This is a genomic window from Mucilaginibacter sp. P4_C11 (assembly GCF_056402115.1).
Genome location: NZ_JBFUIA010000003.1, coordinates 1 through 230,686, shown reverse-complemented (window position 1 = coordinate 230,686; position 230,686 = coordinate 1). Strand labels below are relative to the sequence as shown.

Here is a 230,686-nt window from a genome sequence, read left to right as displayed (position 1 = left end):
ATTTAGCGACTTGAACGCGGTTACTCAAAAATTACGGTTTTGTTTTTTGATACAAATACGCGGTCTTCAAACACCAGCTTAAGCGCTCTGGCCAATACGGAAGTTTCAATTTCCTGCCCTGCCTTTACCATGGTTGCTGCTGTAAACGTATGATTCACCGGGATAATTTGCTGGGCGATGATAGGCCCTTCGTCAAGCTCATTTGATACAAAGTGTGCTGTTGCACCAATTAACTTAACACCACGTTCAAAAGCCTTACGGTAAGGATTTGCGCCAATAAAGGCAGGTAAAAACGAGTGGTGGATATTGATGATGCGCATAGGAAACTTGCTGACAAAATTTGGCGACAGGATACGCATGTATTTAGCTAACACAACATAGTCGGGCGTGTACCGTTCAACGGTTTCAATTACCTTTTGTTCAAATTCTTCTTTGGTGCCTTCTTCATGGGATATGTGGTGAAAAGGCATATCAAAGCGTTCGCAAATATTTTGTAGTGTAGCATGGTTACCAATAACACATTGCACAGTAGCGCCCAATGTTTTAAAATAATTACGAATAAGTATATCGGCAAGGCAGTGGTATTCTTTAGTTACCAGCACCACCACCTTTTTGTGGGGGAGGGGGTTTACCAGCACCACGGCACCATCGGGCAGCAGCCGTTTTAATAGTTGTTCCAGTTGTGCACTTTCGGGGTTATCATCAACTACAACCCGCATAAAAAATAAACCTTCGTTTTGATCCACATGTTCGCGCATGGATACGATGTTTAAATGCTGCCTGGCCAATATGGCTGCTATGTAAGCAACCAGGCCCACCTGGTCTTTACATTGAATGACTATAATCATGGTTTAATGATACAAAGAATTTGCTGCAAAATAACATAAGTAGTTATATAAAATAATTTTGCAGAAAATTGTAATGTGCTGTAGCAAAGCTTTAAATGCTTGCGTAATGCTTTATATAACCTAATAAAATGAGATACTTTATCCTGTTATTTGCCGCGCTGGTACTCTGCAGCGTTAGTTCATGTAATAAAGATGGCTTGCCGGGCCCGGCATCTACACAAATAACCGGCAGTTGGCGGTGGGTAAAATCTGTTGGTGGCATTGGTGGGGTTACCCTCACGCCTCAAAACTCGGGTTACTCATTTACCCAGGTTTATGGTGCCGATAGTACTTTTAAAATGTATAAAAAAGATTCGCTTACCTTATCGGGTAAGTTTTCGATAACCAGGAACTATAAATATTCGGCTACCGAAACTTTTGACCTGTTGAAGATTAATAACCAAAACCCTACCGCTTTTATTATCCGCAACGATACCTTATACCAAAACGATATATTCATTTCTGATGGCTTTAGTACTGTTTACGTACGGATTAAGCCAGATTAAAGAAGTTTAAAAGTCATCCGGTAAAGCCATCGGGGGCAACATCCGGGCTCTGCAAGCAAGGCAAACCGATTGTTTTGCAAGCAGGGGGCTGGCTTGGTAGCAATGCCAGGCCAGCATGGCTTTTTTTACACTTCGTCCGGCACAAAATTTATTTCATGGCCGGCATCAAAAGCAACGTAAGCTCGTCGCCATGGCTGGTCATCAACTAATTTCCACTTATGAGCGGTTCCGGTGGTATCCAGGGCAATCAGTATTTCGCCGGGTCGCACAATAAAAGTTTCGCCAGGGCGGGTTTCAAACTCAAGAGTTCCTGATAAGGTTATCACATACTGCTCGGCAGGGGCATTATGCCAATCAAAAAACGAATGTGGCGGCGATTCCTGGAACCTGATGCTTGATGCCTGGTTAAAAAGGCCTTCGGCTACTGTGCCTGTTTGTACATGCGAGTGCCCGTCGGCACCGGTATATAGTTTAAAAGTCTTTATCATTTTATTTTTGCCAACTTTGGCAGTTACCGCTAAACTAACACATTTGTGTTTTTTTAATGCTTGTTTGGATAATCGTATTGTAAATATCCGGCAAACTTATTGCATTTTTGATGGTTAACTAAACGATGATCCCGGCCGTACCCAGAAAGTTTCAATTTTTTCCGTTCCTGATCAGTTTAATAATTACACTGGCCATTGGCTTTGTGGCTTCGCTATTTACACGGCCCGAAATTGCCGGATGGTACAGCACACTTAAAAAGCCATCGTTTAATCCGCCGCCATGGCTGTTTGCGCCGGTGTGGACGGTACTATACATCATGATGGCTACTGCAGCTTACCTGGTGTGGAAACACCGCAGCCGTAAGCCTGTATACATCATAGCACGCAATATTTACTTTACACAACTCGCCTTGAATTTTTCATGGTCGATAGTGTTTTTTGGTTTACACCAGGTAGGGGGGGCACTTATTGTTATCATTTTAATGTGGTTAACTATTATACTAAACATCAACTGGTTTTACAAGTTTAGCAAGGCCGCGGGCCGGTTGTTATGGCCTTATTTGCTTTGGGTAAGTTTTGCCGCGGTACTTAATGCTGCTATTTATTTGCTGAATAAGTAGTGTAAAAAACACTATTTTTATTGCGTACATTTTACTGAAGGTTTATTGACAGATGAAAAAAATATTGCTTTTACTTTGCTTTGTTACAGCAGCCCACAGTTTTGTTTTTGCTGATGCGATAACCATAAATCATTTTGTAGTTAAAGAAAATCCTTTTGCGATTGACCAGGTGGCCATAGTAGCAACCGACACCGCGGGCGTAACGCAGGAGAAAGTGAATGGCCTGTTCACCTTTGTGATGAACGGATTTGAATACCAGCTTAAATTTGAAAAAGGAGTTGCGTTTTATCGCCAAAAAATAGACCGGTCGACGTTTTTGTATGCCAAGCATATGAACGAAACCGGCACCCACGCCATACTTTATTACATATACAAGCACGATAGTAAACTAAGCCCATGGCACATAAGCTGGGTGCTGTTAGTTGCCATACCGCTTATATTAGTTTTGTTGGCTTATATGTTTAAGCGGTTTATTATTATAGCCGTTATCATCTTTTGTATCTTCCTGTATTTTAACTATCACAATAACCTCAGTATCCCAACCTTCTTTGAAAGCATAATTGATGGGCTAAAGAATATGCTTTAGCGAAAGGAGCCAAGAATCAAGAGCCAGGAATCAAGACTTTTTGACAAGGGGCTAAAGGCTTTAATGCTACTGTACAAGCTGCTGCGCATCCGGTGAACTATTTCAAGTCCACGTAGAATATTCGCGATTTTCGAGAAGAGATGGTTTATTGGGATTTTAGATTATTGGGGATCACATAACTATAAACTGAATAGCCTGCCAATCTTCCTAATTCAATAATTCACTAAATCGATAATTCAATAATTAAAAAGGCAGCCCTATCCCGAAGTTTAGCTGCATAAAATTGTAACTATCGCCAACAACGTTGCCTTTGCTATCAACGCCGGTGGCGTTGGCTTTTAGATAAGCCTCTTTAAAGCTTCCCGATTTAAACAGTTCGTCGGCGTGTTTAATAAGTACCCATTGATCGCTGCCGCTAAACTGCGGATCTTTGAACTTGAAGGCCATATCCAGCCTGAATACAAAGAAGCTTAAATCGAACCTTAAGCCGGTGCCTACGCCAATTGCAGTTGACTGCCAAAGGTTATCAAACCTGAACTCGCCATTAGGGCTCTCTGCTTTTTTGCCCAGGCGCCAAACGTTGCCTGCGTCAACAAAAACAGCCCCCTTAAGCTTGGCACCAAAAAAGTTATTGATCAGTTTATAACGGTATTCGGCGTTGGCCACCAATTTTATTTCGCCAAACTGGTCAAGATACTTATAACGGGTACGCCCGGTGGTGTCTGTGCCGTAATATGTCGCCCTGTTAAAATTGCCGGGACCCAATGTGCGCGGCAGCCAGGCGCGCATATCATTGGCGCCGCCGCCGTAAAAGTTTTTTTCAAATATTAACTGATCGCTATTACCATAAGGAACCCCGATGCCAGGATTAATACGAAAAACAAATTGTTTTTCACCCCCCAGTGTACGGTAAAAGCGCATATCGCCTTCAGCTTTAGCATACTGGCTAAAAGTATACCCTAAAAAGGTACGTTTATTATCGGCGTCTCTTGATGTGTTAAAAGTATTGCTTAACAGGCTCAGGAAATTGCCACCTATATCCAGGTTTCCGCGGAAATATAAAAAGTTGCCATAAGAGTTTAACTCAATGGCATTGTATTGAAACGTGTACTGACTGCCTGTTGTGAAAACTGTGCGGCCTATTAATTTTATATAAGCAAACCGGTTATAAGCCAGTAAACTGTCATAGGCGGCAGGATCAATAACCCCTTTTGAAAATTCGATGTTGATAGGGGTAATGGTATGAAGCTTACGGGCAGTTTCATAAAAATCATAGCTTATGGAATTTATAAAGCTTTGGCGTGTAACCAACCCTTTTTGGTAAAATAAAGAGTAATTGGTTGAGAAAGTCGTATGGGGTACGCCAAATTTTCCTAAAAGCGGGAAGTTAAAAGGCGATATAATACGAGGGTAAATTAAATTTGCCCCGGCCCTAAACTCCTGGTTTTGTATATTGTCATTATTGGTAGTGTTTGATCCGTTATCAAACAAAATACTCCAGTTGAGTTTTAGTTGCAGGATTGCTGCCTGGCTAAAAAGATTCCGGTTGGTAAAAGTATTGCCCACATTGTAGCCATACCTGCCGTTGGCAAACAGGAACTCGCCTTCAACCCGGTCTGAATAATGTTTAAGGGGTATTATATCAATTTTTGTATTCAGGCGGTGCGTACTATCAGCCAGTTTTTCATAAGTTGGGTTGGGCACATTACGGAAAACGTTTAACTCCGACAGTCTGGTTGTAGTTAAGGTTTGTTTGTCGATATCAAATAATTGCCCCTTTTTTTGGAAAGTATAATCCGTTACTACCCGCGGTTTAAACCGATGCGAGAAATCAACATATCTGAATTGCGAATCGACCTGCAAAGTATCTGCTTTGCCGGTGGTTTTGCCGTTACTGGCAGATATGGTTATCAGCGTATTATTAATTTTATAAACCGGGTGTTCTGTTTTGCCTGCCGGGTTATCAATCATCATTTTAATATCAACCACGCTGCTGTTGAAGGTAGAATCGTAGGTGAAATTTACATACTGGCGGTAAAAGTCAAAATAGCCGTTACGTTTCATCAGCAGGTAAAGTTCATCGCGGTCATGCGCCAGGCTATCCATGTCAAAACGCCCTCCGGGTTGTATATGCGACATATTGTTGCGGTTGGCGTGGTAAAGGTTGGCAATTTTTTTATCCGGAATGCTATCTACCAGCTTACGGATGTGGAACATCGGGCCTTCTACGGTAGTAAAAACTATTTCGGCGCGTTGCTTTTTGATGATAACGCTATCGGTAACTTTTGCTTTTAAATAACCCCGGTTTTGGATGAACTTTTCCATCTGGAAACGCGAGTATTCAACCAGGTTACTATCAAGTAAAGTAGGGGCCTCGCCTATGTTGCGTTTGCCATGATTGCTAAACCAATAATAAAATTGCAGGTTAAGCTTGTTATTGGGCTGTTGTTCTTTATCAACATAATTTAACGCGGCTTCGGCAAACTGTTCATCAATACCTTTTATGGTAATTTTACGCACCAGGGTTTGATTTTTGCTGATGCCACGGGTTAGGCTACAGCCCGAGCCGATTATGAGCAGTAAAATACTTAATATTGCAAGACGGTAACCAGCAGGTTTTTTGTATGCTTTCAAAATCACAAATCAGTTTATTAACATCCTTACAACATAAAAAATTTCGCAGGGAGCATGGTTTTTTCCTGGTTGAAGGCTATAAATCAGTTGTTGAATTTACAGGTTCACGTTACCAGGTTGATACGGTATACCATACCGGCGCAATTGCCCCAAAAATGCTGAATTTATCCCGAAAAATAAACTTTCAAGAGATTTCGGTGAAGGATATCGAAAAAATCAGCACTTTGAAAACGCCGCAGGAGGTAATTGGTTTGGTTAAAATACCAATATGGCCAACTTTAAATTACGATAGCCTTAAACAAAGGTTTTCTTTAGTGTTGGATAATATACAGGACCCCGGCAATATGGGTACCATTATCCGCACTGCCGATTGGTTTGGTATTAATGACATCATATGCAGCGAGGATACCGTTGACGTATACAACCCCAAAGTAGTACAGGCCACCATGGGCTCGTTGGCGCGGGTAAATGTGCATTATACCACGCTGGCGCAGGCCCTGCAACAAATTAAATTGCCGATATTTGGGGCGATGCTGGATGGAGAGAATATTTACAATACCACTTTTGGCGACGAGGGATTATTGGTGATGGGCAACGAAGGCAACGGCATAAGCGCTGATATTGAGCGGTTAATAACCACTAAAATAACCATCCCGAGGGCGGGCCAGGCCGAGTCATTGAATGTGGCAATAGCCACTGCCATACTGTGTTCTGAAATAAAAAGAAATTCAATGAAATAAATATTGGCTTTGCAATAAATAAATTACTATTTTTGCAATCCTAAAATTAGGGTCGGGTGGCCGAGTGGCTAGGCAGAGGTCTGCAAAACCTTTTACAGCGGTTCGAATCCGCTCCCGACCTCAAGGGTATTAAAAACATTAAAATAACAACACCATGGGCGTTACACGTTTAAAAAGAAAAGATAGAAAAAACAAAACTACTTCACGTTTAGAAGTTCAGTTTTTAAAACTGGCTACTAACCTTGAGTACGGAAGCCGTTCTGCCGAGAAAAAAGGCAACCAAATCCAAAAAAACAACGAAGCTTTGGCTATCGCTGCCGGTAAATAATCTATCTGTTTTAAGGCGCCTGGCGCTTAAAAAGATCTTATAAATCCTGCTGGTTTCAGAAACCGGTGGGATTTTTTTATTGGGCGAAATTTTTCTGGCCCGGATTTTCCTGGCAATAGTTACGGGATTTTATCCATTTATCCACCTAACAAAAATTTTGCAAATGCTGCCAGATGTTGAATCGCGCAGCCCTCTTGAACACCTTTAAAAAATGAGCATGAGTGAAAAATCGTGTTTATCTTTGCCCACTATGAAAAATCTATCTGTATATATATTATCGGTTGTCTTGCTGGCATCCGCCTGTACAAAAAAAGACGTTGCTTATTACAGTATATCCAAGGTAACCAAATCAGATACTGCCAGTAAGGTTATCGTTAATATTAAAACCCGGCTTACTAAAGAACAACTGCTTGGCATCGCCGGAAAAATAAAATCGGACAGTGCTGCTTTGCCCAACCTGCAACTGTGCTACATGCTACCCGGCCATAATGATAAAAATACCGGGTCGAATAATTTTTACGCGATTGCCAAGTATCCCAGCGCCCAAACGGCAACCATGCAGGATACTTTAAAAGATTCGGAAGGCAACGTGGTAAGGCTAAAAATAACCGGCGTATCTGCCCAGATGGCCCAAAAGCTTATCAGTTTCCATCCAAAGGAATTAAAGGACCAAAACTTTTTCGGCCACTTTATTGATGATAACAACCATACCGTCATCATTCCCTTCAGGGATTTAACAGACCCGAAAAAGGAATTTTACATCCTGGAATTAGATACAACCGGCAAAGTGGTATCTGCAACTATCCCAACTGTGGTTACTAAGGATGGTATCGAAAAATGGTTTGTTACCGACCGCGGAGATTATATCACCATAAAAGATAGCATACTTACCCAATATTCCATCGATGATTTGGGCGTGCCTTACAATAGTATCAAATCGGGCTTGTAATAATATCTGTGATCGCTTTACTCGTTTTAACTAAAAACTAAGTTAAAAAAGGATAAATTTTTCCTTTTCATAATTTATACCAATATATTTATAGTGTTTAAAACATTATTAATATATCTATGACCCAAAATCTTATTAAAACCTTAACACTGAGTGTTATTGGGGTTTTTAGCTTTTGCCTTGCAATCGCCCAGCCTCGCCTGCCGGAAGGTTACTTCTGGAAAAAACTTCCAAACGGACTGGAAGTTGTTGTTATTGAAAACAGCAAAGTGCCTTTGGCTACCATCGAAATTGCCGTAAAAAACGGTGCTTATACCGAAGGCCCGGAATTTAGCGGCCTGTCGCATATGTTCGAGCATATGTTTTTTAAAGCCAATAAAGATTATCCTGACCAGGCATCGTTCCTGAAACGTACGCAAGAACTTGGCGCCATATGGAATGGCACAACCGATGTGGAGCGTGTAAACTACTTTTTTACTTTTGACAGGGATAGCCTTAGCGCCGGTTTAAAATTCATGAACGCCGCCATTCGTTTCCCTATTTACCGCGAAGAGGACATGAAAAAAGAGCGCCCCGTTGTTGATGGGGAGTTCCAGCGTGCCGAAAGCGATCCGGGTTTCCAGTTGTGGTATGGTATTCAGCAAAAATTATGGGGCGACCTTATCACCCGAAAAAACCCAATCGGGATTCACGAAGTGATTAACACCGCTACACCCGAGAAAATGATGGTTATTAAAAACAAATATTATTTCCCTAACAACAGCTTGCTTACCATTTGCGGCGACGTAAAGCATGACGCAGCTTTTGCCATGGCCGAAAAAATATTTGGCGATTGGGAAAGCAGTGGCTTCAATCCGCACGAAAAATACCCTATCCCGCCGTTTAAGCCATTAACCAAAAAGGAATATTTTATTAAAGAAACTACCATAGCGCAAACACCATCGATGCAAATTTCATGGCAAGGCCCATCATACCTTACCGATTCTGCATCTACCGTAGCTGCAGATTTGTTTGGTACCATTGTAGGTTTAAACTCATCAAAACTACAGCAGGCTTTGGTTGATAAAGGTTTGGCCAGCAGCATTTATGTAAGCTACACAACCAGCAAATATGTTGGCCCAATTGATATGGGTATTGAGCCGAACCCTACCAAGCTTAAAGAGTGCTATGACGAGGTAATAAACCAGATAAGCCTATGGGCAAAAGACGATTACTACACCGATGAGCAGCTGAAAGACGCGAAGGCTATTTTATTGCGTAACAGCATTCACCGTAAAGAAAAACCATCAACCCTGGCCAGCCAGTTAAGTTACCAATGGTGCAGCACATCGCTTAATTTTGCTACCGACCTGGATAGCAATTACCAGAAAGTAACCCGTGCCGATATCAAGAAATTTGTGGATACCTACATTATCGGCAAGCCATATGCGGCCGGCTTAATTATATCGCCCGATTTGAGTAAACAACTGAATGCAGCTTCATTTTTTGTAGCTAAGTAATTTAAAAGATCTTATCATGATGAAGAAATATATGTTCGGCCTGCTGATTGTAGCGGCGATAGGAAATATAAAAACGGTACAGGCACAAAAAGCAGCTTACGAAACATCGGTTGATGGCGTTAAGGTAATTGTACAGCCAAGCGGCAACGATATTGTAGAGATACAAACCATTATTAAAGGTGGCGTACAAAATTATACTGCCGAAAAAATGGGTATCGAATCGATGGCTATGAATGCCCTGACCGAATGCGGTACCGTTAAGCACGATAAAAACGCATTTAAGGATATCCTGGATAAAGTTAGTTCAACCATTTATGGTTATAGCAACAAAAACTTTTCGGTAGTACGCATGAACTGTATTAAAAGCGACTTGGATGTGGTTTGGCCGCTATATGTTGAGGCCATGACCCAGCCGCGTTTTGATGCCAAGGAGTTTGCCCGTATTAAAACAGACGCTATTACCCAGTTAAAAAGCCTGGATTCGAGGCCGGATAACGCTATTGACAAATTTGCAGATAAAGTTGCCTTTGTTAATCGCGACTATGCCAAAGACCCTATGGGTACAGTGGATATCCTGACCAAGTTAACTCCTGAGGAGACTAAAGCTTATTATAGCTCAATCTTCACCAAATCGCGTTTGCTTATTGTTGTAGTGGCCGATCTTGACCAGGCTACTATCGAGGCTAAAGTAAAAGCGATGCTGGATGGTGTTAAAAAAGGCCCTGCCTTTACCTTCAAAAAAGCGTCATTTAAAGTTTACAAAAACAGCATTAATGTAGAGCAGCGCGATTTGGCTACCAACTATGTGGAAGGTATCACCAGCGGCCCTATACCTGGTACAGAAGATTTTGACGCCTTTAACGTGGCCATGCGAATTTTTGCTAACCGCCATTTTTTAGATGTGCGTACCAATAACGGTTTATCATACGCACCGCAGGCCTGGTTTAGTGTTGGGCAAACGTCAACCGCCCGCTTCTCGGTATCAACCACCCAACCGGATAAATATATAGCTGTATTTGATAAACTTGTTGATAAAGTTAAAACAGAAGGGTTTAAACCCGAAGAAGTAGCCAACATGAAGGTTACCTACCTAACCGGTTTTTACTATAAAAACGAAACCAACAGTGCCCAGGCGTCATCTATAGCATCAAACGAAGTGTTATTTGATAACTGGAAACGCTCATTAACTTTGGTTGATGATGTTAAAAAATTAACCGTAGAGCAGGTTAACAACGCCTTTAAAACCTACATCAACAATATTGTGTGGGTGTACCAAGGCGACCCTAAAAAAGTGAACCAGGTTTTATACATCAACGGAACCTTGAATAAAGGCGAAAATGGTGTCAGCCATTAATTTAAGTCAAAATTAAAAAATCAAAAGTCAAAATTGCATAGCGATTTTGGCTTTTGATTTTTATCCCCTCCATTACATAGATCGCTTTGCTTCTTTTTTGAATTTTTACTTTTGAATTTTGACTTACTCGGTCGGCAAAATAACTTTCTTCCTCCTTTTCCATATCTCACCCTTGTGGCGGGTGGGTACGGTATCACCAAGTAGTTTGCCCCATGGTTTAAGGCCATCTATCCGGTCGAAAATAATTTTAAGTACTGCCAGGAAGGGAATGGAAAGAAACATGCCAGATAGTCCCCATAGCATGTTACCCAAAAACACCACGATTATAGACATGAGCGCGTTGATCTGAACCTTTGATGATACGATATTTGGCACCAGGATATTGTTGTCAATAAACTGGATTACCATGTAGGCCCCAATTACGCCCAATTGCGTGGTGTAGCCATCTTTGGTGACCGTAGCCATCAATACGGGCAAGGCTATGGCAATAATACCGCCTAAGTAAGGCACCAGGTTAAGGATAGCGCCAATAACCCCAATCAGGATACCATATTTTACGCCAAGCAGGATAAGTGCCAGTGAATTCAGCGCGGCCACAATTATCATCTCAATTAACAAACCTATAATATAGCTTTGTACAGCTGCTTTGGTTTCATGTAAAACGTCGGCTACGCGTTTGGAGTTTTCCTCAGAAAATACTTCGTAAAAAAAGTTGAGCAGCAAAGTTTTGTAATACAGTACCAGGAAAACATAAACCGGTATAATAAATACCAACCCAAAGATTCCTAATACCGAACCCAGGGTACTGCCCAATAGCGATTGGCTGTTATTCATTGCCTCTTTAATAAGCAGATTTTGTTTTTGTATGGGATAACCAAACGTTGTTGCCACCCATGTTTGCGCCGAAGCCGATATACTTGCAAATTTTTGCTTCAGCACGGGCAGCGAATCGCCAAACTGGATTATTTGGGTAGATAGAAAATAAAATAACCCGGCTATGGCTATGGATGCCAATAACAAGGTAATGGAAATAGCTAACGCTTTAGGTACCTTTTTCTTTTCCAGCCAATTGCAAACCGGGTTCAACAAAATGGCGATGAATAAGGCGTAAGCTATCGGTACAAAAACATCGGCCAGTTGGTAAAATATATAAACCAATAAAATGAGCCCGAACATGATAACGGTGCTCTTAAGATAAAACGGGTATTCTTTGGCAGGCATAAACAAGGTAATAAAGTATTACCAATTAATGGGTTAACCGGCCAATTGTTTTACGGGACAGTAAATGTTTATGCATTTAAAATAAAAATGTCATTGCCTTTGGTCTAACAAAAGCAATGACACATGTATATTTCTTTAGATTGCGGTTGGCTACTTCGCAGTCAAGGTAATTGTAGCAGCAGGCAAGCCTTTGGATGTTGCTGTAAATGTAACTGCTCCCGCTTTTTCCTTTGCCTGTACAATGGCCAGTGCTAAGCCATGGAAAGCTTTACGGTACGATACCTTGAAGGAATCGTGTGTAACAGGATCGCCGTTATCAACGCTGGCAACAAAGGCCGGACCGTTTATTTTAAAGTCGACCAGGTTATCTGCATCTGGCACCACGTTGCCATCTTTATCCAATATTTTTACGGTGATGAACGACAGATCTTTTCCGTCGGCTTTGATCAGCTTACGGTCGGCCGATAGTTCAATCTTAGCCGGCTCGCCGGCGGTATGGATAAGTTTGGTTAACACCACTTTGCCATCCTTACGTGAAACGGCTTTCAGCGTACCTGGCTCATATTTAACACGCCACATGATGTGCAGGTCGTTGCCGGTTTTCTTTTTGGTGCCTAATGATTTTCCATTCAGGAAAAGCTCCACTTCATCGGCATTGTTGTAATACGCCCAAACGTCAACCATCTTGCCCGGAGTCCAGTTCCAATGCGGGAAGATATGCAGTACCGGTTTGTTTGTCCACTCGCTTTGATACATGTAGTACACATCCTTAGGGAAGCCGGCCAAATCAACAATACCAAAGTACGAACTGCGCGACGGCCAGCTATATGGTGTAGGTTCGCCTAAATAATCAAAGCCTGTCCAGATGAACATCCCCGAAAGGAAATCATATTTTTTCATCACTTTCCAGGTCATCTCATGGGTCGATCCCCATGGTGGTCGTACGTTGTCATAAGCCGATACGTTATTACCTTCTCTTTCAAATGGCTTATCCCATCTTTCGGGCCATACACGGATGCTATCTGATGGCATTTCGTAATAGCCACGCGTTTCCAGGCCCGAAGTAGTTTCAGTAGCTATGAATTTTTTACCTGGGTAGCGGTCATGAAAACCGGCATATTCAAATTCGTGATAGTTATAACCTACCAGGTCTAAAGCGCCCGAAGCTATGATCTTATTTTTTGCATCCGGGTTATTATTAGCTGCCGTAATAGGGCGGGTAGTATCAAGGCTATGCACTATGGCAGCAAGCTCCGGTGCTATCCTTAACGCAGTGGTATCATGCTGTTGCGGAATTTCGTTACCAATACTCCATATCATTACGCTGGGGTGGTTACGGTCGCGCAGTACCTGGTCTTCCAGGTCGCGTTTATGCCATTCTTTAAAAAACAGGTGATAATCGTATTTAACCTTTTCCCATTCCCAGCAATCAAAAGCTTCGTCCATTACAATGAAACCCATTTTATCGCAAAGGTCAAGCAACTCCGGCGCCGGTGGATTGTGCGAGGTACGGATACCATTACAACCCATCGCTTTTAATATCTGTAGCTGACGCTCCAATGCACGCGTGTTGATGGCCGCGCCAAGGCTGCCCAGGTCATGGTGATCGCACACGCCTAAAATTTTCATGGCTTTACCATTTAAACTAAAGCCTTTATCCACATCAAAATTAAAATAACGGATGCCTACTGGAGTAGTATACTCGTCGATAACGGTTTTGCCAGATAATATCTGCGTAACCGCTTTGTATAAATAAGGCTTATCAACACTCCATAAAGTTGGGTTTTTTACTGCAAGGGTGGTACTTGTTTCAAATACAGTATCCTGCAATTGTGTTTTAGATGGTATCGCTCCGCCGCCGGCAACTGCTTTGCCAAGAGCATCATATAACGTAGTTTTTACAGACAGTGCGGCAGAAGATGATCCGTTTTTTACGCTTACTTTGATATTAACTTTTGCTGATGCATTGCTTACATCTGTAGTGGTTACAAAAGTACCCCAATGATTAATTGCAGTTTTAGCGGTAGTAACCAGCCATACATTCCGGTAAATACCAGAACCGGAATACCAGCGCGAATTTGGCTGAACAGAATTATCAACCTTAACAGCGATAACGTTATTACCGCCAAAGTTTAGGTACGGAGTTAACTCATAACGGAACGAGATATAACCATTTGGCCTGAAACCAAGCAGGTGCCCGTTAATCCACACTTTGCTTTTTTGGTAAACACCGTCAAAATCAATGTATACCAATTTGCCTTTTGATGATGCCGGAACAGTAAATGATTTACGGTACCAGCCTATACCACCCGGCAGTGCGCCGCCTTCGGGCGTTGCAGGATTATCTTTGCTGAATTTGCCTTCAACGCTCCAGTCATGCGGCAGGTTAAGGCTGCGCCATTTGGTATCGCTGGTGGCGGGCTTTTCGGCATCAGCTACCTCGCCCAGGTTAAAGCGCCAGCCCTTGTCAAAATCAAGTGTTTGACGGGTTTGCTGGCCAAAGGTTTTGGCGCTAAAAAACAGCGCGATAAGCAACAAGCCACTAAGCTTAATGACCTTTGAAGAAGATTTTATAGCGTACATAAAGGCAATAATTGGATTAATTGTAATTACGACACTAAATTATAAATAATTGTGGGATTTGGAAATAAAGAGCCTGTTATCCCAGGACAAACGCATGTAATTGGGTTAACATAACTTAACATATTTTAGATAAAAAATTTATAAATAATTGATAATCAATATTTTATATTTTAACATGGTTAACACGAAACTGATCGCGTAATTTAGGCGCATCCAAATATTTGTGCCTGTTTTTGGCCAACACAAGTCCCTTCGGTAGCCGGATCATTTAACCTGTATCAGCCAATAAAAACAAGGTGCTATTTGATACTTATATCTTCCCGACGACATAAGCTTATTCCATTAGCTATTTTGACGCTCTTGCCTTGTGTTATCCTGAGTTGTAAAATTTCGCGAAATTCTGAAGGGGAAATGACATACTAAAGAGCGTTGTCGTGCTGAGCCTGTCGAAGTATAGCGGGCAAAGGCCTCTCCACGCGACCCTTCGACAGGCTCAGGGTGACAGGCCCACGCGCCTCGAAAAGAAAATATGTCATGGGTAGGTACCACCTGGCTACTCGCAGACTTTTCAAAGCTGCTATGCACGGCATAGAATAGATTCTTCGTACCTCAGAATGACAGTGGTATAAACTAAAACGGACGGGAGATGTTGTATGATTTTTAACGATTACTTCTTTACCGTATTCACCATACTAAAGCCTACCAGCTCGTCCCAGCGGGCCGTTGGGGGGCGGTAGTAAACCAGTAGCTGGTAATCATTTTCGGTTTCAAAATGGCTGCCTTCAATGGGTACATCGTCGGCTTTTTTGGTTGCGTTATCAACCCAAACATATTCGTAATCATATACGCCCTGCTTTAGCAACAGGTTGATATAATAGCGGCCATTCTCGTCGCGCGTAAGTTTGCTGCGTTCGTCAATTTTGTAATCGTTAAACATGCCTACAATATATGGCGTACCATCGTTTCCGGTGGTATTTGCGGCCAGGCTAAAATACACGCGGGCATAATCAGCATCGCTACGTGGGTCGCTGCCGTCCTGGTTCAGGATATAAAACTTGCCGTTATTATCAAAGTACTGCACATAGTTGGGGTTATTGCGCCATGGGTCGCCAATAAGCACCACTATGTTGGCGGTATTCTTATAAATCCTGGCCACCCTTTGCGAATTGAGCTTAAGCGTCCGCAAATCAAACAGCCTGAATTCGTTACGGCCCGGGAAGTCGTTAATAGCTACATCATTATAAACCAACGAAGTGCCGCGGATGTTGGTAGGACGGGTATTTAAAATGCCTGTTGATGTACGTGCATTTTGCATTACAAAAACCCGGATATCATAGGATGGATTTTGCACCCTGAGACTGCCATAGTCGACAGTGAAGTTTAACTTTTGATTGGTTTGCCGGGTTTGCGTGCTTGGCGAAGCAAGCGTATTGGCGGCAATTGAAACTTTTTGGCCTACCACGTATAAGCGACGGGTTAGGATTAGTTTGGATTGATCGCCATCCTCATAAACCTTCAGGATGTAATTGCCGGATATTTTGGGCGCGATATTGTCATTGGGGATCTGCTGCTCGTAATGGGTATATTTTTGAAATGTACCTATAGAGTAGCTGAAGGTATAAAACCTATCGTCCTGGAAACTTTGCAGGTACTCGGCCGGCGAAAGGTTTGAAGAGTTCCAGTTGGCATCACAATGCTCAATAGTGTAATTGTAATTGCGGGTACCGCCACGCAGGTCATCAAAAGCCAAAAGCACTTTATCATCGCTGCCCAGGTTTATAACCGGGAATGGCTGCTTGCCTGTGCCGTTAAACTCCACACTTTTAATAGCAGGGTTGTAAACATTGTTATCGTAAGGGGATTGGGCAAATGCCCGAACTGAGATGCAGGTAAAGAGGAATAAGTAAACCAGCCTAAAAAACCACGCGTCATTGCGATGTACGAAGCAATCCCCGATATGCAAACCGGCCTTGCAAGGTTGCCCTGTATAGTTGGGGATTGCTTCGTGCCTCGCAATGACGGGTTTCATAGATGATTAGTTTATAATACTATGTCATTGCGAGCGCAGCGTGGCAACCTCTTCGGGTGCAAAACGAATATGCACAATTCGCGATTGCTTCTTTCCTCGCAATGACATGTTTTTGGTATGTAATACTTACGCTTCCAGTTCCAAAATTTGCTCAGCCAAAGTTTCCCATTTTTGCTGAATTTGTTTCAGCTCGGCTTGCTTTTGGTTGTAAGCGGCATTGGTTTCTTTTAGCTTTTGGCTATCAGTGTATATTTTTGTATCGGCCAGTTTGGTTTCAAATTCTTTCACTGTTTTATCAAGCGCAGCAATTTGATCTTCCATTTTAGCCAGGTCCTGGTTCAGTTTTTTCAACTGCTGATGCTTGTTTTCGCTATGCTGTTGTTTAGCGGGCTCGGGTTTCTTTTCCTCTTTTTTAGGTTGAGGTGCAGGTGCTACGGCTTTTGGCTCTAACTTGCGTTTAGCATTCCACTCATCATACTCGGCGTAAGTGCCCGGGTATTGTTTAATTTTCTGGTCCTCAATAAACCAAATTTTATTAGCCACATTATCCAGGAAGTACCTATCGTGAGATACTACAATAACAGTACCTTCATACTGTTGCAAGGCCTGTATCAATATGTTAACAGATGCCATATCCAGGTGATTGGTAGGCTCATCCAGTACTAAAAAGTTAGCATCGGCAGTAAGGGCCTTTGCCAGCGCCACGCGCGATTTTTCACCACCCGATAGTACTTTGATCTTTTTAAACACATCATCGCCGGTAAACAAAAAGGAACCTAATATGGAGCGCAGCTCTGTATCTGTATGCTTTGGTGCAAATGATTGTAATTCCTGCAATATCTGGTGTTCCAGGTGCAAGCTCTCTAACTGGTGCTGGGCAAAAAAGGTTTGGGTAACGTTATGGCCTGTTACAGCTGTACCTTCAAACTCTTTATCAGCACCTGCCACAATACGCAGCAAGGTAGATTTACCTTTACCGTTGGCACCTATCAGCGCAATTTTATCGCCTTTTTCAATAATTGCTTCGGCATCATTTAAAATATCAATAGCCGGGTATTTTTTGGTGATGTGCTCCAAAGTAGTTACGTGGCGACCAGATTGCCTGCTGAATTTGAAACTGAAGTTAACCTCCGGGTTATCATCATCAACATCATCAACACGTTCCAGTTTATCCAGCATCTTGATACGCGATTGCGCCATTTTTGCCTTGGATGCCTTAGCACGGAAACGTTCAATTAAACGCTCCTCCTGTTTTATTTTTGATTGCTGGTTTTTAAACTCGCCACGCTGAATTTCGGCGCGTAATGCTTTTTCTTCCAGGTAGAAAGTATAGTTACCCGCGTACACGTTCAGTTTACCTTTACGCGATTCAACCGTTCGGTTAATAACCTTATCTAAAAACCACCTATCGTGCGATACGATGATGATGGCGCCGTTAAAGGCCTTCAAATAATCTTCCAGCCACTGGATAGACGGTAAATCCAGGTGGTTGGTAGGCTCATCCAGTAACAAAATGTCTGGTGCCTGTAACAGGATTTTGGCCAGCATTACCCGCATACGCCATCCGCCCGAAAAGGTGCTGAGCTTGCGTTCGCATTCTGCTTCGGTAAAGCCCAAACCGGCTAAAATTTCGTGTGCTTTGTATTCAATGTTATAACCGTCAAGCGCTTCAAACTCATGCTGCTTATCGCTCAGTTTGTTAATCAGGTCTTCGGTATAATCTGTTTCGAGTTTTTTAAGTAAAACCTCTATCTCGTCGTGCAGCTGGTTTTGGCGCTCAAAAGCTTCCATGGCCACATGCACAATATTTTTATCAGATGAGTATGACAGCAAATCCTGGTTAAGGTAACCCATAGTAAGGTCCTTAGCCATTGATATGGTGCCCGATGTAGGTTTATAGTCGCCTACAATAATTTTCAGAAGGGTAGTTTTACCTGTTCCATTGGCACCTATTAAACCAATTTTTTCACCAGGTTTTATATGCCAGTTGGCTTCATCATAAAGGGCCCGCGCACCAATCTCAAACGTAAGGTTATTTATAGCAATCATTTGGGCGCAAAGATACGGTTTTTGAGCCGAAAGCAGAAGCGTTAAGGTTGTACGTTTTACGTGATACGTTATACGTGTAATTCAAAGGCCAAGACGTATCACGTATCACGTAAAACGTATAACGTATAACGTTCCCCTACGCTCCCACCGCTTTCAGCCACGTTTGAGCCATCAGGGCTTCGCCGGCTACACTCGGGTGTACGCCGTCGCGGTTCCAGTAGGTGGCAGGGGCAATTTTCTCGGCTTTATCAAATGCCGACTGATAGGGTACAAAAACGGCGTCATATTGCTCTGCAACATCTTTAGCGGCCTTGCGGTATAAATCGAAAGCAGGGTACCATTTATCATCCACCGCTTTAACGCCTTTTTCGGCAAAGGGCTCGCAAATAACAATTTTAATATCGGGCAGGGCAGCTTTGGTACGGTCAATCAGCTTTTTATAGTCGGCAATATAGGTATCTATAGTACCTGTGTAGCCATTGGTAAGGGTATGCCAAAAATCGTTTACGCCTATGTGAATGCTTAGTACATTGGGTTTTAGTGCCAGGCAATCGGTATCCCAGCGTTCGGCCAGCTGGTATACTTTATTGCCGCTAACACCTTTATTATAAATTTTTAGGTTTTTATCGGCATGGTTAAGCAGTAGCTGCGATGCGGTGATAAGCGCGTACCCCGATCCTAAGGCGCTGGTTGTATTAAATTCGGTACTGTTATGGTCGCGGCCCCAATCGGTAATGGAATCGCCCTGGAAAAGCACCACATCGCCGGTATTAAAACTGATTTTTTTTGATGGCTTTTCGTCAGCTAATGCCGAAGACACAATGGCTGGGATTCCCATAACAGCAAGGCTGCCTACAGATGCCGTTTTTAAAAAATTACGACGATTGGGTTTAAAAATATTATTCATAAATGGTTTGATAGATTTGATTTTGGATTTCCGAATTTACTGATTTACCCGGCTTTTTTAAACTTTGTTAAATTTTGTACCAGCATTTGCCGTATTACTATAGGCTGCCGGTTTAATTTTCATAAAATTCTGGTTTATACAGCTATCAGTATTTGTTAACTTCGCGCCATGTATTTTTTATTAAAACCCATCCTGTTTCAGTTCGATCCCGAAAAAGTACATTACTTTGTAACCCGCAATTTAAAGCGCTTTAACCGTTTTCCGGGTGGCGCGGCATTAAGCCGGGCTATATGGGATGTAAACAACCCGCGACTGGAGCGTGAGGTGTTTGGCCTTAAATTTAAAAATCCTGTTGGCCTTGCCGCCGGCTTTGATAAAAATGCCGAACTGATGGGCGAAATGGCCAACATTGGCTTTGGCTTTGTAGAGATTGGCACCGTTACCCCACTGCCCCAGCCAGGCAACCCGCAGCCACGCATGTTCCGCCTGCCTGCCGATGCCGCGCTCATTAACCGCATGGGCTTTAACAATTTTGGAGTTGATGTAGCAGCCGAACGGATAGCAACCTTCCGCAAAAATGCCAAAGGCGCGCAACGGAGCCTGATCATAGGCGGTAACATTGGCAAAAATAAGGTTACCCCTAATGAAGATGCCGTAAGTGATTATATCAAATGCTTCGACCGTCTTTTTGATGTGGTTGATTATTTTGTGGTGAATGTAAGTTCGCCCAATACGCCCGGCCTGCGCGAGCTGCAGGAAAAAGAACCTTTAATGAACCTGCTGAACACCCTACAGCAACGTAATTCAAAAAATGGCATCAGCAGGCCTATCCTGCTTAAAATAGCACCAGACCTTACAGATTCACAGCTGGATGATATTGTAGAGATTGTACAGCAAACCGGCATTGCAGGGCTTATAGCTACCAATACAACCATCAGCAGGGAGAATTTAAATTCGCCAGCCACCTTAAAAGACGAAATGGGCGGGCTAAGCGGCATACCGCTAACCAAACGCTCAACCGAGGTTATCAGCTATATTCATAAAAAATCAAACGGATCTTTCCCGATAATTGGAGTGGGCGGCATACACTCTGCCGATGACGCTATCGAAAAACTAAATGCAGGCGCATCATTAGTGCAGCTTTATACAGGTTTTATTTACGAAGGACCAGGGTTGATTGGAAGGATAAACAGGAAACTTCTTTCGAAGTAGTTTAGTACTAAACTTTCTGAGTAATATTGAATTTAAAGGGATTGAGGGTGCAATTCCCCTTAAATAATGCCATGCAAAGCCCCGCCAACCCTTCCCATTTTATCAACCAGTTTTTCAACTTCCGGGTCGCGCTCCAATACAGGTGCGTGGTGGGGTTTTATGCGTGCGTCAATAATGAGCGGCCCCGTGCAGCCCCAGTGTTTGTGTTCGGTAAAACTGCCTATGCCATAAATATCATGCGATGGGTTGCTGCGTGTAAATGTTACCCATACAAAGTTATTGATGCTGGCTGCCGCAAAGGCTGCGTCATCGCACAGAACCATAAGCGCCAGGCCACCCAATTCATCTTCTTCCCCCTTTAAACGATACTCAATAATGCTGATAACATTATCGATATCCCTATGATTTATGTGCCTGGGCACTTCAACCATCAATACGCCGGGCATAGCCATCCTGATATTGGTTATCGGCCTCGGCAAATCAAACCATGATGGTAATGCTGTCCACAGCTCGCGCTTAATGTTACCGGCTACGGTGATAGCTACCTTACTGCCTGTATTCAGTCCGTCGCCGCTGTAGTCAAGGGTATCAATGGTGGTGCGGGTGTAAAAATGCAGGTCGCGGGTAAAATCAACACGTTGCAGCATATGGTGCAGAAATCCTTCTATATTATTTACATCCAGGTTCGGGTCATCTTCCTGTGCAGCTATCAGCAGGTATTTTGCAAGGCTTAACTGGCTTTTACCTAAAATATGGTTGGCAATGGTCAATATCTCCTGCGGTTTACGTTCTTTGACATAAGGGGTATAACGCTCGCTACCGGTTGCAAATAGTAATGGGTGAACACCTGCCGCATCAACGGCGTTAACGGCATGCAGGCCCGGAATTTCTTTCGGTAGCGCTGCCCCGCTAATCTCGTGTATCAATGCCCCAAAACTGGTATCCTCCTGCGGTGGGCGGCCTACTACCGTGAACGACCAGATGGCGTCCTTACGGTGGTATACATTGTGCACTTTTAATAATGGAAAATCGTGAGCCAGGCTGTAATAACCCAGGTGATCGCCAAAAGGGCCTTCCGGTTTATTTTCCATTGGCATCACGGTGCCTGTTATCACAAAATCGGCATCCGATGAAATACAGAAACCCTCGTCATCATAAAAATACCGGAAACGGCGGTTGCCCAAAGCTCCTGCAAACGTCATTTCGGATAAACCTTCGGGCAGCGGCATAACAGCAGCTACCGGGTGACTTGGCGGGCCACCTACAAAAATGCTCACCTTTAAAGGCTGGCCTTTTGCATTGGCTTTAGTTTGGTGAACGCCTATGCCGCGGTGCAGCTGGTAATGCAAGCCTATCTCTTTATTCAAAATATAATCGTTACCGGCAAGCTGTATACGGTACATGCCCAGGTTGGCATTCATAATGCCCGGTTTATCGGCATCTTCGGTATATACCTGTGGCATGGTTACAAAGGGGCCGCCATCCATAGGCCAGTTTACTATCTGCGGGATATCGCTGATAGTACATTTGCCAAAGTTTACAGGGGCACTGCTGCCACTACCTTTCATGGGCAATGCCGATAAGGCCGTAAGCGCCACATTAGCGTATTTGAATGGATTTTTAATTGCCTTAATCGGGTCGTTTTTTAATTCGACGAGCGTTTTAATCTTCTCCAGCGTGTCCCGGAAGATAAATTTAGACCGCTCCAGCGTACCAAATAGATTAGATATCGCCGGAAACTTGCTCCCCTTTACATTTTCGAAAAGGATAGCCGGTCCCTGGTTTTCAAACACCCGCAGGTGTATGGCCGCCATTTGTAAATGAGGATCAACTTCCTCTTTAATCCGCACCAAATGACCATGTTTCTCCAGGTCGGCAATACAAGCCTGTAAACTCTTATAACCCATCGCGCAAAGGTAGTCATTAGGTCATTTGTTGCACGTCATTAGGTCATTGAATATTTTCGATTAATGAAACAATCTCAATTACAACGATTCAATTAATGACCCAATGACCCAATGACCCAATGACCCAATGACCCAATGACCCAATGACTCAATGAACAGTCATCCTAAACGCGGCATCAGCTTCTTCGGCTTTTTTCAGGTCGCCTAAGTAGCTCCAGCGCAGGCCGACGATATATTTTTGCATGGCGTCATTTATCTGGGTAACGGTTACGTTTTCGATGGCTTTGGGCAGGTCTTCGGCAAGTTGCCAGCCGCCCAAAATTTCGGCAATGCCCAGGCTACCGGTTATAGAGGCGGTGCTTTGTTGTTTGATATAGTTTGAGGTTATAAAACTGCTTTTTATCCGCTTAAGGCCTTCGGGGCTTAGCCCGTAGCTTAATACTTTGTTCAGTTGCTGGTTCATGGCTGTTACAGCCTCCTTAGGGCTGGTTGTACTTACATACATCAGCGCATAGGGCATATGCTGCATTACCGAATAGGTACCCGGATCATATGACAGGTTTAGCTTGGTGCGCAATTCGCTGAATAACGACCCTCCGAGTGCTGAAATGCCTACACGGTAAGCCACATAATCCGGGCTGTTGAATGTTGGTCCGTTCATGATAGCGTCTATATAGTTGGTTTGCAGGTTGCGGTCTTCTTTAACCACTTTGTAATCGTTCCATGTTGGCTCGTGTAAGGCAACCGGTGTGTATGGTGCCGATGGCAGGTTGGCAAACGATGCCTTTATTTTGGCAATAAGTACCTCTTTGCTGATTTTACCGGCCACTACAATAAACATCCTGTTTTTATTGAAGATGGAGGCGTAATAATTTTTAATATCGGCAGCTGTTAATTTGCTCAGTATCTCTTCGGTGCCATCAGGATCGGTAGCGTAAGGGGTACCTTCAAAGGCGCTTTGCAAAACCAATTGCTCTGCACGTTTATCGGGGTTTGATTGATCTTCGCGCATTTTGGCCACTATTTTGCTCCGCAACAATTCTACCTCGCCCGCTTCAAAAACCGGGTTTACTACCGATTCGGTAAATAAGTCCCAACCCTCGTTAAAATATTTGGTGATGCATTGCATCTGGATATTACCATAATCATATTCGCCCTCCGAGGCCACGTCGATGCCGTAAACATCGGCTCTGTCGCGGTATACGTTGCCCGAATATTTTTTGGTGCCACACTCGGTGGTAGCTTCCAGCGCGAATTTTTCAATACCCGCCTGGCTGGCCGGATAATTGGTTACGCCGCCGCGGTAAAACATGCGCACGTTGATAATATCTTTTAGCGTAGGCTTAAAAATTACCTTTATCCCATCCACATCAAACGATGTTGTTTCTGACTGGGCCATAACAGACAGGCTTCCGCAGATAAACAGTATGGCAGTTAGTATCTTTTTCATTAGTGATAAATAGTTTGGAAGTTAAAAATCTGTAGTCGGTAAGATGAATCAAAAGCTTTAAGAAAACTCACAACTTAAAACTCAATACTCGTGACTTCATTTAGTTTGATGCGTTGAAAAAAGTTTTAGGGTTTACCTGGCTTGCCAGTTCGGGGTTAATGAGCATGCCCGCACAGTAGGGTTTGTTTTTAATGTACTTGCGCACATAGTTTTGCAAATCGGCACGGGTTACCTGGTTTAGCCGCGTGTTGTAGGTGGTATAATAATCTAACGATGCTGATGACCACCAGAACGATAATACCTGTACAAAATCCGAGGCTACCTCTTCTTCCTGTATCTTTAAAATGCCCAGCTTTTGTTTAGATGTAGTAATTTGTTCGTCGGTAACGTAATCGTCCTTATCCATTAATTCCAGCTGCCGCTTTACCTCGGCCATGCATTCCTTAATTTTATTGGGATTGGGTACTACAAATAAAGTAATAGGCCCAACGTGGCTTAGCGTTAAATAACTGATACTTACATCAAGCGCCAGCCCCGATTGTACCAGCGCCTTTTTAAGGGTTGATGAATTTTGATTTAAGATGTAACTGAATACATCCGCGGCGTAGGTTGATTGTACATCGTTACGCGTATCGGGGCCCTGCCAGTCAATCATAATCAGTGGTACATTGCTCAGTGCCGACTCTGCTATAAAATAATCGGGCTTTACCAGCGGCTTGAATTCGGGTATCGGCCATTTTTTAAACGGGTCAAACTTTGATGGTTTCCAGCTGCCATAAATGGCCTCCACCTTTTTAAAAACATCTTCGTGTTCCACATCGCCGACAACGGTTAGCAGGGAGTTATTTGGATAATAGTATTTGTTTTTGATCGAATCCATCAAATCGGGCGTAGCCGAGCGGATGACATCGTGGTTACCTATAGCATTTTTTCGGCTGTACAAATCGCCCCACATGTGATGGTCCATAGCATCGCTCAAAGCATATGTCGGGCTCGATTCCTGGCGTTGAAACTCACCATCCACAACCACGTTTTCCCTCGCCATCTCTTCGGCGTTAAAGGAGGGGTAGCGAATGGCCGAATTCATAAAACCAAGGCCCTGGTTTAGGTTAAACTTGGGCAGGGTGAAATAATAGTTCACGTTTTCATAAGTAGTCGATCCATTAAACTGCATCCCCAGTTCGCTTACACGGTCCAAAAAATCTTCCTGGTTTTTATAGTCTTTATTGGCTTTAAAAAACATGTGTTCATATAAATGGCTTAGCCCGTTAAATTTGGACGTTTCGGTATATGAACCATTTTTGGTAGTTATCATAATGGTAGCCAGGGGTACGCTATTATCCTCAACAACCAATACATCCAGGCCATTGGGTAGCTTTTTTAAAAACATATTGGCCGGTAGTTTTAGTTGGGCAAAAAGCAGGGCGGGTAGTAATGCAGATAGAATGGTAAGCAGGCAAGCTTTCTTGTTCATGTATTTAATGTTAAAGGGCTTAAAATAACAAAACAAATTAATCACTATTGTATTATCCCTGTTATATATTAAAATATTGCATCGTTTAATTGAGTAAGAAAAGTGTTGTTGATAATGACAATTGAGCTGCTAACGTAGTTTTAAACTAAACCTTACCTTTTGGGCTGAAGAAGCCCTGTTTTTATGGTAAAACCGAATTGCGGGCTCATTAAACGAAGGCGTTTGCCATTGAATATTAATGCAATTATGCGTGGTAGCTATGGTGGTGAGTAGCTGGATTATTTCGGTGCCAATTCCGCGGCCGCGTGTTGGCTCGCGCAGGAACAGGCAATCCATGTACATAAAATCGGCTGCATCCCAGGTAGAGTAATCAAAAGTATAAGAAACAAAGCCAACTAATTCATGGCCAATGGCAACCACCTGGCAATATAGTTTTACGGGCTGCTGAAACAATGCTTTATAAAGATTCTCTTTTTTTCCATCGGGAGTAAATGCTGCGCGTTCAAAATCGGTATGCTCCTGCATCATTATTAAAAGTTCATCCAGGTCTGTGGGTTCAACGGGGCGAATAATATGATCGGTGTTATTTTTCAAGTTCTTCTTTTAGGTTTTTAATAAAATCCTGTAAATATTTTTTACCCGCATCTTCATGCCTGATGGCAGCATAATTGGCACGAACCAGGCCTTTTGCCCCAATCTTAACAATGGCCAAATCAGGCGACGAAACAAATGCTTTCAACGCCCATTTTGGTAAAGTCATGATACCCATGCCGGCTTTAACCATAGCCAGGGCACCTTCGGTAATTGGCATGGCGATCATGTTTTTGGGCGATATTTTTTTGTGCCTTAAAAAATGTTGGTGTACGGTAACAGTCTCTAAAGGGTAGGAGTGGATGATCAGTGTTTCATCCATAAAGTCATCCTCGCTGATGAACTTTTTGTTGGTCAGTCGATGACCTGCCGGTAAAATCGCCACAACCTCGTCTTTAAATAATTCAACATATTTAATGCTTTTGTTATCCCATGGGTCGGTAGTAATGGCCAGGTCAAGCTCGTTGTCAAGTAGCTTTTGAAGTGGCTTATGAGTACCCTCCATTATAATTTTCACTTCCAGGCTGGGGTACAACATTTTCATCCTCACCATAAAGCCTGGCAGCCAGTGGTAAGTAGTTAAGCATTCGGTACTCAGGCGGATGGTGCCGGCATGGCCCTGCCGCATGTTGTTGATGCGCAGGGTAGCTTTATCTATTTCTGCAAGTACTTTTTCAGCTGTTTCATACAGTATCTTCCCTTCTTCGGTAAGCTCCCATTGGTTTTTGGTGCGATAAAAGATTTTAGCTCCCAGTCGTTCTTCAATATCGCGCAGTTGATGGCTTACTGCCGATTGTGTTAAAAATAGCTTATCGAGCGATTTTGTGATCCCTTTTTCATCGGCAATGGTTTTAATTAAGCGGAGGTGCCTGGTTTCCATAGGGTAAATATACATAAGTTGCCAACACCGGGATATGTATATTATACATGCGCGCATGCTGCAATTCTCATACAAATTCACCCAAAACGAGCCCTACCTTTGAATCAATCAAAACAAACAAATATGAACGCAACAATTAATCACTATCAAAACAAACTCTCGTTTGAAATGGATCCGTCCGACCTTTTTTCGGCACTCGAAGCCAAAGCAAACGTCATTGTAATAGATGCCCGTAAAGATTTTGCCTTTTTAAAAGAACATATCCCCGGTGCAATTAACCTTAATCATCGCGATGTGAATGAGCAAACCACCGCGGGTTTCGACAAGAATGCCTTGTATGTAACTTACTGCGATGGCATAGGCTGCAACGCATCTACCAAAGGTGCATTAAACATGGCAAAGCTTGGTTTTAACGTGCGCGAACTAATAGGCGGTATTGAATGGTGGAAATTTGATGGCTACGAAACGGAGGGGACGCACCAAACAGCCGGCCTTCAAATACAATGTGCATGCTGATGAATTGACAAGCAGATGCACTAAAATGTTAAAAAAAATGGTGCATTTGCTTACATGTGTGGAAAGCCGGTTATGTTTATCTAAAAAAGTTATTGCTACTTTCGCAGTTCAATACTACTGCAAATTATGTCGGTAATTGTACTAACGCTTATTATACTTATCGGCTCGTATTTTGCGGGATTGCTGGGCTCATTAACCGGCCTGGGCGGGGGAGTGGTTATTATTCCTTTGCTTACCTTGCTGTTGAAAGTAGATATTCATTACGCCATCGGCGCATCGCTGGTATCTGTAATTGCAACATCGTCGGGCTCGGCGGCGGCTTATGTTAAAGAGGGTATTACCAACATCAGGCTGGGTATGTTTTTGGAGATAGCTACTACTGCCGGTGCCATGGTAGGTGCGCTGATAGCGGTTTATATCCCTACCCATTTTATTGCCATCTTATTCGGGGTTATCCTTATACTTTCGGCCATCATGTCGTTAAAGAAAAAGGTTGAATCTGTAAACCAGGAACCCAGTGTACTGGCCGAAAAACTGAAGCTGAACAGCACTTATCCAACCGCCAATGGTTCGGTTGCCTATAAAGTAAAAAACGTAGGCGGCGGTTTTTTTATGATGATGTTTGCAGGCACTATCTCCGGTTTGTTAGGCATAGGATCGGGCGCTTTAAAGGTACTGGCAATGGATACCATTATGCGTATCCCCTTTAAAGTATCAACCACAACAAGCAATTTTATGATAGGTGTTACCGCCGCGGCAAGCGCGGTAGTTTACCTGCAACGCGGATATATTGACCCCGGATTATCCATGCCCGTGGCCATAGGTGTTTTATTAGGTGCGCTAAGCGGCTCGAAAATACTGGTACATACCAGCTCATCAGGCTGGCTGCGCTGGGTTTTTGCCGTAGTTGTAACCTTTTTAGCATCACAAATGATATATAACGGATTTACGGGGAAGATATAGTCATTCCGCTTCGCTGTCATTTTGCTGCGCAGTCATTAGTCATTGGTATCTGCATAGTTTGTGAAAATAGGTTGAACTAATTAAAACAATAAAAGGTGAGGTCAATTCCCACTAATGACTAATGACTAATGACTAATGACTAATGACTAATGACTAATGACTAATGACTAATGACTAATGACTAATGACTAATGACTAATGACTAATGACTAATGACTAAATTTAAGGATACCGACATGCAAGCCATTATAGGCTGGATATTACGCGCGGGGGTATTTATATCCATGAGCGTGGTGTTTATAGGTGGGGCGCTATACTTGTACAGGCACGGGCAAACCCATGTAGATTATAGCACCTTTAAAGGTGTGCCCGATTTTGTGGGTAGCGTGGGCGGTATTGTGCATGGTATTTTTACCGGCAGGGGCCGTGCCATTATCCAGGCGGGTATCATATTGTTAATAGCTACGCCTATTATACGGGTGGTGTTTTCGGCCATTGGTTTTGTGATTGAAAAGGATTATTTGTACCTGGGCATCACCATGCTGGTGTTGCTCATTATCCTGGCCAGCATGCTGAGCGGGCATGCAGGATAAAAGTATTTAAAACCTTTTTGCCTTTTGCGCATTGTATTAACTATAAAGTATTATGCAAAAGCAGGTTATGCAAAGGCAGTCGGTACAGTCATCGGCATTGAATAGCGCAGGCTACGATCCTTCTTCTAAAATATTAGAACTTGAATTTAGGGATAGCGGAGGGGTATGGCAATACTTTGGCTTTTCAAATGCTTCCTTCAAAAAGTTCATGAGTGCAGAATCATTGGGGAATTTTTTTGTTACCCAGATAAAAGGTAAATACCCTGAAATCCGGATCTGGTAGCCACAAGTGATAAGTATTTAGTCTGAAGTGCTAAGCCGGGTATCTTCTTTTTCGATTATAGCATCAGCCTTTCGGCTGAATCCTATCTTAACATCGCACTTCTTTAATTACCAGTTCTACGCTGCTCATCATCACTGCCGGTATTGTGTTTGGTGGCCGATTTAACCGATGTTTTACCAAAACGATACGAAAACCCTATTCTTAGTACCCGCGTTTCTTTTTTGTTGTATTCCGATAGGTCGATGTTTTGGTACGCGGCATGATTGCGGTCGCGATCTGTATTGAAAACATCGTTCAAATTTATTTTAATACTTGCGCGTTTGTTAAAAATACTTTTGCTTATGCCGGCATTAACCGCATAGCTTTGCTTAAGCTGGTTTACACCGTATAAGGTTGGCGATTCATACCGGCCGGTAATTTCGGCAGCTATGGTGCTGCTGATAGCGAAGGTTTGGGTACTATTGAAAATAATATCCTGCGATGCTTTATTAAAACTGCCATTAGCCGGGTATGCCTTGTAGCGCAGGTACGATGCATCTAAATTAAAATTTGCCGACCACCATTTGGTAAACTGCACAGGCGCGTAAAACGATAGGCCGTATACGTAGATATGGCCAAAGTTTTTACGCTCGGTTATGTTAACCTTGGTGGTATCGTTTTGACGGTAAACCGGAAAATCATATGCATCGTTGGTTTGGTTGTAATATAGCGTAGTGATAAAAGTATCGTTATAGGTATGCGACAACTGGATGGCATCGGTATATTCGGGTTTTAAGTTTTTGTTGCCCGACCGGTAATCATACGGATCGGTATAATATAAAAACGGGTTAATGTCCTGGTAATCGGGGCGGTGAATTCCACGGTTATAGCTGATGCCGAAAACGTTTTTCTCGTTGTAAGTATAACTTACCTGTGTTTGCGGAAACAAATTGAAATACTCATACGACGTAGTTACCCATGCTGTACTTACCGAACTTCCTTTTGAATTGGTGTTTTCGGCCCGCAAGCCGGCGGTAATATCCCATTTACCAATTTTGTTGATGTAGTTAATATATCCTGCGCTTACTTTTTCGATGTACAAAAAACGGTTGCTAAAATTAGGGTCTGCCTGATAAACGTTGCCAATTTTGGGGCCAAACGTAAGGTTGTTATCACTTTTGGCATAGTTGTATTTTGCTCCCGCCTCAATACGAGAGGCTTTGGTAAGCGGGTTTACATAGTCGGCTTTAAACGTCCAGATGCGGATACTGGAAGGCGAAATGTTTTCCAATTGCTGGGCGTCCCTATAATTGATGCCACCAGGCGTGTAAAAATTGTTGGTAATAAACTCGTTGGAGTGGCGGCTATATGTAGAGTAAGTAGCATCGGCCGAAAGCGTTTTGCCGCTTTTATCAAGCCCGGCGTTATAATTAACATTGTAATTTAAAAAACTACTGCCCCTGTCAAGGTTGGATTGTGAAATGATGATAGAGTCCAGCTTATTTTGATTGGATATTTTTAAAGTATTATCTTTTATAAATTTACTATCGGTTATAACACCGCCTACCAAAAAGCCAATACTTTGCCCGGGCGACAGCGTATAATCAATCCCCGCTTTAAAATTGTGGCTCTGCGTTTTTTGGATATTATGATAGGCTACGTTGTAGTTACTTAAAGTATCATGGTAGATGATATTCCTGTCGGTGTTAATAATGCGGGTAGTTTTATTGTCATCAAAGCTATAGTTGCCAAAAACATTAACCTTTGCCGACCGATTATTGAAAACGATACCGGCCCTGCCCTTGGCATATTTACCATACCCGGCCCCGGCAGTTAACGTACCGTTTGTGCCTATATTTTTACCCTTTTTTAGCACAATGTTGATAACGCCGCCGCCTGATGCATCGTACTTTGCCGATGTGGTACTAATAATTTCTATCTGGTCGATAGTGCTGCTTTGCATGCTGCGCAGCAGGTTGTTAAGGTCATCGCCGGTTAAATTAGTGGCGCGGCCGTCAATAGTGATAAGGGCCGGCTGCCTGCCGGTGATGCTTAATGATTCTTTATCGCCCCCCACGTGTACGCCGGGCGACTGGCGCAGTACTTCATACGCCGAATTTCCATCGGCAAGGATGCTGTTTTGTACATTAAGTACAATTTTGCCCGGCTTAACCTGTATGTAAGGCCTGCGGGCCACAACGGTTACATCTTTAAGCTGGGTGTTTGTTTGTTTAAGGGTGATGGTTGGCGCAACAAATGTTTGCCCGGCAACTAAACCAAAAGGACCTGCATAAGCTTTAGTGCTGCCTATCTGGCTTGCCAAAAGAATGTAATTGCCGGGTTTTATATTGGTTAGCTGGTACAATCCCGATTTATCGGCCAGGGTTGATTTAATGATGGCCGAATCGGCTGCCAGCATGAGCACAACAGTTGCCGCCTCGGCAGGGCTGTTGGTTTCTGTCAAAACTTTACCCTGAATTACCGAAGATCTTGTTTGGGCAAAAGAACCATAGCACACTCCGGTAAGGATCGCAAAAAAAATGCCTCCGAATAAAACCTTCATTAATAGTTGATGTAGAAATTTGCGATAAAGTAACGTTTAGAAAATGTAACGCAATATAACACAAAATACTAAACTGATAATATGATTATAATTTGTTTTTTATGATATATTAATATTGGTGTAGTCGGCTATGTTATTTATAATTTGTGTATAATGCAACAAGTGCCGGTAACAATGCTTCATCAATATAAATATAGTAAATCAATAAAAAGGAAACCGATACGATTTTTCTTAATTTCGCATCAAACCGGCAATAGCCCTTTTTGAATATCATAACATGAAAAAAGTTAGTTTTTTAGTACTGATGCTTTGTTTTGCAGGCCGCATATTTGCACAAACAGAACCGGCAAATTACAAGGTTGCACTTAACAGGTTTATACACTTGTATAATGCCAACCAGCCCGATAGCATTTTCAACTACTTTAGCCCCGAAATGAAAGCTGCCCTGCCGCTGGAAAGCTTTAAAACCACAACCTTGCAGTTAAGAGCACAAATGGGGAGCCTCGACCGTACCGACTTTGTGAAATTTGCAAGCCCGATTGCTTCGTACAAAGCAACGTTTAGCAAGGGGACTTACTTATTAAATATAGCGTTAAATGATAAAAACCAGTTTACAGGTTTGTTTTTAAAGCCGTTTGAAGGCGTACCTGCCGATGTAGCTGCTCCAGCCCCTGCTGCTGTAACATTCGCCATGGATCCATCTATCCAGGAGACACCAGTACTGGTAAAAAACCTTGCAGGCAGCATATCGGGCACTTTAGCTATGCCCAAAAATGTAACCGGCAAAATACCTGTGGTGATTATTATAGCGGGATCGGGCCCTACTGATAGGGATGGCAATAGCCCTAAATTGGGCCTGAGTACAAACGCCTATAAAATGATTGCCAATGAATTGGGAAAAAACGGAATAGCTTCGCTGCGCTATGATAAACGCCTGGTTGGCAAAAGCGTAAGTTCGACCACAGAAGACCAGTTGCGTTTTGAAGATTACGTGGAAGACGGTGTAAACCTGATTAACTTTTTAACAGACGATGAGCGTTTTTCGAGGATCATTATACTGGGGCATAGCGAAGGTTCATTGGTGGGTATGCTATCGTCAATAGACCAGCCGGTTAGAGGCTTTATATCCGTTGCCGGTGCCGGCGATTCGGCTGATAATATCCTTACCGAGCAAATGAAATCCCAGCCAACCCATATCTCAGAAGGCTTTAAACGAATGCTTGATAGTTTAAAAAAAGGCAAAACCACCGATAACATCGATCCATCCCTTTATTTTATAGCAAGACCAGGCATTCAAAAGTACCTGATGTCGTGGTTTAGGTACGATCCGACCCGCGCTATCAAGAGGCTTAAAATTCCTATACTGATAGTGCAAGGCACTACCGATTTGCAGGTAAAAGTATCCAATGCAGAAAAACTGAAGAAAGCCAAATCAGATGCCGTGCTGGAAATTATCCCCGAAATGAACCACGTTTTAAAAGAAGCGCCGGCCGATAAGGATAAAAACATGGCCACCTATAACGAACCCGATTTACCACTCAAGCCCGAATTTATAAAGGCGGTTATTAGTTTTGTGAAGAAAGTGAGGTAGCCACAAGCCCCACTCAATGTTTCGCTGAAGAGCTACTGTCTACCCACATCTTTTGAAAACGTATCAATAGATAAAAAAATTGTCATTTCGAACGAACGGGGTGGGGCCTTTGAGCGCTGGCGTGAGGAGAAATTTTGTACGCCCCCGCTCATGCCCCTGCTGCTCTATCGAAATGACAATTTTCTTTTATTAAAAGATGTGGGTACACGGTAGCCCTGAAGGGGAAGGCTTTAAAACAAATAGCCAAAATTCAACGCTTCGTTCCCCCTTCAGGGGGTTAGGGGGCCTCACCACGCTCCCAGCAACCGCCTGATCACTATAATCTCCGCCACGTGGTAAGCTGTATGGTCTGCCACCTGCAGGGCCTCGCGTAATATGTTTTGCCCGTCGCCGTGGGGTATTTTTGTAAACAAATCGCCGGTTTTAACAAGACTTACCAGCTCATTAAGGTCTTTATCAATTTGTTGAACCGAATTTTCCCAAGCCTTGTCGCTTTCTGGCCCGGTTTCTTTTGGCCAGTAACCTTCGGGCCATTTTGGCGATTGATGGTTGCCATCTTTACAAAACTCCAGCATATCCCATTGGGCAATCCGGATATGCTCTGTAAGCTGCCAAATGCTGTAAGGGAGTTTTTCGGGCTTTGCACTCCTAAGCTCTTTGGGTAAACTTTGTAATGCTTTTTTTATATCGGCGTGGGCATTGCCGCCTTGCAGCAAATGAACTATCTCGCCCACCAGTATGTTATGATTATCATTCATTATACCCAAGGTAACAAATTAGCTTAGGGTTTGATTTATTCGGCTTAAATGTTTTAAGTTTATGCGGCATTTTAATTCAAATTATCCCGTGATCAAAAACGTTTTATTAAAAATAGCACTGGCCGTTGTACTTTTCATGGTGGCTTTAACCGGTTGTAAAAAAGACAGCGCCAGCCGCGGTCCCAATTTTGCAAAAGATGATGAGGCTTTTACCATTTATGAAAATTCGTTCCTGGAAAATTTATGGAAGCTAAACTCCGATTGGGCAACCACTGCAGGGTACCATAAATATGATAGCTTGCTGTATATTCCTAACGACCAGAGCCGGGATAAAATGCTTGATTTTGCTAAAGTGCAAATGGACTCGCTGAGTCGTTTTGATGTAAACACGCTTAACGAAGGTAACCGCATTGATTACAACATGATGCAAAACCAGTTAGATTATGCGCAGTGGCAGATAAAACAATTAAAAAGCTACGAGTGGGATCCATCGTCATATAATGTGATTGGCACATTTGCCTATATACTTAACGAACACTACGCGCCATTGTCAAAACGCTTGCGCAACTTTTACCAGCGCATGTTAAATGTGCCGCTGTTTTATAAAGATGCAGAAAAGCAGATTAAAAACCCCGTAGCCGAACTGGTGAGCCTGGCCATTGAGCAAAACCTGGGCGGGGTAGATGTGATTGCAAAAGATTTCGCCGATTCGCTGCAAAAAACAACCATCCCCAAGGCCGAACAAAAACTGATGGTTGACAGGGCCGCAGTTACGGTTAAAGCCATAAAAGATTATGCTGAATGGCTGAAGAATTTAAAAAACGATCATCCCCGAAACTTCAGGCTGGGGCGCGATTTGTACGAAGATAAATTTAAGTACGAAGTTGTTGCAGCCAAAACCGCGCAGCAGGTTTACAACGCTGCTGTACAGCGTAAAAAATATGTTCATCAGCAAATGGCCAAAATCAGCAGGCAGCTTTGGCCAAAATATTTTGGTAAAAAAGTAATGCCAGCCGATAGCCTGGAAATGATAAGCCAGATGATAGATACCCTATCTGGAAATCACGTGAAGCCGGATGATTTTCAATCGGCCATTGTACAGCTGATCCCTAAGCTGAATAATTTTGTGCGGACAAAAGACCTGCTAACGCTTGATGCAACAAAGCCACTCATCATCCGCAAAGAGCCTGGCTATATGGCCGGTGTTGCCGGCGCATCCATGAGTGGCCCCGGCCCGTATGATAAAGACGGTAATTCGTACTATAACGTAGGCAGCCTTTCTGGCTGGCCTAAAGAAAAAGCAGAGAGTTACCTACGCGAGTATAACCAGTACATTATCCAGATACTGAGTATCCACGAGGCCGTTCCGGGGCATTATGTGCAGGGTGTATACGCCAACAAGGCGCCAAGTATTATAAAAGCGGTATTTGGCAATGGTGCTATGCAGGAAGGTTGGGCGGTATATGCAGAAGAAATGATGCTGAACGCCGGTTATGGCAACAACGAACCCGAAATGCTGCTCATGTGGTATAAATGGAACCTGCGATCGGTATGTAATACTATTTTAGATTATAGTGTACACAGCGGCAGCATGACTAAGGAGCAGGCCATTAAAATGCTCACCGCCGAAGCTTTTCAGCAACAGGCCGAAGCCGATGGCAAATGGAAGCGTGTAAGTGTTACCAGCGTACAGCTCACCAGCTACTACACGGGCTATAAAGAAATTACCGATTTGCGGGACGCCTACAAAGAAAAAATGGGCGATAAATACAAGCTAAAAGAGTTTAACGAAAAGTTTTTAAGCTACGGCAGCGCACCGGTAAAATTTATAAAGGATGCTATGTTGGCCAAGCAGCCAGCGAAGAAGGAGTAAAGGATACTGTTTTATGGCCAACGGAACTGCAAGGTCATTGTACCGATTGAAGCCGGATAAACCAAATTCTGTTAATTCTAAAATTCTGAAAATTCTGATTCAGAAAAAAGCGTTAGGGATAGTAGCGGATACCGGCCAATGTGCTTAAGGCCTGAGCAGTATGAGCGCACAGCCAGGGCCGAAGGCAACGCCATAAATGTGATCAAAAAAAAGATAGCCCATGAACAAAAATTCCCATGGACTATGAACCATGAGCCATTATCCATGAACTATCAAAGTCTTTGTTACCTGTTTTACTTAGGATGCGTAGTGGTTTTTTATCTGGTTGGCCAATTGAGCCATAACATAGGCGCCTAACTTGCCCCTGCTGCAAACCACATTGCTGCGGTTTTTATCAAAATTAACTTCTGCAATAACTTTACCCTGGTCAACCACGCGGAACTTTCCTGCTTCGTTGGGTAAAACAGCTACCGCGCGTTCATCATTTTTAAAATTGATTAGCACGTGAAACTGATGCTGTGGTATAAATGCTATTTGCTGTAACATAAAACCCTCCTTTCGGTTAATAAATTGCCTGAAAAATAAAAGTCAATTGGTTACCATAAAGTTAACGAAATTAGTTTTAATAAATTGCTATGTTTTAGCATATTTTTTAGCCAAAATATTATAATATCTTAGCCTAATTATACGCTGCCAGCTATGAAGTATTTGTTTAACCTGTTTTTGCTGTTTTTTGCTGCACTTTCGTGCCAGGGGCAAAAACTTAAGCTTGTTTTAAACCTCACAAAAGGCAATACTTACAATATGGTTATGGCCACCACATCGGCCATAACGCAAACCCTAAACGGGCAGGTAAACCATGTTGACGTTACAGTAACGGGCACAACAGCTTTTAAGGTGCTTAGTGCCGACGATTCGCTGTACTATATGGAAGTTACCTACAAGTTCCTGACTATGAAGATGCAGCTACCCGAAGGACCGGTTAACTTTGATTCAGAAAAAAGAGACCCGGCTGATTTGATGTCGTCAATGATGGGCGCGTTAATTGATAAGCCTTTTACGGCAACGTTTACCAGGAGCGGCAAAATTCGTTCGGTTAACAATGTGGAGCGGATGATATCATCGGTACTGGATGGTTTCCAGGAAATTCAGGGCGTGCAGAAAGAGGAATTAAAGGCAAAATTCATCCAATCGTTTGGCAGCAATGCTATTAAAGGCAGCATCGAAATGTCGACCGCTGTATTCCCCGAAACGGCGGTTGCCCGGAATGATAAATGGACAATAAACACAACCCTTCAAAGTACCATGAAGGCCAACGTAGCCATGGTATATCAGTTAACCGATGCCACGCCGGCCAGCTACATCATTCATGGCGAAGGCAGCATTACTACCATCCCCGCCGCGCCGGATGCCCAGATGAAATATAATATGAAAGGCACCATGGTATCTGATGTTAAAGCCGACCGTGCAACCGGGTGGATCACCGAATCAAAAATAAAGCAAAGCATAGGCGGTACGGTAGCCATAAAAGATACCCCCGACAGCCCGGGTGGCGCCACCTTCCCGATGAGCATGGTGAGCCAGACGGTTATTACTGATAGATAGTTCATTGGTTCACTTGTTCATTAGTTCATTGGTACTGTCTTTTCGTTCACTGGTTCATTGGTCTTGTCTGGTTGGATTACCAGGTAGGAGCATTCAGTAAAAAAATAATCGCGCACTGTGTTCGCTATGCCCGCGTTCCAATGAACCAATGAACCAATGAACCAATGAACCAATGAACCAATGAACCAATGAACCAATGAACCAATGAACCAATGAACTAATGAACCAATTTATTACCTTCGTACCATGTCACCCGCCGAAGCTAAAAACCAGATCCAGGCCATCAGCGCCGAATTGAAGCAGCACAATTACAATTATTATGTGCTGGCTATGCCTACCATCAGCGATTTTGATTTTGATAAAAAGCTGGAAGAGTTAAACAAACTGGAAAAGGAGTTTCCTGAATTTTTAGATCCCGATTCGCCTACGCAAAAGGTTGGCGGCGAGGTTACCAAAGAGTTTGTAACGGTAAGGCACCGCTGGCCAATGCTATCGTTAGGTAATACCTACAATGAACAGGAATTGCTGGATTTCGACCAGCGCATCCGCAAAGCTATTGGCGATAGTTTTGAATATGTTTGTGAACTTAAGTTTGACGGCCTGAGCATGAGCTTAACCTACGAAAATGGCAAATTGGTACGCGCAGTAACCCGGGGCGACGGTACACAAGGCGATGAAGTAACCACCAATGTACGCACCATACACAGCATACCTAAAAAACTGACATCTGGCGAATATCCCGACCTGTTTGAGATTCGGGGCGAGGTATTTATGCACCTGAAAGCTTTTGAACGTTTGAATAAAGAGCGTACTGATAACGGCGAAATGACCTACGCCAATCCCCGTAATTTTGCATCGGGCACTATGAAACTACAGGATTCGGCCGAGGTGGCCAGGCGGCCGCTGGATTGTTTCCTGTATGGTTTATATACCGAAAAAACGTTATTTAAAACCCATTGGGAAAGCCTGGAAGCTGTTAAAAGCTGGGGCTTTCATGTAGATAACCATAGCAGGCTTTGCAGCGATATTAGCGGTGTACTGGAATTTATAAGCCACTGGGATAAAGAGCGGTTTAACCTGAGCTATGATATCGATGGCATTGTTATAAAAGTTAACAACTACTCGCAGCAGCAGGAGCTGGGCTTTACATCCAAATCGCCGCGCTGGGCTATATCCTATAAATTTAAAGCCGAGCGGGTAGAAACTGAATTATTGCAGGTAACTTACCAGGTAGGCCGCACAGGTGCCGTTACCCCGGTTGCCAATTTAAAACCGGTGTTGCTGGCGGGCACAACCGTAAAACGCGCCACCCTGCACAATGCCGATGAAATTACCGAGCGCCTTAAATTGCACGAGCACGATACCGTATTTGTAGAAAAAGGAGGGGAGATTATCCCCAAGATCATTAGCGTTAATTTGGATAAGCGAAAGCCCGATGCCAAACCTATAGCATACATAACCCATTGTCCTGCATGTAACACCCTGTTGCTGCGCACCGAAGGCGAAGCCGCGTGGTACTGCCCTAATGACGAAGGCTGCCCGCCGCAAATTGTGGGTAAAATGCAGCATTTTATAGGCCGGAAAGCTATGAATATTGATGGCCTGGGCGACGAAACCATCGAGACACTGCACTCGCGCGGGTTTATCAACCACATCAGCGATATTTATGATTTGCATACCCATGCGGCAGAATTAAAGCAGATGGGGCGCTTTGGCGAAAAATCTATCAGCAATATGTTGGATGGCATTGAAAAATCAAAACAGATGCCATTTGAAAAAGTACTGTTTGGATTGGGGATCAGATACGTTGGCGAAACTGTAGCCAGGAAACTCGCCTTCCATTTTAAAACCATTGATAAACTGATAGCTGCCACCGAAGAGGAACTTACCGCCGCTGATGAAATTGGCGGCCGGATTGCCCAGAGCATTGCCGAATACTTTAGCGATGAAAAACATAAGCAGGAGATAGAGAAATTGAAAGCCGCCGGATTACAATTTGTAGCTGTTGAAAAAGAAGTGACCCTGGCCAGCGAAAAATTGGCTGGCCAAAGCTTTATCATTTCGGGCGTGTTTGAAAAGTTTTCGCGCGATGAGCTAAAAGATATCATTGAACAAAATGGCGGCAAAATTTTGAGCAGTATTTCGGCAAAGCTAAATTATCTTGTTGCCGGCGATAACATGGGGCCTGCCAAGCTCGAAAAAGCCCAAAAGCTAAATATTCCAATCATCGGCGACCAGGAATTATTGGATTTGATTTCCTAGTTTTTAATTTTTTTAAGTAGAAAATTAAAAATATTCCTGGGGTGATACAATAATGACTTTAAATGCTTTTTTTGAATAAGTAAAAACCCGAACAGCAATATTTACGTAGGTTTAAATAATGCCCGCCTCTGGTTGTGCAGTTATACGCTTTTAAAACATCAGGATATGAAAGGTTTTACACAAATTCAGGACAGTATTTTTGTTGAGCCTTGTAAAGATTGCGGCGAAAGGCCCGTGGTTGAGCAACAGAAAGGGCTGTTTATAGTTAGATGTCCTAAACACAACAGTCACTATCAAACCAAACCGGGGTTAGCTGATATTAACGACTGGAACCTTAAAAACAAAGTGCATACTTCGTTAGGCGCTAAGGATACAAAACCCTCAAAAGAGGCATCCTGAGTTAAGACTTGTTAATATATGCCATTCATATTTCACACAATTTAACAATTAACTGTTGTAACATTTGGTAAATAAGCTACATCTTAGTGTAAATACTGCCTAAATGAAGTTTACCACACTATTGCTCCTGCTGTTTAGTTTCAGTATAGCTGCCTTTTCACAACAGTTTGCTATTAGTGGTAAAATTACCGATGAGGGCAACCATCCAATTCCGTTTGCTTCCGTATATGTAAAAAACACTACCAAAGGGGTTTCGGCTAATAGCGAGGGTATATATTCCCTGCAATTAGCACCCGGTAATTATGAGCTGCAGTTGAAAGCAGTGGGGTATGGGCAGCAAATCAAACAATTAACGCTCGCCCAAAACCAGGTTATCAACATCAGCCTGAAAACAGAAACATACCAGCTGAAAGATATTACCATACGCGCGGGTGGCGAAGACCCCGCCTACGCCATTATCCGTAAAGCCATCAAAAAGCGTAAAACCTATTTAAACGAGGTGAAAGCGTATACCTGCGATATTTATATCAAGGGTTTGCAAAAATTACTGGCCGCTCCTAAAAAATTTATGGGTTTTGATGTGCAAAAAGCCACCAGCGAGGCCGGGCTCGATTCCAGCCGCACAGGTATTGTTTACCTGTCGGAATCTGAATCGAAATACAGCTTTATGCAGCCCGACCTGGTGCACGAGGTGCAGGTATCCTCAAAGGTATCGGGCTATAACCGCGCCTTCAGCTTTAACCGGGCATCAGATATGCTGGTAAACTTTTACCAGAATTTTGAAAGCTGGAAACGTTTGAGCAACCGCCCGCTGGTATCGCCAATTGCCGAAAATGCCCTGTTTTATTATAACTATAAACTTATTGGGGCGACCATCGAAAACGGCGAAACTATCAACAAAATACAGGTAACACCCAAGCGTGGTTACGACCCCTGTTTTGAAGGATATATTTATATTTTGGACGATAGCTGGCGTATTGCCTCTCTACAGCTTTTTATCACCAAAAAATCCAACATTAATTATGTAGACACGCTGAAGATAAGCCAGCAGTTTTATCCGGTTGATGCCGGGATCTGGATGCCCGCCACCATTAAGTTTGAGTTTACAGGCGGTGTGTTTGGTTTTAAGCTCGGCGGATATTTTATAAGCGTATATAAAAATTACAACCTGGCCCCCGTGCTCAACAAAAAAGATTTTGCCGAACGCATTAACATTACCAAAGGCCACGATAAAGACTCGGTTTACTGGGCACAGGAGCGGCCTATCCCGCTTACCGACGAAGAAAAGAAAGATTACGAAGTTAAGGGAAAACTGGCCATTAAACGGGAATCAAAACCATATCTTGATTCGTTGGATAAGGCCAATAACACCTTTAAATTGAGCAACCTTTTACTCACAGGTATTGATACCCGCAACCGTTACAAAAAAGAATCTTTTCATTACAGCAGCGTCCTCAACTCGGTGCTATATAATACTGTTGAAGGTTTGGCTATTAACTACGGGGTAGGGTTTACCAAGATGATTGATACGGTTGATAACCGCTTTATAGCCGTAAACGCCAGGGTACGTTATGGTTTTGGCAATCACTTGTTTGGCGGCGTTGCCGGTGTTTCGCTCCCGGTAAAACGGATGACGCTGAGTTTTAACGCGGGATCGGACGTTACCGATCTTAATAACCTGCAGCCGGTATCAGCATTTGTAAATTCGGTTTATACGCTTTTCAGGCGGGAGAATTTCCAGAAACTTTACCAAAAACAATTTGCATCGGCATCATTTGCCGGTCGTATCAGCGGCGGCTGGCAGGCCAGTGCCTATGTGGAATGGGCAAATCGTAAATGGTTGCCCAACACAACCGATTACAGCTTTTTTAATAATAACAGGCAGTTTACTTCAAATAACCCGCTGTTGCCAGCACAGGATGTGCCGTTGTTTCCCGAAAACCAGTCTTTTAAAATAAGCGCCCGCACCAGCTACAATTTTAGTAATAGGTATGAAACCTACCCATTTGGCCGCAGGTACCTGCCTTCAAAGTATCCAACCATCGGTATTAACTATACAAAAGGTGTAAGTGGTGTACTGGGCAGCGACGTGGATTACGACCAGCTAAGCGCTGATATTTCTAAATCGGATATCGACCTTGGATTTTACGGCCAAACCTCGTTTTTTATTGGCGCCGGTAAGTTTATCAACGCAGGCAAAATATACTTCCCCGATTATAAACACTTTGACGGCGACCAAACCCACGTGTACAAACCATCGTTCAACCGTTTTTTGCTGTTAGATTATTACACCTTCAGCACAGCCGATAAATACCTGGAAGGCCACCTGGAACACAACTTTTCGGGTTTTATAACCAACAAGATTCCCATTTTAAGAAACCTGAAGTTGCAGGAGATCATCAACATTAACTACCTATCAACCCCGGCGCTTAAAAACTATACCGAACTGGGTGTTGGCATACAGCGCGGCTTAGTACGCGTAATGTACGGCCGCAGCTACAATACGGGCAATAACATCAGGAATGCGTTAAGGGTGGGGATATCTTTATAGTATCAAGTAGTTAGTATCAAGAATCAAGACTGCTGCATTTTAAGTATCAAGTATTAAGTATCAAGTATCAAGTATCAAGTATCAAGACAGCTGCATTTATTTGCAGATTGTATTAGTGCTAAACCCCAATCATATCTTGCTACTTGATACTTACTACTTGATACTAAAAAAAAGATACTCACTACTTGATACTTTCCCCTTATATTAGCATCCTTTAATTTAACTCATGAATATATTTTACGGAACGGGGGTAGCCATGGTGACCCCTTTTCAGGCGGATGGTCAAGTTGACTACGACGGGTTGAGCAACCTGATTGAACATTTGATTGATGGCGGGGTGGAATACCTGGTATCATTAGGTACAACCGGCGAAAGTGCCACATTGAGCGAGGCTGAGCGAAAGCAGGTTTGGGCCTTTACCGCCGAAGCAGTAAATAAGCGCGTGGGTTTAGTTGCCGGTATTGGCGGCAACAATACACACGAAGTTGTTGAGCAAATAAAATCATTTAACACAGCCGGTTACGATGCTATTTTGTCATCGAGCCCGCATTATAATAAACCAACGCAAGAGGGTATTTACCAGCATTATAAGGCGATAGCGCAGAATACGCAGCTGCCCATTATTTTGTATAATGTACCCAGCCGTACGGGCAGCACCATTAGCGCCGCTACAACCGTGCGCCTTGCAAACGATTTTAAAAATATAATCGGCATTAAGGAAGCATCCGGTAATTTTGATTTGTTTAACCAACTGATGAGGGATAAGCCTGAAGAGTTCTTATTCATATCGGGCGATGATCCGGTTACTTTGCCTATGATGGCTTTAGGCGCTGTGGGTGTAATATCTGTAATTGGTAATGCCCTGCCCCGCCAACTATCAGATATGGTGCGCCTGCTGCTTAATAACGATTACAAAGGTGCTCACAAAGCCCATTACAGCCTGATTGAATTTACCCACCTGATGTTTGCCGATGGCAGCCCAGCCGGTGTAAAAACAGCCTTGAAGCAATTGGGTATTTGCGGCGATACGGTAAGATTACCGCTTGTGCAGGTTGGCAGTGCAACGGCAGAAGCCATAATTAAGGAAACGAAAAGTTTAGCTTAAAATAGCTAAACTAATTTAGCAAAAAAGCCACGTCAGTTTTGATGTGGCTTTTTTGTTGGGATATTGTAAATAACAATTTATACCTATTTTAGTATCCATAAAATGGATTGTGTTAAACTCATAGCAAAATATAACGACCTCGGCATAGCCGAAGTGATAGACCATGACAAGTTTAACCTGATCGCTATTGACCATCATTCTACCCGGATTGAAGGATCAACCCTTACCGAGATAGAAACACAGGTACTTATTAATGAAGGCCGCACACCTAATGGTAAACCTTTACAGGAAAGCCTTATGGTAACCGATCATCATGCCGCCCTTTTGTTTACTATACAAAACGCCAAAGCAAAAAATAAACTTTCGGTAAGCCTTTTGCAGCAAGTGAATGCGCTGGTAATGAAAAGCACCGGAAAAGTTTATAATACCATGTTAGGTACGGTGGATTCGGCTACAGGTGCTTTTCGTAAAGGTAACGTTACCGCCGGGGTTTCTTATTTCCCGAATTTTGATAAGGTGGAAAGATTAACCGGCGATTTGGTGAGGAAACTAAATGATGAGATGGGTAAACCTCTATCTGTTCAAGAGCAATTAAATCTTTCTTTTGATGCCCATTTTAACCTGGTCAGCATCCATCCTTATTATGATGGCAACGGGCGTACCTCGCGTTTGTTAATGAATTACATACAGGCTTATTATAATTTGCCTTTGGCGATAGTGCAAAGCGAAAACAAGGCGGCTTATACTCAGGCCCTGGTTGATACCCGTGAGCAAGAGGATGTTGAGGTCTTTCGTGATTTTATGAATAGCGAATATGCATTGTTGCTTGGCAAAGATATAGCAAAGTTTGAGGAGATGAGCAAGCCATCAAAAGGCGGCGGATTTACTTTTCTTTTTTAAATAAAAAACCCGGTTATTGATTGTAACCGGGTTTTTATCAGGGGAATAAGATTGATCAAAAAATCTTCCTTAGCTTTCTTTGTTTTTCGCCTCCTGAACCTCAAGGCGGATAGCCTGTGCCAGGTTTTTAAGATCTTGCATACCTTTGCGAACACGGGTTCCGGCAGCGCTGTTTCCTTTGTTGTAGAATTTGTCGGCGTCAGCCTCTAAAGAAGCTACAAGCTCCTTTACTTCAGTAAATTTTTTCATTTAATTACTCCTTTTAAATTATGAGGTCTATTGTTTTTAATTAAAGCTAAGCTATAAGGTTTTTTTTTAATTAAAAATTTTTAAAGTCGAAAAATAGTGCCTTTACAGTGGTTTTTTTCCACATTTTGAAGCTGGGCCGGATATTTTAGCCTTAATTATATAGTATGAAAACAAGAGTTTGGCCTTAGTATATTATGGCTATGCTTAATTGATAAAATGCATATTTCAATAATATGTATTATAAATACTATTAAAGATGAATTATGATGTTGATTTAACATATTATTTAATTTTTTTAATTTATTAATTGGAAACAACAGATTTATGCGGTGCCCCTGGATTTAAAGGCTGGCGGGGAGGGCAATCGCGTTTAGGATTTTCATGGGCAATTATTTAGAGTTGTGCCTGTCAAAACAGGTTGCTCTGCCCCGGGGGGCCAGATTCAATAGTCCATTTCAATTATTCGTGTATCTTTGGTATAGTAGTTTTCACTAAAGTAGCCACCGGCCAGCAGGTTTTACCATGTACGAAGTTATTACCCAATCATTACGCGCACTGGTTGATTTTACCGACGAGGAGCTTTTTTTATTTATGCAAAGGCTTAAGCCGCTCAGCTTAAAAAAGTATGCTTTTTACTTAAAAGAAGGCCAGGTTTGCAAAAGCATGGTGATTGTATTTAGGGGCGGGTTAAGATATTTTTCGCGCAGCGAGAAGGGCGACAATACTTTAGGTTTTGCATTTGAGGGCGAATGGATTGGCGATTATGAAAGTTTTTTATTACAAACCCCATCGCCCGATTTTATTGAAGCCCTGGAAGATTGTGAACTGTTTACCTTGAGCTACGCCGATATGCAGGCTTTGTATAACCATAGCCAGCGCTTTGAACGCTTTGGCCGCATGATAGCCGAAAGACTGTTTATTGACACCGCCAGAAACAACCGGAATTTAAAAATGCAATCGGCCGAAGACCGGTATCTCGACCTGCTTACCAAACAGCCCCATATATTTGAAAGGCTCCCCCAGCATTTAATTGCATCGTACCTGGGCATTCAGCCGCAAAGCCTTAGCCGTATCCGGGCCAGGCTATCAAACGCAAAAAATTAACTCAGGTTAATAAATCAACATCGCTTTTTAACCTCATATCATTTCAGGGCTAAGCTATTAGCCCCAGTTTTGTGCTGCGCATTTTAAAGCTTAAAGCAGAAGGCACAAAGCTTAAAGCGCTTGATTTTAGCCGGGCCAACGTTGCCGGGCTGGAGTTAATTAGCAGGCTTTTAAATAAAAACAACACCACTAAATCAAAAATAATATGAATCCGGCACAGGTTTTTTCTATCGTTAGCGGCATGGCAGCTTTGCAGTGGCTTTTGTTAATTGTAACACCTAAATGGAAAGTTGCGCAGTGGTTGGTTAAACACGCAGCTGTTCCCTTATTGCTTTCGGTAATTTACTGCATTTACGTTACCGGTTTTTTTAGTATCCAAGGTGGCGGTTTTGGGTCGGTACAGGAGGTACGAACACTCTTTGGCAACGATAACCTGTTGCTTGCCGGTTGGGTTCATTACCTCGCTTTTGATTTATTGATTGGTTTTTCCATCATTAAATCGGCCCGGGCTTCGGCGGTCCCGCATTGGCTGGTTATACCCTGCCTGGTGCTCACCTTTATGTTTGGCCCTTGCGGCTATTTACTTTATCAAATTGTCAACAAAATCAAATCATCCAAATGAAAACCTTTTTCGTCCGTATCAAGACTATTAGTCCCCTTCTTTATTACTGCGCTTTGGGTCATTTAGCTTTATTTATACTGATGCTCATCATCGCCCAATTTGATCACCGCCAACTGATGGGGATTAACTTGTGGACAAAGCCCATCAAATTTGCTATCTCCATCGCCATATACTGCCTAACATGGCCTCTGTTATTACAATACCTGCCTTATGAACAACTCAAAAGGCGTTTTGCGAATTTTACCGTGTTTGCCATGAGTTTTGAGATGCTGGCCATCGCCACGCAGGCCGCAAGGGGGCAGCTATCGCACTATAATACTTCGGGTGCTTATAATGCACTGGTATTTAGTATGATGGGGATAGTGATAGTTTCCCAAACCCTGTTTGCCTTATATATGGGCATAAAGTTTTTTAAGGTGAAGGCAGCACAATTAACACCTGCGTTGCTGTGGGCTATTCGCCTGGGTATAATTATGGCCTGCATCTTCGCACTTGAAGGCGGTGTAATGGCATCGCGCCTGGCCCACACAGTGGGCGCCGCCGACGGAGGCCCCGGCCTGCCGCTTTTTAACTGGAGCCGTATAGCCGGCGATTTACGGATAGCCCATTTTATGGGCCTGCATGCACTACAGATTGTACCGCTGTTTGTTATTTTCAGCGGGATTAAAAGTGCCAGGCCGTCGGTTATTTTCGCCTTAATTTATTTTGTGCTGGTTTCGTTGTTATTTTATAATGCTATGTTGGGCAGGCCGTTGTTTTAGAAAAGCAAATTTAGTACTAAGTCTGGAGTACTAAGTCTGGAGTCTGAAGTCTGGAGTCTGAAGTCTTAAGTCAGTTTTGCTTTTCAGACTTCAGACTTGGTACTTCAGACCTAGTACTTCAGACTTAAGACTACATATATTTCCCGTTTACCAGCCACTTGGCTATCCGTAATATAGTATGTTCATTTTTATCTACCCCAGCAGAAGCAAGAATGGTTTTACCAAATCCATCGGGCGCAATGGTATAAGGCATAATTTGGTTATCCTTTTTTGTGTTTATGATAAATTTAGATGCGCTGTTACCACCCGTAAAACTTACTTTGGCAACTATCAAACCATCGGGCAGGCTAAATTCGTAAGTGTCGCCCTCCGGGCCCGACGAAATATTTTTAAACTTGCCAATGGGTTCCAATCCCTGGTAAATCATGTTATCGTCTTTTATCATAACAGGAAACATCATGTTTCTTTTTACAATATTGTATTCTGTTCGTACAATAGGATTTTGCTTTTCAGCGCTATAAATTCATTTATTTTTGCCTCTTTAAGCTTATCGTCAACTATTATCCCGCTTTGGCCTATTAGTTTAGCAAAAGATTTTTCGGCATTTAATATACTCAGTGTAAATAAGCCCACCTGGCTGGTTGTTAAAAAAGAGAAGCGATAGTAAAAGTCGGTATTATTTTGAGGATCGGGTGGTAAATCGCTGGCTAAAACGGCTATGATTAGTTTTTCGCCGCTCATGGAATACAGTTCATAATTGGCGGGCTGGGCAAACCCCGCTTTAAGCTTTACTATCTTGGCAATCTCTTTGCCATCAACACTAAGCATCCCCGATTTGTAGGAAACGGATTGGGCAGCCAAAGGGCCGGCCAGCAATAATAACACCACCGATGTGATTACCGCCTTAATTGTTTTTCTCATTTTTTGTACTTGTAAGGTTAATTTTGATAACTGTTTAGGTTTATGGGTCTTAAATTGCTAATTGGCTAGGCCCAATTAAAGGTAACGATATTTAACAGGTATGCTATTAATTATATGTTAAAATACATCCCCGGAAATCAGGGCATTGCCCCAACCGGTAGAAGTTGGCGCCCGGGCTTTACGCTCATACACCTGCAGGCATTACGCACGTAGCCTGTATCCGCTGCAATCCCTAATGCGGCGAAATTATTTACCGTAAAAACACCCGGTTAAAAAGGTGCTATTTACGGCGTTATACCCTCAGCCCGCTACCGAGATTTGGTGTATTCAATCACCATTAAAAATCATAAAACAATGTTACTATTTAATGAAAAACACGAGCAGTTAAACGCGGATGCTGTAGCTGCCGACCTGGCCAACCTTGATAATGTTGCAACCCCAACAGACGACGAAGTTGAAGCCATATTACAGGATTATTATAAACAGGCATTGCAGCTTGAAGGTGCCCACCGTGGTTTCACGGCCTCATTTGCGGCTCCCGCTTTTCCGGGTATAGGAAGCATATTGGATGCTATCCGCAAATTCATTTGTGGTATTGTAAATGAGGGCTCAACTACGCAGCAAATTATTGATGCCATACTACAGGCAATTGCTTCAGTTATTCCGGGCGGCATCATTATAAACCTTTTGGTTAAGCCTATTATCAAATACATCTTGTCAGTAGGCATTAAGGCTTTTTGCCCGGTAAACCCGGCTTAATGTTAAACAACAAACCTAAACTTTATTGAGCCTGGTTAACGGATGTTTGGCCGCGGCACAGGCAAAAAAAAGCTGCCGCTTAAAAGTGACAGCTTCTGCATTTTTATGTTTCCTCAGTTCTCTTAAAAAATCTTCTGCAACAAATCAGGATGGTGCGCGTGCAGCTTCACAATCAGTTCGCCAAACAGGGTATTTGCCCAGGCAAACCATTTGCGGGTAAAGTTATTTGCATTGTCCTTATGGAAACCTTCGTGCATAAAACCAGTGCCGGCGTGGGTATTTTTAAGCATATGCAGGCAGCGGGTAATCTCTAATTTATCTGTCGAGGTAAGGGCACGCATGGTGATAGCCATTGGCCAAATAAAATCAATACCTACGTGCGGGCCGCCAATGCCTTCCGCAGCTTTGCCTTTAAAAAAGTAGGGGTTATCCAAACTCAATACAAAGCGGCGGGTGTTTTGATATAACGGATCGGTTACCGGCAACGAATCGAGGTAGGGCAGTGCCAGCAGGCTGGGCACGTTGCTATCATCCATCAGTAACTGGTTGCCATAACCATCAACCTCAAAGGCTAAAATTTTGCCATATTTTGGATGATTTACCACCGCGTATTTTTTAAGGGCGGCTTCTACTTCGGCAGCAAGCGCTGTGCATTCGGCGGCTGTTTTGACATCTTTACCTATAACACTAAACATTTCGGCCATTTGCTTTAAGCTGGTAACCGCAAAATAGTTGGATGGTACCAGGAAGGGGTATATCGTAGCATCATCAGATGGGCGGAAGATGCTGCAGATAAGCCCGACGGGTTTTACCGGGTTGCCATAACCCCTGTTTGGTGCAGTATCGCTGGCGGTTTCTGTTTTACGCTGAAAATGGTACGGGCCTTTGCCGTTTTTGCGTTGCTGTACTTTAAAAGTATCTAGTATGGTTTTGCCTGCTTTTTGCCAGGTTTCGTCAAAAAAGCTGCTGTCGCCGCTTATTTTCCAGTAGTTATAGGCCAAACGCACCGGATAGCAAAGGGAATCAATTTCCCATTTGCGCTCATGCAGTTCGGGTTTCATATCGGTAACGTCGCTGTCCCATTCGCTGCCGGTTGGGCCTTCGTTAAATGCATTGGCGTACGGGTCAATCAGTACGCATTTAGCCTGGCGGCTTAATACGCCCTGGATTACTTTTTTAAGCGCCGGGTCGTTTTTAATCAGCGGCAGGTACGGCCAAACCTGTGCCGAAGAGTCGCGCATCCACATGGCAAAAATATCGCCGGTGATTACAAAGGTATCGGGCTTGCCGTCTTTTTCTGAATAATTTACGGTAGTATCTAAGGTATTTGGATAGCAGTTTTCAAAAAGCCAGGCTATTTCCGGATCTTTTATATCCGCTTTAACTTTTTGGATAGTGGCTTCAACAGCTTTGCTGGTAAATTTACGGTCGGCCAGTTTGGGCCGATGGCTTTCAAATACAGGGGTGGCTTTGCCCAGCCAGCTTGTAGCAGGCACAACGCCAAGGCCTAAACCGGCAGTGGCCACGCTGTTAATTTTAATAAAATGTCTTCTGGTGATCATAAGTAGTTTAAATGGTAGATGTAAAAATATAAAAGCGTTTTACAATCCGAAAAAAAACGTGCTAAATTGTTTTAGAGAGTACCAAGTAGTAAGATTTTTAATGCGCGGGTTGTTAGTCTGAACTCGGATTAAACGAGCCACAGGGTTTTTTGTGCCTATCAATTTTGAATCAGTCTCCATCCAGCAAATCAAATCTTTCTCATCCCATAATCTAATGAATCGTGATCCAAAAAAAAGCGATATAGATTGGTTGACCGTAGAACCAATCTATATCGCTTTTAATGATATCCGATTTAAGTATTTTAGTCAATCTTTTTAAACTTAGTTGTAATACTATCGTCGCCGTAAACTGGGTGGGCGGTAAACTCTAAATGCGGATAATTAGACAGCTTGCCCCCAAAGGCAATGTTTCTGCCGGTGTAAGGAATACTGATATAATAATCATCGTCTTTTTTATATACTATCCAGGTTACGGTATTGTAACCATCATTTAGCGGTATTTGCTCAAGCGAGGCTGCTGTTCCGGTAAAAACCCGCTGCCCTCTGCCATCGCTGTTAAGTGTGTAAATATCTATTTGGCCATCGTAAGGTTTGCTCCAATCACCTTCCCATGATCCTTTTGCCGCATTTGTATATAAAGTGGTAGAGTCAATTTTTACTGATGTAGCATTAAAGTTTACTGATGATACATTAATTATGTAGCTACTGCCGGTAACAATGGTGGCTTTTGCTACATGTTTAGTACCAGCCGCACCCTTTAGCACCCAACGATTGGTGGTATAGCCGCTGGCATCGGTTACTGTTTGTGCCGCCCCTAATCCTGTACCGGTTATTCCGGCGGTATTTTCTGTCCAATTGATTTTTATATTTTGCACGGGCTTCAAATTAGCATCAAGCACCTGCACCTTTAAAGGTTTTAAAACAGCGGAGCCTGTTGCTGCCGTTTGGTTGTTGGTTGTATTATCTGCCAAAATGCTCAGTTGTGGCTTGGATTTAACAGTAATGGTAAATGTTGCCGATTTTTTATTGAAAAGATTGCCAAATGTAAAAACCACGGTAAGCGTTTTTTGAGTGCCGTTGTCAATTGCCGGATCAACGGTGCCCATATGCACTGTCGAAAGTCCGTCGGCATTTGTTTTAACTTTTATACTTAGTGAATTACCTGTTGACGAGGTAGCCATACAGGTGCCACTCAATGCAATTGGCGAGCCATCTGCTTTAGTGGTTTTTACCACAAGATCATTTAACTTATCGCCATAATAAACCACCTGGTTATCACCCGATGATTTTTCGATGGTATAAGAAAGCGAAGCTTTATAGCTGCTTAATTTTCGTTGTAAGATATCAAACTGGCTTACTATTTTATCAAATTTTCCAGTTAGGCTTGTCTTAGCCGTGGCTTTAATATTTGTTATCTTTTGCGACAGCGTTTCAAATTTAGCAGCAGCTATTTGCTGGATATTAAGCATGTTTACAAGCTTTCCTTTATCTATGTTTAAACGCTCCAGGTCGGCGCCATAACTTTGGGTTAGTTTACCTATGGTATAACTTATTTTATAATCGGGAAGGCATTTAAAACTTGCAAGTACCAGGTCCTGGATTTGCGGCACAAGGTTGTCTTTATTATTGTCAACTACAGCATCCCGTGAGTCAAACACCCTTAAGTTGCCTTCGGGCTGTGTGTACTCACCCGCTTTGGTTTGTACCAGATCAAATAATACTTCTTTTGTATTAGCCGTATAATCAATATCGTAGCCAACTGTACGTACAAGTGTATCGTTGTAGGTGCCTATGCTGACCGCGAATTTATCTGCTTTGTTATCTGGGTTAATTGTGCCTAAAATTATGGTGTTTTCATCGGCTGCTTTTGCATACGTATACCTGATGCCATCGGCTGCGTTGTAAAAAATGTAGCCCGTAACACCAGCTATTTTTCCATCCTGGTCTGTATTTCCCATACAACTAAGACTATCAGCGCCAAATGAAAATATGGCGAGCGGGATATTTACAGTATTTGGCGGGTATTTTTGGGTGAGGTAAACATTTCCCAGGTTATCAACCAGTCCTGCGTTATTAATAGAGTCGCCTTTGGCCAGTTCTTTTGTCGTGGGGGCGTTATCAATTTTGGAGTTAGTACCATCCTTTTTACAGCTATAAAAAACACCTAAGCATATAAATAAAATTAAAGTGCGTGCAATGAGTTTATTGCTGTTAAAACTGGTTCTGCATTTAAGACTGTGCTTTTTCATTTCGGGATAGGGTTTAGCTTTCACAAATTAATCACAAATTAATCACAAAAAATCAGTTGAAAAATACCTAAAAGCGGGTATTCTGAACCTGGATCAATCAAATTAAGGGGGAGACACAAGACCTTATCTCTCGGGTTTGTTTAATTGTGAATGAATGCTCTTTCTGATGTGCAAATTGTTTTGTTTATATGAAACTCAGATTAAACAGATTAGAAAGAAGTACAGGATTTTATAAACGATCAACCTATGCGGCTGCAAATCAAAATCCAAAGATTCGATCATTCCGTTTAATCTGAGTTCAGAAAGATTTTGCGTAGGGACCTGCCAAAGACATCGGTATATACTATTCGTATCCGTTTTTAGCACCAGCGCTGCGCCGGGTTTAAAGTTTTAATTTATAAAGCCCGTTTCGGCGGGCCTCACCTGCACTTTTTTTTGTCGTGAGGCAAAAAAGGTTTTAAAAGGGAGTTTGAGTTTGGTTTTGCCGCCTTTTTCTGCAACTATTTTTATTTCGGTAACCTGGCCATCGGCTTTTTTAAGGCTTACTAAAAACGGGCCTTCGGTGCGCAGGTTTTCAAAGGCCAGGTTTTGCCAGCTTGCCGGTGTGGCGGGCAGTACTTCTATAAAGCCAGCAGAGCTTTGTATCAGCATTTCCTGCAGGCCGGATGCAAAGGCGAAGTTACCTTCCAATGTAAAGGGCCTGTACACAAATTTTGAATAGCCTGATTTGGTTTGATCGCCGTTTAAATGAAAACTATTGACAGAGCAAAAAATGCAAAAGGAAGTCAAGGCCTGGCAAACGCATCGAATAACAAAGAAGCTACCATTAACTCGCAATTTACCAACGAGGATGCGCGGATTAAACTAAAAAGGCGTTATCCGACAATTTTAGATTGACATGACACTAGTACGAAAAGTGGGCGGATAGGTTTAGTATAGATAGTAAGATGTTGTAACATATTTGTGTACCAATGCGATTAGTTTTGTATCAGGGGGATATAAAGCTTAAACGGAATTGCGTCCTAGTATCAAACCTGTTTTTACCACTCCTTAACAATAACTCAACAATAAAAGGTTTACTTTTGCCCGATGAAAAGCTACCAAATCATGCTATTTGCTGCAATGTTCGCGCTATCTGCCTGCAGTGTTAATACTAATAAAACGAGCAGTGTTAAATCCGACTCTACGATACAAGAAACTTCTGTTAAAGCTATCGTGCAAGGTGTTATAGCCGAATTGAGCATAAAAGATACCATTAAAACAGGCGATTCGGTGTTGCTGAAATTTACCGTGCGTAACCTTGCCGATACCGCGCAGCAGTTTTGCAAATGGCATACGCCGTTTGAACCCTTGATGAGCAAATATTTAGAAATTGTGAACGAAGCAGGCGTGGAGGCTGATTACAAGGGTGCCATGGCTAAAAGGATTATGCCGCCGCCGGCAAGTAGTTATATAAAGCTTAATTCAAAGGATACCCTTTCGGCAAATGTTGATCTGCTTAAAGGCTTCGCCATTACCAAACCGGGTAAATACACCGTTACCTATGTTGGCCAAAATATGAGCGGCCTGGTGGTAAATAAGAGCATATCATTTGTTTATTTAAAATGATTTTGATGGATAGAGCGCTATCGGCCTCGGTTTTTTACTTTACCTAACAATACTTTATCTTTCATCAAAAGAATCCCCCATGCATCATCCTGAAGAAAACCCCTGGAAAATAACCTCCGAGAAATCAGTTTACGATAATCCCTGGATCAGCCTTACCGAGTACCAGGTAATTAACCCATCGGGTAATCCGGGCATCTACGGTAAAGTTCATTTCAAGAACCTGGCTATAGGCGTTTTGCCATTGGATGATGAACTGAATACCTATTTGGTTGGTCAGTACCGCTTTACCGTTGATGAGTACAGCTGGGAAATGCCTGAAGGGGGAGGGCCGGAGGAAACTGATCCCCTGGAATCAGCCAAACGCGAACTCCTTGAAGAAACCGGCCTGAAAGCTGGTAACTGGACGGAGTTGATGCGGCTGCATTTAAGTAACTCGGTGAGTGATGAACTTAGTATTATATACTTAGCCCGTAACCTTACCCAACACGAAGCCGAACCGGAAGATACCGAGCAACTCATCATCAAAAAAATCCCCTTTGCCCAAATGTATAAAATGGTTTGCAACGGCCAGATTACTGATGCTATGACCGTTGCTGCGGTGCTAAAAGTGCAATTATTGCTTTCAGAAAACCTTTTGTAACCTTACACGTTTACAAAAAATGCCTAAATTTGGCAGTTGATGAAAAAGTTTTTAGGCTATTTTCTTACCCCCGTGGCAACGGGAGTATTTTTATTGATACTGGTTATATTTCAGCCTATTCAATGGGCGTGTTTCCGTTTTTTTGGCTATTCGGCACATAAAAAATCGGTTGATATCCTGAATCTGTTTCTGTTGCGGTCGGTTTACTTACTGGGTAATACGGTAACTTTTATCAACAAGCAAAACCTGCCGGTTGGGCGTCCCATCATATTTTTAGCTAACCACCAGGGTTTGTTGGATATACCGCCAATGATCTGGTACCTGCGTAAATACCACGCCAAGTTTATCTCCAAAATTGAACTTACCAAAACCATCCCCTCGATATCCTACAACCTCAGGCATGGTGGCGGGGCTAATATCGATCGTAAAGACCAGCGTCAATCCATTACCGAAATTATGAAGCTTGGTGTGCGGATGAAGGAAAATAATTGGTCGGCCGTGATATTTCCCGAAGGCACACGCTCAACAGACGGCACAATAAAAACTTTCCAGGTAGGAGGCATAGCCACGATACTGAAAAAATGCCCCGAGGCGTTATTGGTGCCTATAGCGATTAAGGATTCATGGAAAATGATCCGCTATGGGCAGTACCCCCTTAATACATTTACGCCCATGAAGTGGGAAGTACTTACCCCCATTGAACCAGCCGGCCGCCCGATAGAAGAAGTGGTATTGGAAGCCGAGAACCAGATCAGGGCTGCGCTGGCTTCTTAATTTGAAGATTTGAAAATTTGAGGATTTGAAAATGCAGGGGGAGAGATGTGCATATTTCAGATTGTGCCCGATGTAATATTTATTGGGTAGAGGCTATGCGGTTTAAAATCTTCAAATGAAAACCATTCCCCTATTGCATTTTCAAATTTTCAAATCCTCGAATTTTCAAATTCTCTTCAATCATGTTGATATTCAGCCAAATGTTAACAAATAAATCACATCATCTTTACGTTTATATGAAACGTTATCGCTTATTTTTATAGACCTATAAAATGGGTCAGTTAAAATTTACTAAAAACAATTTTTATGACCTGGAGAAAATTTAGCGGTGAGGTGATCCAAACACCCATCATGGAGGAGGTTGAAAAGGCGATTGAACGCGAAGCCGCCCTCGGCAACAAGCTCAAAGTATGTATCGGAACAGATTCGCAGGTAAAAGGTAGTGTAACTGATTTTGCTACGGTTATCGTGTTTTTACGCGAGAAACGTGGCGCATTCATGTTTATCCACCAGGAACGGACCTCGCAAAAAATGACCATTAAGGAAAGGATGCTGAGCGAGGTACAGAAATCAATTGACATTGCCTATAAGCTTTGCGACCTGCTTGACCTGTATGATGTGGAACTGGAAGTACATGCCGACATTAACACCAACCCAATGTTTAAATCAAATGCAGCACTGCACGAAGCAATGGGGTACATTTTGAGCATGGGGTTTGTATTTAAAGCCAAGCCCGAAGCTTTCGCAAGCTCATACTGCGCCAATAAAATAGTGCAGTAAAAGCCTTGAAGTAAACGGCGTGGTATTTATATTTGGTCTTTTACCACAAGACCGAACAAACTATGTCGCCACTAATTGAAATTAACGATCCGGCCCTTGCCGGCCCGAACACTATACTTATCGACGCCCGCGCCGGTAAAGATACCCGTGACCGCTACCTAGTCGGTCACCTTAAAAACGCTGCCTACGTTGACCTGGATCGCGATTTAGCAGCCCACGTTACCGACGCCGCCCAAGGCGGACGTCATCCTTTACCTCCAATTGAAGATTTTGCCGCCCTTTTGGGCCGTTTAGGTATTACACCCGCAAGCCATGTGGTAGTTTATGACGATAAATCTGCAGCTTTTGGCGGCGCCCGCTTTTGGTGGATGCTGAAGGCAATTGGTCACGATAATGTACAGGTATTGAACGGAGGCCTGCAGGCTGCCAAAGATGCCGGCATTGAATTAAGTGCCGAAGAATTTATCCCAACCCCGGTTGATGCTTACCCGGTACCGGCAACCTATACCGGCACCGTGGCCATTGGCGAAGTAGCCATTGCCGCCCATGATGCAAACCGGATTGTGATAGATGTACGCGAAACCCCACGCTATTTAGGCCAAACCGAACCTTTAGATTTGATTGCCGGCCATATACCAGGCGCATTTAACCTTCCTTATGTTACTAACCTGGGTGCCGATGGTAAATATCTGGATGCTGATGCATTGCGCAAAGTTTATGATGACGCCATTGGTGATGTTGCCCACCAGGAGATTATAGTTCACTGTGGATCAGGGGTTACGGCTTGCCATACCTTGCTGGGTATGGAGTACGCCGGCATTACCGGGCCGCAATTATATGTAGGGTCGTGGAGTGAATGGTCCAGGCGTAAATTGCCAATTGGTACAACTACGAGATAAAAATGTATATTTGCAACAATATTGTACTTTATAGTTGATTGTGAAAACATACGTTTTAAAAACCGAACAAAGGATCCCGATTGGTTTAGATGAGGCCTGGGATTTTTTTTCCTCGCCCTTAAACCTGGCTAAAATTACTCCGCCCGATATGAGCTTTGTGGTAACATCCGATTATACTGCCGATACCAAAATGTATCCTGGTATGATCATTACCTACAAAATTTCGCCGGTGGCAGGTATCAAAATGAACTGGATGACCGAGATTACCCAGGTTGCTGATAAACAGTATTTTGTTGACGAACAGCGCTTTGGACCATATGCTTTGTGGCATCACCAACATCATTTTAAAGCCATTGAAGGCGGCGTGCAAATGAATGATATTTTGCACTATGCCATACCATATGGCTTTATAGGCACTATCGCAAATAAGGTTTTTGTAAGTAAGGAAGTGAACAAGATTTTTGCCTATCGCGAGAAGGCGATCGAAAAACTTTTTGGCGTTTATAAAGGATAACAAAAGCCGGCCGTTAATGCGGGTTTTTGTTATCCTTTGTATCACTTCCCCGATGGCTGTGTCCCAACGCCATCTTCCCTCATCTCATACCATGTGGACAGCGGTATGTGAGAACACATACCACGGAAGAAGGTCATGATCCTTTTATAATTATTACCAGATAAACAACGGTACCAGCCAAATTGGCGAGATGTAATAAGGGTCGTAGTAGGGTTCGTAGTATTCGATAGTTTCTTCTTCAACAACGGTAGTGGTGGTAGTGCCGCCGCCGTAATTGTTGTTATTGTTATTCTGTTTTTGCTCTTCCTCCATCAGTTTAATCATCAGCTCCGATCCCTGGTTTATCATATCTACCATGGCATCTTCGCCAACATCTTCGGGCTTTATGGCGGTGTTGCAAATTTCTTCTATTTCGCCCCAGGCGGTGTCGGCCATTAAATCATTTTGCCAGCCCGATACGCTGGTATCAAACCTGTTTTCGTTGATGAACGACATAAACACAATTTCGGCCGGATCGGCCTTTTTAAACATCGCTACGGCAATGCGCAAATCATCAAAACGCTCATTGTCGGTAAAGTTGAACCAGTCATCGTCGGTATCAAAGTCGAAATAGCTGCTAAAGGCAAATTCGCCTTTTTCCAGGTCGACAAACGAAAAAACGTCATAAACTTTCAGGTATTCGCTATAGCGCTTCATGAAGGTGTCAAATACGCCGCGGCCTTTTGAGCTCAGCTTATAAACCGAGCCCGAGCTGATGATGTAGCCATTGGCAACAAGCTCCTGAAACAGCGGCTGCAGTAAGGCATCGTCGCCATAAGCACTGCTGCTAAACTGGTGGTTGCCATTTATCATTTCGTTTAAAACGATAATTGCTTTAAACGTTTTTTTATTATCGTCAGATAAAAGGGTATTTTTTCTTAATTGGATAGCCATATCTATTATTGGTAATGTAAGCCCCCTCTAAATCTTCCGCGGTAGGGGAGACTTCAGGATTGCCCGGAATTCAAGCTAATTAAAATGTAAAACTAATTTGAAAAATGAGATTATCGCCTGCGGCCAAAACCACCACGGCTACGACCGAACCCGGATCTGCTGCCCGAACTTCTGCCGCTGCCAAAGCTGCTGCCCGAACTGCTGCTGCCGAAACCGCCACTCCTTACCCTGCTGCCCGAGCTGCGGTTGCTGAATGATCTTTGCGACCTGGTTGGCTGGCTCAAACTGCTCCGGTTGCTGCTCCTCGACGACATGTACGACGAGGTAGTTGGCCTGAACGTAGTATAGGTACGCGTGCGGGTATAATAATGCGGATAATAGCCGTAATGGTACATCGGTACATAGTAGCTGTGCGGGCGCAAAAAGTAGCTTAATATCAAAAAGTCGGTTAAGCCAAATGACGAGTGATAATAGTTGTTATACCCCACGTAAGTTGGGTTACCCTGGATATCGAGGTTGGCGGTATTATTATTGCCGGTAGGCTGAATATTAACACTGGCCACCGTTACCGATTGCGAATTGCTAACATCGTCAATAATGTTCAGCTTGTTGTTATCGGCTTCCTGTACCTTCAGGTAATCAATGTTGCCGTCCTTATCCAGGTCAAGGTTGTTGATCTGGTTGGCGGGGTTGTTAATGGCTTTTTCAAGGGTTTGCGGGTCGGTACTGTTTTTTACAAACTGGGCAAGCTTATTTACGTCAAAACCGGCAGTGGTATTGTTTTCGATAGTGACATTGTTTTGCTGCGGCGGGTTTTGGCTGCATGCCGAAAGACTAACCACTAAACCTGTAAGCGCTATGAATATTTTTTTCATGATGATTTTATGAGTTGTTTGCCGGCATGGCGGTTTTTGGTTTGGGTTACGCCGGCTGGCTTTTTTTGTATTTGTTTTTTATTTAGATGCGAGATGTAATACGATGTTACAAATTTTTTTGAATAGCGTCAAGAATTAAGTGTCGGGATTAAAGGCTATGGTAACACCTAATGATAAAATTTACGAATTATAAAGGGGAAATGACGTTGGAAAATAAAAGACTGTCAATACTGAATTGTAAAATTTCAAGAAACTTTAAAGGTAGAATGATATACTAAAGAGCGTTGTCATGCTGAGCCCCGTCGAAGCATAGCGGGCAAAGGCCTCTCCGCGCGACCCTTCGACAGGCTCAGGGTGACAGGCCTGCGCACCTCGAAAGTACAACATGTCATGAGTAGGCACGAAGGATCTATTCGCAGACTTTTCTATCGGTGATGTACAACTGATAGATCCTTCGTGCCTCTGGACTTCCTATGCCCTGCAGCCGCACAAGCCCACCATTGTTTTTGCCGTTTTCGCCCGAAGCTCCCACTGCTGACACTTTGAGTAAAACGAGATACTTTCGATAAAACAAAGAAATAGCGCGTCGCATAGAGGGGCAAAAGAAACAAAAAACGATCTCCACCCTCTTTCCGGCGCAGCTGAAGAGAGGGTGGTCGGGCGTAGCCTCGACCGGGTGAGTCTTCGCCGGCGTTCAAAGCCAATGTTAAGGTAAAACCAACTACTCCATCGGGTAACACCACCCGCTTCCCCCTCCACCAATTTGCCATTCCATCAAATATTAACTATTTTACCAACGCAGTTACCTATGGTTGCACCTTAAAAAACATTGCCTGTGTTAAAATATTACCGCCTTATTGCTACCTTATTCCTGTTATTTACGGGGCCGGCATTTGCCCAGGTAACCGATTTTAACAGCATTCCTAAAAGCAATTCAGACAAGCTGTTGAAAAACGGCCAACCTGCCGATCTCGGCCACAGCCATTTTCCTTTACTCAGGGAATACCGGGATATGCACATTTTTACCATCAACGATTCTGTTTTTGGCGCGGTGCCCTTCCGATTATTTATCCCCCAAACGTATGACCCATCGGTGGCAACGCCGCTGGTTTTATTGCTGCACGGCGCTGTCGGTGCATCTCATTTTAGCGATGCCATGGGACAACACAAAGCCACCGAGGCCGACGACGACCCTTTTATTGGCAAATTGTGTAAAACAGGCAACATCATTATTATGCCCTATGGCGATGAAACCAAAAAGTTTAGCTGGGTGGTTAATAAATGGAGACCCAATGACAATCTCACTTTTAAAACACTGCTCAATATCATCAATGAAGTTAAACGATCTGTAAATGTCGACGATGACAAGGTTTTTGCAATGGGCCATTCTGATGGATCCGATGGGGCGTTTGCGTTAGATGTGTATAATCCCTCGCCGTTTGCGGGCTTTTTGTGCTATAATTCTATGTTGACCAACCTGGCGGCTGATGACATTTATTTACGAAACACCGTCAACAAGCCGCTGTATGCCGTCCACTCCGATAAAGACGATTTGCGCCCCATCGAGCAGGCCCGGGTGATTATCAAACTATTGGATTCATTAAAAACCAATGTAAAATATAAAGAGTACTATGGCTACCAGCACTTCGATAAACATTTAGACCTCGATTACCCCAACGCCCTCAAATTCATCGACAGCACCCGCCGTAATCCTTACGCTAAAACTATATTCTGGGAAACTGGCAGCCATTTATATAGCAGCTGCAATTGGTTGGTTATCAATAACTGGGATCTGGCTTTAAATGCCGCGCCCTGGCATAAACCATACAATACTGGCAGTTATTATAAAAACAACAAAACATGGAAGAACTACCCTTACTATAGTATAAACCCCAGCGCTGCCATACAAGCCAGGTATAACAACAACGTATTTGAAATTTCCACCTCGCGGGTAACAGCTTTTGAAGTTTTAATAAGCCCGCAAATGGTTGATATCAACAACGAAGTAAAAATAATAGTAAACGGAAAAACAGCCTTTGCCGGCAAGGTAAAGGCTGATGATAATTTTTTCAAAAAGCAATTTGCTAAAACACACGACAGGAAAGCGGTTTGGATTGACGCAGTGCCGGTGAACGTTGCGAATTAGCTGTTTTTTCCCACGATCTGTGTCCTCACAGATCGCCGCTCTTTTCCCTCGTTGGTTGTTTCCATAGATTTCGACTGTTAAAAAAACGAGGGAAACGCGCTATTCCTTTCCTCGGGAAGGGAAGGTAGGGGTTAATTGAACTATGCAGGTAATTTCAACAAGGTGCGGTTAGGGAACATCACGCTCCTAAGCCCGTTGCTTTTTCCGACAACCATTAAACTTTGGATATTTTTAATTAAACAAAAACCTGTTCTGATTGATAATAATAATCACTAAATTTCGATGTCTGATTGTTAAAACGTAATTTTGCCTAAACCTTACACAATTCAAATGATATCCCGTAAATTATTGCTCCTGCTGCTTTTATTAGTTAACATTCAAGTGTTTGCGCAGGTTCCGGTAATCAATTCTTTTAGCCCTGCAAGCGGCCCCGTTGCAACGGCTGTTACTATTACCGGCACTGGCTATAATGTCACCCCAGGCAATAACATGGTGTTTTTTGGCGGGGTAAAGGCTACTATTATCTCGGCAACGGCTACCACCTTAAAAACCAGCGTTCCTGCAGGTTCGCAAAATTTGCCCATTACGGTTATTAACCTCGGCACAGGGTTGCAGGTAAATTCGGCAAGGCCGTTTTACACTACCTTTGTGGAAAACGGCACCAACGTTTTCAAAAAAGAGTCATTTTCTTCGGCTTCATTTCATGACGACAACGGTGGTTTTAGGGTTTGGCTTAACCTTGCCGATGTAGATAATGATGGCAAAACAGACCTGGTTATTGTAAACTCTTATAATCAAACCATCAATATTTATCGTAATACAGCTGTAAGCGGTACGCTAAATGCGGCATCATTAACACTGGCTGCTACTTTTAATGTAACCCCGGATTACTTGGCTTATAATCCCCAGGCCGTAAAACTGGCCGATTTGGATGGCGACGGCAAACTGGACATTATTGTACCTTATCTTGACCAGGGCAAAGTGGGTATTTATAAAAACAATACAACGCCTGGCGTTATATCGCGCACGTCGTTTGGTAACGAAATTCAGCTAAACGTTGGTTCGTCCGTTACGTGGGTATCAATTGCGGACCTGGATAACAACGGCAAACCCGAGATAATCACCGCCAATCACACGGCCGGCACCATATCGATACTCAAAAACATTGGCACAAAAGGCAATCTAAGTAGTAGTTCGTTTGCTGTTAACCAGGACATATCGGTTGGACAATTGGGAAGCGCTCCTAACTCGGTAGAAACTGGTGATATAGACGGCGACGGTAAAGCGGATGTACTGGTTGGTAATATTTACGGCTTTTACATTTTACGCAATACATCAACAAGTGGCGTTTTTTCATTTACCGGAACACAAACTACCATCAATGGCTCTGCTTGCAACGCATACCTTACAGATATGGACGGCGATGGTAAATACGACGTGGTGCTAAACGCGTACGAGCAACATGATGTGTACGTTTTTCGAAACACCACGGCGACGGCAGGCGCCATTGGGTTTGCTCCCGCAGTTGTATTAACAACTTCGGCCCCCATTGCGTATTTACAATTTGGGGACTTGAATGGCGACACCCACCCCGAAATTATAACCACACCATACGGCGGCAACTGTACGGTATTCAGAAACCTCAATAAAAGCGGGAGTATAACTACTGCTGCATTTGGTACCGAAATAGATTTGGGCTTTGGCAGCCCCGACTGGTCATCGACAGCAGTTGGCGATATAGATGGCGATGGTAAACCCGATGTGGTGACAGAAGATGGCTACAGCACCGTTACACTGCTGCACAATAATATTGCGGGGCTACCACAAATTACCGGTTTTACACCAACAAGCGCAGGCCCCGGCGAAACCGTTACCATAACAGGTAAAAACTTTAGCGGTGCCAATAAGGTTACCTTTGGTAGCAAACCCGCAACTACAATAGCTGTACAATCGGCAACAAGCATAACGGCTGTTTTGGATAGAGGGACAACCGGCTACATAGCGGTTACCAATAACGAGGGCAGGGACTCTATCCCCGGCTTTACTTACAATGGGCCACCGCCACCCGTTATTACATCATTTACCCCCAAATCGGGTGATATTGGCGATGTTATTTACATAACAGGAACAAATTTCATCAGCAGCCAGCCAATCATAAAAATTGGGGGTGTGTATCCGAGGCTAATTCAGTCCGAATCGGCCACAAGCATCACCGTTGTTATTGATACGGGAGCAACAGGTGCCATTACCGTAAGTAATATCGACGGTACGGCATCGCTTAACGGCTTTACCTTTACCCCTAAACCGCAAATATTTTCATTGGATAATTCGGGTGCCAAAGGCGAAACCGTTACCATTAAGGGTAAATACCTGGGTGGTACAAGTTCTGTAACGCTCGGCGGCGTGCCGGTGGCATCATTTACAGTGGTATCACCCGGTATGGTTAAGTTTGTGGTAGGCGACGGAGAAACCGGCGACTTAGTGCTTAAAACAAAATACGGGCAAGCAGTAGCCGGTTTTTTTTATAAAGTGGCTCCGGTAACTTTAAATTCGGCAACACCAATGGCCGCACCAGCGGGTGCTACCATTCAAATAACGGGTGCTAACTTTAGTGTGTTACCTCAAAATAATTTTGTTTTTTTTGGCACAGTACATGGGGTGGTAACAAAAGCTACACCAACCACGCTTTATGTTACTGTGCCCTACGGCGCTTTATATGCGCCTGTTTCTGTAACAGTCAGGGGCTATACACGGTCAACCAGCAAGCCTTTTGTATTAACCTTTGCGGGCGGTGGTATCATTAATACCACAACATTTGGTGCACGGATGGATATGTTTGCGGGCAATTACGTAAATGAGCTTAGCGTTACAGATATTGACAACGATGGCTTGCCGGACTTAATACTAACCGATTGGGGCGATAGCAATATTGGAACACGCAAAAACCAAAGTAAAAAGGGTGTATTTAAGTTTCAGTACGATGATGTGCGTTTGAGTTATTACGGCTCGGATGAGGGTGGCCCTGTTGACGGTGTGGTGATAGACTTAAACAATGACGGCTTTATGGACTATGAAACCAAAACCGATTATGGCTACCTGCCACAGCTTATCAACTCAAATGGATCATATTTTTTTGAGAGTGCCTACGGTACCGGATACGGATACGGTTATGGTAAAAATACTAACATGGTTGTGGGCGACATGAACGGCAGTGGCCAACCGGTGGTTATGTTAAACGGGCCGGTAAGCGGAAAAGCCTATGTAGCTGATATAGATGGCGATAATAAACCCGATTTTATTGTAGGCACTGCAAATTCGGTGTCCATATTTCGTAACACCACGCCTGCCGGCGCAAGGGATGCCACCTATGCCCCGGTGGTTACCCTGGCGCTAAATGCGCTTGCAAAAAATCTGGCAATAGGCGATTTTGACGGCGATGGCAAAGCAGATATCATCGCTTTAAGTATGGCACCGTATACCACTGCCGGAGCCTTAGTGGCTTACAGAAATAAGAGCACCGTTGGTAATATTGCTTTTAGCCAGGACCTGACTATCCCCGTTGAACAGGATGCCTACCTGGGCTCGTCCTGCACGGTGGGTGATGTGGATGGCGATGGTAAAGTTGAGCTTATTTACTCAAGCAAGGGTAAAACTTCGGTATTTAAAAATACTGGAACGGTCGGAACAATAGCATTTGCCCCTAAAGTTGATTATATAGCAGATGGCAGTGTGTCTTTGACCGTTGCTGATTTTGATGGGGACGGACAACCAGATATTGCCGGTTTGGGAAACAGCGGACGATACCATGTGTTTATATTACGTAATCTTACGGGTACGCTTCCTGTTACGGATATTAAGCCGGCATACGGCCCGATTGGCACAACAATCACCATCAGCGGATCGGGTTTCGCAGCGGCTAAGAGCGTAAGCCTGGGCGGTTACAACTTAAAAAATTTCACTGTAGTATCACCTACTACCATTACCGCCGTAGTTGATTCCACGGTATCAGGCTACGTAAGTATTACAACGACAGGCAACACGGCCACCTCTTTAACCAAATATTTTACTGCTGATGCCCCGATAATTACCCCGGCCGATACAGTAGCTATTTTTGCCGGTGATAGTGTGAAGCTTTCATCTGCCAATAAGCCTGGCTTTTATACTGATGTTAGTTACGACGGTCCCACCAGCGGATATTTTCTTTCGCAATACCAGTGGTCAAAAGATGGTGCCGATATTTCAGATGTTACGGCTTCGTATTATACCGCACATCAACCCGGTGTGTATATACTTTATTTACCGTTGATATCTTCGGGCCGTATTGCATCAAAACCGGTTGTAGTAAAAGTGATAGACAAACTACCCGCGAATAATTTCCTGGTATCTGTTACAAATGCCTCCTGCAAAGGTTCGTCAACAGGGGCAATCAATATAAAGGCGAGGTATACCGTGAACTACACCGCTGTTGTATCCGGCAGCGGATATAATTTTACTTATCCATTTACCGGACAGCTGGCGGTAAATAACCTCCCGGCGGGCAAATATAACCTGTGTATAACAGTTGACGCGCATCCTGCAATGCAGCAATGCCTTACCCTTGTTATAACCGAACCTAAAGACATATCGCTTTACTCGGTTGTTAGCAATGACAGCAAAAATGTAACACTGGCTATGAGTGGCGGCAATACTTATAACATTCAGCTAAATGGTGTTTTACATACTACTACTGATAGTACAATAACGCTGCCGCTTACAGCCGGGCGTAACAGCCTGTTAGTAACAACCGATAAGCCTTGCCAGGGTGTTATTGACAAAACAATAACTGCTGCCGATCAGGTTTTACTTTATCCCAACCCGGTTGATAACACTTTATACATCGCCTTAGGAAATCAACCCGTATTAAAAGTCACTGTTGAAATATATTCGGCGATGGGACGGATAGTTTATAAACGGCTATTCAATAATCCTGGTAACACTTTACAGCTGGATGTGTCATCAATTGGTGCAACCGGCACCTATGTGCTCAAATTAATGACAGATAATTCCCCGCAAAAAGTTTTAAGCATAATTAAGCGATGAGAAGGTACATATTGATATTGTTTGTGGCGGTAATGTTTTGCGGATGCAGCAAAAAGAACAGTAATGACGTTAAAACACAGTCAACCGATCCCGGAAAAAGTATACTTCTTTTCCCAAGTCAAAATTCGGCATGTACTACCGCTGCAGCAACATCGACTACCCAAAGCGATGTCACTTTTACGTGGCAGGCGGCGGCCAATACTGACAGCTATGATATAACAACCAAAAACTTACTTACAGGCGCAGTAAGTACGCAAACCATAACTACAGCACAGGTAACAATTACTCTTGCCCGCAGTACACCGTACGCCTGGTTTGTGGTTTCAAAATCATCCAAAAGTAAAACCACCGCGCAAAGCGACACGTGGAAATTTTATAATCCCGGGCCGGGAGCCATACACTATGCCCCATTCCAGGCGGATGGGCTGGCTCCTGAACAATCACAAAATGTAGCTGCAGTTAACGGTAAAGTTGACCTGAGCTGGAAAGGTAGCGATCCTGATAATGATATCGCTGGTTATGATATTTACTTCGGTACCAGCAGCACGGCACCGGCTTTAGCAAAAAGCGATGTGAAAGATATGTTTTTAAAAGGTAATACAGTTGCTTCCGGCACCACCTACTACTGGAAAATAGTGACCAAAGATGCACAGGGCAATACGTCTGATACAGGTATTTATCAGTTCACCGTTAAATAGAAACGATATATCTTTTCTTAAGCAATGATGATAGAGCAATAAAATTTAAATCCATCGCTTGGGCAGAAGTGTTGCGCAACCGGCGATCTGTTATTCAAGACCGCATAATATTCTGTCCCCGCAGGGTCTCTCCAATGCTATTAAGTTAAGCGTTTTTTCGCGCAAAGACGCAGAGCCGCAAAGTGATTTGCTTATTTTTTCTTAGCGTCTTGGCGTCTTTGCGCGAAACTGAAATTTTTATATTTGCCTTAACTTAATAGCATTGGAGAGACCCTGAGGGGACATTAAGTGGACAGCTCGAATCCATCCCAATGCACAATCGTTTTAGCAACCCCAATCTCCCGCAATAGGGATGGAAATGGATACCGGCCCTGCGCCTAACGCCCTGTGCGCGTATGAATGCACAGCCCGGGCCGCAGGCATTGCCATGAAGTAGAGTCAAGAGCTAAGAATCAAGAATTAAGACAAAGAAGAAGAGTCAAGAGTCAAGACAAACGATATTCTGTTTTTATGGCTGATGCTGGTTAAATAATAGGGGGTGCCGAAGTGACTTGTATTATTTCCGTCCCCGCGGGGTCTCTCGTAGAGGACCCAGCGGTTGTACAAAGCCAGTCGTAATCCCAAAATCGCGTTTATGCGAGATGATCGTGTACCTCAGGGTCCTCTACCGAGAGACCCTGAGGGGACAGCAGATGATCGGAATACCTACAAGAGCCCCCTTTTCCGTCCCCGCGGGGTCTCTCCAATGCTATTAAGTTAAGGGATTGACAGGTTGCTCCATCGGAGCAAAACATTTGTAGCACTTGTAATTCAACATTTTTGCGTGCAGTAGGTACGCTTCATAAGTTCCGTACCTACGGCACGGAGCATTATTTTTCTATTTTTTCTACAAATGTTATACCCCTACGGGGTTAAATAGCTTAACTTAATAGCATTGGAGAGACCCTGAGGGGACAGCAAATGATCGGAATACCTAAAAGCGCCTCCCTTTTCTTCATTTCGGTTACAACACCCTCCGTTTTGGTTATGATCTGGCTGTTGGGATGCGGCACCTTTGTATCACACAAAAGGAAGCAAATATGAAAACTATTTTGATTACCGGCGCATCGGCCGGATTAGGCAAAGCAACCGCTAAATTATTTCAGGCTAAGGGCTGGACGGTGATTGCTACCATGCGTACACCAGAAAAAGAAACCGAACTTAAACAACTGAGCAACATTACTTTGCTGCCACTGGATATCACCAATAGCAAACAGGTGCAGCAAACAGTAAAGGCCGCACTGGCCTTGGGCGATATTGACGTTGTATTTAATAATGCGGGGTACGGTTTAATAGGCCCTGTTGAATGGCATACCGAAGAACAGATCAGGGCGCAGTTTGATACGAATTTCTTCGGTACGCTTTCCATGATCCGCGCATTTATCCCTTATTTTCGTGAGCAAAAAAAAGGCTTGTTTATCAATACCACCTCACTCTGTGGCCTCACCTCCAACCCGCAATCAGCGATATATAACGCTTCTAAATGGGCTTTGCAGGGTTTGGCCGAAAGCCTGTCTTACGACCTGGCCCAGTTCAATATTGGCATCAAGAATGTAGCCCCGGGCGGCATAAAAAGCGATTTTACGAAAGCTATGCAGGTAACCGAAGACAAAGCCTATGAAGCCACCATGGCTAAAATGATGGAAGGCTTTAACGATGGCACCCTGATGGAATTTACCGAGGCGGAACAAATTGCCGAAGTGGTTTACCAGGATGCTACCGATGAAAAAGATCAGCTCACTTACCCGGCCGGAAACGACGCTGTACGCCTTTACGCCAAACGCCTGGCCGAGGGGCCTGAAGCCTACCGCATCAATCTGACAAAATACCTTAACTTGCAAAGCCCATACCAGCAAGCATGAAAAACGGAATAAAACAACCGGTTGTCTTCAATTCTATCTCGGAGCTGCACCGGGCATTAGGCCTGCCCAAACCCTTGCACCCGCTGATTAGCCTCGTGGACTATAGTAACATCACAGCAGATACTGCCGACCTGGAAAAAGGGATGCTATTCAATTTTTATAAAATTTCTTACAAAAAGAATTTTAGCGGCAAGGTAAAATACGGGCAAAGCCATTATGATTTTGATGAGGGCGGCTTATCTTTTATTTCGCCTAACCAGGTGATTACAGCCCTGGAGGGAGAGGCGGATTATGGTGGTTATACCTTACTGATACACCCGGATTTTATCAGGGCTTATCCATTAGGAAAAAGCATCAAAAACTACGGCTTCTTTTCTTATGCGATAACTGAAGCGCTATACCTGTCGGACAAAGAAAAGCAGGTAATTACCGGGTTATTCAAAAACATCCAAATGGAATTGGATTCGGCTATTGACCAGATCAGCCAGGATGTGTTGGTATCACAGGTGGAGTTACTGCTGAACTATAGCAAGCGCTATTATAACCGGCAATTCATTACCCGGAAAACGGCCAGCAGCGACTTGCTGGTTCGGTTTGAGAACCTACTTGCCGATTATTTTGACACCGGTAAGCCATTAACCAATGGCCTGCCAGCGGTCGATGACCTGGCCGCAGCGCTCAATGTATCGGCCCATTATTTGAGCGATATGCTCCGTACGCTTACCGGGCAAAACACGCAACAGCATATTCATGCCAGGTTAATTGAAAAAGCTAAGGAACTTTTAAGTGCAAGTGATTTATCAGTTGCGGAGGTGGCTTATCAATTAGGCTTTGAACATCCGCAATCTTTTAACCGCTTGTTCAAAACCAAAACAAAAACATCACCGCTTGATTTCAGGCAATCTTTAAATTAAAAGATCATCAATGAAGAACACAGAACTTGAGCAAATTGCTCATCAATTTATAGCGGCAGCCAACCGGTTTGACACCCAGGCTGTATTAGACCTTTTTGCTGCGGACGCAGTGATTGAAGATGTTTCGGTAGGGGAAAGATTTGAGCATACACCAGGCATCAAAAAATACTTTGTGACATTCTTTATTGGCTATCATACAACTACCCAACTGTTGTCAATGCAACATACCGGGCCAGGTAATATCGTGGCTAAAGTAGATTTTACCGGCGATTTTGGTCATGAAACCGGTGGCCTGGATATCCGCATTAACGGAGCAGGGCTGATTGAACATATCAACGCCTACCTGGATTAGTCAAATCAACATTAAATCAAAATTCAATGAGCGATATCAAAATGAGTGAAGTGATTGAAAGATCAAAAGAAATAAGAACACGTTACCATGAGGTGGAAGTAACTCCCGTCCCCGCGGGGTCTCTCGTAGAGGACCCAGCGGTTGTACAAAGTTAGTCGTAATTCCAAAGCCGCGTTTATGCGAGGGGATTGGGTACCTCAGGGTCCTCTACGAGAGACCCTGAGGGGACAGAAGGATTTGTTTACCAATACCTTGATGCCGCATCGCCAGGGGTATCCTCCGTCCCCGCGGGGTCTCTCGTAGAGGACCCAGCGGTTGTACAAAGTTAGTCGTAATTCCAAAGCCGCGTTTATGCGAGATGATTGGGTACCTCAGGGTCCTCTCGAGAGACCCTGAGGGGACAGAAGGATTTGTTTACCAATACCTTGATGCCGCATCGCCAGGGGTATCCGCCGTCCCGCGGGGTCTCTCGTAGAGGACCCGGCGGTTGTACAAAGTTAGTCGTAATTCCAAAGCCGCGTTTATGCGAGGGGATTGGGTACCTCAGGGTCCTCTCGAGAGACCCTGAGGGGACATTAAGTGGACAGCTCGAATCCATCCCAATGCACAATCGTTTTAGCAACCCCTAATGCCCCGCAATAGGGATGGAAATGGATACCGGCCCGGTGCCTAACGCCCTGTGCGCGTATGAATGCACAGCCCGGGCCGCAGGCATTGCCATGAAGAAGAGTCAAGAGCTAAGAATCAAGAATTAAGACAAAGAAGAAGAGTCAAGAGTCAAGAATCAAGACAAACGATATTCTGTTTTTATGGCTGATGCTGGTTAAATAATAGGGGTGCCGAAGTGACTTGTATTATTTAACACCAGGCACAAATATTTGGATGCGCCTAAATTTCGCTATCAATTTTGTGTTAACCATGATAAAATATAAAGTATTGATTGTTAAATGCTTATGGAAAATATATTTGAAATGTGTTAAGTTATGTTAACCATGTTTAGATGCGTTTCCCGATATCTGCATGCCGGTTTACAAGCCGCCTTGTCCGTGATATAATTGCAGAGGCTTGTCTAATTGTAGTTTGATAACGGTTATGTAGGGGTCTTTATATTTGTCGGGCACGTTGATGAAAACGAGGCCGGGTACCGGGCTCCAGGAAATTTTTCCTACAATTTTGGGCTGTAAATGAGCGGTTGTGCCGACTACCTGTATATCTTTAATGGTGTTTTTCAAGCCTTTCAGCATAATGTTTCCGGCGGTTTGTCCCGGTAAAAAAAGATAAATGGTTGTTGAGTCTTTTGATAGGGTGGTAGGCCCGTAAAAATGGCCCTGGGGCAAACCGGGTAGTGTTCCAAAAATGGCTTCTCCATTTTTTTTGTTCCAGGCCCCAAGCTCTTTTAAAATATTTACCTGTTCGGTGGGGATGGTTCCATCTGCTTTGGGGCCGATATCTAATAAAAGATTGCCGCCGTTACTAACCGCATCTACAAAAATGCTGATTACTTCAAAAGGCGTTTTATAATTGATATCGTCGGGATGATAACCCCAGTTGTTGTTGGTTGTCATACACAATTCCCACCAATTAAAGTTAGGGCGGCTAACCGGGAAGTTTTGCTCGGGTGTTTCGTAATCGCCATAGCCTTGCAGCCGGCCGTTAATGATAGCCGCCGGGTTGAGGTTTAAAATTTGTTTCCTTACTTTTGCCGACTGCCATTCGGCAGCGCTGTGTTCCCAGTCGCCATCAAACCACCACAAGTCGGGTTTATATGCTTTATTTACCTCGTCAATTTGCGCTTGAAAAAAATGCTGAAACCGTTGCCAGCGCCCAGGATCATCGGCAACTTTATACCGGCTGCTGTCTTTTAAAAAACCGGGATAATCATGATGGCTCCAATCTATCAGAGAAAAGTAGGCCCCGCGTTTAATCCCTTCTTTATCCAAAGCATCATAAAAAGGTTTTAACACATCCCTTTTTGCAGGCGAATTATCTACCACGTTGAAATGATGTTGCTTGGTGGGCCATAGGGCAAAGCCATCATGATGCTTGGTAGTGATAACTGCGTAGCGGGCCCCGCTTTGCTTAATTAAACCGGCCCATTCCGCCGGGTTATACCGGGATGCAGTGAAGCCTTTTAGCTGCTCCATATAGCTTTTATAACTTATTTTTTTGTTATGAAAGCTCCAGCTTTCATCAACGCCATTTACCGAGTAAATGCCCCAATGAATGAAAATGCCAAGCTTTGCATCGGCAAACCATTGCATTTTTTTCCGGATAGAATCGGGTGCGGTTTTTTGCTGAGCGCAAACGGTTAAGGAATACGAAAAGAAACAGGCAACAATTACAATGCGCAGTGAAAGGTGTTTATGCATAACAAATTTGAAAAATAAATTTATAATAACTGGTTTGACCCCACTTGAAACCGGTGATAAGGCTTACCCCCGATAGATATTATTGTGTCCGGTCATCACAAAGGTAAACAAACCGCTAATTGAGTTTTAGTTATTGAAATCATTTTATTGGGAGTTAATATCAAATATCCGTCATTGAGTACGAAGCAATCCCTACATGCTAAGTCCCACTTAGTTCGGAGATTATTAATGTTGTGTTTTGTTTTTATTGGTATTAATGAGCGCCCTGCGGTCGGTTATCTTCGTACCTCGCAATGAAGGTAGTTTAGAACACTCGTTTAACTATATCCGTTGCGGTGGTTTGGTGTTAGGTAAGCTTTTAAAATTTACGATAAACATTAAAATACCAACCTGTAATCCTATTTTAGGGTTTATAATCGTTACATTCTACCCAACACCTACCTACCATGCTTAAAAACTACTTTAAAACCACGTTGCGATACCTGTGGAAGAACAAGGTTTTCTCCCTCATCAACATCACCGGCCTGGCTACAGGTATTTGCGTTTGTTTTTTCGCGTTGTTGTATGTTCATTTTGAATTAAACCGCGATAGTTATAATCAAAAGGCCGATAATATCTACCGCCTGGTAACCGATGTAAAAACATCTGCGGGCATCAATTACGAAAGCTCATCGACCCCGATGGGGCCGGCTATGAAAGCGGCCTTCCCCGAGGTAAGAGATATGGCCAGGGTGTTTATGGACGATATGATTTTGCAAAGTAACCCAGACAACGCAGTGAAGGAAGAAGTAGCCTACGCCGATTCGTCGGTCTTTAAAATATTTTCATGGCCGCTGCTGCGGGGCGATATTAGCCACCTGTTTAACGCCCCCTGCGATGTGGTACTATCCCAAACCGCCGCCAAAAAGTACTTCGGCAACGCCGACCCTATGGGCCAAACCATGCTCATCAATGGCAAAGCCAAATGCCGGGTAACCGGCATTATGAAGGATATTCCGTATAACTCGCACCTGCGGGTAGATGTTCTTTTTTCTATCTCGACCCTGGTTGATGAAAACTGGAATCACTGGACGCGCTTTGGCTTTTACACCTATCTGTTATTACAGCCCGGCGCATCGGCGGCGACTTTGCAGGCCAAGTTCCCTGCCATGGTAAAAGCCAATATGGATCAAACCGATTTTAAGTACCAGCTATCTATCGAGCCATTGAAAAAGGTTTATTTGTATGGTAAACCACGCGGGCACCGTACAGGCACATCGGCCAGCGGCAGCATTACCAATGTGTATATTATTTCTATTATAGCGTTGTTGGTGCTGTTTATCGCCTGTTTCAATTTTATTAACCTCACTACCGCGTTCTCGTTACAAAGGGCCAAAGAAATTGGCGTGCGTAAAGTGCTTGGCGCATCAAAATACCAGCTGATGCTGCAGTTTTTTATGGATGCGGTAATACTTTGTTTAGTAGCATTTATCATAGCCCTGCTGTTTGCATCCCTGTTATTGCCCTTATTTAACCAGCTAACAGGCACTATTATAGCCGATGGTATTTTTCATCATGTGCAGCATGTATTATGGCTGCTGGCACTGGCTGTTGGGGTAGGCATATTATCCGGCGCGTACCCGGCCTTGTTTTTATCGGGCTTTAAACCCATCAGTAGCCTTAAAGGCAAAACGGGCTCGTCGGGTACGGGGCTTATGTTGCGCCGGTCGTTGGTGGTGGCGCAGTTTTGTATTTCCATATTCCTCATCCTGGCTACTACCATTGTGTATATGCAGCTTAACTTTATGCAAAACCAGCAGCTGGGTTTTCAAAAAGATCATAAACTGGTGATTGATTACCAGTTTAGCAACAGCATCAACCAGCATACCGATGGGATAAGGCAGCAACTGGCGGCAATTCCGGGTGTTGGTATGGTTAGCCTGTCGTCGTCTATCCCGGGCACGTCAAACAACCAGTTTAATACCATGATTGAGAACAGCAAAGGCGAAAAGCAACAGCAACGGCCCGATGTTTATTTTATTGACGATGTGTTCCTGAAACAATACCATATAGACCTGGTTGCCGGGCGCGGGTTTCAAAAAAACTTAGCCCTCGATTCTATGAAAGCCATGCTCATTAACCAGGCCATGTTAAAAAGCCTGGGCTTCAAAAAACCGGAGGATGCTATTGGTAAACATTTTAAACAGCTTAACCACACCGGCGAGATAGTGGGAGTGATTAAAGATTTTCATAACCATTCCTTTTTAGAAACCGTGCAGCCGCTAACGGTGCGGGTAGATTCCAGCCATTTAACCAATATCACTATCGATATCACATCGACAGATGTACGGTCGACAGTACATCAACTGGAAGCCACCTGGAAAAAAATACTGCCCGATGTGCCGCTGGTATACTTTTTTGCGGATGAAGCCTACAACCAGCAGTACATAGCCCAGGAACGTTTTGGCAAGCTGTTCATCTGCTTTGCCGTGGTGGCCATCGTTATCTCCTGCCTTGGGCTGTTAGGCCTGTCGGCTTATAACATAGCCCAGCGTAAAAAAGAGATCAGCGTACGCAAGGTATTAGGCGCTTCGGTTATAAACATCACCCTGCTTTTATCACAGGATTTTATCCGGCTTATTGTAATTTCCCTGCTCATAGCCTCGCCTATATCCTGGCTGCTGATGCACAACTGGCTCAATAATTTTGCCTACCGCATCAATATCCCGGTGTGGGTGTTTGTTTCATCGGGCCTGGCAGCTATGTTTATCGCGTTAGTGACTATTAGTTTTCAGTCTGTTAAAGCAGCAATCGCCAATCCGGTGAGGAATTTGAAAGCGGAGTAGGGAAGCAGTATGGGCATTTCCCCGCCGATAGAGGCAGGGCCGCGCTTTTCGTTCATACGCGCACAAAGCCTTAACCACGGGCCGGTATCCACTGCAATCGCTAATGCGGAGGAAGGGCGAATTTGGGAAGACAAAAGACTTGCGAAGTTTCTAAAACTTCGCAAGTCTTTTGTCTTATCATTAGTCCACTGCGTCAAAACCCCTTTTGCTAAATCATTTCAGCTCTTCGGCGCGATTATCGTGAATCTCTCTGTAAAGTTTTTAAGGCTACCCAAAATAGCTAATCAATTTTTATACTGTCAAGCGCCTGCTCCATAGCGTGTTCCTTCACGCCGGGAACTTTTAATCCTTCGGCACGGAACACCGTCAGGTCTGTCATTCCTAAAAAGCCAAGGAATGCTTTTAAGTAGGGAGCAACAAAGTCGTTGGCTTTGCCCGGTCCTTCTGAATAAACACCTCCGGAAGACATGGCCACATAAACTTTTTTCCCGGTTACCATTCCGATAGGGCCATTTTCTCCATACCCAAAAGTAACACCGGGCCTGGTGACATGATCAATCCAGGCCTTTAGGGCCGAGTGGATAGTAAAGTTAATTAGCGGGGCGCCAATAACAATGATATCTGCAGCAAATAATTGTTTAACCAGCTCATCAGACAGGCGGATGGATGCTTTGTCTTCTGACGTCAACTGATCTTTTGGAATAAAAAATGTACGAAGCTCGGCAGCGTTTAGGTGCGGAATCCCGATCTCTGCCAGGTTTAATTCTTCCAGGGTACTGCCCGGATATTTGTCTTGAATTTTGCCGACGATGGCGTTACCCAGCTTAATGCTATACGATGATGCACCCTGGATGCTCGACTTTAAATGAAGGATATGTTTCATAATAAATTTGCTTTTGTATTTATGCGGAAAGGCTTCTTCCCTCCCGAATTATCGAAAACAAAACTATGGTTACCAGGTGGTAAAAAGTGAGTAGTTACCCAAAGGTAAGCGGTTACATCCAGGTAAGTGATTACCTTTGTATCTATGAAAGTAATTAAAAATGAGATCATTCCGGGCAAGGCAGCATGCGCACACTCGCTTAAAAACGTGCTCGACGCCTTGTACGTTTTGAATGGAAAATGGAAGCTGCCCTTGATACTTTCCCTGGTACAATCGCCCAAGCGTTTTAAAGAAATTCAGCACGAAATTACCGGCATATCCTCCAAAGTATTAGCCAATGAACTAAAAGACCTGGAGCTGAATGATTTTATCACGCGCAATGTATATCCCAGCACCCCGGTAAGCATTATTTATGAAGCAACCGCGTACAGCCGCACCTTAAAAAATGTTTTAGCCGAACTAAGCGCCTGGGGCGAACAACACAGGGAAAAAGTAAAGCAAAGTATGCGGAAACAAACCGTGGTGCAAAAAAATCACTTATAAATTGAGGGGCAATTAAACTAACTTTTGCGCCTGGCGGATGCTCTCAACAGGATCCTATTGCGTAAGCCGGTGGCCAATAATGAGCGCACGCTAAATCAATCCTTCCGCGCCGGGCCTTGGCACCTGCCCGTTACTTTTCCGGTACGCTAGTGGCGATACCCCTATTTGCCGTTTAAAGCGGCGGTTAAAGTACGATATATTGTTAAAGCCGCTCTCAAAGCATACCTGCAGCACGCTAAACTCTTTTTGTTGCAGCAGGCGGCAGGCATAACCAATGCGCAGGTCGTTCACAAACTCGGATAGTGTTTTGCGGGTATGCTGCTTAAAATACCTGCAAAATGCTTCTACAGATAGGTTGGCCATTTCGGCCATTACATCAAGCGGGATATCGTTTTTAAAATTATCAAGCAGGTAATGGTAAATGCGGTTCATGCGGGCAGTATCCTTTTGCACGCTGGCCGTTAGTTGTTTTTGGGCGGATAGTACCTCATAATGGGTGGTTTTAGCAAGCAGGGCCAATACGCCTATCAGGCCGGCCACAGCTTCATCTTCATCGGCATCTACCATTAGCTTAATTTTTTCGGCGGCTCGTGCGCGTACTGGCTCGTTAAATGCCAGGCCATACCGGGCGCGCTCAAAAAGGGCTTTTATCTGCCCAAATTGCGGTTTGTCAAAAAAACCATCGCCAAGGCAGTTTTCGCCAAACTGGATAACTACCTGGTGCATCTCCCTGTCGGTAGGCATGTGTTTATTATAAAAGGTATGGGGCAGGTCGGGGCCGAAAAAGCATAGATCGCCAGCAAAAAAATCATCAATATGGTCGCCAACGTAACGGGTGCCGCTGCTTTTCATCACCAGTATAATTTCATATTCGGGGTGTATATGCAGCGGGTAATCATTGTACGGAAAGCGCTCCTCCTTCACCACAAAAAGCCGGTCGCCGGGAATTATTTTTTCTTCAAAAAACTTCATATGGTCAATGTGGTGTTAGTATTAGGCAATGGAGTAGTAGATATTATAGTGTATTGCACTCATTTTTGAACTCTGTTAACACAAACATCTATAAAATTACTATTTAAAACCCTATGCGCTTCAACAAAAGCCTGTTAAATGTTATCATACTACCTTTTTTTTCGCTGCCACTTACGGCTGTTTGCCAGCAAACCCATATCGTAATTAACGCCAAACACGTGCTTAACCGCATCCCGGGTCATTTGTACGGGGCTTGTATTGAGGATGTAAACCACGAGATATACGGAGGATTGTACAACCAGCGCATATTTGGCGAAAGCTTTGAAGAACCTACAGCCGGCCCGGTAATTAACGGCTGGAAAGCGTTTGGCGGCAACTGGCAGCCCACAGCTGATGCCGTAAGCGTTAAAGCCGGCGAAGGTTACAAATTGGTGCGCCGGCAAATACCGGGCGCAAACTACACAGCCGAAGTGATGCTGAAATTTGACAGCCGTAATGATAACGCCGGTGTGCTTGTAAACCTAAACAATGCCGGTAACGGCGCCGATAGCTTTGATGGCTACGAGATCAGCCTCGATCCTAATAAACAGGTGCTGGTTTTTGGCAAACATCAAAACAACTGGACGCCCATCGGCGAGGTAAAGGTTTCTGTGGATTTTAAAGATTGGATAAAACTTAAGGTAGATGTTGCCGGGAACGTGTTTAAAGTTTACCTGAACAATAGCGCCCAACCGGTTGCCACCCTTACCGACGAGCGGAATACGTTGCCGCCGGGCACCATCGCCCTGCGTACCTACAATGCCGATGTGGAGTTTAAAAACCTTAGTATAAAAACCATGGGTATTACCACTTTAGAAAAATTTGTAGCTAAACCCTTACCCAGCGTAAGTGGTGCCTGGGATGCCATTAACACAACCGGCACAGGTGGCTTTTTACTGGATGATAAGAATGCTTACAATGGCCGGCAATCGCAGGTTGTTATTCATAATGGGGATGAGGGAGTTATCGGCGTTGCCAATAGCGGCCTTAACCGCTGGGGTATAGCTGTGCGTAAAGGCAACAGCTACACCGGCAATATTTATTTAAAAGGAACAGGCCTTGCCGGCGGCGTAACCCTGGCCTTACAAAGTGCCGATGGTAAAAAGGTTTATGCCACACAGTTGGTAAAAAAGGTATCGGCAAACTGGGCGGTATACCCTATCATGTTAAAGGCCACGCAGACTGATGCCAGAGCGCGCTTTGTTTTAACTATTAGTAGCAAAGGCAAGCTTTGGGCCGACCAGGCCACGCTGATGTGCAAACAGGAACAATTTAAAAACCTGCCCCTCCGCGGCGATATCGGCAAGGCCATGCAGCGCGAAGGCCTTAGCTTTTTAAGGTACGGCGGCACTATGGTAAACGCCGAAGGTTACCGATGGAAAAAAATGATAGGCCCGCGCGCTAAACGGCCGCCATATACAGGGTATTGGTATTCATACTCCACCAATGGTTTTGGCATCGAGGATTTTCTGCAGTTTTGCGAGGCTGCTGGGTTTGAGGCCGCGTTTGCCATCAATATTGAGGAAACGCCGCAGGATATGGCCGATATGGTAGAATATTTAAAAGGTAGCACCGCAACCAAATGGGGCAGGCAACGTGCTGCCAATGGGCACCCCGCCCCATACAAAGTAAAATATATTGAAATTGGCAACGAAGAGGTTATTTTTCATGGCGATGTAACAGCTGAATACGACCATTATACCGAACGCTTTAACCTCCTGCAAAGCGCCATGCACGCCAAAGACACTACTATTAAATTCATCTGCTCTGCATGGTGGCGGCCTGCATCGCCCAATATGGCGCGGGTTTTTAAAGCAATAAACGGCAAGGCCGATTACTGGGACCTGCATACCGATGCCGACGATGCAAACTCCGGCCGGAAGGTGGATAGCTCGCTAACCCAGATGAGGGCCTTGTTCCGCTCCTGGGACGCAAACACCCGCTTAAAGTGCACTATATTTGAAGAGAACGGCAATCATCATGACCTGGCCAGGGCTTTGGGCCATGCAGGCACGCTGAACGCCGTACGTCGCCATGGCGATTTTGTTTTAACATCCTGCGCGGCAAATGCATTACAGGCCCTGGGCCAAAATGATAACGGCTGGGACCAGGGGCAGGTGTTTTTTACGCCATCTCAGGTTTGGGGAATGCCTCCTTTTTATGCACAACAAATGGCATCGGCAGCACATTTGCCTTTAAATATCGAGGCTAATGCAACCGGGGTTATAGATGTTAGCGCCACCCGTAGCGAAGATGGTAAAACGATAGCCATACATATTGTAAACCCGGCGGCAAATGCATGCCAGGGCAGCATCAGCCTGAAGGGGATGGATAAAGATTTAAAAGAGGCTGTAGTAACCCAACTGGCAGGCAAGTTAACAGATATTAATACGCCCGGGCAACCGGCGCACATCAGCCCAAAAACAACTAAGATAAATGTTAACAGGGATGGTTTTAATTACACCATCCCGGCATCATCATACACCATTATCCGCCTGTATCAAAAATAACAGCTATGAATATAATTACTTCTGCAAAAAAAGTACTAACCGGTTCTGCAATATTAGCCCTGTGCGGTATTACCGCGCAGGCACAGCGCGTAACGCCGGTAACTTTAAAAAACGTTACTATTAACGATGCCTTTTGGTCGCCAAAGTTAAAAACGATACATACCGTTACCGTGTACGATGTACTGGACAAGCTTGAGGGAAAATACGAGCCCGACCGGGAAGACCTGATTAACGAAAAAGCAAAGATGAAACGCACCCGCAATGGGTTTTTAAATTTTGACAGGGTTGCGCAGGGAAAGGTAAATACGGGCGAAAGTGACGGCCCGCCATGGTATGATGGCCTGGTTTATGAATCCATCCGCGGCGCTGCCGACCTGTTGGTGGCCCAGCCCGATAAAAAGCTGGAACAAAAACTGGATGCCTATATTGACAGGATAGCCGCCGCGCAGGCAGCTGACCCCGACGGTTATATTGATACCTACACCACCCTGAACCGCCCAACCCAACGTTGGGGTACTAACGGTGGCGACGACCGCTGGCAACACGACCTTTACAATGCTGGCATGCTGGTTGAAGCTGGCTTACATTACTACAACGCCACCGGCAAAACAAAACTGCTGCAAGTTGGCGTTAAAATGGCCAATTACATGTGCAGGGTAATGGGCGATGCCCCAAAACTGAACCTGATACCCGGCCATGCAGGCCCCGAAGAAGCATTTTTTAAGCTTTACCTGCTGTTTAAAAACAAGCCGGCCCTGGCACAAAACATAAAGGCGCCGGTAACGCCCGATGCTTATATGCATTTGGCTAAATACTGGATAGAACACCGCGGCCTGCCCGCCGATGCCGATGGCTCGCGCGCAAGGCAGGCCTACGGCAGCTATAACCAGGATGATAAGCCTGTTTTTGAGCAGCAGACCATTGAGGGGCATGCCGTGCGCGCTACCTTGCTGGGCACGGCAGTGGCCGCCATTGGGGCTTATGATAGCAACCCGCGGTACATTGCCACCGCCAACCACTATTGGGATAACATGGCAGGCAAACGCACTTTCATAACGGGCGGGCAGGGTGCCATTGCCGACGATGAAAAATTTGGCAAGGATTACCAGTTGCCCCAGTCGGCCTACCTGGAAACCTGCGCCTCTATCGCCTCGGCTTTTTTTAGCGAACGCATGAACGAACTGCAGGCCAACGGTAAATACATGGATGAATTTGAACGCTCGCTTTACAATAATATCCTGTCGGGCATATCGCTTGATGGCAGCCATTACCATTATGAAAACCCGTTAATGGCTACCGACCATACCCGCTGGGTTTGGCACGGCTGCCCATGTTGCCCGCCCATGATATTGAAAATGGCAGGTGCGCTGCCTGGATACATTTACGCTACCGACGACAAACATGGCATTTATGTAAACCTGTTTATAGCAAGTACAACCCATACGGGCTATGGGAAAAACCGGGTAGATATTAGCCAAACTACAACTTACCCATTGCAGGGTAACATACAAATACAGGTGAACCCGGTTACTGCCGGTAGTTTCGCGGTTCGCGTCAGGATACCCGGATGGGCTATGGGTAAAGAGAATCCGTATGATTTGTACAGTTCCAAATCGCCGGGCAAGGTAACACTTGCTGTAAATGGTAAAACTGTCCCTTTAAGCATTGATAAAGGTTACGCCGCTATTGACCGTAAATGGCAAAGGGGCGATAAAATTAGTTTAGTTATCCCGATGCAGCCTCGATTGGTAACACCTAACAGCCAGGTGGCGGAATTGCATAACAAAATGGCCGTAGCCGCCGGCCCACTCATATACGCTTTTGAAAGTGACGACAACGCCAATTTAAAAGGAAGCACGCTTGCCGCTGATGCCCAAATTAAACTGCAATACAAACCCGCTTTGCTTAATGGTGTAAACGTTTTGCAGGCTACCACACCAGGCAGCCAACAGCCGCTTACAGGTATACCGTTTTACTCGGTAGGTAACCGTGGTAAATCAACCTACCAGGTTTGGGTTGACAGGGCGGAGTGAGGTGCTAATCCCACCTGTTTGCCAAGGACTAAGAAAATCGGGAATTGGCGTCATCTGAATATTATAGGCTATAAAAGCAAAAACGGGCTGTCCCTTGGGGCGGCCCGTTTTATAAAACAAGGTTAACTGGTGTTTACACCAATTGAGCCAAAGCTTCTTTGCTAAAACCTTTCAGTTCTTCGGTGCGGTTATCGCGGATTTTTTGAGCCCAGTGTGGGTCGGCCAATAGGGGGCGGCCAACGGCTACCAGGTCAAAATCGCCACGGTCCATACGGCGCAACAATTCATCTAACGAGCTTGGGTTTGAGCTTGCACCACCAAAGGCCGCCAAAAACTCACCATCTAAACCAACAGAACCAACGGTAATGGTTGCTTTGCCCGTTACTTTTTTGGCCCAGCCGGCAAAGTTTAAATCCGAACCTTCAAAATCGGTCTCCCAGAAACGGCGTTGTGAGCAATGGAAAATATCCACACCTGCATCGGCCATGGGGTTTAACCATGCTTCTAATTCCTGTGGGGTTTTGGCAAGCAGGTTGTTATAGTCGGCTGGTTTCCATTGCGACAGGCGGATGATGATAGCAAAATCATCGCCAACCTGTTTCCTTACTTCTTTAATTACTTCAACTGCAAAACGGCTGCGCTCGGGCAGGGTTTTACCGCCATAAATGTCGGTGCGAGTGTTGGTGCCGTCCCAAAAAAACTGGTCAATGAGGTAGCCGTGTGCGCCATGAATTTCAACACAGTCAAAGCCTAATCTTTTGGCATCAGCGGCAGCGCGGCCAAATGCGGCAATGGTATCGGCAATATCAGCATCGGTCATGCTGTTGCCATTGGTGTTCCCCGGCCTGTTTAAGCCCGACGGCCCTTCAAATGGTTGCGACGGTACCCAGCCCGAGTGGTGGTTATCCATAATACCCATATGCCAGATTTGCGGGCCCATAGCGCCGCCAGCGGCATGCACACCGTTAATTACATTTTGCCAGCCGGCCAAAGCTTCGGTACCATAAAAGTGGGGGATGTTGGCATCGTTTGATGACGATACACGGTTTATAACCGTACCTTCTGATAAAATTAAACCCACTTCACCTTCAGCGCGTTTACGGTAATAAGCTGCAACATCGGCAGTTGGTACACCATTTGGCGAAAATGAACGCGTCATGGGCGCCATTACAATGCGGTTTTTGATATTTAACGATTTCAGGCTAAATGGCCTGAACAAGGTGTTATTAGTGCTCATGTTATAGTTTGTGTTTTGTAAATGCTTAATTATAATTCCGATTGTACCAGTTTACTTAAGGCGGCAAAGGCTTCTTCATTGCGTTTGTAGTAAGTCCACTGCCCAACGCGGGTAGCGGTAACAAGCCCGGTGCGCTGCATTAATGCCAGGTACTCTGATACGGTAGATTGTGTAAGCCCGGCCTTAGCCTGAATTTGGCCTACGCAAACGCCATTGGTAAACCCATATTCCTGCTGGGAAGGAAAATTAAGCTCGGGCTCTTTAAGCCATTGCAAAATTTGCAGCCGGGTTTTGTTTGATAGCGCCTTAAATATCTCTAACTGATCCATAGCACAAAGATATATCGACTTTTCCCGATATGCCAATTAATAGTGGAGAGATGACATTGGGTTGATAGTTAATGTCATTAACATTCTGTGCGTTTTTTCTATTTTATAAAATTTTATTCTGTTTATTTTTATATTTCAGAATTAAATTTTAATATTTGAATATAAAATCCATCTACACCAAATAATTAGTATGAATACACTTTGCAAATTATCCGCTTTAATTTTACTATTATTAACAACATTAACCGGTTATGCCCAAAACAACACAAAAGAAAACATTGCCAAAGTTGAAAACGGTTTGTTTGCGCCTATACAAATAGAGGGCGAAAAAAACTGGAATATATTGGATAGGATGGCCTTTTATAAAACGCCGGGGTTAAGCATAGCGGTTATTCAAAACTATCGCCTGGTTTGGGCAAAGGGCTATGGTTTCGCTAACGATAGTTCAAAAACGCCGGTTAACACGCAAACGCTTTTTCAGGCTGGTTCCATAAGTAAATCGTTAAACGCTGTTGGCGTACTTAAACTGGCGGAGGAAAAGAAAATCGATTTATATGCCGATATCAATGTGTACCTAAAAAGCTGGAAGTTTCCATATGATAGCCTATCAAAAGGAAAAAAGATCACGATGGCAAACCTGTTGAGCCATACCGGTGGGATAAACCTGCAAGGCTTTGGCGGTTACCAGCCAGGCAAGCCGCTGCCAACCATAGTGCAGGTTTTAAATGGCGAAAAGCCGGCCAACAGCCCCCATATACGTTCTGCTTTTGAACCCGGATTGCGACCTGAATATTCAGGCGGCGGGGTCATCATTTCGCAGCAAATTGTAATGGATATTACCGGGCAGGATTATGCGGGTTATATGCAACGAGCAGTGCTAAAACAATTGGGCATGAATAAGAGCACCTTCAGCCAGCCTCCGGCCGGAGTTAATGAGGCCATGCTGGCCACCGGTTATAGTATAACCGGCAACCCTATACCTGGCAAGCACCGTATTTACCCGGAACAAGCCGCCGCCGGCTTGTGGACAAACCCTACCGACCTGGCTAAATTTGTTATCAGGCTCCAATTGGCTTATGAGGGTAAATCGGATAAAGTTTTAACAAAGCAAAGCGCCGGGCTGATGTTTACACCGTACCAAAATAAAATGGGAATAGCACTTGGCACTTTTATAAATGTATTGGATAGTACAAAATATTTCACCCATCCGGGATCGACTGTAGGTTTCCAGAGTATTTATTATGGCAGCCTGCGAGACGGCAATGGTGTAGTGGTTATGCTTAACAGCGGCAGCCAGCAATTGGCAACCGAAGTGGTAAACAGTGTGGCAAAGGTTTATGAGTTTAAGGATCTGTACCATCCAAATATCAAAAAACGGATTTCTACACCCCCTGCCGATGTATTACAAACCTATACAGGACAATTTCAGCTGGCACCCAACAGGGTTTTAACAATTTTATTTGAAGAAGGGCGCATGTACGTAAGGATGCAAGGCGAAATGAAGCGTGAACTATTTGCCGAGGCATCAAACAAATTCTTCCTGCGCGACCTGCCTTATGAGCTTGAATTTTTAAAGGATACCGGCGGGACCATTAATTTGGTGTTGTATGCCGATGGTCAGAAAGTACAAACTAAACGGGTGAAATAATATGGAAAGGCAAGGAATCGGGTTAAAACCGAGCATGGATGGTTTGATTTACCACGCCATTTTATTCCTTCTTATAATGAGTATTACATCGTGTTTAAGCAACAACCATATTTATTTGACCAGCACCGATGGCGCATATCAATATAAAAACAGTGCGATAGTCAATATTTATAAATGAAATTCATATCACCCGTTTTAAATGTTTAGCCCCTTATCGCGCAGATTTTGCATTCGCGTTTAGGACAAAAGTGGATACCGGCCCTGCGCGGGGTTGAAAGATAAAAAGTAAATACCATAGCGATGGTTTATTGCTTCAATTGAAAGTGAGGTTTATCAACCGGCGCAACCGGTGGTTTCCAATCGCCACCCCAGGTAATTGCAATCTCCAAGGTTTCCGCAACTTTTTTAATGTGGTTAGCAATAGTTACAAGTGTTGCTCCTGCTCCGAAATCAATTTTACCATTAATATAGGGGTACAGATCAACTGCGTGCCCATAACCATCTGCTTTTTTTTGATGATTTGATTTATGCACCACGCCGTCGGCATTTGTATTTGTATCACCAAACGGTTTACCCGGTAAAGGACCTGTATTGGGGTTTATAACTGTACGCCCCCATGTGTAATATTTTTGCTGTGTAGCCAATGATCTAACGCCTTCATTGATAGAAAAATCTATTGGGCTATTGGTAATAGCGGTAGTTAAAACCTTAACTAAATCGGGATGTACCCCTACCAGGGCTTTTTGACTCGCTGCACCGAATGAATAACTTTTTGTTGGTTCCATTACTTTGTTGGTTTATTTACTTCTTTGAAATGAATTTTACTTACGGTGGCGGTGTTTCCGGTCGCTGTGCGGCTAAATCAATGTTAATTGTCGCAATTTTCCGCCGATAATCGTTTTGTAATCTTAAATAAGGTGACTTTTATTCAAACTGGCTAATAGCCAGTATGTTGTAACCTTCGGTCGATGTCGCCACAGTAGCCGTGCACGTTCGGGTATATTTATGCCCGGAAAATGAATATTGAGTTTTCGAAATACCTGTGAGTGAGATTACAAATGAGATCATCTTTGATAAAGTATTGGTTTGCATAAAGTTAACCAAATATATTTCAGCAAACAATAACATTTCAACAAAATAAATTACAGGCGGTGTGGCCCCGCTCCCCGCAGCTTCGCGTTAGGGACAAAAGTGGATATCGGCCCTGCGCGGGCATCTCGGGCCGGCCGCGCCCAATGCCTGTGCAGTATGAACGAATGGCCCGGCCGCAGGCAACGCCCATATTATACAAAGCTATCTACGCCACTTCAAGCTCTCTTTTCACCGCTGCCTGCCTTTTAAACAACACCACCGCAAACAAAGCCCCGGTTACTGCCATTACAACGCCTACCAACTCGGGCGAGGTAAAGCCGTAGCCCATGGCTATCGGCAGGCCGCCAAGGAACGCGCCTAAGGCGTTGCCGGTATTAAAGGCGGCTTGTGTGGCTGCCGCACCAAGCATTTCGGCCCCTTTGGCGGTGCGGATCATAAGGATCTGGATAGGGGAGCCGATGGCCATAGACAGGCTGCCGGTTATAAACGTCATGATGAGCGACAACACCTGGTTGCCCGATACAAAATAGATGGTGGTGAGCGCCACGGCCATGCTGATGAGTAGTATTAAGCAGGCTTTTACGGGAGCAACCCAGTCGGCCAGTTTGCCGCCCATAAAATTGCCTATTACCATGCCAAGGCCGGCAATGATGAGCACCAGCGGTACGGTATCTTTTGAAAAATGGCTTACATCGGTCATGAGCGGGGCTATATAGCTGATCCAGCAAAACAGGCCGCCGGTGCCAATAGCAGTGATGAGCAAAATGAGCCAGGCCTCGCGGGTTTTAAAAAAGCCCATTTCAGATTTAATATCGCCTTCACGGCTCACCGGTAAAGCCGGAAGCCAAAGCTGGATGAACAACAGCGCCATCAGCCCGATAAAAGCGATAAGCCCAAACGTGTACCGCCACGAATAATGGTGACCGATGTAGGTACCCAGTGGAACGCTTAACAGGTTGGCAATGGTTAAACCGGCAAACATGACCGATATGGCCTGAGCCTGTTTCCCTTTCTCGGCCAGGCGGCTTGCCACTACCGAGCCCACGCCAAAGAAAGCGCCGTGTGGCAAACCGGATAACAACCGGGCGATAAACAAAGCATTATGATCGGGCGCGAAAGCCGAGAACGCGTTGAAAACGGTAAACATGACCATTAAGGCGATCAGTATTTTTTTAGGCGGATAGTTGCTGCTGATGGCCACCAGTAAAGGCGCGCCGATAACTACACCAAGCGCGTAGGCGGAGATGAGGTGCCCGGCCACGGGGATGCTCACCCGGAAATCTTTGGCGATATCAGGCAGTAGCCCCATCATTACAAATTCGGTGGTGCCTATGCCAAGGCCGCCAAGGGTAAGGGGAATTAAATTCTTTTTCAATTGGGGTTAAATTATGGTGATGCCGGCTTGCTTGTAGGCGGTTAGCCTATCGTCGCTGGCTTCGGCATCGGTAACAATAATATCTATAGCTGTCGCGGGGCTTATGTAGTACGATTCGGCGGTGTTTAATTTATCGATGGTGGATAGCGCGATGGTTTGGCCGGCCATTTCCATCATCGTACGTTTTACCTGTGCTTCGTCGTGGTTTACGGTAGTTAAGCCCATGGTTGGGTGAATGCTGCAAACGCTCATGAGGCACAAGTCGGCACGGAAGTTTTTGAAAGTCTGGATGGTTTCATAACCAATGGTGGTAAAAGCGGTTTTACAAAGCCGGCCGCCGGCAAATATCACTTCGGCCGTGGGATGATCTTCCAGCACGCTCACTACCGGGAAGCTGTGGGTAACCACAGTGATCTTCATATCGGCGGGGATCAACTCGGCCAGGGCCTGGATGGAGGTACCGCCGTCGAGGAAGATTACCTGCCCGTCTTTTATGAATTGTAATGCCTTTGAGGCTACAATACGTTTTTGGTCCATATCGTGCTTTTCCCTTGCCCGGAAGTGCCGCGGCGTAGGCGAATGCGCCACAGCCCCGCCGCGAACGGCTTTCAGCAGGCCTTGGTCCGACAGGCTTTTGATATCGCGACGGATGGTATCTTCTGATACATTGAGCGCGTTGCTGAGGTCGGTAAGTGATACGCTGCGCTGCCTTGCCACATGCGCCAATATTTGTTCTAAGCGTTCGTCCTTAATCATAGCTTGATTGCAATTTGTTGCAAACTTAAAAATAAAAATTGCAAAATATTGCATAAAATGGTTTTATTTGCAGAAAATATTGCAAACCAGATGAAAAAAACGATAGCGATTGACATGGATGGCGTAATGGCCGATACCGAGCCCCATTTTTTTGACTACTATGAACAGGAAACCGGCATAAGGCTTACCCGGCAGGATATTGCAGGCATGACCGAGTACGAAGCTTTTAAAGGCAAAGGCCACGGGATGGTGAACAAACCCGGCTTTTTCAGAACGTTGCCGCTGATGGAAGGAGCCGTTGAGGCGGTAAAATCATTAATGGAAGATTTTGAGGTGTATATTGTATCGGCAGCCATGGAGTTCCCGCTATCGCTTCCCGAGAAATACGAATGGCTGGCCGAGCACTTCCCGTTCATCAACTGGCGAAATATTGTTTTTTGCGGCGATAAAAGCATCATCAAAACCGATTTTTTAATTGACGACCACTGCAAAAACCTGGACTACTGCCACGGCAAGCCCATTATGTTTGATGCTTTCCATAATACCAACCTGCATCACCACCAAAGGGTTAATAGTTGGGCCGAGGTGCTGGAGTTGCTGGAGGCGGAGAGAACCAAGAGTCAAGAATCAGGAGTCAAGACAGTTTTGTAAAGTGGATTGGAGTAGGCCTAATAATATAAAATTATGCCTCTTGTTGTCCATGAAATATCCGGTTTTCCTGTCATCCTGAGGAACGAAGGATCTACCAGCTATGCATAACCGAATGAAAAGTTCGCGAATAGATGCTTCGTATCTCAGCATGACAATAGGAGAATGAAGCCCCCCTTTTTTCATTTATTAAACTACTTTAATGTTATTGCGGCTACGCCTCAGTTCCTTTGTATCACATTAAAACGTAATACAAATGAAAACATCACCAGAAGAAACCATTAAGCAATACGTAGCCTCGTGGAACGTACAAGGCGAGGACGACATTAAAGCGGCGTTTGCCAAATGCTGGGCCGCCCATGCTATTTACACCGATCCTAACTATGAAAATGTAACTGGGGTTGACGGCATTGCCGCGCTGTGCGTAGGCTCGCACCAGTTAGCACCGGGCCGCATATTTCACTTACACACCCTGCCCGAGCATCACCATAACGTGGCTTTGTACTCCTGGACGGTTGATATCCCCGGTAAAGAAACCAAGGGCGGTACAGATTATATTGAATTTGATGCGGATGGAAAGATAGTAAGGTTGGTGAGCTTTTTTCCGCCGTTGCAGTAGGGGTATTGTTGCATAACCATGTTGCCATTGAATACTGTCATGCTGAGGTACGAAGCATGTATTCTACGCCTTGCAAAGTACGCGCACAGTTTGCGAATAGATGCTTCGTACCTCAGCATGACAGGTGGCTTTCGCTATGATTAAAAAACATTTGCACATCTGATATTTAAAATCTGCACATCAAAAAGTAAACCCCGCCTCACTATCCGGGTTATCCAACTTATCGCTTTTGCGCTCGCCGCCTACGGTTACGTGCAGCATGTTTATTTGCTGGGGGTGTTCGGTATAAAGCAAATCGTCGTGCACATCAACCTTTTTGGGTTTGCTGATGCCTTTGGCTTCAAAGTAAACCCAGGCGCCATCTTCCTGAATCTCGTAGCCCAGGTAGGTTAGGGCAATAACTTTATTATCGGCTTTTATAGCCAGGTGCTTTTTAATGTAATCATTCAGCATCTCGTTTAGCTTCGCCTTGTTCTTGGGGTGTACAATATCAACCGGGGTTTTGTATTGCTTTTCTATGGTACGCTCCAGGTCGTCGTAAAAAATACGGCAGCTTACCTCAACGCTTTGGGTTTTGGCGTTGTGGGTAATTTCGGTAACACTTACAAAAAAAGGGTGGAATAAGCTGAAAAAGCTTATCATCATCAACTGTAACATCTCTCGTCCGGGTGTTTTATTTTCGACAAAAAACGTTATTTTTATTGGCAATTGCGAATTAGCTCAATGACTGACTTTTCATTATACTTCCAGTTAGGATGGCAACACATCTGTAACTGGGAGGGGTACGACCATATTTTATTCGTCGCCGTGCTTTGCGGTACCTACCTGCTGGCCGACTGGCGCAAGGTGTTGGTACTCGTTACGGCCTTCACTATTGGTCACTCTATCACGCTGGCTTTAAGTGTGTTAAACGTTATCCATATCAACACTTCGCTTATTGAGTTTTTAATTCCCGTTACTATAGTTTTTACAAGTTTGGTTAATGTGCTTAATAAAAAGCGCACAACGGGCACTATGCGGCTTAACTATGCGCTGGCCTTATTTTTTGGCCTTATACATGGCATGGGCTTTTCAAACTACTTAAAAAGTTTGCTGGGCACCAGTACTAATATCACCGGCCAGCTGCTCGCTTTTAACCTCGGGCTGGAGTTTGGGCAGGTATTAATTGTAATATCTGCGTTACTTATCTCATTCCTGCTCGTCAAATTTGCCAAAACTCCACAGCGCGACTGGACGATGTTCCTGTCGTCGGCTATATTTGGAATTGCTTTTATTATGTGTATCGAACGTTTTTTCCTAATTAAATTCAGATGAATAAATTTTACCCTGCCCTATTTTCGTGCCTGCTGATGGCCTCGGCATCATGGGCACAACACGACAACAATCCCGGCTCCAATCACGGTAACCGTTTTGAGCAGCTGGGTACCATGCTAAGCACCCCAAACAGCTATCGCTCGGCATCGGGTGCGCCGGGGCCCAAGTACTGGCAACAAAAAGCCGACTACGAAATTAACGCCACCCTTAACGATGATAAGCAGCGTTTGGATGGATCGGAAACCATTACGTACAGCAACAACTCGCCCGATGCGCTTACCTACCTGTGGGTTCAGCTGGATGAAAACCAGCACATGAAGGATGCCGAAAGCTTTACTACTGCCGAAAGCAAAATGCAGGGCAAGATGACCATGCGCCAGCTGCAAGGCGTTATGGGCCACAACCTTGATTTGGGTAACCACATTGAGAGCGTAAAGGATGCCAATGGTGGTACCCTTAGCTATACTATTAACGAAACGATGATGCGTATTGAGTTGCCAACCACTTTGGCACCGGGCGCAAAATTTAAGTTTAAAATTAACTGGTGGTACAATATATCAGACAGGATGACCATTGGCGGCCGCGGCGGGTACGAGTACTTTGCCGAGGATAACAACTACCTGTACACCATGACGCAGTGGTACCCAAGAATGGCTGTTTACAGCGATTTCCAGGGGTGGCAAAACAAACAGTTTTTGGGCAGCGGTGAGTTTGCCTTAACTTTTGGTGATTTTAAAGTGAACATTAATGTACCTGCCGATCATTTGGTAGGCGGTACAGGCCAGTGCTCCAACTATGCCCAAAACCTTACCGGCGCGCAGCTAAGCCGCTGGAATAAGGCACAAACAGCAACCACACCTGTGCAGATAGTTACTTTGGATGAAGTTAAAAACGCCATGAAAGGCCATGCAGCCGCCCGCAAAACATGGAGTTTCCATGCCGAAAACGTGCGCGATTTTGCATGGGTATCATCGCGCCGTATTGTTTGGGATGCCATGAGCGCCCAGATTGAGGGCGGCCGCAAAGCGATGGCCATGTCATACTACGGCCCCGAGGCTTACCCGCTGTACAGCAAATACTCAACCAAGGTTGTTGCGCATACCATCAAAACGTATTCAAAACATACCATCCCGTACCCTTACCCGGTTGCTATTTCGGTTGAGGCGGCAAACGGTATGGAGTACCCGATGATCTGCTTTAACTTCGGCCGTGCCGAAAAGGATGGTACTTACAGCGAGGCCACCAAAAACGGGATGATAGGTGTAATTATCCATGAAGTTGGCCATAACTTTTTCCCGATGATCGTGAACTCGGACGAACGCCAGTGGACCTGGATGGACGAAGGCCTGAACACATTTACGCAGTACCTTACCGAGCAGGAATGGGACCCCAAATTCCCATCGTCACGCGGTCCGGCCTACAAAATTGTTGATTACATGAAAATGCCGAAGAATCAGCTGGAGCCTATCATGACCAACTCCGAAAACATTATCATGTTTGGCCCTAACGCTTACGCCAAACCGGCTACCGCGCTTAACGTACTGCGCGAGACTGTAATGGGCCGCGAGTTGTTTGATTATGCCTTTAAAACTTACGCCAAACGCTGGGCCTTTAAACACCCAACGCCCGAAGACTTGTTCCGCACCATGGAAGATGCATCGGCGGTTGACCTGGATTGGTTTTGGCGCGGATGGTTTTACGGAACCGAACCTGTAGACGTATCATTAGATAGCGTGAAATACTACAAATTAAACAGTAAAAACCCCGCCCTTGAAAGCGCTACAGACCGTGCCGCTTACGACCGTAACCTGGAAAACATCAGCACAACCCGCAACAAAGCGGCAGGTATGCAAACTACCGTAGAGGCCGATACCTCCCTGCAGGATTTTTACAGCAAATGGGACCGCTTTGCCCCAACACCTTTAACCGCTAAAGCCTACCAGGATATGTATGCTGGTTTAAGCCCCGACGAAAAGAAGTTTTACGATAGCAAAACCAATTTTTACGAACTTACCTTCAGCAACAAAGGCGGCCTGGTAAGCCCAATCATCATTGAGTGGACTTACACCGATGGCACCAAAGAGGTTGACAAACTGCCGGCCTATATCTGGCGCAAAAACGAGTTTAAGGTAAGCAAGGTATTTGCCAAAGCCAAAGAAGTAAAATCCATTAAGCTTGACCCATACCGTGAAACCGCCGACATTGACGAAGCCAACAACAGCTGGCCCCGCGAATACGCCCCAACAAGGTTCGAGCTGTTTAAGCAACAGGTTTTACCAAGAGGAGCCACATCGGGCAGTAACCCGATGCAGGATGCCCGGAAAACGAATTAATATAATAAAGCCCCCGACGATGAGTTGGGGGCTTTTGTTTGTGTGATATACGAAACCACATCGAGTTACAAAGCAATTGCGAATTGTGCTCATGTTGACATGCAAATCCGATATAAGTGGGAGTTGAGATTGCACCACTATAGCTTGAATGGTTTGTTAAGCCTTGAATCCAAATCACGATTAAAGTTTTTTCCAGTCGGTTACCGCTAATTTGTGATACAGATGGGTGCCCGCACAAACGCAAAAAGCCCGGCGAAAGCCGGGCTTTTTTAATATTTAAGTAGGATTTATTATACCCCTAACAATAACCTTGCAGGATCTTCCAGCAGTTGTTTTACGCGTACCAGGAAGCTTACCGATTCGCGGCCGTCGATGATACGGTGATCATATGACAGGGCCATGTACATCATCGGGCGGATAACCACCTGTCCGTTTACGGCAACAGGGCGCTCAATAATATTGTGCATGCCCAGGATGGCCGATTGTGGCGAGTTTAATATCGGTGTCGACATCATTGATCCAAACACGCCACCGTTGGTGATGGTGAAGGTACCACCGGTCATTTCGGGAATGGTGAGTTTGTTTTCGCGGGCTTTACCGGCCAATACTACGATGGCTTTTTCAATTTCGGCAAGGCTAAGGCTATCTGCATTACGGATAACCGGAACCACTAAACCTTTAGGGGCCGATACCGCGATAGAAACATCAGCATAATTGCTGTACACAATTTCTTCACCTTCAATACGGGCGTTTACAGCCGGCCAATCTTTCAACGCCTCGGTAACAGCCTTGGTGAAAAACGACATAAAGCCTAAACCAACGCCATGTTTCTCTTTAAATTTATCTTTGTACTTGCTGCGCAATTCCATGATAGGCTGCATATCCACTTCGTTAAAAGTGGTAAGCATGGCTGTTTCGTTTTTAACAGCTACCAAACGTTTGGCCACAGTTTTACGCAACGAGGTCATTTTCTCGCGTTTCTCGCTCCTTGAGTTTTGAGTTGCGGGTTCTGAGGTCTGAGGCGTGGGGGCTGTGGTCTGAGTAGCCGGGGCTGCTGGTTTTGCGCTTGCAGCTTGTGCACCCAATGCATCACCTTTGGTAATGCGGCCATCAACACCTGTACCCGATACGGCTTTAGGGTCAACGCCTTTTTCGGCTAATATTTTAGCAGCCGCAGGCGATGGGGTACCTGAGGCATAAGTAACACCCCCGGGCTGTACCGCCGCACCGCCACGAGGCGATTCGTCGGTTGCGCTTACTACTGCGGGGGTAACTGCAATAGGGGCAGCGCCTACACCTTCAATAGTACACACAATAGCACCAATTGGCAATACGTCGCCCTCTTTGGCTATGGTTTTTAATACGCCGGCTTTTTCGGCAGTTAATTCAAATGTGGCTTTATCCGATTCCAGTTCGGCAATGGCCTCGTCCATTTCAACAGCATCGCCATCTTTTTTTATCCAGCGGGATAAAGTAACCTCGGTGATTGATTCACCTACGGTTGGCACTTTAATTTCTAAAGAACCACCACCTGCAACAGGTGCCGGAGCAGCAACAGGCGCGGCAGCGGCAACTGGGGCCGGTGCTGGTGCGTTAGCTACAACTTCGGGCTGTGGTTGTGCAGCCGGTGCAGGAGCAGCAGCAGCGCCTTCGCCTTCTTCAATATTGGCAACTAATGCGCCAATGGCTAAAGTATCGCCCTCTTTGGCAACAATTTGTAAAGTACCCGCACGTTCGGCAGTAAGTTCAAAAGTGGCCTTGTCCGATTCTAACTCGGCGATAACCTCATCCATTTCCACGTGATCGCCATCTTTTTTTTTCCAGCTTGCCAGGGTTACTTCTGTTATTGATTCACCTACGGTAGGTACTTTGATCGCTAAACTCATATTTTAGTATTGTATATTTTTGAATGGTTGTACGTTATACGTTTTAAGTTGTACGTTTTGCATAGTCAGCTAACGTTGTAAGTTATACGTTGTACGTTTTTGATGAGCACGTATAACGTACCACGTAAAACGTATCACCTAACTCAATCCGCTCCGGCATCAGCCATTTTTTTGGTTGTCTTTTTTATTGCTTCTTTTACCACTTTACCGGCTGGCGCTTCAAATGCTTTTGAAACAATGTAGGCCTGCTGCGCGGCATGCTGTTTGGCAAAGCCGGTAGCGGTACTGCTGCCCTCGTTACGTGATATCACATTCAGGTTAATTACCGTATCGTTGTGGAATTTGCGGCAAATGTATGGCCACGCACCCATATTTTCGGGCTCTTCCTGTACCCAGATAAACTCGGTAGCTTTCTCGTATTTGGCTTTTACTTTTAGTATTTGCGTAACCGGGGTTGGGTATAGTTGCTCTACACGAACGATGGCAACGTCTTTGCGCTTATCGGCTTGTTGTTTATCCAGCAAATCGTAATAAACTTTACCGGTACAAAGCAGTACGCGTTTTACCTTTTTAGGATCGGCGTAAGTATCGTCAATCAGTTCGTGGAATTTACCGCTGGTAAAATCTTCTATCGGCGATACGCATTTAGGGCTGCGTAATAAACTCTTAGGCGTAAATATAATAAGCGGCTTGCGGAAATCGCGGTGCATTTGCCTCCTTAATATATGGAAGAAGTTTGCAGGCGTAGTACAGTTAGCTACCTGGATATTATCATCGGCACAAAGCTCCATAAAGCGCTCCACACGGGCCGATGAATGCTCGGGGCCCTGGCCTTCATAACCGTGAGGAAGCAGCATCACCAGGCCATTACCGCGCTGCCATTTAGTTTCGGCACTGGCAATATATTGGTCAACAATAATTTGGGCGCCGTTAAAGAAATCGCCAAACTGAGCTTCCCAAATGGTTAAGGCGTTAGGGTTAGCCAAAGCGTAACCGTACTCAAAACCAAGTACGCCATATTCAGATAGCAGGGAGTTGTAAATACTCAGTTTAGCATCTGTTTCGATGGTTGCCAATGGCGTATACTCATCTTCCGAATCGGCAAGGGTTAATACCGCGTGGCGGTGCGAGAAAGTACCGCGCTTAACATCTTCACCACTTAACCTTAAAGGGTAGCCCTCTTTTAATAAGGTTCCGTAAGCTAAAAGTTCGCCCATGGCCCAGTCAAAAACCTTGGTCTGGTTCACCATAGTTTTGCGGTCTTCAAATAGTTTTTCAATTTTTTTGAAAAACTCCATGTCGGCCGGCAATGTGGTTAACTTATTACCAATCGCTAGTAATTCCTCTTCGGGTACCGATGTATCAATCGCTTTCACAAACTCTTTATGGCTGGCCAGGTGTAAACCGCTCCAGGCGCCTTCAAACATGGCAATGGTATCGGTAAACCTGTCTTCGGCTTTTGATTCATCCAGCTTTTGCTGCAACTCATCCTTAAATGCTTTCTCAACCCCTTTCAGGTAAGTGGCATCAATGCTGCTTTCATCAATCAGTTTTTGATTGTAAATTTTCAGCGGGTTAGCATGCGCCTCAATAGCCTTGTACAACAACGGCTGGGTGAATTTTGGTTCATCAGCCTCGTTGTGGCCGTAGCGGCGGTAACACAGGATATCTATAAATACATCCTCGTTAAATACCTGCCTATACTCCATGGCCAGGTTAACAACGTAGGCCAAAGCCTCCACATCATCGCCATTTACGTGGAATACCGGGGACAAAACTGTTTTTGCCACATCGGTACAATAAGTACTTGAACGGGCATCTTTATAGTTGGTGGTAAAACCTATCTGGTTATTGATAACCAGGTGAATAGTGCCGCCGGTGCGGTAGCCATCCAGTTTTTCCATTTGTAAAACTTCGTAAACAATACCCTGGCCTGCAACAGATGCATCGCCATGGATCAATATAGGGGCGATTTTTGAGTGATCGCCATTATATTTAAAATCGATTTTGGAACGGGTGATACCTTCTACAACCGGGTCAACCGCCTCTAAATGCGATGGATTGGGGCAAAGGCTCAGGTGCACTTTTTTTCCGTTTGATGTGGTTACATCGGTTGAAAAGCCTAAATGGTATTTAACATCCCCACCAAAAGGCGATTCAGAATCAAAGTTTTTACCTTCAAACTCCGAGAATACCTCTTTATAGGTTTTCTCCATAATATTGGTAAGCACATTTAAGCGACCGCGGTGGGCCATACCGATGATGAACTCCTCGATACCCAAATCGGCACCTTTTTTAATAACCGAATCCATGGATGGGATCAGCGCCTCGGCTCCTTCGAGCGAGAAACGTTTTTGCCCCAGGAATTTAGTACCCAAAAAGTTTTCGAACGTAACAGCCTCGTTGAGCTTGTTCAGCATCGATTTTTTCTCGTCGATGGTGAAAGACGGTGTGTTGCGGTTTTTTTCCATCCTATCCTCAAACCATTTGATTTTGATAGGATTGCGAATGTACCTGTACTCGGCGCCAATGGCACGGCAGTAAGTATCTTCCAGTAATTGGCGAATGTCGCTCAGCTTAGCAGCGCCCAGGCCAACTTCAACACCAGAGTTAAAAACGGTATCCAGGTCGGCCTCGCTCAAGCCGAATGTTTCCAGCTCTTTACCCGGATAATAGTGACGGCGCTCCCGAACCGGGTTGGTTTTAGCAAACAGGTGGCCGCGTGAGCGGTACCCATCTATCATGTTAAGCACTTTGATCTCTTTTAAAAAGTGATCATAAGTTTTATCATCAACGCCAGGTGCAGCTGTTGAAGCTGTTGTGCCTGTTGCATTTGTATTTATGTTAAATTCAAACCCCTCGAAAAACTTTTGCCAGCCATAATCTACCGATTCGGGGTCTTGTTTGTATGCTTCGTATAAGGAATTGATGTAGTCTGCGTTGCCGCTATTGATATAATTTAGACGATCCATGTGAAAATGATCTTTAAAACAGTGCAAAAGTAAGCATATACAGTAATATACTTCACAATTAATTGTAAAGAAATTTCGTTAAAAATGATGCAGTTTTGATGGGAATGGGTGGTTTTGAGGGTAAAATACGGTTGGTTAGGATTGCAAAGAATAAAACTTTATCTGGCCATATCTCTCCTCATGCTGTCATCCAACACCGTTAGCAGTGTGGAGCCTTGGCTCTGCGATTCAGAATCTAAAAGTTTTGAAATTTTTTGGAGAGCAATTGTTGAACAAATATTATTATTTTTGTTATTATGAATGCAGATTTAAACATCAATGAAATCCTGTTGCAGGTTGAACGACTGGCCAAAGAAGATCAGCTAAGTCTTTTAGAAAAACTTGCATTAATGATTCGTAAATCTGAACGAAAAGAAAAACAGACAAAACTATCTTCACTGTCCGGCGTAGGCTCATCTTTATGGAGTAATACGGACATCGACGACTATGTAGATCAGGAAAGGCAGTGGTAATTTCAGAATTTTATAAAAAACGGATTTTTCTGGATACTGCTCCATTAATTTACTTTATCGAGGGTCATTCTATTTATCAGGACAAATTAATCGAATACTTTTCTTCTAATGACAAAGGTGATTTCATTTTCATTACATCATCAATTACTTTATTGGAGGTATTAGTTAAGCCTATAAAAGAAGGGAAGCATAAACTCGTAGCGAAATATAAAAACATACTTTTAAATGCAACCGGGATTCAAATAATTGAAATATCAAATGACATTGCAGAAAGAGCGGCTCAATTCAGGGCTAAATATGGGTTAAGAACTCCAGACGCCCTGCAAATAGCTACAGCCTTAGCAAATAAAGCCGATTATTTTCTAACCAATGACCATAGGTTGGGAATTGTAAGTGAAGTAGAGACTGTTACGCTATTGGACTTACAATAAAATCACATTCCCTATCACACCCCTACCAAATCCCCGGCCTCATCTACAGGCGATGACTCCCAGGTGGTCACAAAATCGCTTTTGGTATCCAGTTCTTTTTGCGGGATTGCAGCTATGGTGTACTTGCTTACTTTGGCATCATTTACCCCGGCAATGAAGGCCCAGTTGCCCCAGTTACTTGCAGGCGAGTAGTCTATCAGTTTTTCTTCAAAATAGGTGGCGCCTTTAATCCAGTCGGCTTTTAAGTCGTTTACCAGGTAGGTGGCCACTATCTGGCGGCATTGGTTGCAAATGTAGCCTGTGGCATTTAACTCATGCATACAGGCGTCAATGAACGGTATGCCGGTTTTGCCTGCCGCCCATTTATCAAAGCTATCGTTGTTTGCGGTAACGGCTTCTTCGGTAACCTTTGCCTGGATGAATTTCTGTCCATGTTTTTTAAACATAAACCTGAAATAGTCGCGCCATAACAGTTCCAGTTTAAGCATGCTGCTTTGGGCATCGTTATGCTTAAATATTTCCCAGTAAACCTGCCTTGGCGATATGCAGCCTACAGCCAGCCATGGCGATAATTTGGAGGTATTGGTCATTATGCCTGGTTTGCCCTTTGCTTTAACAGCAAGATCGGTTTTTGAAAAGAATTTATGCAATTGCACCAGCGCGGCCGTTTCGCCACCCTGAAAATAATTGGTGGCGCGCGCATCATCAACAGGTTCGTTTAAACCTAATTGCTGTAAGGTTGGCAGTTCGCCGGCATCGTCAATATCAGGTGTTTCAATATGGTCGGGCGTGGGTACGCAAGGGCGTACGTTACTATCGCGCTCAACCTTCTTTTTAAATACGGCAAAACTATCCGGGATATCTTTTATAGGGAAGGGTAAATCCTCCTTGTGGTACATGGTGTGCCCAATAAAGTGCTTCAGGTTAAGCCGCAGTTTCCAAAGGGCAGCTTCAACCTCCTCCGATTTTGCAGTTTCTTCGTAGGCTACCTCCCGGTGGTGATATACTTCACTTACCTGGTATCGACTTGCAAGCTGGGGTATAATTTCGGCCGGGTTACCTATGCGGATAATCAGTTCGGCACCGTAGCCCTGCAGGTTTTTACGTAAATCGGCCACCGCCTCCAATAAAAACCGGGCCCTGAAACTTCCTGTTTTGCTGGCGCCAGATGCTGTTTGCTGAAAATAATACGGATCAAAACAATATACCGGCAGAACTTTATCAGCCTTGCGTACGGCTTCTAACAAAATTTCGTTATCATGTATCCGCAAGTCATTTCTAAACCAAACCAGTATCGTTCTATCGCTCATAGTTAAACAGGGAGTTAACTGTATTAATGCAGGCTACAAATTTGCAATTTATTTATTTCTCCTGCACCGTTCGCTGCAATATTTGACATCTTCCCAACATTTTTCCCATTTTTTGCGCCAGCTAAAAGGCTTTTTGCAAACTGTACAGGTTTTATGAGGCAAGTTTTTTGCAGACATAATGGCTAAAGATAGGCTATCTGTGTCAAAAAAACACATTGGTCATTATCAAATGCCAAAAAAGCTGAATAAAAACTTACTTATCCGTCTTGATTTTAGCCTTGATAATTGAATCTTTTTGCGCGTTGGTAAGCTTATAATTAAACCCGAAAAGCGCCCCCTCAAAATCACCATAAGATGGATTAGGGATAATGATGTACCTGCTGCCAAATTCTTTTTCCAGCTTTTGGGTGGTAGCCGCCCGGCTTTCCTCTGTGGGGTGGTTATCATACAGTATATCAAAATCGGGCAGGTTATCGCCACAAAGCAGCAGGATATTGTGGGTTTTCAGCACGTTTAACCTCCGGGCTTCTTTACTTGATGTGCCCGTTTTTAATTGCAGGTGTGCGTCGTCGGCGTTTGGCAAACCGTATAACTGCAGATTTTTAAGGGTTGTTGCCCGCTCATTTTCGTTACGGTTGGTGATGTAAAAAATAGTGACGCCTTTTGAGGCGGCATATTTAAAAAACGCCGGGGCGCCGGGTACTGTATCCGCAACAGCTTTGTCTGTCCACTCCTTCCAGGTTGCATCAGTATAATCCTTATTTTGCAAGGCACGGGCTGCATCATAGGGGCTATTATCCAATAGCGTTTCGTCAATATCGGTAACAATGGCCAGTGGCTTGCTGCCCGGATTTTTTACACCTTCATCAACCCTAAGCCTGGCAATATTATAGGCCTGAAAACATAATGCCTTATACTCTGCCGCCCTTTGCTGCCATATAGACGCCCATGCTTTACCGTTATTAGTGATGGATGAAGCGCTGTTTGTAGCTACGGGTTTTGTTGCGGCACAGGCTGTAAACAATAGGATTATGGGCAGTAGGTGTATTTTTTTCATTGGTAGTATATTGTTGAGATTTGGATTTTGTCAAATTCTGCTGGGGCGATGACGTATATCGCACGGCGGCGAAGACTCACCCGGCCCCGATGCATCGAGGGCCACCCTCTCTTCGGCTGCGCCGGAAAGAGGGGCTGGAAATTTCATTACCTGGTTTGCTCATTTTTTATTATAATATGCGGAGTTCAAGCCCCTTTTTCCAACGAAGAGAGGGTGGCCCAACGCAGCGTTGGCCGGGTGAGTATTCGCCTGCGTTTAAAGCCGATATTTATTTGAACCAAAACACATGATAGCAACTTAATTAACCGTCACAAACCATTTTAAAATTTCGCAAAACCCTACATCCCAGCACCAAAACTGTTTTACAACAGCTCAGGCTTAATTTTATCCGTGAACTCTTTGGCAAATTTATTCAGTTTCGGCTGGATAACAAACGCGCAGTAGGACTGGCCCGGATTATCGTTAAAATAATTTTGATGGTAATCTTCGGCCTGATAAAACTGGCTGGCCGGCGTTACCTCGGTTACTATCGGGCTGTCAAAAACCTTTTCATTGGTTAGGGTATTAATCATGGCAATGGCCGCGTCCTTTTGCTCAGCGGTTGTATAAAATATGGCCGAGCGGTATTGCGTCCCTACATCATTACCCTGGCGGTTAAGGGTTGTAGGGTTGTGAGTTTTAAAGAAAACGAGCAACAGTTCGTCTAAAGATAATACATCGGCATCGTACTCCAGTTCAATAACCTCGGCATGGCCCGTAGTGCCGGTGCAAACCTGTTTATAGTTGGGGTTATCAACATGGCCGCCCATATAGCCCGACGTTACCGAAATTACTCCCTTAAGCGATTGAAAAACGGCTTCGGTGCACCAAAAGCACCCGTTGCCGAAAGTTATTTTTTGAATATTTGAAGGCATTTTATTGTTTTGTTTAAATTGATAAACAGCTCCATAATAAGTGTTGTTTCAATCATAAATTGCCACATAGTCTTGAGTCGAAAGTCTTAAGTTCTAAGCCGGAAATGGACAAATTTCGACTTAAGACTTCCAACTGAAGGCCACTAACTTAATACCGGAGCCGTTACGTAATGTAAAAATACTCATTTGCGAGCCTTTTTGTTTCATTACTGTGTAAGGATTTTGTGGGGAGGGGGAAGCGCTTAATGTTAATGCGGATAACCATCAACTCATTAAAACCCACGTAACATTCTTGATAGATTACTATATTTGAGCCCTGCTTTATCCCCATGATTCAAAAACTATCCAAACTTATTTATTATAAACCCTTTGTATATTCTGCGTGGTTTGGTTTGAGTTTCCTCATCGTGCTGAAAGAGATCCTGAACMACCAGGGTTTTAATAACTACACTATTTTCAAATACAATTTTTTACATACGCTGCACCAGCAAAACCTGTACGCCGCTTATCCCGAACATTATTACGACCTGAATCATTACGGCCCTATATTTTCAATCATATTTGCGCCCTTTACGTTTTTTCCCGATTACGTGGGTATTATGCTTTGGGTAATGTTTAACGCTTTTGTACTGTTTAAAGCCATCCAGCTGCTGCCGCTGAAGCAAAATCAATATGTGATTGTATTACTTATTTGCGCCCATGAATTAATGACAGCATCGGCCAACGTGCAAAGTAACCCCCTGGTGGCCGGGCTTATTATCCTAAGTTTCAATTTCATCAACAAAAAACAGGATTTTTGGGCGGCGCTAATGATTGCACTGGGCACGTTCATCAAATTGTACGGTATTGTAGGCCTGGCGTTCTTCTTTTTTTCCGATAACAAACTCAAGTTCATCGCCAGCTTTATTTTTTGGTCGGTAGTCATGTTTGTATTGCCGATGCTCATATCGTCACCAGCGTTTATTGTGCAAACCTACCGCGATTGGTATGTAGACTTGAAAGGTAAAAACCTACAAAACGAAGGCTCTATTATGCAGGATATTTGTGTAATGGGCTTCTTTCGCAAAATATTAAACTACCCGGGGCTTAAAAACACGGTGGTAATTATCCCTGCAATGGCGTTGTTCGCCGTTTCATACCTGCGGATAAACTGTTTTAAATCGACACCCTACCGTTTACTTATATTGTCATCGGCATTAATATTTGCCGTAATTTTTAGCAGCGGATCCGAGTCGCCTACTTATATCATTGCGTTTGCGGGTGTGGGTATCTGGTTTATGAATTTAAACAGGCCCGTAACCGGTTTCGAAATATTTTTGCTGGTACTGGCCATCATCTTAACCACCCTGTCGCCATCTGATCTTTTCCCACGATCCATTCGCGAAACGTATGTGCTGCCTTACAAATTAAAGTCGCTGCCCTGTTTTTTAATCTGGCTGAAAATAGTGTACGAAACACTAAGCCGGACTTTTGTAAAGTCAGAAACCAGGCCTGCATTATAATTTCAATGTCTGTTTTTTACACCTTTTCTTCTATCCTTCAATACTTCAGAATTTCTTCAGATTTAAGCATTAAAATGCGCTTTGTAATTAAAATGATACATAAATTATTATTTTTGTAAAGAGAAAGTTACATTTATACAAAAAACTACGTATTGACGAAAAGCGGGGCATTGGTGTACTGGAATCCTAACAGTAAAACAAGCACAGTTGCTATTGATTTATGTGTTTTTTTTAATGACCAATTAAATATTCATACGGTAAAAGCTGACCTGCAGCAACCTTAAAACCTATTGAGCAATATGATTTCCGATTTAAAGATGAAGCTCTCTATCATTATCCCCTGCCATAATGAGCAGAATAATGTGGGGTTTCTGATCCAGGCGCTTACCAAAACGCTAAACGAAACTGAATATAATTTCGAGCTGATTTTTGTTGACGACGGCAGCAGCGATAACACTGTTAATGAGATAAAATTCAACGCCGAAATATATCCGAACGTATTTTTCATTGAGCTTTCCAGGAACTTTGGGAAAGATAATGCCCTTAAGGCCGGCATTGGTATTGCTACCGGCGATGCCGTTATAACCATGGATGCAGATATGCAGCACCCGCCCAGCCTGATAATAAAAATGCTGCAGTTTTGGGAAGAAGGCTATGACATTGTTTATACATACCGCGAAAACGCAAATCCGCATGCAAAATTTTACCAGAAAGCTACTTCAAAACTTTTTTACAAAGGCATAAACATGCTATCGGACATCAAACTGGAAGATGGCACTGCCGACTTTAGGCTGATGGACGAAAAGGTAGTGAGGCAATTAAAGCAAATTGACGAACATGAGTTGTTTTTAAGGGGCATCATTAAATGGGCCGGTTTTAAACAATACGGCATACCGTACACCCCATCAAAAAGGCATACCGGCGAAGTAAGCTATTCGTTTATAAAACTGGTAAAGCTGGCAGTGGGCAGCATTATGGCTTTTAGCGCAAGGCCTTTGTATATCATGACAGGGGTGGGCTTAACGGTTTCCCTGATGACTATTTTTTACATCCCTTATGTTTTAATTAGCTTTGCCGAAGGTTATGCCGTTAACGGATGGGCATCTATTATAGCTACCATAGCATTTTTTGGGGGCCTGCAGTTAATGGTATTAAGCATCATCGGCGTATACGTAGGCAAAATATTTATGCAGTCAAAAGCACGTCCAAATTATCTCATCAGGTCTACCAACCTTGTAAATGTAAATAATGATCTTATTAGGGTTTGATATCGAGGAGTTTGATATGCCATTGGAGTATGGCAAACAAATATCATTTGCCGAGCAGCTTTCTATATCAACCCAGGGTACTAACGTTATTTTGGCCATATTAAAAGCGGCAAAAATTAACGCTACCTTTTTTTGCACAGCAAATTATGCCGTGCATAAGCCGGAAGTTATTAGCCAGATTGTAAATGAAGGCCATGAAATAGCCTCGCACGGTTACTATCATTCAGATTTTAAACCCGAGCACCTGGCGCAATCAAAAACCAAACTCGAAGAAATATCCGGAACCGAGGTAACCGGGTTCCGTATGGCCAGGATGATGCCGGTTGATGAACGCGAAATAGCTAAGGCTGGCTACACCTACAATTCATCCATCAATCCCACATTTATCCCCGGCAGGTACAATAACCTTGGCAAGCCCCGCAGCTGGTTTTACGATCAGGATGTGTTGCAGATACCGGCATCCGTATCGCCGTTGATCCGTTTCCCGTTATTTTGGCTCAGCTTTCATAACCTGCCTATGGGGCTGTTAAAGTGGATGAGCGGTATCACCCATAAAAAAGATGGCTACCTTAACCTGTATTTTCACCCCTGGGAGTTTACCAATCTGCACGATGCCCGGTTTGGGTTTCCCAAATATGTGGTTAAAAACTCGGGGCAACCTTTTGCAAACAGGCTGGAAGAGTTTATCAGCTGGGGAAAGTCAAAGGGCTACGAATTTATGCGGACAGATGAATTTGCCAAAGGGGTAGATAAAAAGAAACTAATCCTGGTTGCTTAGGCGGTTAACTTTTATTTACACCATTTCGCGTTCAAAAATTTCCTGAACCATGGCTACTTCCCTTGCATAGATCGATTTTTTGCGTGTGCCAAAATACAGCGTGTTTTCTATAATATTATAACCTTCCCAAAGCAGTTTAATGTTACCCAGGTCGCGCTCGGTTTTTGACAGGAAATCGGGAATTACCGCAATGCCTTTTCCGCCGCTCAGGCAGCGAATGATGGAACCCATGTTGGGCACTATAAAATTGGGTTTAAAATCGGGGCGTTTACCAAAATTGGTGTGCCAGAAACGCCGAAGGTGCTCCATATCGCCCGATGAGCCGTACCAGCGTTGGGCCTTTAGCCAATCCTGTATTTTGGGCAAATCTTTTGTTTTGAGCAGCTTATTAAATTCATCTACATCGGTTTGCGGCCCCGCCAGTACTACAATACGCTCTTTAAAAAAAGGCTTATATTCCAAACCCTTATAATCACCCTTTTGCGGGGTAATGATCATATCAAGAATACCGCTATCCAAATCTGCCAGCATTTGGGGGTACTCGCCAAATTTAATGATCACGTTAAACGGCAGTGTGGGCAGGTACGATTCCAGCGTAAACTGAAAAGTTTCAAAACACATTCCTATACTGATGGTAGGCACATCCTTCTCTGTACTTTTATGAAAATGCCGCTCGGCCTCTTCCAATTTACAAATCGACTCCTGTATATAGTTATACAATATCTTCGCCCGCTCTGTTGATACCATTTTGCGCGATGAGCGATCAAACAGCTTGTAACCCACGTAACTTTCAAGCGAGCTTAAATGCAGGCTTACCCCTGGCTGCGAAATAAACAGAGATTCGGCCGCGCCGGTTAACGAACCTGTTTCATATATCGCCTTAAACGTACGGAACCATTCTAAATTCACCATAATCAATCATCATAATTATAATACAAATGTATAACTTATGTTATTTTAATTATAGTAAATAGCGCCGTAATTTTGATGCCAGTTAACACGAGATAAAAAATGAAAAATATATTTGTTATAAATGGCGGGCAGATCTTCGCCCATTCCGGCGGCCTGTTCAATAAAACATTGCTGGATACAACCGTAAAATACTTTGAGGAAAACCCTGATTTTGAAGTGCGGTCGACCGATATCAACAACGCTTATGACCCCGCACAGGAGGCCGAAAACTACAAATGGGCCGACGTAATTATTTACCATACACCGGTTTGGTGGTTTCAGCTACCTCATGGTTTTAAAAAGTATATTGATGAGGTTTTTACAGCGGGCTACCAAAATGGCATATACCGCAGCGACGGCCGCACGGCCGAGAACCCCGGCATTAACTATGGTACCGGCGGCTTAATGCATGGCAAAAAATACCTGCTAACCACTTCATGGAACGCGCCGGTAACAGCCTTTACCCTACCCGGCGAATTTTTTAATGAGCACAGCGTTGATGAAGGCCCGTTGTTTGGCTTTCACCGCATGAATGCGTTTACAGGTATGGAACCATTGGAAAGCATTCATTTTTATGATGTGATGAAAAACGCTAACATTGCAGCCAACCTGCAACATTACCAGGAGCATTTAAATAAGCTATTTATCAAAAACCACAACAACCATGAAAGTGTACTTAACAGCCTTAGTGAAGTGTAAACCAGGTAATACCGACGAGCTAAAAGGTTACCTTGAGCAGTTGGTAGCAGCATCGACCAAAGAGGAAGCCTGCCTGCAGTATGAGCTGTACCAATCAACCGATAATGATACCCAGTTCATTTTCCACGAAACCTGGGCCAGCCAGGAAGGTTTGGATGTGCACAACCAGCAACCGCACATCAAAAAATTTGTAGCGCAAGCCAGCCCGATACTTGATGGTGGAGTTACCATTTATAAAACAGACAGGGTAGCCTAAGCAGCCGCATTGTATAAATAAAAGCCCGGCTTTGCTCCGGGCTTTTGCATTTTCCAGGACTGTGCCGATATATTGAATTGACGCGATTTGAGTCACTTTCGTTTACTGCCGCTGTAAACAGCAGAAACAATTTGATACTAAACTACATGCAAGTAACTTGTAGGTTAGTTAATTAGCCGGATGACAATTTGGTATTGTCGCTTAAATTAACAAACTTAGTGTTTAAACTTTACGCTAACACATTATGAAAATTGCTGTATTAATTGCCCGCATATTGTTGGGCCTGGTATTCGTAGTATTTGGTCTTAATTTCTTTTTCCACTTTATCCCCATGGCGCAGCCGGCTATGAGCGATAAAGCACAGGCCTTTAGCGGCGGATTGTTTGGCTCGGGCTACTTTTTCCAATACATGAAAGTTATTGAGATTGTTGGCGGCCTGTTTTTGCTCATTAACCGTTACACCGCTCTGTTTGTACTTGTACTTTTTCCTATTTCGTTAAATATCTTTCTTTTTCATACCCTGCTGGCACCTGCCGGTATGCCAATGGGTTTAGGGGTAGTTATTTTAAACCTGTTTTTAGGCATTGCTTACTTTAAATATTACAAAAGTATTTTTACGGCAAAACCAACGTTGTAAGGTTCTTTTTAAGCATAACAAAAATGCCCCGGCCTTGGCCGGGGCATTTTTGTTATTTACCACACTTCCGTGTGCATTCGCCCGATGCTTTGCAGGCTTTGCCACAGGTATCCAAACAGTTTGGTTTGGTACATGCTTTAGCACACTTGTTGCATTGGTTCATTTTGGTATTGCAGCAGGGTGTATTGGCAAATGTTATATTACAAATAGTAAAAAGCATCAACGTTGTGATGAAAAGAATTTTTTTCATGATTTTGAATGATTAATGTTTAATAAAAAAATACGTTCTGAAAAAGGCAGATGTTTTTATTAAACTTTAGGCGGGTTCCAGCAGGTGATGGAATAATCAGACAAATGGCCCATACGGTATGGCGTCACATTTTTAGCCCCAAAAGTGGCAGTAATTGGTGCAACAATAATCGGCTCTGTTTTTACAAAGCAGCACGTGCCGCATGATAACATGGTAGCGCACATACCGCCATCGCAGGCTTTTTTTGAACTGTGCCCGCAAGGGGCAGCAGCCATTTTGTGGCAGCAATCCTTTTTGGGCATATTAGCAACAGCCATCACCCTTGCCGGAATAACGGAAAGCAGCAGCAAGCAAACTAACATAACAAAAGGAATTGCTTTCATTGGCTTTTTAAACGATTACCACCACAAAATATTATTACAACCTGATCTTTATCCCTCCATTTATAACAAAACCATCCAACGGCGCATAAATGTCCTTAAACACAGGGTTGGTAATACTGCCGGTATAAATGGTGTCGAATTTGGTTTGCCGTGTATCGGTCAGGTTTTCAAAGTTAATAAATAGCGAAAAACGTTCCCATATCTTCTCGGCCATCAGCCCGGTTGTCCAGTAGCCCCTGCCGGCGCTGCCATCGTTTAAACGTTGCGGACTAAAATAATAAGCTTCCAAACCAATTTTTAACTTATTCTCCAGTTCATACACCAATACGTTATTTAGCCGGTGTTTGGATACCAACGGATATGTTGTAATGCTGCTGCCTGTATGCTGTGTTACATCTGCCAGCGTATACCCTATAAAAAGCTTAAAATCGGCATAAGTTAGCTTTACATTGGTTTCCAATCCCTTTGTGTTCAGGTCGCCGCGGGGTTGCTGGTATTGCAGGTTACCATCCGGCAGCGAGGCAAGCAGGATGGGTTTCTCTATCCGGGTATAAAAAAACAATTGATTGATGCTAAAGCTCACCTTATCGTCAAATAAACCGGTACGGTAATTAAGGTCATAGCTGGCGCCGTATGACCGCTCGGCTGTGGTGTTTTTAACATCAATAGGCAACACGTTCCTAAACTGAATGCGTTCGGCGTCCTCGGTAAATACCGTAGGCGCTTTATAACCAAGCCCGCCTCCTAAACGCGTCGAAAAATGGGAGTTGATCTTCAGCAAAGCCGATATACGGGGCAGGATAAAAAAGCCATACCTGTTGTGATAGTCGCCACGCAAGCCACTTTCAACCGTCAGCTTTTGGGTAGCATCCCAGGTGTTTTGTATAAAGCCGCCAATGGTATTGTAACTGTAGTCCCTGGGTGCGAAACTACTGTTCTTATCCTCGCTAAATTTTTCTGAAAGATAATTTAGCCCGGCAACCCAGTCAGACCTTTCGCTTTTACGCGAATAAGCGACCTCGCTATAGGTAGAAAACTGCAGGCCCGAAAAGCGATAGCCCGGCAGGTCAATAGCCCTGTCAAAATAGCTTACGCTGTTTTTAACCACCAGTTTTTCTTTATCGCCCAGGTTACGGTCAAGCTCCAACTGGGTGCTGTACCTGCCCGTTTTGTTTTTTTCGAAATAACTATGCTGCGCATTGCCATCGCCTTCAATATAATGCAGGTCGCCCCCTATGCGGTTTTCAATAGTGCTGTTTATCCCTGTTATCAGCGTGGTTTTATCGTCAAGATAAAAAAACACTTTAGGGTTAAGCGTAAAACGGTTGTACTTAGGAATGGCCGTTAAATCTATATGGGCCGGGTCGTAAGCTGTGCCATGATTATAGGCCGCAAATATGGTGGCGCCCACCTTTTTAAACTTCTGCGAATAAAAACCGCTGGCATCCAAACCCAATGCCGATGTGCCGTTTAACAGGAAGTTGAGCTGCCTTTGATCTGTTGGTGTTTTAGATATTAAGTTAACCAGGCCCGCTATGGCACCACCACCGTACAGGGTTGACGATGACCCTTTGATAACCTCCACCTGTTTTAAATCGAGCGGGGCTATCTGCAGCAAACCCAAACCGCCCGAAAAGCCGGAGTAGAGCGGGAATCCATCCCGTATAATTTGCGTGTACTTGCCATCGAGCCCCTGGATGCGGATACTGGAGTTATTGCTGGTAGCCGATGTTTGCTGTGTTTGTATGCCCGTGCTTTCGGCCAGCATCATACGGATATCGCCGGGCTTCATGTTGGCCTTTTCGTCCAGTTCTTCGCTCGATATCACCTCTACCCGGGTAGGAATATTGGCAATAGTACGGCTGCTTCGGGTGGATGAAACGGTAACCTCGCCCAGCTCCTCGCCATCGCCTTTTCCTTTAGGTTGCAACAATATGGTTATTGGTTCTGTTTGGGTAAACGGGAAAGTTAAGGTATCCAGCCGGCTTTCATATCCTATATAACTAAAGCGGATAACCTGTTTACCGGTGGGTATATTGGTTAATATTATAAGGCCTGCGGCATCGGCAGTAGCCCCTTTATTAATTCCCTGTAGTAATGCTGTTGCACCAATAAGGGTTTCGTTAGTTTTGGCGTCTTTAATAATTGCTTTAAACGTATCCTGGGCATACGCCGTAGCGGTATATAAAAGTGCTGTAAAAAGCACTATGATTTTTTTCATAAATATAATTAGTTATGTAGAGGCTAAAAGCAGAATGCACAAAGCTTAAAGCTAATAGACTCTATTGTAATTCAAAATGGCCAGCTGCATAGCTGTAATTTGGATTGTACTAACTTATCTGGGGTGGTTGCCAAATGGAAAGGGCAACATCTTCGGGGTATGGGCGATGATAAGCAATAACATGCTTAACATGCGTTTCGGGCAATAAAAACGGACTGTGATTAACTGCTTTGGCAACAATAAACCCGGTACACGCGCCACACGCAAAAAATGGCGAACAACCCTGGCAATCTTTTTCTTTGGGTGATGATTTGAATGGGGCGTTTTTTGCGACAGTGTTTTTAATGCCACAATCATTATCGGCACAACAAGGCTTTGCTGTAAGCAGTAGCACAATAATAGCCGATAGATAACAAAGGAATTTCACAGGGGCAAAGGTATAAGATTTAACGATAGGTGAAAGCTATGTAAGCAGGATGAATTTATTTATAGGTGAGTAATAATTTCAATTATGGCATTCCCTGCGGGCCGCGCTCGCGCACATGGCCTTAGGCGCTGGGCCGGTATCCGCTGCTATCGCTAATGCTTTTGTCTGAACCGGAATTAAACGAATTTTTAGAATTTCTCGAATTTGCTTTTAAATTCTGTTAATTCTCTAATTCGTTTAATTCCGGTTCAGACAAAAAAATGTTAATTCTTTAATTCGATAAATTCCGGTTCAGACAAGAGAATCCTGTTATTTATGAGTATCTTTTGGCCTTTATCGCGCTTTTCACCGCGATACTGTTGGCCCCCATGGAGTTTATGAAGCAACGCACTTGTATTAAGGAGATAGCAGAAGCTGCCAACCGCAGTTTCGAGTGGGAAGTGCACAATTTTTTGCGCACATGGGTGCATAACCACGAGGATAAAACGCTGCTACAGTTTGATCAGCCATTGGATGACTATTTAGCAAATGACGCGCTGCGCGATTTATTTTTGAATACGCGGCACCCTATACAGCAATTATTAACCAACCGGTCAATAGCCTGCCACCTGGGCCGGCGTGCACGGGCTGTTTATTTTGATCCGATAACCGGCGACCCCTTATTGGCACCCACTGAACAGCGTATTTATAACCTTGCCCGCAGGATGGACAGCGAACGCATGCATGTGCCTTTCCGCTCGGTTCATCCCAACAAGCAAACCGAGGCTGGCGATACCGCGGATATCAGCACCTATCCCGAAGGATCGGAAGAAATCCGGTATAACAGTGGCAATCATTTTAGCAGCCGCCCGGCAAACGGAAACGTATTTGATGAGCATAGCAGGCACTGCACGGCAAAGTCGGCAGGCAATTTGCACGTGCTTTTTAAGCGTGGATTTTTGGAAGACCGTTTATATGATGTAAAAGAGCTTACAGCCCAAATGCATGAAGCAGGGGAGACCCAACTCCAGTTTTTTGTCATCTACAGCAGACATTCGCCCGAAGAGGGACATTTTGGAACATCGCTGGTGATCATGGATCCTGCGAATCCCGATTTCCCCCGCCGTGTAATGGTTTGCGATACCCTGCTTAAAGACCTGCCCCATCACCCGCGCTGGTGGAACCATTTTATTGCCGAATACTCGCATGTATTTGGCGACGCGATAGCCGAGATAATAGAAGACCTTTCGCACCCCTTACAAAAGGTAAACATCAAAGGCGATAATCCCTACCGCCACGATTGGGACTGCCCCTACTACGCCACCAGCATGGCCGATGCGCTTGCCGACCTGGTGAAAACCAACCCTGAGCTCCTGTTAAACGGCATTGCAGCTGATGTACACGATGCTATGAAAACCATAATGCAGGATTACTACCAACCCGACAATGAAATTAAAACCAGGCTGGATATTCAACAAACTAACCGCTTAAAACGCTGGAAAAGCGGACGAGAATTGATTAAAGAATTGGTTAGTGAGGTGAGCAGGAAATCGTCGTATGAGTTATAGATGGCAAGTTAATAAAGCCGGCGAACTGTTAACCGTATCGGCTTGATTAGGAATTATCAACTGACATCTTTTGCAATCTATATAGCATTTCATTACTGATCCCTTCATCCGAAGAGTTGGAATATTTTTCGATTATATCAAATGATTCTTTGGTGCCGATGCTGTATAAAGCCCAACTAAACCATTTTGCTATTGCCCCGTTTTCTGATGCTGTATATTTCAAGAAATCAAAATTTGTTGCCAGTACTTTTTCAATATAGGCAATACTTTTTGGACTTTTTAACTCCTGTATAAACTTCGTTATTGCCTGATGATGGAAATGATACGGATATACAAGTAACCTATTCAATATATCGACAAACTCAGTAGTAACATCCGATAAATAAAGAAGAGTGATGGCATGTTCCATATAAGTTGAATCCTTTGATTTCATTGCACCCTCCAGTTCGGTAATTACGTATTGCTTGTTTGTAAGTAAATCAATTGAGTAGTTTGCCAAAAACTTTTCTCGTGAAATTTTCTGTTGTGAATATGCTTCAATTAAAACTTTGTCGTTGGGTGTCATAGGAAACTTGGTTGGCAGGTTCAGATAAATTTAAAATCTTTTTCACTTAAGGTCAGCACAAATAACGGCAATACGAGGCAAAAGAATAATTTTATTGCGCGGCCTTATCAACACAATTAAATGAAAACAAATACGCCAAAAACGTTCATATATTATGAAGATCTCACAAACTGGGAGATAATTGATCCCATTATCTATTTGTACTGACGATTGGAAGGTAATCTGTGGCTATTGCTACCAAGGAATAAAAACTCACCATCGAATTGTTTATTGTTGCACGCAATATGCCAGTTTGCGATATAACTATCCATGCATTTTTTATTTTTCCTGCAACGATTGGCCGAAGTACTGCTGAACAGTACTGTAAATTACATCATCGCTTCCTGCAATCCAGCTAACTCCCACGGTTAAATTGCTGCTTCCATCCACCATTTCAAATGACAGGTATCTGCCTTTGTTAAAATACCATGATATCTCAACCACGTCTTTCCAGTAGATGGTACGGTCGGTTAAATAAAAGACCAACTTTTCGGCATCAACTTCGAGTATAGGATAATTCCTGATTGCGGGAATGAGGCGGTATTTTATACTATAAATAATTGCCCATATTGAACATGCAACAGGAAGAGCAAGAAATAACCGAAATTTTATGTCCTGAATAAGAATGCCCAAAATAAGTGACAAAATTGTAAAGCTGCCAAAAAACGTTATACCTGTCTCGTCCTGAAATAGGTTTACTAAATTAGTAAATCATTTAAATCATGATCAGACGTGAAATAGTATCAAAAAAGCAACAAATTATATCGGAATATTTAACCGGGAGCGCGACTTTGGTTGGGCTTTCAGAAAAATATGGGGTGAATGCCCGTACGATTCAGAGTTGGGTTCGGGCTTTTAGAAAACAGGAATCGGTGTTGCCCTCAGCAGAGCCGGAAGATGTGAAAGCATTAAAGAAAGAACTTGCGCAGGCGAAATTGAAGAATGAATTGCTGGAAGAAATGTTGCGGCTATCGGAGGAGCATGCTGGTATAGATTTTAGCCTCCCGCCAGATAGGCCGATTTCAGCCGGATAGCGTGCGTGCGGATTAACCCATAATATATACCATGTTATAATTATTCGATGAGTAACAGAAAACAGTAACATAAAAAACATAAGACAATATTTGTTTTATAATTAATTATAACTACTTTTATTAAGTTACTTATAACCTGTTATTTAGTACTTAAAACCTAACTTTTTCGCTATGCGCTACTTCGATAATACTGGCAATGTGTCCCTGTGCCTCTACCTATTATTTGTTGGTATTTCTATAATGGGAATGATTTTTATCTATTACCTTATTTTAAAAAATAAGCTTGAAATGGATAAAATTGACAAGATAATTGATGTTTTTAAATCTGTAATAATTACTACAGCTATTGGCACTGTTACCCTGATCATTACTGACCTGTTTAAAGAGCGTAAACAACAGCTTGAAGAAATGAGCGCTTTTAAAGATTACCTGCCTTACGTAACCGACAATAAAACAAGTCTTAACGACAAGAAATTTTTGTGCGATTATATGGTATCTGTGGCACCAGAGGGTAAGCTAAAAGAATCATGGGTACAATGGCGCGAAAAACTAAATGTTCAAGAGGATACCCTTAAAAAAATAGCTGTCCAGCAGGCGGCTATCTCCATACAGCCCAATAAACCAACCATACAGGAGATAAAACAGTATAATCAGTTAGAGGATAAAAAGCAAGCTATTTACCAGGACCTTAATTTAAAAGTAAATAATAGTTACCTGGTTGTAATAGGTGCTGATAAAACTGTTGCCCAGGCAGCACCGGAACTGAAGTTTGCAAAAGACAGCGTAAGTAAAAATGCCACCATTTATAAAAAAGGGAGCTGGTACCGAACCGTGGTCCCTGTATCCACCAATTATGACGATGCCAAAGCCGTAGTTAGCCTTGTGAGTGAAAAATCAAAAGGTAAAAAAGCAGCCTATATCGTATCACTTAAAAGCTGGTGTAATTCACCCACCTTTTCTTCAGCCGAAAACTGCTACGTTTGCAACCCCTTCTGACGGGTGTAGTGTCATATGGTGAGGAGAACCGCATTTAAAAATCGCCCCCTCGTTAGCGCAAGTATTGAGCGGTAGCAAGTGGGCGGATTACTTGCGACTTGTTGAGAAAAAAGTTTCAACTTAATCCTAGGGGGCAAACTTATGCTTGAAATGTAAAAAATGATGAAAACAATCAAAAGTTATCTGCCCACACTCCATCACACAAAACTTGCTCCAAAAGCGGGGGACATGCCCATATTGTTTTTTTGTAAGGTGGAAAAGTACCCATCAATCCTCCTTTGTCTTTTTATCCAAAAATGTTAAAATATCCGGCATCCTGTAATCTCCTTTCATATTCCTGATAAAACTCACGCAGGTGTCTAATTGCAACCCGATAGACGATATGTACAGTGGACTGTTGCTAATTCCCCGTTTCAATTCCCTCACGGTATCTTTATTTTTAAAGAAAGATGTTTTTGCAACACCGATAACCGGAACCCGTTTTTCCAAAGCTTCCCAAAGCCGGCCGCCCAAGCCAAAATTCATGTCGTTATCAATATAAACGTAGCCATCAATTATGATAGCATTGATATTATCCAAACTCAGTTGTTCAATAATTTTCAGGAGGCAGGGAAGTTCTCTTTTATAAAACTCGCCGGGTACATAGTCGGCTACCTCGTTTATGTACTCGATGATTACTTCTTCAACAAAAGTATCTTCCCAATTAAACAAAACGCCAACTGCTTTGGCCCCTGCTGCTTTATAATGTACATCTAATGCTAAAATCATGGTTTCATACCTTAGGCTCCGAGCCCCAATCTCCCCCAAAAATACAAACTACTTTGTATTGCGCGCCCCCTCGCTGCGCCGTAAAATTGTACTAACAAACAACCAAAACCACCATGATAAAAATATACTTATTTAGCCCTTAACCGCACAGGTGAATTGCTTACACACCCGCTCCCTACACCCCTTTTTTAAAACCCCATTAACCTAAAAAAATGGAATACCTGATAGCCACAATTGTAATTATGCTGTTTTGTATAACAGCGCTTGCGCAGGAAAAATCTTCCGAAAGCGCAATGATAATATCAAGGGATAAGCCCAAGCCCCTAAAAACAAGCAAGGCGTATGCAAAGCAAATGGCAAAACATATTTGCGCCCTGCCCTTTACAAATTTGCCTGAGTTTACCGGCATGCTTTGTTTGGATGCAGTCCCGATAAACGGGGGCCGGGCGGTAAGCCTGTATTTGCCTGCCCGGCATGGCCATGTAACGATGCTGCAATCGCCGTGGGCATACCGTTATCAGCAGCCATCCGCCGTTAGTAACTCAACAGAAACAGGAGGATATATGGCCACATTGCTACAGTTTAAGCCCGCTGAATTTATTTGGCAAAGAATATTGTTTTGTCATAAAAAAATTACAACTTAGTTAAAGCATAACCAGCCTGTTGCCAATCAGCAGGTGCTATAATTATCAACCTACTTATTACTTAACCTAATTTTCATCACCATGATTTGTAAATCACGGCTGCCATTCCTGTATTGTGCGGTAATAGCGCTTTGCCTGTTAGCTCAATCAGCATTTAGCCAAAACTCATTCGAAAAAGAATTAAAGCAACAAATCGATTCGTTTTTAGCAGTGAAACCCAATGTGGTTGTCACGGAGGAAGTGCCCCAGGTGGGCCAGCGCGAACTTTACCCCAGCGATGCACCGTCGGCCCTTTTAACGCCAACCGGCTTTGGCGGTTACGGGATGTATATTTTTGGCGGCCTGGGCGGTGCGTACCCCGAAGTGTACAGAAACAATAAAGCCGATTTAATTGCCTCGCTGGGCGCTTGCGTAGGTGACCCGGTTGAAGCGGTAAATTTTGCAGCCAGTTTAAACATGACCGATGTACACAGGCTCCAGAATTTTTCGGCAAATTTTATCCTGAGCCGTAAACTGTTTACCGGTACAAGTATAGCGGCGGGGGCGCTTCAGGTATTTGCAGCCGATAAATATTCGGATTCGCCGGGAGCAACCTTTTTTATGGCGATAAGCCATGCGGTACAAACGGTGCCGTCGTTAACGCCTGGCAGTTCGAGGCTTAGCTATACCATTGGCCTGGGTAGTGGCCGGTTTTATGAAAAAAGCCCCAAAGATATTGCTGCCGGCAAAGGCAAGCACGGCACAGCTGTGTTTGGAAGCGTATCATTTGAAGTAGTGCGCCATTTAACTTTCAACGCCGAGTGGACGGGTATGAACTTAGGCCTATCGGCTGGTATACGTCCATTTAAAACGCCAATTAGCCTGGGCATTGGTGTGGCCAACTTAACAAAATACTCATCAGATAGGGCCAATATGGTTTTTTCGATTGGACTACCACTTTCACTTACCCGATTAATGACCAAATAATTTACATTATGAAAAAGATAATCATCACATCAATGTTTGCCATGGCAACATTACTGGCAGGTGTAAAGCATGCCAAAGCACAAAGCAACCGCTCGGATTGGAATGTACCGCCGCCGATACCGCCGGTACCGCCCATAAAAATGCCGCCGCCAATACCAACGCCGCCGCCAATACCAACGCCGCCGCCGATACCAACGCCGCCGCCGATACCAACGCCGCCGCCAATACCAACGCCGCCGCCGATAACGCAACCGCCGCCGATAACGCCGCCACCGCCAATAACGCCGCCGCCGCCGATAACACCGCCGCCACCAATAACGCCGCCACCGCCGATTACACCGCCGCCGCCAATAACGCCGCCGCCGCCGATACCGCAGGTGCCGCCGATAGTACCGCCGCCGCCGATACCAACGCCGCCGCCGATAAAAATGCCGCCGCCAATACCTGGCTTAAAACCGTTGCATTAATGGTAAATGTGGGGTAGTTCACGGTTGTTCGTTCATGGTTCATAGCCTTTTTTTAAATTCTGCAGAACAGGTTTAGTACAATTTTTCGCGCTATGAACCATGAACTATGATTTAAATAAGCCACGGACAAAACTATGAACCATGACTTATGGACCATGAACAAGCCATAAACAAAATCAAATTACGGCCTCAATCATAAAAAAGATAAAATGAGAACACATATAAAAAAACTAAAAGCCATTTTAACGCTATCGCTTGCGGTGGTAGCCGGAATATGCTTTGCACAAACGGCACCCCGCAAGCTTGATATGAAAAAAGCGACGGAACTGCCGGCAAGCGCCCTGTTAAATACTACAGTGATTACACCTTTAATACTGCCTGCGGCAGTTGCTGATGAGCACCGGCAGCTTGCGTTTAAAAAAGGCGATGGGTATCAAAAAACTACCCTGGTAAACTCAAACACCGTTTTGCAGCGGTATGATCAAAAGTTTAGTATCAGCAGCAACTCATCGGTGACAAAAAACTACAATGTTACCGATGCCACAAAGTCGGGTTTCGCGGTTGCGGTTACTACCAAACGCATTGCCGATACGTTGTTTGCTATGGGCAAATCGATGGCCTATAACTCCGATCTGCCATCAGATACCAGTTCGTATATCCAGAAACGGCTTACCGCTATGGTTGGGCAAACGGCTAATGTTACCCTGGGCACCCGCGACACTATTTTTGATATCAAAGGCGGCGGTAACCAGGCCGTTAATGATACGCTATTTGCATTTACAGGTTTACAAAATGATCAGTTGGTTAAAGGCAGCTCTTTAGGGTTAACCGTAGATTACGCAGCGTTTCAAACCATGAAAAAAGGTTACACCTGGGTGGATACCACCACCGCCGGCGCTGGTAATAGTGTAAAAAATACGTTCTGGATAGAATCGAAAACAGATAAAACCACTACTATCGCCTTTGAAAGCGCACAGCGCCAAACTTATTCAAATAGCAATACCAACGGTGTTTATGTGATTGACAATGCTACCGGCGTTGTTTTGGTACGCCAGATGCGAAGTGTTACCATCGGTTACCAAATATTAAACAACGTAGTATACGCAGCTTCCCGAAGCACAGCCTTTACCGAAAGTTGTTATAAAATACAATAAGCCCCCCAGCCCCCTGAAGGGGGTGTTTTTGATTTGCAGGGATGCATGTCGGGGAAGGAAAATAATAACGAAACAGCCCGGTTATCGATGGTGATAGCAGGGCTGTTTTTATGATTAGCCGACGATGAAACGGTGTGCCGGGTTCATTGATTGTCGACAGTTGGATGGGTGCTTTTTAAAGTTGCAAAAAATGTATTTTTTTGTAAGATTTTTGCATGTTTTTTTATTAATGGGTGCCAATTTAATGCTCAAAATTTACTGTTTTTTACCCTATTTTGGCATGGAAATGGCCTTTTAAGAAGTTTTCTTGATAATTAATGCAAAATTTTCTTCCGTTCCTTACTTGCCGGGTTTAGGTAACCGTTGTCGGCCAGCCAGTCGGCCAAACGTTGCGGCCAGGTGCTGATGCTTTGTAATTTTGAGCGTTTGCCCATGTTAAAACCATGGGCCCCCTGGGCATACAAATGCACTTCGATGGGTACCTTCGCCTCCCGGTATTTTTGCATCAAACTTACCACCGGCACCGCACAACATGGGTCGTCATTGGCTGCTAATAAAAAGGCTGGAGGGGCGTTGGCCGGTACCACGTCCGGTATGTATAAGGGGCCGGGGTAAATCTGTATGATAAACTTAGGGCCGGCACTTTGCCTGTCAACTGGGTCGGAGGTATTAGGATCGCCTTTGCCGTCGGCAAAAGCAACCATATCAACAACCTCGCCGCCTGCCGAAAAGCCCATCAGGCCTATCCTGTTGGTGTCCAGGCCATATTCCRCTGCCTTGCTGCGTACCAGGCGCATTGCCCGGTACCCATCCTGTTTGGTGTGCACATCAATTTTATATGGCGATAGGGTATCACGGCCTAAACGGTACTTTAGCACAAATACAGTAATACCCAGATCATTAAGATATTTTGCCGGTTCAATCCCCTCGGCGGTATAAACTAACAACCGGTGGCCGCCGCCCGGGCATATTACCACTGCCGCGCCATTGGCTTTACCTGCCGGCGGAGTAAAAACTGTAAGCGACGGATTGTGAATGTTTTTTACCCAGTAATCCTTAGCCTGCTCGGGCTCATTTCGCCTGTTTTCAAAGCCGGGTGCACCATTTGGCCAAAGTGGTATAACGGTGGGTTTGTCTTGCGCAAACGCCCCAAACGATGTAATAAAAAGTGCCAGCGTTAGGTAAATGCTGGTTGCTGTGGTCTTGTTCATAGTCAATAGTTAAGGGTTCATAGTCGGAAAGTCATATTTCCAATTAAGCGTCTGTTCAGTAAACTTTTATCTAAAATAATGGTTATTATTGATAATGATAGCAGATAACTATTAACCATCAGCAATCGACTAAACAGCAAAAAAATTATGGCAAATTTCCAGGATATAATAGCTTCAGAAATTCCGGTATTGGTCGATTTTTCGGCCGAGTGGTGCGGCCCCTGTAAAATGATGCCGCCTATACTAAAGGATGTAAAACACGCCCTTGGCGATAAAGTAAAAATTATCAAAATTGATATTGATAAAAACCCGCAAGCGGCAAGCGCATACCGTGTACAAAGTGTACCAACGTTAATGATATTCCAAAAAGGACAAACCAAATGGCGCCAGGCGGGTGTTGTACAGGCAAGAGAGCTGCAGCGTACGGTGGAGATGTTTATATAAGCTTCAATCGGGCCCTCTCTAGAGGGGAGGGGTACAAATAACAATCTGAAAAATAAATTTATAACTAACGCGCCAATCAAAAGTGCTCGCCTTTGGAGAGGATTTAGGTGAGGCCAACCAAATCAAATATGGCAACTATCGAAAGTATCCAGAACGCATATATTGATTATGTGCTAACCGAAGGCTCGGAGCCTAACTCGGTATATATATTCGCCAAGCAAAATGAAATGACCGAGGCTGAGTTTTACCAGTTTTATGGCTCGTTTGAAGCCGTGGAGCAAGCTATTTGGGCAGGTTTTACAACTAAAACAATCGCCGAAATAAAAAGCCAGGAAGTTTGGGCACAATATTCTGCCCGCGAAAGGGCTTTATCTTACTTTTACGGTTTTTTTGAGCTGCTTAAGGGCGGCCGCAGCTTTGCAATATATTCCATCAAAAAACAGCCAAGAGGTTTTACTACGCCCCGCGTGTTTGAACCGATGAAAACTGCTTTCGAAAGCTTTGCCGAAGATATATTGAAGGAAGGCATAGAAACCACGGAACTTACCGACCGTAAATTTTTCAGCAAGCGTTATAAAGATGCGCTTTGGGTACAATTTGTATTTGTACTCAACTTTTGGGTAAATGATAATTCTACGGGATTTGAGAAAACGGATGAGGCTATTGAAAAAGGCGTCAATGTAACGTTCGACCTTTTCCAACGCTCACCCATTGACAATTTATTTGAATACGGAAAATTCCTGGTGAAAAACGGCGGGATGTAAAGGAGTATGGACTTTAAAAATTATTATGACAGATAGCGAAACAGATTTTCCATCGGCCGGTGGAGAATATTCACAGGGAGCTTCGCCCGAACAAAATAGCATACCAACAACCAAAGCAGAACGCAGCGCCAAGTTTGTAAAAACTGGCTTTAAAATAGGCGGCAATTATATTAAGCATTATTCAAAAAAATTGTTCAACCCGGATATGGATAAATCTGAGCTGAACGAGGATAATGCAGCTGATATTTACCAATCATTAAGCGAGCTTAAAGGCAGCGCCCTTAAAGTAGCACAGATGCTTAGCATGGATAAAAACCTGCTGCCACAGGCATATGTAGATAAGTTCACACAATCGCAATACAATGCGCCGCCACTTTCGGGCCCGCTGATTGTGCAAACGTTCAGGAAATATTTTGGGAAAAATCCCGATCAGATCTACGATAAATTCAACATCCGGTCAAACAATGCCGCATCAATAGGGCAGGTTCACCAGGCCGAACTCAACGGTAAGAAATTGGCCGTAAAAATTCAGTACCCCGGTGTGGGCGAATCTATCTCGTCCGATCTGAAACTTATCAAACCATTTGCCTTCAGGATGCTGGGCATGAGCGAAAAGGAATTGAATGTGTACATGAGCGAGGTTGAAGAGCGCCTGCTGGAAGAAACCGACTACGAACTGGAAGTACGCCGCTCTATAGAATTTTCTACCGCATGTGCCAATTTGGATAATGTAATATTCCCTACTTATTACCCGGAGTTGAGCAGCAAGCGTATTATTACTATGGATTGGTTGGAAGGTAAACACCTTAAAGAGTTTTTAGCCACCAACCCATCGCAGGAATTGCGGAACCAGATAGGGCAGGCCCTTTGGGATTTTTACAATTTTCAGCAACACGAGATGCGCGCTGTGCACGCCGACCCGCATCCTGGCAACTTCCTGATAACTCCCGAAGGTAAATTGGGATGTATCGATTTTGGTTGTATTAAAGAGATGCCGGAGGATTTTTACTACCCTTTCTTCTCGCTTACTTCAACCAATCTGTTGGATAATAAGGAAGAAACTATTAAAGCCTTCCGTTTGCTGGATATGATCCGTAAAGATGATACCCCGGCGCAGGTTGAGTTTTTTTACGGCCAGTTTAAAGAAATGATAAGCCTGTTTGCCATGCCTTATATTGATGATCACTTCGATTTCAGCCAATCAGAGTTCTTCGACAAGCTTTTTGCTTTTGGCGAGCGCCTATCCAAAATGCCCGAGTTTAAACAGGCGCGGGGCGTTAAACACTTTATATATGTAAACCGCACCAACTTTGGCCTATACAATATATTGCATGAATTGAAGGCCGAAGTAAAGACAGATACATTTAAACCACACGTGGTTTTGGAATATTGACACTTACCCAGCCCTCTCTTTCTGGAGGGGGCTTTTGAATTTACATATCAAGTTTTATTAAGTGGTTTCATATTGGTGTGTTGATATATATTAACCGGAATAAGATTGACTGTTGTGCGGTATCTTATTTTTGATGGCCCTGTGCAGCAGGAGACCTACAATGTTGATTACGGCCACATGATTTTCCGAGAATAACGCAAAAAAGGCTATGCGGCAAAGTTGTGGTGAATGATACTATTAATATATAGGTATACCATATAGTTAAGTTAGCCGCTGCATATCCCTCAATAATTCGCTAATAATAGGTACTCGCTTTATTTTTATTCTCTGATCGATAGCGAGTTACATTTTATTGTAAAGTAAATGTTAAAAATAGTTTGGATAAGTGTTAAAAGCGTGTACCTTTGCAGCCCGCAAATAAGGAAGCGGGATTGTTCTTAGAAGGGTTACTGAAGGGGTTTTTGAAGCGGGGATAGGTGAGAGAGAATAAAACGCAGGCTCAAAAAAACTTCAGATAAAATTTCGGAAAGCGAAAAAGTTTACTACTTTTGCACCCCGCCACGGAGGGAGAAAAGAGAGAGGGGTAGGCGAACAAAACGGAGGAGATTCTTTAGAGATCGAGAGATAAAAAAAAGAAAAAATAAGTTTTGGAAAAGTAAAAAGGTTTACTACCTTTGCAGACCCAAACGGAGGGTTGCTTTGAGGAGCAAAAGAAGTTAAAAAGCCRGAGCGATTCYGGTAATAAARATGAAAAGTTAAGAAGGTWAAACTTCGACAACATATAGCGGATTCGGATGATGAAGCGRGAAAGTTCTTTTAAGAAATAGAAAATCATGTAGAGTAACACGGAAGCRGAAAGCGGAAGGCGTAAAGCAGGAAGCAAGAGGCRGAAGRGTTATGATAACAAAAGTTAGATACTGTATAAAGATATAATAATTATACAGATTCTATTATTAATAATAGGGTCAGTGAACAAACAAAACATTTTACAATGGAGAGTTTGATCCTGGCTCAGGATGAACGCTAGCGGCAGGCCTAATACATGCAAGTCGGACGGGATAGGAGAGCTTGCTTTCCTTGAGAGTGGCGCACGGGTGCGTAACACGTATGTAACCTACCTTGTTCAGGGGGATAGCCTCTCGAAAGAGAGATTAAGACCGCATAACATTAAGTTGTGGCATCGCAATTTAATCAAATATTTATAGGAACAAGATGGGCATGCGGAACATTAGCTAGTTGGTAAGGTAACGGCTTACCAAGGCTACGATGTTTAGGGGATCTGAGAGGATGACCCCCCACACTGGTACTGAGACACGGACCAGACTCCTACGGGAGGCAGCAGTAAGGAATATTGGTCAATGGGCGGAAGCCTGAACCAGCCATGCCGCGTGCAGGAAGACGGCCCTACGGGTTGTAAACTGCTTTTGTACCAGAATAAACCTTTCTTCGTGAAGAAAGCTGAATGTATGGTAAGAATAAGGATCGGCTAACTCCGTGCCAGCAGCCGCGGTAATACGGAGGATCCAAGCGTTATCCGGATTTATTGGGTTTAAAGGGTGCGTAGGTGGCTTATTAAGTCAGGGGTGAAAGACGGTAGCTTAACTATCGCAGTGCCTTTGATACTGATGAGCTTGAATGAACTAGAGGTAGGCGGAATGTGACAAGTAGCGGTGAAATGCATAGATATGTCACAGAACACCAATTGCGAAGGCAGCTTACTATGGTTAAATTGACACTGAGGCACGAAAGCGTGGGGATCAAACAGGATTAGATACCCTGGTAGTCCACGCCCTAAACGATGAATACTCGATGTTGGCGATATACGGTCAGCGTCTAAGCGAAAGCGTTAAGTATTCCACCTGGGGAGTACGCCCGCAAGGGTGAAACTCAAAGGAATTGACGGGGGCCCGCACAAGCGGAGGAGCATGTGGTTTAATTCGATGATACGCGAGGAACCTTACCCGGGCTTGAAAGTTAGTGAATTGAGCAGAGACGCTCAAGTCCTTCGGGACACGAAACTAGGTGCTGCATGGCTGTCGTCAGCTCGTGCCGTGAGGTGTTGGGTTAAGTCCCGCAACGAGCGCAACCCCTATGTTTAGTTGCCAGCACGTTAAGGTGGGGACTCTAAACAGACTGCCTATGCAAATAGAGAGGAAGGAGGGGACGACGTCAAGTCATCATGGCCCTTACGTCCGGGGCTACACACGTGCTACAATGGATGGTACAGAGGGCCGCTACCTGGCAACAGGATGCCAATCTCTTAAAGCCATTCACAGTTCGGATCGGGGTCTGCAACTCGACCCCGTGAAGTTGGATTCGCTAGTAATCGCGTATCAGCAATGACGCGGTGAATACGTTCCCGGGCCTTGTACACACCGCCCGTCAAGCCATGGAAGCTGGAAGTGCCTGAAGTGCGTAACCGCAAGGAGCGTCCTAGGGTAAAGTCGGTAACTGGGGCTAAGTCGTAACAAGGTAGCCGTACCGGAAGGTGTGGCTGGAATACCTCCTTTCTGGAGCAGTATCTCGAGCTAAGTTATTGTAACAAGTTACCTACATGATTATTTCTTAAAATTGGTTGATTGAGTTTGATTAGTTGATTAAGTGAGTGGTTTAGGCCATACATTAAATCACTAATTCAATAATTCAGTCATTCAATAATTAAACACAAAAAGGAAACCCAAAAGATGAAGCCATCTATGTGGAGCGAAGCCGAAAGGTGAGTGAAGGATAAGGTAGGCAGTCAGCAGTTGGCGGTAAGCAGTTAGCAGTTAGCACGAAAGTGAAGCTAAGACTGCAAACTGAGAACTCAAAACTGCAAACTAAAAAAAAGTCCTGTAGCTCAGCTTGGTTAGAGCACTACACTGATAATGTAGGGGTCAGCAGTTCAAATCTGCTCGGGACTACAAGCAATTATTGAATTGGATAATTATAGAATTACTGAATAAAAAGTATTCAATAATTCAGACATTCAATAATTCAATCATTCATTTTTAGGGGGATTAGCTCAGCTGGCTAGAGCACCTGCCTTGCACGCAGGGGGTCAACGGTTCGAATCCGTTATTCTCCACCACACCCTCCGTTTTCCGAAAGGAATAGGATATAATGCAAATAAACCATTTAAGAGTTAAATGGAATAGGGGTAAAGTTCTTTGACATATTGGAAGAAGTAATAAAAAAGAGAAGACAACAGTATAGAGGACTGTTGCAGGCTTTTGAATATTACGGAAAAGTAAAAARGAGAAAGGCTTCGGTCTTGCTACTTGATACTRAGTACTTGATACTAAAAACGGCAACAAGAATCAAAAAGCATACATACCGRGCAAAAGGCGGTATAGTAGAAGAAAGTAAGAAAGGGTACACGGGGGATGCCTTGGCTCTCAGAGGCGATGAAAGACGTGATAAGCTGCGATAAGCTACGGGGATCTGCAAATAAGAMTTGATCCGTAGATTTCTGAATGGGGAAACCTAAYTAKTTGAAGAMTARTTGCATAAATGCGCAAACCTGCTGAACTGAAACATCTAAGTAAGCAGAGGAAGAGAAAATAATAATGATTTCCTGAGTAGTGGCGAGCGAAAGGGAAGAAGCCCAAACCAATTATGTTACGGCATAATTGGGGTTGTAGGACCACAACATGAATACTAAACAAAACCGGAATGGGGTGGGAAACCCAGCCATAGAGCATGACAGCTGCGTACGGGTAATGAATAGTAGGATAGTGGTATCCTGAGTACCGCGAGGTCGGAGACGCCTTGTGGGAATCTGCCGGCACCATCCGGTAAGGCTAAATACTCCTGAGAGACCGATAGTGAACCAGTACCGTGAGGGAAAGGTGAAAAGAACCCCGAACAGGGGAGTGAAATAGAACCTGAAACCGTGTACTTACAAGCGGTCGGAGCMSMYTYGTKSKGTGACGGCGTGCCTTTTGCATAATGAGCCTACGAGTTACTCTTTCCTGGCAAGGTTAAGTGTTTAAGACACGGATCCGAAGCGAAAGCGAGTCTGAATAGGGCGTATAGTCAGGGGAGGTAGACGCGAAACCTTGTGATCTACCCATGGACAGGTTGAAGGTGCCGTAACAGGTACTGGAGGACCGAACCGATAAACGTTGAAAAGTTTCCGGATGATTTGTGGGTAGGGGTGAAAGGCTAATCAAACTGGGAAATAGCTCGTACTCCCCGAAATGTTTTTAGGAACAGCCTGGCGGTTGAGTTAATAAGAGGTAGAGCTACTAATTGGGTGCGGGGGAGTCAAATCCTACCAAATCCAGATAAACTCCGAATGCTTATTAATATACGCTGGAGTGAGGCTCTGGGTGCTAAGGTCCAGGGCCGAGAGGGAAAGAACCCAGACCATCAGCTAAGGTCCCCAAATTACTGCTAAGTTGAACTAACGAGGTCCGATTGCACAGACAGCTAGGATGTTGGCTTGGAAGCAGCCATTCATTTAAAGAGTGCGTAACAGCTCACTAGTCGAGCGATCGGGCATGGATAATAAACGGGCATCAAGCAGTATACCGAAGCTATGGATTTGCAGYAATGCATCTGGTAGGGGAGCATTCTATTATCCGGCGAAGCAGGAGGGACAACCGACTGTGGAGGGAATAGAAAAGCAAATGTAGGCATAAGTAACGATAAGGCGGGAGAGAAACCCGCCCACCGAAAGACTAAGGTTTCCTGATCAACGCTAATCGGATCAGGGTTAGTCGGGGCCTAAGGTGAAGCCGAAGGGCGTAGCCGATGGACAACTGGTTAATATTCCAGTACTTTTTATAACTGCGATGCGGTGACGGAGTAGTGACACTGACGCGAACTGACGGAATAGTTCGTTAAAGGCCGTAGGTATAGGATTTGTAGTTAAGTACGCAGATCTTGCTGAAAGCTGATAGTATACCAAATCTTCGGAGGCGGTAATAGTTCAGGTAATCAGACTTCCAAGAAAACCCGCTAAGCTTCAGGTTATAAAAACCCGTACCGTAAACCGACACAGGTAGTCGAGGAGAGAATCCTAAGGTGCTCGAGTGAATCATGGCTAAGGAACTCGGCAAAATGGCCCTGTAACTTCGGGAGAAGGGGCGCTTTCAGCAATGGAAGCCGCAGTGAAAAGGCCCAGGCGACTGTTTAACAAAAACACATGGCTATGCAAAATCGAAAGATGACGTATATGGCCTGACACCTGCCCGGTGCCGGAAGGTTAAGAGGGGATGTTAGTCGCAAGGCGAAGCATTGAATCGAAGCCCCGGTAAACGGCGGCCGTAACTATAACGGTCCTAAGGTAGCGAAATTCCTTGTCGGGTAAGTTCCGACCTGCACGAATGGTGTAACGATCTGGGCGCTGTCTCAGCCATGAGCTCGGTGAAATTGTGGTATCGGTGAAGACGCCGGTTACCCGCAACGGGACGGAAAGACCCCATGCACCTTCACTACAACTTAACATTGATATCGGATACAGGATGTGTAGGATAGGTGGGAGACTGTGATGTGGCTTCGCTAGGAGTCATTTAGTCAACGTTGAAATACCACCCTTTCTGTATTTGGTGTCTAACTCTGCAATGTGGAGGACATTGTTTGGCGGGTAGTTTGACTGGGGTGGTCGCCTCCAAAAAGGTAACGGAGGCTTTCAAAGGTAAGCTCAGTACGCTTGGTAACCGTACGTGGAGTGCAATAGCATAAGCTTGCTTGACTGTGAGGCAGACAAGCCGAGCAGGGTCGAAAGACGGATATAGTGATCCGGTGGTTCTGCATGGAAGGGCCATCGCTCAAAGGATAAAAGGTACGCTGGGGATAACAGGCTGATCTCCCCCAAGAGCTCATATCGACGGGGAGGTTTGGCACCTCGATGTCGGCTCGTCACATCCTGGGGCTGGAGAAGGTCCCAAGGGTTGAGCTGTTCGCTCATTAAAGTGGCACGCGAGCTGGGTTCAGAACGTCGCGAGACAGTTCGGTCCCTATCTGTTGTGGGCGCAGGAAGTTTGAGTGGGGCTGACCTTAGTACGAGAGGACCGGGTTGGACTAACCTCTGGTGAATCTGTTATGGCGCCAGCTGTATTGCAGAGTAGCTACGTTGGGAATAGATAAGCGCTGAAAGCATCTAAGTGCGAAACTAGCCACAAGATGAGACTTCCATTGAGGGTCGTAGCAGACTACTACGTTGATAGGTCATAGGTATAAAGGTGGTGACATCATAGCCGAGTGATACTAATTGCCCGAAGCTTTCTCATAGCAGGTAATTGAATGGTGAGTGGTGAAATAAGTTGATTAAGTTGATTAAGAGAATGGTTGTAAGACCAGGAACCTAATCGACCACTTAACCTAATCAACCACTCACTGAAAATACAATATTGTTGTTTTCTCTGATTAATTACTTCTTTCAATAATATGTCATTGTTAAGCTAAAAGCAGAAGGCCAAAAGGCTAAAGCGAGAAGTTAAACAAATARATGAATTGGCAAAAAAGCGTTATGCTTTCAGCTCAAAAGAAATTCAGGTGCCTATATCGGCGGTGTCTACCTCTTCCCATTCCGAACAGAGAAGTCAAGCCCGCCAGAGCCGATGGTACTGCGGTAAAACGTGGGAGAGTAGGTCGGTGCCAAATCTTATCCGCCTTAAAGGCTGAATCGTGAAACCCTTCATCATATTGATGAGGGGTTTTTGCGTTTTGAAAAGTTCAATCATTCATTAGTTCATTGGTGTTCGGTTGGATACCTTGCTTTGCTGAATTTAGCTTACAAAAGGTACACGTTTGTGGTAAAAAGATGTACTTCCTGCGCAGGTTATTGATATTAATAGGCAATAAATATGCAATAAGTTACTACAGGTATAAATTGCTATGCGGGTAAACGGTTTACTGACAAGGTAGTGTCACTTGAATGCAGCACACCACCTCCAGGTGTAATGGTGGGTAGTTTGAAAAATTACTTACAACAGGGACTTATTAGCAACCCAATTTCGTAGCAGATGTTTGTTTGCTGTTAAACTGCCAATCATGAAAAATTTATTGGTGCTTAGTGCTGGCGATGTATCTGTTTTTTCCCGTACCACTCCTTCCTTGTTGATATAGCTGGAATGAAGGAAATAGCAACCGGTAGTGGTTTTAACAATATAGCCGGTATGAAAATCAAGGCCAATAATGAAAACCGAGTTAATGGGCTGTTTGGCCAGGTAGCTATTCAGTTTACCGAGGCTATTAAATGATTCAATGCCCGCGCAGAGCTTTTTGATCATGTCGCCGGAACGAACTTCGGCAAGGCCCACCCGGTTAATCTTAAAACCGAGGTCTGTTAAGGTATTGGTTATAAAATACCCGCAAGCAATACTTCCTGCTTTGGGTTGCTGTGTAGTTCCATGAAATTCCCAGGGGGTACCCGCCCAATAGTTATAAATATCCTCATCTATCAATCTGAACAAATAATTACCAATATCTTTTGCCGGGTGTTTAATCAGCAGGCTTTTATGGTCAATTACATTTTTTTTAAAGGCGTTATAAACAACTTTGTTAACAGCAGTTAGTTGCGCGTTTTTATAATTGCCATTGCCAAATGCTGTAATAACAATCCAGGTATAAAGTGAAACTAATTGTGCAAGGTGCATAAATTGCTACGCATGAGAACGTGCTGTAACTAAGGTACATAAATGCTTTCAATTCTGCATTGCAACCCGCCGGTTTTTGCAACAAGAATGTTTGCGGGCAAGCTCCTCAGCGTTTTGACGCACTGTTCCACCTTGCCGGGGTTCGGTTATGTCAGGGAGGCATTATCTCCTTTTTGTGCAGGTTTTGCGCGGCTGCTTTAGCGATGACAGGCCTGTGCTTTGCTACATAGGTTGTTGGCTGCAAAATCAGCAGATGAAATAGCACCTGATATGGCAACCCGTCCCAATTACTTTTGCCCCAAAGCCTGGTCATCCTATAAAAAAATCTCCACCACTCAAAAAAATCTCATATCTAAAATCTCACATCTCAAATCTAATCCGGGCGTTTCCCCGTTGATAGAAACGGGGCCGGGCTTTCCATTCATACGCCTGCAGGCATTACGCACCGGCCGGTACCCATTGCAATCCCTAACGCGAACGCCGGAAACCGTAGGCTTCAATGCTCCACAAAAACACGGTGATTTGCAAGCGGGTGCATTCCGATGTTATCGGGGCGGCAGCCGAAATACTTACTTGCGGAAGGCGTAACTTGATAATATCGGCCATAGGTTTACATGCTAAAACGGTTTATAAGTTGCCCAACTGTTTGCTGGTGTCGGCGTGTCACGTGTAACATTTTTCTATTGTCAATATCGAACAAAAAAATACAATGGTATCGTGGTGTTTACCCGTCAGCCGGGCACACGAGGCACGCGTGCGCCAGGGGGCGCTAATACGTTTTAGCACAGGTGTCGAGTAAAGGTTTGAGCATTGGCTCACCTGTGTTATGATCGGTATTTGTTAAAGGAAGTCACAAGTGACCCTCACGCACGCAGCCGCACAACACTTGCGCCAAAGGGGGGGAGTATTTCAATCCGCTTCCCTTTGCCCAAAATCTGAAAACGGCTCGCGCCGTAACCGACTAACATTTGTGTGAAAAATCTGGCGCCCCGTGTTTTAACGGGGTGCCACCCGGTGAAAATACCTATTGCAGAATAATTTTTATGCTATTAATTTTAGCATAAACTATTGATACCCTATAACTAAATGAAACCAGGAATCCTTATCACCACCGTATTATCCGGCTGCTTTGCCTTATGCTTTGTTGCTGCAACCAACCTAAGTGGCAAATGGACCGGCGCCCTTCGCCGGGCCGACAGCACCGCCTACCCGTTAACCTATAATTTCACGCTCATCGGCGATTCCGTCGCCGGTACCGCCAAAAGCCCGCTGGGCGAGTTCCCGATTGACCAGGGCAAACTGGATACCGCCGGACTGCACTTTAAAGTTACCATGAACGGGCTTGATGTGTACCACAACGGAACGGTGTACAACGATTCCATCGGCATGAACATTAGCCTGAACGGCTCGGTGGTGCACTGCACGCTTAACCGGACTGGTAACTAATATATTAAATTACTCCAAGCTTTATCACGTATAACTATGTTTTCGACAAGACCCCTAACGCTGCATGCGCTTTGCTTTGTACTTTTGTTTTCGTTTTTTACGAAAGTACATGCACAGACCAATCCTTCATCCCAATTTTCATTAAGAACCGACCTGATCCCGCCATCGCCTAATGCCGCATCATTAGGGAAATACGGCATCGTCCCGGTCAGTCTGCAAACGGGGATCCCGAACATCAGCATCCCGCTTACCGAGGCTGCGGGCAAACAGCTCAAAATTCCGATATCGTTGAACTATCACAACAATGGCTTAAAGCCATTTGAGGAAGCAAGCTGGGTGGGTGCCGGCTGGTCGCTCGATGCCGGAGGGGTAATTACCCGCATCATCAAGGATAAGGTGGACGAAGACCAGCACGTCTCTTCGAAATACCAGGATGTTGACTGGCGCTTTCACCAGCCGGATTCTATTACCCAAAGCTTTATGGATCAGGCCATGTATGGACTGTCAATCGATTTAGAACCCGATATATACGCGTTTAACTTTGCGGGGCATTCGGGCAAATTCGTCGTTTACAAAGGCAAGGTTTACCAGTACCCATATCAGCAGTTGACCATAATAAGGGAGACCGCCGTCGACGGCTTTACCATCGTCACCCCCGAGGGTACAACTTACAGGTTCTGGACAACGGAATTGACAAACTCCAAGATCACACAGATTCAGGACGCTTACCGGCCGTTTTATAACCCTCCGGTCAGCTATACCTCAAGTTGGTACCTGCAAACCGTCACCTCGGCTGATACAAAGGATCAGATTTTATTTACTTATGACACCCCCGAGGTAGTGGCCCAGGCCGGACCACTTAGCCAAACGCTGAACGTTGACGTAACCAATACCCTTCCAGGCTACACTTTTTCACAACTTGGCAATGAATTCCCGCTAAAGGTGGGCACCATCCGGCTTTCGAGGATCACTACTTCAAAAATGAGGATTGATTTTAATCCTACCACCTCCAAGCGGCAGGATATGACCTCCAGCGGGCTGGACAATATCCAGGTGTACAATTACCTGGGGGAGCTGATCAACAAGTTTCAATTCAAGACAGATTATTTCAACATCAGCGGTACTGCTGATACCAAGAGGCTTAAGCTTACCGGCATCGAGGAAGGCCTAAATCCGGCTACGCTGAAAAAGCACTTTTTCTTTTACAACAGCGATGTTGCGTATTCAAAGACAAGCACCGGGGTTGATCACTGGGGCTATGCCAACGGATCCTCAAACGGCCCCATCATCATACCCAAACCGTATTATCCTTATGGAGTGAGCAGGGAACCCGATATCAGCTATTCAAACAGGGGCATCTTAAGTAAAATTGTGTACCCCACAGGCGGCTCAACCTTATTCGAATACGAGCAAAACCTAACGAATAACGGGCTGAATTATATTTATAACACCTTGGGGCCGAGTGATTTTATATCCAGGCCGGACACCAATACGGTAAATGTAATAACCTCAACACCGTTATCTTTCCAGGTTGTTACTGCCCAATATGTTAAAGTGAACTGGCAGCGTACGCCAAAAGACGTGGCCGGCTATCCGAACGGCAGGCTGCCTACCGACCCGACCAAGAACTTTACGCCCGACGTTATCATTACGGGATCGCAAACCTATAATTTTTCAATCATCTATAACCAGGACAATGCGGGAAAGACCGATTCTGTTTTGCTGCAGCCTGGTACCTATACCATGACCGTCAAATGCGATGAGAAGGAAAATTACGTGGCTGGCTCCGTTAGTTACAGGGAGCGGACAAACCAGGTGATTGAAGGGGCGGCGGGACCTGGAATCCGCATTAAACGGGTAACAGATTATACCGACTTTTTGGCCACCGGCACGCCTTCGTCGGTAAAGGAATACATTTATAAGGATAGCATAGGCATGTCTACAGGTGTTTTGCTGAATATCCCGGATTATGGCGGAAAAGACTACTGGGAAGGGCCGCATACCATAGGTGGAGTCACCCAGCCAACTCCGGTGAAACATTTCCAGGCATATACGTCGGCCAACGGCAACGGATTGAGCGCGTCTCAACCCATGTATTACCGTACTGTTTATGAAAAGCAGGTAAACGGCAGCGACTACCTGTTGAGCAGGAGCGATTACAATTATTACAATTCGGCTTTGGCCGGGGCAGACGTAATGCTGGTCAGGAAAACAGACTTTAAGAAGACAGGAAGCGTTTATAACAAGGTGCTGAAAAAAGAGTATAATTATTCGATAATAGGCGACAGCAGCTTCTTTGCCATAAAGCCGTTCGTACAAAAGCGCTGGGTAACCGGCGAACCCACAGAGCGGGTATATACCTATGATTTTTACTCCCTGGATTTGATATGGACAAAGCTTGATTCGGAACGGGAGGTAAAATACTATAACACCAGCGACACGCTGGTAACTACCAAAACCTACGTATATGATGCCAAGCCGCGCAACCAGGTTTTGATAACCACCAACGATTCAAAGGGGACTACGATTGTAGAGAAGAACAAGTATCCTGAAAATTATGCACCGGCGGTTTCGGGCGCATTGACAGCGCGATACGTGTACTCGCCTGTTTTAGAGAAGCAATTGTGGCTGAAGCGGTCGGCTACCGACTCGGTGCTGACCAACTCCGCGGTGACCTCCTATGACGGCAGCCTCATAAAACCCGCCGTATTGTATGGATATAACAGCATGGCACCGGTTGCCAGCATGAACCAGGAGACCAAAAACGGTGGCGGGCAATACCTCAATTTACTGAGCAGCAGCACCGGGTTTGAGCAAAGGATTTTAAACACCTACGATTATACCAGCGGCAACCTGGTATCGCAGGACATGACGGGCAGCGACGGGAACTCGCAGGTAAGCTACCTGTGGGGATACCACAACAATTACCCGATAGCGCAGGTTAAAAACACCACCGTATCATCGGTGGCCTATACCAGCTTTGAGGACGACGATGCCAGCTGGCCCTATACGGCGGCAAGCGTGGTAACTACGGATGCCCGTACAGGTGTAAAATGCTATAACGGCACCATGACCAAATCGGGCCTGCCATCGGGCAATTATACGGTTAGCTTATGGGCCAAGGGCAGTGGTACGGTAACCGTTGGAGGCGTGGCCAAAACCATAACCGCTAGCTGGCAGGTTTATGACTGGGCGCTTACGGGGATAACATCGGTAACGGTAAACAGCAACGGGAACCTAATTGATGAAGTGCGTTTAGTGCCTGCCAATGCCATGATGAACACCTACACGTATAAACCGGAAGTAGGCGTACTGAGTATAACCGATACGAAAGGCCTGACCCAGTTTTACGAATACGATGATATGAAGCGCCTGCTCAACATTCGCGACCAGGACGGCAACATACTTAAAAACTTTAATTACAACTATGCCATACCGCAACCCAGCTGGGTTAATACCGGCACAACGCAATGTGTACAGGGCGCAAGCGGCAATACCGGGGAACAGCTGATTCAGCAAAGGGACAACAACACGCTAAGCCCTACGTATAACCAATACCAGTGGATTAGCGGCGGCACCAATACAACCGCCTGCCCGATACCGGTAACCATTTATGTGGAGATGTTTTGGGGAACAAGCACTACCACCAACGGCAATACGTACCGGCCATTTATCTTCAAGGCATTCTCTGATGCCAACGGAACTGTGCCGATTAACGTACCGGTAAACCTGGTTGTGAATTACCAGCAAACCACTGTGTACACGTATTACGACGGGCGGCCCAATTCCACCTCGACTGGTTCGGGTTCGGTGACTATCGCGGCCGGTACCAACCAGGTGTCAACGTCATCGGTGGAAACTTCCGGTTGCCAGGGCGTGGGTACCAAGCAGATCTGTCTTACCAACAACCTGAGCCTGCAGCCCGGCGATGGATACCAGACTATTGTTATTGATCCGTGATGAATATGTGCTTTAAATTTATTGCATCACCACTTAATCTTAACCTCATGACATTAATATATCACTTAAAAAAGAGCCTGTTGTTTTTCACAGGCGCTTTATTGATCCCGCTGGCAGCCGGGGCTCAAACCACATCGCAGAACTATGTGCGCACGCGCGCCCCGCGATTAAAAGTACCGACGGTAACCAAACTGGACGCATTGACGCCGACGAAGGATTCGGTGCAAACAATCATTGAATACGACGATGGCCTGGGCCGGTCGCTGCAAACCGTGCAGCAACGGGCATCGTTTGGCGGTAACGATGTTATCCAGCCATTTAGTTACGATGGCTATGACCGGGAAGATAAAAAATATTTGCCTTACAGCAGTACTTCAACCAGTTATGGCAGCTACCGTAGCGATGCTTTAAACAGCAACGCGGGGGTAAACGCCTTTTACAACCCCGCGGGAACGGCTACGGTGGACGGGAAACAAAGCAACGGCATTGTGCTTACGCCTAACCCCTACGGGCAAACCGGGTTTGAAGTATCGCCTCTTGGCCGGCCGATAGAACAGGGCTCGTCGGGCGTACCATGGAAAATAACGGGTACACCCAGCGAAGCAAGTACCAACCATACCCAACGCATACTTTACACAACCAACAATCAAACAGTTTTTAGCACCACCAATATAACCGCCAATGATGGCAGCAGGCAGGTAGCATTGTATACCGCCAGGATCAATGCCGATGGCAGCCGTTCATTGCTGCGAACAAGCAATACGGCTACCTATACCAACGGACAGCTGGATATTACCATCAGCCGGGATGAGAATTGGAAGCCTACTGATAAGTGCTTTGGTACTACCGAAACTTATAAGGACAAAGAAGGGCAGATAGTACTTAAGCGTAAGTATAATATCAAAGGCAGTACAGCCGAAATGCTGAGCACCTATTACGTGTATGATGAGCGTAATAACCTCAGCTTTGTATTGCCGCCGGGGGCAAGGCCAGATACATCGGGGGTAGCTACATCCCAAACTACCTTGGATACCAAATGCTACCAGTATCGTTATGACGGGCGCAGCCGTTTAACCATGAAAAAAGTGCCCGGTAAAGGCTGGGACCTGATGGTTTACAATAAGCTTGACCAGGTGGTTGGCGCCCAGGATTCTGTACAGCGCATGAAGGTCCCGCAGGAATGGACGGTTACCAAGTATGATCCTTTTGGCAGGGCGGTAATTACAGGCATTTACCAGCATCCGGGCAGTACGGCGGGAACCAATTACCAGGCAACAGTACAGGCGCTTGTAGCTGGCGTAAGTACTTATTGGGAAACACCGGTTAGTACCGGAACGGGTTATACTTCTGCTGCCTGGCCGCTAACTGTGACTACAGTTTTGGGTGTTACTTATTACGATACTTACACCAGTATTCCGGGCCTCCCTACCACTTATACCGTTCCCGGCAACAGTACGCACACCACCGGATTGGTAACAGCCACCAAAATACTGGTGCTAAACACCACGGCCGATTATTTGTGGGCGGTGAATTATTATGATGAGGAAGGCAAATCGGTACGAACGTTCAGCCAGCATTATTTGGGCGGTTCATCGGCATTGAGTCAATACAATTATGACGATATCTCCTCGTCTTACAATTTCAACAAGCAGCCGGCGACGGTAACCAGGCAGCATTATATGAAAAATAGCGGCGGAACAGCGGCAACGCTATTATTGACCGCCACGGATGTTTACACCTATGATCATATGGGCCGCAGGCTAAAAACAACAAATACGCTTAAGGATGGTACCAATGCAGCCCAGGCTCCAGTTGTGATAGCACAAGCCACTTATAACGAAATCGGCCAGCTTGTAAAAAAAGGATTACACTCGCTGAATGGGACAAACTTTTTGCAGAACATAAATTACCGGTATAACGCCCGCGGATGGACATCAAATATTAATAATGCAAGCCTAACGGCAGATGGCGGATTAACCAACACTGACACCAACGACCAGTTTGGCATGGACATTAAATATGATGATGCCGGTACACCGCAGTATAATGGTAATATAGGGAGCATTAAAACACTTACCGGTACCATATCGGGCAACAGCTACCCCGCGCTTACATATAACTATGGTTATGATAAACTGAACAGGCTTACCAATGCCGTATCAACCAGCAGCGCGACAGCCAATGATAATTTTTATAATGAGAATTTTTCCTATGATGTGATGGGTAATATTCTCAAACTGAACAGGTACGATAATGTAAACAACAACCGTACAGCAATTGATAGTTTAACTTTTACCTACGTAAGTGGTAATAAAGTTGACCGGATAGACGATATTGTGGCAGGCGGAACGGTAGGCTTTTTTGAAGCGGTAAAGCAGGGCGGAGAATATACATATGACGGCAATGGCAACCAGCTCACCGACCTGAACCGTGGCCTTACCCAAGCCTACAATATGCTGAACCTGCCGCAAACGGTAACCAAGTCCGGTATTTCAGTAGCTTATGTTTACGATGCCACAGGCAGGAAGCTGCGCAAACTTTCCACTACTGGAAGCATAACCACTATTACCGAATATATAGGCGGCATCCAGTATGAATACACAGGTACAACACCGGCGATAGCATTCATTCAAACGGAGGAAGGCCGGGCTCGTAAGAGCGGCTCTGTTTACAAGTATGAGTATGACCTGAAAGATAATTTAGGAGATACAAGAATTACCCTGACCTGGAATTCATCTGATGCAACCCAGATGACACCCTTAAACGTGCAGCGGAATGATTACTATGCGTTCGGGTATACTATACAATCTACACAATATAGCATATTTCCAAAAAATCAGTACCTTTATAATCATAAGGAATTGCAGGAGGAGACTGGGTTCTACGACTATGGTTGGCGGTTTTATGACCCGGTAACTGGTCGTTTTACTACTGTAGATCCTACGCCAGACGAAGGAGATCAAGAGTTTGATTCGCCTTATGCATATGTAGGTAATAACCCTATTGTCAGGACAGATCCGGACGGCAAGTTTTGGAATATTGTTATAGGTGCTGCTATAGGTGGCGTAATCGGTGGAGCTATTGAAGCAGGAAGTCAGATTTACCATAGTGGTAAAGTTACAAACTGGCGTGCGGTAGGCGGAAGTGCTGTTCAGGGCGCTATTACAGGTGGTGTAGCAGGAGCAACAGGTGGATTAAGTTTACTTTCTACCGTTGCTGTGTCTTCGGCAACTAATGTTGTTGGCGGGGTTGCAAACAGGGCGATACAAGGGAAAGGCACGTCGTTAAAGGATGCTGCTACTGATGTCGTTGTTGGGGCAGCAGCTGGCTTAGGGGGGAAGCTTATAGAGAAAGGTGCTGCGGCTTTGAAAGCAGAGGCTAAAGCTGTCAGTACATTAGAACCTGGGCCTTATGCAGGGGAATCAATTAGTGCCAGGGGTAAGGCACAAACGTTTACATCGGCTGAAAGAACAAAGATAAATCAAATAGGAAAAGAAACCGGATGTCATACTTGTGGCGTAAAAAACGCGGGAACTAAAAGCGGAAATTTTGTACCTGATCACCAGCCTGTTAGCGCTCTTGTTTCTAACGGAACGCCGCAACGATTATTTCCACAATGCATAGGCTGTAGTAGGATACAAGGTGGAATAGTGAGTTCAATAATAAGAAGTTCAATAGTAAGAAGTCCAATTATGACTGTTAAAAAATGAAAAGTATAAGAGAAATAAAAATCAAACAAACCGGGCGATCCCTGAAGACGGAGGGATTAAAAAAAAATATTGGTTTTGAAATAGATCTTTTGATTCAAAACAAAGAAGAAAGAGACTATTTAAATCTATTAAGTTTTTTAATCGATTATTTTATAGATTCTAAGGCTACAATAAAAGATGGGCAAACAATAGCATATTATTCCTGGCTTTTAAAATTTGTTATTGGAGAAAACTTTGTTTTAAGTATATACGAAGTTAACAGTAACGGAGATGGTTTTACAGAAGGCGCTAACTACGCAATAGAAGTTGTAAACGAACAGACGTTAGAATGCGTTAAGATTGATAGAATTCCTGTGTTCCCAACATTTAGTCAAATGATTGTTGTATCAAAAGGGGTTTTTTCAGGCGAGGAAATAAATGCTGTTCGTTATCCATCCCCTGGCCACATGACTGGTTGGTGGCTCACGACTGATCTTTATGACGGGAATATTAATTCATTAGAAACAATACATTATTATCATTTTGCCTTTCAACGCCCAGACATTATAAAATACCTCGCTTTACCGCCTGGCTTTCGTTTCTTTTCAGGAAACCAAAGTGAGGTATGGTTTGATAAAGATGCATTATCATGATACTTTGAGTTGACCTAAAAAATATCGTCCTCGGCTGGTACACGCAACACGCGTGTGCCTTGTTGTCCACATTCTGCCACTGTTCAGATGTCTCCGATTCGAAAGATTATACTTGCAGCTAATAACTAAGTTCAAGCAGAGTTACTGTAATTCGTTAAATATGAAAAGTACTTTAATAAAAACGCTTTTTAATAAACACATAAAACAGCACTTAAAAAAGGCAGGATGGCTGTTCAAAAGCCAAATAATATTTACGGAAATTCAATCAGGGCTTCTAAAAGGATTTTGTTTTAACAGTTCGGGTTTTGCAGCAGATCAATTTGAGGTTGTAGTTTTTATAATGCCATTATATGTTCCCAAAAATTTCGTGGCACTAACGTTTGGTTATTTTTTGCGTACTCCAAACAAGCGTCAGTGGTGGAATTATGAAGACAGCAAATCGGAACAGCTTGGGCAAGATTTGGCCATAGTTATCAATCAAGCTGATAAAGAGTTTCTTTCAAAAATAAATACTGCTCAGGATTTTTATAATTATTATAAAAAAGATAAAAAAAACACTTTTCGTTTCTTTGAAGCGGTATGTTATTCAGCCGCCTATGCAGGATTAGAAGATGCCGATAAGGAATTAAAAGACTGTCTTTCGTTTCTTAAAAATAAAGAAGATATGAATAGTGTTTTTGTGAAACAAGTATACGCCAACACGGAAAAGCTTCTTTCCGGTGATAAAAAAGTTATTTTGAATGAATGGGAAACGGAAACCCGAAAAGCATTAAAGTTTTAATAATCCAGTTCAAGCCAGGTTACTGCAATTCGTTAAATATGAAAAGTACTTTAATAAAAGCGCTTTTTAATAAATACATTAAACAGCAACTATCTGTAAGTATACTAAATTACAAGAATCATTTAATATACCATGAAATAAACGCCGGGTTATTAAAGGGCTTCTGCTTTAATAGTTCTGCTTTTTCGGCAGGTCAATTTGAAATAGTAGCTTTTGTTATGCCTTTATATGTACCAACAGATTTTATAATCCTTTCTTTTGGGTATCCATTGAAAACTCCAAATAAGCGTCAATGGTGGGAATATAATGAAAATAATTTGGAGCAGCTTGCGACCGAATTGGCCGCTGCTATGAATCATGCAGATAAAGACTTCCTTTCAAAAATATATGATRCTGAAAGTTTTTATAAATATTATAAAAGTAACAGAAAATTAACTTTGAGGCATTTTGAAGCAGTATCTTATTCAGCGGCATATGCGGAATTAAAAGCGGCGGACGATGAATTAAATAGTTATCGATATTGGTTAAAAAAAAGTGAAGAGATAAAATTTGATTGGGCGCAGCAAATTTACAGCAATACCGAAAATTACTACATGGTGATAAAAAAGCAATTTTAGCTGAATGGGAAATGGAGACCAGAAAGGCATTAAGACTTTAAATTAACAAATTACTGCCCAGCTACCGCATGGTTCCAGTTTTATGCCCCGCTGATAGGTAAACGCCATGCTAAGTAATGAATATGCAACACCCGGATGTTTATTTGCGTCCGGGTGTTTGTATTTTAAACAAGGCAAAAGACTAATACGCGGACATTAAGGTTAACAATAATATTATTAGTTGTCCTAAAGGCGTGGCGTATACTTGGTATGTGGGTGCACAGGCTAGGAGGTGGCAGCTGGTGATTTTAGAGAATGGGCAAAAAGAAGAGGCACTAATAAAAAAGATAATTAATGAAATATCCAATAAATTATAGGGATTTCAGTCCCAAATTAAAATATTATTCCGAGGCGATATCGGTTTATAATCGAGCTAGTTCATTTTTAACAGGATTTGATTGGTGTAAAAAGATAGTAGATGCTTCACTTTATACTAATCTTGGTTCAAAGCTCGGTTTATATCTTTTCAAAATTGATAATAGCGCCAGTAGTGAGAACGACTATTTATGGGTAATAGCAGGGGACTTACCAATGGTGTACCTAAATGTCCATGAGGACGATACTACAAGGGAAGTATTAAAATGTTATGCTGAATTGGCATCGGATTGGGTACAACATGTTAAAAACAACCAATCTTTAGAAAATTGTTATCCATTTGATGCAAACCCAACAATAGAGATGGCCGATCTACTGGAGAGAAGAGTTAATATCCTAAATATTTCTGTAATTGAAAATATTGATAATATAAAAGTCAACCTAAATTTAGGTTAAACTTCCAGGGGGACAGCTGTTGATCCCAGTTGTCCGTAGTCTGCCGCTGTTCGATTTCTCCGACTTCGAACGGCTATGCTTGTAGTTTGTAACTACACCTGAATCAGATAAAAGCAATGTTGTAGAATAAACAGAGCCTGGCCATGATGCCGGGCTTTGTTTTGAACGTGCTAAGAACTTAGATATTAGCGATGTTAAAGCTAAATTCGACACAAATATGATATCGGCATACAGCAAGCCAAAGCTTACGCATATAAGTTAAATAAGGCAAAAACATCAACAACCAAAGAATAAAATATGGATTACACAATAACGCCATATGAGTCTCTCGGAAATATCCCTTTGGGACTACATAGAAATGAAATCAGGAAACTCCTAAAAGAGCCTAATATTGAATTTTACCGTAACCAATTTTCTAAAACTCCAACTGATTTTTTCGAAAATTTAGGGCTTTTTATAGGTTATGATGAAGATTTTTTATGTGAGGCAATAGAAATAGTGAAGCCCGCAAATCCGATTTTGTTTGCGATTGAGCTGTTAAACCTACCCTATGCATCGGTCGAAGAGCAAATTGCAGAGTGGAACGATGGGTTAAAGATTATGTATACAGGCTTTACATCTTATAAATTTGGCGTAGGTGTGTATGCCCCGAACAGAGATGATTCGCCGAATGAAGTTAGCGAATCGGTAATTGTGTTTAAGAAAGGGTATTACGATTAGTACCCCCAGTTGTCCGTAGTCTACCCTCGCCCGCGCTTTGTTAGAGTTGTTCTCCAACAAACTCGTTCCCCATATGATGACGTATAAAACAAAGGCATCTTTGTCAGTAACATAATACCAGCCCGGCGAATATTTGTACCCTCCGCCCTTGTTGATATGGTCACAGCGGCTGATATGTCACCCTTTCAGGGCTGTTTGGTTGGTGTGTTTTAATCGATGGGCGATGCCTGTTGCAATTGTATGTTGCCATTTCGAGGCCGGGCTATAGGCAACATTTTCGTACACGACCATAATTTAACATTGCCAGCCCTGAAAGGGCATAATCCCTCAGCACGGGGCGCCGCCCGGTGCTGAGAAGCGATACATATAGGACAGCCCTGAGGGGGTGACATCTGCTTTACAATAACATGATTATAACTACTGCCCACTCAAAACTGCAAACTACTTCACCACCGTCACACTGCCCGATAGCGCCTTCTTGCCATTCTTCAGGTTTACGATGTAATAATAGGTTGCAGGCGGAACGGGTTGGCCGTTAAAGGTGCCGTCCCAAGAGGTGCTGTAGCCGGCTGATCTGAATATGCGCTGGCCGTAGCGGTTAAATATTTCTACGGTGTTTTGGGGGTAAGCGTTTAAGCCGGTGATGGCCCACAGATCATTGCTGCCATCGCCGTTGGGCGAGAAGCTGTTAGGGATGCTGATATCAACCGGAACTGCCGGTGGGTTTACGGTAATGGAAAACTGAACGGGTAAACCGGGGCATTCATTATCGCTTAAAATAGCCATAAACCTGCCCCCAGGCTGAACGGGGATTTGTTGCGCAACGGTGTTGGTAGCCGCGTTGATAACGGATATATATGGCGAAAGGGAATTGACCACGTAAACCTTGCTGCCATCGCTGTTGGTGGTGATGCCTGCCGGGTTTTGGCCTACATCAACAATGGCGGCAATGCTGCGGGTTAGGGTGTTGATGACGGTAACTTTTTTGTCGTTAATGAGGGATACGTAAAGCCTTGCCCCATCCGGGCTTATGGCCAGGCAGTTGGCGGCTGTGCCAACGTCTATTTTATATAGGATACGCCTGGCGGCAATATCTATCACGGCTACATCGTGCGAGTTATAATTGGCTACGTACAACGTTTTATTATCGGGACTGATGACGATGCTGTTGGGTGATGTGCCGGTAATTATGGCATATTCAAAATAACTGGTAGCGGTGTCATAAAACTGTACGATGTTTGAGCCGGCGTTGATGATATACAGTTTTTTACCGTCGGCGCTGATGGTCAGATCATATGGGGTATCGCCTGTGGTAACGGTTTTCATAACGGCGTAATTAGCCGTGCTGATGGTGGTTAACTGGTTGATGCTGCCATCGGTAACATATAACTTGCTGCCATCGGGGCTGATAACCATGCCAACAGGATCAAACCCGGCCGGGAAAGTGGCGGTTACTTTATTGGTGGCGGTATTAATTACAGCTATGGTATGTGAACCCTCGTTTTCCACATACAGCAGGCTTTTATCGGGACTAAACACCAGCCGCTGCGGGCTGGAGTTTGCCGGTATCCCGTCGGTTATAACCTGCTCAACATTATTGGTAATGGTATTGATAAGCGAAACCGAGTTTGACGAGCTGTTGGCTGCATAAGCATAGCTTGCCGGCGCGGGGGTAACCGTAATATGTGCTGTAATAGGCGTGGTACCCGTATTTATAGCAGTAAACGGAGTGATTCCCTGGTTTCCGCTTGCGGCCAGGCCGATGCCAGGGTTATCATTTGTCCAGCTGAAGCTGCGCGCGGTGCCTGTAAAAATAACGCCGGTGGTAAGTTGTCCGTTTTGCACGGTTTGATCGGCAATGGAGTTAACAAGCGGCAGGGGATTAACGTGYCCGGTTACCCTTGCTGTTTGCGTTACTTCGCCCGAAGTTAGTGCAACATCGCCCGAAATATTACCCACCGCCGCCTGCGCCGATGAACGGACATAAACTACCTGGCTGGATATTAAGCCGGATGTTTGTGTAAGTACAACGCTTGTATTAAAAGTACCATCGGCAGTAAGCGATACCTCGAAACCGGCGGGTGCGGTAACCTGTACATCGGCAGATAAACCACTTGCCGACACCGTGAATTGCTGAACGGCCGGGCTGGCAGAGGCGGTACCGGCACAGGCAGAAATAGCCCCGGTTACCTCGCCAACAATCAATTGGGGCGCGGCGGTTGTGGATTTGAATAATATGTTAAAAGACACATTTCCCCGTGGGCCCGGCGTTGCCCAGGCCTTTATCATTACCAGGAGCAGTAATACAATTATAAACGGTAAATGCAGGTGCTTTTTCATATAACTTCGTCGCCGGCAAATTAAAACGACTGTTAAACGCTGTAATTTTTGTAAATATAAGGCTAATATTAACTTAACTGATAATGGCGTCCGCGGCAAACTTGAGTTAACAGGGTTTATCTTAAAACACGAGGTTGTAAATAATTTTATTTATTTGGTACTATATTATACAATAATTTAATTATTGATACAATTAAGTACTATATTTGTTTGTTGATTAGTTGGTTTATCCGGGTTGATGAACCATATTTACATAAACAATCATTTTAGCTGATTTTGAACAATAAAACCAATTTTGCTGTTATTGGCTCGGGCTTTGCCGGTTTAAGTGCTGCTGCATACCTGGCAAAGGCCGGGTACCAGGTTGATGTGATTGAAAAAAATGCAGCCATAGGCGGCCGTGCCCGGCAGTTGACCACCAATAACGGTTACTTGTTTGATATGGGGCCAAGCTGGTATTGGATGCCCGAGGTATTTGAAAAGTTTTTCAATGACTTTGGTTATAAGCCTGCCGATTTTTATGAACTGAAACAACTGGATCCGGGATTTTCGGTAGTTTTTGGTGATGATGGTGTTATGGCCGTGCCTGCTGACTTCAACGCCTTATGCCAATTGTTTGAGTCGATAGAAACCGGTAGCGCGGCCCAATTAAAAGTGTTTTTGGCCGAGGCCGCTTATAAATATAAAACGGGAATGAATAAACTGGTTTACAAACCCGGTTTGTCGCTTACCGAATTTTTGGATTGGGACCTGTTTAAAGGAGTTTTTAAATTACAGGTGTTTACTGCCTTTAGCAAACACGTCAGGAAGTTTTTTAAAAATCCCAGGCTAATAGCGCTCATGGAGTTCCCTGTACTGTTTTTAGGCGCCATGCCCGAAGATACCCCGGCATTATACAGCCTCATGAATTACGCCGGCCTGCAGCTGGGTACCTGGTATCCGAAGGGCGGTTTCGGTAAAATTATTGAGGGGATGCAGGAAGTTTGCAAAGCGCAGGGCGTGAAATTTCGTACCAATACGGCTGTTACTTCAATTAAGGTAGTCAACAACCGGGTTTCGGCAATTGCTACTGCCCATGATACGAAGGACTATGATGGCGTTATTGCTGCGGCCGATTATCATCATGTAGAAGAAAAACTACTGGAGCCACAATTCAGAAACTACCAGGAAACCTATTGGGACAAACGGGTAATGGCGCCATCAAGCCTTATTTTTTACCTTGGTGTAACACGCAAAATAGATAGGCTTGACCACCACACTTTGTTTTTTGACGCCGACCTGAAACAGCATGCGCAGGAAATATATAAAGAGCCCCAATGGCCTTCAAAACCACTGTTTTATGTTTGCTGCCCATCAAAAACCGATGATACCGTGGCACCCGCAGGGCACGAAAACCTGTTTATCCTGATGCCGCTGGCACCTGGGATTGAGGATAACGACGACCTGAGAGAAAAATACTTTAATTTGATAATGGACAGGCTTGAACGTTTTAGCGGCATAGCTATAAGGCAACATCTGGATTATAAGCAAAGCTATTGTATAAATGATTTTGTTGCCGATTATAACTCCTATAAAGGCAATGCTTATGGGTTGGCCAATACGCTCATGCAAACGGCAAATTTTAAGCCATCCATCGGCAACCGCCGGGCAGGTAATTTATTTTATGCCGGGCAGCTTACGGTTCCTGGTCCCGGTGTGCCGCCGTCAATCATATCAGGTAAAGTTTCGGCCCAGCAATTAATCAAATATTCAACCAAAAATAAATGAAAGCGAGATTCGATAAATTATCTGCCACGTGCAGCAGGGAAACCACCCGGCTATACAGTACCAGTTTTTCGCTGGGTATCTATTTTTTAAAGAAAGAGCTTCGGGACCCCATATACGCCATTTATGGCTTTGTAAGGCTGGCGGACGAAATTGTGGATAGCTTTCACGATTATCCCAAAGCTTTGCTGTTAGCTGAGTTTAAAGAAGATTGTTTCCTCGCTATTAGCCGTGGCATCAGCATCAACCCTGTACTCAATTCTTTTCAGCAGGTTGTTAATAAATATCACATCAACCATGACCTTATCAGGCAGTTTTTAAAGAGCATGGAAATGGACCTGGCAGTGCAGGAGTACACCCCCGATAAGTACGAGGAATATATTCTTGGTTCGGCACAGGTAGTGGGTTTAATGTGCCTGCATGTGTTTACCAACGGCAACGCCGATGAGTTTGAACGGCTGCGCCTGCCTGCTATGAAATTAGGATCGGCCTTTCAAAAAGTGAATTTTTTAAGAGATGCAAACGTCGATTACCAGGAACTGAACCGGAACTATTTTCCGCAAGTAAACCTGGCTTCTTTTTCTGATGGTGATAAAAAAGCTATCGAGCAAGATATTCTTCGCGAGTTTAACGAGGCACTGGACGGTATCAGGCAGCTGCCCCGTTCATGCCGCAAGGGTGTTTACCTGGCTTATGTTTACTACAGGCAGTTATTTCGGAAGATAGCCAATGTGCCGGCCGAGCGGGTGATGGAGCAACGCATCCGTGTATCCAACGGGCATAAATTTTGGCTGATGTTTGATTCGCTGGTGCGGTACAAATTAAATGTGTTATGAAGCTTGCCTTATATATTACGCTGATGCTTCCTTTACTTAGCCTGCAGCAGCCAAAGCCGACGCTAAAACAGTTGCGGTCGCTTTACAGGTATTCGGCAACCGACAAGGACTCGTCGGCGAAATTTCTGCTGCTTACAACAACAGTTGATAGTGCTGCTACACCTATACTGTGTTGTTACAAAGGCGTGGCCCAGGTTATACAGGCCCGGTTTACAGGTAGCCCTTTCAGTAAGTTGAAAAAATTCAATACCGGTAAGTTGATGATAGAAAACGCCATAGCCCGCGATACCCTGAATGTAGAAATGCGTTTGTTGCGGTACAACATACAGGCAAATGCCCCCGCGTTTTTAGGATACAATGGCAGTTTGCAAAAAGACGAAGCATTTTTAAAAGCCAACTGTTACAAGCTTGATGATGCTGAATTAAAACTAATGGTAAACAAAGCTGTGGCCGCCCCCAAAAGCAATTGATAATTTAATACCGGTACGATGGAAGAGCATGTTGTTTTGGTTGATGATGATGATAACGAAGTGGGTACCATGGAAAAGATGGAGGCCCACCTGCAGGGTAAAAAGCACCGCGCATTTTCGGTATTTGTTTTTAACCTGGAAGGCGAGTTGTTATTACAGCAGCGCGCATTGGATAAGTACCACTCGGGGGGTAAATGGACAAACACCTGCTGCAGCCACCCGCGGCCCGGTGAGGATACGCTTGAGGCTGCCCATCGCCGCTTAATGGAAGAGATGGGTATGGATTGCCAGTTAAATCACGTTTTTAGCTTCAGCTATCGTGCCGCGGTGCAGGCAAACCTCGTTGAAAACGAATACGACCACGTATTTTTTGGCGTAAGTAACGCGGTGCCCAATCCATCGCCCGATGAGGTAGAAGCCTACCGGTACATCAGCCTGGATGACCTTGCCCGCGAGCTGGACGAACATCCTGCCGATTATACGGAATGGCTGAAGATCTGCTTTGAGCAGGTGCACACAAATTATTACCAATAACCCCAATTAACCTGCAATAATGAACGCTTTAATTATCATAGTCACATTTTTTGCCATGGAGGGCGTTGCCTGGTTTACCCATAAATATGTAATGCATGGCTTGTTATGGGTATGGCACCGCGACCATCATAAAAAAGAACAGCCCGGATACCTGGAAAAAAACGACCTGTTTTTCCTCGTCTTCGCTATACCGGGTATCAGTTGCCTGGCCGCGGGTACCTTGGGGGCCATGCCGGTTTTTACTTGTGTGGGTACCGGTATCACGCTGTATGGTGCCTGCTACTTTTTTGTGCACGATTTATTTATACATCAGCGCATTAAAGTACTGCGTAACTCTCAAAACTGGTATTTAAAGGCCATTCGCAGGGCGCACAAAATGCACCATAAGCATATTGGGAAAGAAGAAGGCGAATGTTTTGGCATGCTATGGGTTCCTTTTAAATATTTCCGCCAAAACAAAAACAATCAGCCGGCATGAAAAGCACTTATCTGTTGATTGATTTTTTTTCAATCCTGGTACCTTTTCTGTATTCGTTTCATCCAAAGCTAAAGTTTTACAAAAACTGGCCGGCTTTTTTTCCGGCGGTGCTCATTACAGGTTTACTTTTTATTGGATGGGACATGTATTTTACGCATCTAAAAATATGGGGTTTTAATCCTGCTTACCTTATCGGGATAAATGTAGGTAACCTGCCCATTGAGGAAGTACTGTTTTTTTTATGTATTCCTTATTCCTGTGTTTTTTCTTACGTATGCCTTAATATGCTCATCAAAAAAAATATACCCAAGGCGTTGGAATCTGCCATTAGTATACTGCTGATAGTTTCATCGGTTTTTATGGCGGTATTTTTCAGGAATTTAAGCTACACAGCCTTCACTTTTATGGCGTTGGCTGTCCTGGTTTTTGTGGCAAGGTTTGTTTTGCAGGTCACCTGGCTACCCGGTTTTTATTTAAGCTACCTTATACTGCTATTGCCATTTTTAATTGTAAACGGGCTGCTTACCGGCACAGGTTTGCAGCAGCCGGTTGTTTGGTATAACCCGGCGCAAATGCTTAATATCCGCGTCCTGACCATACCGATTGAAGATATTTTTTATGGCATGGACCTGATACTTTTAAACGTAATGATTTATTCATGGATAGGGGATAAGCAACGCCGCCACCATGAAGTTGCTAAAAAAATGGCAACAGCTATAAACCTGGTTTGAATTGTACACCGAACACTCAAATATATTAATGATAAACAACGATACTTTAATTAAAAACAATACGAGCAGCGATTTTGCCGATGCTGCCCTGGAACACGCGGGTTCGGCATTTGACACGCCTTTGCGCAGCGATGCTTTTGAGCTTGACGATGAAACTAAAATAGAATTGATTGAAAAGCATTTTGCCGGCATTATGCATGTGTTAGGGATGGATCTGGACGACGATAGCCTGAAAGATACACCTAAGCGGGTTGCCAAAATGTATGTTAAGGAGATATTTAGCGGCTTAAACCCGGCTAACAAGCCTGTGCCCACGCTTTTTAAAAACCCTTTTAATTACAACCAGATGCTGGTTGAAAAAGATATAGCGGTATTTAGCAATTGTGAGCACCATTTTGTGCCTATTGTTGGTAAAGCTCATGTTGCCTATATCAGCAACGGGCAGGTAATTGGTTTGTCAAAACTCAACAGGATTGTTCAATACTGTTCGCAAAGGCCGCAGGTGCAGGAAAGGCTTACGATACAAATTGCTGGCCTGATAAAAGAGGCCCTGGGTACCGAAGATGTGGCGGTGATAGTAGATGCATACCACCATTGCGTTTCCAGCCGGGGTATAAGGGATGTAGGCAGTACAACTATTACGGCCGAGTACAGCGGCAAATTCCTTAACCCCGAAACAAAAAATGAATTTCTTAAATACATAGGCTCATGAATTTCCAGGGCAAAAATATTGTAGTAGCGGGTGGCAGTTCGGGCATCGGCTTGGCCCTGGTTAAACAGCTTAGCCAGGCCGGGGCACAGGTTTATGTTATTTCCAGGAACCTGTCTGGCAGTTTACCTCAAAGTGTTAAGCATCTTGCAGCTGATGTTACCGGCAATCTGGAAACTGCAGCCACTTTTTTTCCCGAAGTATTGCACGGCGTAGTTTATGCTGTTGGCAGCATTAATTTAAAGCCGTTCAGCAGGCTTACCGACGTTGATTTTATAAATGATTACCAGCTAAATGTGGTAGGTGCGGCCCGCGTTGTACAACAGGCGCTTAAGGGGTTAAAGGCCTCGGGTTCATCATCTGTAGTATTTGTAAGTTCGGTAGCGGCAAAAACAGGCATGCCTTATCACGCCAGTATAGCAGCGGCAAAAAGCGGGCTCGAGGGTATGGCTCTTTCGCTGGCAGCCGAACTGGCCGGTCAAAAAATAAGGGTAAACGTGGTTGCGCCATCGTTAACAGATACCCCTATGGCGCAAAACCTGTTAAGCACTCCCGAAAAAAAGGAAGCATCAGCAAAAAAGCATCCCATGGGTAAATACGGACAGCCAGAAGATATCAGCCAGGCCATCGCTTTTTTACTTTCGGACGATAGCAGCTGGATAACGGGCCAGGTTATAGGTATTGATGGCGGATTGGGTAAATTGAAAACAAACTGATATGACAAGTATTAATAGCGGGCAAATTGCGGCTATGGAAAAGCGCTACCGGGTTAACCTGGTAAATAGTTTAAACGGCTATAAATCGCTTAACCTGTTGGGTACCATTAACCCCGATGGTATAACTAACCTGTGTTTGGTTAGTTCGGTTTTTCACCTCGGGTCAAACCCGCCGTTATTCGGCATGATCATCCGGCCGGAGCGCGAACATAATGATACCCTCCGTAACATCAGCCTGGTGGGGCAATATACCCTCAACAATGTGTTACCGGCATGGTACAAGCAGGCGCATCAAACCAGTGCAAGCTACCCATCAGGTGTGTCGGAATTTGATGAGTGTGGATTTAAAAAAATGTATAGCCAGGGTTTCCTGGCGCCCTTTGTTGCAAGCTCCACCGTGCGGATGGGGCTCGAACTGCGGGAAATGACAGACCTGGCAATAAATGGCACTACGATGGTGATAGGCGAGGTGGTATTACTAATGGCCGATGATAGCCTGTTAGCCGATGACGGAACGATAAACCATGCTGCCGCGTGCACCATGACGGTATCCGGGCTGGATAGTTATTACCTGCCGCAGCCGGTGGGCCGCCTGGCGTATGCCAAACCGGGTGTTCAGCCGAAAGAAATAGAATTATAACTATAAATGGATGGCTCGATTAATGCAACAATGAAGAGCGGAAGGCTTGCCGCAGAAGCTATTATTCAATCAATGAATTAAAATGAGTGGGCACAATACTTATACCAACGAGTTTTTGAACGGCAAAAGATTGCTGGGCGACCAGCCTGCAGATGCGTTTATTGCCCAGGCTTTTAAGGATGCCGGCTTGAAAAAGGATTTGCAGCTTTGGTTAAGTGGTACCGCGGGCTATAGCCGGTTAACTGAGCAATTTCCGGGTGTGCCATTCATAAATGAAGCCAATTGTTTGCCGGCATGGGCCAGCCCCAGGCTAATGAAAACCGGCGCCGCTTTTTTTGCAAGGCATGCCGAAACTATCATGACTTTACTGGGCCTGCTTTCGCTTCCGTATTGTTACACCGCTGCTAATGGCGCCATGGTGCTCTATCTCTCGGAACGGATGAGAAATGAAACCAGTAAAAGGCTGCACGAAACCGCGGTATTTGTTTGGGAAATAATGGCGCCCGGCGCTTTTGCAGGCGAGGGTAACGGTTTTACCGAAATACTAAAAGTGAGGTTAATGCACGCCGCCGTACGGTACTATACGTTGCAAAGTGGTAAATGGGACGATGCCTGGGGACTCCCTATTAACCAGGAAGATATGGCCGGCACTAATCTTTCGTTTTCGCTGATCGTTATCCGGGGCTTGCGGCTTATGGGCTTTACAGTGAGCGAGGCCGACCAGGAAGCCTATATCCACTTGTGGAATGTTATCGGTTACTTATCAGGCCTTCAGGAGGATTTGATCCCCACGACTTCAAAAATGGCGCAGCTGCTTGATCATACCATTAATGCCCGCCAGTTTTGCGTTTCGGAACATGGCCGCCAGCTTACGCAAACCCTTATAACACATATCGTATCGGTAAACGAGGGCAAAGCCACAGCCAATGAGATACTGGGGCTAATGCGTTATTTACTGGGTGCTGATGTTGCCGATATGCTGGGCATTGATGCCCGCGTTTTGCCAGCTTATAAATTAACACTGCTGCGCACCATAAATTTGTTCAAGGGGTTTAAGCCCGAAAAAGATCCGCAAACGGCTTATATGAGGGCCTATTCGGAGTTCAAAAAGCAGAAAATAGCATAACAAGATAAAACTTATAAATTTGGCAACAAATGGCGGTAACCGTTAGATAGAAAAATCATGAAATCATACAAACTCATTCATCAATTGATAAGCCTTGTAGAAGAGATGGAGAAGGAGAACAAAGGCGATGAAGTTTCCATTCAGGATTTTACCGGTTTTTTACTTAACCATGTAGCCGACCCTGCCGACGATTATGTTAATGGCGATGTCCGTTTCGGTAAAAGCGAAAAAATGGCGCTTGAAGTGGCCTATCAACTGGATAATAATATAGGCAGGTTGTTTGTATTTATGAGCCGTTACGCCAAATTCTACATTAAAAAAGCACTGGATGGCACCCCCCTGCAAACCGCCGAAGAATTTACCGGGCTGGCTATTTTGCTTACGCATGATCACTTAACAAAAAGCGAATTGATTAACTATAACCTGCAGGAAAAAACATCGGGCACAGAAGTGATCAGGAGATTGATAGCTGCAGGCCTGGCCAGGCAATGGGATAACCCCGAAGACAAACGCGGCAAATACGTGGGCATTACCGATAAGGGCAAGCAGTTATTATACGAGGTTTTTGTAGATACAAGCTATGCCGGCAAAATGATAACCGGCAAGCTCAGCATTTCCGAGAAACTTACACTGCAGCACCTGCTGCAAAAGCTGGAAGATTTTCATTACGAACATCATGAAAAGAAAACCATCAGCACAAAGGCCGATATGAAAGCCTTTATTGAAGAAGGCGTTGATTAAAAACCAAACGCAACATTTTTTGAAACTATATGGAAAATAGCATCTCAATCATCTCGCTAGGCGAACTTACCGCCTTATTGTTATTGGCTAAGCAAGCCGGAGCAGGTATTTTAAGCGTTTACAATACACATATCGAGGTAACGCTGAAAGACGACTTGTCGCCATTAACGTTGGCAGATAAAGTATCCCATGATATCATTACCGAAGGTTTAACCGCGCTTACTCCCGCTATCCCGATAATTTCTGAAGAAGGCAAGGATATTCCCTATGAGACCAGGAAAAATTGGGAATACTACTGGTGCGTTGACCCGCTTGACGGCACCAGGGAGTTTATTAAACGCAACGGCGAGTTTACCGTGAACATTGCGCTTATGCATAACAATACCCCGGTTTTAGGCATCATCTACGTACCAGTAACCGATGATCTTTATTATGGAGGTGAAGGGATTGGCAGCTGGAAGGAAACAACCGAAGGCGGGAAAACGCAAATTTATGCAGATGTAAAGGCAACGGAATGGATATCTGTGGGCAGCCGGTCGCATGCATCAGCAGAGGAAGCAGAGCTGCTGGCGCGATACCCTGTTTCGGCTACTATTTCCATTGGCAGTTCCATTAAGTTTTGCTTGATAGCCGAAGGTAAAGCCCATATCTACTACCGCCATGGCCCCACCATGGAGTGGGACACCGCCGCCGGCCAGGCCATTGCCGTTTACAGTGGCGCAGTAATGACAAGGCCCGACGGCCAGCCATTCGAATACAACAAACCATCGTTATTAAACGGAAGTTTTTTGGTTAAGGTAGGATAGGGGAAGCATATATAATTTCGGACAAAAAAAACAATTAGGCTTATTGTGAATAGGTAAATAGCCATCGTGCTGATTCCATGACCCGGCTACTGGATATTAGAGCCCTCTAAACGGCGAAGGTCATACATTTTTTATAGCAGATAGTAATTTTGAAAAGCCACTCCGTTAGGAGTGAAATGTCGGTAGAATAATCAGGCCTCCGTCTTTTTCGTGCCGTAGGTACGAAACTATCAACCATGTTTAGCCATTTATCAATACTTATCCGATCTGAAAAATTCAATAGTGACGTACCTATGGCACGTAAATATTTTTTGACCTATTTCTACCGACATTCAACCCCTATGGGGTTTTTCTAAAACATGTGAACAGCCCTCGCCCGAGGGGATGGTATACCCCCCCCCAAAAAAAAAATACCCCAAAGATGCTATATAGCATTTTTAAACAACGGCCTACTTTAGTTTCAAGTTAATGCCGTAGCCTTTACACTATTTTGTTGTCGCTAATTTCTAAAAGATAAGTGCTGTTTGATGTGGATAACAGGAGTTGAATTATACGGTTTGAAAACGCTGTTGATTTAACTCCTATTGATAAATGAAGCATTTCTGTAAGTTTTGTAAAGGTAACACCCTTAAAATACTGCTTGCTTTTGCCGTATTAGCCTGTGTAAGGCCCCGCGTGTTTGCGCAGGACTTAAGCAATATCCAGAATGCCAAACCGGTAACCATAGGAGGCGCATTCCAGGCCACAGGTATCGGYTATGGGGCCGAGGGTATTGCCGATAGGCGGCAGCCCTTTAACTACCTGCTCAACGGCGATCTTTTCTTTAATTTTTATGGTGTGGTTGTCCCGGTAGGCTTTAGCTATACCAAATCGCAATCAACCTTTGTGCAGCCTTTTAACCAGTTTGGTATCAGCCCAACCTATAAATGGGTTACCCTGCACGCGGGTTACCGCAACGTTGAATTTTCGCCTTATACGCTGGCGGGGCATACCTTATATGGCCTGGGTGCCGAACTTCATCCCGGCAAATTAAGGCTGGGGTTTATGTATGGCCGCTTAAATAAGGCAACCACGGTTGATACCACATCGGGCGCATTGGTGCCGTATTCGTTTTCGCGCAAGGCATACGCCGCAAAGCTGGGTTACGGTACCGAAGCCAACTTTTTTGAACTGAGCTACCTGCGGGCAAAGGACGACAGCACATCGGTAAGCAGGAATGGGGTGCCGGTTACCAGCTATGTAACACCTGCGGCAAATACGGTAGCCGGGTACGAAACCCGTTTTACATTTTTCAAGCATTTGTTTTTTGAAAGCGCGGGGGCCCTAAGCCTGTACACCCGCGATTTAAATTCGCCCATTAAAGTAGATACTTCCAAAAACAGCCTGCTTAAACAGCTTAAAAGCTTTGCCGATATAAACGGCACCAGCCAGTATTTTACCGCCCTGAACGCCGCTATGGGCTACCGCGATAAATATGTAAGCCTGAAGGTAGTTTACAAACGCATCGACCCGGAATACCAAAGCATGGGTGCGTATTATTTTGATACCGATTTGGAATCATGGTCGATAGCGCCAAGTTTTAACTTTTTTAAAAACAAGGTGAGGCTGGCCGGTAACCTGGGTTTTCAGCACGATAACCTGCTGCATCAAAAACGATCAACCAATAAACGCGTTATTGGGGCCGGCAATATGAACATCGAGTTCAGCCGGTCGTTTGCTATTGATGCCAACTACAGCAATTTCTCCAACGATCAAAAGCCCAATACGGTTAAATATCCCGATTCGCTGCGTATTGTGCAAACAACCAGTAATATATCTTTCACGCCCCGTTACACCATCATCACTGCCGATCATGTGCATGTAATCAGCATCACCGCTGCCATGAGTAAACTGAATGATTTAAACAAGATCATCACCAGCCAGCTTACCACCAACCGCAATGTAGATACCAAACAATATTTTATTACCTACGCGCTCACCTTTACCAAAAAAAGCCTCGGCCTGGTATTCAATGTAAACCGGACTGATTTAACCAGCCCCGAAGCAAAATATACCTACCAGGGCGTAACCCTGGGCACCTTTGGTTCCTTTTTTAAAACAAAGCTGCAGGCCAACGTGAATGTATCGGCTATGCAGGGTATTACCAACCAGGGTAAAAGCCTCATCATAAATGGCTCGGGCGGTTTAACCTACCGGGTAAACAGGCTCAACTCGCTTAAATACGCGGCCTTTTACACCGGTAACAACCCGGCGCCGGGCAGTACCCAAAAATCAACCAGCGAATACAGGAATGAACTTAGCTACCTACTTAACTTTTAAGCACATGAAAAAGAAATACAATTTACTTAAAGGATTAATAGCTGTAATGCTGGTAGCCGCGCAATGTGCGGCGCATGCACAGGTAACTATAAGCACCCAGGTGTTCCCACCCTTTCGCGCACATTTAACAGATTACTCATCGCACCCCGAGCAAATGCTTATCACCGTCATGAATACCGGTACCAAAACCTTACGCATTCAGCTGCGGGGTAATGTTACCGGTGATAATGGGGTAGAGCTGCGGGTAAGCTCGACCTATAAAAGCAAAACTCCGATAACATTAACTGCCGGCGGCATCAGGGTAATAAACGCCGGCGATTTGCCTTACTTTTTTGATTTTACCAAATTTGTATACACCGGCTATACCCAAAGCGACTTTTTCAGGGTAGGCGGCCTGCCCGAGGGCAATTACCGCTTATGCCTGCAGGCATTTGACTACGATACCAACGCCGTACTAAGCGGCAGCGATCCAACCGGCTGTAGTAATGTGTTCACGGTAACCAACGTTGATCCACCTGTAATAACTGCCCCTTATGACGGGCAGCAGATCATCGCCCTGGCAGCCAATATATTCACCATCAACTGGACAACCCCCGCAGGTGCGCCGCCATCAACCATGTACAACATTCGTATTGTGGAGGTATTGGGCAACAAAAACATCAACGATGCTGTGATGAGCGCCCAGCCGCCCTATTTGTTTGATAAGCAGGTAATGGGCAACACCTATGTGTACAGCCCCGCCGACCCGGCACTTACCGAAGGCCGGCAATATGCCATGATGATAACCGCTATCGACCCTAATAATACCGTAACATTTAAAAACAAGGGGAATAGCACTATTGTAGGCTTTACCTATAAAGCCCCAATGAAACTGTTAAACGCGCCGGTAATTACCTCGGCGCTTGATGTGGCTTCCATCCCATCTCAAATCACGTTTACTACAGATGGTACCCCCATACATAAAACGCTCAAACTTCGTATTGTAAGTGTTGATGATGGCCAAACACCTGCCGACGCTCTGGCTTCGGTAAACCCTACATTTGTATTCGAAAAGCAAATAGCGTTTGACCAGATAACGCCTTACCAGGACAAACAATATTATCCAAACCTGGTTATTGACGGTCATCCGGCTATGTTTTATGATATAGCCTTGCCACCATCGTACAGAGTATCGTACATGTATCGTGAAGGCGATGGGTTTCATACCATATACCTTACGGCAATTGGCTTTCCTGCAGCAAAGCAGGGCGCTAAGTTTGCCGCGGTAGTACAGGAGATAGATCCTGACAACCCTGTAGCCATTATCAACAACGGTATGAGCAGTATCATGACATTCAGAAATGGCGATCCGTTAAGCATCGTACCAACTATGAGCTTTCCTGCCGATGCATCTACCCTAACAACAAGCGGCATTCAGCAAAGCTCCGCAGGTTTTTACATGAAAATGGCCGATCCTAAATGGCCTTATGCGGGTATGGTATACAATTTGAAAGTGGCCGAAGTGCCCGACGGGTTTACACCGGAAATAGCTATGAAAAATGCCACAGGCTATGTCTTTTCGGCCCCTATTAATAATTCGACAGGTACCTATCAAATTTTTTTTAAATATAGCCTGTTAACAAGCGGCAAAAAGTACGCGCTACAGGTACAGGTGGCCGATACCCGGAACCAATACATTATGGCCAATAACGGTTATGGCCCGGTAACCAGTTTTACATATCAAAACGTTCAGCCGGTAGCTATTACTACATCTGCCGATTTGACGAATGTGACCATGTTTAAAGACTTTCATGATAATCCGCAAAAATTTAAGGTAACCATCACCAATAACCAAAACACAACGCTTTATTATGCCACAACACTGCGTATTTACAAGGATGGAAACCAAATAAGCCAGGGCACAGCCGCTAATACAGCCGTATTACCCGCCGGTCAGTCATACACTTATACCGGATCTGATTTTTTTGGCTCTCAATCAGACCTGGTTTCGGGTGCCTACCAGGCCGTTGTTGAATTATATCCGCAGAAAGACGCTGGTCAAAAGTACGGCACTGGCGTATCGGCAACAAATACCACTACACTTGCTTTTCCTACCAGCTACAACATACCCTACACGGCTGTTCCGTTGCTTAGCAGCCCAAACGGTGATATTACTTTAACGCCGGGCGATGGTATGGCCATTGCATGGGCTACCCCCGATGGTATATCGGCAGCTACAAAATACCGTTTAAAATTACGGCAGGATAAGATATTGCTTGATACTACCATAGCAGGCAATACTTATCAGTACGCGCAAAGCAAGGGGCTGTTAAAATCGGGCGTTAATACAACTATAAACGTGCAGGCCATTGACCCTAACAATACTTTTGCCTTTACACATGATGGGTTGGATGTAAATTTGAAATGGGCACAGCTTGCGGGTGCGCCAGATGGTTTAGCTTACCATGTACAGCTTTTGCAGGGAAAAAATGTGATAAGGGATACCGTTACCCGGTTTAAAAACTTTTTAATCCGGCAAAACGCAGGCACACTCGTTAAGGGGACACAGTATACAGTAAAATTATGGGGCGTTGATGCAGCCGACACGGCGGCTATAGACTGGGCGGGAATGACTACCAAAACATTTGTTTATACCCAGGCTGCTTATCCGGCTGGATATACCAATGTTAATGGAACAGTCAGGCTAAATTCCGGTGCCCCTTTGGCCAATACAAGTATCGCCATAAACGCAACTATTTACACTTTTACATACGCGTCAGATCGCGATCGGTTCAACGGCTTTAGCGAGGACATGCTGAACCGGACGGAGGCCGACAGGGAATATTATATGGGTTTCCGGCTGTCTACCATGGTAGTAGGCACCGCGGTAACTGACGGGCAGGGCCATTTTTCAATTAAATCGCCAGATTTGGCTACGCTGAACGGTAAATTCGCGCGGGTTTATATGAAACCGGTATCCAACAGCGATGTTATCAGCCTGCGCGACACCACTGTGGAACTTGTGGCGGGAGCTAACAATAGTATGGGCGTTTTAAGAGCCTATAAGTTTGGCGAGCAGTACAACAGTACCTTAACAGGCACCGTTAAATTTGCTTTCAGGCAAACAGAAGTTTCGGCTACCGGCGGCGACTATAATTTGCCGGGTACGGTTACTTATCCGCTGGCAAATACCAGGTTTAAACTGCGCATGTTCACCAAAAAGTTTACCCAACCCGCGGTTTGGGACTGGTATGTAAACCACCGCTCGGAAGATGATGTTACACGGTCTAACCAGCAGGGGCTAAGCACAACCGATGAAGAAATTGGCGAAGTAACCACCGATGACAAAGGGAATTTTACAACAACCATATACAACAAAGCCAATTTTGATAAGGTAAATTACATTGCGCTTGATGACTGGCCCGGCGTGTTTTACTATAAAGTTTACCTGGTAAGCACCGATGGGCGTTTTATATTACCTGTAGCCCAAACAACCTTGCAGGCAGCCGATAATGTAAGTGTAGGTACGCTTACAGCCCTGGCCAATACCTACAGGTTTACGCCTACTATTGCTGATGGAAAAGGTACCTCCAACGCCGACGGGCACATTGCCTTGTACCGGAAATCGGACTTTTACACCACCAACACCAATTTACAGGCTGAAGGTAACCTAAGTGTAAAGGCTACGGCAGATACTGTTATCAATGGCGATAAATACCGCAAAATAGGTATTACCACGCCCGGCAAATCACTCAACGGTTTGTTTTACAATACCAGTACAGGCGATGAGTATAAGGTTATTGTAAGCGGCGCAAGGTATATTACCAATACAGCCACCATGAGCTATTCAGGTAAAGGTACCACCGCACCAACACAGCCCGATAATTATGCCGCCACGTATACCATGAGCTATACGCAGCCAACATTTGCGGGCCATGTTACTAAATTCATCAACAACGTTAAATACCCGGCTGCCAATGCTGTAGTGCGCGTGGCGTTACCGGGGGGCACGCTGGGCAGTAATACCGATATTTTGGTAAGTACTGATGAGTCGGGGTATTTTAAAGCCACCTTGCCTGCGGATTCTATTGGGTTTTATTCGGCAAACTCGCCGGCGCATCCGTATTCCATCCGCCTGGCCGATGACACCGATCCGCTGGGCAGCTTCCGCGATACCCTAGTTATCAGCCAGCCCGGCCAGCAGCGGATAAAAGATGCCAGCATATTTATACCAACGTTTACGGTATCGGGCAAAGTGATTGATCAAAAAAATCAGCCTTTGGCGGGTGTTATGGTGCTTTCAAAAACGCTGGGGCGGTCGGTAGTTACCAAATTTGACGGCACATTTACCCTGGGTTCGCAAAATGGGGCCGATACGCTGATATTGAGTAAAACATCATGCAGCACCAACAGGTTAGGCATCAACATCAATGGTGCCAACCTTGCCCTGCCCAATATTACCCTAAGCAGGCTCAGTTACCCGGTAAACATCACCGTAACCGATAATAACAACGCGGCTATTGCGGGTGCTGTCATCAGCATATCAAATGCTACCGGCGGCAACTATACCACCAACGCGCAGGGCGTTGTAGCGGTAAGCACATATGATAGTAACCCCGAAATAGATATAGCCGGCCCGGCCGGAAGTAATTATGTTAATGCCCAGGCGGGCCCGCAATTAGATGCCAACGCGGTTACCAGCTTAAAAATTAAACTGGATCATGGGGTTGTTATCAGCGGTAAAGTAACTGCCGATGCCAATACCGTGGCGCGTGCACAGGTGGCCGTAGATGGACTGGAATACATAAAAGCTGCAACCGACAATGCTGGCAAATACAGCATTAACATCCCCAAAGGGAATAACCTGCTAAAGGCTTCAAAGCCAGGCTTTGTAACCGATAACAAACCCGGTAATTATGCTGCCGATCAGTCGCTTGACTTTAGTTTAACAACAGCGCCTGCAAGCTTAAAAACCTTGTTAGGTTATCCAATACAAATTGATGCCATTGCCGATAATGGAGGCAACAAGATCATTAGCGGCTCATTTGTAAATGTGCCGGGCAATAGCACGTTTTCCGTTAAAGCAGGTACGGGAATCAAATTTCATAATATCGAGGTAGGGGTGGTTAATGGCATATACGCACCCATAAAAGGCGATGTACAAACCGACGAAACATCGGTACCTGTAAAGGCTTTTGGCTACCTGCCCCTTAACCTCACCAACGGCGGCAGCCAGGTAGTTATAAGCAATGTAAATAATGGCCAGTCGGGCGTAATCAAAGGCGATTTGAAGGTAGACTATGCCACCTTTATCCCTGCCGATGCCGGTACAATTATCAACAGCGATGCGCAACATTTTGTATTGGCCAACCAGGGCGGTACCGGGCAGGTACCAGTTTTCAGCACAGCTGCCGATGCTGCTAATAGCACTACACTTTACCTTAAAGCTGCTACCACAGCCCAGCAACTTACATTGGCAGGCTTTAAAGTTGCGGTTGATATGCCCAACAGCACCATTACAGCCAACGGGATCCATTACATTGGCACGATGAGTTTAGCAACTGTAAAGGGTATGGGCAACAGTTCCCTGGCTTTAGATGATATACAGGTTGATACAACCGGGCACGTAAGCAATGTAGTTGCGGCTTATAACGCCGGCTTTGATATTTTTAACTGGAAGGCCAACGTAAGTAGTGTTGCCTATAATGATAACGGTTTTACTTTTGGCGGCAACCTGAAAGTGTTCCTGCCATCATCGCAGGCGTTTACACAATCCATAGCATTTACAGACATGGTGATAACTCCCGACCAGATTTTTGGCGGCAACTTGCAAATGCCCGATGATGGTATTGATGTGGTAGGTGCCGCCAGCTTTAAGCCGGGCAGTACGCCATTCAGCTTTGGTTTAACATCCGATGGCAGCGCGTATTATTTAACGGGCTCGGGATCGTTAAGCGTTGCAAAATTGTTTGATGATTTCAAGATCAACGAGTTCACCATTCAAACCGATGGTAAGTTTTATGCCGATATCCCGCTTGATTATAAAAAGGATTTTGTGGGCCTTGGCAAAATGCATGTTACCGGAATTAAGGTAAATACCATTAATACCCCAAGGGTTGATATTTTGGGCGAATTTGAGTTAAGCGCCATCCCTAATTTTAAGGCAACGGTTGGCAATGTACACTTTGGGCAGGGCAAAACCGTAAGTGTTGATGAGTTAGGCATTGAAATGGATTTGGCCAGCATTGGCAAAACAGAACTTAAAGTAAAATACGTTGATAATGCCGATACCACAGGTTTTGAAGGATCGGGCAAGTTTGGTATTACCACACTTGGCTCATCTGATGTTGGGTTTAAGTATTACAAAACAGCGCAAGGCCTTACGGTTGGCGGTAATTTTATGGCGGCTACCAGGATCCCGCTGGGGGTAACAGGCTATTTTATTACCAGCGTAGGCGGCGGCTTTACCTTAGGCCCCCACAGCGATTGGACGGTAACCATTTCAGGCATTATCCAGGCCGGGCTTAACGCATCGTTATCAAAAACAACGGTTAACCTAACGGTAGCGCCGGGACCGGTAATAACGGGTACATCAGAAACTATCATCAAGCAAATGGCAACCATAGATGGTAATATAGTGCTTGATATCCCGAATAAAAAACTAAACATTGATGTTACCGGTAAAATGGACCTGGTGCCCGGTCTGGCATCTACAGCCGAGGGCTGGATAGTAATAAGTGTTGACCCTAATGATGCTTATTTTTTCCTGGGGGCGCAGGTTGATATGAATACCATGGGCGGCATACTATCCAACAAGGGCGAGTTTTATGCAGGCGTTAACGTTGATATTACCAAACACAAAAGCGATTTAAAGCAGTATTTTGATAAAATGAACCAGAACGACCCCGTTTTCGCCAATAATATCTTCAATGGCTTTAGCGGCAGGGTAAGCAGCACCACTTCCAAAGATTTTAGCTACAATTTTTATATAGCCAGTATAAGCGCTCATCTTAACTACAGTAATTATGGGTCGGTTTATGGCAATATAGGCGCAAGTCAGTACGGTTTTAACCTGGGTACCAAATGGGATATCGGCGGAAGCGCCAGCGTTGGGTACGATGTTTTTAGCGCCACGCTTAGTGTTGGGGTTGATTTTGGAGCCAACCTTACCGGCACCTACAATTCGGCAACCAACCATTTATCGCTGGCTGCCAAAGGCAACGCGGGCTTTCATGCCAATTACAACAGCAGCGGCTGTTATAATGGGATAGGAGTAGATTGGGATTGTTGTTGTTGGGGAATTGTATGCTGGCCAAGTGGTTTAACGGTGGGCATTTGCGCCAATGCCAGTATGGAAGTTGATGTTGATTCAAGTTCAGGGGTATCTGTTAAAATATAATCAGTATGAAGCGTCAAATCATGAAAATAAATAGGATCCTGGTTGTCATTTTGTTAATGACCGGAAAACAGGTTTTTGCGCAGTATGCAAACAGCACTATACCGGTTTACAATTACCGGGGCAACCCAATGATATTGTTTTCGCAAGATAACAAAACCACTGTGCAGCTAAGCCGTGCCATTGGCGATACAATAAAAGGCTTTACGCCATTGCAGGTGCCGCAAATGGCGGCAACCATGCAGCAGTTCAGGCTTATTGCCGGCAGCATACTTACCGATACCTTAAAAAGACGGTTAAAATTGGCTACCGATGCGGCCTTATGGAATCATCTTAAAGCCAACCACGATTTTAAAAGTTACGGCTACCTGGCATTAAATGGCGGCTTTTTAAAGGCCATGGGCGTAGCGCTGAATGATAGCATTGGCACACAGCCAACCGGTACAACGGTGTACTATAAATTAAAGGTATCCGGCACGGTTAAAACTACATTTACCGGAACCTATATTGTGGGCGAACCGGCGAGGTTTGAAAAACCAAAACTTAAGCTACGTAAACTCCAGGATGGTGTTATCAGCTTAAAATGGGCTTATAAGCCTATATTCCGGGAGCATGTGCCGCTTTTTGCAGGGGTGTATTATTACACTGCCGATGGAGGTTTCCAGGCCCTGCCTTCAAAAATAACATCTACCATAACAGCCGACTCGGTCTTTTTTACCTATGTAACCAAAGCGCGGCCCTTGCGGTTGAATAAATTTTTTATCCGCCCTGCCGATTTGTTTGGCAACGAAAGTGTAGTGCCATCAGATACCGCCACCCTTACGGTTGCCTATACCGGGCATCTGCCTGTTGTTGAAGGCCTAATGGCCCACAGCAGTGTTAAGGGCATTACGCTGGAATGGAAACATATGGAAGAAAACACCGGTGCCATCGGCATCGAGGTGCAGCGCTCGTTAAGCATGGCAACAGGGTATAAAGTAATTGATACCGTTGCCGCGACAGCAACTTTGTATACCGATGATAAGGTTAAAACAGCGGTCCCATACTACTATCGTTTACGATCGGTACGTGACAAGGATACCAAAAACGACCAGGTATCATCATACACCACCGCTGTGTATATGGATAAAGGCAAACCCGATGCACCTTACGCCCCAAAAGCGATAGCCACGGCCAAAGGGATACGCGTGGCCTGGAAAAAGGTGGCCAATGCCGATGGTTATTACGTATATCGCTCGTTAACAAGTGATGACACTAAGCCCGAAACCATCTCGCACCTGCTGGCGGATACTGCCACATCGTTTTTGGATAACGCGGCCAACCGCAGCAGCCGTACCGATTACTATTACACTGTTAAAGCCATCAGTAAAAGTGGTATCGAAAGTGATTTTTCGGCACCGGCAACAAGCCGGTTTGTAAACGGCAAAGATTTTATTGCCGCCCCGGCGGGTTTGCGGCTTAGCGTAAAAGGTAAAATTATACACGTGGAGTGGCAGGAAAATAAAAATCCGGATGCCTACGTGGTGGGATATGCAATATATAAAAGAAAGACATCTGCCAATAACCCGCCATTAACTGATGCCGCCAGCCAGCCGGCCACCACTACTGCGAAGCAACTGTACTTTACCAGGGTTGATCAAAGTAAAATCGGCCTAAAGGCAACTTATTACGATGACAAACAGGCAAATGATGGCGCTTACGAATATGCTGTAGCCACGGTAGATGCCTTCAGCAAGCAAAGCCCTTTATCGGCCATAGCCTCAACTGCTTTTTTCGCTAAAAACGCCATAGTAAGGCCGCCATCAAAAATGTTTGCCCGGTATATTGTGGATGCCGTAGAGTTAAAATGGGAACCATCTGACGAAAGTACCGCCGTTACCTATGCCATATACCGCCGGGCTGTCGAGGATAAGGACATGGTAAAGCTGGCGCTGTCAACCGCGGGAGATAATACTTACTTAGATAAAACCGCCCTGAAACAAAAACTTTATGTTTACCAGTTGAAAGCTGTAAAGGATAATTTGGAAAGTAAAGAGGGAATTGAGAAGACGGTAAGGACATATTGAGTTTTCCTGTTCCCTTAAGAACTCTCACCCTGGGCACTGAGGGTTGCAAAACAAAATCGGGAATTTATACGATAAACTTGTATAGACCCTCGAGGAGCTCGATCGAGCGTGGTGACAGAAACGATGAGGTTGCAGACCGAACGACAGTAGTAATCACACATATATACATGAAAAACGTTTGCCCGGCAGTTTGCACACAAACGCACATCGCAAGTGTACATCAGTCATAGGGAGCGGGCGCTCGAATGGCTTTTAAACGCTACAACTATCAAAATTTAGGCTAAAAAGCCTGTCTTTTTGTACCCTGTTGGCTGAAGTCAGGCGGCAATTAAAAGAAATTATTTAATTAGAAATATGACCTTAATTTATTGACTAAAATAATATATTTGGAGTATAAACCTTAACCGCGATGACCAAACTGAAAGTGCCAGGCCCGAAACATAAATTACAATAATATCCCCGATAACTTTTACCTCGTCTTATAATATCGAGTTTGGAATAATAGAACGCTTAAATAAAGCAAGATTTTTATTCGTTTTTTATTAAAATTCAACAAAACGTCATGATGAAACAATTACTTCTTTTATTAATAACTGTCCTTATGCCTTTGGTGAATCTTGCGCAAGACTTAACCGGAGTTTGGGAAGCGAAGATAAAAACAGATGGAAGGGCGTATACTTACAGCGTTAACCTCTCAAAATCAAGCGTGAATCAATATACAGGGGTACTATTTATAAAACAAACCAGTGTTGGCCGAACTATCTCTGCTGGTTATGGCAGTACAACTACTATTAACATCGGAGATATGTTTGAAAAAAAACCAACTGTAAAAGCAGGGATTACCGCTTTATTTGCAAATGGTAAGTTAAGCCTGCATGTTATTGAAATTTTTGAAACCCAAGGAAATGTAAGCAACTGGCATGTTGGCGATATGTGGCTCGATTATTCAAATGCAGGAAATGCTGCAAAATTAATATCAATGCAAAGCTCTAATCTGGAATTTACAAAAAAACGCGAAGAATTTCCCGCTGAGTATACCGACTATTTGAGCAAGCAGGCTGCGAAGTTTGACGCAGTTGCATACTGGAATGCCAAAAACGATAATCAACAGAGGAGTGCATCTGGCGGAAGTGTTGATCAAAACGCAAACATTACTACAAATAATTCAGAGCAATCAACCAACCTGCCAGCTAAAAAAGAGAATGCTTATACCGCAAGCCAAAATGTAATTTATGACCATAATTCTAATTCAACTCAGTCGGCAAGTCAATCTGCGAGTTTATCAGTTTCTCCAAAAAACCATTTCAATGAGATAAAAGGAGTGTGGGAAATGATACAGAATGCAAAGCCTGTTCAAATTGATAATCCCGAGTTAAATAATCAAAGATCGAGGGGAGTTTGTATGTCAGGAAATTGCGTTACTGGTCATGGCTTAGCTGTCGGTTGGCATAGACAATTTGAAGGAGAATATGAAAATGGCATTACTGTCAGAGGTGTCATAACTGATTATAGTGACGGCGTTTGCCAAATTAAGGGGTTTGATGGTGATATTGAAATTAACGTTATCGACGGACTTCCTAAACTTTCGAATCATAAAAATCCGGAGATGGGGCTCAGTTTAGATGATATCATTTATTTTCAAAACATGGTGTTTAAAAACTTCCAACATGTCGGAAATTCTGGCGATGTGCTGATTGAAATAAATGATTTTACAGTAAGCACCACTACTCATCTCAACCACGAAACACGCTATACCATTGGCGGAAATGTTTATGATACACGCTGGGTAGATAAAACTGAGGAACACAAGGTTAACGGTTATAAAAATATTTTTGCCCACAATGTTTATGTACGGGCTTATTGCAAATCAAGGGTGTCGGATTTTAAACTAAAAGATAACTCCATTAGTTATTTCGATAGGTCGATAGTTTTAGCACCAGATCAAGGCATGGTTCGGGTTGATTTTAATGCAGATCATAATGATAACCGCAGGGTAATTACCACAGATACGTTATTTAATATGACCTCTGATAACGCCGATAAAAAAGGTTATAGCGAATACACCAATTACGAAGGACTTTACACAGATGATGTTCAACGGCCAACCATCAATGACAGGCATATCAGTGACATTGAAAAGAAAGTTAATATCAGTTTAGGGGATGATAAAGCAAAAATAGATGTGCAGGCCGGTAAATACCTGTCCATGACTGCCGATGGTACAGTATTAATAAACCCTGTTTTAGGGAGCTGCGACCCAAATGGCCTTGGACAAAATGTTCAATATAGCTATTTCCGAGACTTTCCGGTTGGTGCGCTATTATACCGTATAGGCGGCGGAAAATGGCATGTGCTTGGGAAGCAAGTTCGCCAGCAAATTTCTAAGTCGGGTAGGTTGGAGTTTTTTATTAATGTCGGAGATACTTCTGCAAGCCGGGGTTCGTTTATTACGTCAGTTTCTGTAACTTCAAATTAAGGTTTAATATAGAATAATATAGGCTTGCGGGTCGACGTGCATGCATGTTTGTGCTTCTCTGTATATTTTAGATGAACCGTTATTGGCTAAATCATTATTTTCCCGATATGATAACGCGCTCGATGGCGCAAATGCCGGAGCTTGATTCGATTGAGGCCGCCGCGAATGAAGCTGGTTTTAAGATGATAGGGACGGAAAAATATTTTATAAATGATGGCCTGCAGGACTTGTTCCTGTATTCCGGAAAAAATAAGCCCGCATTTTACCTGGATGAAGAAATAAGAAAAGGCATCTCGTCATTTGCGGAATTAGCCAATATCAACGAGGTTGAGCAGGGGACTTTAACGCTGAAGGATGATATCGCCAGAGGTGAGTTTGAATTGATAATGGCAAAGTATGATAACTCAATGGGCGATTATTTATTCATTACCTTGCAAAAATGTTAATCCACCAACCACCCTTAAATAAGCAAACAGGTCTTTTTCATGTAAGCGAGCAGCCCGGTATCCAGTTATTTGAGCCAAGGCCATCGCCGTCGTATTTCCCCTGGATAAAAGGTGACGTAGTGTTTTCCATTGATGCCTCCTTACTACACAACTACCTGTTGCCGCGCGACTGCCCGCGGGTTACTTTTTACCTTAATACCGAAACTTCGGGGGCAGATAAGGAAAGATATATGGGAAGTACTACGGCCGGTCATGTCGTGGTTGTTGAGTCAGGCTGGTATCAGCGAATCGTAGAAACTAACTTATATTGTTATGAATTAACTGCGGATGGTTTTACACTCCTTGATGCCTGTGCGGGCTATTATATCTGCTATCAGCCGGTGGTGCCCACGTCGGTTACGCTGGTAACCGATATCATTGGCGAATTACTTTGCCGTAATATCGAACTGCGTTTTATGCCATCGCTTATTCAACTGGCCAACGATGTAAGCAAATCATCGCTTAACTTTTCAAATATCCGAATGAGGAATGCTAAATAAACAGCGGCGGCTGCCTGATACTATTGGGTTAAGCAAAAATAGAGGTGCAAATAATAACTAATTTTGAACGCTGGGCACCGAAGTTTCTTTCTTCAGTGCTCGATATTTAAGTTGATCTTAAAGAATTATAAAAAGGTGTCGGTGCCGTACAAAGCCATCTCCAGGCTGTTATCTAAATTGTAGATGTCGATGAGGGTTATTAGTTCGCCATCTTTTATTTCGCAGGTTAAATAGGTGATTTTGATGGGCATTGGTTTTTTAAGGTAGATGTTTTGCTTAAAGTAGGTGTTCAGCCCTTTATCCAATGCCTTGATCTTGTCGGCCGAGTCATCATTTTTTAACAAAAGGGTTGCAAACCTGCGCGCTTGTTCAATGCGGATACAGCCGTTGCTTAAAGCCCGGTTCTTTTTTGCAAATAACGATTGCTGCGGAGTATCATGCAGGTATATTTTATAAACGTTATCAAAACGGAACACCACCAATCCCAGCGCGTTGTCGCAGCCTATGGTTTGCCGGGCATAGTATTGCGCCGGGCTGATTTTTATTTTGGCTAAATTAGCCGGGGTTGGTTCAATAAATTCGCCGGCCTTGTTGTATAATCCGTAGTGATTGTTATCCAGGTATGCGGTGTCGCCGATAGCATTTGGCAATACGGTAGCGGTGAACATTGCTGCTGGTACTTTCCACTCCGGAGCAGTTGTTAAATAGGTTACTGCGCTTTGCAGGGTAGGCGTAGGTGTTTCCGGCCTGCCCACAATCACCTTAAAATTACAGGTTGAATCTTTAATATGCAGTTTTAAGCTGTACGATGGAATATTGATGTGGATGTAATATTTATCATCGGTGTTAACCCATCTCAGGCGTTCCATATTAATGGCAATCTTGCGTTTCTGGGCTTGCGGAAGCTCGTAACAATTATTTTGGCGCAGGCCTTCAAGTAGATACAGTTTTCGCCTTAGGTCTGCATATTCCGGCATGGTTGGCTGGGCTGCGGCTAAGGCCGTTATTAAGTTTTTTTGCAATAGGGCCAGCGCCAGGATTTTATCAGCCATAAAACCGGCATCAACCAAAGCGTCAATTTTGTTTGCCGGGTATTCCGGGTTTAGTTTTCCGTAGTGCAAGTTATTTATCAGGTTGATGATGGCATCGGTTAACATAATATCAAATAGGGCCCGTTGTTCAAGCCGTACCTTTTTTAGGGTATCCAAAATATTATGTAATTGATTATTAGTTAATTCTTTAGGATGGTAGTCGGCATGTGAAAGCCCGAATTGTAAAACGCAGTCAATCAGCTGAATAGCCTGCCACGCCGACCCTTCATAATTTTGTGGTTTTAGCCATATAGGCATAAAGCCCTCCTGCGCATACATCCGGCTTACCGATTTGGGATAGTATAATTGCAGCCTCACATCCTTATCGGCCAACTGCTTTTTAATTTCTTTACCCAATAGGCTATCGGCCGGGTTACTGCTGTTATTGGTAGCAAACGCGACTTTAGCACTGGTACCTGATAGCATGAATATGGTTAAGCCTGCCAATAAAATGCCTTTGTTAAATTTCGATTTCATGCCAATTAAGTTATGCTGTAAAAATCGCTAATTGAAGACCCGGAAATAATGACTTCGGGCATCTTTTGACCTGATTTTAAGCACGATAATGCCCATGAAAAATAAAAAAGCGCCCGTATAAACAGGCGCTTGCAATTGTTAAATAATAAGGGGTCAAATTAAGTTGTAATATTGTTATTTACCTGTGCGGTGTCCAGCACCAAATTAAACAGGTCCTGTTTAACCTGTCTGAATTCGCGGGTTAGGTTGATCATAGAATTGGCCAGTTTTACCTGGGTGGAGGCAAGCGCATCGGTATCTTCCGGAATAATGTCTTCCGACATCAATTCCAATAGCCTTACCTGCCTTGTCAGCAATTCTTCAACTTCTGTGTCCTGCAGGTGCTTTAATGCCTTGCCGGTGGCAATAAGCTGGTGGATGTGGTTCATATCCTGCAAACCGGCTATATGCTTATCCAGTAACCTTTGCAGAAACGATGTTTCTACCTTGAAAAATTCAAGATCGGATAACCACCGTCGGGCTATTACGTAGTACTGTAATGAACGTGCAGATATTGATGTATTAGCTTGCATATCAACTTTAGTAATTATTAAGATGGTGTTATTCACCTGCTGGTAAAATTAGCAGGCCTCGAATACCTAAAAAATGACCATCGTCACCTTATGCAAATTAAGCGCGTTCAAACAGCCATTTAATTGGTTTGGGTTTTGCTTTCGTTTTCAGGCCATATTGTTTGATGCTTTTTTCTTTAATAAGGTTAACGGCTTCTTCAATATCATCGGTAACCAGGTAAAGGTCGGCATCAAGCTCGCCTATGGTTGCGTTCCTTTTCATCACCTGTATATGCTCAAGCAGCTCTTTATGGTATTCGGTCCCGAATATGATCACCGGGAAATTGTTTATTTTATGGGTTTGTATCAGCGTGAGTGCTTCAAAATATTCGTCTAAAGTACCATAGCCGCCAGGCATCACTATAAATGCAAAAGAGTATTTAACCAGCAGTACCTTACGCAAAAAAAAGTGCCTCATGTATACCCACTTATCCAGGTAGGGGTTGGGTTTTTGTTCAACCGGCAACTGAATGTTACAGCCTACCGATCGTCCGCCAACATCTTTGGCGCCGCGGTTGGCCGCTTCCATTAGGCCTGGTCCCCCGCCCGTTAGTATGGTAAACCCAAGTTTGGCAAATTCGGCCGCTGCTTTCCTGGTAAGCTGGTAGTAGGGGTGGTCTTCCTTGTACCTGGCCGAGCCAAAAACCGTTATACACGGGCCTATAAAATGCAGGGCCCTAAAGCCGTGGATGAGGTCGGCCATGGTTTTGAAGGTAAATTTGAGTTCGCTTAGCCTTGAATGCGGGCCTTCAAGAAATTTGATCTCGGCATTATTCATAATCGCGGTTTATTGGAGGTTATTTATACTAAAATTAAATACCGTGTAAAGGTTGATGTTAATCGCGGTTTAAAACATGACTATGCTCATTAAACTAAGTGGTGGTTGTCAGGTTATAAAGGGCAGAGTTAACCGGCCCGGGCAATAGCAACCAACTGGTCGTGGATGAAAAAAATGATCATCGTCACATTTAAACATGAAAACTATTATATTTTAATTGGCTGTTTATGCCAATATTTGTGACGTTCGTCAGTTTATTGATAACACCTGTTTATGGAAAATGCGGCCTTACTAAAAGCTATTATTGAAAACGCCATTGATGGCATCATTACCATCAACGGGCGGGGTATTGTGGAAACGATTAACCCTTCGGGATGTAAGCTGTTTTTGTGTAAGCCGGAAGATGTTGTTGGTAAAAATATATCGGTATTAATGCCGCAGCCTTATAAGGCACAGCATGACGAGTATATACACCGTTATCAGCAAACGAACGACCCTCACATCATTGGCATAGGCCGGGAGGTTACCGGTTTACGCACGGATGGTACAACCTTCCCCTTTAGGCTTGCCGTAAGCGAAGTGGATTTTGCCGGCAGAAAAATATACGCAGGTTTTATACATGACCTTTCACGGGAAAAAGAAGCCGAGGAACAGTTAAAAGATTATGCCGCCCACCTGGAAGATTTGGTTGAACAGCGCACTCAAACCCTTAAAAATACCGTACAGGCGTTGCAACAGGCAAAAGAAGAGGTGAGTGTATCGCTTGAAAAAGAGAAAGAGCTGGGGCATTTAAAAAGCCGTTTTGTATCAATGGCTTCGCACGAATTCAGGACACCCTTAAGCGCGGTGCAGTTATCAGCATCATTAATTGAAAAATACGCGCAGCCTTATGATAATGCCAACATCCGCAAGCATGTTGCTAAAATTAAAAATGCGGTTGGTAATTTAACAACCATCCTTAATGATTTTCTGTCGCTGGAAAAACTGGAGGCGGGTAAGGTTGAGCCAGCTTGCGCCCCGTTTGACCTGGTGAAATTTTCGGAAGAAATAACCGAAGAGTTGCAAATGGTTGCCAAACAAAATCAAAACATTATTTATCAGCACACCGGCACCCGCAGTATAGTTAGCCTCGATCAAAACCTGCTCAGGAATTGTATTATTAACCTGATATCGAATGCTATCAAATATTCGGGCGAGAATACTTTTATCGAGTTTAACACCGAAATTGCCGATAGCAACTGCGTAATAACCATTAAAGATAATGGCATTGGTATACCCGATACCGATCAGAAACATTTGTTTGAAGCATTTTTCCGGGCGCATAATACAGGTAACATTCCGGGTACCGGGTTGGGCCTGAATATTGTGGCGCGCTATACCAGTTTGATGGATGGCCGTATTGAATTTAAAAGCGATATAAACCAGGGAACTTTGTTCACCATAACTTTTCCAATATCATGAGTAAGAAAGTTTTGATTATTGAAGATAATAATGACATCCGCGAAAATGTAGTTGAAATTCTTGAGTTGGCCAACTACCAGGTATTTGATGCCAATAATGGCAAAAAAGGGGTGGAGCTTGCTATAAAAGAATTGCCTGATATTATTTTGTGCGATATTATGATGCCCGAACTGGATGGCTACGGCGTTTTATACATGCTGAACAAAAATACTGATACGGCTGCAATTCCGTTTATATTTTTAACAGCCAAAGCCGAGCGAGTAGATTTGCGCAAAGGGATGGAATTGGGTGCCGATGATTACCTTACCAAGCCTTTTGATGATATGGAGCTTTTAAACGCTATTGAAAGCCGGCTGAAGAAAAAAGAACTGCACCAAAATTTCTACAGTAAATCGCTCGACAGGTTGAACAGTCTGATAGCAAAAAATGATGGCCTGGCCGAATTAAGAAAGATAATTGCCGAGCGCAAAGGCCGCCATGTTAAAAAGAACCAGGTAATTTATTATGAGAGTGATAAAGGCAACGGCCTTTACCTGGTAATAACCGGCCGCATAAAAACAATAAAGCTTGCCGAAGACGGGCGTGAGCTGATGACAGGCATTTACGTGGGTGAAGACTACCTGGGTATTAACGCTATTTTATCTAACGAGCCTTATTCAGATACAGCAACCGCGCTTGAAGATAGTACGCTTTGCCTTATCCCCAAAGATCAGATAGATCACCTGTTGAACCATTATCCTGATGTAGCCCGCGAATTTATAAAATTACTGGCCAATGATATCCGCGATAAGGAAGATCAGCTCATGCAGCTGGCTTACCACTCGGTACGTAAACGAATGGCCGAAGCTTTAACCCGCCTGCACCGGCAGGATGCAGATAATGAGGGCATAAAAATAACCCGGGAAGACCTGGCGGCTATGGCTGGTATGGCTACCGAAACCGTAAGCCGTACACTATCTGATTTTAAAGATGAAGGATTGATAGAAAAAAAAGGCAGCCTGATCACTATTCTTAAGCCAGAAAAGTTATCTAAAATGAAAAACTGATAACGATCATTTTTTGGGCTGATTACGCTCATACTATTGGGGCCCGCGCAATTGTAGCTTTGTTTTTATAAACAAGATACGATGAAAGCGGTAGCCTACAGTATAAAACCTTTCGAAAAAGAATACCTGGCAAAGGCCAATCAAAAAAAGCACGATATCACCCTTATTTCAAATCCATTGGGGCCTGATACTGCTATTTATGCCGAAGGTAAAGACGCTGTTATTGTGTTTACCAACGATGATGTTTCGGCCGTTGTGATAGGCAAACTGGCCGCACTTGGGGTAAAATATATCGTTACCCGATCGTCGGGTACCGACCATATCGATAAAGATGCCGCCGCCGCGCATCACATGAAAATTGCAAACGTACCTTCTTACTCGCCACAAGCCATTGCCGAGCATGCCGTAGCTATGGCCTTTGCCCTTAACAGGCAGGTAGTTAAAGCCGATCATCATAGCCACGCATTTGATTTTAGGAACGATGGCCTCATCGGCTTTAATTTTGCCGGTAAAACCGTTGGGATAGTAGGCCTGGGTAGCACAGGCAAGGCCGCAGCCGCAATTTATCATGGGCTGGGTTGTAATGTTATTGGTTATGATCTTTTTTTTCCGGCCGATGAACCTTACGCCAAACCGGTATCACTGGAATATTTACTGGAAAATGCGGATATCATAACCCTGCACGTTCCGTTAACAGCCGACACCCGGCATTTTATAAATACCGAAAGTATTGCTAAAATGAAAAACGGAGTGATGCTGATAAATACCTCCCGAGGTTTGCTTGTCAATACCGCCGATGCGCTTTCGGCGATAGAAAGCGGCAAAATAGGGTACCTGGGCATTGATGTGTATGAATTTGAAAAAGGTTTGTTTTTTGAAGATCATCAAAATGATGCCACAAAAGATCCTTTGCTAAATAAGCTGATGGAACACCCTAATGTGCTGGTAACACCGCACCAGGCATACCTTACCCGCGAAGCGCTACAGGAGATAGCCAATTCAACCATAAAAAGCCTTGATTTATGGCAGCAAAACAAATGTGTGGGTAAAGCATGCGCCTGCGCAAAAGAATGCCAGAAAACGGTAACCAACAACATCATGACCGACGTTAAATAATGGAAAATAAATCGCTCCTGCTTACTGATAAATATAATGTAGCTGTCCCGCGCTACACCAGTTATCCAACAATGCCTTACTGGGATGCCAATACCTTTAGCGCCGAATTATGGCAGCAATCTGTAAAGTTTTCATTTACTGAAAGCAATGCGCAATCGGGTATCAGTTTATACATCCATTTGCCTTATTGCGAAAGTTTGTGTACTTACTGCGGCTGCAATACCCGTATTACCAAAAATCACAGGGTTGAAGAACCTTATATAGCCGCTGTTTTAAGAGAGTGGGACATGTACCTGGCGATTTTTAACGACAAGCCGGTGATAAAGGAAATTCATATGGGCGGGGGCACACCTACTTTTTTTAGCCCCAAAAACCTGCAAACGCTTATAAAAGGGATTATTAAAAAGGCCACGATACACCCCGATGCCGAATTTAGCTTTGAAGCACACCCGGCAAATACAACGGTAGATCATTTGCAGATTTTGTATGACCTTGGCTTCAGAAGGCTATCATTAGGTATACAGGACTTTGATCCTAAGGTGCAGTTTATCATCAACCGCCATCAAACTGCCGACCAGGTGATGGCTGTAACCCAACAAGCCCGCAGGATAGGTTATACCTCCATTAATTACGATTTGATATACGGACTGCCTTTGCAAACTTTGGCCGGCCTTGCCGATACCATGAACAAGGTAGCCTTATTCAGGCCGGATAGGATTGCGTTTTATAGCTATGCCCACGTGCCATGGATAAAACCCGGCCAAAGGCGTTTTACCGAGCAGGACTTGCCCGATGCTGCTGCCAAAACCAAGCTGCACGAAACCGGTAGGGCTTTATTAATGCACTATGGCTACCACGAAATTGGTATGGATCATTTTGCATTACCGGGCGATATCCTTTTACACGCAGAACAAAATGGCAAGCTGCACCGCAATTTTATGGGCTACACCCATCAGCATACCCGGTTACAGGTTGGCCTTGGGGTATCCGCCATCAGCGACTCGTGGTACAGCTTTGCGCAAAACGTAAAAACGGTTGAGGAGTACTTTCAGCTGATAGCCGATGGCCAACTGCCCGTATTTAAAGGACATATTTTAACTGCGGAGGATTTGATTGTCAGGAAGCATATCCTGAACATCATGTGTACCGGGCAAACCGTATGGAACCATCATGGCGAGCATTGCGCTGCCGTAGCCGACGGACTGGATAGATTAGACGCCCTGGCCGACGACGGCCTTGTTGAATTAAACTCCTTAGGACTTACGGTTACCGAAATGGGCAAACGCTACCTACGCAATATTTGTATGTGCCTTGATGCCCGGCTATGGGCCGATAAACCCGCCACGCAGTTGTTTAGTATGGCTATATAGATCATGACCGTAGAATGCCCGATACCGAAATCTTTATAGTCAGGTGTCGGGCATGCTATAGTAATTGCGTCAAACTTTTAACCTCGTAATAGTTTTTAACGTTGGGATGGGGGGCTTTCTAAATCAAATTTTCAAAAGCTATTGCTTCCCTTCACCACCATCTGTGCCGTATTCCTGCTGATTTGTTCCAGTAGTATTGTCTTACCGGCTGTTAATTCCTTCAGCGAAATTTCATCATAATGCCTGGTGGTGATCAGCGTTAAACCGCTATTGTATTTTACTTTAAATTCCTGTTTAAGATTGCGTAGCAGTTTGTCAAAACGATCTTCATGAAAATCAAAACAAACCGTAAAACTGAGGGCCGAGGTTTGCATTACGTTTACTTTTACCTGGTTTTGGGCAAACAGGCCGAAGATTCCGCTCAGGTGATCTTCTGATATAAAAGAATAATCAATAGGCGAAATGGATAGCAGTACCTGGTTTTGCTTCAGGATGATAACCGGCTTTTCAAACTTGTTGATGCCATCTTCTTTAATTACGGTGCCAGGGGCTTCGGGATGGGTAAATGGCTTTACCAGCAAGGGTATTTTGGCGTTTTGTAAAGGCTTTATTGTTTTTGGGTGGATAACGCTGGCGCCGTAATAGGTCATCTCGATGGCTTCGGTATAAGATAGTTCATCAAATTTTACGGTATCGGCGAAATACTTGGGGTCGGCATTCAGGATGCCGGGAACATCTTTCCAGGTGGTAACCGATTCGGCACCCAAACACGACGCAAATATAGATGCGGTGTAATCTGATCCTTCGCGGCCTAAGGTAGTGGTAAAGTTTTCAGATGTACCACCTAAAAATCCCTGTGTTACCACCGCGCCTTTTTGCAGCAGCGCCGGAATATCCTTGCTGATGCTTGCCCGTGTTTTATCCCATTGTACAATGCCCTCGCGGTAGCTGTTATCGGTATGGATATAGCCGCGAACATCAAGCCATTGGCTTTTTATGCCGTTTTTGTTAAGGTAAGCAGATACAATGCGGGTTGATACCAACTCGCCAATGGATACCACCTGGTCGTAAATAAAATCGTAGCTATCGTGCGGTTCATCCTCAATGGCCCAGTCAATCTCCACAAAAGTATTGGCCACTTCGTCAAAAACAGGATCGTTCGCATCAAACAGCTCATGTAAAATATCAAAGTGATATTGTTTGATGCTATCGAAGATACTATGCATATCCTCGGTTTGATCTACATAAGCTTTAGTGAGTTTCTCCAGCGCGTTAGTGGTTTTGCCCATGGCCGATACCACGATGAGTAATTGCTGGCCATCGTATTGTTTAACAACATTGGCCAGATTAATAATACCATCGGCATCCTTAACTGATGCCCCTCCGAATTTAAATACAAGCATTTATTTAATGAATTTACCCACAACCGAATTTGGCCTGAGCAATGTTTTAATTTGTGAATAGGGGATAAACAGCTCCGTAATACCTGCGGCATAAGGCTTAATTTCATATTGGTTGTAAACAAACTTGAGCCCTATCGGCGTAACCGAGAAATTATCATTCAGCGCGAATTTATTATCCTTGAAAAAATAGTCGCGGGCTAAAGACGAGGTATCGCTTAGTTTTTCATCCTTCCTAAAAATACCTTCGGCAACGGCCTTTAATTTATCGGCATAACCATCAATAAAAAGATCATTTAAGGTGATGTTTTTGTTGGCTTTGGTATTCCAGTTGATAAAATATGTTCCTGATGATCCGTGTGCGCCGCCCTGGTAGGTATAACCACCAACTTCGAGCGTGGTGATGCTGGAATCCTGCATTAGTACTTTGGCATAGGCGCTTACAGTCCACTTAGGATGCTTTTTTAAATAATCGGCATAAGCCAGTAAAAATTTGGATGCGTTGTGCAGGTATTTAATATCTGCATTGCCATTGGTAAAAATACCCGATAACTTTTGCATAACCGAATCGTTAAGCCTTGGTTGCCCATCAAAAACCACGTAGCTGGCTTTTACAACCGTATCCTTATGATTTGTAGGCTGCCCCGGCAAGGTAGCCGGAAAGGTTGTAAGGCCATTTGTTGAATACCGAAGCGTGTCTTTAAAAACATCCTTATCTTCTTTGGGTTTAACACTCCATTGGCATGATGCAAACGTAAATCCGACTAAAATAAAACAAAGCTTACTGATGGTTTTCATGTTAGATGTTGTTTTGGTAATTATAGCTTAATATACCAATAGCTTGTTTGGTTTTACAAGGGCATTGTTTTTGAACGCTGGCTAAGACTCACCCGACGAGGCTTCGCCCGTCACCCTCTCTTCACGTGCGGTGGAAAGAGGGGCTTGAAAGTATCACTCATTGCCAGTAATTTAACTTTATTTAAGCCCCTCTTTCCGGCGAAGCCGAAGAGAGGGTGGCCAGCGCAGCGTAGCCGGGTGAGTCTTCCCCGCCATGCAAAGCCGGTTTATTAATACCTCTCCAACTGCTCTTTCGACAACGACACATTAAGCCATCCGGCTTCAATATTGGCCTCGTATTTTTTGTAAAAGTTAATAGCGGGCTCGTTCCAGTCCAATACCTGCCAAACCATACCGCTAAAGCCAAGTTCTTTGGCTTCTACAATCAGCCTGTCAAGCAAAAGTTTGCCAATTTTTTGGCCGCGATAGGCCTCGGTAACAATTAAATCTTCCAGGTACAGGCGGCAGCCCTTCCATGTAGAGTAGCGGATATAATAAAGCGCGAAACCTACTATCAACCCGTCAACGTCGGCCACATAAGCCTTCCAAACAGGTTTAGCGCCAAAACCGGCATCAATAAATTCGTCTAAAGTAACGGTTACTTCCTCCGGCGCCCGCTCAAACAGGGCCAGCTCATGCACCAGTTCCATCAGCCGCGGGCAATCATCAACGGTGGCAGGGCGTATAGCCCCCCCCGCCCCCTGAAGGGGGAGCTTTTGATTGGTATTGTTTGTTATTTGTTCGTTTTCCAATTCTGTAAATTCTTTAATTCTAAAAATTCTGATTCAGTTAACCTAATCAACCCAATCCAACTTAATCAACCACTCACCACTCCCCAACTAATTATTCTTCCAATGCTTCACCACCCGTGTGCCAAAAATAGTGCTGCCCAGGCGTACCATGTTGCTGCCTTGTTCAATAGCTATTTTATAATCAGACGACATGCCCATCGATAAAATGTTAAAACTATCATCTTTTCTGAAATAGCTCACTTTTATTCCGTCAAAAAAGGTCTTCAGTTCGTAATATTCGTCTTTTATTTGTTTTTCGTTATCGGTATTGGTGGCAATACCCATTAACCCGCGGATGCGGATATTTTTACAAGCTGCAAATTCATCCGAACGTAACAGCTCTATCGCTTCATCAAAACCCAGCCCAAATTTGGTTTCCTCGTCGGCAATATAAATTTGCAGCAGGCAATCAATTACACGGCCGGCTTTTTGGGCATGTTTGTTTATTTCCTGTAGCAGCTTTACGCTATCAACAGATTGTATCATGCTTACAAAAGGTGCGATGTACTTTACCTTATTGGTTTGCAGGTGGCCAATCAGGTGCCATTCAATATCTTTGGGCAATTGCTCCTGTTTTTCAACCAGCTCCTGTACCTGGTTTTCGCCAAATAAACGCTGCCCGGCATCGTATGCTTCCTGCACTTCGGCAGCGGGTTTTGTTTTTGATACGGCCAACAATATTACCTTGTCGGCCTCCGTTTCTTTTTTTAAGCTTTTGATATTATCTGCAATGCTCATTTATCCGTAAATTTGCTTAATTAATCAGCCGCTAAATTACAGAATGTATAAATACTTGACCTTGTTTTTTTCAGTAACACTTTTTTTGTGCGGTTGCAAAGGCGATAGTGTCCCCTCAAAATTTATCCAGCCCAAACAAATGACCGGTTTACTGGTGCAGATACACCTCATAGATGGATCGTTATACAATGGTTTGCAGGGAGGCGATAGCCTGTACAAATATGGCATGGGCAAATATTTAGATGCTTTCAGGAAATTCGATACCGACTCGGCCCAGTTCAGGAAAAGCATGCAGTACTACGCCAGCGAACCCGACAAGCTGTTTAAAATATATGATTCGGTTGAGGTAAGGATAAAAACCATGTCAGATTCTGTTAATCTGTCCCAAAACAAACAGCGCGCAATTACCCAAAAGGCCGATTCGCTAAAAGCGGATTCGGTAAGGAAAGCGTTGCTTAAACCAAAAACACCTGCCCAAAAAGCCGATTCGGTTAAGCAGGCAAAAATCAGGGAAAGAGTGATGGCCCGGAAAGCCGATTCGTTAAAGGCCGATTTGGCTAAACAGGCAAAAACTAAAAGAGCGATGAATTCAAAAATCGACTCGGCAAAAAAATTAAAACATAGAAAAAAACTTAATGCTGTACCCATTAAATAGTGTAGATAAGCTTGGGTTTACCGAAGTAAAGGAATTAATAAAAGCTCATTGCCTGAGCGAGATGGGCCAGCAAATGGTTGATAAGATACAGGTGATGAGCAATTACGACCAGATTGCCAAGTTTTTAAGCCAGGCCAACGAGTTCAAAAATATTCTGGTAAACGATGCTGCACTACCCATTCATCATTTTTTTGATATTAAATCCCTGGCCAATAAAGCCCGTATAGAAGGTGTTTTTTTGAGCGAGGAAGAATTTTACCAGGTGCAGGCATCACTGCAAACGGTATTTGCCGTTATCGCTTATTTTAGCGAGCGGGAAGGCCTTTACCCCAACCTGGAGGCGCTTTTTGAGCACCTGCCTATTGAGAAAGCCATTCTGAAAAAGATTGACGCCGTTATTGACCCCAAAGGAAAAATACGCCCCAATGCATCGCGCGATTTGCAGGAGATAACATCGGGCATAGCCAAAGCCGAACAGGAAGCCCGCAAAAAAATTGACCAGATTTTTAAAAATGCATCATCGAGTGGCTGGACGGCCGATGGATCGCTCACGGTACGCGATGGCAGGTTGTGCATCCCGCTCCTGGCCGAAAACAAGCGTAAGCTAAAAGGTTTTATTCACGATGAATCGGCCTCGGGCCAAACCGTTTACATGGAACCCGAAGAGGTATTTACCCTCAACAACCGTGTACGCGACCTGGAATTTGAGCGCCGCCGCGAGATTGTTAAAATATTGACCGCCTTAACAACCGAGTTAAGGCCTTATGCGCCGCTTTTACTATCGTACCACAGCCTGCTAACCAAGCTTGATTTTGTACGCGCCAAGGCCCTGTTTGCCATTGATATTGAAGGCGAAATGCCCCAGGTGGTGAACGAGCCAAAACTGAAATTATTTAATGCCCGCCACCCGCTGTTGTTCCTGAATTTTAAAAAGGAGCAAAAAACAGTAGTGCCGTTGAATGTGCAGATTGACGAAGGTACACGCATCATTGTGGTATCGGGGCCTAACGCGGGCGGTAAATCTGTTTGTATGAAAACGGTTGGCCTGCTGCAAATGATGGTGCAGGCCGGCTTGCTGATACCGGCCGCCGAAGCCAGTGTGATTGGCGTATTTAAGCAAATGTTTGTTGATATAGGTGATGACCAATCCATCGAGAGTGATTTGAGTACCTATAGCGCCCACCTATCTAAAATGAAAAATTTTGTGGAGCAGGCCAATGGTAAAACCCTGATACTGATTGATGAGTTTGGTACTGGTACCGACCCGCAATTTGGCGGTCCCATTGCCGAGGCAGTGCTGGAATCGTTGAACCATAAAAAGGTAAGGGGCATGGTAACCACCCACTATAGCAACCTCAAGATCTTCGCCAGTAATACCGAGGGGATAGAAAACGCCTCGATGTTGTTTAACAATGTGGAGATGAAGCCGCTTTACCGGCTGGAAGTTGGCAAGCCCGGCAGTTCATACGCTTTTGAGATAGCCCAAAAAATAGGCCTGCCGCCAAACGTACTTAACCTGGCCCGGAACAAAATAAGCGAAGGTCAGAAAAAGGTAGACACGCTGTTGGTTGACCTGGAGCGCGAAAAACGCGAGATATTTGAAACCAAACAAAAACTGGACAAGCAGCAGCGCAAGCTTAACGAGTTACAGGCCGAGAACGAGAAGCTAAAAAGCTACCTGGACGAAAATAAAAAAGTACTGATACGCGAAGCTAAAGACCAGGCTAAAAACATTATCCTGAATGCCAATAAGCTGGTTGAAAACACCATATCCGAAATTAAAAGCAGCAACGCCGATAAGGAGAAAACCCGCAGTCTGCGCGAAAACCTGAATATTGAGCTTAAAAAGAATACGGTAAAGGTTGAGCCGGTAAAACCAAGCCCCGCAGCCGCTGCTGAGGAAGAACTGAAGCCTGGCGACTGGGTAAAATTAACCGACTCGGAAACTACCGGGCAGGTGATAGAGATCATTCGCGATAACGTGGTAATTGCTATTGGCGATTTACGCACCGTGGCTAAAAAGAAAAAGGTGGAGCGGGTGAGCAAATCATCGGTACCCAAAGACGTTAGGCGTACCATGAACTCGCATACCAGCGATTTCGCTAATTTTAGTCCGGAGATTGACGTACGCGGCCAACGAACCGAAGATGCCCTGCACAATATCGAAAAACTGTTTGACCGTGCCCTGATGATGGGGTTTGGTAACCTCAAAATCATCCACGGCAAAGGTGATGGCATTTTGCGCAAAATGATACGCCAGTACCTCAAAAAGTACGACCAGGTTGACAGACTGGAAGATGAGCACGCTGATAGGGGCGGGGATGGGATAACTTATGTTTATTTGAAATAGACACGGGAAGGATTTACTGAATTAAAATTTTCCGCTTAATTATATATCTTTAGAAATTCAAAACCTATTTCATAGTCAATTTTGAATGATTTTACTTAAAAGAAAGCTACCATGTTGCAATCATTGAAGATTAAAAACTACAGGAATCTCAAAGATTTGGAGATCGATTCTTTAGGTAGAATAAATCTGATAACAGGAAAAAATAATACAGGCAAATCAACTCTTTTAGAGGCTGTTTCTTTATACGCAAGCAAGTGTGATCTTAATTGGATTAAACAGTTGTTAGATGAAAGGGGAGAAAATTATCAACCTTCTCGCGGTGATTTTTCTTTTGAAGAAACAAACATTAAAACTTTCTCTTCTTTATTTTCAGATAGAAAAGTGGATTTTTTTTTAGATGATTCAATATCAATAGGGATGATTGATGATTCATTGCCTGAGAACAGGCTTTCCTTAGCTAAATCTGTTTCTTTAAGGTTTGTTAAATATTTAGATGAATTGGTAAGTGTTAATGAAAGGCTTTTAAATATTAAGAAAAGAACTGTCATAAAAGATGAAAAAATAGATGGTATTACAGATTTTCAAATCGGTTTAGAGTTGAGGGATGGAAATGCGTCTACGATATTACCTTTTGATGTTGAGGTTTCGAATAGATATAGTAATAGAGGCCTTTCCCCCGCCGACAATTTTCAATTAATAAGAACCAGTAATATTGACCGTGATATCAATGGGATTCTTTGGGATTCAATAGCACTTACAGAGAAAGAAAACTATGTGATTGATGCTTTAAGAATAATTGAGCCGGGTATTGATCGCATAGCATTTGTTGGTGAAAGTGTCAGGGAGAGGGCTACAGTTGTTAAACTGAAAAATGGAAATAACGTGTTCCCTTTAAAAAGTATGGGAGATGGAATAAATCGTATTTTAACTATTATTCTCGCTCTGATTAACTCCGATAATGGTTTTTTGTTGATTGATGAATTCGAAAATGGCTTACATTATTCGGTTCAGGAACAGTTGTGGAAAATCATTTTCAAATTATCCCCGAAACTTAATGTACAGGTTTTTGCAACTACGCATAGCGAGGATTGCATAAGAGGCTTTGAAAGTGTTTTAAATCACCATGAAAATATTGTAGATGGTAAATTGATCAGGCTGGATAATGTTAACGGAAAAATTAAACAAACCGAGTTTACCGCAGGCGAGTTGAAGACTGCTGCTGATAACGATATAGAAACCAGGTAATGCGGGCCAAAGAAAAGTTTAATAAAAAACTACTGGTCGAAGGGAACGACGATCAACATGTGGTCTGGGCATTGTGCGATAGGTTTACGATACCGGAAAACTTTGATGTTGTTGACTGTGAGGGTATTGGTAATTTAATTAGTCAGATCCCTGTCAGAATGAAGCAATCCGGGATCGAATCAATTGGAATAGTAATAGATGCTGATAGCGATATCACATCCCGTTGGAATAAAATATCCGGTTTATTAAATTCTTTAGGATATCAGGTTCCGGTGGTGCTTCCTGAAAATGGCTTAATTATAAACCATAATGACATCAGCATAGGATTGTGGATAATGCCCAATAATTCTTTAAGTGGAATGATTGAAGATTTTGTTAGGTTTTTGGTCCCCGATAATGACGAACTATTGAAATTCGCTCAAGGCTCTTTAGATGCAATTGAGAATGGGGGGCTTAATAAGTACAATCCCATTCATAAATCCAAGGCGTTAATCCATACATGGCTTTCATGGCAGGAAGATCCAGGAACCCCCATGGGGGCATCGATCACTAAACGCTATTTAACCACTGATGCTGTCGTTTGTAACACGTTTGTTGACTGGCTTAATAGATTATTTAGCTGATATAATCTTAAGTTTACCCGCTGTAATACGAGTGAATAGGCGATGGTTGGATAACTTATCTATATTTTAAATAACATTCGTATATTTTCCCAATATTATAAACCAATGGCCCTAAAAACTATCACTCCAATGTTATACACCCGGCAGGTACGGGAAACGGTAGATTATTACATCAATAACCTGGGCTTTACATGTGTTGGCTATGATGAGCGCTGGGGTTGGGCAACAGTTAGCCGCGATGATATCGAAATTATGTTTGCGCTACCTAATGAGCATGAGCCATTTGGGATGCCCAAGTTTACCGGTTCATTGTACATCCGCACCGATAAAGTTGATGAGTTGTGGAAGGAGTTGAAAGAACGCGCCATTATTTGCTATCCCATTGAAACTTTTGATTTTGGCATGCGCGAATTTGCCATTTACGATTACAATGGTTACCTGTTGCAATTTGGTACCCCGGTTGATTAGTGCTTTGCGTCATTGGTCATTTCGCTGTGCTGTCATTGGTCATTAGTTGGTGGGCGCTTTACAACGGTGCGGGTTTGGTTTGAAAGGTGTGCAAACGGTGCGTGCCATGAGGTGGTATTTGCAGGCTTGTTTTACGCCGGCAAATTTCATAAATTAGGCCTGTAAACCGGTAAAAAAATGCGTAAACTTTACTTTGTAATCCTATTCCTGGTATTGTCAGGAGCCCTATCAAATTGCCAGGCGCAGAGCCTGGTGCTCAAAAGCAAGGATACTCATATCCGCTATACCGGCCGCATTAACATGACCGATGAAGCTGCGGAATTTTATTGGACGGGATCATCGGCAGTAATTAACTTTAAAGGGACGGGAGTATCGGCTGTTTTGCAGGATGAGCGAGGCGAAAACTATTTCACAATTATTGTAGATGGTAAGGTAATCAATACCTTACACCTGGAAAATGTCCAAAAAACATACACCCTTGCCGAAGGCCTACCCGACGGCAACCATAGCCTTGAACTATTTAAGCGCACCGAATGGGATAAAGGTAAAACCACTTTTATACAGTTTATTTTAGATAAAGGTGCATTAATATTGCCACCCGCGCCGGTTAAAAAACGCAAAATTGAGTTTTTTGGCAATTCTATCACCTGCGGTTATGCTGTCGAAGATACTACCGGGCAGGATAGGGGAAGTGCGCCTTATGAAAATGGCTACATTAGCTATGCCGCGATAACAGCACGTCATTATAATGCGGCCTATGTGGCTACGGCTAAAAGTGGCATAGGCGTATTGGTAAGCTGGTTCCCGCTTATTATGCCCGAAATGTATAACCGCCTTGACCCAACCGACCCAACAAGTCTTTGGGATTTTACAAAATATACTCCCGATGTAGTGGTTATCAACCTGTTCCAAAACGATTCGTGGATTGTTAAAATACCTGATAATCCACAATTTAAAGACCGTTTCGGCACAAAGCCACCCGAGGCTGATCAAATTATCAAAGCATACCGGGAGATGGTAAAAAACATCCGCAAAAAATATCCGAAGGCTCAAATCCTTTGCATCCTGGGCAGCATGGATGCCACCAAAGACGGTTCGCCATGGCCCGGATATATCGAAAAAGCGGTTGCAAGCCTAAGCGATAAAGGTATTTATACGCACATGATTCCCTACAAAAATACGCCGGGGCACCCAAGCGCCAAGGAGCAGCAGGCCATGGCTGATGACCTGATAGCCTTTATGGACAAGAATATTAAGTGGTGACAAATGTGCAGATTTCAAATTTCAGATGTGCAGATGATTTTGTCCGAACTTGGTTAACAAGATTTACCAGATTTTTTAGATTTTGATTTACAAAACCACCTTTCTTGTAAATCCTTTAATCTGAAAAATCCGAATTCAGAAAAAATCTGCACATCTGAAATCTGTAGATATGCACATCAATTTTTATTCCCCAACTTTCTGCTGATCAGGAACCTCATTTGGTCCGGGGATATTTGCTTGGTTATTTTCGTCCTGGCCGTCATCATCGGCGGTACCTTCCTGGTATTGTTGCTGCGATTCACCGGGTTTTTCGTGTTCCTCGCTGCCGGTATTTTCGCCGTTACCCTGACTACCTGTAGCCGCATTATAGTCTGAATGCCCTGACTGGTTGGGATCCTTAAAATTATTATACTCCGGATGCTCTTCAGATGGCTGTGTGCGGCGAAAATACTCATTGTTATAACCCGCGTTTTGCGGAGGATTGGCCGGGTCATCACCCGACGGGGTCAGGTTGTTTTCACCAAAGCTTTGCCCGCCCATGCCTTGTCCTTCCATGCCAGGGGCGTCCTGTTTTTTCATGTCGTCTTTTGATGTTGGGTAGCCATGCTGCAGGTTTTCTTCCGTCAGGTTATCATCGTCATCTACGCGATATGCGTTAGGTTTATTTGACGTTTGTTCGTTTGGTAAGTTATTACTTTCACCAAACCCGGTGTCTTTTAATTCCATAGGTTTTATGTGTTGATGCATAACTATAATATTCGAATTTTCTAATTGTTTTAATTTTTTAATTATTGAGATAGAGTTGAAGGTCGAAAGTTAAAGAGCAAGATTTAAGACAGCCTCAATATGGTGGAAGAATAATTTATCGCAGCTGAACGCCGATTTAAAAAAATCTTGATTTCTGACTCTTGATTCTTGACTCTTATCAGTAGTTTTGAAATAACCATTTATAAAACATGAACAAAGTAGTTAGTGATGCCGATGAGGCCATCCGCGACATCCAGGATGGTATGACCCTGATGTTAGGTGGTTTTGGTTTATGTGGATTACCCGAAAAATGTATAGCCGCACTGGTAAAAAAGGGAGTAAAGCAGCTTACCTGTATTAGCAACAATGCCGGCGTTGATGATTTTGGCATTGGCTTGATGCTGCAACAACGGCAGGTAAAAAAAATGATTTCATCGTACGTCGGCGAAAACGCCGAATTTGAACGCCAGTTGTTAAGCGGCGAACTGGAGGTAGAACTGATACCCCAAGGTACCCTGGCAACCCGCTGTATGGCCGCAGGCTACGGCATGCCCGCTATTTTTACCCCCGCAGGTGTTGGTACGGAAGTAGCTATAGGCAAAGAAGTCCGCAATTTTAATGGTAAAGATTACTTGATGGAAACGGCCTTTGATGCCGATTTTGCCATTGTAAAAGCCTGGAAAGGCGATACCATGGGCAACCTCATCTATAAATCAACTGCCCGGAATTTTAACCCTGTTATGGCCATGGCCGGAAAGATAACCATTGCCGAAGTAGAGGAGCTTGTTGAACCGGGACAACTGGATCCCGATCATATCCATACGCCAGGAATTTATGTTCATCGAATTTTTCAGGGTAAAGATTATGAAAAACGGATTGAACATAGGACAGTGAGGGTAATTTGAAAATTTGAAGATTTGAGAATGAATAAAAATTGGTAGAATAATATTTTAATGAGAGACGATAAAGAAAACTTGATCGTGAAATTAACATTTGAGTTTGCACTTGATATTATAGAGTTTTCGGAGGAGTTGGAAGCCAATAGGAAATTTGCTAATGCGAAACAAATTATCAGATCCGGAACGTCAATCGGGGCTAATGTACGCGAAGCCCAAAACGCCGAAAGTAAAAATGACTTTATACATAAATTCAAGATAGCTGCCAAGGAAGCCGATGAGACTGAATACTTCCTGTTGCTTTGCCAGTTTTCGAAGGGCTATCCGTTTAGTGAGTCGCTGATTGAAAAGTTGAAGGTGATTACCAAAAATTATTGCAAGTTCAAAGGGAGGCTAAATTCAAATAGACTCATTTTCAAATTTTCAAATCCTCAAATTTTCAAATTAATTTTATGTTAGATAAAAACGGCATTGCTAAACGCATCGCCAAAGAAATAAAAGATGGTTACTATGTTAACCTTGGTATAGGTATCCCCACATTGGTGGCTAATTACATCCCCGAAACCATGGACGTGGTTTTGCAATCGGAGAACGGCTTGCTGGGGATGGGGCCATTTCCGTTTGAAGGAGAGGAAGACCCGGATGTAATTAATGCGGGTAAGCAAACTATTACCATGCTGCCGGGTTCGTCGATATTCGATTCGGCTATGAGTTTCGGTATGATCAGGGCAAGGAAGGTTAACCTGACTATACTGGGCGCCATGGAGGTATCCGAAAACGGAGATATAGCCAACTGGAAAATTCCCGGCAAAATGGTGAAGGGCATGGGCGGCGCTATGGACCTGGTGGCATCGGCAGAAAATATCATTGTAGCCATGCAGCACGTAAACAAAGCGGGCGAATCGAAGTTATTACCTAAGTGCACCTTGCCTTTAACCGGCGTGCACTGTGTAAAAAAGATAGTAACCGAATTGGGCGTATTTGACGTTTTGCCGCAGGGAGGCTTTAAATTGCTGGAGCGGGCACCTGGCGTAACAGTAGAACAGATAATAAAAGCAACCGCCGGAGAGTTAATTATAGAAGGGGAGGTGCCCGAAATTGTGCTTTAAAAAAAATACCTATAATGAGGTATAGCATTAATTGAAAATTATTTGCATCTTACAGATAAGTTATTGCGTATAAATGACAATATTAAATTAAGTTATGATAGATTATCCAGAACTGATACTAATATTCATTTTGTTATCCATTACAATGCCTGTTTATCTGCTGCCATCTATAATGGCCAGGGAAAAAAATAACTTTTTATCAGTGTTACTGCTGAACGTGCTTTTAGGGTGGACTGTGATAGCCTGGATAATTTCGTTAGTTTGGGCGCTCCGCACAGAGAAAGACCCGCTCCGCTCCTATAAACTCAATACCCACAATTGCTGCCCTAAAATAGAAGCCGAACTTACGAAGCTGAGAAATTTGTTCAGAGCCGGTGTAATTACTAAAACCGATTACCACAACGAAACCAGGAAAATAATAGGAAACTGATTTTAATTTGAGGATTTGAAAATGTCTGAAATAATTTGTTAATCCTCAAATTTTCAAATTCTTTAAAAGAGCTTTTCTCTTAAGTCAGCCGATATTTCTTCTGTTACTGCGATGATATCGTCTGCAACATGTGTGTTGTTGGTTATCACCTTATCACATTCATCTTTGTAGGGCAACAGGAACTCCGTGTAGGCTGGTACCACATGGTTTACCCATTTATACATCACATCATCGTGCGAGTAGCCACGTTCCAGCAAATCGCGTTTAAGGCGGCGCTGCAGGGCTATGTCGTCTTCGGCCTCTATGAAAATCTTCATATCCAGCATGCCGGCAATCTCTTTAAAGTGCAGTATAAATAAGCCTTCTACTATCAGGATTGGGGCAGGCTTTATTTCCAGTACTTTTGGGATGGCATCGGGGTTATTGAAGGTATACTCATGTTTAATGACAGGCTCTTTATTTAAAAGCTTGCCAATATCATCATGGAAATGCCGGTCATCAATAGTCGAGGGCAAATCAAAGTTGTACAGTTTGTTCTCCTCCTTGGTCATATTATGCGCCACGGGGATATAGTAGTCGTCCTGCGATACCAGGGATACTTCATCGGCAGTAAAATGCTCCAGGAAACACTTCAAAAAAAAAGTTTTGCCAGATCCGCTTCCACCGGCAATTCCAATAATATAAGGTTTATTCATTCGGGCTTCCGTAGCTGATATTTACGTTAATGCGTTTGTCTAAGGCGCCTAAAGCATCGGCAGTATTTTTGGTCATTACAATAAGCACATTTTTTGTAGCCTCACTATCGGTAAAACGGCCTACTACTTTAGCATAAGTAGTATGGTTATTCATGGGGTTGGTAATTTTTATAACCGTGCCTATTGGCGCAGTACGGTGTAAAACCAATTCTTTTTTAGGGTCAAGGCTGGTATCATCTATCCAGGTGGCTACTCCTTTCTCATTTTTTTCATATAAGCCAAAGCGGTTGGCTTTAAATTTTGCATCGGCGCTGTCAATAGGCATGTTTGCCGAATCGGTTTTTAATACATCCTGCTTGGCAACTGTCCTATCTTCCGGTGGCATACCGGTACGAACTTTAATGATCTGATCGGCCTTTAAATCATCCGAGCTTAGGTTGTTTAAATTCCTGATATCCTCAACTGAAGTATTGAATCTTTTGGCAATAGAGTAAATTGTCTCGCCGGTCGATACCTTGTACTGTTGTACATTATCCATGTTTACCGCCGCAGTTGCCGGCTGCGTTGTTGCTGGTGCCGGCGTAGCTGGTTTCGGTGCTGTTGCCGCGGGTTGCTGTACTACAGGTGCCGGTTGTGGCTGTGCTACCGGTTGTTGAACTACCGGTGGGGTTTTTACAACGGGGGGCTGAACCTGGGGCTTTTGCTGTACTACTGTCGGTTGTACCACTGGTTTTGTTGGCTGCGCAGTAGTTGCTGCTTGCGGTTCATCAAATGGCAGGTCGGTAGGTACTTTAATAGTGCCGCCAATTTTAAGCGTGGCGTTGTTGTTAAACTGGATGATGGCTTTTGGGCTCACTTTATAGCGCCTGCCTATGGAGTAGTAATTGTCTTTAGGATCTAATTTGTGGAGGATGATTTTTTTGCCATTCTGGTTTTCAACACCGATAGAATCTTTAGCAGTACTTGCAAAAACGGAGACAGAAATGGTTAGTACGGGAGCGATCAATAAAAGGACCTTTAATTTCATAATATGTTATAATACAGTATTTTGTAAATTTAAAACTATTAACACCGATCTGTTTTTAAGGTAGATCAGTTTATTATTATGTACTACAAACGCCTCGGGCTGCAATTTTTGTATATCCGTTTGCAACAAATCGTGATAAACCGTATCACCTTCATCGTCAAAAATATAAAGGACTTGTTTCAGTTGCCCGTCCAAAAACGTGTGCAAAGATACAATTCTAAAATTATTGTGTTCAAGGTAATCCACGGTATTTCCGTAGGCCTCAACTCCGTCCGGCAAACTTTTAAATGCTTGCGCCGGTAACACCTGTGGGCTCAAAATAAGGTTGTTTAAAACTACATCGATAACAGGCTGGTAGTTTCTTACCGTTTCGCCGGTTTTGATATCGGCCAGAACGGGTTTTTTAGGTTGGATTTGGGTATTGTAAACCACCGGGCCATTTACTGACAGGTAATCAAATGCCTGGGTGTAATTGCTCCATAAGGTTTTTCCGGTGTGCCCGTCAATGGATGTTATCCCCTTATGTGCCGGCCCTTTTTCTGATTGGTAATTGTGCAAAACAAGTACGCCGTCAAACGCTGTTTCGATACCTGTAAGCCATCGCTCGGGAGTTGTGAGGCCTTCAAAATTTACAATGCCACTATCAAGGCTGATTGATGTAAATGATACCAACTTATCCCCGCTATTACGTACTTCCAGGAATATAATATTTGTCAACTCGTCAATTTCCATACGCCATACGGGCCACTTACATTGATGTTGGATGAATGGTAGCAACTTTGTCATAAAGTGTGTAAAGATGCTTAATATCTTCAAAACAGTGGTAATTTTACAAAACATTGCCTTTGCGGTAGTGTTAAAAGCACTAAATCACCACTACTATGAATGCTGAACAAATTAGCTTAGAAGAAACAAAAGTAAAGCCCGTTGTCGATCATTTGAACGATCTTTTGGCAAACTACCACATCCATTATCAAAAACTACGCGGATGCCACTGGAATGTAAAGGGCGCAAGTTTTTTTACATTGCACCTTAAATTTGAGGAGTTGTATACCGCCGCTTTACTAACCATTGATGAACTGGCCGAAAGGATACTGTCGTTGGGGAAACCTCCATATAGTACGTTTAAAGACTATATTGAAACCGCAAAAATCAAGGAAATCCAAACCATTGGCTTAAAAGATACTTTGATGGTAAAAGCTATTATTGATGACCTGGCGGCGCTGATAGCCAAAGAACGGGAGATATTAGATATTACTGCCAAAGCCGGCGATGATGGTACCAACGATATGGTAAACCGCTTTATGCAATTTAATGAAAAAAACACCTGGATGCTGCGTTCATTTGTGAACGAGGATTAAGGCGTTAATAAAATAGAAGCAAGAATTAAGAGTCAAGAATTAAGACAGGAAGCCGCTTACATTGTAAGCGGTTTTTTAGGGATTTTCAGATGATTTTTTCTTATGATACGAGCAAAACTTATGAGTGTATCTGATTATCTCCTAACTTTAAAGTCAATAAACCAATTGATAAAATATTCAGACAGACGTTAATTTAGCTTTGATAAATGAAAGAACAAATTGGTACTAAGGAAAGCCCGTTAGCCCTTAAAACACCGCCGCTATCATCAGCATATACCATGCACACTGATGTAAAAGATGGTAAAGAAGTTTTGGTATGCACCGTTGGCAAAACAGTGTTGCTGTATGATTACCGTTGCCTTGCAGATTTGCACGCAATGCTTAAGCAACACGGCGACTGGATGGAACTGGGAAGTGCCGACGAACAAAAACCAGCAAAAGAAGGCACCGTTGAAGCATGGGGACGTTCTCCCGAAAATCCCGTTGGCGGCTGGTACGGACTCAAGAAAGGGTTACGTGGCCGTTTTGGCATGTACATTCCGCCCCTAATGGAAGCATTGGGACTTGCTGAGGTAACGCATGAGCCGAAAGACAATAAAATGCGGGCCAAATAGCAGCTAACTCTAATAAGTCTCTCTAATTTAGTTACCCAAAGGATATCTCAAATATATCAATGCCAACGGAATTAACAGAAAAGGTATCTCAATTAAAGCGGCTTTGAATTCGCCTACGTAAAAAAACATCACCATCAGAAAAAATATCAGGGCGGCGTTTAAAATGTTACCTGCTACAAAAGTTTGCGGCATAAGGATAAGTATTCCGCTTAACAGTGTCAAAACTGATAGCACTTTTAAAGTGGCCTGGCTTAAATTTAATTTGCCAAATAATTCTGCTTCAGGGCCGGTGGCACCTGGCTTCATAGTTAATCCCTGCCAGCCGTGTTTTATGCTCATAAAGGCTGCAAATATGATAAGGGCTCCGCTAATTAATTTGAGAGTCATGATGTTGGTTTGTTATAGCGCTAAACTACGTGCCATTGTTTATAACATGTTTGCAATCATCAATCAGCTATTTATCAATTTCAAACAATTTTTGCCCGTATGTCAATTGGCGATAGTGATGTTTGTTTTTTAAAGAAGTTTGAAAAGTGCGATAGCTGYTCAAATCCCAGGCTGTAGGCAATTTCTGAGATGTTCCAATCGGTTTGCTTAAGCAGGATTTTAGCTTCCTGGATAAGCCGGTTGGTAATAAGTTCGGTTGTGGTTTTGCCGGTATTTTCTTTTAAAACTTTATTAAGATGGTTGCTATGCACGGCCAGGCGGTCGGCATAATCTCGCGCAGTTCGTAATGTTATTTTTTGTTGCGGAGATGCTATCGGGAATTGCCTTTCCAATAATTCGATAAACAGGGATGATACCCTGGCCGATGCATTATGCGCACTGTTGTAGGTGGTTAAGGGCTCAAGCTTTTGGCCGTAATGAATTACCTCCATTACATAATTGCGGATAAGATCGTACTTGAATAAATAATTGGAACTTATTTCCTGTTGCATTTTTTTAAACATCAGCTCCAGTTCGTTGGCCTGCGCATCGGTAACCTGGAAAACCGGGTAACCGCCCGGGCGAAAGATAGGGAGTTCATCCAAAACAGCCCCGCTTTTTGATTGTATTAAAAAATCGCTGGTGAAAATGCAGAAGTATCCGGCCTGGTCCATATCCTGCGGTACCCAGTTATAGGGTATTTTGGGCGTAGCAAAAAGCAAAGCATTTTTTTCGATATGGATCACCTTGTCTGCATACTCCGCAATGTTTTTCCCCCGCACCAGGCTTATTTTATAGTAAGCCCGCCTGTTGTATGGCATATGCCCCGGGTCGTCTTTAAATCGGGGAATCAGTTCTTCCAGGTTGAATATATTAAAATGTCCTATTTCTTTATTGATGCCGGCCGGTAACAGCGATTCTACATCGTCTTTACCTACCTGTTTATAAAATTCGTCGATAGTGATGGCTTGCATAGCTGGTTGTTAATACTAAGATAAAGGTATTAATAACCACACAATTAAACCGATTGTGATTTGAATATGATAAATATATGATGCTTTATTTTCTTAATTTATGCTCCAAATCTTTGATTTTAAAATACATGACATTTGAATATGGAAAAAATATCTTTGCAGATAACCAATCGTTTTGGCGGGAATTTGTCAAAAATAATACGACATAAATTAATTGGTGTTCACCGCATGCTATAGCTATCTAAACCGCTCTAATGATTGCCAGTATTTATCTTTATAAACATCATACGTTATATCAACCTGGTTGGAATACTTCTGTATAATACTATAAGCTACAATGGATGGTTTTCTGAAATCTTTACAAGCAAAGTATATATCCCGGGCGTTGCCGGCAGTTTCGCGGCCGATGTTCAGGTGACCGTCAAAGTCTTTTAATTCACGAAGTAGATCGTTTTCAATATCATCCAACAGCTGATAGGTTTTCTTGTCGGGCATACCGTTATTGGCTGCACCGCCATATTTAATTTCAAAACTCATGATCCAGGGATGAGATGCCTTGCTGCCCCAGTTAAGTAAATCTGTGTTAATGATAGCCACCGAAGGGTTGCCGTTGTTCAGGGTTGCTTCAAACCCCGAATAAGTTTCATTTTCTGTGTTGTGTCTTATGCCTTGGTACTTTTCAATAAATTCTTTCTCGCGCCAGGCTAAAAAATCTTTTAGTTTCGCTATTGGTACCAATTCTTTTTCCGCCTCGCTTTTACCTATAATATTCACGTTATCTATGGTTGTAGCAAAATTTAGTTCGCCAATGAAATTGTCAAGAAAAATGTATATACCATTGATGATGGTATCTTTATTTTGTTGTGTAAGGTCGTCATGTAAAACGGTGATATCTATTTCATCAGGGAAGTCATTCGAAGTGTTTTCATAAAAGTGGATGTTTTTATCAGAAAATTTATATCCGCCCATTTCGATGTATACGTTTGTAATGTCTAAAGCAGGTTTCAGTGCAGTAAACTTCCATCCGTTTACTTTCGGGGCGGCGTTAACAAGTTCTTCTACAAATGGAATGTTTTTGATAGCACCGTCAGCAGTCAAAACAAGTTTGACGGTATGCTCATCAAATACACCGGTTAAAAAGTAAAATCCGTCTTTTAGCTCGTTAAGCTTTGGCGAAAGTTTGTCGAAAAAATCTTTGTGGATATCTCCTTTTTCTTTTACTACTTTAAAAAAAGCTTTTTCATTTTTTTGAAACCAAGTCCAAAAATCCGCATAGGATCTAACAGGTTGTTCACCAACTTTAAATATATTCTTTAGAAAACTCATAGGCTTTTGATGTTTGTTTTTTATGATAGGCAGGGTTCTTGTGATAAAATACACTTGTTGTTGCACCAAATATAAAACACAATTAGTTATGTTAAACATTTCTACCTGTTATTCACACCCTGTAATTGTCGCATTTAGCCATATTCCTTTTTAAAATATTCTACTAATTTTATCAAAAGAAAATCAACCCAAAAAAATATAAGATGGAAACTGCAGATAAAACGGCTATTACAGTAGAGGCAACGGTAAACGCACCCATAGCAAAAGTTTGGGAATCATGGACTGCGCCGGAACATATTACCCAATGGTGCCATGCATCAGACGATTGGCATGCGCCTTATGCTGATAACGACGCGCAAACAGGCGGCAAGTTTAAAACTACCATGGCCGCGAAAGATGGAAGTTTTAGTTTTGATTTTGAAGGCGTTTACAGTAATGTAGTGCAATATAGCCTGATAGAATATGGGCTTGGTGACGGTAGGAAAGTGAAGATTGAATTTGTTGGAGATGGTGATACCACTAAAGTAACAGAAACATTTGACCTCGAAACACAAAACCCCATTGAAATGCAAAGGGGAGGCTGGCAGGCTATCCTGGATAATTTCAAAAAATATACTGAAACCAGCCTGTAACTATTTTTGCTAAATAAAGCCATACATGCTATATTTGCACACCAGGCAGGTGTAAACCTGCCTGGTTGTTATTTTCCTATGGTGTAATGGTAGCACTTCTGATTCTGGTTCAGACAATCGTGGTTCGAGTCCATGTGGGAAAACTTAACGGGACTTAAAAACTTGGAACAAAAAAACGCTTCTGATTTATTCGGAAGCGTTTTTTGTTTTATTGCGTTTTGCGGTAGTTGAAAGAACAACTCAGCAGCTATTACTTTTAATTATTAAAGCTGCAATTGATTCAATACCGGTTTACTCAATCCGGATAATTGATCTTGCTCCGGTTTTAATAGTTCCAGTACTGCAATGTCGTTATGTCCTTTTTTTAGCCACTCTGCAGGCAGGTATAGCGTTTGCTGCGGGCCGATGTTCCAATACCGCCCCAGGTTGTGTCCGTTTACCCAAACCACACCTTTACCCCAGCTGCTTAGGTCGAGGTAGGTATCTGCAATCTTGCTAAGGTTAAAGCTTCCCTTTTTAATTAGCGGCGAATTGGAATTATGCTTAACTGTACTAAACTTAACCGCATTTAAATTACTGAAGGGTAATGAATACATTTTCCAATGCTGCACTTCGCTGCCGGCAAAAAGCACCTTTTGGGTAATGCCTTTTTTGTTTTGCAGCAGGTATTTGCCAAAGTTTATGCGGCCAAGGTTTTCAACCAAAATATCCAATGTTGCTTTGCCGGCGGGTATGGTAAGGGTTAAACTATCCTGGTTTAAACGGCGGTCAAGTGTGCCAACGGTTTTACCGTTAATCATTACTACAGCATAATCTCTTAATTCTTTAAGTTTAAGCACGCCCGCTTTACCTCCAACGATTGTGCTTCGGTATAACACAAAGCCATAATCCTGGCGCAGGTCTTCAAAAGTAAGCGGGGTAATGCTGGTTTTGGGGGCCGGTAAGGCGTTCAGCACGCTTGCCGACTGAACGAATTTAATTGCCGGTATAGCCATTGCAGGTTTCGCCGCAGGTACAGCAGGCAGCTTCACGGTGGCAGGCAGGTGTTTTTGTATCACTTCCCTGAACTTCATAAACTTTGAGGTGGCATTACCTGCCTCATCCAATGGGGCATCGTAATCATAACTGCTTATTTGTGGCTCGTAAGGTGTGCCGTCTTTATAATTGGCGCCGTTCATGAATCCGCGCGTCGTACCGCCATGAAACATGTACATATTGATAGATATACCTGCTGCCAAAACAGAATCAAGGTGGCCTGCATACTGTTCGGCTGGTACAGTATGGTGTTTGGTGCCCCACCAGTCAAACCAGGCTGGGTACCATTCGGCAATATAGTATGGCCCTTTGCCATCATGGTTGTCGTTGATTATCTTTTTCACCTTAGTGGGGTCATCAAGCCCGTTAACGGCCGGCAGCAGGCCGGGTAAATGACCTTTTACCAAATCGGGCGCCGGATCGCAGGTGTACAGTAAGCCATCAAAGCCGGCTTCTTTAAAAAATTTTTGGTTGATAGATAAATATTCTTTATCGCTGCCGTACGAGCCATACTCATTCTCTATCTGCACCATTAATATGTTACCGCCATGGTTTATTTGCAGCGGGGCCAATTGTTTGCCTATTTCTTTAATATAACTTTCGTATTCTTTAAGGTACCGGGCTTCTTTACTGCGTACTTCCAACCCTTTTTCGTTTTGCAGCCAATACGGATAGCCGCCGAATTCCCATTCGGCACAAACGTACGGGCTTGGCCGCAATATTACCCACAGCCCTTCTTCCCGGGCTATCCTTACAAATTCGGCTACATCGTTATTCCCGGTAAAATCGAATTTACCCTTTTGCGGCTCGTGCAAGTTCCAGAAAACATACGTGCCTATCGTATTCAGCCCCATTGCTTTGGCCATTTTCATACGCGAGCGCCAGGCCTGGCGGGGTACACGGGGGTAATGCATCTCGCCCGATATCATCTGGAAAGGCTTGCCATCCAACAAAAATGATTCATTGCCCAGGGTAAAAGTATGGGTTTGCGCAATTGTACTAATGACATTTAAAAGGAACAGTATAGATAGGATAAGGTGTTTTAATTTCATATTGGTGTTATTAAAGCTGTTTATATTTTATAATAGTGCAGTYTAAGTTATAATTGATTTGTAGCGATCAAAAAAAAGATATACCATTTAATGAYGTGCCACCTGATTGTTGTGTTTGGCTAAAACCCATTGCCCAACTTTAACACCTTGAATTATGCCATTGTCAATAGCATCTTTAAAGTGAATACCTCCCCAAAACCGCGACATACCGGCCTCGGTAGCAGCCTGTGTAAATGAATTAAAACTGCGGGGGGTAAGGCCATATTTTTCTTCAACGTTATCTGTATAATGAAAATTGTCGCCAAAATAATGCGTAAGTATCACCGCAGATGCTGACGATATTACAGAGTGACCGCTAATATATTCGGGGAATGGAGGGGTTTGCAGTAGCGGTTTCCAATTAACATCAATATATTTTCGGATTGCGGTTTCGGGGCGTACCCTGTTGGTGCGGTACTTGTCGTCCCAGCAGCATATAAAACCATCCAGCAACCCGGTTGCCACCATGGTATGAATTTCCAGGGCTTTTGAAAACCCGGTTTTTGCCTGCCGGCATGCAATGCCGGTAATTCCCATCCAATGTGCCCCTGGCGAAATCTTTTTCAGACCTATCAGCATGTGCCCGTTATCCTGAACGGCAAATGGGTTGCAGTCCCAGAAACCCGCTATTGTTCGCTGTTCGGTTGTTAGTCCTTCTGCGCTTGCTTTATAGTTCATCATCATGAATTTATAGAAGGCGCTGTTTTTATCTTTCGAAAAAGGGATTGGAGGTGCTGGCAGAAACTGCGAGGCAGAATCAAGTGTAAGCGGACGGATGGTATTAAAATAAGGTTCAACCGGGGCCATGTAAGCCGGTGGGGTAGGGTCCCAGGTGCCATCTTTGCCAAGTGGGGTATACCTCGTATAATTGCTTATCCTGTTGTATTTATCCTTTTTGGCATAAGCCAGTATCTGTTTACTTATAGCCTGCGCGTAATGTTTTGAGCTGTCAATAACCTCGTCTGTAAAACCTATTTTTTTGCACGAATCCAAAAAACTCTCCTCGTACTTAATTAATAAACTGCCCGATGGCTGCATCTTGCCTGCGGTTTCCATCATGGCTATTAATGCGCTTAACTGGTAGGCATATCCTTTAGCGTAAGCTGGTTTTTTAACAACGGGGTATTCATTTAAAATGCCATGCATGCTTTTAACACTTTTGTCATTTTCTGACACTACTTCATACCCGGCAAGGCAGGTGTATGAAAAGAAACGGGCTGCCAGCGGGGGATTGGTTACATCATGGATCATAATAACCGTCATATGATCAATCACCTTGGTAATATCGGCACTTGTTAAAGCCGGCGGCACCTGCTTTTTACCACAGCCGGTATATAAAATGGCTGCCCCTAAAAGCATGGTTGATAAAAAAGCCTTCGTGCTCATATAATTAAAATTCTTTATAGGCTTTTACCCCTTGTTGATTAATTCCGAAATATAAAATGTGGTTAATTTCTAGCACACTTCTTACATCTCCCCATAGTTTAAAGCCCGACTGAAGTTGAGGTATGTATTCAAAATGTCCCTTGCCATCGCCTTTTAACAGCATGCCATAATTGGCGTCGTATTTGCCTAAACGGAGCCTGGCCCTGTTAATGTTACCACATAAAAGTAGATCCTGGTTACCATCACGATCGTAGTCAAGACAGGTTATTGTAAAAACGGGTGAATACTGAGCCTGTAAAGGCAGCGGCGATGAATGTAGCTTGCCTTTGCTGTCACTTAAGAAAAGAGTAGTAGCCAGGTTATTGGCCTGCAAATGGTCAGCCCCTTTTAACTCTAAAGCTGTAAATATATCTGTAAGTGTGGCATCAGCATAACTCTTATAATCAGGGAAACGCGGGCGCATGATACTGAGTTGTTCTAACAGCTCGTCCCGTGAAACGTATGGATAACTTTGGTGCTGAATATAAAAACAAAAGATGGGGTCAACAGCGCCATTGTCGTCAAAATCCTTATAGTACATTTCTGCGGGTTCGTTGTCACTGGCTTTGCATTGGGTATTTAATCCCTGGTTACCAACAATCAGGTCTGGATGCCCATCGTGGTTAAAATCTTCTATCAGAATTTTGTTCCACCAGCCGCTGTTTGGCTTATCAAAATAGGCCTTTGTATTATTTACAAGCTTCCCGCCTTCATTGATTAATACGGTTACCGGCATCCATTCTCCAACTAAAACCAAATCCGGTTTTTTATCTCCGTTCATATCTACCCAGGCGGCGTCAGTCACCATACCTATATGTTGCAGGGCAGGGTTATATTTTGCGGTTTCATCGGTGAAATGCCCTTTGCCGTCATTTATTAGGATATAACTTTGAGGCGTTTCGGGATACCTGCCGGGTATTACCCTGCCGCCTACAAATAAGTCGGGGTGTCCGTCGGCATTAATATCGGCTACTCTTACACAGCTTTTACTACTGCGCATTGAAGGTAATGCATCTTTTGCCTTTGTAAAATTGCCTTTTCCATCATTTAAATAAAGCCTGTCCTGTAATAAAGGGTCATCAGCTGTATAATTATCGTAGCCTCCGGAAGCTACATATAAATCCGGTTTACCATCGCCATTGGCATCCAGGAATACTGCATCTCCATCGTTGCTTTTTTTATCTGCTTCAAAAGCGGGCTGTGATTTTGCGGCAAAATTACCCCCTGCTTGCTGAATATACAATGTGCCTGATTTTCCGTTGCTGCCACCCACGTACACATCTTCCAGGCCATCGGCATTTACATCGCCTTTTATCATACACGGGTTTGTGAATGATAATGGGTTTACCATTAGTGGCTGCCGTTTAAAATCATTAAGTGCGTTTTTTTCCTGTTTATTATTTATAGGAGAAGCTACTTCTGCAAAAATAGGCTTTACAGGCTTCGGTAACTGAGAGGTGTTAACCGCATTTTTTTCTTCAAGCGTTAATTCCTGATTGGCTTTTATATTTTTTAAAACCTGTTCTTTTCCCTGCTGCCAAACTATTCGCAACGAATCAACCTCATGATCCTTACCCAGCCCGAAGTGCAATATTGGCGAAACGCTTGATTGAAAGCCCCGGCTTGGCATTTGCTCCAGGTATTGCTTTTTATTTTTTATGTAAATGGTAACTTTCGCCCCCACACCCTGCGTGTTTTTAGCCGCACCGTTTAGTTTAAGTTGCAGGTAGTGGTTGTTTACTTGTTTGTCTGATTCATTTTGATAGATAAATGCCGGTTGATTAATATTGTTGGTTACAAGGTCTAAATCTCCGTCATTATCAAGGTCGGCATAAACTGCGCCGTTACTGTTTGATGATTGTGTAATACCCCAGGCAGCGCTGGTGTTGGTAAAAGTTAAATTGCCATTGTTTTTGAAAAGATAACTTTTTACTTGCGAAGACGGCATTTGTTGTACCAGGGTATATATATCCTTACGCATCAATCTTCTGTCTTTCAAAAAATCGCCCATATATTTCACAAAATCCATGTTAGTGAAATCGCGGGTGTAGCCGTTGGTTACAAACAGATCTTTCCAGCCGTCGTTATCATAATCGGCAAATAGGGGAGCCCAGCTCCAGTCGGTATTTGAGATACCCGATAGTTGCCCTGTCTCGCTGAAGGTGCCGTTACCATTATTCACTTGCAACATATTGCGCATGTACTGGTAATAGAACCCCGTGCGAAGAGTTAATCCGAATTTTTCGTAATTATCTGGTGCAAATAATAGCTTTTGCCTGTGATTATCTTCAGGGAGCATATCCAGCGTGAAAATATCGGGCGAGGCATCGTTGTTAATATCAGAAACATTATTTCCCATCGAAAACTGGGAGGTATGCCCTACGGATGTTTGTAGTTTATTGGTGAAAGTGCCATCACCATTGTTAATATAAAGGAAATCGGGGATGGTGTAGTCATTAGATATATAAATATCGGGCCATCCATCGCCATTAATATCGGCTATTCCTGCCCCAAGGCCGTAGGTTAAATCAGAACTGCTTATACCGGCCTGTTGCGTTACATTTTTAAAAATATTATTGTCGTTTTTATACAATCGCACTCCATTTGGCGAATCTGATTTTTTTAAAATAGCTGTTGTGTTTACTTCATCTAAAACAGGCAGCTGAATTGGGCTGTGGTTTAATAAAAACATATCCAGGTCGCCATCCCTGTCGTAATCAAAAAAAACGGCCTGTGTGCTGTATCCGGCATCTGCAAGTCCATATTGTTGTGCCTGTTCTGTAAAATGCGGAACGCCGTCTTTATCATTTCCGCCATTAATAAACAGTTGATTTTGTCTTTTCTCTGCCTTTAGGTTTCCTGAATAGCAAACGTAAATATCCAACTTGCCATCGCCATTTACATCGGCCATGGTAACCCCGGTTTTCCAGGGCCCGGGCCGGCCGGCTACATCGGCTGCGGTTGTAATATCGGTAAACTGCATGTGGCCTTTATTGAGGTACAATTTATTATCGGTCATGTTGCCGGTAAAATATATATCCAATAAACCATCGCCATTTAAATCGCCGGTTGCAACACCGCCACCATTGTAAAAGTATTCATACATCAAAACGTTGGTATTTAAGCCTTCGGTTAACGTATTGCTGAAATCAACGTGTGTTTGTTCGGGAGTGAGTAAGGTGAATAAAGCGTTGCTGCTGGTGCCGCCTTCCCCTTTATTTTCGGCCGGGTGCCCGCAACTTGTTAATGCAATAACTCCGATTAAAAGAAGTTGTGGAAATAATTTAATGTATGTGTTCACCAAGCGCCGTTTAAATTAATGGACTAAAACTTTAAAAGAATGCCGGTATTTTACCACCGGCATTCTTTAGGATAAATATATAAGAATTTTATACCCCTTTAGTTGTATCCGGGATTTTGAACTAACTTCTTATTTTTGTTAATCTCGTCTCTGCTAATAGGTGGAAAATAAACCTTGTCCTTCCACGTACGGTTTTCAACTCCAGGATCAAGTTCCTGTACCGTGTAGGTGTAACTGTAGTTATCGGTATTGTACCTATAAACGCTCACCGATTTTCCCGGCTTTAAAGTACCTGTAATTTTTATAATTTTTGCTTTATTGCCAAGTGTTTGCGGACCAATCAGCCAGCGGCGAGCATCATAAAACCGTTGCTCTTCAAACATCATTTCAACATTTCGTTCGTTCCGGTACCGCTGTACCAAAGCATCACCTGCGTCTGTGATGGCTGGCATACCCGAACGGAAACGAATCTTATTGAGCCAGGTGCGGGCTGTGCCTTCGTCACCCAGGGCTAAGCACGTTTCTACATAGTTAAATACAACTTCAGTGTACCTGATCATAGGCGATGGTACCTCCTGACGTGTGTTATTATCAACAATAGCCGGATTAGGATCCATGAACTTCCTGATAGCATATCCTGTACGGGTACCGTTCCAGTTTTCGATAGGACCGTTCCTGGTATCCAAACCAAAGTAAGCGATAGCACCGCTGCCTGCGCTGCCGGTTTGGTAGGTACCCATTTGAATCTCATTATAAGGGTCTATACCCGCACCGTCAGCCGTACGCGGTTTCCATGGGGCACCGTCGTATAGAATGGAAGCATAAAAACGAGGGTCCCTATTTTGATAAGGTGCTGCAGCTTCAGTTGGTTTGCTCCAGTCGAACTTGGAGCCGTCCATCATCTCATAGTCGTCTACCATGTTCTGGGTAGGCTCGCTTGATGTCCAGCCATGGTAGCCGTTAGTACAATTGTTACGGGCATACCAGGCACCCCACTCGTCTTTGGCGTTGGCGAAATAACGGGCAAACAAAATTTCTTTTTCGCCGCCATTTCTTGATAAATAAGAGTTTTGATAGTTGGTAAAGCCGTCGGCTGCAGAAGCCGGCGCAGATAAATCAAGTGCATAGCCATAGCCTAAATTCAACACTGCCTGTGCAGCGCTTTGCGCTTTTTTCCAACGGCCATTAACGTCGGCTGTAGTATATCCCAACAACTCGTAATTCTTAAACGTTGCATCAAGCGCGCTCATTTTTGCCTTCGCGGCTGATCCATCCGACATATCATGCAAAGGACTGGCGGCATATAATAACACCCTGGCCTTTAAGGCCAAAGCCGCATCACTTGTGGCGCGTCCTTTTGCTAATGCTTTACCTTGCAGCAGGGTACTGGCTTTGTCAAGGTCGCCTACTATAAAATCAACACAATCGGAATAGCTGCTCCTGGCAATCGTAAAGTCAGTCGCGCTGGCCGAATAGGATGATTTTACAAGCGGAACCCCACCATAATAACGCAGCAACTGATTATAATAGTAGGCGCGCATAAATAAAGCTTCGCCCATTAGCCTGTCAATCAATGTTTTATCAATTGTTGACTTGGCCAATTGTTCTAAAGCAATATTAGCAGACCTTATCCGGGCGTACATTGAACCCCACTCGTAGGTATGGGGTACGTTGCCCAGGGTGGACGGGCTTATATTCCCTTCCATTATATTCTCTTTCCCGAAATTATAGAGTGCATTATCTGTTTGGCAATCGAGGTTTTCCTGATTAAGCTCCCCTTCATACAGGCCGTTGTACAACTCCGTAACAAAACCTTCAGAGAGGTTGGGATCTGCCCAGGTAGTTACTGATGATGCCTGGTTCAATGGTGTTGTATTTAAAAACTCCTTTTTACATGATGCAAGCAGCACTACCGACAGTATCGCGATTGTTGAAATATTTCTTATAAATGTTTTCATATCGTTCAAATTAAAATTTTATACTTGCGCCCAAATTGATGACCCTCGACTGTGGATAATAGTGACCATCTGAACTGGTTGATTCAGGATCATATATATGCTGCTTTGCTAACGTTAACAGGTTAAGTCCGTTTGCATAGAAACGCAGGTTACTCATGCCAATTACTTTACCGATTGTAGATGGCAGGGTGTAGCCAAGCTCTACGTTTTTAAGCCTCACATAATTCATATTAAGCAGCCAATAGGTATTGCCGTTTGAGAAATATTGATTATTCCGGTCAACAGTACGGGGGTAAACGGTGCTTGGGTTATCAACAGTCCAGCGATGGTCGTAACTGTACTGTGTGAAGTTACCTATTGTTCCCGACTCGGTTTGAAAGTAAAGCTGTGCGCCCGTTGCACCCTGGAATAAAACAGTTAAATCGAAGTTTTTATATTGTACTCCAAAACTTAAACCTCCCTGGAAAGTAGGCGTGCCGTTTTTATCATTCCTCACCTGGTCATCACCGTTAATTTTACCATCGCCATTTACGTCTTTATACATCATATCGCCCGGGCGAAGGGTACTGGCACCAACACCGCTGTAGTCAATTTTATTGGCATCAATTTGAGCCTGTGTAGCAAATATGCCAGTGTATATATAATACAAGTTACTTCCGATAGGATGCCCGGTAGATCTTTGCCATGCCGGCACTCCGCCTGGTTCATCCCATAAATCGATTTTGTTTTTAGAATAGCTGCCGGTAACACCTACATTATATCGTACCTGCCCAATGTTATCGTGGTAATTCACCTGAAACTCCCATCCCTTATTGCTTAGTTTGGCATAATTTACGGGAGGCAACTTGTCGCTCGGGATACCAGTGGCAGGAATGGTGCCCGCCTGTCTCCATAATATTTGGGTACGTTTATTTAAAAACGCCTCCAGCACAAAATCTAATTTTCCATTCAGCGTAGTTCCTTCTAAGGCAATATCACTGTTATTGGCAACTTCCCATGTGAAATTCGGGTTCGGCGCCAGCCCTTCAGATAGTGTTTGAGCCGGCACGCCGCCAATTATATACGAACCAATGTTATATAACGAAAGGAATGCGTATTCGGCCGGTGTAGATGTGCCGGGTAGAATTGCCTGATCGTTACCCAATTGGCCCCATGAACCGCGAAGCTTTAAATTTTGAATGAATTTGATATTGTTCTTAAAGAAATCCTCTTCCGAAATTCTCCAACCGGCCGAGATACCAGGGAAGAAGCCAAAACGATGGGCTTCGGGGAAGATATATGAACCATCTACCCGCCATAAAAACTCAGCCAGGTACTTCTCTTTATAGTTATATCCAACCCTGCCGAAGTAACTTAAACGGGCCTTTTGCCAGGCACCGCCAGAGTTACCTATCTCTGCGTTTCCACCGGCAGATAATTGATCAAGTGCAGTTGAACTATAATATTTACGGTTGGCGCCAAAGTAGCTGGAGTTTGATTTTTCTTTGGTAACACCTGCAAGTAACACAACGTTGTGGCTGCCAAAACTATGGTTATAGCTTACTATACCTTCAAGTAGGCTGCTAAACTGGTCCTCAGAACCTTGGCCAAGGTTTGCCTGCGCCGGGCCGCGTGCTACTTTTGTTAGCACCGGGGTTTTGCCATCAGCCTGATAATGTACATTGTCCCAACTGTACACAAACCACGGTGTTTGCCATGATTTTGTTTGCTGTATATATTTATCCAGGCCTACGTTTCCGGTAAATTTCAATCCTTCTACGCCTGGTACGGTGATCTCTATTTTTCCGTTAGTTTGAACGTAGTAACGTGTATCCCTATTGTAACCGGTTTGATCTGTGGTAATCAGTACCGGCTGTTGCCCGTTTTCAATATCCGGCCCTGGTAACCCATTTGGCCAGAAAGCGGGCTTGTTAGGATAACCACGCATCAACATCCTGAATATATCACTGGCACCTCCTCCATTAGGAAAAGAGCGGTTTTCCTGGCGGCCTGATACACCAAAAGAGGTGCTTATATATTTATTAATCTTGGCATCAAGATTTGTACGAAAATCGTATTGTTTGTAGCCGGTAGCTGAATTTTTATAATACCCGTCCTGGTTTTGATAGCCAATAGAGGTTAGATACTTTATATTTTCTGTACCGCCTGATAATTGTATGTTCTGGCGTGACTGTGGCGACCAGGTTTTTAAAGTTTCTTTAAACCAATCGGTATTGGGGTGTCCCCATGGGTCAGATCCATCAGCAAATTTTTTAAAGTCGGAGGGCTGAAATGAAGCTGTAGAAGTCGCGCCATTATCTGGCCTGGTGAAGCTTCCCGTAGTTTTAAACGCAGCAGAAGCAGCACCCCAGTATTGTGATGGCAGGTTGTATAAGTCAATTTCATTCGCCAAAGTGGCATACTCTGTTGAATTAGCCATTTTAGGAATGGTAGTCGGCTGAGACCATCCTTTGTTATAAGTATAGGCGATTTCGGGCTTGCCTGTTTTACCGTGCTTTGTGGTAATCAGGATAACACCGTTAGCTGCCCTGGAGCCATAAATAGCTGCAGATGCATCTTTCAAAACAGAGATACTTTCAACATCTGCCGGGTTTATACGGTCAATAGTGTTCTGACCGGCAGGCGATGGAACCCCATCAATTACTACCAGTGGGTCGCTATTACCTAATGTATTGGTACCACGAATCCGGATAGTTGAACCGTCATAACCTGGTTCGCCACCTGGGTTGGTAGCAGTAACACCCGCCATGCGCCCGGCTATAGAGTTTGAAAGGTTGGTTGCGGGCGATTTTATCAGCTCGTCACCTTTAACTGAAACAACAGCGCCGGTAACAGTTACTTTCTTTTGCACACCGTAACCAACTACTACAACTTCATTCAAACCTTTGGATGAAGATTGTAGTTTGATGTTAAGCAAAGGCTTACCGTCTACAGGTACTTCTTGCGTGGTATAGCCAATATATGATACCACTAATACCGCATTTTCGGCAGCTGTAACTGTAAACTTACCGTTTATATCGGTTACAGCACCTACGTTTGTTCCTTTGATCAGTATTGATACGCCAACCAGGGTTTCACCGGTGGCTTGATCAGTAACCTTTCCTGTAACTTTAATCGGGGCATTTTCTTTGATCCCCTTTTCATTTGTTTTTGTAAATTTTGTTTTTTCGATTTTTGCTACGCCGGCGTATGATGAACCAACAAATATTAATGCTATCAATATTTGACTCAGCGCAATTTTAAAGACCCTTAACAAGTTTACAGTCTTATGTAAATTGTATTCCATATTAGCTTATTTAAGTTAATTAACATTTAATGCACGCTATAAAAGCGGGGTAATAGGATAGGGGGGTAAATTAATTCCATAATCTATCTCCCGGGTGTGGGGTAGTGATGTTATTTGTCTTCCATATACATTATTTAGGTTTATATATTAAATTAAAAATTGGTTCTGTTTGGTAACGGTTTACTACAGGTAAATAATGATAGCCTTACTCATTGATGTAATAAGTTATACTATCCGCTTGTTATCTTATATAAGCTATATAGCTGGGCAAACCTTTGTAACTTTTTTGTTCCTAAAATAATATGGTCGGTAAACCTGCGTTTATCGGTGTGATATTACGATAGACCTTTATCTTAAATAAAATTAAATGTGGTTAGTACATTTATAATCGGCAGCACTAAGATGAGTATAATAAATGCCGTGTACGAGAGGTAAATTCATACAACTTGAGGGGGTAATTGGTAAAATTTGGTGAATATTTAGGTTCTCTTGATTTTTGAGAATTTAACTTTTGCTGCTTTTTACCTTCACCACACTCCTGGTAATGTTGGCGTGAAAAGGAACCCGGAATTTTTTGATGTAATCGGAAGGATTGAGGCCGAATAGTTTGCTAAACTGTTCTCTGAAATATTTAGGGTCATTTATACCAACCTTATAGGCAGCTTCGGAAACGGTACAGTCAGTATTAAGGAACATCTCCGCAGCTTTTCGCAGGCGTATAAACCGTATAAACCCGTTGGCAGATTGACCCGAAATGGCCCTGATTCTTTTATAAAGATTGGAATGACTCATTCCTACCTCATCGGCAAGGGTTTTTATGCAAAAATCACCGTCGCTTAAGTTATCTTCCACAACCTTGATACAAGCTGCTAAAAACTCTTTATAATCAGGCGGAACTTTAAGGTCATTTGATTTTAATGTGATTTCATTATAAAAATACTTTTGAAGGCTATTTTTACTTTTAAGAATCCCTTCAACACGCGCTAAAAGTAATTCGCGTTCAAATGGTTTACTAATATAATCGTCGGCTCCGCCTTCAATCCCTTTAAGTTTAATTTCGGGCGATGAACTTGCGGTTAACAACAAAACCGGTATGTGGCTTAGGGTAGCATCTTCTTTAACCTTGCTGCATAACTCAATACCGCTTAGTCCCTGCATCATTACATCACTAATAATAATATCCGGCAAAAACTGGTACACCTTGTCCAGGCCGTCGGCACCATCTGCGGCTTCAAAAATTTCGAACTTTGGCGAGAAGATCTGTTTTAAGTACTGCCTCATTTGTTCATTATCATCTACAATCAGCATAGATTTTGATTCGAAATCAAAAGGGTCGATTTTTTTATTTTTAACAGTATTTGAATCCTTGTTCAGGCCGGGGACTTCCTCATAGCTTTCAATAAGCTCGTCAAGGAAAACGGATGTTTCTATAACATCTTCAAAAATAAAATTTGGGCTTAAATGCTCTTTGCCCTTTAACAGGCAAACCTTAAATATGGTGCCGGCTCCGTCTAAACTGGTATAGCTAATGTTTCCTTTATGGCTTTCAATAAATTTTTTAACCAGGTAAAGGCCAATACCAAAACCCCCATTAAATGACGATTCATTTTGCACCTGGTAAAATTTATCAAATAATTGTTCGCCTATGTTTCCTGCTATTCCGCACCCTGTATCTTTAATTTCTATGTTTACAAAAGTTTCTGTTTGCGAAATGAAGCAATTTACCATGCCATGGTCCGGGGTAAATTTTAAGGCATTTGATATTAAATTGAATAAAACTATTTCTATCTTTTCCCTATCGGCAAAAACATCAATCGTATCCGTCTCGCAAACAAAATCAAATAGTATATTTTTGCTTTTGGCCTGGTGGCTAAAGCATAAAAAAACCTCTTTGCATAGGTTTACAATATTTAACCTCACAATTTTAAGGCTGTCGGTCTCACTCTCAGCTTTTCTGAATAGTAATAACTGATCAACCAAACTTAAAAGCCTGCGTGCATTACGAAAAACAATACTTAAGTTGGTGGTTTCGTTTTCTCTTGCCCCAGGGTTAAATAGCAATTCCTTAACAGGATTTATAATTAAGGTAAGCGGTGTCCTAAACTCGTGCGAAATATTGGTGAAAAAAGATAATTTCCGTTCGTTTAACTCCTTTTCTTTTTCGGCAGATATCTGCGCTATTTTTACTTCATACTTTAACCGGGCTGCGTTGCTGCGGTAGCTTAAATAGTAATAAATAAGGGTGGTTATTATTATCAGATAGCTTAGATAAGCCCACCATGTTTGATACCACGGAGGTAGAATTTTTATTTTAAATGTTGCATAGTTTTCAAACCAGATACCATCCTGGTTGGCTGCTTTAACTTTAAATACGTAGTCGCCAGGCGGTAAATAGCGGTAGGTAACTGATTTTTGATTTTTTACGTAATTCCAGTTTTTTTCTAATCCAGCCAGTTGATAGGCAAACTCACTTTTTTCGGCATAAGCATAGTTTAATGCCACATATTTTATTGAGAAAACAGGTTGGTCTGGATTTAATGTAATTTGGGTCGATTCGTTGATACCAGCGTTTAATATACTGTCTTTTTCACCCACTTCAACGTCTTTTCCAAATAGCTGGAGCCCGGTAATCAAAACTTTAGGCTTAAATAAGTTTTGTTTAACATCTGCCGGATAAAATACATTGTAACCTTCGGTACCGCCAAATACCATAAACTTCTTAGTGCTGCAATACATTGATGAACCGGGATTAAACTGCCCTGCTTGCAGGCCTTCAGAGCTATCGTAGTTAATAATCTTGTCTGTTTGCAGGTCAATTCGCGATAATCCTCTATTGGTACTTATCCAAATGCCGCCGGCCTCATCTTTTTGTATCGCGTTTACCGTATTATCAGCTAATCCACTTTTTTCGGTATATCTTTTAAATTTTTTGTTTTTAATACTATACACAACAAGCCCATCCCCTTCAGTACCTATATAAAGATTTTTGTTTTCATCTAAATACAAAGCGTAAATAAAATGGCTGGGCAAGTACTTTTCTGCTTCGTTGTCGCTAAAATAGTTAATAAACTTGTTTTGATTTTTTATATAATATTTAAGGCCGGATGCCGAAGTACCTATAAAAAGGTTGCCATTGCCATCTTCGGCAAATGCCCGTATATAATCTGATCCAATGCCACTATTTTGTGGATTGTAATTAATAAATTTATCGCTGCCTGCGGGCAATAAGCTTAAACCTCCTCCATTGGTGCCAACCCATAAATTATTTTTTGAATCATCAATGATCGACCTTATATCGTTTAAACAGATACTTGTGGGATCGTTTGCTTTATGGGAAAAATTAGTAAAAGAATCTGTTGTTTTATTGTACCTGAATAACCCATGCGAGTATGACCCAAACCACAATGTGTTAGCATGATCTTTATACGCGCAGAGTATATTATTACTGGTTAAGGAGCCTTTTTGTCCGTCGGCTCTATAGTATTTTACAACCTCGCCACTCAATTTTTTCTTATATATCCCATCGCCATCGGTACCCATCCACAGGTACCCCTCACTATCCATACACATTCCATAATATCTTAAAAAGCTACTGCCATAATTATCTTTCAACTCACTCTGGAATTTTTGAAATTTTTCAGGGACATTGCTCAATAAATAAATTCCATCGCCATAGGTACCAACCCAGATATTTTTATCCCGATCCTGGAATAAGGTTTCGATAGTACGGGCGGTAATGCTATAATTATCTTCCGATCTTACCGGATCAATGGTTATATCTTTATAGGATGACTTTGCCGCCTTGTCGAGATTTATAGTATATAAGCCTCCATCCAACAGGCCAACGAGCAGATTTTTATGTTCGTCCTCCAAAAGCGAAAAAAAATAATTGCTTCGTAATTTATAGGTTGAACCTAAAAAAAGATGGAAGCTGCTTTCTTTTCTGTTGTAAAGTACCAGGCCCTTACTGGTTGCTATCCAAATGTTATGATTATGATCTTCATAAATGCAAGTAATGAGGCCTTGAGGAATAAGTTTAAGTGGAAACTGATTGTTCAGGTTTTTTGAAACCACTCCACTACTGGTATTAAAAACATTAAGTCCGCCGTCTCTTGTTCCTACCCATAATAGTCCATAACTATCTTCAATAACATTAGTAACAGATAAATCGCCTAATAAACCAGGTTGCTCTTTTTTAGTATAGTTTTTAAACTGACGGGTTTTGATGTTATATGACGAGAACCCCGATGCGCCACACGAGAACCACAACAGATTGTGTTTATTTTCGAAAATGCTGTTTACATTGTCTAAATAGTTTGGCGGAACACCAGGCGGGGTAAATTTAATAAAACGCTCTTTGTTTGTATCAAATTTATAAATCCCTCTTCTTGATGATATCCAAATATCTCCCTGGCTATCTTTAAATATACTTTGAACATAATTACTTGGCAGGCTATAAGGGTTATTAGGTTCAAATTTAAACACCTTGAAGTTTGTGCCGTCAAACCGGTTTAAGCCATCGCCGGTTGCAAACCAGATAAATCCTTTGTTGTCCTGCGTTATCCCGTTGATTGTACCAAATGAAAGACCATCTTTCAATGAGTATTTCATTGTTTTTTTTGTAAATAAGTTTTGAGAAAAACATACGGAAAGGACAGATACTCCTACCAGGGTAAATAATAATCTTCTCATTAAGTGTTTATAACAGGTTATATAAAGGCCAAGCGTTCTGTAACAGTCACGTTACTCAAATGTACTTTATTTTAAATAAATAATATATAAATAACAATAAATTTTAACGGTCTACGTTCGCCCGCCCAATGCCTAACCAAATTATGTTGTGAACGTATTTAATGCCTGCTTTACTCTGTTGGGTATTCATTCATTGGCGCATTGTCAATAAATTATTGGTCGCATTGTATTAAAAATTTGCACATTGAAATATTTTATGTATTTATGTACATACATTATTAATTGTAATTCGGTTTGCGATTATGAATGTATAAGCAATAATTTATGCATAAATCAATTTTGAATATATGTTTATAAGGATCAATAGGAAAGGTTTGCTTTTAATGGCCACCTTGTGCTTTACATTAAACCGGGGTTTTACCCAACAGGCTGCAATCTGGCAAATAGGCAAAGCCGACGGTAACAGTTCGGGGATGGCGTTGGCTCCTGCAGCATACCAACATTTTTTAGACCATGATTTTGGATGGGAAGACCGTTTTTTCCTGGTTGGCCTATCCAAACCCGAAACTGATTGGCCATATGTATTACCCGGCCCAAATGATGGCTGGGGTGGCACAGGTGGTACTTCGGGTATCCATTCGCAGATGCTTAATATTTTGTTTGGTATAAAAACTTTGCCGGTTAATGGTGTTTATAGTTTTATTATAAACATGGTTGGTTATAATGCGGCCTCGCCGCCATTGGTAAAGGTGGTTATCAACGGCAAGTCGTTTGAAAGCAGGCTTCCAAACGGCAAAAACAATAAGGTTGTTGAAGGCGACCTTAGTGAAGCCAATCCTTATACGCTAACCATCCCCATAAAAAACGGCCTGTTGCACAAGGGCGGCAACGAAATACAAATTACCTCCATAGATGGTTCATGGCTGGTATTTGACCAGGTTAAACTGGATGGGCCAAAGGAATTGCAGCTAACAACTCCACAAAATATCTTTTTGCGCAGCGTTAAACCCGCAGCTTATGAGATTGAAGATGGGAAAAAAAGATATCAGCCGCTACTTGTTGACGCACAACACCTAAGTGGCAAGCCTAAGTTGCTGGTTAAGCTGGACGGGAAGATAATTTTTTCGGATAAGCTTGATTCAGCAAGGTATGTGTTTGAAGCACCTATGCCGGCTGTTGCAGTCGCAAAGAAAAGCAGCTACGAGGTTTTTTGCAATGATATTTTACTTGAAAAAGGGATTGTGCTGCGGCTGCCTAACAAACTACAAACGCCTGCAGATTACGTAGATACGCGCCTGGGATCGGCACACTCCAGGTGGATGATTGCACCTGGGCCGTGGATGCCTTTTGGCATGGTTAAGCTGAGCCCCGATAACCAAAACGGGGGCTGGATGGGCGGGTATGACCCCACTTTTGAAAGTGTAGGCACATTTAGCCACATTCATGAATGGACAATGGCGGGCCTGGGTATGATGCCCACCAGCGGCCCGTTGCAAACTCGTATTGGCGACGAGCGTAAACGCGATGGCGGCTACCGCTCGCAGATTGATAAATCGAGCGAGGAAGCGCCTTTAGGGTATTATAAAGTAATGCTGACTGATTACCACATTAAAGCCGAACTTACAGCAACAACGCGTTGTGGTTTTGAGCGTTACACCTATCCTAAAACCGAAAATGCAAGGGTAATGATAGACTTGAAAATTCCAGCGGAATATGGATATAATTTGAAGGATGTTACGCTAAAGAAAGTTAGTGATACCCGGATAGAAGGATCGAGCAAGCAATTTACAAAGGATGCATGGTCGGGCGGGGTCGATCAAAACTATACAGTTTATTTTGTGATTGAGTTTGATCGCCATATACGCAAATTTGGCACTTGGGTGAATAATAAAGTAGGGGATGGTGATATTGTTGGCGCTATTGACCCTAAAAATGCAGGCGCTTATGTGGAGTTTGATACCCGCGAAAACCAGGTAGTGCAAACGCGTACCGGCATATCATTGGTAAGCCTTGATAATGCAGCGCAGAATTTATCAGAAGAAATTACCAAACCATATAACTGGAGTTTTGAAAAGGTACGTGATGGACAAAAGGAAACCTGGAATAAGCTATTGGGACGCCTGGAGATAAGCACCAACGATAGCCGCGAGAAAATGCGGTTTTATAGCAACATGTTCCGTGCCCTGGCCAGCCGCAATACCTGGAGCGATGTAAACGGGCAATGGATTGATGCCTCGAAAAGGCTGCAGCAATTGAAAGACCCTGAATCGCCGGCAATGGGTTGCGATGCGTTTTGGAACACCTTTTGGAACCTTAACCAGTTTTGGAACCTGGCAACGCCCGAATGGTCATCAAATTGGGTAAAATCCCAGCTGGCTATGTACGATGCTGATGGCTGGCTTGCAAAAGGCCCCGCCGGCATGAACTACGTTCCGGTGATGGTAGCCGAACATGAGATACCGCTGATGGTGGGCGCGTACCAGATGGGCATCCGCGATTATGATTCAAAAAAGGTGCTTGAAGCTGTGGTGAAAATGCAAACCACGCCGGCGCAAAAAGTGGGCAAGGCTGGCTTTGCAGGGAATGAAGACCTGGAGGCTTATTTAAAATACAAATATGTACCGTACGATAAAGGCAGGTTTTCAAACACAATGGAGTATGCCTATGACGATTGGACAGTTTCGCAGCTGGCAAAGTCATTGGGCCGGAATGATATTTACGACACCTTTAAAACCAGGTCGGGCTATTGGAAAAATGCGATGGATACAACTATAGGCTATTCAAGGATGAAAAATTCAGATGGTACCTGGTATCCAAATTTTGATCCTTTCCGGTCGGGTGCTAATGAACATTATGTAGAAGGAAATGCCTGGCAGCTTACGTTTTTTGTGCCCCAGGATGTTCCGGGCCTTATACATAAGATAGGTCAGGATAAGTTTATCGACCGCCTAAGCTGGGGCTTTAAAGAAAGCTACAAGCTGAGGTTTAATGCCCCCGGCGATCAGTATTGGGACTATCCGGTGATACAGGGCAACCAGCAAAGTATGCAGTTTGCATTCCTGTTTAATTGGGGTAAACACCCTTGGTTAACCCAAAAATGGAGCCGCTCGGTGGTCGATCGTTTTTATGGCTTTGGTGTAGCCAACGCCTACCTGGGCGATGAAGACCAGGGACAAATGAGTTCGTGGTTTATCATGAATGCATTAGGGCTTTTCCAAACAGATGGCGGTGCCAGCGCACATCCGATATATGAAATAGGAAGCCCTATTTTCCCCAGGGTAACCATCCACCTTAACGGCGCGTACGGCAGGGGGCAAAGCTTTACCATCGAGGCTGAAAATGTATCAAGGGATAACAAATATGTACAAAGCGCTACACTTAACGGTAAAGCGCTGCAATCCTTTTGGTTTCCCGCTTCTGAATTGTTAAAAGGCGGGGAGCTAAAGCTGGAAATGGGCCCCGAGCCTAATAAGGCATGGGGTATTAAGGATTTGCCTGCTACTCAGTAGGTAATTACATTTTACCGACACTTATTTGCAATTTAAACTTGCGAAGTTTTAAAACTTCGCAAGTTTTTCAGGTTGGTGGAAGATCTGTCACCCATCAATCGAAGGGTCTATATTTAAGCCCACTGCGATTTGCGTTAGGGGGAGTAGCGGATACAGGCCATGAGCCTAATGCCGGTGCTGTATGAGCGGATAACCCGGGCCGCAGGCAACGCCATGATTTATAGGAAACAATAGGTTTTTTTTGTAGAGACGAATACTTTGCATCTTCCACATGCAAATCAAACCATACAAATCCTGAATTTCTTTGATTTCTTTATGGCGGAGAAACGCAATATTTTGCATCGACCATAGGGCATTCAAAATAAAAAGGCCGATTAAAATGCAAGTTTGATTTGCACATAGGCGACATAGCCTCAGCCTTTGCAAATCGGAACTAAACGCGGGAGACGCAATTATGCGTCTCTACAAAAATGCAAAAATGGCTTACTCCGTTAGATACCTGGCATCTGAAATTAATTAGCCTTGGCGCTCATATACAACTCCAGCTTGCCGCCGTTTACAATATCTTTAAAGCTGATATGATTATCCTTTAAAACTTTGCCGTTTAACATTGCCGTGCGGATGTAGATGTTTTTTGCCGAATTATTATATGCCTTAATTTCGAAGGTTTTTCCCTTGAAATAGGATGGGTTTAAATTGATTTTAATGTTGCTAAACAAGGGGCTGGTAATATCAATCCTTAAATCGGGCGATGTGCCCCCGTTCATTTCAAATAAACCCATCGAGCTTAATACAAACCATGCACCCATCTGGCCTTCGTCTTCGTCGCCATTCCAGCCAACGTAGGGCGAGGCATCATAAAAGGTGTTCAGGATCTTCCTGGTATAATATTGGGTAAGAGATGGCTTGCCTGCATAATTAAAGAGGAAAGCAGCCTGCATATTTACCTCGTTGCCCTGGTTAATATAATATTCGGCCGATTGCCCCATGGTACGGTCAAGCGCGTGCGCCGCGAATTTGTGTACCTCGGATTTTTGAAAGCCGATGGTTAGCCGCTTTAAAAATTCATCCTTATGGATATAATTGATTAAACCCGGAACATCATGCGGGACATATAACGAATATTGCCAGGAGTTGCCCTCTACAAAATGATTAACAGAAAAAAGGTCGAAATCAGGGATAAATGAGCCATCTGTTTTCCTTGGCGTAACGTAGCGGCTTGCCGGGTTAAAAACGTTTTTCCAGCTTGCAGATCGCTTTAAAAAAAAGTTATAATCATCATCCTTATGCAGCAATTTGGCCATCTGGGCTACGCACCAGTCATCGTAGGCATAATCTAATGCTTTTGAGGTGGCACCTTTTTCAACAGGTACAAAGCCAAATTTGGCATAATCAGTTATCTGCGGATTGCCCGGATTGCCACCACAGGTAGGGGTGGGTTCAATCTCCATAGTCTTTTTCATGGCGCGGTAAGCTATATCAGCATCCTTGGTTACTATGCCTTTTAAATAAGCGCTGGTGATCAATGCCATTTCATGCGAGCCTTCCATAATGCCCGAGTATTCTATCCCCGCCGGGCCTTTGGATAGCCAGCCTGTTTTTTCGTACATTTCCAGCTGCGTATCTACCAGTTGCTGCACCATATCCGGCGATGTTAGGGTCCATAGCAGGTTTAAATTCCAAAAGGTATTCCAGTAAGCATCGCCGCCTATCATTGCGGTGCGGCCGGCCGGTAGTTGTTGCACGTTTTCGCAGGCGTCGGTATATTTTCCGTTGGCATCGCTCATGATCATCTTGGCAGTGAAACAACGATAAAAATTGGTGTAAAACTTCTTCTTATCGGTTTCGCTGCCACCGTTTACCGCAATAGTCTTTAGGGTATTGTTCCAAATTGTTCTGTTATGCTTTACCAGGGCATCAAAATTCCAGTCGAAACCTTTTAATTCTGTTTTAAGATTGAGCCGGGCCTGGTCCATGTTAACAAACGAGATGCCGGTTCTTAGTATTACCTGTTCGGTTTTCGAGGTGGGATAGGTAACGTATGCGCCCAACTCGCCCGATCCTTGGATCTCTTTATTGCTCTTAATTGCCGACTGGTTTCCATATCCCTCAAAATCATGAAAAGGTTTGCTAAACTGCATCACAAAATACAAGGTATAGTCATTAAAATTGGCCGATGCGGTTTTGGCATAACCCTGTACCTCTGAGTTGGATACTTTGGTAATAACAGCATCTTTCAGGTCATAACCATACTCTGCCGGAATGTTAAGCTGGATCATGATCCGGTTCGAACTGTCTTTGGCAAAGGTATAGCGCTGCACACCGGTACGTTCGGTTGCAGTCAGTTCCACCTTAACCTGCGGATCCATCAGGAAAACAGAATAATACCCTGGCGAGGCCTTTTCGTCCTCGTGCCTGAACCTGGAGTGGTAACCCGCCCCGGCCCCTTTAAATGGCTCATCGGCCGCGCCCGGTGATGTGGACAGATCGCCGTTGGCGGGCATGGTCAGCAGGCCCGCCATTGTCCACCCGTGTAAAAAGCTGAAGCCATGGATACTCCCTACAGCATACTCATAACCGCCCTGCCAAACCCCTCTTTGGTTATCGGGGCTAAGCTTAACCATACCGTTGGGCATTGTAGCGCCCGGGAACAGCATCCAACGCGAATTGGATGTCCCGATGAACGGATCAACGTAATCAACCGGTTGTTTTGTTTGCGCGCCGCCGCTTAAATAGGCGCATGAAATTGCCAGGAACAATGCAGCGGTTTTGCGTATCCTTATCATATTGCTTTTTTATATATCGTTAAGAGCCTCACCTAAATCCTCTCCAAAGGAGAGGACCTAAAAAAAACAGGTAAATCAAGAACCCTCTCCTTTGGAGGAGCCTCACCTAAATCCTCTCCAAAGGAAAGGACTTAAAAAACAGGCAAATCAAGAATCCTCTCCTTTGGAGGAGCCTCACCTAAATCCTCTCCAAAGGAGAGGACTTAAAAAACAGGCAAATCAAGAATCCTCTCCTTCGGAGGAGCCTCACCTAAATCCTCTCCAAGGGAGAGGACTTAAAAAATATGCAAATCAAGAACCCTCTCCTTTGGAGAGGGCAGGGTGAGGCTCAATGCCCTGCCCAAATCTCCTGTACCTCTTCAAGCGATTTACCTTTAGTTTCGGGTACCATTTTATATACTACCCAGAATGATAACAGGCAGCAGGCCGAGAAAAACCAAAAGGTAACCGCTGGCCCAACCGATCCCAAAAACATGGGGGTAAGCTGGCCCACAATAGTATCGGCAATCCACATCACCATTATACTTAAAGCCAAAGCCCTGCCGCGTATTTTGGTAGGGAAAATTTCTGAAGCGATAACAAATTTAAGCGGCCCGATAGAGAATGCGAAACAAGCCAGGAATAGTATAATGCTGATGACTAAAGAGATGCTGCTGGTTGCTCCTGAATAAAAACAAATGCCGGTAAATGCCAGGCACACTGTAGCACCTAACGAGCCTGCAATGTATAATGGCCGGCGCCCCATTTTATCTACCTTCCAAATGGCTATAATGGTAAACAGGAAGTTGGCTATGCCAAAAATGATTTGCCCAAGTAGCGCATTGGTAATGTTAATGCCTGCATCGCTTAAAATACGCGGCCCATAATATATTACCGCGTTAATACCGCTGAACTGGGAAAACAGGGGCAGCAGCAGGCCGATAAGGAGGGGCTTGCGCATGGCCGGCGAAAACACTTCTTTATATGATCCTTTCTCCTGGCTTTTGGTGTTTTGAATGAGTACGGCATCTTTTTGCGCCGAAGCCATATTGGTTATTTTTGCCAAAATAGCTATCCCTTCATCATTTTTACCTTGTTGGATAAGCCAGCGCGGGCTTTCGGGTACAAAGCATAAGCCTGTAAAAAATAGCAGGGCAGGCACTGTACCTAAACCCAACATGCCGCGCCAAACTTCCTTAACCAGTACCAGGTTTAAAATATCGCCCAACCCGCTGCCTTTATAATTTAGCGAAAAACTTAGTAAGCCAGAGTTGGTTAAATAGGCCACCAGTATCCCCGCGGTAATAGCCAGCTGGTAAAAGGTAACCAGGCGGCCCCTTACGTTTGCGGGGGCAATTTCTGAGATATACAAAGGCGCTACAATTGATGCCACCCCAACGCCCATACCACCAAGCATGCGTGCCAGTATGAGTAAGGTAAAGCCAGATGATAACGCCGAACCAATGGCCGAAAGCAGGAATAATATGGCCGCTAACATCAGCATCTTTTTACGGCCTATCCGGTCGCTTAAATCGCCCGAAAAGGATACGCCGATAATACAGCCAACTAATGCCGATGATACAAACCAGCCTTCTGTTGCAGTCGATAACGAGAACTGGCTTTTTACAAAAGGCAGCACGCCCGAAATTACGGCCATATCGAAACCGAAAAGTAAACCGCCCAATGTTGCTACCAAAGTAATGGCCACCAAAAATAGGGTAGACCTGCTTTGTACCGACTTTGAATTTTCCTGGCTCATGAAATGGTAATTTAGGTAATGGTTTATTTTTATTTTAGGTTTTTATTAACAGCATTCATCCTTAACAAAGGCTTTCACCACTTTTGCCCTGCTTTTGCCGGTATTGGTCATGGTGTAGCTTAACGCATTGGCCGGTACAATAAATGTTTCGGCATAATGGATAACTTGCGTTAATCCATTGGTGGTAACTTTTATGCTTTCACCTTCTACCAGGCTTAATACATGACACTGGTTATTGGTGTCTTCTTCAACAACAGTATCAAATTCAAAACGGTCGATGGCGTAAAAATGCGCCGGATGTGTGGTAAGGTTAATTACCTGCCAATCTTTACCCTGTTTGGCTACCGTTTGTTTTGATATTAATGTATCGGTAACCACATCGCCTTTTCTGTCGAAGTTCAGATTTTCAAATGCCCTGTCTATATTCAATGTGCGTGGGTTTCCATTCAGATCCGGGCGAAGCCAATCGTACATTTTAAAGGTGAAAATATAGGGCGTGGCACTTATTTCAAGCACCATATTGTTTTTGCCCGAGCAGTGCACCGTACCATTTGGAATCAAAAACAGGTCATGCTTTTTTGCCGGGAATGTTTGCACATAGTCCTTTATTTCAACAGGTTGGTTGTTTTGAAAACTATCTTCCAGCACAGCTTTAAATTCCTGTCTGTCAATATTATCCTGGAAACCCAGGTATACCTCGGCACCCGGTTCGGCATCAAGGATGTAATAGGTTTCGTCCTGCGTAAAATCTTCGCCAAAATTGGCCTTGGTATAAGCTACCGTAGGATGGCATTGCAGCGAAAGGTTGCCGCCATCAAAAGTATCCAGGAAATCAAACCTGATGGGGAAGGCATCACCAAACCTGGCTGCCGCTTTACCTAAAATAGCCTGGTTGTTGTATAAAAACAGGGTATCTAATGATACCTCCAGCATATGGTCACCGTATTGCAGTATAATACCATTTTCGGGTGCTATCAACTCAAACGACCAGGCATAGTTTACCACGTCGTCGTTTAATCCATTAATGTTATCTTTTATCCAGCGGCCACCCCATACGCCAGGCTCAAACCACGGCCTGGCCCTGAACATATGGCCAGATAGCTGTTTTAACGCGTTCCTGAGGGTATCGCCGGTTGCCCAGCTGATATCATCAATTCTTTGCTCGTCAACAATGATATCAACAGCAGGCAGTAATTGCTTTTTATGTTTATTAAGTACCGGCCAGTCAACAAAATAGAACCGTTTGTACTGTATTTTAGGGTCTGCTGGCTGATGATCGCCAAGGTTACAGATCTTGTTTGCCCTCGACCTGAATTGGATTTCGTTTTTAGGAACATCCAGGTAAATAAGGGGGGCCTGCCAGCCGCTAAGTGCCGCGCCGCAGCCGTAAATAATATTCAGGCAGTTGCCTGCCGGCTTTAATTCGCCCAACACGTCGCTGTCAAAAAAGTCTGCCAGGGTGCCTTCGTAAATCTTCCCAAACAAAGGGTCGTCGCCGCCCATAAATGGTGCTATTGTGGCATGTATAACCAATTCGGGTTTTAAGGCTTCATTAATGTTTATCCAGTTTACGCTTGCTCCCTTATTAACAAGCTCGGCATTAAGGTGTTGTGCAAAAACATCCCAGTACACGCCCGAGTATCCATCAATAATGATGTTTTGTTGCTGCGCTATAATCCAGCTTGCCAGCTTTCCAAATCCGTTAAAAATGGGCCCGTCAATTTTAAATGTGGGGTAGATATCGTATTCAGATTTTTGCGCCGATTGCTTCTCAGCCGGAATGAGGAACTGGCTGGTCGACCTCAGTTCTTGAATATCTGGTTTGACGTCATTTTTTAAAACGGGACCTCTGTTCATACAATCGTTATATGTTATAATGTGCAAACATATTAGATTTCATGTAAATTCCAAACAAGTAATCAATATTTAGTTTCGGCCTAACTTGTTCTTCGGCTTTCTACTGTATACTCAAAACTTTCGGCTTTGTAGTAACCCAGGTTATACTCCATTGGTCGGTCGCCCTGGTCAAATACAAAACGCTTTCTGAAAAGTACGGGGCTGCCAATATCTATCTCCAGTTTGCCGGCAATAAATTTATCGGCCGCCTTGGCGCTAATTTCTTCTTTTGATAGATCGGCAACTACAGAATGTTCATTTTCAAGCATTTCGTATAGCGGTTTTTTAAAATCCTCATCGCCGGTAAGGCCAATCCTGGGGTGAAAATAGGATACAAAATAAACAAAAGCTTCGTCTGCATTTCCTCTTAAGCGCTCCAGTTTCAATATCTTTTTTTCGGTTTTTATGTCAAAAAAGTTGGCTATATAATCGTCGGGGTACACCCAACTCACATGCAGTTCGTAATTTTTAATAATAATGCCACGTGCCTGCATTTCCTGGGTAAAACTCAGCCAGTTCATGGCTTTTGAGCTCATTTTGGGCTGAGCCACTTTTGTTCCCAGCTTTTTCTTCCTGATCAGGAGTTCTTCATAAACCAGTTTATTGATAGCCTGGCGTAGGGTGGTCCTCGAGATGGCGAGTTTTTTTGCCAGGTCCACTTCGTTGGGTAAAAGCTTACCTGCCTGGTATTCAGGGTCTTTTATCAGTTCTCTTAGCAGGTTCTCGGCCTGTATATGAAGCGGAACGCTGCTTTTATGATCTATTGAAAATTTCATGTTGGTATTTATCCAGGTTTTATGAACAGTATGGTGCAAATTAAATAATTTGTTAATTAACGGCCACTGTTTTATTAATATGTTTATCCCTTATGTGTTAAACGAAGCATTCTGCTCTTTTTAAAGGAATTGTCTGAAACTTAAAGATAGCTTTATATTTTCCTTAAATAAAACGCATAATAAATTTGGATTAAATTTTAATGTTTTTATGTTTGTACATATTTGTTGTCTGTGCCAGATGACAGCGTTATTATATCCTATAATTGCTTTCATTTATAAAATAAACTCTGCATGAAAATACTTTTGCCTTTTTTTATTACGCTTTCTACGGTTACCGGCTTATCTGCCAACGCTCAAACAACAGGTAAGGCGGCGCTTGCCAAAGCTATCGTGGCCGATGAACGGTTAGATACTATCCAGGCGAGGGCTTTAAAATTACTTTCGGGCTTTTCTGCAGGCACATCCTACAACGAGGTTTGGATCCGCGATTTTAATACTTTTATTAAGGGATCGCTCCAGGTACATCCTAAGGATGAGGTTAAAACAAAGATACTATTATTTTTTAAGATCCAGGGCGAGGATGGTAATATAGTTGATGGTGTGGTAGATAGCGCCAAAGCAAACGTGGGCTACAAATACCGCTACTCGCCATTATTGCGTGGCTGGGCGGCCCATAAAAATACGGTAGAGACCGACCAGGAATCGTCCCTGGTGCAGGCTGTAAAAAAATATATTGACGTTACCGGCGATAAAACCATTTTGAATGAAGTGATAGGCGGCAAAACAGTATTGCAGCGCATGGAGGATGCTTTTATATACCTGCAAAAAGACCGCTGGTCGGCAAAGTATGGCCTGGTAACCGGGGCTACCACCATTGATTGGGGCGATGTGCAGGCCGATGGCGGCTGGGGTGTGGCTATAAACGATAAAACCAAATGGGCCATTGATATATATGATAATGCCATGTTTGTAATAGCCCTGCACAATTTTGTGGCCATGCAGCCTAAAGGATACAAAGCCAAACAAAACTGGGCGCTGGTAGCGGCTAATGTTACCAAAAACGTGCGAAAATACCTGTGGGATAGCCGTGAGCAAAAATATATCCCGCACCTGTACCTTAATGGCAGCCCCTTTGCGCCCGATTTTAATGAAAAAGAGATATTGTATTTAGGCGGATCGATATGCGCTATACAGGCTGGTTTTAATACCCCGGCCGAGGTTAAAGAGATAAACCGCCAGATGGTGGCTGCGGCAGCTAAAGAAAAACATGCAACTATTGGCATTACCGTTTACCCGCCATACCCAACAGAGCGCTTCCCGAATATGCACTCCTACGATTATCAGAATGGCGGCGACTGGACATGGTTTGGTGGCCGCATGATAGCCCCCTTACTGTCATACGGTTACGCCAAAGATGCTTATGCCGAGCTATCGCCAATGCTGGATAGGGTTATTGCCAACAAAGGTTTTTTTGAGTGGTACGATGTACGAAGCGGCGCCCCAAAAGGCTCGGGCGATTTCAGGGGCGAGGCAGGCGTGCTTTACGATGCCATTACCGTTTTAAAACAATGGGCTGCCAGGAATAAATAAGAAGCTGATTACCGATATCGAATATCCGTCATTGCGGGTAACCATCAGGTAAAACCTGAAAAAATCGTTATGACGAGCAACGGATATAGTTAAACAAATGCACTAAACTACCGTCATTGCGAGGTACGAAGCAATTCCGAACTATGTGGGACTTAGCATGTAGGGGATTGCTTCGTACCTCGCAATAAAGGATATTTTATATTGATTGTCAGTAACTTACAAGCGCGTTGTTATATGGCACGAAGCAATCCCGAACAATGTGGGACTTAACATGTAAGGGATTGCTTCGTACCTCGATTTCTATGATCTATGCAACTAATTTAAGATAATTTTTTTCATACTTTCTGTTTTGGTTAACACAGGAGAAGATGCGCTGCACAAGTTTATTCCTGACCGCATTAATTACGCTCATTTTGCTCTTTTTTTCGACTTTGACTTTTCGTTCGTAGTAAAGCCTTAGTTCATCATTATACTGAATCGCCACCAGTGCAGCCATATGCAGAAGCGTCTTTACTTTTTTATTGGC

185 protein-coding genes, 3 tRNA genes, 3 rRNA genes and 2 pseudogenes are annotated in these 230,686 nt (G+C 43.8%); 118 read left to right on the top strand and 75 right to left on the bottom strand.

From position 1 onward, the window contains the following. Window positions 1-20 precede the first annotated feature (20 nt). Window positions 21-848, bottom strand: coding sequence for a formyltetrahydrofolate deformylase (purU, locus tag AC1DU2_RS04220; RefSeq protein WP_477382932.1), 828 nt, complete (start codon window positions 846-848; stop codon window positions 21-23). Window positions 849-976: 128 nt separating this feature from the next. On the opposite strand from purU, the gene AC1DU2_RS04215 reads away from it, so the two are divergent. Continuing rightward, entirely contained in the window at window positions 977-1,393 is a 417-nt protein-coding gene (locus AC1DU2_RS04215; RefSeq protein ID WP_477360665.1) for a hypothetical protein, read from the top strand. A gap of 125 nt (window positions 1,394-1,518) precedes the next feature. Here AC1DU2_RS04215 and AC1DU2_RS04210 read toward each other — a convergent pair whose 3' ends face one another. Beyond that, the gene (locus tag AC1DU2_RS04210) at window positions 1,519-1,881 is read right to left on the bottom strand and encodes a hypothetical protein (RefSeq protein ID WP_477382931.1); all 363 of its coding nucleotides are present in this window, start codon (window positions 1,879-1,881) and stop codon (window positions 1,519-1,521) included. A 125-nt stretch (window positions 1,882-2,006) separates the two neighbouring features. Here AC1DU2_RS04210 and AC1DU2_RS04205 point away from each other — a divergent pair, with 125 nt between their 5' ends. Continuing rightward, window positions 2,007-2,501: a TspO/MBR family protein gene (locus tag AC1DU2_RS04205; protein ID WP_477382930.1), complete on the top strand. Its 495-nt coding sequence runs from the start codon at window positions 2,007-2,009 to the stop codon at window positions 2,499-2,501. Between the two features lie 52 nt (window positions 2,502-2,553). Next, entirely contained in the window at window positions 2,554-3,087 is a 534-nt protein-coding gene (locus tag AC1DU2_RS04200) for a hypothetical protein (protein ID WP_477360659.1), read from the top strand. A gap of 243 nt (window positions 3,088-3,330) precedes the next feature. Here AC1DU2_RS04200 and tamL read toward each other — a convergent pair whose 3' ends face one another. Then, window positions 3,331-5,721, bottom strand: coding sequence for a translocation and assembly module lipoprotein TamL (tamL, locus tag AC1DU2_RS04195; protein ID WP_477382929.1), 2,391 nt, complete (start codon window positions 5,719-5,721; stop codon window positions 3,331-3,333). Here tamL and AC1DU2_RS04190 point away from each other — a divergent pair. The 6 genes from AC1DU2_RS04190 to AC1DU2_RS04165 all read left to right on the top strand — a co-directional run bounded on the left by AC1DU2_RS04190 (window position 5,712) and on the right by AC1DU2_RS04165 (window position 10,591). Continuing rightward, a complete protein-coding gene (locus AC1DU2_RS04190) occupies window positions 5,712-6,461 on the top strand; it encodes a TrmH family RNA methyltransferase (protein ID WP_477360655.1) in 750 nt (249 codons plus the stop codon). The two genes, tamL and AC1DU2_RS04190, sit on opposite strands and share 10 nt — an antisense overlap. 50 nt (window positions 6,462-6,511) lie before the next feature. Further along, a tRNA-Cys gene (locus tag AC1DU2_RS04185) sits at window positions 6,512-6,582 on the top strand. Between the two features lie 33 nt (window positions 6,583-6,615). Continuing rightward, the gene (locus AC1DU2_RS04180; protein WP_090652361.1) at window positions 6,616-6,789 is read left to right on the top strand and encodes a spore protein; all 174 of its coding nucleotides are present in this window, start codon (window positions 6,616-6,618) and stop codon (window positions 6,787-6,789) included. A 250-nt stretch (window positions 6,790-7,039) separates the two neighbouring features. Beyond that, window positions 7,040-7,738 carry a hypothetical protein gene (locus tag AC1DU2_RS04175; RefSeq protein WP_477382927.1) on the top strand — a complete coding sequence of 233 codons (699 nt, stop codon included), beginning with the start codon at window positions 7,040-7,042 and terminating at the stop codon, window positions 7,736-7,738. A 119-nt stretch (window positions 7,739-7,857) separates the two neighbouring features. Beyond that, window positions 7,858-9,237, top strand: a complete 1,380-nt coding sequence (locus AC1DU2_RS04170) for a M16 family metallopeptidase (protein WP_477360651.1) — start codon at window positions 7,858-7,860, stop codon at window positions 9,235-9,237. Between the two features lie 16 nt (window positions 9,238-9,253). After that, window positions 9,254-10,591, top strand: coding sequence for a M16 family metallopeptidase (locus tag AC1DU2_RS04165; protein WP_477360649.1), 1,338 nt, complete (start codon window positions 9,254-9,256; stop codon window positions 10,589-10,591). A 123-nt stretch (window positions 10,592-10,714) separates the two neighbouring features. Here AC1DU2_RS04165 and AC1DU2_RS04160 read toward each other — a convergent pair whose 3' ends face one another. The 5 genes from AC1DU2_RS04160 to AC1DU2_RS04140 form a co-directional block, all read right to left on the bottom strand. Next, entirely contained in the window at window positions 10,715-11,812 is a 1,098-nt protein-coding gene (locus AC1DU2_RS04160) for an AI-2E family transporter (protein WP_477382926.1), read from the bottom strand. A 150-nt stretch (window positions 11,813-11,962) separates the two neighbouring features. Continuing rightward, window positions 11,963-14,395 (bottom strand): beta-galactosidase GalB, encoded by a 2,433-nt coding sequence (gene galB, locus AC1DU2_RS04155; RefSeq protein WP_477382925.1) that lies wholly within the window; start codon window positions 14,393-14,395, stop codon window positions 11,963-11,965. 667 nt (window positions 14,396-15,062) lie between these two features. Then, window positions 15,063-16,424, bottom strand: a complete 1,362-nt coding sequence (locus AC1DU2_RS04150; protein WP_477382924.1) for a type IX secretion system plug protein — start codon at window positions 16,422-16,424, stop codon at window positions 15,063-15,065. Between the two features lie 126 nt (window positions 16,425-16,550). Beyond that, window positions 16,551-18,473, bottom strand: coding sequence for an ABC-F family ATP-binding cassette domain-containing protein (locus tag AC1DU2_RS04145; RefSeq protein ID WP_477360641.1), 1,923 nt, complete (start codon window positions 18,471-18,473; stop codon window positions 16,551-16,553). A 136-nt stretch (window positions 18,474-18,609) separates the two neighbouring features. Then, complete coding sequence (locus AC1DU2_RS04140; RefSeq protein WP_477360639.1) at window positions 18,610-19,380, bottom strand: SGNH/GDSL hydrolase family protein; 771 nt, start codon at window positions 19,378-19,380, stop codon at window positions 18,610-18,612. 168 nt (window positions 19,381-19,548) lie between these two features. Between AC1DU2_RS04140 and AC1DU2_RS04135 the strand changes: the two genes are divergently transcribed. Continuing rightward, on the top strand, window positions 19,549-20,592 hold the full coding sequence (locus AC1DU2_RS04135; protein WP_477382923.1) for a quinone-dependent dihydroorotate dehydrogenase: 1,044 nt from the start codon (window positions 19,549-19,551) through the stop codon (window positions 20,590-20,592). A 59-nt stretch (window positions 20,593-20,651) separates the two neighbouring features. On the opposite strand, the gene AC1DU2_RS04130 is transcribed toward AC1DU2_RS04135, so the two are convergent. The 5 genes from AC1DU2_RS04130 to AC1DU2_RS04110 all read right to left on the bottom strand — a co-directional run bounded on the left by AC1DU2_RS04130 (window position 20,652) and on the right by AC1DU2_RS04110 (window position 26,894). Continuing rightward, window positions 20,652-22,499 carry a UbiD family decarboxylase gene (locus tag AC1DU2_RS04130; RefSeq protein WP_477360635.1) on the bottom strand — a complete coding sequence of 616 codons (1,848 nt, stop codon included), beginning with the start codon at window positions 22,497-22,499 and terminating at the stop codon, window positions 20,652-20,654. Between the two features lie 148 nt (window positions 22,500-22,647). Beyond that, on the bottom strand, window positions 22,648-23,949 hold the full coding sequence (locus AC1DU2_RS04125; protein ID WP_477382922.1) for a M16 family metallopeptidase: 1,302 nt from the start codon (window positions 23,947-23,949) through the stop codon (window positions 22,648-22,650). A gap of 100 nt (window positions 23,950-24,049) precedes the next feature. Next, window positions 24,050-25,423: a M16 family metallopeptidase gene (locus AC1DU2_RS04120; RefSeq protein WP_477382921.1), complete on the bottom strand. Its 1,374-nt coding sequence runs from the start codon at window positions 25,421-25,423 to the stop codon at window positions 24,050-24,052. Window positions 25,424-25,552: 129 nt separating this feature from the next. Then, window positions 25,553-26,017, bottom strand: coding sequence for an N-acetyltransferase family protein (locus tag AC1DU2_RS04115; protein ID WP_477360629.1), 465 nt, complete (start codon window positions 26,015-26,017; stop codon window positions 25,553-25,555). Then, window positions 26,007-26,894 carry a LysR family transcriptional regulator gene (locus AC1DU2_RS04110; protein WP_477360627.1) on the bottom strand — a complete coding sequence of 296 codons (888 nt, stop codon included), beginning with the start codon at window positions 26,892-26,894 and terminating at the stop codon, window positions 26,007-26,009. Before AC1DU2_RS04110 ends, AC1DU2_RS04115 begins: the two co-directional genes overlap by 11 nt. A 123-nt stretch (window positions 26,895-27,017) precedes the next feature. Between AC1DU2_RS04110 and AC1DU2_RS04105 the strand changes: the two genes are divergently transcribed. From AC1DU2_RS04105 to AC1DU2_RS04090, 4 genes are all read left to right on the top strand, one after another. Then, complete coding sequence (locus AC1DU2_RS04105) at window positions 27,018-27,410, top strand: rhodanese-like domain-containing protein (protein WP_477382920.1); 393 nt, start codon at window positions 27,018-27,020, stop codon at window positions 27,408-27,410. 126 nt (window positions 27,411-27,536) lie between these two features. Beyond that, the gene (locus tag AC1DU2_RS04100; RefSeq protein ID WP_477382919.1) at window positions 27,537-28,373 is read left to right on the top strand and encodes a sulfite exporter TauE/SafE family protein; all 837 of its coding nucleotides are present in this window, start codon (window positions 27,537-27,539) and stop codon (window positions 28,371-28,373) included. Between the two features lie 212 nt (window positions 28,374-28,585). Next, window positions 28,586-28,966, top strand: a complete 381-nt coding sequence (locus tag AC1DU2_RS04095) for a DUF1634 domain-containing protein (RefSeq protein WP_477360621.1) — start codon at window positions 28,586-28,588, stop codon at window positions 28,964-28,966. A gap of 52 nt (window positions 28,967-29,018) precedes the next feature. Continuing rightward, a complete protein-coding gene (locus tag AC1DU2_RS04090; protein WP_477382918.1) occupies window positions 29,019-29,249 on the top strand; it encodes a KTSC domain-containing protein in 231 nt (76 codons plus the stop codon). A 103-nt stretch (window positions 29,250-29,352) separates the two neighbouring features. On the opposite strand, the gene AC1DU2_RS04085 is transcribed toward AC1DU2_RS04090, so the two are convergent. Next, window positions 29,353-31,791 carry a TonB-dependent receptor domain-containing protein gene (locus AC1DU2_RS04085; protein WP_477382917.1) on the bottom strand — a complete coding sequence of 813 codons (2,439 nt, stop codon included), beginning with the start codon at window positions 31,789-31,791 and terminating at the stop codon, window positions 29,353-29,355. A gap of 277 nt (window positions 31,792-32,068) precedes the next feature. Between AC1DU2_RS04085 and AC1DU2_RS04080 the strand changes: the two genes are divergently transcribed. Beyond that, window positions 32,069-33,382 carry an alpha/beta hydrolase gene (locus AC1DU2_RS04080; protein WP_477382916.1) on the top strand — a complete coding sequence of 438 codons (1,314 nt, stop codon included), beginning with the start codon at window positions 32,069-32,071 and terminating at the stop codon, window positions 33,380-33,382. Window positions 33,383-33,669: 287 nt separating this feature from the next. On the opposite strand, the gene AC1DU2_RS04075 is transcribed toward AC1DU2_RS04080, so the two are convergent. Next, window positions 33,670-34,140 carry a DinB family protein gene (locus tag AC1DU2_RS04075; RefSeq protein WP_477382915.1) on the bottom strand — a complete coding sequence of 157 codons (471 nt, stop codon included), beginning with the start codon at window positions 34,138-34,140 and terminating at the stop codon, window positions 33,670-33,672. Between the two features lie 88 nt (window positions 34,141-34,228). Here AC1DU2_RS04075 and AC1DU2_RS04070 point away from each other — a divergent pair, with 88 nt between their 5' ends. Continuing rightward, window positions 34,229-36,013, top strand: a complete 1,785-nt coding sequence (locus tag AC1DU2_RS04070) for a DUF885 domain-containing protein (RefSeq protein WP_477382914.1) — start codon at window positions 34,229-34,231, stop codon at window positions 36,011-36,013. A gap of 297 nt (window positions 36,014-36,310) precedes the next feature. Here the strand turns inward: AC1DU2_RS04070 and AC1DU2_RS04065 are convergent, their stop codons facing one another. Further along, the gene (locus tag AC1DU2_RS04065; protein WP_147053111.1) at window positions 36,311-36,559 is read right to left on the bottom strand and encodes a hypothetical protein; all 249 of its coding nucleotides are present in this window, start codon (window positions 36,557-36,559) and stop codon (window positions 36,311-36,313) included. A gap of 153 nt (window positions 36,560-36,712) precedes the next feature. On the opposite strand from AC1DU2_RS04065, the gene AC1DU2_RS04060 reads away from it, so the two are divergent. From AC1DU2_RS04060 to AC1DU2_RS04035, 6 genes are all read left to right on the top strand, one after another. After that, complete coding sequence (locus AC1DU2_RS04060; RefSeq protein WP_477382913.1) at window positions 36,713-37,618, top strand: DUF6263 family protein; 906 nt, start codon at window positions 36,713-36,715, stop codon at window positions 37,616-37,618. A gap of 246 nt (window positions 37,619-37,864) precedes the next feature. Next, window positions 37,865-39,880, top strand: a complete 2,016-nt coding sequence (gene ligA, locus AC1DU2_RS04055; RefSeq protein ID WP_477382912.1) for an NAD-dependent DNA ligase LigA — start codon at window positions 37,865-37,867, stop codon at window positions 39,878-39,880. A gap of 165 nt (window positions 39,881-40,045) precedes the next feature. After that, entirely contained in the window at window positions 40,046-40,279 is a 234-nt protein-coding gene (locus AC1DU2_RS04050) for a hypothetical protein (RefSeq protein WP_477360605.1), read from the top strand. Window positions 40,280-40,382: 103 nt separating this feature from the next. Next, window positions 40,383-42,830 (top strand): DUF5686 and carboxypeptidase regulatory-like domain-containing protein, encoded by a 2,448-nt coding sequence (locus tag AC1DU2_RS04045; RefSeq protein WP_477382911.1) that lies wholly within the window; start codon window positions 40,383-40,385, stop codon window positions 42,828-42,830. 226 nt (window positions 42,831-43,056) lie between these two features. Continuing rightward, entirely contained in the window at window positions 43,057-43,935 is an 879-nt protein-coding gene (dapA, locus tag AC1DU2_RS04040; protein ID WP_477382910.1) for a 4-hydroxy-tetrahydrodipicolinate synthase, read from the top strand. A gap of 102 nt (window positions 43,936-44,037) precedes the next feature. Next, window positions 44,038-44,835 (top strand): Fic family protein, encoded by a 798-nt coding sequence (locus AC1DU2_RS04035; protein ID WP_477382909.1) that lies wholly within the window; start codon window positions 44,038-44,040, stop codon window positions 44,833-44,835. A gap of 69 nt (window positions 44,836-44,904) precedes the next feature. Here the strand turns inward: AC1DU2_RS04035 and AC1DU2_RS04030 are convergent, their stop codons facing one another. Then, window positions 44,905-45,084, bottom strand: coding sequence for a histone H1 (locus AC1DU2_RS04030; protein ID WP_090652322.1), 180 nt, complete (start codon window positions 45,082-45,084; stop codon window positions 44,905-44,907). 522 nt (window positions 45,085-45,606) lie between these two features. On the opposite strand from AC1DU2_RS04030, the gene AC1DU2_RS04025 reads away from it, so the two are divergent. From AC1DU2_RS04025 to AC1DU2_RS04010, 4 genes are all read left to right on the top strand, one after another. Next, window positions 45,607-46,188, top strand: a complete 582-nt coding sequence (locus AC1DU2_RS04025; RefSeq protein WP_477382908.1) for a Crp/Fnr family transcriptional regulator — start codon at window positions 45,607-45,609, stop codon at window positions 46,186-46,188. A 71-nt stretch (window positions 46,189-46,259) separates the two neighbouring features. Next, entirely contained in the window at window positions 46,260-46,397 is a 138-nt protein-coding gene (locus AC1DU2_RS04020) for a hypothetical protein (protein WP_477382907.1), read from the top strand. After that, the gene (locus AC1DU2_RS04015) at window positions 46,394-46,810 is read left to right on the top strand and encodes an ABA4-like family protein (RefSeq protein ID WP_477382906.1); all 417 of its coding nucleotides are present in this window, start codon (window positions 46,394-46,396) and stop codon (window positions 46,808-46,810) included. The genes AC1DU2_RS04020 and AC1DU2_RS04015 overlap by 4 nt, the downstream gene beginning before the upstream one ends. Before the next feature lie 80 nt (window positions 46,811-46,890). Then, window positions 46,891-47,571, top strand: coding sequence for a hypothetical protein (locus AC1DU2_RS04010; protein ID WP_477382905.1), 681 nt, complete (start codon window positions 46,891-46,893; stop codon window positions 47,569-47,571). Between the two features lie 130 nt (window positions 47,572-47,701). On the opposite strand, the gene AC1DU2_RS04005 is transcribed toward AC1DU2_RS04010, so the two are convergent. Together AC1DU2_RS04005 and AC1DU2_RS04000 are read right to left on the bottom strand one after the other, a co-directional pair. Beyond that, entirely contained in the window at window positions 47,702-48,031 is a 330-nt protein-coding gene (locus AC1DU2_RS04005; RefSeq protein ID WP_477382904.1) for a hypothetical protein, read from the bottom strand. 8 nt (window positions 48,032-48,039) lie between these two features. Then, complete coding sequence (locus AC1DU2_RS04000; RefSeq protein WP_477382903.1) at window positions 48,040-48,492, bottom strand: hypothetical protein; 453 nt, start codon at window positions 48,490-48,492, stop codon at window positions 48,040-48,042. A gap of 354 nt (window positions 48,493-48,846) precedes the next feature. Between AC1DU2_RS04000 and AC1DU2_RS03995 the strand changes: the two genes are divergently transcribed. Next, a complete protein-coding gene (locus AC1DU2_RS03995; protein ID WP_477382902.1) occupies window positions 48,847-49,251 on the top strand; it encodes a hypothetical protein in 405 nt (134 codons plus the stop codon). Between the two features lie 122 nt (window positions 49,252-49,373). Here AC1DU2_RS03995 and AC1DU2_RS03990 read toward each other — a convergent pair whose 3' ends face one another. The 3 genes from AC1DU2_RS03990 to AC1DU2_RS03980 all read right to left on the bottom strand — a co-directional run bounded on the left by AC1DU2_RS03990 (window position 49,374) and on the right by AC1DU2_RS03980 (window position 53,770). Continuing rightward, the gene (locus AC1DU2_RS03990) at window positions 49,374-50,813 is read right to left on the bottom strand and encodes a glycoside hydrolase family 125 protein (RefSeq protein ID WP_477382901.1); all 1,440 of its coding nucleotides are present in this window, start codon (window positions 50,811-50,813) and stop codon (window positions 49,374-49,376) included. A gap of 302 nt (window positions 50,814-51,115) precedes the next feature. Beyond that, window positions 51,116-53,062, bottom strand: a complete 1,947-nt coding sequence (locus AC1DU2_RS03985) for a hypothetical protein (RefSeq protein WP_477382900.1) — start codon at window positions 53,060-53,062, stop codon at window positions 51,116-51,118. 390 nt (window positions 53,063-53,452) lie between these two features. Further along, window positions 53,453-53,770, bottom strand: a complete 318-nt coding sequence (locus AC1DU2_RS03980; RefSeq protein ID WP_477382899.1) for a glycoside hydrolase family 95-like protein — start codon at window positions 53,768-53,770, stop codon at window positions 53,453-53,455. Between the two features lie 58 nt (window positions 53,771-53,828). On the opposite strand from AC1DU2_RS03980, the pseudogene AC1DU2_RS03975 reads away from it, so the two are divergent. The 7 genes and pseudogenes from AC1DU2_RS03975 to AC1DU2_RS03945 all read left to right on the top strand — a co-directional run. Next, a pseudogene (locus tag AC1DU2_RS03975) lies at window positions 53,829-53,959 on the top strand (IS630 family transposase); the annotation flags it as partial. Window positions 53,960-54,151: 192 nt separating this feature from the next. After that, a complete protein-coding gene (locus AC1DU2_RS03970; RefSeq protein ID WP_477360581.1) occupies window positions 54,152-54,670 on the top strand; it encodes a protease in 519 nt (172 codons plus the stop codon). 79 nt (window positions 54,671-54,749) lie between these two features. After that, entirely contained in the window at window positions 54,750-55,310 is a 561-nt protein-coding gene (locus tag AC1DU2_RS03965) for an NUDIX domain-containing protein (protein WP_477382898.1), read from the top strand. A 39-nt stretch (window positions 55,311-55,349) separates the two neighbouring features. Then, window positions 55,350-56,084, top strand: coding sequence for a lysophospholipid acyltransferase family protein (locus AC1DU2_RS03960; protein WP_477382897.1), 735 nt, complete (start codon window positions 55,350-55,352; stop codon window positions 56,082-56,084). 306 nt (window positions 56,085-56,390) lie between these two features. Then, window positions 56,391-56,864, top strand: coding sequence for a ribonuclease H-like YkuK family protein (locus AC1DU2_RS03955; protein WP_090652302.1), 474 nt, complete (start codon window positions 56,391-56,393; stop codon window positions 56,862-56,864). A gap of 62 nt (window positions 56,865-56,926) precedes the next feature. Continuing rightward, entirely contained in the window at window positions 56,927-57,763 is an 837-nt protein-coding gene (locus AC1DU2_RS03950; RefSeq protein ID WP_477382896.1) for a sulfurtransferase, read from the top strand. A 40-nt stretch (window positions 57,764-57,803) separates the two neighbouring features. Continuing rightward, the gene (locus AC1DU2_RS03945; protein WP_477360572.1) at window positions 57,804-58,277 is read left to right on the top strand and encodes an SRPBCC family protein; all 474 of its coding nucleotides are present in this window, start codon (window positions 57,804-57,806) and stop codon (window positions 58,275-58,277) included. A 153-nt stretch (window positions 58,278-58,430) separates the two neighbouring features. Here AC1DU2_RS03945 and AC1DU2_RS03940 read toward each other — a convergent pair whose 3' ends face one another. Further along, a complete protein-coding gene (locus AC1DU2_RS03940) occupies window positions 58,431-59,210 on the bottom strand; it encodes a hypothetical protein (protein WP_477382895.1) in 780 nt (259 codons plus the stop codon). Window positions 59,211-59,320: 110 nt separating this feature from the next. Beyond that, window positions 59,321-60,085, bottom strand: coding sequence for a putative periplasmic lipoprotein (locus tag AC1DU2_RS03935; protein WP_477382893.1), 765 nt, complete (start codon window positions 60,083-60,085; stop codon window positions 59,321-59,323). 835 nt (window positions 60,086-60,920) lie between these two features. Between AC1DU2_RS03935 and AC1DU2_RS03930 the strand changes: the two genes are divergently transcribed. The 6 genes from AC1DU2_RS03930 (at window position 60,921) to AC1DU2_RS03905 (ending at window position 71,175) form a co-directional block, all read left to right on the top strand. Beyond that, window positions 60,921-62,231, top strand: coding sequence for a hypothetical protein (locus AC1DU2_RS03930; RefSeq protein WP_477382891.1), 1,311 nt, complete (start codon window positions 60,921-60,923; stop codon window positions 62,229-62,231). A gap of 330 nt (window positions 62,232-62,561) precedes the next feature. Further along, a complete protein-coding gene (locus AC1DU2_RS03925) occupies window positions 62,562-67,310 on the top strand; it encodes an FG-GAP-like repeat-containing protein (protein WP_477382889.1) in 4,749 nt (1,582 codons plus the stop codon). Next, the gene (locus tag AC1DU2_RS03920; RefSeq protein ID WP_477382887.1) at window positions 67,307-68,008 is read left to right on the top strand and encodes a hypothetical protein; all 702 of its coding nucleotides are present in this window, start codon (window positions 67,307-67,309) and stop codon (window positions 68,006-68,008) included. The genes AC1DU2_RS03925 and AC1DU2_RS03920 overlap by 4 nt, the downstream gene beginning before the upstream one ends. Window positions 68,009-69,087: 1,079 nt before the next feature. Then, on the top strand, window positions 69,088-69,909 hold the full coding sequence (locus tag AC1DU2_RS03915; RefSeq protein ID WP_477382885.1) for an SDR family oxidoreductase: 822 nt from the start codon (window positions 69,088-69,090) through the stop codon (window positions 69,907-69,909). Beyond that, the gene (locus AC1DU2_RS03910; RefSeq protein ID WP_477382884.1) at window positions 69,906-70,823 is read left to right on the top strand and encodes a helix-turn-helix domain-containing protein; all 918 of its coding nucleotides are present in this window, start codon (window positions 69,906-69,908) and stop codon (window positions 70,821-70,823) included. The genes AC1DU2_RS03915 and AC1DU2_RS03910 overlap by 4 nt, the downstream gene beginning before the upstream one ends. Before the next feature lie 10 nt (window positions 70,824-70,833). Beyond that, window positions 70,834-71,175, top strand: a complete 342-nt coding sequence (locus AC1DU2_RS03905; protein ID WP_477382883.1) for a nuclear transport factor 2 family protein — start codon at window positions 70,834-70,836, stop codon at window positions 71,173-71,175. A 1,028-nt stretch (window positions 71,176-72,203) separates the two neighbouring features. Here the strand turns inward: AC1DU2_RS03905 and AC1DU2_RS03900 are convergent. Continuing rightward, window positions 72,204-73,544 (bottom strand): alpha-L-fucosidase, encoded by a 1,341-nt coding sequence (locus AC1DU2_RS03900; RefSeq protein ID WP_477382882.1) that lies wholly within the window; start codon window positions 73,542-73,544, stop codon window positions 72,204-72,206. Between the two features lie 446 nt (window positions 73,545-73,990). Between AC1DU2_RS03900 and AC1DU2_RS03895 the strand changes: the two genes are divergently transcribed. Then, on the top strand, window positions 73,991-76,369 hold the full coding sequence (locus AC1DU2_RS03895) for an ABC transporter permease (RefSeq protein ID WP_477382881.1): 2,379 nt from the start codon (window positions 73,991-73,993) through the stop codon (window positions 76,367-76,369). Between the two features lie 280 nt (window positions 76,370-76,649). On the opposite strand, the gene AC1DU2_RS03890 is transcribed toward AC1DU2_RS03895, so the two are convergent. Next, entirely contained in the window at window positions 76,650-77,252 is a 603-nt protein-coding gene (locus AC1DU2_RS03890) for an FMN-dependent NADH-azoreductase (RefSeq protein ID WP_477382880.1), read from the bottom strand. Between the two features lie 144 nt (window positions 77,253-77,396). Here AC1DU2_RS03890 and AC1DU2_RS03885 point away from each other — a divergent pair, with 144 nt between their 5' ends. Then, window positions 77,397-77,795 carry a winged helix-turn-helix transcriptional regulator gene (locus tag AC1DU2_RS03885; protein ID WP_477382879.1) on the top strand — a complete coding sequence of 133 codons (399 nt, stop codon included), beginning with the start codon at window positions 77,397-77,399 and terminating at the stop codon, window positions 77,793-77,795. 90 nt (window positions 77,796-77,885) lie between these two features. On the opposite strand, the gene AC1DU2_RS03880 is transcribed toward AC1DU2_RS03885, so the two are convergent. Then, window positions 77,886-78,767: an AraC family transcriptional regulator gene (locus AC1DU2_RS03880; RefSeq protein ID WP_477382878.1), complete on the bottom strand. Its 882-nt coding sequence runs from the start codon at window positions 78,765-78,767 to the stop codon at window positions 77,886-77,888. Between the two features lie 113 nt (window positions 78,768-78,880). Between AC1DU2_RS03880 and AC1DU2_RS03875 the strand changes: the two genes are divergently transcribed. Both AC1DU2_RS03875 and AC1DU2_RS03870 read left to right on the top strand, forming a co-directional pair. After that, entirely contained in the window at window positions 78,881-81,316 is a 2,436-nt protein-coding gene (locus tag AC1DU2_RS03875; protein WP_477382877.1) for an alpha-L-arabinofuranosidase C-terminal domain-containing protein, read from the top strand. Between the two features lie 5 nt (window positions 81,317-81,321). Beyond that, entirely contained in the window at window positions 81,322-83,349 is a 2,028-nt protein-coding gene (locus tag AC1DU2_RS03870) for a glycoside hydrolase family 127 protein (protein WP_477382876.1), read from the top strand. Between the two features lie 133 nt (window positions 83,350-83,482). Here AC1DU2_RS03870 and AC1DU2_RS03865 read toward each other — a convergent pair whose 3' ends face one another. Both AC1DU2_RS03865 and AC1DU2_RS03860 read right to left on the bottom strand, forming a co-directional pair. Continuing rightward, window positions 83,483-84,586, bottom strand: coding sequence for an NADH:flavin oxidoreductase (locus AC1DU2_RS03865; protein WP_477382875.1), 1,104 nt, complete (start codon window positions 84,584-84,586; stop codon window positions 83,483-83,485). 29 nt (window positions 84,587-84,615) lie between these two features. Next, complete coding sequence (locus AC1DU2_RS03860; RefSeq protein ID WP_477360540.1) at window positions 84,616-84,915, bottom strand: ArsR/SmtB family transcription factor; 300 nt, start codon at window positions 84,913-84,915, stop codon at window positions 84,616-84,618. A 190-nt stretch (window positions 84,916-85,105) separates the two neighbouring features. On the opposite strand from AC1DU2_RS03860, the gene AC1DU2_RS03855 reads away from it, so the two are divergent. Continuing rightward, window positions 85,106-86,563: a serine hydrolase gene (locus AC1DU2_RS03855; RefSeq protein WP_477382874.1), complete on the top strand. Its 1,458-nt coding sequence runs from the start codon at window positions 85,106-85,108 to the stop codon at window positions 86,561-86,563. A gap of 305 nt (window positions 86,564-86,868) precedes the next feature. Here AC1DU2_RS03855 and AC1DU2_RS03850 read toward each other — a convergent pair whose 3' ends face one another. From AC1DU2_RS03850 to AC1DU2_RS03840, 3 genes are all read right to left on the bottom strand, one after another. Further along, window positions 86,869-87,348: a M15 family metallopeptidase gene (locus AC1DU2_RS03850; protein WP_477360536.1), complete on the bottom strand. Its 480-nt coding sequence runs from the start codon at window positions 87,346-87,348 to the stop codon at window positions 86,869-86,871. Between the two features lie 512 nt (window positions 87,349-87,860). Continuing rightward, entirely contained in the window at window positions 87,861-89,030 is a 1,170-nt protein-coding gene (locus AC1DU2_RS03845; RefSeq protein ID WP_477382873.1) for an MFS transporter, read from the bottom strand. A 6-nt stretch (window positions 89,031-89,036) separates the two neighbouring features. Next, window positions 89,037-89,786: a DeoR/GlpR family DNA-binding transcription regulator gene (locus AC1DU2_RS03840; RefSeq protein ID WP_477382872.1), complete on the bottom strand. Its 750-nt coding sequence runs from the start codon at window positions 89,784-89,786 to the stop codon at window positions 89,037-89,039. A gap of 90 nt (window positions 89,787-89,876) precedes the next feature. On the opposite strand from AC1DU2_RS03840, the gene AC1DU2_RS03835 reads away from it, so the two are divergent. After that, window positions 89,877-90,437 carry a 5' nucleotidase, NT5C type gene (locus tag AC1DU2_RS03835; RefSeq protein WP_477382871.1) on the top strand — a complete coding sequence of 187 codons (561 nt, stop codon included), beginning with the start codon at window positions 89,877-89,879 and terminating at the stop codon, window positions 90,435-90,437. Between the two features lie 253 nt (window positions 90,438-90,690). Next, window positions 90,691-91,053 (top strand): nuclear transport factor 2 family protein, encoded by a 363-nt coding sequence (locus AC1DU2_RS03830; RefSeq protein ID WP_477382870.1) that lies wholly within the window; start codon window positions 90,691-90,693, stop codon window positions 91,051-91,053. Between the two features lie 180 nt (window positions 91,054-91,233). Here AC1DU2_RS03830 and AC1DU2_RS03825 read toward each other — a convergent pair whose 3' ends face one another. Then, entirely contained in the window at window positions 91,234-91,698 is a 465-nt protein-coding gene (locus AC1DU2_RS03825) for a DUF6702 family protein (RefSeq protein WP_477382868.1), read from the bottom strand. 78 nt (window positions 91,699-91,776) lie between these two features. Here AC1DU2_RS03825 and AC1DU2_RS03820 point away from each other — a divergent pair, with 78 nt between their 5' ends. After that, window positions 91,777-92,367, top strand: coding sequence for a HupE/UreJ family protein (locus AC1DU2_RS03820; RefSeq protein ID WP_477382867.1), 591 nt, complete (start codon window positions 91,777-91,779; stop codon window positions 92,365-92,367). Then, entirely contained in the window at window positions 92,364-94,700 is a 2,337-nt protein-coding gene (locus AC1DU2_RS03815) for a M1 family metallopeptidase (RefSeq protein ID WP_477382866.1), read from the top strand. Before AC1DU2_RS03820 ends, AC1DU2_RS03815 begins: the two co-directional genes overlap by 4 nt. 290 nt (window positions 94,701-94,990) lie before the next feature. Here AC1DU2_RS03815 and odhB read toward each other — a convergent pair whose 3' ends face one another. Both odhB and AC1DU2_RS03805 read right to left on the bottom strand, forming a co-directional pair. Further along, window positions 94,991-96,586, bottom strand: a complete 1,596-nt coding sequence (gene odhB, locus AC1DU2_RS03810) for a 2-oxoglutarate dehydrogenase complex dihydrolipoyllysine-residue succinyltransferase (RefSeq protein WP_477382865.1) — start codon at window positions 96,584-96,586, stop codon at window positions 94,991-94,993. A gap of 143 nt (window positions 96,587-96,729) precedes the next feature. Then, window positions 96,730-99,558 (bottom strand): 2-oxoglutarate dehydrogenase E1 component, encoded by a 2,829-nt coding sequence (locus AC1DU2_RS03805; protein ID WP_477382863.1) that lies wholly within the window; start codon window positions 99,556-99,558, stop codon window positions 96,730-96,732. A gap of 296 nt (window positions 99,559-99,854) precedes the next feature. Between AC1DU2_RS03805 and AC1DU2_RS03800 the strand changes: the two genes are divergently transcribed. Both AC1DU2_RS03800 and AC1DU2_RS03795 read left to right on the top strand, forming a co-directional pair. Next, window positions 99,855-100,070 (top strand): hypothetical protein, encoded by a 216-nt coding sequence (locus AC1DU2_RS03800; RefSeq protein WP_477382861.1) that lies wholly within the window; start codon window positions 99,855-99,857, stop codon window positions 100,068-100,070. Further along, window positions 100,064-100,501: a type II toxin-antitoxin system VapC family toxin gene (locus AC1DU2_RS03795; RefSeq protein WP_477382860.1), complete on the top strand. Its 438-nt coding sequence runs from the start codon at window positions 100,064-100,066 to the stop codon at window positions 100,499-100,501. Before AC1DU2_RS03800 ends, AC1DU2_RS03795 begins: the two co-directional genes overlap by 7 nt. 14 nt (window positions 100,502-100,515) lie before the next feature. Here AC1DU2_RS03795 and AC1DU2_RS03790 read toward each other — a convergent pair whose 3' ends face one another. The 4 genes from AC1DU2_RS03790 to msrA form a co-directional block, all read right to left on the bottom strand. Then, window positions 100,516-101,811 carry a DASH family cryptochrome gene (locus tag AC1DU2_RS03790; RefSeq protein ID WP_477382859.1) on the bottom strand — a complete coding sequence of 432 codons (1,296 nt, stop codon included), beginning with the start codon at window positions 101,809-101,811 and terminating at the stop codon, window positions 100,516-100,518. 48 nt (window positions 101,812-101,859) lie between these two features. Then, the gene (locus tag AC1DU2_RS03785; RefSeq protein WP_477382858.1) at window positions 101,860-101,988 is read right to left on the bottom strand and encodes a DUF2256 domain-containing protein; all 129 of its coding nucleotides are present in this window, start codon (window positions 101,986-101,988) and stop codon (window positions 101,860-101,862) included. Between the two features lie 76 nt (window positions 101,989-102,064). Beyond that, a complete protein-coding gene (locus tag AC1DU2_RS03780; RefSeq protein WP_477382857.1) occupies window positions 102,065-102,868 on the bottom strand; it encodes a 5'-nucleotidase, lipoprotein e(P4) family in 804 nt (267 codons plus the stop codon). Window positions 102,869-103,230: 362 nt separating this feature from the next. Beyond that, window positions 103,231-103,782 carry a peptide-methionine (S)-S-oxide reductase MsrA gene (msrA, locus tag AC1DU2_RS03775; protein WP_477382856.1) on the bottom strand — a complete coding sequence of 184 codons (552 nt, stop codon included), beginning with the start codon at window positions 103,780-103,782 and terminating at the stop codon, window positions 103,231-103,233. A 329-nt stretch (window positions 103,783-104,111) separates the two neighbouring features. Here msrA and AC1DU2_RS03770 point away from each other — a divergent pair, with 329 nt between their 5' ends. From AC1DU2_RS03770 to AC1DU2_RS03760, 3 genes are all read left to right on the top strand, one after another. After that, complete coding sequence (locus tag AC1DU2_RS03770) at window positions 104,112-105,284, top strand: glycosyltransferase family 87 protein (protein WP_477382854.1); 1,173 nt, start codon at window positions 104,112-104,114, stop codon at window positions 105,282-105,284. A gap of 299 nt (window positions 105,285-105,583) precedes the next feature. Then, on the top strand, window positions 105,584-106,552 hold the full coding sequence (locus tag AC1DU2_RS03765) for a glycosyltransferase family 2 protein (protein WP_477360502.1): 969 nt from the start codon (window positions 105,584-105,586) through the stop codon (window positions 106,550-106,552). Continuing rightward, window positions 106,533-107,330 carry a polysaccharide deacetylase family protein gene (locus AC1DU2_RS03760; protein WP_477382852.1) on the top strand — a complete coding sequence of 266 codons (798 nt, stop codon included), beginning with the start codon at window positions 106,533-106,535 and terminating at the stop codon, window positions 107,328-107,330. The genes AC1DU2_RS03765 and AC1DU2_RS03760 overlap by 20 nt, the downstream gene beginning before the upstream one ends. Window positions 107,331-107,345: 15 nt before the next feature. Here the strand turns inward: AC1DU2_RS03760 and AC1DU2_RS03755 are convergent, their stop codons facing one another. Then, window positions 107,346-108,242: a LysR family transcriptional regulator gene (locus AC1DU2_RS03755; protein ID WP_477382850.1), complete on the bottom strand. Its 897-nt coding sequence runs from the start codon at window positions 108,240-108,242 to the stop codon at window positions 107,346-107,348. Window positions 108,243-108,341: 99 nt separating this feature from the next. Between AC1DU2_RS03755 and AC1DU2_RS03750 the strand changes: the two genes are divergently transcribed. The 4 genes from AC1DU2_RS03750 to AC1DU2_RS03735 all read left to right on the top strand — a co-directional run bounded on the left by AC1DU2_RS03750 (window position 108,342) and on the right by AC1DU2_RS03735 (window position 110,139). Beyond that, entirely contained in the window at window positions 108,342-108,980 is a 639-nt protein-coding gene (locus AC1DU2_RS03750; protein ID WP_477382849.1) for an NAD(P)H-dependent oxidoreductase, read from the top strand. Beyond that, on the top strand, window positions 108,946-109,236 hold the full coding sequence (locus AC1DU2_RS03745; RefSeq protein WP_477382847.1) for a putative quinol monooxygenase: 291 nt from the start codon (window positions 108,946-108,948) through the stop codon (window positions 109,234-109,236). The genes AC1DU2_RS03750 and AC1DU2_RS03745 overlap by 35 nt, the downstream gene beginning before the upstream one ends. A gap of 244 nt (window positions 109,237-109,480) precedes the next feature. Continuing rightward, entirely contained in the window at window positions 109,481-109,873 is a 393-nt protein-coding gene (locus tag AC1DU2_RS03740) for a DoxX family membrane protein (protein WP_477360492.1), read from the top strand. Between the two features lie 23 nt (window positions 109,874-109,896). Continuing rightward, window positions 109,897-110,139, top strand: a complete 243-nt coding sequence (locus tag AC1DU2_RS03735) for a hypothetical protein (RefSeq protein ID WP_477382846.1) — start codon at window positions 109,897-109,899, stop codon at window positions 110,137-110,139. Window positions 110,140-110,182: 43 nt separating this feature from the next. On the opposite strand, the gene AC1DU2_RS03730 is transcribed toward AC1DU2_RS03735, so the two are convergent. From AC1DU2_RS03730 to AC1DU2_RS03720, 3 genes are all read right to left on the bottom strand, one after another. Beyond that, window positions 110,183-110,506 (bottom strand): hypothetical protein, encoded by a 324-nt coding sequence (locus tag AC1DU2_RS03730; RefSeq protein ID WP_477382845.1) that lies wholly within the window; start codon window positions 110,504-110,506, stop codon window positions 110,183-110,185. Between the two features lie 34 nt (window positions 110,507-110,540). Further along, window positions 110,541-112,727: a TonB-dependent receptor gene (locus tag AC1DU2_RS03725; RefSeq protein ID WP_477382844.1), complete on the bottom strand. Its 2,187-nt coding sequence runs from the start codon at window positions 112,725-112,727 to the stop codon at window positions 110,541-110,543. A gap of 109 nt (window positions 112,728-112,836) precedes the next feature. Continuing rightward, window positions 112,837-113,154 carry a hypothetical protein gene (locus tag AC1DU2_RS03720; RefSeq protein WP_477382843.1) on the bottom strand — a complete coding sequence of 106 codons (318 nt, stop codon included), beginning with the start codon at window positions 113,152-113,154 and terminating at the stop codon, window positions 112,837-112,839. Between the two features lie 377 nt (window positions 113,155-113,531). On the opposite strand from AC1DU2_RS03720, the gene AC1DU2_RS03715 reads away from it, so the two are divergent. Beyond that, a complete protein-coding gene (locus AC1DU2_RS03715; protein WP_477360482.1) occupies window positions 113,532-114,701 on the top strand; it encodes a hypothetical protein in 1,170 nt (389 codons plus the stop codon). 46 nt (window positions 114,702-114,747) lie between these two features. Here AC1DU2_RS03715 and AC1DU2_RS03710 read toward each other — a convergent pair whose 3' ends face one another. After that, entirely contained in the window at window positions 114,748-115,266 is a 519-nt protein-coding gene (locus AC1DU2_RS03710) for a hypothetical protein (protein ID WP_477382842.1), read from the bottom strand. 318 nt (window positions 115,267-115,584) lie between these two features. After that, on the bottom strand, window positions 115,585-115,791 hold the full coding sequence (locus AC1DU2_RS03705) for a hypothetical protein (protein ID WP_477382840.1): 207 nt from the start codon (window positions 115,789-115,791) through the stop codon (window positions 115,585-115,587). A 236-nt stretch (window positions 115,792-116,027) separates the two neighbouring features. Here AC1DU2_RS03705 and AC1DU2_RS03700 point away from each other — a divergent pair, with 236 nt between their 5' ends. After that, window positions 116,028-116,339, top strand: a complete 312-nt coding sequence (locus AC1DU2_RS03700; RefSeq protein WP_477382839.1) for a transposase — start codon at window positions 116,028-116,030, stop codon at window positions 116,337-116,339. 288 nt (window positions 116,340-116,627) lie between these two features. Next, window positions 116,628-117,335, top strand: a complete 708-nt coding sequence (locus AC1DU2_RS03695) for a hypothetical protein (RefSeq protein WP_477382838.1) — start codon at window positions 116,628-116,630, stop codon at window positions 117,333-117,335. Window positions 117,336-117,602: 267 nt separating this feature from the next. On the opposite strand, the gene AC1DU2_RS03690 is transcribed toward AC1DU2_RS03695, so the two are convergent. Continuing rightward, window positions 117,603-118,103, bottom strand: a complete 501-nt coding sequence (locus AC1DU2_RS03690) for an endonuclease V (protein WP_477382837.1) — start codon at window positions 118,101-118,103, stop codon at window positions 117,603-117,605. Between the two features lie 212 nt (window positions 118,104-118,315). On the opposite strand from AC1DU2_RS03690, the gene AC1DU2_RS03685 reads away from it, so the two are divergent. From AC1DU2_RS03685 to AC1DU2_RS03670, 4 genes are all read left to right on the top strand, one after another. Beyond that, complete coding sequence (locus AC1DU2_RS03685; RefSeq protein WP_477360474.1) at window positions 118,316-118,747, top strand: hypothetical protein; 432 nt, start codon at window positions 118,316-118,318, stop codon at window positions 118,745-118,747. An 81-nt stretch (window positions 118,748-118,828) separates the two neighbouring features. Beyond that, window positions 118,829-119,713 (top strand): hypothetical protein, encoded by an 885-nt coding sequence (locus AC1DU2_RS03680; protein WP_477360472.1) that lies wholly within the window; start codon window positions 118,829-118,831, stop codon window positions 119,711-119,713. 97 nt (window positions 119,714-119,810) lie between these two features. Next, a complete protein-coding gene (locus tag AC1DU2_RS03675; protein WP_477382836.1) occupies window positions 119,811-120,197 on the top strand; it encodes a hypothetical protein in 387 nt (128 codons plus the stop codon). 192 nt (window positions 120,198-120,389) lie between these two features. Next, the gene (locus tag AC1DU2_RS03670) at window positions 120,390-121,334 is read left to right on the top strand and encodes a hypothetical protein (protein ID WP_477382834.1); all 945 of its coding nucleotides are present in this window, start codon (window positions 120,390-120,392) and stop codon (window positions 121,332-121,334) included. A 314-nt stretch (window positions 121,335-121,648) separates the two neighbouring features. Here the strand turns inward: AC1DU2_RS03670 and AC1DU2_RS03665 are convergent, their stop codons facing one another. Continuing rightward, window positions 121,649-122,545 (bottom strand): alpha/beta hydrolase, encoded by an 897-nt coding sequence (locus AC1DU2_RS03665; RefSeq protein WP_477382833.1) that lies wholly within the window; start codon window positions 122,543-122,545, stop codon window positions 121,649-121,651. A 147-nt stretch (window positions 122,546-122,692) separates the two neighbouring features. Between AC1DU2_RS03665 and trxA the strand changes: the two genes are divergently transcribed. The 8 genes from trxA (at window position 122,693) to rrf (ending at window position 131,737) form a co-directional block, all read left to right on the top strand. Further along, window positions 122,693-122,989: a thioredoxin gene (trxA, locus tag AC1DU2_RS03660; RefSeq protein WP_090652262.1), complete on the top strand. Its 297-nt coding sequence runs from the start codon at window positions 122,693-122,695 to the stop codon at window positions 122,987-122,989. Between the two features lie 128 nt (window positions 122,990-123,117). Then, a complete protein-coding gene (locus tag AC1DU2_RS03655; protein ID WP_477382832.1) occupies window positions 123,118-123,753 on the top strand; it encodes a TetR family transcriptional regulator C-terminal domain-containing protein in 636 nt (211 codons plus the stop codon). Between the two features lie 25 nt (window positions 123,754-123,778). Continuing rightward, window positions 123,779-125,146: an ABC1 kinase family protein gene (locus AC1DU2_RS03650; RefSeq protein WP_477382831.1), complete on the top strand. Its 1,368-nt coding sequence runs from the start codon at window positions 123,779-123,781 to the stop codon at window positions 125,144-125,146. Between the two features lie 988 nt (window positions 125,147-126,134). Next, window positions 126,135-127,656: ribosomal RNA gene (locus tag AC1DU2_RS03645) — 16S ribosomal RNA — on the top strand. Window positions 127,657-127,974: 318 nt separating this feature from the next. Further along, a tRNA-Ile gene (locus AC1DU2_RS03640) sits at window positions 127,975-128,049 on the top strand. Window positions 128,050-128,139: 90 nt separating this feature from the next. Further along, window positions 128,140-128,216, top strand: a tRNA-Ala gene (locus tag AC1DU2_RS03635). Window positions 128,217-128,484: 268 nt separating this feature from the next. Next, window positions 128,485-131,364: ribosomal RNA gene (locus tag AC1DU2_RS03630) — 23S ribosomal RNA — on the top strand. A 261-nt stretch (window positions 131,365-131,625) separates the two neighbouring features. Further along, window positions 131,626-131,737, top strand: a 5S ribosomal RNA gene (rrf, locus tag AC1DU2_RS03625). Together the 16S, 23S and 5S rRNA genes with 2 tRNA genes alongside form the textbook arrangement of a ribosomal RNA operon. Window positions 131,738-132,060: 323 nt before the next feature. Here the strand turns inward: rrf and AC1DU2_RS03620 are convergent. Together AC1DU2_RS03620 and AC1DU2_RS03615 are read right to left on the bottom strand one after the other, a co-directional pair. Continuing rightward, window positions 132,061-132,732, bottom strand: coding sequence for a hypothetical protein (locus AC1DU2_RS03620; protein ID WP_477382830.1), 672 nt, complete (start codon window positions 132,730-132,732; stop codon window positions 132,061-132,063). Between the two features lie 468 nt (window positions 132,733-133,200). Continuing rightward, the gene (locus AC1DU2_RS03615) at window positions 133,201-133,338 is read right to left on the bottom strand and encodes a hypothetical protein (RefSeq protein WP_477382829.1); all 138 of its coding nucleotides are present in this window, start codon (window positions 133,336-133,338) and stop codon (window positions 133,201-133,203) included. Between the two features lie 480 nt (window positions 133,339-133,818). Here AC1DU2_RS03615 and AC1DU2_RS03610 point away from each other — a divergent pair, with 480 nt between their 5' ends. The 8 genes from AC1DU2_RS03610 (at window position 133,819) to AC1DU2_RS03575 (ending at window position 145,408) form a co-directional block, all read left to right on the top strand. Then, the gene (locus AC1DU2_RS03610) at window positions 133,819-134,178 is read left to right on the top strand and encodes a hypothetical protein (RefSeq protein ID WP_477382828.1); all 360 of its coding nucleotides are present in this window, start codon (window positions 133,819-133,821) and stop codon (window positions 134,176-134,178) included. A gap of 36 nt (window positions 134,179-134,214) precedes the next feature. After that, window positions 134,215-138,138, top strand: a complete 3,924-nt coding sequence (locus tag AC1DU2_RS03605) for a hypothetical protein (RefSeq protein ID WP_477382827.1) — start codon at window positions 134,215-134,217, stop codon at window positions 138,136-138,138. 47 nt (window positions 138,139-138,185) lie between these two features. Further along, window positions 138,186-141,848, top strand: coding sequence for a DUF6443 domain-containing protein (locus AC1DU2_RS03600; protein ID WP_477382826.1), 3,663 nt, complete (start codon window positions 138,186-138,188; stop codon window positions 141,846-141,848). Beyond that, on the top strand, window positions 141,845-142,480 hold the full coding sequence (locus AC1DU2_RS03595) for an immunity protein Imm33 domain-containing protein (protein WP_477382825.1): 636 nt from the start codon (window positions 141,845-141,847) through the stop codon (window positions 142,478-142,480). The genes AC1DU2_RS03600 and AC1DU2_RS03595 overlap by 4 nt, the downstream gene beginning before the upstream one ends. Before the next feature lie 160 nt (window positions 142,481-142,640). Beyond that, the gene (locus tag AC1DU2_RS03590) at window positions 142,641-143,261 is read left to right on the top strand and encodes a hypothetical protein (RefSeq protein ID WP_477382824.1); all 621 of its coding nucleotides are present in this window, start codon (window positions 142,641-142,643) and stop codon (window positions 143,259-143,261) included. Window positions 143,262-143,299: 38 nt separating this feature from the next. Further along, window positions 143,300-143,878 (top strand): hypothetical protein, encoded by a 579-nt coding sequence (locus AC1DU2_RS03585; protein WP_477382823.1) that lies wholly within the window; start codon window positions 143,300-143,302, stop codon window positions 143,876-143,878. A 333-nt stretch (window positions 143,879-144,211) separates the two neighbouring features. Beyond that, a complete protein-coding gene (locus tag AC1DU2_RS03580; protein ID WP_477382822.1) occupies window positions 144,212-144,688 on the top strand; it encodes a DUF4826 family protein in 477 nt (158 codons plus the stop codon). Between the two features lie 297 nt (window positions 144,689-144,985). Continuing rightward, complete coding sequence (locus AC1DU2_RS03575; RefSeq protein WP_477382820.1) at window positions 144,986-145,408, top strand: hypothetical protein; 423 nt, start codon at window positions 144,986-144,988, stop codon at window positions 145,406-145,408. Window positions 145,409-145,849: 441 nt separating this feature from the next. On the opposite strand, the gene AC1DU2_RS03570 is transcribed toward AC1DU2_RS03575, so the two are convergent. Then, the gene (locus tag AC1DU2_RS03570; RefSeq protein ID WP_477382819.1) at window positions 145,850-147,748 is read right to left on the bottom strand and encodes a T9SS type B sorting domain-containing protein; all 1,899 of its coding nucleotides are present in this window, start codon (window positions 147,746-147,748) and stop codon (window positions 145,850-145,852) included. Window positions 147,749-148,024: 276 nt separating this feature from the next. Here AC1DU2_RS03570 and AC1DU2_RS03565 point away from each other — a divergent pair, with 276 nt between their 5' ends. The 18 genes from AC1DU2_RS03565 to AC1DU2_RS03480 all read left to right on the top strand — a co-directional run bounded on the left by AC1DU2_RS03565 (window position 148,025) and on the right by AC1DU2_RS03480 (window position 172,520). Then, window positions 148,025-149,515, top strand: coding sequence for a phytoene desaturase family protein (locus tag AC1DU2_RS03565; protein WP_477382817.1), 1,491 nt, complete (start codon window positions 148,025-148,027; stop codon window positions 149,513-149,515). Then, entirely contained in the window at window positions 149,512-150,348 is an 837-nt protein-coding gene (locus tag AC1DU2_RS03560; RefSeq protein WP_477382816.1) for a phytoene/squalene synthase family protein, read from the top strand. The genes AC1DU2_RS03565 and AC1DU2_RS03560 overlap by 4 nt, the downstream gene beginning before the upstream one ends. After that, complete coding sequence (locus tag AC1DU2_RS03555; protein WP_477382815.1) at window positions 150,345-150,818, top strand: hypothetical protein; 474 nt, start codon at window positions 150,345-150,347, stop codon at window positions 150,816-150,818. The genes AC1DU2_RS03560 and AC1DU2_RS03555 overlap by 4 nt, the downstream gene beginning before the upstream one ends. 18 nt (window positions 150,819-150,836) lie before the next feature. After that, entirely contained in the window at window positions 150,837-151,352 is a 516-nt protein-coding gene (idi, locus tag AC1DU2_RS03550) for an isopentenyl-diphosphate Delta-isomerase (RefSeq protein WP_477382814.1), read from the top strand. Window positions 151,353-151,371: 19 nt separating this feature from the next. After that, window positions 151,372-151,830: a sterol desaturase family protein gene (locus tag AC1DU2_RS03545; protein ID WP_477382813.1), complete on the top strand. Its 459-nt coding sequence runs from the start codon at window positions 151,372-151,374 to the stop codon at window positions 151,828-151,830. Then, entirely contained in the window at window positions 151,827-152,561 is a 735-nt protein-coding gene (locus AC1DU2_RS03540; RefSeq protein WP_477382811.1) for a lycopene cyclase domain-containing protein, read from the top strand. The genes AC1DU2_RS03545 and AC1DU2_RS03540 overlap by 4 nt, the downstream gene beginning before the upstream one ends. 28 nt (window positions 152,562-152,589) lie before the next feature. Beyond that, entirely contained in the window at window positions 152,590-153,273 is a 684-nt protein-coding gene (gene folE, locus AC1DU2_RS03535; RefSeq protein ID WP_477382810.1) for a GTP cyclohydrolase I FolE, read from the top strand. Next, window positions 153,270-153,986, top strand: a complete 717-nt coding sequence (locus AC1DU2_RS03530; protein WP_477382809.1) for an SDR family NAD(P)-dependent oxidoreductase — start codon at window positions 153,270-153,272, stop codon at window positions 153,984-153,986. Before folE ends, AC1DU2_RS03530 begins: the two co-directional genes overlap by 4 nt. 1 nt (window position 153,987) lies before the next feature. Beyond that, window positions 153,988-154,626, top strand: a complete 639-nt coding sequence (locus tag AC1DU2_RS03525) for a flavin reductase family protein (RefSeq protein WP_477382808.1) — start codon at window positions 153,988-153,990, stop codon at window positions 154,624-154,626. Window positions 154,627-154,708: 82 nt separating this feature from the next. After that, window positions 154,709-155,752, top strand: a complete 1,044-nt coding sequence (locus AC1DU2_RS03520) for an oxygenase MpaB family protein (RefSeq protein ID WP_477382807.1) — start codon at window positions 154,709-154,711, stop codon at window positions 155,750-155,752. Window positions 155,753-155,809: 57 nt separating this feature from the next. Continuing rightward, window positions 155,810-156,493, top strand: a complete 684-nt coding sequence (locus AC1DU2_RS03515; protein WP_477364891.1) for a MarR family winged helix-turn-helix transcriptional regulator — start codon at window positions 155,810-155,812, stop codon at window positions 156,491-156,493. 29 nt (window positions 156,494-156,522) lie between these two features. Next, window positions 156,523-157,299, top strand: a complete 777-nt coding sequence (gene cysQ / locus AC1DU2_RS03510; protein WP_477382806.1) for a 3'(2'),5'-bisphosphate nucleotidase CysQ — start codon at window positions 156,523-156,525, stop codon at window positions 157,297-157,299. Between the two features lie 591 nt (window positions 157,300-157,890). Next, window positions 157,891-159,618, top strand: a complete 1,728-nt coding sequence (locus AC1DU2_RS03505) for a hypothetical protein (RefSeq protein WP_477382805.1) — start codon at window positions 157,891-157,893, stop codon at window positions 159,616-159,618. Window positions 159,619-159,622: 4 nt separating this feature from the next. Next, window positions 159,623-166,996: a hypothetical protein gene (locus AC1DU2_RS03500; RefSeq protein ID WP_477382804.1), complete on the top strand. Its 7,374-nt coding sequence runs from the start codon at window positions 159,623-159,625 to the stop codon at window positions 166,994-166,996. A gap of 20 nt (window positions 166,997-167,016) precedes the next feature. Then, a complete protein-coding gene (locus tag AC1DU2_RS03495; protein ID WP_477382803.1) occupies window positions 167,017-169,059 on the top strand; it encodes a fibronectin type III domain-containing protein in 2,043 nt (680 codons plus the stop codon). A gap of 562 nt (window positions 169,060-169,621) precedes the next feature. Further along, window positions 169,622-171,535, top strand: coding sequence for a hypothetical protein (locus AC1DU2_RS03490; protein ID WP_477382802.1), 1,914 nt, complete (start codon window positions 169,622-169,624; stop codon window positions 171,533-171,535). A gap of 107 nt (window positions 171,536-171,642) precedes the next feature. After that, on the top strand, window positions 171,643-171,981 hold the full coding sequence (locus AC1DU2_RS03485) for a hypothetical protein (protein WP_477382801.1): 339 nt from the start codon (window positions 171,643-171,645) through the stop codon (window positions 171,979-171,981). Next, window positions 171,975-172,520 carry a DUF6886 family protein gene (locus AC1DU2_RS03480; protein ID WP_477382799.1) on the top strand — a complete coding sequence of 182 codons (546 nt, stop codon included), beginning with the start codon at window positions 171,975-171,977 and terminating at the stop codon, window positions 172,518-172,520. The genes AC1DU2_RS03485 and AC1DU2_RS03480 overlap by 7 nt, the downstream gene beginning before the upstream one ends. A 125-nt stretch (window positions 172,521-172,645) precedes the next feature. Here the strand turns inward: AC1DU2_RS03480 and AC1DU2_RS03475 are convergent, their stop codons facing one another. From AC1DU2_RS03475 to AC1DU2_RS03465, 3 genes are all read right to left on the bottom strand, one after another. After that, window positions 172,646-174,088 (bottom strand): L,D-transpeptidase scaffold domain-containing protein, encoded by a 1,443-nt coding sequence (locus AC1DU2_RS03475; RefSeq protein WP_477382798.1) that lies wholly within the window; start codon window positions 174,086-174,088, stop codon window positions 172,646-172,648. A 158-nt stretch (window positions 174,089-174,246) separates the two neighbouring features. Beyond that, window positions 174,247-174,660: a hypothetical protein gene (locus AC1DU2_RS03470; protein WP_477364913.1), complete on the bottom strand. Its 414-nt coding sequence runs from the start codon at window positions 174,658-174,660 to the stop codon at window positions 174,247-174,249. 97 nt (window positions 174,661-174,757) lie between these two features. Beyond that, entirely contained in the window at window positions 174,758-175,477 is a 720-nt protein-coding gene (locus tag AC1DU2_RS03465) for an LOG family protein (RefSeq protein WP_477382797.1), read from the bottom strand. Window positions 175,478-175,750: 273 nt separating this feature from the next. Here AC1DU2_RS03465 and AC1DU2_RS03460 point away from each other — a divergent pair, with 273 nt between their 5' ends. The 4 genes from AC1DU2_RS03460 (at window position 175,751) to hemN (ending at window position 180,470) form a co-directional block, all read left to right on the top strand. Beyond that, a complete protein-coding gene (locus tag AC1DU2_RS03460) occupies window positions 175,751-176,938 on the top strand; it encodes a PAS domain-containing sensor histidine kinase (RefSeq protein ID WP_477382796.1) in 1,188 nt (395 codons plus the stop codon). After that, window positions 176,935-177,984: a response regulator gene (locus tag AC1DU2_RS03455; RefSeq protein ID WP_477382795.1), complete on the top strand. Its 1,050-nt coding sequence runs from the start codon at window positions 176,935-176,937 to the stop codon at window positions 177,982-177,984. Before AC1DU2_RS03460 ends, AC1DU2_RS03455 begins: the two co-directional genes overlap by 4 nt. An 81-nt stretch (window positions 177,985-178,065) precedes the next feature. After that, window positions 178,066-179,100, top strand: a complete 1,035-nt coding sequence (locus AC1DU2_RS03450) for a 2-hydroxyacid dehydrogenase (RefSeq protein ID WP_477382794.1) — start codon at window positions 178,066-178,068, stop codon at window positions 179,098-179,100. After that, window positions 179,100-180,470, top strand: coding sequence for an oxygen-independent coproporphyrinogen III oxidase (gene hemN, locus AC1DU2_RS03445; protein ID WP_477382793.1), 1,371 nt, complete (start codon window positions 179,100-179,102; stop codon window positions 180,468-180,470). Before AC1DU2_RS03450 ends, hemN begins: the two co-directional genes overlap by 1 nt. A gap of 131 nt (window positions 180,471-180,601) precedes the next feature. Here the strand turns inward: hemN and AC1DU2_RS03440 are convergent, their stop codons facing one another. The 4 genes from AC1DU2_RS03440 to AC1DU2_RS03425 form a co-directional block, all read right to left on the bottom strand. Continuing rightward, window positions 180,602-181,873: an aspartate kinase gene (locus tag AC1DU2_RS03440; protein ID WP_477382792.1), complete on the bottom strand. Its 1,272-nt coding sequence runs from the start codon at window positions 181,871-181,873 to the stop codon at window positions 180,602-180,604. Continuing rightward, the gene (locus tag AC1DU2_RS03435) at window positions 181,874-182,668 is read right to left on the bottom strand and encodes an RsiV family protein (protein WP_477382791.1); all 795 of its coding nucleotides are present in this window, start codon (window positions 182,666-182,668) and stop codon (window positions 181,874-181,876) included. 269 nt (window positions 182,669-182,937) lie between these two features. Beyond that, a complete protein-coding gene (locus AC1DU2_RS03430) occupies window positions 182,938-183,357 on the bottom strand; it encodes an N-acetyltransferase family protein (protein ID WP_477383022.1) in 420 nt (139 codons plus the stop codon). Between the two features lie 189 nt (window positions 183,358-183,546). Beyond that, the gene (locus tag AC1DU2_RS03425) at window positions 183,547-184,236 is read right to left on the bottom strand and encodes a YggS family pyridoxal phosphate-dependent enzyme (RefSeq protein ID WP_477382790.1); all 690 of its coding nucleotides are present in this window, start codon (window positions 184,234-184,236) and stop codon (window positions 183,547-183,549) included. A 43-nt stretch (window positions 184,237-184,279) separates the two neighbouring features. Here AC1DU2_RS03425 and AC1DU2_RS03420 point away from each other — a divergent pair, with 43 nt between their 5' ends. The 6 genes from AC1DU2_RS03420 to AC1DU2_RS03395 all read left to right on the top strand — a co-directional run bounded on the left by AC1DU2_RS03420 (window position 184,280) and on the right by AC1DU2_RS03395 (window position 190,840). Next, the gene (locus tag AC1DU2_RS03420; RefSeq protein ID WP_477382789.1) at window positions 184,280-184,891 is read left to right on the top strand and encodes a DUF4296 domain-containing protein; all 612 of its coding nucleotides are present in this window, start codon (window positions 184,280-184,282) and stop codon (window positions 184,889-184,891) included. Continuing rightward, on the top strand, window positions 184,872-187,241 hold the full coding sequence (locus AC1DU2_RS03415; protein ID WP_477382787.1) for an endonuclease MutS2: 2,370 nt from the start codon (window positions 184,872-184,874) through the stop codon (window positions 187,239-187,241). The genes AC1DU2_RS03420 and AC1DU2_RS03415 overlap by 20 nt, the downstream gene beginning before the upstream one ends. 111 nt (window positions 187,242-187,352) lie before the next feature. Beyond that, a complete protein-coding gene (locus AC1DU2_RS03410; protein WP_477382785.1) occupies window positions 187,353-188,486 on the top strand; it encodes an AAA family ATPase in 1,134 nt (377 codons plus the stop codon). Then, complete coding sequence (locus AC1DU2_RS03405; RefSeq protein ID WP_477382782.1) at window positions 188,486-189,109, top strand: DUF3226 domain-containing protein; 624 nt, start codon at window positions 188,486-188,488, stop codon at window positions 189,107-189,109. The genes AC1DU2_RS03410 and AC1DU2_RS03405 overlap by 1 nt, the downstream gene beginning before the upstream one ends. Before the next feature lie 105 nt (window positions 189,110-189,214). Next, window positions 189,215-189,577 (top strand): VOC family protein, encoded by a 363-nt coding sequence (locus AC1DU2_RS03400; RefSeq protein WP_477382780.1) that lies wholly within the window; start codon window positions 189,215-189,217, stop codon window positions 189,575-189,577. Window positions 189,578-189,754: 177 nt separating this feature from the next. Then, the gene (locus tag AC1DU2_RS03395; protein WP_477382778.1) at window positions 189,755-190,840 is read left to right on the top strand and encodes an SGNH/GDSL hydrolase family protein; all 1,086 of its coding nucleotides are present in this window, start codon (window positions 189,755-189,757) and stop codon (window positions 190,838-190,840) included. 183 nt (window positions 190,841-191,023) lie between these two features. On the opposite strand, the gene AC1DU2_RS03390 is transcribed toward AC1DU2_RS03395, so the two are convergent. Beyond that, window positions 191,024-191,566 (bottom strand): hypothetical protein, encoded by a 543-nt coding sequence (locus AC1DU2_RS03390; protein WP_477382777.1) that lies wholly within the window; start codon window positions 191,564-191,566, stop codon window positions 191,024-191,026. A 230-nt stretch (window positions 191,567-191,796) separates the two neighbouring features. On the opposite strand from AC1DU2_RS03390, the gene AC1DU2_RS03385 reads away from it, so the two are divergent. From AC1DU2_RS03385 to AC1DU2_RS03370, 4 genes are all read left to right on the top strand, one after another. Then, window positions 191,797-192,492, top strand: coding sequence for a CoA transferase subunit A (locus AC1DU2_RS03385; RefSeq protein WP_477382776.1), 696 nt, complete (start codon window positions 191,797-191,799; stop codon window positions 192,490-192,492). A 75-nt stretch (window positions 192,493-192,567) separates the two neighbouring features. Continuing rightward, on the top strand, window positions 192,568-192,942 hold the full coding sequence (locus tag AC1DU2_RS03380; RefSeq protein ID WP_477382775.1) for a four helix bundle protein: 375 nt from the start codon (window positions 192,568-192,570) through the stop codon (window positions 192,940-192,942). Continuing rightward, window positions 192,936-193,592 (top strand): 3-oxoacid CoA-transferase subunit B, encoded by a 657-nt coding sequence (locus AC1DU2_RS03375; protein ID WP_477364969.1) that lies wholly within the window; start codon window positions 192,936-192,938, stop codon window positions 193,590-193,592. The genes AC1DU2_RS03380 and AC1DU2_RS03375 overlap by 7 nt, the downstream gene beginning before the upstream one ends. Before the next feature lie 94 nt (window positions 193,593-193,686). Continuing rightward, window positions 193,687-194,022, top strand: a complete 336-nt coding sequence (locus AC1DU2_RS03370; protein WP_477364972.1) for a superinfection immunity protein — start codon at window positions 193,687-193,689, stop codon at window positions 194,020-194,022. A gap of 62 nt (window positions 194,023-194,084) precedes the next feature. On the opposite strand, the gene AC1DU2_RS03365 is transcribed toward AC1DU2_RS03370, so the two are convergent. Genes AC1DU2_RS03365 through AC1DU2_RS03355 form a run of 3 tightly spaced genes read right to left on the bottom strand, consistent with a single transcriptional unit; the run spans window position 194,085 to window position 196,530 of the window. Beyond that, on the bottom strand, window positions 194,085-194,717 hold the full coding sequence (locus AC1DU2_RS03365; RefSeq protein ID WP_477382774.1) for a uridine kinase family protein: 633 nt from the start codon (window positions 194,715-194,717) through the stop codon (window positions 194,085-194,087). Further along, window positions 194,710-195,744 (bottom strand): LysM peptidoglycan-binding domain-containing protein, encoded by a 1,035-nt coding sequence (locus tag AC1DU2_RS03360; protein ID WP_477382773.1) that lies wholly within the window; start codon window positions 195,742-195,744, stop codon window positions 194,710-194,712. The genes AC1DU2_RS03365 and AC1DU2_RS03360 overlap by 8 nt, the downstream gene beginning before the upstream one ends. 6 nt (window positions 195,745-195,750) lie before the next feature. Then, a complete protein-coding gene (locus AC1DU2_RS03355; protein WP_477382772.1) occupies window positions 195,751-196,530 on the bottom strand; it encodes a DUF4905 domain-containing protein in 780 nt (259 codons plus the stop codon). A gap of 95 nt (window positions 196,531-196,625) precedes the next feature. Between AC1DU2_RS03355 and AC1DU2_RS03350 the strand changes: the two genes are divergently transcribed. Further along, window positions 196,626-197,105, top strand: a complete 480-nt coding sequence (locus AC1DU2_RS03350; protein WP_477382771.1) for a Dps family protein — start codon at window positions 196,626-196,628, stop codon at window positions 197,103-197,105. Between the two features lie 206 nt (window positions 197,106-197,311). Continuing rightward, the gene (locus AC1DU2_RS03345; protein ID WP_477382770.1) at window positions 197,312-197,719 is read left to right on the top strand and encodes a DUF6855 family protein; all 408 of its coding nucleotides are present in this window, start codon (window positions 197,312-197,314) and stop codon (window positions 197,717-197,719) included. A gap of 27 nt (window positions 197,720-197,746) precedes the next feature. On the opposite strand, the gene AC1DU2_RS03340 is transcribed toward AC1DU2_RS03345, so the two are convergent. From AC1DU2_RS03340 to AC1DU2_RS03330, 3 genes are all read right to left on the bottom strand, one after another. After that, on the bottom strand, window positions 197,747-198,106 hold the full coding sequence (locus AC1DU2_RS03340) for a hypothetical protein (RefSeq protein WP_477382769.1): 360 nt from the start codon (window positions 198,104-198,106) through the stop codon (window positions 197,747-197,749). Between the two features lie 80 nt (window positions 198,107-198,186). After that, window positions 198,187-199,119 (bottom strand): helix-turn-helix domain-containing protein, encoded by a 933-nt coding sequence (locus AC1DU2_RS03335; protein ID WP_477382768.1) that lies wholly within the window; start codon window positions 199,117-199,119, stop codon window positions 198,187-198,189. Window positions 199,120-199,356: 237 nt separating this feature from the next. After that, window positions 199,357-200,445 carry a DUF695 domain-containing protein gene (locus AC1DU2_RS03330; RefSeq protein ID WP_477382767.1) on the bottom strand — a complete coding sequence of 363 codons (1,089 nt, stop codon included), beginning with the start codon at window positions 200,443-200,445 and terminating at the stop codon, window positions 199,357-199,359. A gap of 203 nt (window positions 200,446-200,648) precedes the next feature. On the opposite strand from AC1DU2_RS03330, the gene AC1DU2_RS03325 reads away from it, so the two are divergent. Beyond that, on the top strand, window positions 200,649-201,077 hold the full coding sequence (locus tag AC1DU2_RS03325; RefSeq protein WP_477365000.1) for an SRPBCC family protein: 429 nt from the start codon (window positions 200,649-200,651) through the stop codon (window positions 201,075-201,077). Between the two features lie 263 nt (window positions 201,078-201,340). Here the strand turns inward: AC1DU2_RS03325 and AC1DU2_RS03320 are convergent, their stop codons facing one another. The 6 genes from AC1DU2_RS03320 to AC1DU2_RS03295 all read right to left on the bottom strand — a co-directional run bounded on the left by AC1DU2_RS03320 (window position 201,341) and on the right by AC1DU2_RS03295 (window position 217,784). After that, window positions 201,341-203,164: a glycoside hydrolase family 35 protein gene (locus tag AC1DU2_RS03320; protein ID WP_477382766.1), complete on the bottom strand. Its 1,824-nt coding sequence runs from the start codon at window positions 203,162-203,164 to the stop codon at window positions 201,341-201,343. An 87-nt stretch (window positions 203,165-203,251) separates the two neighbouring features. Beyond that, window positions 203,252-204,589: a vanadium-dependent haloperoxidase gene (locus tag AC1DU2_RS03315; protein ID WP_477382765.1), complete on the bottom strand. Its 1,338-nt coding sequence runs from the start codon at window positions 204,587-204,589 to the stop codon at window positions 203,252-203,254. 4 nt (window positions 204,590-204,593) lie between these two features. Beyond that, window positions 204,594-207,929 carry a VCBS repeat-containing protein gene (locus AC1DU2_RS03310; protein WP_477382764.1) on the bottom strand — a complete coding sequence of 1,112 codons (3,336 nt, stop codon included), beginning with the start codon at window positions 207,927-207,929 and terminating at the stop codon, window positions 204,594-204,596. A gap of 98 nt (window positions 207,930-208,027) precedes the next feature. Next, window positions 208,028-209,887, bottom strand: coding sequence for a RagB/SusD family nutrient uptake outer membrane protein (locus AC1DU2_RS03305; protein WP_477382763.1), 1,860 nt, complete (start codon window positions 209,885-209,887; stop codon window positions 208,028-208,030). A 10-nt stretch (window positions 209,888-209,897) separates the two neighbouring features. Next, the gene (locus tag AC1DU2_RS03300) at window positions 209,898-213,173 is read right to left on the bottom strand and encodes a SusC/RagA family TonB-linked outer membrane protein (protein WP_477382762.1); all 3,276 of its coding nucleotides are present in this window, start codon (window positions 213,171-213,173) and stop codon (window positions 209,898-209,900) included. A 504-nt stretch (window positions 213,174-213,677) separates the two neighbouring features. Next, entirely contained in the window at window positions 213,678-217,784 is a 4,107-nt protein-coding gene (locus AC1DU2_RS03295) for a hybrid sensor histidine kinase/response regulator transcription factor (protein ID WP_477382761.1), read from the bottom strand. Between the two features lie 428 nt (window positions 217,785-218,212). On the opposite strand from AC1DU2_RS03295, the gene AC1DU2_RS03290 reads away from it, so the two are divergent. Beyond that, window positions 218,213-221,374 (top strand): GH92 family glycosyl hydrolase, encoded by a 3,162-nt coding sequence (locus tag AC1DU2_RS03290; RefSeq protein ID WP_477382760.1) that lies wholly within the window; start codon window positions 218,213-218,215, stop codon window positions 221,372-221,374. Between the two features lie 512 nt (window positions 221,375-221,886). On the opposite strand, the gene AC1DU2_RS03285 is transcribed toward AC1DU2_RS03290, so the two are convergent. From AC1DU2_RS03285 to AC1DU2_RS03270, 4 genes are all read right to left on the bottom strand, one after another. Beyond that, window positions 221,887-224,160 (bottom strand): GH92 family glycosyl hydrolase, encoded by a 2,274-nt coding sequence (locus AC1DU2_RS03285; RefSeq protein ID WP_477382759.1) that lies wholly within the window; start codon window positions 224,158-224,160, stop codon window positions 221,887-221,889. A gap of 328 nt (window positions 224,161-224,488) precedes the next feature. Beyond that, complete coding sequence (locus tag AC1DU2_RS03280) at window positions 224,489-225,898, bottom strand: sugar porter family MFS transporter (RefSeq protein WP_477382758.1); 1,410 nt, start codon at window positions 225,896-225,898, stop codon at window positions 224,489-224,491. 45 nt (window positions 225,899-225,943) lie between these two features. Then, entirely contained in the window at window positions 225,944-227,755 is a 1,812-nt protein-coding gene (locus AC1DU2_RS03275; RefSeq protein ID WP_477382757.1) for a class I mannose-6-phosphate isomerase, read from the bottom strand. An 80-nt stretch (window positions 227,756-227,835) separates the two neighbouring features. Then, on the bottom strand, window positions 227,836-228,570 hold the full coding sequence (locus AC1DU2_RS03270) for a GntR family transcriptional regulator (protein ID WP_147052273.1): 735 nt from the start codon (window positions 228,568-228,570) through the stop codon (window positions 227,836-227,838). A 291-nt stretch (window positions 228,571-228,861) separates the two neighbouring features. Between AC1DU2_RS03270 and AC1DU2_RS03265 the strand changes: the two genes are divergently transcribed. Beyond that, window positions 228,862-230,160: a glucosidase family protein gene (locus AC1DU2_RS03265; RefSeq protein ID WP_477382756.1), complete on the top strand. Its 1,299-nt coding sequence runs from the start codon at window positions 228,862-228,864 to the stop codon at window positions 230,158-230,160. Between the two features lie 307 nt (window positions 230,161-230,467). Here the strand turns inward: AC1DU2_RS03265 and AC1DU2_RS03260 are convergent. Further along, a pseudogene (locus AC1DU2_RS03260) lies at window positions 230,468-230,686 on the bottom strand (hypothetical protein); the annotation flags it as partial.

Bases quoted from the DNA above. Each gene is read 5' to 3' on its own strand.
- AC1DU2_RS03500 (WP_477382804.1), top strand. From the start codon at position 159,623: ATGAAAAAGAAATACAATTTACTTAAAGGATTAATAGCTGTAATGCTG.
- AC1DU2_RS03750 (WP_477382849.1), top strand. From the start codon at position 108,342: ATGAAAAATATATTTGTTATAAATGGCGGGCAGATCTTCGCCCATTCC.
- AC1DU2_RS04015 (WP_477382906.1), top strand. From the start codon at position 46,394: ATGAATCCGGCACAGGTTTTTTCTATCGTTAGCGGCATGGCAGCTTTG.
- AC1DU2_RS03940 (WP_477382895.1), bottom strand. From the start codon at position 59,210: ATGGCTATCCAATTAAGAAAAAATACCCTTTTATCTGACGATAATAAA.
- AC1DU2_RS03600 (WP_477382826.1), top strand. From the start codon at position 138,186: ATGACATTAATATATCACTTAAAAAAGAGCCTGTTGTTTTTCACAGGC.
- AC1DU2_RS03800 (WP_477382861.1), top strand. From the start codon at position 99,855: ATGAATGCAGATTTAAACATCAATGAAATCCTGTTGCAGGTTGAACGA.
- AC1DU2_RS03495 (WP_477382803.1), top strand. From the start codon at position 167,017: ATGAAAATAAATAGGATCCTGGTTGTCATTTTGTTAATGACCGGAAAA.
- AC1DU2_RS03730 (WP_477382845.1), bottom strand. From the start codon at position 110,506: ATGAAAGCAATTCCTTTTGTTATGTTAGTTTGCTTGCTGCTGCTTTCC.
- AC1DU2_RS03990 (WP_477382901.1), bottom strand. From the start codon at position 50,813: ATGATCACCAGAAGACATTTTATTAAAATTAACAGCGTGGCCACTGCC.
- AC1DU2_RS03850 (WP_477360536.1), bottom strand. From the start codon at position 87,348: ATGGAACCAACAAAAAGTTATTCATTCGGTGCAGCGAGTCAAAAAGCC.
- AC1DU2_RS03960 (WP_477382897.1), top strand. From the start codon at position 55,350: ATGAAAAAGTTTTTAGGCTATTTTCTTACCCCCGTGGCAACGGGAGTA.
- dapA (WP_477382910.1), top strand. From the start codon at position 43,057: ATGAATATATTTTACGGAACGGGGGTAGCCATGGTGACCCCTTTTCAG.
- AC1DU2_RS03330 (WP_477382767.1), bottom strand. From the start codon at position 200,445: ATGAGTTTTCTAAAGAATATATTTAAAGTTGGTGAACAACCTGTTAGA.
- AC1DU2_RS03690 (WP_477382837.1), bottom strand. From the start codon at position 118,103: ATGATTTTAGCATTAGATGTACATTATAAAGCAGCAGGGGCCAAAGCA.
- AC1DU2_RS03270 (WP_147052273.1), bottom strand. From the start codon at position 228,570: ATGAAATTTTCAATAGATCATAAAAGCAGCGTTCCGCTTCATATACAG.
- AC1DU2_RS03430 (WP_477383022.1), bottom strand. From the start codon at position 183,357: ATGGAACTGGTGCATGAGCTGGCCCTGTTTGAGCGGGCGCCGGAGGAA.
- AC1DU2_RS03340 (WP_477382769.1), bottom strand. From the start codon at position 198,106: ATGACTCTCAAATTAATTAGCGGAGCCCTTATCATATTTGCAGCCTTT.
- AC1DU2_RS03615 (WP_477382829.1), bottom strand. From the start codon at position 133,338: ATGGCCGATATTATCAAGTTACGCCTTCCGCAAGTAAGTATTTCGGCT.
- AC1DU2_RS03790 (WP_477382859.1), bottom strand. From the start codon at position 101,811: ATGAGCGATAGAACGATACTGGTTTGGTTTAGAAATGACTTGCGGATA.
- AC1DU2_RS04085 (WP_477382917.1), bottom strand. From the start codon at position 31,791: ATGAAGGTTTTATTCGGAGGCATTTTTTTTGCGATCCTTACCGGAGTG.
- AC1DU2_RS03760 (WP_477382852.1), top strand. From the start codon at position 106,533: ATGATCTTATTAGGGTTTGATATCGAGGAGTTTGATATGCCATTGGAG.
- AC1DU2_RS04095 (WP_477360621.1), top strand. From the start codon at position 28,586: ATGACTAAATTTAAGGATACCGACATGCAAGCCATTATAGGCTGGATA.
- galB (WP_477382925.1), bottom strand. From the start codon at position 14,395: ATGTACGCTATAAAATCTTCTTCAAAGGTCATTAAGCTTAGTGGCTTG.
- AC1DU2_RS04025 (WP_477382908.1), top strand. From the start codon at position 45,607: ATGTACGAAGTTATTACCCAATCATTACGCGCACTGGTTGATTTTACC.
- AC1DU2_RS03880 (WP_477382878.1), bottom strand. From the start codon at position 78,767: ATGAAGTTTTTTGAAGAAAAAATAATTCCCGGCGACCGGCTTTTTGTG.
- AC1DU2_RS04140 (WP_477360639.1), bottom strand. From the start codon at position 19,380: ATGAATAATATTTTTAAACCCAATCGTCGTAATTTTTTAAAAACGGCA.
- AC1DU2_RS03355 (WP_477382772.1), bottom strand. From the start codon at position 196,530: ATGACAAAGTTGCTACCATTCATCCAACATCAATGTAAGTGGCCCGTA.
- AC1DU2_RS03920 (WP_477382887.1), top strand. From the start codon at position 67,307: ATGAGAAGGTACATATTGATATTGTTTGTGGCGGTAATGTTTTGCGGA.
- AC1DU2_RS04145 (WP_477360641.1), bottom strand. From the start codon at position 18,473: ATGATTGCTATAAATAACCTTACGTTTGAGATTGGTGCGCGGGCCCTT.
- AC1DU2_RS03805 (WP_477382863.1), bottom strand. From the start codon at position 99,558: ATGGATCGTCTAAATTATATCAATAGCGGCAACGCAGACTACATCAAT.
- AC1DU2_RS03710 (WP_477382842.1), bottom strand. From the start codon at position 115,266: ATGACACCCAACGACAAAGTTTTAATTGAAGCATATTCACAACAGAAA.
- AC1DU2_RS04100 (WP_477382919.1), top strand. From the start codon at position 27,537: ATGTCGGTAATTGTACTAACGCTTATTATACTTATCGGCTCGTATTTT.
- AC1DU2_RS03700 (WP_477382839.1), top strand. From the start codon at position 116,028: ATGATCAGACGTGAAATAGTATCAAAAAAGCAACAAATTATATCGGAA.
- AC1DU2_RS03410 (WP_477382785.1), top strand. From the start codon at position 187,353: ATGTTGCAATCATTGAAGATTAAAAACTACAGGAATCTCAAAGATTTG.
- AC1DU2_RS03365 (WP_477382774.1), bottom strand. From the start codon at position 194,717: ATGAATAAACCTTATATTATTGGAATTGCCGGTGGAAGCGGATCTGGC.
- AC1DU2_RS04010 (WP_477382905.1), top strand. From the start codon at position 46,891: ATGCTCATCATCGCCCAATTTGATCACCGCCAACTGATGGGGATTAAC.
- AC1DU2_RS03725 (WP_477382844.1), bottom strand. From the start codon at position 112,727: ATGAAAAAAATCATAGTGCTTTTTACAGCACTTTTATATACCGCTACG.
- AC1DU2_RS04180 (WP_090652361.1), top strand. From the start codon at position 6,616: ATGGGCGTTACACGTTTAAAAAGAAAAGATAGAAAAAACAAAACTACT.
- AC1DU2_RS04000 (WP_477382903.1), bottom strand. From the start codon at position 48,492: ATGAGAAAAACAATTAAGGCGGTAATCACATCGGTGGTGTTATTATTG.
- AC1DU2_RS03835 (WP_477382871.1), top strand. From the start codon at position 89,877: ATGAAAAAAACGATAGCGATTGACATGGATGGCGTAATGGCCGATACC.
- AC1DU2_RS03425 (WP_477382790.1), bottom strand. From the start codon at position 184,236: ATGAGCATTGCAGATAATATCAAAAGCTTAAAAAAAGAAACGGAGGCC.
- AC1DU2_RS03590 (WP_477382824.1), top strand. From the start codon at position 142,641: ATGAAAAGTACTTTAATAAAAACGCTTTTTAATAAACACATAAAACAG.
- AC1DU2_RS03680 (WP_477360472.1), top strand. From the start codon at position 118,829: ATGATTTGTAAATCACGGCTGCCATTCCTGTATTGTGCGGTAATAGCG.
- AC1DU2_RS03490 (WP_477382802.1), top strand. From the start codon at position 169,622: ATGATGAAACAATTACTTCTTTTATTAATAACTGTCCTTATGCCTTTG.
- AC1DU2_RS03455 (WP_477382795.1), top strand. From the start codon at position 176,935: ATGAGTAAGAAAGTTTTGATTATTGAAGATAATAATGACATCCGCGAA.
- hemN (WP_477382793.1), top strand. From the start codon at position 179,100: ATGGAAAATAAATCGCTCCTGCTTACTGATAAATATAATGTAGCTGTC.
- AC1DU2_RS03860 (WP_477360540.1), bottom strand. From the start codon at position 84,915: ATGGATCAGTTAGAGATATTTAAGGCGCTATCAAACAAAACCCGGCTG.
- AC1DU2_RS03825 (WP_477382868.1), bottom strand. From the start codon at position 91,698: ATGATGATAAGCTTTTTCAGCTTATTCCACCCTTTTTTTGTAAGTGTT.
- AC1DU2_RS03360 (WP_477382773.1), bottom strand. From the start codon at position 195,744: ATGAAATTAAAGGTCCTTTTATTGATCGCTCCCGTACTAACCATTTCT.
- AC1DU2_RS04050 (WP_477360605.1), top strand. From the start codon at position 40,046: ATGAAAGGTTTTACACAAATTCAGGACAGTATTTTTGTTGAGCCTTGT.
- AC1DU2_RS03420 (WP_477382789.1), top strand. From the start codon at position 184,280: ATGTATAAATACTTGACCTTGTTTTTTTCAGTAACACTTTTTTTGTGC.
- AC1DU2_RS03385 (WP_477382776.1), top strand. From the start codon at position 191,797: ATGAACAAAGTAGTTAGTGATGCCGATGAGGCCATCCGCGACATCCAG.
- AC1DU2_RS03470 (WP_477364913.1), bottom strand. From the start codon at position 174,660: ATGCAAGCTAATACATCAATATCTGCACGTTCATTACAGTACTACGTA.
- odhB (WP_477382865.1), bottom strand. From the start codon at position 96,586: ATGAGTTTAGCGATCAAAGTACCTACCGTAGGTGAATCAATAACAGAA.
- AC1DU2_RS03885 (WP_477382879.1), top strand. From the start codon at position 77,397: ATGAAAGTAATTAAAAATGAGATCATTCCGGGCAAGGCAGCATGCGCA.
- trxA (WP_090652262.1), top strand. From the start codon at position 122,693: ATGGCAAATTTCCAGGATATAATAGCTTCAGAAATTCCGGTATTGGTC.
- AC1DU2_RS03285 (WP_477382759.1), bottom strand. From the start codon at position 224,160: ATGATAAGGATACGCAAAACCGCTGCATTGTTCCTGGCAATTTCATGC.
- AC1DU2_RS03580 (WP_477382822.1), top strand. From the start codon at position 144,212: ATGAAATATCCAATAAATTATAGGGATTTCAGTCCCAAATTAAAATAT.
- AC1DU2_RS03670 (WP_477382834.1), top strand. From the start codon at position 120,390: ATGAGAACACATATAAAAAAACTAAAAGCCATTTTAACGCTATCGCTT.
- AC1DU2_RS03275 (WP_477382757.1), bottom strand. From the start codon at position 227,755: ATGAACAGAGGTCCCGTTTTAAAAAATGACGTCAAACCAGATATTCAA.
- AC1DU2_RS03450 (WP_477382794.1), top strand. From the start codon at position 178,066: ATGAAAGCGGTAGCCTACAGTATAAAACCTTTCGAAAAAGAATACCTG.
- AC1DU2_RS03325 (WP_477365000.1), top strand. From the start codon at position 200,649: ATGGAAACTGCAGATAAAACGGCTATTACAGTAGAGGCAACGGTAAAC.
- AC1DU2_RS03955 (WP_090652302.1), top strand. From the start codon at position 56,391: ATGACCTGGAGAAAATTTAGCGGTGAGGTGATCCAAACACCCATCATG.
- AC1DU2_RS03935 (WP_477382893.1), bottom strand. From the start codon at position 60,085: ATGAAAAAAATATTCATAGCGCTTACAGGTTTAGTGGTTAGTCTTTCG.
- AC1DU2_RS03925 (WP_477382889.1), top strand. From the start codon at position 62,562: ATGATATCCCGTAAATTATTGCTCCTGCTGCTTTTATTAGTTAACATT.
- AC1DU2_RS03435 (WP_477382791.1), bottom strand. From the start codon at position 182,668: ATGAAAACCATCAGTAAGCTTTGTTTTATTTTAGTCGGATTTACGTTT.
- AC1DU2_RS03785 (WP_477382858.1), bottom strand. From the start codon at position 101,988: ATGTCTGCAAAAAACTTGCCTCATAAAACCTGTACAGTTTGCAAAAAG.
- msrA (WP_477382856.1), bottom strand. From the start codon at position 103,782: ATGCCTTCAAATATTCAAAAAATAACTTTCGGCAACGGGTGCTTTTGG.
- AC1DU2_RS04200 (WP_477360659.1), top strand. From the start codon at position 2,554: ATGAAAAAAATATTGCTTTTACTTTGCTTTGTTACAGCAGCCCACAGT.
- AC1DU2_RS04030 (WP_090652322.1), bottom strand. From the start codon at position 45,084: ATGAAAAAATTTACTGAAGTAAAGGAGCTTGTAGCTTCTTTAGAGGCT.
- AC1DU2_RS03865 (WP_477382875.1), bottom strand. From the start codon at position 84,586: ATGAGCACTAATAACACCTTGTTCAGGCCATTTAGCCTGAAATCGTTA.
- AC1DU2_RS03555 (WP_477382815.1), top strand. From the start codon at position 150,345: ATGAAGCTTGCCTTATATATTACGCTGATGCTTCCTTTACTTAGCCTG.
- AC1DU2_RS03985 (WP_477382900.1), bottom strand. From the start codon at position 53,062: ATGAAAAAGCACAGTCTTAAATGCAGAACCAGTTTTAACAGCAATAAA.
- idi (WP_477382814.1), top strand. From the start codon at position 150,837: ATGGAAGAGCATGTTGTTTTGGTTGATGATGATGATAACGAAGTGGGT.
- AC1DU2_RS03390 (WP_477382777.1), bottom strand. From the start codon at position 191,566: ATGGAATTAAAAGACACCGGGTTTGGTGAAAGTAATAACTTACCAAAC.
- AC1DU2_RS04075 (WP_477382915.1), bottom strand. From the start codon at position 34,140: ATGAATGATAATCATAACATACTGGTGGGCGAGATAGTTCATTTGCTG.
- AC1DU2_RS03395 (WP_477382778.1), top strand. From the start codon at position 189,755: ATGCGTAAACTTTACTTTGTAATCCTATTCCTGGTATTGTCAGGAGCC.
- AC1DU2_RS03370 (WP_477364972.1), top strand. From the start codon at position 193,687: ATGATAGATTATCCAGAACTGATACTAATATTCATTTTGTTATCCATT.
- AC1DU2_RS03375 (WP_477364969.1), top strand. From the start codon at position 192,936: ATGTTAGATAAAAACGGCATTGCTAAACGCATCGCCAAAGAAATAAAA.
- AC1DU2_RS03695 (WP_477382838.1), top strand. From the start codon at position 116,628: ATGGATAAAATTGACAAGATAATTGATGTTTTTAAATCTGTAATAATT.
- ligA (WP_477382912.1), top strand. From the start codon at position 37,865: ATGTCACCCGCCGAAGCTAAAAACCAGATCCAGGCCATCAGCGCCGAA.
- AC1DU2_RS03520 (WP_477382807.1), top strand. From the start codon at position 154,709: ATGAGTGGGCACAATACTTATACCAACGAGTTTTTGAACGGCAAAAGA.
- AC1DU2_RS03465 (WP_477382797.1), bottom strand. From the start codon at position 175,477: ATGAATAATGCCGAGATCAAATTTCTTGAAGGCCCGCATTCAAGGCTA.
- AC1DU2_RS03655 (WP_477382832.1), top strand. From the start codon at position 123,118: ATGGCAACTATCGAAAGTATCCAGAACGCATATATTGATTATGTGCTA.
- AC1DU2_RS03440 (WP_477382792.1), bottom strand. From the start codon at position 181,873: ATGCTTGTATTTAAATTCGGAGGGGCATCAGTTAAGGATGCCGATGGT.
- AC1DU2_RS03830 (WP_477382870.1), top strand. From the start codon at position 90,691: ATGAAAACATCACCAGAAGAAACCATTAAGCAATACGTAGCCTCGTGG.
- AC1DU2_RS03820 (WP_477382867.1), top strand. From the start codon at position 91,777: ATGACTGACTTTTCATTATACTTCCAGTTAGGATGGCAACACATCTGT.
- AC1DU2_RS03815 (WP_477382866.1), top strand. From the start codon at position 92,364: ATGAATAAATTTTACCCTGCCCTATTTTCGTGCCTGCTGATGGCCTCG.
- AC1DU2_RS04205 (WP_477382930.1), top strand. From the start codon at position 2,007: ATGATCCCGGCCGTACCCAGAAAGTTTCAATTTTTTCCGTTCCTGATC.
- AC1DU2_RS03480 (WP_477382799.1), top strand. From the start codon at position 171,975: ATGTTAATCCACCAACCACCCTTAAATAAGCAAACAGGTCTTTTTCAT.
- AC1DU2_RS03525 (WP_477382808.1), top strand. From the start codon at position 153,988: ATGACAAGTATTAATAGCGGGCAAATTGCGGCTATGGAAAAGCGCTAC.
- AC1DU2_RS03895 (WP_477382881.1), top strand. From the start codon at position 73,991: ATGCTTAAAAACTACTTTAAAACCACGTTGCGATACCTGTGGAAGAAC.
- AC1DU2_RS03320 (WP_477382766.1), bottom strand. From the start codon at position 203,164: ATGAAATTAAAACACCTTATCCTATCTATACTGTTCCTTTTAAATGTC.
- AC1DU2_RS03755 (WP_477382850.1), bottom strand. From the start codon at position 108,242: ATGGTGAATTTAGAATGGTTCCGTACGTTTAAGGCGATATATGAAACA.
- AC1DU2_RS03900 (WP_477382882.1), bottom strand. From the start codon at position 73,544: ATGCATAAACACCTTTCACTGCGCATTGTAATTGTTGCCTGTTTCTTT.
- AC1DU2_RS03560 (WP_477382816.1), top strand. From the start codon at position 149,512: ATGAAAGCGAGATTCGATAAATTATCTGCCACGTGCAGCAGGGAAACC.
- AC1DU2_RS03345 (WP_477382770.1), top strand. From the start codon at position 197,312: ATGAAAGAACAAATTGGTACTAAGGAAAGCCCGTTAGCCCTTAAAACA.
- AC1DU2_RS03910 (WP_477382884.1), top strand. From the start codon at position 69,906: ATGAAAAACGGAATAAAACAACCGGTTGTCTTCAATTCTATCTCGGAG.
- AC1DU2_RS03290 (WP_477382760.1), top strand. From the start codon at position 218,213: ATGTTTATAAGGATCAATAGGAAAGGTTTGCTTTTAATGGCCACCTTG.
- AC1DU2_RS04170 (WP_477360651.1), top strand. From the start codon at position 7,858: ATGACCCAAAATCTTATTAAAACCTTAACACTGAGTGTTATTGGGGTT.
- AC1DU2_RS03950 (WP_477382896.1), top strand. From the start codon at position 56,927: ATGTCGCCACTAATTGAAATTAACGATCCGGCCCTTGCCGGCCCGAAC.
- AC1DU2_RS03540 (WP_477382811.1), top strand. From the start codon at position 151,827: ATGAAAAGCACTTATCTGTTGATTGATTTTTTTTCAATCCTGGTACCT.
- AC1DU2_RS04105 (WP_477382920.1), top strand. From the start codon at position 27,018: ATGAACGCAACAATTAATCACTATCAAAACAAACTCTCGTTTGAAATG.
- AC1DU2_RS03965 (WP_477382898.1), top strand. From the start codon at position 54,750: ATGCATCATCCTGAAGAAAACCCCTGGAAAATAACCTCCGAGAAATCA.
- AC1DU2_RS04165 (WP_477360649.1), top strand. From the start codon at position 9,254: ATGATGAAGAAATATATGTTCGGCCTGCTGATTGTAGCGGCGATAGGA.
- AC1DU2_RS03400 (WP_477382780.1), top strand. From the start codon at position 189,215: ATGGCCCTAAAAACTATCACTCCAATGTTATACACCCGGCAGGTACGG.
- AC1DU2_RS03530 (WP_477382809.1), top strand. From the start codon at position 153,270: ATGAATTTCCAGGGCAAAAATATTGTAGTAGCGGGTGGCAGTTCGGGC.
- AC1DU2_RS04110 (WP_477360627.1), bottom strand. From the start codon at position 26,894: ATGGAAACCAGGCACCTCCGCTTAATTAAAACCATTGCCGATGAAAAA.
- AC1DU2_RS03765 (WP_477360502.1), top strand. From the start codon at position 105,584: ATGATTTCCGATTTAAAGATGAAGCTCTCTATCATTATCCCCTGCCAT.
- AC1DU2_RS03515 (WP_477364891.1), top strand. From the start codon at position 155,810: ATGAAATCATACAAACTCATTCATCAATTGATAAGCCTTGTAGAAGAG.
- AC1DU2_RS03650 (WP_477382831.1), top strand. From the start codon at position 123,779: ATGACAGATAGCGAAACAGATTTTCCATCGGCCGGTGGAGAATATTCA.
- folE (WP_477382810.1), top strand. From the start codon at position 152,590: ATGATAAACAACGATACTTTAATTAAAAACAATACGAGCAGCGATTTT.
- AC1DU2_RS04045 (WP_477382911.1), top strand. From the start codon at position 40,383: ATGAAGTTTACCACACTATTGCTCCTGCTGTTTAGTTTCAGTATAGCT.
- AC1DU2_RS03840 (WP_477382872.1), bottom strand. From the start codon at position 89,786: ATGATTAAGGACGAACGCTTAGAACAAATATTGGCGCATGTGGCAAGG.
- AC1DU2_RS03875 (WP_477382877.1), top strand. From the start codon at position 78,881: ATGCGCTTCAACAAAAGCCTGTTAAATGTTATCATACTACCTTTTTTT.
- AC1DU2_RS03890 (WP_477382880.1), bottom strand. From the start codon at position 77,252: ATGAAACATATCCTTCATTTAAAGTCGAGCATCCAGGGTGCATCATCG.
- AC1DU2_RS03575 (WP_477382820.1), top strand. From the start codon at position 144,986: ATGGATTACACAATAACGCCATATGAGTCTCTCGGAAATATCCCTTTG.
- AC1DU2_RS03350 (WP_477382771.1), top strand. From the start codon at position 196,626: ATGAATGCTGAACAAATTAGCTTAGAAGAAACAAAAGTAAAGCCCGTT.
- AC1DU2_RS03300 (WP_477382762.1), bottom strand. From the start codon at position 213,173: ATGGAATACAATTTACATAAGACTGTAAACTTGTTAAGGGTCTTTAAA.
- AC1DU2_RS04135 (WP_477382923.1), top strand. From the start codon at position 19,549: ATGTATTTTTTATTAAAACCCATCCTGTTTCAGTTCGATCCCGAAAAA.
- AC1DU2_RS04190 (WP_477360655.1), top strand. From the start codon at position 5,712: ATGCTTTCAAAATCACAAATCAGTTTATTAACATCCTTACAACATAAA.
- AC1DU2_RS03595 (WP_477382825.1), top strand. From the start codon at position 141,845: ATGAAAAGTATAAGAGAAATAAAAATCAAACAAACCGGGCGATCCCTG.
- AC1DU2_RS03620 (WP_477382830.1), bottom strand. From the start codon at position 132,732: ATGCACCTTGCACAATTAGTTTCACTTTATACCTGGATTGTTATTACA.
- AC1DU2_RS04160 (WP_477382926.1), bottom strand. From the start codon at position 11,812: ATGCCTGCCAAAGAATACCCGTTTTATCTTAAGAGCACCGTTATCATG.
- AC1DU2_RS03265 (WP_477382756.1), top strand. From the start codon at position 228,862: ATGAAAATACTTTTGCCTTTTTTTATTACGCTTTCTACGGTTACCGGC.
- AC1DU2_RS03915 (WP_477382885.1), top strand. From the start codon at position 69,088: ATGAAAACTATTTTGATTACCGGCGCATCGGCCGGATTAGGCAAAGCA.
- AC1DU2_RS04090 (WP_477382918.1), top strand. From the start codon at position 29,019: ATGCAAAAGCAGGTTATGCAAAGGCAGTCGGTACAGTCATCGGCATTG.
- AC1DU2_RS03745 (WP_477382847.1), top strand. From the start codon at position 108,946: ATGAAAGTGTACTTAACAGCCTTAGTGAAGTGTAAACCAGGTAATACC.
- AC1DU2_RS03715 (WP_477360482.1), top strand. From the start codon at position 113,532: ATGAAGCAACGCACTTGTATTAAGGAGATAGCAGAAGCTGCCAACCGC.
- AC1DU2_RS03545 (WP_477382813.1), top strand. From the start codon at position 151,372: ATGAACGCTTTAATTATCATAGTCACATTTTTTGCCATGGAGGGCGTT.
- AC1DU2_RS03905 (WP_477382883.1), top strand. From the start codon at position 70,834: ATGAAGAACACAGAACTTGAGCAAATTGCTCATCAATTTATAGCGGCA.
- AC1DU2_RS03970 (WP_477360581.1), top strand. From the start codon at position 54,152: ATGAAAAGCTACCAAATCATGCTATTTGCTGCAATGTTCGCGCTATCT.
- AC1DU2_RS03305 (WP_477382763.1), bottom strand. From the start codon at position 209,887: ATGAAAACATTTATAAGAAATATTTCAACAATCGCGATACTGTCGGTA.
- AC1DU2_RS04125 (WP_477382922.1), bottom strand. From the start codon at position 23,949: ATGAAAAAGATACTAACTGCCATACTGTTTATCTGCGGAAGCCTGTCT.
- purU (WP_477382932.1), bottom strand. From the start codon at position 848: ATGATTATAGTCATTCAATGTAAAGACCAGGTGGGCCTGGTTGCTTAC.
- AC1DU2_RS03740 (WP_477360492.1), top strand. From the start codon at position 109,481: ATGAAAATTGCTGTATTAATTGCCCGCATATTGTTGGGCCTGGTATTC.
- AC1DU2_RS03460 (WP_477382796.1), top strand. From the start codon at position 175,751: ATGGAAAATGCGGCCTTACTAAAAGCTATTATTGAAAACGCCATTGAT.
- AC1DU2_RS04215 (WP_477360665.1), top strand. From the start codon at position 977: ATGAGATACTTTATCCTGTTATTTGCCGCGCTGGTACTCTGCAGCGTT.
- AC1DU2_RS04130 (WP_477360635.1), bottom strand. From the start codon at position 22,499: ATGGGTTATAAGAGTTTACAGGCTTGTATTGCCGACCTGGAGAAACAT.
- cysQ (WP_477382806.1), top strand. From the start codon at position 156,523: ATGGAAAATAGCATCTCAATCATCTCGCTAGGCGAACTTACCGCCTTA.
- AC1DU2_RS03610 (WP_477382828.1), top strand. From the start codon at position 133,819: ATGAAACCAGGAATCCTTATCACCACCGTATTATCCGGCTGCTTTGCC.
- AC1DU2_RS03735 (WP_477382846.1), top strand. From the start codon at position 109,897: ATGCCCCGGCCTTGGCCGGGGCATTTTTGTTATTTACCACACTTCCGT.
- AC1DU2_RS04210 (WP_477382931.1), bottom strand. From the start codon at position 1,881: ATGATAAAGACTTTTAAACTATATACCGGTGCCGACGGGCACTCGCAT.
- AC1DU2_RS04005 (WP_477382904.1), bottom strand. From the start codon at position 48,031: ATGATGTTTCCTGTTATGATAAAAGACGATAACATGATTTACCAGGGA.
- AC1DU2_RS03405 (WP_477382782.1), top strand. From the start codon at position 188,486: ATGCGGGCCAAAGAAAAGTTTAATAAAAAACTACTGGTCGAAGGGAAC.
- AC1DU2_RS04175 (WP_477382927.1), top strand. From the start codon at position 7,040: ATGAAAAATCTATCTGTATATATATTATCGGTTGTCTTGCTGGCATCC.
- AC1DU2_RS03855 (WP_477382874.1), top strand. From the start codon at position 85,106: ATGAATACACTTTGCAAATTATCCGCTTTAATTTTACTATTATTAACA.
- AC1DU2_RS03295 (WP_477382761.1), bottom strand. From the start codon at position 217,784: ATGAAATACTCATTGAAAGATGGTCTTTCATTTGGTACAATCAACGGG.
- AC1DU2_RS03870 (WP_477382876.1), top strand. From the start codon at position 81,322: ATGAATATAATTACTTCTGCAAAAAAAGTACTAACCGGTTCTGCAATA.
- AC1DU2_RS03280 (WP_477382758.1), bottom strand. From the start codon at position 225,898: ATGAGCCAGGAAAATTCAAAGTCGGTACAAAGCAGGTCTACCCTATTT.
- AC1DU2_RS04035 (WP_477382909.1), top strand. From the start codon at position 44,038: ATGGATTGTGTTAAACTCATAGCAAAATATAACGACCTCGGCATAGCC.
- AC1DU2_RS03485 (WP_477382801.1), top strand. From the start codon at position 171,643: ATGATAACGCGCTCGATGGCGCAAATGCCGGAGCTTGATTCGATTGAG.
- AC1DU2_RS04150 (WP_477382924.1), bottom strand. From the start codon at position 16,424: ATGAAACCCGTCATTGCGAGGCACGAAGCAATCCCCAACTATACAGGG.
- AC1DU2_RS03605 (WP_477382827.1), top strand. From the start codon at position 134,215: ATGTTTTCGACAAGACCCCTAACGCTGCATGCGCTTTGCTTTGTACTT.
- AC1DU2_RS03415 (WP_477382787.1), top strand. From the start codon at position 184,872: ATGCTGTACCCATTAAATAGTGTAGATAAGCTTGGGTTTACCGAAGTA.
- AC1DU2_RS04120 (WP_477382921.1), bottom strand. From the start codon at position 25,423: ATGAACAAGAAAGCTTGCCTGCTTACCATTCTATCTGCATTACTACCC.
- AC1DU2_RS03780 (WP_477382857.1), bottom strand. From the start codon at position 102,868: ATGAAAAAAATACACCTACTGCCCATAATCCTATTGTTTACAGCCTGT.
- AC1DU2_RS03995 (WP_477382902.1), top strand. From the start codon at position 48,847: ATGTTACTATTTAATGAAAAACACGAGCAGTTAAACGCGGATGCTGTA.
- AC1DU2_RS04060 (WP_477382913.1), top strand. From the start codon at position 36,713: ATGAAGTATTTGTTTAACCTGTTTTTGCTGTTTTTTGCTGCACTTTCG.
- AC1DU2_RS03475 (WP_477382798.1), bottom strand. From the start codon at position 174,088: ATGAAATCGAAATTTAACAAAGGCATTTTATTGGCAGGCTTAACCATA.
- AC1DU2_RS04080 (WP_477382916.1), top strand. From the start codon at position 32,069: ATGAAAAAAGTTAGTTTTTTAGTACTGATGCTTTGTTTTGCAGGCCGC.
- AC1DU2_RS04065 (WP_147053111.1), bottom strand. From the start codon at position 36,559: ATGTTACAGCAAATAGCATTTATACCACAGCATCAGTTTCACGTGCTA.
- AC1DU2_RS03685 (WP_477360474.1), top strand. From the start codon at position 118,316: ATGGAATACCTGATAGCCACAATTGTAATTATGCTGTTTTGTATAACA.